The organism is Streptacidiphilus alkalitolerans (assembly GCF_042511045.1).
Taxonomy (GTDB): domain Bacteria; phylum Actinomycetota; class Actinomycetes; order Streptomycetales; family Streptomycetaceae; genus Streptacidiphilus; species Streptacidiphilus alkalitolerans.
In genome coordinates this window covers 1-229360 of record NZ_JBHEZX010000011.1, presented here as the reverse complement: position 1 = coordinate 229360, position 229360 = coordinate 1, and the positions used below count along the sequence as shown (strand labels likewise).

The 229360-nt window shown below is 72.6% G+C and carries 194 protein-coding genes, 1 tRNA gene, 3 pseudogenes and 2 riboswitches (1 of these 200 cut by a window edge); of the genes and pseudogenes, 115 read left to right on the top strand and 83 right to left on the bottom strand.

Annotation, left to right across the window (positions count from 1 at the left end; translation table 11 throughout):
• The 5 genes from ACEZDG_RS24695 to ACEZDG_RS24675 form a co-directional block, all read left to right on the top strand.
• Window positions 1-313, top strand: partial view of an NYN domain-containing protein gene (locus tag ACEZDG_RS24695; protein ID WP_380513274.1) — the 3' end only. The gene continues 1139 nt to the left of window position 1, outside the view; the window shows 313 of its 1452 coding nt (coding positions 1140-1452); its start codon lies off the left edge, out of view; its stop codon occupies window positions 311-313.
• A gap of 190 nt (window positions 314-503) precedes the next feature.
• Window positions 504-1511 (top strand): C40 family peptidase, encoded by a 1008-nt coding sequence (locus ACEZDG_RS24690; RefSeq protein WP_380513191.1) that lies wholly within the window; start codon window positions 504-506, stop codon window positions 1509-1511.
• Between the two features lie 295 nt (window positions 1512-1806).
• Window positions 1807-1956: riboswitch (cyclic di-AMP (ydaO/yuaA leader) on the top strand.
• 52 nt (window positions 1957-2008) lie between these two features.
• Window positions 2009-2995, top strand: coding sequence for a C40 family peptidase (locus tag ACEZDG_RS24685; protein WP_380513189.1), 987 nt, complete (start codon window positions 2009-2011; stop codon window positions 2993-2995).
• A 318-nt stretch (window positions 2996-3313) separates the two neighbouring features.
• Entirely contained in the window at window positions 3314-4393 is a 1080-nt protein-coding gene (locus ACEZDG_RS24680; protein WP_380513187.1) for a C40 family peptidase, read from the top strand.
• A 30-nt stretch (window positions 4394-4423) separates the two neighbouring features.
• Window positions 4424-5749: a hypothetical protein gene (locus ACEZDG_RS24675; RefSeq protein WP_380513185.1), complete on the top strand. Its 1326-nt coding sequence runs from the start codon at window positions 4424-4426 to the stop codon at window positions 5747-5749.
• Here the strand turns inward: ACEZDG_RS24675 and ACEZDG_RS24670 are convergent.
• Window positions 5746-7062 (bottom strand): glycosyltransferase 87 family protein, encoded by a 1317-nt coding sequence (locus ACEZDG_RS24670; protein WP_380513183.1) that lies wholly within the window; start codon window positions 7060-7062, stop codon window positions 5746-5748. The genes ACEZDG_RS24675 and ACEZDG_RS24670 overlap by 4 nt on opposite strands.
• Before the next feature lie 54 nt (window positions 7063-7116).
• Here ACEZDG_RS24670 and ACEZDG_RS24665 point away from each other — a divergent pair, with 54 nt between their 5' ends.
• From ACEZDG_RS24665 to ACEZDG_RS24655, 3 genes are read left to right on the top strand one after another with little or no spacing between them, the layout of a single operon-like run.
• Window positions 7117-8247: a glycosyltransferase family 4 protein gene (locus ACEZDG_RS24665; protein WP_380513181.1), complete on the top strand. Its 1131-nt coding sequence runs from the start codon at window positions 7117-7119 to the stop codon at window positions 8245-8247.
• A 49-nt stretch (window positions 8248-8296) separates the two neighbouring features.
• Window positions 8297-8560 (top strand): hypothetical protein, encoded by a 264-nt coding sequence (locus ACEZDG_RS24660; RefSeq protein ID WP_380513179.1) that lies wholly within the window; start codon window positions 8297-8299, stop codon window positions 8558-8560.
• Window positions 8557-8970, top strand: a complete 414-nt coding sequence (locus ACEZDG_RS24655) for a DNA-binding protein (RefSeq protein ID WP_380513177.1) — start codon at window positions 8557-8559, stop codon at window positions 8968-8970. The genes ACEZDG_RS24660 and ACEZDG_RS24655 overlap by 4 nt, the downstream gene beginning before the upstream one ends.
• A gap of 1 nt (window position 8971) precedes the next feature.
• Here the strand turns inward: ACEZDG_RS24655 and ACEZDG_RS24650 are convergent, their stop codons facing one another.
• Window positions 8972-10765 (bottom strand): AMP-dependent synthetase/ligase, encoded by a 1794-nt coding sequence (locus ACEZDG_RS24650; protein ID WP_380513175.1) that lies wholly within the window; start codon window positions 10763-10765, stop codon window positions 8972-8974.
• Between the two features lie 181 nt (window positions 10766-10946).
• Between ACEZDG_RS24650 and ACEZDG_RS24645 the strand changes: the two genes are divergently transcribed.
• The 6 genes from ACEZDG_RS24645 to ACEZDG_RS24620 all read left to right on the top strand — a co-directional run bounded on the left by ACEZDG_RS24645 (window position 10947) and on the right by ACEZDG_RS24620 (window position 16016).
• Complete coding sequence (locus tag ACEZDG_RS24645; RefSeq protein WP_380513174.1) at window positions 10947-11714, top strand: metallophosphoesterase family protein; 768 nt, start codon at window positions 10947-10949, stop codon at window positions 11712-11714.
• A gap of 50 nt (window positions 11715-11764) precedes the next feature.
• Entirely contained in the window at window positions 11765-12223 is a 459-nt protein-coding gene (locus tag ACEZDG_RS24640; RefSeq protein WP_380513272.1) for an SRPBCC family protein, read from the top strand.
• Window positions 12223-13458, top strand: coding sequence for an ArsA family ATPase (locus ACEZDG_RS24635; protein ID WP_380513172.1), 1236 nt, complete (start codon window positions 12223-12225; stop codon window positions 13456-13458). The genes ACEZDG_RS24640 and ACEZDG_RS24635 overlap by 1 nt, the downstream gene beginning before the upstream one ends.
• Window positions 13459-13542: 84 nt before the next feature.
• On the top strand, window positions 13543-14055 hold the full coding sequence (locus ACEZDG_RS24630; RefSeq protein ID WP_380513170.1) for a DUF5304 family protein: 513 nt from the start codon (window positions 13543-13545) through the stop codon (window positions 14053-14055).
• Between the two features lie 167 nt (window positions 14056-14222).
• Window positions 14223-15164 carry an ROK family glucokinase gene (locus tag ACEZDG_RS24625; RefSeq protein WP_380513169.1) on the top strand — a complete coding sequence of 314 codons (942 nt, stop codon included), beginning with the start codon at window positions 14223-14225 and terminating at the stop codon, window positions 15162-15164.
• A gap of 90 nt (window positions 15165-15254) precedes the next feature.
• On the top strand, window positions 15255-16016 hold the full coding sequence (locus ACEZDG_RS24620) for an endonuclease/exonuclease/phosphatase family protein (protein WP_380513167.1): 762 nt from the start codon (window positions 15255-15257) through the stop codon (window positions 16014-16016).
• A gap of 7 nt (window positions 16017-16023) precedes the next feature.
• Here ACEZDG_RS24620 and ACEZDG_RS24615 read toward each other — a convergent pair whose 3' ends face one another.
• Together ACEZDG_RS24615 and ACEZDG_RS24610 are read right to left on the bottom strand one after the other, a co-directional pair.
• Window positions 16024-16581 (bottom strand): hypothetical protein, encoded by a 558-nt coding sequence (locus ACEZDG_RS24615; RefSeq protein ID WP_380513165.1) that lies wholly within the window; start codon window positions 16579-16581, stop codon window positions 16024-16026.
• A 5-nt stretch (window positions 16582-16586) separates the two neighbouring features.
• Window positions 16587-17345: an alpha/beta hydrolase gene (locus ACEZDG_RS24610; protein WP_380513164.1), complete on the bottom strand. Its 759-nt coding sequence runs from the start codon at window positions 17343-17345 to the stop codon at window positions 16587-16589.
• A gap of 172 nt (window positions 17346-17517) precedes the next feature.
• Between ACEZDG_RS24610 and ACEZDG_RS24605 the strand changes: the two genes are divergently transcribed.
• From ACEZDG_RS24605 to ACEZDG_RS24580, 6 genes are all read left to right on the top strand, one after another.
• Window positions 17518-18207, top strand: coding sequence for a lysophospholipid acyltransferase family protein (locus ACEZDG_RS24605; protein ID WP_380513162.1), 690 nt, complete (start codon window positions 17518-17520; stop codon window positions 18205-18207).
• Between the two features lie 14 nt (window positions 18208-18221).
• The gene (macS, locus tag ACEZDG_RS24600) at window positions 18222-19463 is read left to right on the top strand and encodes a MacS family sensor histidine kinase (RefSeq protein WP_380513160.1); all 1242 of its coding nucleotides are present in this window, start codon (window positions 18222-18224) and stop codon (window positions 19461-19463) included.
• A 29-nt stretch (window positions 19464-19492) separates the two neighbouring features.
• Complete coding sequence (locus tag ACEZDG_RS24595) at window positions 19493-20140, top strand: response regulator (RefSeq protein ID WP_380513270.1); 648 nt, start codon at window positions 19493-19495, stop codon at window positions 20138-20140.
• A gap of 108 nt (window positions 20141-20248) precedes the next feature.
• Window positions 20249-21274, top strand: a complete 1026-nt coding sequence (locus tag ACEZDG_RS24590) for a 6-phosphofructokinase (RefSeq protein WP_380513158.1) — start codon at window positions 20249-20251, stop codon at window positions 21272-21274.
• A 72-nt stretch (window positions 21275-21346) separates the two neighbouring features.
• On the top strand, window positions 21347-22735 hold the full coding sequence (locus ACEZDG_RS24585) for a ferredoxin reductase family protein (RefSeq protein WP_380513156.1): 1389 nt from the start codon (window positions 21347-21349) through the stop codon (window positions 22733-22735).
• A 14-nt stretch (window positions 22736-22749) separates the two neighbouring features.
• Window positions 22750-23181 (top strand): FMN-binding protein, encoded by a 432-nt coding sequence (locus ACEZDG_RS24580; protein ID WP_380513154.1) that lies wholly within the window; start codon window positions 22750-22752, stop codon window positions 23179-23181.
• A 30-nt stretch (window positions 23182-23211) separates the two neighbouring features.
• Here the strand turns inward: ACEZDG_RS24580 and ACEZDG_RS24575 are convergent, their stop codons facing one another.
• Complete coding sequence (locus ACEZDG_RS24575) at window positions 23212-26388, bottom strand: S41 family peptidase (RefSeq protein ID WP_380513152.1); 3177 nt, start codon at window positions 26386-26388, stop codon at window positions 23212-23214.
• 41 nt (window positions 26389-26429) lie between these two features.
• Window positions 26430-28355: an anthranilate synthase family protein gene (locus tag ACEZDG_RS24570; protein ID WP_380513150.1), complete on the bottom strand. Its 1926-nt coding sequence runs from the start codon at window positions 28353-28355 to the stop codon at window positions 26430-26432.
• Between the two features lie 281 nt (window positions 28356-28636).
• On the opposite strand from ACEZDG_RS24570, the gene ACEZDG_RS24565 reads away from it, so the two are divergent.
• Together ACEZDG_RS24565 and ACEZDG_RS24560 are read left to right on the top strand one after the other, a co-directional pair.
• Entirely contained in the window at window positions 28637-29998 is a 1362-nt protein-coding gene (locus ACEZDG_RS24565) for a class II 3-deoxy-7-phosphoheptulonate synthase (protein ID WP_380513148.1), read from the top strand.
• A gap of 145 nt (window positions 29999-30143) precedes the next feature.
• Entirely contained in the window at window positions 30144-30386 is a 243-nt protein-coding gene (locus ACEZDG_RS24560; protein WP_380513146.1) for a (2Fe-2S)-binding protein, read from the top strand.
• Window positions 30387-30395: 9 nt separating this feature from the next.
• On the opposite strand, the gene ACEZDG_RS24555 is transcribed toward ACEZDG_RS24560, so the two are convergent.
• The 6 genes from ACEZDG_RS24555 to bfr form a co-directional block, all read right to left on the bottom strand.
• Window positions 30396-32027: an SUKH-4 family immunity protein gene (locus ACEZDG_RS24555; RefSeq protein ID WP_380513144.1), complete on the bottom strand. Its 1632-nt coding sequence runs from the start codon at window positions 32025-32027 to the stop codon at window positions 30396-30398.
• Window positions 32024-33997 carry a hypothetical protein gene (locus ACEZDG_RS24550; protein ID WP_380513143.1) on the bottom strand — a complete coding sequence of 658 codons (1974 nt, stop codon included), beginning with the start codon at window positions 33995-33997 and terminating at the stop codon, window positions 32024-32026. Before ACEZDG_RS24550 ends, ACEZDG_RS24555 begins: the two co-directional genes overlap by 4 nt.
• Window positions 33994-34737, bottom strand: coding sequence for a nucleic acid/nucleotide deaminase domain-containing protein (locus ACEZDG_RS24545; protein ID WP_380513142.1), 744 nt, complete (start codon window positions 34735-34737; stop codon window positions 33994-33996). The genes ACEZDG_RS24550 and ACEZDG_RS24545 overlap by 4 nt, the downstream gene beginning before the upstream one ends.
• Before the next feature lie 41 nt (window positions 34738-34778).
• Window positions 34779-35510, bottom strand: a complete 732-nt coding sequence (locus ACEZDG_RS24540) for a nucleic acid/nucleotide deaminase domain-containing protein (RefSeq protein ID WP_380513140.1) — start codon at window positions 35508-35510, stop codon at window positions 34779-34781.
• The gene (locus ACEZDG_RS24535; protein ID WP_380513138.1) at window positions 35507-36229 is read right to left on the bottom strand and encodes a WXG100-like domain-containing protein; all 723 of its coding nucleotides are present in this window, start codon (window positions 36227-36229) and stop codon (window positions 35507-35509) included. The genes ACEZDG_RS24540 and ACEZDG_RS24535 overlap by 4 nt, the downstream gene beginning before the upstream one ends.
• Before the next feature lie 108 nt (window positions 36230-36337).
• Window positions 36338-36817 (bottom strand): bacterioferritin, encoded by a 480-nt coding sequence (gene bfr, locus ACEZDG_RS24530; protein ID WP_380513136.1) that lies wholly within the window; start codon window positions 36815-36817, stop codon window positions 36338-36340.
• A gap of 159 nt (window positions 36818-36976) precedes the next feature.
• Between bfr and ACEZDG_RS24525 the strand changes: the two genes are divergently transcribed.
• Complete coding sequence (locus ACEZDG_RS24525) at window positions 36977-37627, top strand: sulfite oxidase-like oxidoreductase (RefSeq protein WP_380513134.1); 651 nt, start codon at window positions 36977-36979, stop codon at window positions 37625-37627.
• 25 nt (window positions 37628-37652) lie between these two features.
• On the opposite strand, the gene ACEZDG_RS24520 is transcribed toward ACEZDG_RS24525, so the two are convergent.
• The 5 genes from ACEZDG_RS24520 to thiO form a co-directional block, all read right to left on the bottom strand.
• Window positions 37653-38357, bottom strand: coding sequence for a nitroreductase family protein (locus ACEZDG_RS24520; protein ID WP_380513132.1), 705 nt, complete (start codon window positions 38355-38357; stop codon window positions 37653-37655).
• A 68-nt stretch (window positions 38358-38425) separates the two neighbouring features.
• On the bottom strand, window positions 38426-40336 hold the full coding sequence (gene pknB, locus ACEZDG_RS24515) for a Stk1 family PASTA domain-containing Ser/Thr kinase (RefSeq protein WP_380513130.1): 1911 nt from the start codon (window positions 40334-40336) through the stop codon (window positions 38426-38428).
• A gap of 100 nt (window positions 40337-40436) precedes the next feature.
• Complete coding sequence (locus tag ACEZDG_RS24510) at window positions 40437-41231, bottom strand: thiazole synthase (protein ID WP_380513128.1); 795 nt, start codon at window positions 41229-41231, stop codon at window positions 40437-40439.
• Between the two features lie 9 nt (window positions 41232-41240).
• On the bottom strand, window positions 41241-41450 hold the full coding sequence (gene thiS, locus ACEZDG_RS24505; RefSeq protein ID WP_380513126.1) for a sulfur carrier protein ThiS: 210 nt from the start codon (window positions 41448-41450) through the stop codon (window positions 41241-41243).
• Window positions 41447-42667 carry a glycine oxidase ThiO gene (gene thiO / locus ACEZDG_RS24500; RefSeq protein ID WP_380513125.1) on the bottom strand — a complete coding sequence of 407 codons (1221 nt, stop codon included), beginning with the start codon at window positions 42665-42667 and terminating at the stop codon, window positions 41447-41449. Before thiO ends, thiS begins: the two co-directional genes overlap by 4 nt.
• Window positions 42662-42772: riboswitch (TPP riboswitch) on the bottom strand. (Overlaps the previous gene by 6 nt.)
• Window positions 42773-42812: 40 nt before the next feature.
• Here thiO and ACEZDG_RS24495 point away from each other — a divergent pair.
• Genes ACEZDG_RS24495 through thiE form a run of 3 tightly spaced genes read left to right on the top strand, consistent with a single transcriptional unit; the run spans window position 42813 to window position 45112 of the window.
• Window positions 42813-44045, top strand: coding sequence for an NAD(P)/FAD-dependent oxidoreductase (locus ACEZDG_RS24495; RefSeq protein WP_380513123.1), 1233 nt, complete (start codon window positions 42813-42815; stop codon window positions 44043-44045).
• 39 nt (window positions 44046-44084) lie between these two features.
• On the top strand, window positions 44085-44450 hold the full coding sequence (locus ACEZDG_RS24490) for an Rv2175c family DNA-binding protein (RefSeq protein WP_380513121.1): 366 nt from the start codon (window positions 44085-44087) through the stop codon (window positions 44448-44450).
• On the top strand, window positions 44447-45112 hold the full coding sequence (gene thiE / locus ACEZDG_RS24485; protein ID WP_380513119.1) for a thiamine phosphate synthase: 666 nt from the start codon (window positions 44447-44449) through the stop codon (window positions 45110-45112). The genes ACEZDG_RS24490 and thiE overlap by 4 nt, the downstream gene beginning before the upstream one ends.
• A 19-nt stretch (window positions 45113-45131) precedes the next feature.
• On the opposite strand, the gene ACEZDG_RS24480 is transcribed toward thiE, so the two are convergent.
• Window positions 45132-46253 carry a polyprenyl synthetase family protein gene (locus ACEZDG_RS24480; protein ID WP_380513117.1) on the bottom strand — a complete coding sequence of 374 codons (1122 nt, stop codon included), beginning with the start codon at window positions 46251-46253 and terminating at the stop codon, window positions 45132-45134.
• A 161-nt stretch (window positions 46254-46414) separates the two neighbouring features.
• Between ACEZDG_RS24480 and metF the strand changes: the two genes are divergently transcribed.
• Together metF and ACEZDG_RS24470 are read left to right on the top strand one after the other, a co-directional pair.
• Window positions 46415-47335 carry a methylenetetrahydrofolate reductase [NAD(P)H] gene (gene metF, locus ACEZDG_RS24475; RefSeq protein ID WP_380513115.1) on the top strand — a complete coding sequence of 307 codons (921 nt, stop codon included), beginning with the start codon at window positions 46415-46417 and terminating at the stop codon, window positions 47333-47335.
• A gap of 68 nt (window positions 47336-47403) precedes the next feature.
• Window positions 47404-48168: a hypothetical protein gene (locus ACEZDG_RS24470; RefSeq protein WP_380513113.1), complete on the top strand. Its 765-nt coding sequence runs from the start codon at window positions 47404-47406 to the stop codon at window positions 48166-48168.
• A 9-nt stretch (window positions 48169-48177) separates the two neighbouring features.
• On the opposite strand, the gene ACEZDG_RS24465 is transcribed toward ACEZDG_RS24470, so the two are convergent.
• Both ACEZDG_RS24465 and ACEZDG_RS24460 read right to left on the bottom strand, forming a co-directional pair.
• Window positions 48178-49659, bottom strand: a complete 1482-nt coding sequence (locus ACEZDG_RS24465) for a phytoene desaturase family protein (protein WP_380513112.1) — start codon at window positions 49657-49659, stop codon at window positions 48178-48180.
• Between the two features lie 161 nt (window positions 49660-49820).
• Window positions 49821-50381, bottom strand: a complete 561-nt coding sequence (locus ACEZDG_RS24460; RefSeq protein ID WP_380513110.1) for a TetR/AcrR family transcriptional regulator — start codon at window positions 50379-50381, stop codon at window positions 49821-49823.
• 116 nt (window positions 50382-50497) lie between these two features.
• On the opposite strand from ACEZDG_RS24460, the gene ACEZDG_RS24455 reads away from it, so the two are divergent.
• Window positions 50498-51949, top strand: coding sequence for an MFS transporter (locus ACEZDG_RS24455; RefSeq protein WP_380513108.1), 1452 nt, complete (start codon window positions 50498-50500; stop codon window positions 51947-51949).
• Here the strand turns inward: ACEZDG_RS24455 and ACEZDG_RS24450 are convergent.
• Together ACEZDG_RS24450 and yczR are read right to left on the bottom strand one after the other, a co-directional pair.
• The gene (locus tag ACEZDG_RS24450; RefSeq protein WP_380513107.1) at window positions 51946-52542 is read right to left on the bottom strand and encodes a DUF4126 domain-containing protein; all 597 of its coding nucleotides are present in this window, start codon (window positions 52540-52542) and stop codon (window positions 51946-51948) included. The genes ACEZDG_RS24455 and ACEZDG_RS24450 overlap by 4 nt on opposite strands.
• A 493-nt stretch (window positions 52543-53035) precedes the next feature.
• On the bottom strand, window positions 53036-54499 hold the full coding sequence (yczR, locus tag ACEZDG_RS24445) for a MocR-like transcription factor YczR (protein WP_449341736.1): 1464 nt from the start codon (window positions 54497-54499) through the stop codon (window positions 53036-53038).
• A 91-nt stretch (window positions 54500-54590) separates the two neighbouring features.
• On the opposite strand from yczR, the gene yczE reads away from it, so the two are divergent.
• Window positions 54591-55256 carry a membrane protein YczE gene (yczE, locus tag ACEZDG_RS24440; protein WP_380513104.1) on the top strand — a complete coding sequence of 222 codons (666 nt, stop codon included), beginning with the start codon at window positions 54591-54593 and terminating at the stop codon, window positions 55254-55256.
• Here yczE and ACEZDG_RS24435 read toward each other — a convergent pair.
• From ACEZDG_RS24435 to ACEZDG_RS24425, 3 genes are read right to left on the bottom strand one after another with little or no spacing between them, the layout of a single operon-like run.
• Window positions 55222-55818, bottom strand: a complete 597-nt coding sequence (locus tag ACEZDG_RS24435) for a TetR/AcrR family transcriptional regulator (RefSeq protein WP_380513102.1) — start codon at window positions 55816-55818, stop codon at window positions 55222-55224. The two genes, yczE and ACEZDG_RS24435, sit on opposite strands and share 35 nt — an antisense overlap.
• 44 nt (window positions 55819-55862) lie before the next feature.
• Window positions 55863-58022: a YhgE/Pip family protein gene (locus tag ACEZDG_RS24430; protein ID WP_380513100.1), complete on the bottom strand. Its 2160-nt coding sequence runs from the start codon at window positions 58020-58022 to the stop codon at window positions 55863-55865.
• Window positions 58009-58722, bottom strand: coding sequence for an ATP-binding cassette domain-containing protein (locus ACEZDG_RS24425; protein WP_380513098.1), 714 nt, complete (start codon window positions 58720-58722; stop codon window positions 58009-58011). Before ACEZDG_RS24425 ends, ACEZDG_RS24430 begins: the two co-directional genes overlap by 14 nt.
• Window positions 58723-58913: 191 nt before the next feature.
• On the opposite strand from ACEZDG_RS24425, the gene ACEZDG_RS24420 reads away from it, so the two are divergent.
• The 3 genes from ACEZDG_RS24420 (at window position 58914) to ACEZDG_RS24410 (ending at window position 60949) form a co-directional block, all read left to right on the top strand.
• Window positions 58914-59495, top strand: coding sequence for an SAV_6107 family HEPN domain-containing protein (locus tag ACEZDG_RS24420; protein WP_380513096.1), 582 nt, complete (start codon window positions 58914-58916; stop codon window positions 59493-59495).
• A gap of 79 nt (window positions 59496-59574) precedes the next feature.
• The gene (locus tag ACEZDG_RS24415) at window positions 59575-60327 is read left to right on the top strand and encodes a methyltransferase domain-containing protein (protein ID WP_380513095.1); all 753 of its coding nucleotides are present in this window, start codon (window positions 59575-59577) and stop codon (window positions 60325-60327) included.
• A 238-nt stretch (window positions 60328-60565) separates the two neighbouring features.
• Window positions 60566-60949, top strand: a complete 384-nt coding sequence (locus tag ACEZDG_RS24410; RefSeq protein ID WP_380513093.1) for a DUF3040 domain-containing protein — start codon at window positions 60566-60568, stop codon at window positions 60947-60949.
• A gap of 68 nt (window positions 60950-61017) precedes the next feature.
• Here ACEZDG_RS24410 and ACEZDG_RS24405 read toward each other — a convergent pair whose 3' ends face one another.
• The 5 genes from ACEZDG_RS24405 to ACEZDG_RS24385 all read right to left on the bottom strand — a co-directional run bounded on the left by ACEZDG_RS24405 (window position 61018) and on the right by ACEZDG_RS24385 (window position 67119).
• A complete protein-coding gene (locus ACEZDG_RS24405; protein ID WP_380513091.1) occupies window positions 61018-63354 on the bottom strand; it encodes a DUF3488 and transglutaminase-like domain-containing protein in 2337 nt (778 codons plus the stop codon).
• Entirely contained in the window at window positions 63351-64793 is a 1443-nt protein-coding gene (locus tag ACEZDG_RS24400; protein ID WP_380513089.1) for a DUF58 domain-containing protein, read from the bottom strand. The genes ACEZDG_RS24405 and ACEZDG_RS24400 overlap by 4 nt, the downstream gene beginning before the upstream one ends.
• Window position 64794: 1 nt before the next feature.
• Window positions 64795-65781 (bottom strand): AAA family ATPase, encoded by a 987-nt coding sequence (locus ACEZDG_RS24395; RefSeq protein WP_380513268.1) that lies wholly within the window; start codon window positions 65779-65781, stop codon window positions 64795-64797.
• Between the two features lie 205 nt (window positions 65782-65986).
• Entirely contained in the window at window positions 65987-66568 is a 582-nt protein-coding gene (locus tag ACEZDG_RS24390; RefSeq protein ID WP_380513087.1) for a HutD/Ves family protein, read from the bottom strand.
• Between the two features lie 2 nt (window positions 66569-66570).
• Window positions 66571-67119 carry a beta-class carbonic anhydrase gene (locus tag ACEZDG_RS24385; RefSeq protein ID WP_380513086.1) on the bottom strand — a complete coding sequence of 183 codons (549 nt, stop codon included), beginning with the start codon at window positions 67117-67119 and terminating at the stop codon, window positions 66571-66573.
• A 428-nt stretch (window positions 67120-67547) separates the two neighbouring features.
• Between ACEZDG_RS24385 and rsmH the strand changes: the two genes are divergently transcribed.
• The 27 genes from rsmH to ACEZDG_RS24250 all read left to right on the top strand — a co-directional run bounded on the left by rsmH (window position 67548) and on the right by ACEZDG_RS24250 (window position 103688).
• Window positions 67548-68552: a 16S rRNA (cytosine(1402)-N(4))-methyltransferase RsmH gene (gene rsmH, locus ACEZDG_RS24380; RefSeq protein ID WP_380513084.1), complete on the top strand. Its 1005-nt coding sequence runs from the start codon at window positions 67548-67550 to the stop codon at window positions 68550-68552.
• Window positions 68553-68587: 35 nt separating this feature from the next.
• Window positions 68588-69292: a hypothetical protein gene (locus ACEZDG_RS24375; protein WP_380513082.1), complete on the top strand. Its 705-nt coding sequence runs from the start codon at window positions 68588-68590 to the stop codon at window positions 69290-69292.
• A 16-nt stretch (window positions 69293-69308) separates the two neighbouring features.
• Window positions 69309-71327: a peptidoglycan D,D-transpeptidase FtsI family protein gene (locus tag ACEZDG_RS24370; RefSeq protein ID WP_380513081.1), complete on the top strand. Its 2019-nt coding sequence runs from the start codon at window positions 69309-69311 to the stop codon at window positions 71325-71327.
• A 16-nt stretch (window positions 71328-71343) separates the two neighbouring features.
• A complete protein-coding gene (locus ACEZDG_RS24365; protein ID WP_380513079.1) occupies window positions 71344-72996 on the top strand; it encodes a UDP-N-acetylmuramoyl-L-alanyl-D-glutamate--2,6-diaminopimelate ligase in 1653 nt (550 codons plus the stop codon).
• 7 nt (window positions 72997-73003) lie between these two features.
• Complete coding sequence (locus ACEZDG_RS24360) at window positions 73004-74431, top strand: UDP-N-acetylmuramoyl-tripeptide--D-alanyl-D-alanine ligase (RefSeq protein ID WP_380513078.1); 1428 nt, start codon at window positions 73004-73006, stop codon at window positions 74429-74431.
• 59 nt (window positions 74432-74490) lie between these two features.
• Window positions 74491-75552, top strand: a complete 1062-nt coding sequence (gene mraY / locus ACEZDG_RS24355) for a phospho-N-acetylmuramoyl-pentapeptide-transferase (RefSeq protein ID WP_380513266.1) — start codon at window positions 74491-74493, stop codon at window positions 75550-75552.
• A complete protein-coding gene (gene murD / locus ACEZDG_RS24350) occupies window positions 75537-77030 on the top strand; it encodes a UDP-N-acetylmuramoyl-L-alanine--D-glutamate ligase (RefSeq protein WP_380513076.1) in 1494 nt (497 codons plus the stop codon). Before mraY ends, murD begins: the two co-directional genes overlap by 16 nt.
• 37 nt (window positions 77031-77067) lie before the next feature.
• Window positions 77068-78447, top strand: a complete 1380-nt coding sequence (gene ftsW, locus ACEZDG_RS24345; protein ID WP_380513074.1) for a putative lipid II flippase FtsW — start codon at window positions 77068-77070, stop codon at window positions 78445-78447.
• A gap of 6 nt (window positions 78448-78453) precedes the next feature.
• On the top strand, window positions 78454-79548 hold the full coding sequence (gene murG, locus ACEZDG_RS24340; RefSeq protein WP_380513072.1) for an undecaprenyldiphospho-muramoylpentapeptide beta-N-acetylglucosaminyltransferase: 1095 nt from the start codon (window positions 78454-78456) through the stop codon (window positions 79546-79548).
• Entirely contained in the window at window positions 79541-80392 is an 852-nt protein-coding gene (locus ACEZDG_RS24335; protein WP_380513070.1) for a cell division protein FtsQ/DivIB, read from the top strand. The genes murG and ACEZDG_RS24335 overlap by 8 nt, the downstream gene beginning before the upstream one ends.
• Window positions 80393-80707: 315 nt before the next feature.
• Window positions 80708-81943, top strand: coding sequence for a cell division protein FtsZ (gene ftsZ, locus ACEZDG_RS24330; protein ID WP_380513069.1), 1236 nt, complete (start codon window positions 80708-80710; stop codon window positions 81941-81943).
• Between the two features lie 21 nt (window positions 81944-81964).
• On the top strand, window positions 81965-82711 hold the full coding sequence (gene pgeF, locus ACEZDG_RS24325) for a peptidoglycan editing factor PgeF (protein WP_380513067.1): 747 nt from the start codon (window positions 81965-81967) through the stop codon (window positions 82709-82711).
• Window positions 82708-83469, top strand: coding sequence for a YggS family pyridoxal phosphate-dependent enzyme (locus ACEZDG_RS24320; RefSeq protein ID WP_380513065.1), 762 nt, complete (start codon window positions 82708-82710; stop codon window positions 83467-83469). The genes pgeF and ACEZDG_RS24320 overlap by 4 nt, the downstream gene beginning before the upstream one ends.
• Before the next feature lie 154 nt (window positions 83470-83623).
• Window positions 83624-84205 carry a cell division protein SepF gene (locus ACEZDG_RS24315; protein WP_380513064.1) on the top strand — a complete coding sequence of 194 codons (582 nt, stop codon included), beginning with the start codon at window positions 83624-83626 and terminating at the stop codon, window positions 84203-84205.
• Window positions 84206-84317: 112 nt separating this feature from the next.
• Window positions 84318-84605, top strand: a complete 288-nt coding sequence (locus ACEZDG_RS24310) for a YggT family protein (RefSeq protein WP_380513062.1) — start codon at window positions 84318-84320, stop codon at window positions 84603-84605.
• Window positions 84606-84651: 46 nt separating this feature from the next.
• Complete coding sequence (locus ACEZDG_RS24305) at window positions 84652-85920, top strand: DivIVA domain-containing protein (RefSeq protein WP_380513060.1); 1269 nt, start codon at window positions 84652-84654, stop codon at window positions 85918-85920.
• 183 nt (window positions 85921-86103) lie between these two features.
• On the top strand, window positions 86104-87162 hold the full coding sequence (locus tag ACEZDG_RS24300) for a hypothetical protein (RefSeq protein ID WP_380513058.1): 1059 nt from the start codon (window positions 86104-86106) through the stop codon (window positions 87160-87162).
• A 147-nt stretch (window positions 87163-87309) separates the two neighbouring features.
• Window positions 87310-89097: a BTAD domain-containing putative transcriptional regulator gene (locus ACEZDG_RS24295; protein WP_449341735.1), complete on the top strand. Its 1788-nt coding sequence runs from the start codon at window positions 87310-87312 to the stop codon at window positions 89095-89097.
• A 91-nt stretch (window positions 89098-89188) separates the two neighbouring features.
• Window positions 89189-91429, top strand: a complete 2241-nt coding sequence (locus ACEZDG_RS24290) for a TOMM precursor leader peptide-binding protein (protein ID WP_380513056.1) — start codon at window positions 89189-89191, stop codon at window positions 91427-91429.
• A 70-nt stretch (window positions 91430-91499) separates the two neighbouring features.
• Entirely contained in the window at window positions 91500-93383 is a 1884-nt protein-coding gene (locus tag ACEZDG_RS24285; RefSeq protein ID WP_380513264.1) for a TOMM precursor leader peptide-binding protein, read from the top strand.
• Between the two features lie 35 nt (window positions 93384-93418).
• Window positions 93419-95020 (top strand): nitroreductase family protein, encoded by a 1602-nt coding sequence (locus ACEZDG_RS24280; RefSeq protein ID WP_380513054.1) that lies wholly within the window; start codon window positions 93419-93421, stop codon window positions 95018-95020.
• A gap of 7 nt (window positions 95021-95027) precedes the next feature.
• Complete coding sequence (locus ACEZDG_RS24275) at window positions 95028-97796, top strand: lantibiotic dehydratase (protein WP_380513052.1); 2769 nt, start codon at window positions 95028-95030, stop codon at window positions 97794-97796.
• Window positions 97784-98866, top strand: coding sequence for a lantibiotic dehydratase C-terminal domain-containing protein (locus ACEZDG_RS24270; RefSeq protein WP_380513050.1), 1083 nt, complete (start codon window positions 97784-97786; stop codon window positions 98864-98866). Before ACEZDG_RS24275 ends, ACEZDG_RS24270 begins: the two co-directional genes overlap by 13 nt.
• Entirely contained in the window at window positions 98863-100005 is a 1143-nt protein-coding gene (locus ACEZDG_RS24265) for a peptidase M50 (RefSeq protein ID WP_380513048.1), read from the top strand. Before ACEZDG_RS24270 ends, ACEZDG_RS24265 begins: the two co-directional genes overlap by 4 nt.
• 37 nt (window positions 100006-100042) lie before the next feature.
• Entirely contained in the window at window positions 100043-101005 is a 963-nt protein-coding gene (locus ACEZDG_RS24260) for an ABC transporter ATP-binding protein (RefSeq protein ID WP_380513046.1), read from the top strand.
• Window positions 101002-101757, top strand: a complete 756-nt coding sequence (locus ACEZDG_RS24255; RefSeq protein WP_380513044.1) for an ABC transporter permease — start codon at window positions 101002-101004, stop codon at window positions 101755-101757. Before ACEZDG_RS24260 ends, ACEZDG_RS24255 begins: the two co-directional genes overlap by 4 nt.
• A complete protein-coding gene (locus tag ACEZDG_RS24250; RefSeq protein WP_380513042.1) occupies window positions 101754-103688 on the top strand; it encodes a TOMM precursor leader peptide-binding protein in 1935 nt (644 codons plus the stop codon). Before ACEZDG_RS24255 ends, ACEZDG_RS24250 begins: the two co-directional genes overlap by 4 nt.
• Window positions 103689-103762: 74 nt before the next feature.
• Here the strand turns inward: ACEZDG_RS24250 and ACEZDG_RS24245 are convergent, their stop codons facing one another.
• Window positions 103763-103936: a thiazolylpeptide-type bacteriocin gene (locus ACEZDG_RS24245; RefSeq protein WP_380513040.1), complete on the bottom strand. Its 174-nt coding sequence runs from the start codon at window positions 103934-103936 to the stop codon at window positions 103763-103765.
• Between the two features lie 165 nt (window positions 103937-104101).
• On the opposite strand from ACEZDG_RS24245, the gene ACEZDG_RS24240 reads away from it, so the two are divergent.
• Complete coding sequence (locus ACEZDG_RS24240; RefSeq protein WP_380513038.1) at window positions 104102-105406, top strand: amidohydrolase; 1305 nt, start codon at window positions 104102-104104, stop codon at window positions 105404-105406.
• On the opposite strand, the gene ACEZDG_RS24235 is transcribed toward ACEZDG_RS24240, so the two are convergent.
• From ACEZDG_RS24235 to ileS, 3 genes are all read right to left on the bottom strand, one after another.
• The gene (locus tag ACEZDG_RS24235; protein WP_380513037.1) at window positions 105403-106260 is read right to left on the bottom strand and encodes a LuxR C-terminal-related transcriptional regulator; all 858 of its coding nucleotides are present in this window, start codon (window positions 106258-106260) and stop codon (window positions 105403-105405) included. The genes ACEZDG_RS24240 and ACEZDG_RS24235 overlap by 4 nt on opposite strands.
• Before the next feature lie 247 nt (window positions 106261-106507).
• Window positions 106508-107794: a diaminopimelate decarboxylase gene (gene lysA, locus ACEZDG_RS24230; RefSeq protein WP_380513035.1), complete on the bottom strand. Its 1287-nt coding sequence runs from the start codon at window positions 107792-107794 to the stop codon at window positions 106508-106510.
• Between the two features lie 166 nt (window positions 107795-107960).
• On the bottom strand, window positions 107961-111092 hold the full coding sequence (ileS, locus tag ACEZDG_RS24225; protein ID WP_380513033.1) for an isoleucine--tRNA ligase: 3132 nt from the start codon (window positions 111090-111092) through the stop codon (window positions 107961-107963).
• 665 nt (window positions 111093-111757) lie between these two features.
• Between ileS and ACEZDG_RS24220 the strand changes: the two genes are divergently transcribed.
• The 7 genes and pseudogenes from ACEZDG_RS24220 to ACEZDG_RS24190 all read left to right on the top strand — a co-directional run bounded on the left by ACEZDG_RS24220 (window position 111758) and on the right by ACEZDG_RS24190 (window position 121948).
• Window positions 111758-112258, top strand: coding sequence for a TraR/DksA family transcriptional regulator (locus ACEZDG_RS24220; protein WP_380513032.1), 501 nt, complete (start codon window positions 111758-111760; stop codon window positions 112256-112258).
• Between the two features lie 117 nt (window positions 112259-112375).
• A pseudogene (lspA, locus tag ACEZDG_RS24215) lies at window positions 112376-112975 on the top strand (signal peptidase II); the annotation flags it as partial.
• Window positions 112976-113143: 168 nt separating this feature from the next.
• Window positions 113144-114082: an RluA family pseudouridine synthase gene (locus tag ACEZDG_RS24210; RefSeq protein ID WP_380513030.1), complete on the top strand. Its 939-nt coding sequence runs from the start codon at window positions 113144-113146 to the stop codon at window positions 114080-114082.
• 91 nt (window positions 114083-114173) lie between these two features.
• Window positions 114174-115766, top strand: a complete 1593-nt coding sequence (locus ACEZDG_RS24205; protein WP_380513028.1) for a Na+/H+ antiporter — start codon at window positions 114174-114176, stop codon at window positions 115764-115766.
• A gap of 119 nt (window positions 115767-115885) precedes the next feature.
• Window positions 115886-116374, top strand: a complete 489-nt coding sequence (locus tag ACEZDG_RS24200) for a hypothetical protein (protein WP_380513026.1) — start codon at window positions 115886-115888, stop codon at window positions 116372-116374.
• Between the two features lie 248 nt (window positions 116375-116622).
• Window positions 116623-120663, top strand: a complete 4041-nt coding sequence (locus ACEZDG_RS24195; RefSeq protein WP_380513024.1) for a Pls/PosA family non-ribosomal peptide synthetase — start codon at window positions 116623-116625, stop codon at window positions 120661-120663.
• Window positions 120611-121948, top strand: a complete 1338-nt coding sequence (locus tag ACEZDG_RS24190) for a M1 family metallopeptidase (RefSeq protein WP_380513022.1) — start codon at window positions 120611-120613, stop codon at window positions 121946-121948. Before ACEZDG_RS24195 ends, ACEZDG_RS24190 begins: the two co-directional genes overlap by 53 nt.
• Window positions 121949-121955: 7 nt before the next feature.
• Here the strand turns inward: ACEZDG_RS24190 and dnaE are convergent, their stop codons facing one another.
• The 5 genes from dnaE to ACEZDG_RS24165 all read right to left on the bottom strand — a co-directional run bounded on the left by dnaE (window position 121956) and on the right by ACEZDG_RS24165 (window position 129486).
• On the bottom strand, window positions 121956-125510 hold the full coding sequence (gene dnaE, locus ACEZDG_RS24185) for a DNA polymerase III subunit alpha (RefSeq protein WP_380513020.1): 3555 nt from the start codon (window positions 125508-125510) through the stop codon (window positions 121956-121958).
• Window positions 125511-125569: 59 nt separating this feature from the next.
• A complete protein-coding gene (locus tag ACEZDG_RS24180) occupies window positions 125570-126292 on the bottom strand; it encodes a hypothetical protein (protein WP_380513018.1) in 723 nt (240 codons plus the stop codon).
• Window positions 126293-126316: 24 nt separating this feature from the next.
• The gene (locus ACEZDG_RS24175; protein WP_380513016.1) at window positions 126317-127090 is read right to left on the bottom strand and encodes an ABC transporter permease; all 774 of its coding nucleotides are present in this window, start codon (window positions 127088-127090) and stop codon (window positions 126317-126319) included.
• Complete coding sequence (locus ACEZDG_RS24170; protein WP_380513014.1) at window positions 127087-128064, bottom strand: ABC transporter ATP-binding protein; 978 nt, start codon at window positions 128062-128064, stop codon at window positions 127087-127089. Before ACEZDG_RS24170 ends, ACEZDG_RS24175 begins: the two co-directional genes overlap by 4 nt.
• A gap of 141 nt (window positions 128065-128205) precedes the next feature.
• Window positions 128206-129486, bottom strand: a complete 1281-nt coding sequence (locus tag ACEZDG_RS24165; protein WP_380513013.1) for an NYN domain-containing protein — start codon at window positions 129484-129486, stop codon at window positions 128206-128208.
• 104 nt (window positions 129487-129590) lie between these two features.
• Here ACEZDG_RS24165 and ACEZDG_RS24160 point away from each other — a divergent pair, with 104 nt between their 5' ends.
• Complete coding sequence (locus ACEZDG_RS24160) at window positions 129591-130349, top strand: hypothetical protein (protein WP_380513011.1); 759 nt, start codon at window positions 129591-129593, stop codon at window positions 130347-130349.
• A 13-nt stretch (window positions 130350-130362) separates the two neighbouring features.
• Here ACEZDG_RS24160 and ACEZDG_RS24155 read toward each other — a convergent pair whose 3' ends face one another.
• Window positions 130363-131073 carry an LON peptidase substrate-binding domain-containing protein gene (locus ACEZDG_RS24155; RefSeq protein WP_380513009.1) on the bottom strand — a complete coding sequence of 237 codons (711 nt, stop codon included), beginning with the start codon at window positions 131071-131073 and terminating at the stop codon, window positions 130363-130365.
• Window positions 131074-131300: 227 nt separating this feature from the next.
• Between ACEZDG_RS24155 and hisD the strand changes: the two genes are divergently transcribed.
• The 8 genes from hisD to hisF are packed head-to-tail and all read left to right on the top strand — an operon-like array spanning window position 131301 to window position 137086.
• The gene (gene hisD, locus ACEZDG_RS24150; RefSeq protein ID WP_380513007.1) at window positions 131301-132620 is read left to right on the top strand and encodes a histidinol dehydrogenase; all 1320 of its coding nucleotides are present in this window, start codon (window positions 131301-131303) and stop codon (window positions 132618-132620) included.
• Window positions 132617-133723: a histidinol-phosphate transaminase gene (locus tag ACEZDG_RS24145; RefSeq protein WP_380513005.1), complete on the top strand. Its 1107-nt coding sequence runs from the start codon at window positions 132617-132619 to the stop codon at window positions 133721-133723. The genes hisD and ACEZDG_RS24145 overlap by 4 nt, the downstream gene beginning before the upstream one ends.
• The gene (gene hisB, locus ACEZDG_RS24140; RefSeq protein ID WP_380513003.1) at window positions 133720-134313 is read left to right on the top strand and encodes an imidazoleglycerol-phosphate dehydratase HisB; all 594 of its coding nucleotides are present in this window, start codon (window positions 133720-133722) and stop codon (window positions 134311-134313) included. Before ACEZDG_RS24145 ends, hisB begins: the two co-directional genes overlap by 4 nt.
• On the top strand, window positions 134310-134465 hold the full coding sequence (locus ACEZDG_RS24135; RefSeq protein WP_380513001.1) for a hypothetical protein: 156 nt from the start codon (window positions 134310-134312) through the stop codon (window positions 134463-134465). Before hisB ends, ACEZDG_RS24135 begins: the two co-directional genes overlap by 4 nt.
• 17 nt (window positions 134466-134482) lie before the next feature.
• Complete coding sequence (gene hisH / locus ACEZDG_RS24130; protein WP_380512999.1) at window positions 134483-135115, top strand: imidazole glycerol phosphate synthase subunit HisH; 633 nt, start codon at window positions 134483-134485, stop codon at window positions 135113-135115.
• Complete coding sequence (gene priA / locus ACEZDG_RS24125) at window positions 135112-135843, top strand: bifunctional 1-(5-phosphoribosyl)-5-((5-phosphoribosylamino)methylideneamino)imidazole-4-carboxamide isomerase/phosphoribosylanthranilate isomerase PriA (RefSeq protein WP_380512997.1); 732 nt, start codon at window positions 135112-135114, stop codon at window positions 135841-135843. Before hisH ends, priA begins: the two co-directional genes overlap by 4 nt.
• A gap of 41 nt (window positions 135844-135884) precedes the next feature.
• Window positions 135885-136304, top strand: a complete 420-nt coding sequence (locus tag ACEZDG_RS24120) for a RidA family protein (RefSeq protein WP_380512995.1) — start codon at window positions 135885-135887, stop codon at window positions 136302-136304.
• Window positions 136301-137086: an imidazole glycerol phosphate synthase subunit HisF gene (hisF, locus tag ACEZDG_RS24115; RefSeq protein ID WP_380512993.1), complete on the top strand. Its 786-nt coding sequence runs from the start codon at window positions 136301-136303 to the stop codon at window positions 137084-137086. The genes ACEZDG_RS24120 and hisF overlap by 4 nt, the downstream gene beginning before the upstream one ends.
• Window positions 137087-137101: 15 nt before the next feature.
• Here hisF and ACEZDG_RS24110 read toward each other — a convergent pair whose 3' ends face one another.
• Window positions 137102-137734 carry a TIGR03085 family metal-binding protein gene (locus ACEZDG_RS24110; protein WP_380512991.1) on the bottom strand — a complete coding sequence of 211 codons (633 nt, stop codon included), beginning with the start codon at window positions 137732-137734 and terminating at the stop codon, window positions 137102-137104.
• 27 nt (window positions 137735-137761) lie between these two features.
• Window positions 137762-138349 carry a hypothetical protein gene (locus ACEZDG_RS24105; protein ID WP_380512989.1) on the bottom strand — a complete coding sequence of 196 codons (588 nt, stop codon included), beginning with the start codon at window positions 138347-138349 and terminating at the stop codon, window positions 137762-137764.
• Between the two features lie 80 nt (window positions 138350-138429).
• On the opposite strand from ACEZDG_RS24105, the gene hisI reads away from it, so the two are divergent.
• The 12 genes from hisI to ACEZDG_RS24045 all read left to right on the top strand — a co-directional run bounded on the left by hisI (window position 138430) and on the right by ACEZDG_RS24045 (window position 147698).
• Window positions 138430-138828, top strand: a complete 399-nt coding sequence (gene hisI, locus ACEZDG_RS24100) for a phosphoribosyl-AMP cyclohydrolase (protein ID WP_380512987.1) — start codon at window positions 138430-138432, stop codon at window positions 138826-138828.
• A gap of 11 nt (window positions 138829-138839) precedes the next feature.
• Entirely contained in the window at window positions 138840-140387 is a 1548-nt protein-coding gene (locus ACEZDG_RS24095; protein WP_380512985.1) for an anthranilate synthase component I, read from the top strand.
• On the top strand, window positions 140384-141046 hold the full coding sequence (locus ACEZDG_RS24090; RefSeq protein ID WP_380512984.1) for a TIGR02234 family membrane protein: 663 nt from the start codon (window positions 140384-140386) through the stop codon (window positions 141044-141046). The genes ACEZDG_RS24095 and ACEZDG_RS24090 overlap by 4 nt, the downstream gene beginning before the upstream one ends.
• A gap of 86 nt (window positions 141047-141132) precedes the next feature.
• Window positions 141133-141387 (top strand): HGxxPAAW family protein, encoded by a 255-nt coding sequence (locus ACEZDG_RS24085; protein WP_380512982.1) that lies wholly within the window; start codon window positions 141133-141135, stop codon window positions 141385-141387.
• 19 nt (window positions 141388-141406) lie between these two features.
• Window positions 141407-141841, top strand: coding sequence for a DUF2752 domain-containing protein (locus tag ACEZDG_RS24080; RefSeq protein ID WP_380512981.1), 435 nt, complete (start codon window positions 141407-141409; stop codon window positions 141839-141841).
• A gap of 149 nt (window positions 141842-141990) precedes the next feature.
• Window positions 141991-142800 (top strand): indole-3-glycerol phosphate synthase TrpC, encoded by an 810-nt coding sequence (trpC, locus tag ACEZDG_RS24075; protein WP_380512979.1) that lies wholly within the window; start codon window positions 141991-141993, stop codon window positions 142798-142800.
• Between the two features lie 11 nt (window positions 142801-142811).
• Window positions 142812-142952, top strand: coding sequence for a tryptophan biosynthesis modulator TrpM (gene trpM, locus ACEZDG_RS24070; RefSeq protein WP_380512978.1), 141 nt, complete (start codon window positions 142812-142814; stop codon window positions 142950-142952).
• Window positions 142953-143166: 214 nt separating this feature from the next.
• Window positions 143167-144393, top strand: coding sequence for a tryptophan synthase subunit beta (gene trpB, locus ACEZDG_RS24065; RefSeq protein ID WP_380512976.1), 1227 nt, complete (start codon window positions 143167-143169; stop codon window positions 144391-144393).
• Complete coding sequence (gene trpA, locus ACEZDG_RS24060; protein WP_380512974.1) at window positions 144390-145193, top strand: tryptophan synthase subunit alpha; 804 nt, start codon at window positions 144390-144392, stop codon at window positions 145191-145193. The genes trpB and trpA overlap by 4 nt, the downstream gene beginning before the upstream one ends.
• 182 nt (window positions 145194-145375) lie before the next feature.
• Entirely contained in the window at window positions 145376-146221 is an 846-nt protein-coding gene (locus tag ACEZDG_RS24055) for a DsbA family protein (RefSeq protein WP_380512973.1), read from the top strand.
• Between the two features lie 58 nt (window positions 146222-146279).
• Window positions 146280-146798 (top strand): MauE/DoxX family redox-associated membrane protein, encoded by a 519-nt coding sequence (locus ACEZDG_RS24050; RefSeq protein WP_380512971.1) that lies wholly within the window; start codon window positions 146280-146282, stop codon window positions 146796-146798.
• 54 nt (window positions 146799-146852) lie between these two features.
• A complete protein-coding gene (locus ACEZDG_RS24045; RefSeq protein WP_380512969.1) occupies window positions 146853-147698 on the top strand; it encodes a DsbA family protein in 846 nt (281 codons plus the stop codon).
• A gap of 28 nt (window positions 147699-147726) precedes the next feature.
• Here the strand turns inward: ACEZDG_RS24045 and ACEZDG_RS24040 are convergent, their stop codons facing one another.
• Window positions 147727-148374 (bottom strand): response regulator, encoded by a 648-nt coding sequence (locus tag ACEZDG_RS24040; protein ID WP_380512967.1) that lies wholly within the window; start codon window positions 148372-148374, stop codon window positions 147727-147729.
• Complete coding sequence (locus ACEZDG_RS24035; RefSeq protein WP_380512965.1) at window positions 148371-149570, bottom strand: sensor histidine kinase; 1200 nt, start codon at window positions 149568-149570, stop codon at window positions 148371-148373. Before ACEZDG_RS24035 ends, ACEZDG_RS24040 begins: the two co-directional genes overlap by 4 nt.
• A gap of 154 nt (window positions 149571-149724) precedes the next feature.
• Here ACEZDG_RS24035 and ACEZDG_RS24030 point away from each other — a divergent pair, with 154 nt between their 5' ends.
• The 7 genes from ACEZDG_RS24030 (at window position 149725) to ACEZDG_RS24000 (ending at window position 160008) form a co-directional block, all read left to right on the top strand.
• The gene (locus tag ACEZDG_RS24030; RefSeq protein ID WP_380512964.1) at window positions 149725-150780 is read left to right on the top strand and encodes an FtsX-like permease family protein; all 1056 of its coding nucleotides are present in this window, start codon (window positions 149725-149727) and stop codon (window positions 150778-150780) included.
• A complete protein-coding gene (locus tag ACEZDG_RS24025) occupies window positions 150777-151463 on the top strand; it encodes an ABC transporter ATP-binding protein (RefSeq protein WP_380512962.1) in 687 nt (228 codons plus the stop codon). The genes ACEZDG_RS24030 and ACEZDG_RS24025 overlap by 4 nt, the downstream gene beginning before the upstream one ends.
• A gap of 39 nt (window positions 151464-151502) precedes the next feature.
• A complete protein-coding gene (locus tag ACEZDG_RS24020) occupies window positions 151503-152066 on the top strand; it encodes a Uma2 family endonuclease (protein ID WP_380512960.1) in 564 nt (187 codons plus the stop codon).
• Window positions 152067-152110: 44 nt separating this feature from the next.
• Complete coding sequence (locus ACEZDG_RS24015; RefSeq protein ID WP_380512958.1) at window positions 152111-152764, top strand: nucleotidyltransferase domain-containing protein; 654 nt, start codon at window positions 152111-152113, stop codon at window positions 152762-152764.
• 137 nt (window positions 152765-152901) lie between these two features.
• Complete coding sequence (locus tag ACEZDG_RS24010; protein ID WP_380513262.1) at window positions 152902-153609, top strand: VIT1/CCC1 transporter family protein; 708 nt, start codon at window positions 152902-152904, stop codon at window positions 153607-153609.
• 308 nt (window positions 153610-153917) lie between these two features.
• On the top strand, window positions 153918-158552 hold the full coding sequence (gltB, locus tag ACEZDG_RS24005; protein ID WP_380512956.1) for a glutamate synthase large subunit: 4635 nt from the start codon (window positions 153918-153920) through the stop codon (window positions 158550-158552).
• Window positions 158545-160008 (top strand): glutamate synthase subunit beta, encoded by a 1464-nt coding sequence (locus ACEZDG_RS24000; RefSeq protein ID WP_380512954.1) that lies wholly within the window; start codon window positions 158545-158547, stop codon window positions 160006-160008. Before gltB ends, ACEZDG_RS24000 begins: the two co-directional genes overlap by 8 nt.
• Before the next feature lie 230 nt (window positions 160009-160238).
• Here the strand turns inward: ACEZDG_RS24000 and ACEZDG_RS23995 are convergent, their stop codons facing one another.
• The 3 genes from ACEZDG_RS23995 to ACEZDG_RS23985 all read right to left on the bottom strand — a co-directional run bounded on the left by ACEZDG_RS23995 (window position 160239) and on the right by ACEZDG_RS23985 (window position 164700).
• Window positions 160239-162101, bottom strand: coding sequence for a phospholipase C (locus ACEZDG_RS23995; protein WP_380512952.1), 1863 nt, complete (start codon window positions 162099-162101; stop codon window positions 160239-160241).
• 143 nt (window positions 162102-162244) lie between these two features.
• Entirely contained in the window at window positions 162245-163495 is a 1251-nt protein-coding gene (gene efeB, locus ACEZDG_RS23990) for an iron uptake transporter deferrochelatase/peroxidase subunit (RefSeq protein ID WP_380512951.1), read from the bottom strand.
• Window positions 163492-164700 (bottom strand): EfeM/EfeO family lipoprotein, encoded by a 1209-nt coding sequence (locus ACEZDG_RS23985; protein WP_380512949.1) that lies wholly within the window; start codon window positions 164698-164700, stop codon window positions 163492-163494. Before ACEZDG_RS23985 ends, efeB begins: the two co-directional genes overlap by 4 nt.
• A 234-nt stretch (window positions 164701-164934) precedes the next feature.
• Here ACEZDG_RS23985 and pyk point away from each other — a divergent pair, with 234 nt between their 5' ends.
• Entirely contained in the window at window positions 164935-166404 is a 1470-nt protein-coding gene (gene pyk, locus ACEZDG_RS23980) for a pyruvate kinase (RefSeq protein WP_380512947.1), read from the top strand.
• A 68-nt stretch (window positions 166405-166472) separates the two neighbouring features.
• Here the strand turns inward: pyk and ACEZDG_RS23975 are convergent, their stop codons facing one another.
• From ACEZDG_RS23975 to ACEZDG_RS23960, 4 genes are all read right to left on the bottom strand, one after another.
• Window positions 166473-168128 (bottom strand): APC family permease, encoded by a 1656-nt coding sequence (locus ACEZDG_RS23975; RefSeq protein ID WP_380512944.1) that lies wholly within the window; start codon window positions 168126-168128, stop codon window positions 166473-166475.
• A gap of 247 nt (window positions 168129-168375) precedes the next feature.
• Complete coding sequence (locus ACEZDG_RS23970) at window positions 168376-169158, bottom strand: helix-turn-helix domain-containing protein (protein ID WP_380512942.1); 783 nt, start codon at window positions 169156-169158, stop codon at window positions 168376-168378.
• 109 nt (window positions 169159-169267) lie between these two features.
• A complete protein-coding gene (locus tag ACEZDG_RS23965; protein WP_380512941.1) occupies window positions 169268-169762 on the bottom strand; it encodes a hypothetical protein in 495 nt (164 codons plus the stop codon).
• 377 nt (window positions 169763-170139) lie between these two features.
• Window positions 170140-170212, bottom strand: a tRNA-Leu gene (locus ACEZDG_RS23960).
• 96 nt (window positions 170213-170308) lie between these two features.
• On the opposite strand from ACEZDG_RS23960, the gene ACEZDG_RS23955 reads away from it, so the two are divergent.
• On the top strand, window positions 170309-170983 hold the full coding sequence (locus ACEZDG_RS23955; RefSeq protein ID WP_380512939.1) for an ANTAR domain-containing response regulator: 675 nt from the start codon (window positions 170309-170311) through the stop codon (window positions 170981-170983).
• Between the two features lie 84 nt (window positions 170984-171067).
• Here ACEZDG_RS23955 and ACEZDG_RS23950 read toward each other — a convergent pair whose 3' ends face one another.
• The 7 genes from ACEZDG_RS23950 to ACEZDG_RS23920 all read right to left on the bottom strand — a co-directional run bounded on the left by ACEZDG_RS23950 (window position 171068) and on the right by ACEZDG_RS23920 (window position 178334).
• Window positions 171068-171784 carry an ABC transporter ATP-binding protein gene (locus tag ACEZDG_RS23950; RefSeq protein ID WP_380512937.1) on the bottom strand — a complete coding sequence of 239 codons (717 nt, stop codon included), beginning with the start codon at window positions 171782-171784 and terminating at the stop codon, window positions 171068-171070.
• Window positions 171781-172632 (bottom strand): ABC transporter ATP-binding protein, encoded by an 852-nt coding sequence (locus ACEZDG_RS23945; RefSeq protein WP_380512935.1) that lies wholly within the window; start codon window positions 172630-172632, stop codon window positions 171781-171783. The genes ACEZDG_RS23950 and ACEZDG_RS23945 overlap by 4 nt, the downstream gene beginning before the upstream one ends.
• A 5-nt stretch (window positions 172633-172637) precedes the next feature.
• A complete protein-coding gene (locus tag ACEZDG_RS23940; protein WP_380512934.1) occupies window positions 172638-174530 on the bottom strand; it encodes a branched-chain amino acid ABC transporter permease in 1893 nt (630 codons plus the stop codon).
• A 5-nt stretch (window positions 174531-174535) separates the two neighbouring features.
• On the bottom strand, window positions 174536-175465 hold the full coding sequence (locus tag ACEZDG_RS23935) for a branched-chain amino acid ABC transporter permease (RefSeq protein ID WP_380512932.1): 930 nt from the start codon (window positions 175463-175465) through the stop codon (window positions 174536-174538).
• 135 nt (window positions 175466-175600) lie between these two features.
• Window positions 175601-176833, bottom strand: coding sequence for a branched-chain amino acid ABC transporter substrate-binding protein (locus ACEZDG_RS23930; protein ID WP_380512930.1), 1233 nt, complete (start codon window positions 176831-176833; stop codon window positions 175601-175603).
• A gap of 243 nt (window positions 176834-177076) precedes the next feature.
• The gene (locus tag ACEZDG_RS23925; RefSeq protein ID WP_380512928.1) at window positions 177077-177796 is read right to left on the bottom strand and encodes a hypothetical protein; all 720 of its coding nucleotides are present in this window, start codon (window positions 177794-177796) and stop codon (window positions 177077-177079) included.
• 73 nt (window positions 177797-177869) lie between these two features.
• Complete coding sequence (locus tag ACEZDG_RS23920; RefSeq protein ID WP_380512926.1) at window positions 177870-178334, bottom strand: PaaI family thioesterase; 465 nt, start codon at window positions 178332-178334, stop codon at window positions 177870-177872.
• A gap of 179 nt (window positions 178335-178513) precedes the next feature.
• Between ACEZDG_RS23920 and polA the strand changes: the two genes are divergently transcribed.
• From polA to ACEZDG_RS23905, 3 genes and pseudogenes are all read left to right on the top strand, one after another.
• Window positions 178514-181276 carry a DNA polymerase I gene (polA, locus tag ACEZDG_RS23915; RefSeq protein ID WP_380512924.1) on the top strand — a complete coding sequence of 921 codons (2763 nt, stop codon included), beginning with the start codon at window positions 178514-178516 and terminating at the stop codon, window positions 181274-181276.
• A gap of 77 nt (window positions 181277-181353) precedes the next feature.
• Window positions 181354-181488 (top strand): SPW_0924 family protein, encoded by a 135-nt coding sequence (locus ACEZDG_RS23910; RefSeq protein WP_380512923.1) that lies wholly within the window; start codon window positions 181354-181356, stop codon window positions 181486-181488.
• Between the two features lie 11 nt (window positions 181489-181499).
• Window positions 181500-182405 (top strand): annotated as a pseudogene (locus ACEZDG_RS23905) (DUF3068 domain-containing protein); the annotation flags it as partial.
• A gap of 54 nt (window positions 182406-182459) precedes the next feature.
• On the opposite strand, the gene ACEZDG_RS23900 reads toward ACEZDG_RS23905, so the two are convergent.
• Window positions 182460-183293, bottom strand: coding sequence for a class I SAM-dependent methyltransferase (locus ACEZDG_RS23900; protein ID WP_380512921.1), 834 nt, complete (start codon window positions 183291-183293; stop codon window positions 182460-182462).
• A gap of 389 nt (window positions 183294-183682) precedes the next feature.
• Here ACEZDG_RS23900 and rpsA point away from each other — a divergent pair, with 389 nt between their 5' ends.
• Both rpsA and coaE read left to right on the top strand, forming a co-directional pair.
• Window positions 183683-185206: a 30S ribosomal protein S1 gene (gene rpsA / locus ACEZDG_RS23895; RefSeq protein WP_380512919.1), complete on the top strand. Its 1524-nt coding sequence runs from the start codon at window positions 183683-183685 to the stop codon at window positions 185204-185206.
• 153 nt (window positions 185207-185359) lie between these two features.
• Entirely contained in the window at window positions 185360-185959 is a 600-nt protein-coding gene (gene coaE / locus ACEZDG_RS23890) for a dephospho-CoA kinase (protein WP_380512917.1), read from the top strand.
• On the opposite strand, the gene treZ is transcribed toward coaE, so the two are convergent.
• From treZ to glgX, 3 genes are all read right to left on the bottom strand, one after another.
• Window positions 185956-187713 carry a malto-oligosyltrehalose trehalohydrolase gene (treZ, locus tag ACEZDG_RS23885; protein WP_380512915.1) on the bottom strand — a complete coding sequence of 586 codons (1758 nt, stop codon included), beginning with the start codon at window positions 187711-187713 and terminating at the stop codon, window positions 185956-185958. The genes coaE and treZ overlap by 4 nt on opposite strands.
• Before the next feature lie 3 nt (window positions 187714-187716).
• The gene (treY, locus tag ACEZDG_RS23880) at window positions 187717-190137 is read right to left on the bottom strand and encodes a malto-oligosyltrehalose synthase (protein ID WP_380512913.1); all 2421 of its coding nucleotides are present in this window, start codon (window positions 190135-190137) and stop codon (window positions 187717-187719) included.
• Window positions 190138-190218: 81 nt separating this feature from the next.
• Window positions 190219-192417 (bottom strand): glycogen debranching protein GlgX, encoded by a 2199-nt coding sequence (gene glgX, locus ACEZDG_RS23875; protein ID WP_380513260.1) that lies wholly within the window; start codon window positions 192415-192417, stop codon window positions 190219-190221.
• A 375-nt stretch (window positions 192418-192792) separates the two neighbouring features.
• Between glgX and ACEZDG_RS23870 the strand changes: the two genes are divergently transcribed.
• Both ACEZDG_RS23870 and ACEZDG_RS23865 read left to right on the top strand, forming a co-directional pair.
• A complete protein-coding gene (locus ACEZDG_RS23870; protein ID WP_380512911.1) occupies window positions 192793-194028 on the top strand; it encodes an SAV2148 family HEPN domain-containing protein in 1236 nt (411 codons plus the stop codon).
• Window positions 194029-194097: 69 nt separating this feature from the next.
• On the top strand, window positions 194098-194826 hold the full coding sequence (locus tag ACEZDG_RS23865) for a 3'-5' exonuclease (protein WP_380512909.1): 729 nt from the start codon (window positions 194098-194100) through the stop codon (window positions 194824-194826).
• Window positions 194827-194897: 71 nt separating this feature from the next.
• Here ACEZDG_RS23865 and ACEZDG_RS23860 read toward each other — a convergent pair whose 3' ends face one another.
• Window positions 194898-197162 carry an MMPL family transporter gene (locus ACEZDG_RS23860; protein WP_380512907.1) on the bottom strand — a complete coding sequence of 755 codons (2265 nt, stop codon included), beginning with the start codon at window positions 197160-197162 and terminating at the stop codon, window positions 194898-194900.
• A 437-nt stretch (window positions 197163-197599) separates the two neighbouring features.
• Between ACEZDG_RS23860 and ACEZDG_RS23855 the strand changes: the two genes are divergently transcribed.
• Both ACEZDG_RS23855 and ACEZDG_RS23850 read left to right on the top strand, forming a co-directional pair.
• Window positions 197600-199783: an MMPL family transporter gene (locus ACEZDG_RS23855; RefSeq protein ID WP_380512903.1), complete on the top strand. Its 2184-nt coding sequence runs from the start codon at window positions 197600-197602 to the stop codon at window positions 199781-199783.
• A gap of 272 nt (window positions 199784-200055) precedes the next feature.
• Complete coding sequence (locus ACEZDG_RS23850) at window positions 200056-201447, top strand: hypothetical protein (protein WP_380512901.1); 1392 nt, start codon at window positions 200056-200058, stop codon at window positions 201445-201447.
• A gap of 59 nt (window positions 201448-201506) precedes the next feature.
• On the opposite strand, the gene ACEZDG_RS23845 is transcribed toward ACEZDG_RS23850, so the two are convergent.
• A complete protein-coding gene (locus ACEZDG_RS23845) occupies window positions 201507-203027 on the bottom strand; it encodes an alpha/beta hydrolase (protein WP_380512899.1) in 1521 nt (506 codons plus the stop codon).
• A gap of 70 nt (window positions 203028-203097) precedes the next feature.
• Between ACEZDG_RS23845 and ACEZDG_RS23840 the strand changes: the two genes are divergently transcribed.
• Complete coding sequence (locus ACEZDG_RS23840; RefSeq protein ID WP_380512897.1) at window positions 203098-203994, top strand: helix-turn-helix domain-containing protein; 897 nt, start codon at window positions 203098-203100, stop codon at window positions 203992-203994.
• Between the two features lie 16 nt (window positions 203995-204010).
• Here the strand turns inward: ACEZDG_RS23840 and ACEZDG_RS23835 are convergent, their stop codons facing one another.
• The 15 genes from ACEZDG_RS23835 to ACEZDG_RS23765 form a co-directional block, all read right to left on the bottom strand.
• The gene (locus ACEZDG_RS23835; protein WP_380512895.1) at window positions 204011-204820 is read right to left on the bottom strand and encodes a sirohydrochlorin chelatase; all 810 of its coding nucleotides are present in this window, start codon (window positions 204818-204820) and stop codon (window positions 204011-204013) included.
• Window positions 204817-205725, bottom strand: coding sequence for an ABC transporter permease (locus ACEZDG_RS23830; protein ID WP_380512893.1), 909 nt, complete (start codon window positions 205723-205725; stop codon window positions 204817-204819). The genes ACEZDG_RS23835 and ACEZDG_RS23830 overlap by 4 nt, the downstream gene beginning before the upstream one ends.
• A complete protein-coding gene (locus ACEZDG_RS23825; protein WP_380512892.1) occupies window positions 205712-206509 on the bottom strand; it encodes an ABC transporter ATP-binding protein in 798 nt (265 codons plus the stop codon). Before ACEZDG_RS23825 ends, ACEZDG_RS23830 begins: the two co-directional genes overlap by 14 nt.
• A gap of 132 nt (window positions 206510-206641) precedes the next feature.
• Complete coding sequence (locus tag ACEZDG_RS23820) at window positions 206642-207781, bottom strand: aliphatic sulfonate ABC transporter substrate-binding protein (RefSeq protein WP_380512890.1); 1140 nt, start codon at window positions 207779-207781, stop codon at window positions 206642-206644.
• 294 nt (window positions 207782-208075) lie between these two features.
• Window positions 208076-209374 carry a sulfate adenylyltransferase subunit 1 gene (locus ACEZDG_RS23815; RefSeq protein WP_380512888.1) on the bottom strand — a complete coding sequence of 433 codons (1299 nt, stop codon included), beginning with the start codon at window positions 209372-209374 and terminating at the stop codon, window positions 208076-208078.
• A 2-nt stretch (window positions 209375-209376) separates the two neighbouring features.
• Window positions 209377-210318, bottom strand: coding sequence for a sulfate adenylyltransferase subunit CysD (cysD, locus tag ACEZDG_RS23810; RefSeq protein ID WP_380512887.1), 942 nt, complete (start codon window positions 210316-210318; stop codon window positions 209377-209379).
• Complete coding sequence (gene cysC / locus ACEZDG_RS23805; RefSeq protein WP_380512886.1) at window positions 210315-210896, bottom strand: adenylyl-sulfate kinase; 582 nt, start codon at window positions 210894-210896, stop codon at window positions 210315-210317. Before cysC ends, cysD begins: the two co-directional genes overlap by 4 nt.
• 53 nt (window positions 210897-210949) lie before the next feature.
• Entirely contained in the window at window positions 210950-211675 is a 726-nt protein-coding gene (locus ACEZDG_RS23800) for a phosphoadenylyl-sulfate reductase (RefSeq protein WP_380512884.1), read from the bottom strand.
• Window positions 211656-211847, bottom strand: coding sequence for a hypothetical protein (locus ACEZDG_RS23795; RefSeq protein ID WP_380512882.1), 192 nt, complete (start codon window positions 211845-211847; stop codon window positions 211656-211658). The genes ACEZDG_RS23800 and ACEZDG_RS23795 overlap by 20 nt, the downstream gene beginning before the upstream one ends.
• The gene (locus ACEZDG_RS23790) at window positions 211844-213556 is read right to left on the bottom strand and encodes a nitrite/sulfite reductase (RefSeq protein ID WP_380512881.1); all 1713 of its coding nucleotides are present in this window, start codon (window positions 213554-213556) and stop codon (window positions 211844-211846) included. Before ACEZDG_RS23790 ends, ACEZDG_RS23795 begins: the two co-directional genes overlap by 4 nt.
• 155 nt (window positions 213557-213711) lie before the next feature.
• On the bottom strand, window positions 213712-213795 hold the full coding sequence (locus ACEZDG_RS23785; RefSeq protein WP_380513258.1) for a putative leader peptide: 84 nt from the start codon (window positions 213793-213795) through the stop codon (window positions 213712-213714).
• A gap of 78 nt (window positions 213796-213873) precedes the next feature.
• The gene (locus ACEZDG_RS23780; RefSeq protein WP_380512880.1) at window positions 213874-215511 is read right to left on the bottom strand and encodes an acyl-CoA dehydrogenase family protein; all 1638 of its coding nucleotides are present in this window, start codon (window positions 215509-215511) and stop codon (window positions 213874-213876) included.
• A gap of 40 nt (window positions 215512-215551) precedes the next feature.
• Entirely contained in the window at window positions 215552-216499 is a 948-nt protein-coding gene (locus ACEZDG_RS23775; protein WP_380512879.1) for an alpha/beta fold hydrolase, read from the bottom strand.
• Entirely contained in the window at window positions 216496-217584 is a 1089-nt protein-coding gene (locus tag ACEZDG_RS23770; protein WP_380512878.1) for a PDR/VanB family oxidoreductase, read from the bottom strand. Before ACEZDG_RS23770 ends, ACEZDG_RS23775 begins: the two co-directional genes overlap by 4 nt.
• Window positions 217585-217636: 52 nt before the next feature.
• Window positions 217637-218527, bottom strand: coding sequence for a metal-dependent hydrolase (locus ACEZDG_RS23765; protein WP_380512876.1), 891 nt, complete (start codon window positions 218525-218527; stop codon window positions 217637-217639).
• 224 nt (window positions 218528-218751) lie between these two features.
• Between ACEZDG_RS23765 and ACEZDG_RS23760 the strand changes: the two genes are divergently transcribed.
• The 4 genes from ACEZDG_RS23760 to ACEZDG_RS23745 all read left to right on the top strand — a co-directional run bounded on the left by ACEZDG_RS23760 (window position 218752) and on the right by ACEZDG_RS23745 (window position 223636).
• Window positions 218752-220137: an FAD-dependent oxidoreductase gene (locus ACEZDG_RS23760; protein ID WP_380512874.1), complete on the top strand. Its 1386-nt coding sequence runs from the start codon at window positions 218752-218754 to the stop codon at window positions 220135-220137.
• Between the two features lie 83 nt (window positions 220138-220220).
• Window positions 220221-221435 (top strand): YihY/virulence factor BrkB family protein, encoded by a 1215-nt coding sequence (locus tag ACEZDG_RS23755; protein WP_380512872.1) that lies wholly within the window; start codon window positions 220221-220223, stop codon window positions 221433-221435.
• Window positions 221436-221687: 252 nt separating this feature from the next.
• Window positions 221688-222770 (top strand): ribosome small subunit-dependent GTPase A, encoded by a 1083-nt coding sequence (gene rsgA, locus ACEZDG_RS23750; RefSeq protein ID WP_380512871.1) that lies wholly within the window; start codon window positions 221688-221690, stop codon window positions 222768-222770.
• Window positions 222771-222949: 179 nt separating this feature from the next.
• The gene (locus ACEZDG_RS23745; RefSeq protein ID WP_380513256.1) at window positions 222950-223636 is read left to right on the top strand and encodes a DUF4230 domain-containing protein; all 687 of its coding nucleotides are present in this window, start codon (window positions 222950-222952) and stop codon (window positions 223634-223636) included.
• A 30-nt stretch (window positions 223637-223666) separates the two neighbouring features.
• Here ACEZDG_RS23745 and ACEZDG_RS23740 read toward each other — a convergent pair whose 3' ends face one another.
• A complete protein-coding gene (locus ACEZDG_RS23740) occupies window positions 223667-224308 on the bottom strand; it encodes a hypothetical protein (protein WP_380512869.1) in 642 nt (213 codons plus the stop codon).
• Window positions 224309-224398: 90 nt separating this feature from the next.
• A complete protein-coding gene (locus tag ACEZDG_RS23735) occupies window positions 224399-224878 on the bottom strand; it encodes a rhodanese-like domain-containing protein (protein ID WP_380512867.1) in 480 nt (159 codons plus the stop codon).
• A gap of 128 nt (window positions 224879-225006) precedes the next feature.
• On the opposite strand from ACEZDG_RS23735, the gene ACEZDG_RS23730 reads away from it, so the two are divergent.
• Window positions 225007-226569, top strand: coding sequence for an AlkA N-terminal domain-containing protein (locus tag ACEZDG_RS23730; protein WP_380512865.1), 1563 nt, complete (start codon window positions 225007-225009; stop codon window positions 226567-226569).
• Window positions 226570-226583: 14 nt separating this feature from the next.
• Window positions 226584-227081, top strand: a complete 498-nt coding sequence (locus tag ACEZDG_RS23725; RefSeq protein WP_380512863.1) for a methylated-DNA--[protein]-cysteine S-methyltransferase — start codon at window positions 226584-226586, stop codon at window positions 227079-227081.
• A 36-nt stretch (window positions 227082-227117) separates the two neighbouring features.
• On the opposite strand, the gene ACEZDG_RS23720 is transcribed toward ACEZDG_RS23725, so the two are convergent.
• Window positions 227118-227606, bottom strand: a complete 489-nt coding sequence (locus tag ACEZDG_RS23720; RefSeq protein ID WP_380512861.1) for a MarR family winged helix-turn-helix transcriptional regulator — start codon at window positions 227604-227606, stop codon at window positions 227118-227120.
• Between the two features lie 30 nt (window positions 227607-227636).
• A complete protein-coding gene (locus tag ACEZDG_RS23715) occupies window positions 227637-228668 on the bottom strand; it encodes a helix-turn-helix domain-containing protein (RefSeq protein WP_380512859.1) in 1032 nt (343 codons plus the stop codon).
• A 267-nt stretch (window positions 228669-228935) separates the two neighbouring features.
• Here ACEZDG_RS23715 and ACEZDG_RS23710 point away from each other — a divergent pair.
• Window positions 228936-229360 (top strand): annotated as a pseudogene (locus ACEZDG_RS23710) (hypothetical protein); the annotation flags it as partial.

Below are 229360 nucleotides of genomic sequence, written 5' to 3'. Positions count from 1 at the left end.
GAAGCAGCGGGCCCGGCTGCTGAACGGCCTCTCCATGCTGGCCATGCACAGCCGGGCCGAGGTGACCTGCGTCTTCGACGGCAAGGACCTGGACGCCCCGGTCCCGATGGCGCCGCCGCGCGGGGTGCGGGTGCTGTTCAGCCGCTCCGGCGAGACCGCCGACGAACTGATCCGCCGTCTGGTCCGGGCCGAGCCCGAGGGGCGTCCGGTGGTGGTGGTCTCCACCGACCGCGAGGTCGCCGACGGTGTGCGCAAGGCGGGGGCCCGTCCGGTGCCCTCGGCGATGCTGCTGCGGCGGCTGATCCGCACGTGAGGCCGTGGGCCGCGGTTCAAACCTCTTACCTGTAGCGGACATTAGGGGCATTACCGGTCGGAGTTCCCGACGGGGGCGACAAGCTCACACGTTCCTCACTAGTGTTTCCCTTCGAACTTCTGTGTCGTCCTGAAGGGAACCCGGCTCCGTGGTCTCACACCGTCGTTTGAAGCAGCCCGGCCGTGCCCGCGTGACGATCCTCACGGCCGCGGCGGCGACGGCGGTCGCGCTCTCGGCACAGACCTCGGCCAACGCCGCGCCGACCACCACCACCGGTCAGGCCAAGGCGCAGGTGGACTCGGACCGCAACGCGGCCGCCGCGGCGACGGAGCAGTACAACGGCGCACAGGTCCAGCAGCAGGCGCTGCAGAAGAAGGTGAACAACCTTCAGGACGAGATAGCCAGGCAGCAGGCCGTGGTGAACAAGGAGATGGCGGTGCTCGGCTCGGTGGCCAGCGCCGAGTACCGGCAGGGCTCGGTGGACCCGGCCGTGCAGCTGATGCTCTCCACCGACCCGACCGAGTACCTGAACCGGGCCTCCGACGAGGACCAGATCAACAGCAACCAGGCGGCCCTGCTGGACCAGTTGGTGGCGCAGCAGCACTCGCTCGCGGCGGAGAAGGCCGAGGCCGCCCAGGAGTTGGGCGCCCAGCAGGTGCTGCTGAAGCAGATGCAGAAGTCCAAGGCCGCCATCGCCGCGAAGCTCAAGCACGCCCAGGGCATCCTGGACGCGCTGACCCCGAAGCAGCGGGTCGAGGTGAACGCGCCCTCCGGTGGCGGCGGCTACACCCCGCCCTCGTCCGGCAGCAGCTACATGTCGGTGTCCGACATCGACCTCTCCGGGATCTCCGCGACCGCCCGCACCGCGATGCTGGCCGCGATGAGCAAGGTCAATGTCGCCCCCTACGTCTCCGGCGGCGCGGGCCCGAACGTCTTCGACTGCTCCGGCCTGGTGATGTGGGCCTACGGCAAGGCCGGCGTCTCGCTGCCGCACTACTCCTACTCGGACGAGCACGTCGGCACCGGGGTGTCCTACTCGGACCTCAAGGTGGGCGACATCATCGTCAACATGGGCGGCGACCACGTCGGCCTGTACGCCGGGAACGGCATGCTGCTGAGCGCTCCGCACCCGGGCCTGACAGTGGACATCCAGCCGCTGTCCTATTTCGGCTCGATCGTTGCCATTCGCCGCTTCTGACGGTTGTTTACCCGTCCTGTGACTCACGTCACTCGGGTCTCAGCGGTCTCGGTCAGATGACCGATTTGGGCGCCATGTCAGCATCGGATGGTCATTCAGCGACTACGTTCGGTCGTCGATCCGATGCATTTTCGAAACCTAAAAGAGTTTTTACTTACAAGGATTTGAATAGATCACGTTCGGGTCACTAGTGTCAGCGATCGAACCACCGCGAAGTCGATCACCCATCAGGGTGGCAGCGGCGGTTTCCGCCGAGTTCGACCGCACGGCCGGCTGTTCCGCACCCAGCGGAGCGACCACGGGAGGGCCGTCAGTTCGGAGCCGGGGAACCAAGTTTCCCCCGGGGTGAATCAGCGCCAGGCCGGTCCGCCGGTGAAGCGTTGTAGGGCACGTCTTCCAGCCCGAACCCGTCAGCTCACCCGGTAGGCGGCCGTAGGAAGAAGGAGCTCGCCTTCGTGGCGTCCCATCGTCGTCCGAAAAGTCCCAGTCGCGCGCGGGTGTCCGTGCTCACCGCCGCCGCGGCCACCACCGTCGCGCTCTCCGCCACCGCCACCCAGTCGGCGCAGGCGGCCCCCAAGCAGACCACCGCGCAGCTGAAGGCTGAGATAGCCCAGCAGAACGAGGACGCCGACAAGGCGATCCAGCAGTACGACGCGGCGGTCTCCACCCAGCAGACGCTGCAGAAGCAGGTCAGCACCCTGCAGGACCAGGTCGCCCGGCAGCAGGCCTCGGTCAGCGCCAAGTCCGCGGCTCTCGGCGCGGTCGCCAGTGCGCAGTACCGCAGCGGGACGATCGACCCCTCGGTCCAGCTGATGCTCTCCGCGGACCCGACCGACTATCTGAACCAGGCGTCCACGATGACGCAGGTGACCGACAGCCAGGCCTCGCTGCTGTCCTCGCTGACGGCCGAGCAGAAGACCCTGGACCGCGAGAAGGCCGAGGCCGAGAGCAAGCTGAAGGCGCTCGACGCCACCAGCAAGCAGCTCGCCGCGGCCAAGGCCTCGGTGCAGAAGAAGCTCGCCGCCTCCAAGGCCAAGCTCGCCTCGCTGACCGCCGCCCAGCGCGCCGCGATCAGCAACCCGGAGAGCACCGACAGCAGCTCCGCCTACGACCCCGGTTCCAGCAAGGCCGGCTCGGGCACCGCGATGGCCGCCTTCCACGCCGCGCAGACCCGCCTCGGTGACCCGTACGTCTACGGGGCCACCGGGCCGAGCTCCTTCGACTGCTCCGGTCTGATGCAGTGGGCCTTCAAGCAGGCCGGCGTGTCGATCGGCCGCACCACCTACGACCAGGTCGACGTCGGCACCGCCGTCAGCTCCACCGCCGACCTCCAGATCGGCGACCTGATCTTCTTCAACGGCGACTCGCACGTAGGGATGTACGCGGGCGGCGGCATGGTGCTGCACGCCCCGCACACCGGCACCGTGGTCAAGTACGAGAAGCTCAGCTACATCGGCTCGATCTACGCCATGCGCCGGGTCTGAGCTCCCAGCGACACCGACGCGCTGACACACGCTCAAACGGCCGTACGGGCCCGTACTCCCAGGGGGGTACGGGCCCGTTGCCGTGTCCGGCTCCACCCCCGGCGACGTGGCCTTTCGTATAGCAGTGCATCATTCGTCCGAATTTTCGTTATCGCGGGGGTTTGGACTAGCTGCGCCGGACTCGCTAACGTCTGCGCTCGGCCCACCGTGTCGTCGACCGCCCTTCCGGGCGGCACCGGTGGACCGCCGGACATCCTGGGCCGACGCAGCCGGCGTCGCGCGGGCAGGGCCGGCACCGGACGAATGGAGGCCGCCCGCGTGGCGTCCCACCGACGTGCCCGACCCATGGGCCAGTACTCCGCAGTGGCGGCGCTCTCCCGTACCGCGGTGACGGTCGCGGCGGCCACCGCCGCGATGCTGGCCGCGGGCGGCAGCGCCTTGGCCGCACCGGCGCCCGGGGCCAAGCCTGCCCCGGCCTCGGCCGACGACGTCCGGCAGCAGGTGCAGAGCCTCTACTCCCGGGCCGAGGTCGCCGGGCAGCAGTACGACGGGGCCAGGGAGCAGGAGGGCGCGCTGCTGCGCAGCTCCGCCCTGCTGCAGCAGCGGGTCGCCGCCGAGCAGCAGCGGATCAACACCATGGTCGGAGCCATGGGCGAGGTGGCCGGCGCCGAGTACCGGGCGGGCGGCGGGATGGACCCGCTGGTCCGGCTGCTCTTCAGCGCCCACCCGGACCAGTTCCTGGCCCAGGCCGGCAACGCCGACCAGGTGGACGCCACCACCGCGCAGCGGCTGCTGCAGGTGCGCAACGACCAGCGGCAGCTGGCCGAGGACCGGGCCGAGGCGGTCTCCCAACTGGCCCAGCTGGAGGCGGTGCGGCAGTCCATCGCGGGCAGCAAGGCCCAGGTGCAGCGGCAGCTCGGACACGCCAGGGCGCTGCTGGCCGGGCTCACCGCCCCGCAGCGGGACGCCCTGCGGCAGAGCGAGGACGCGGCTGCCGGGGCCGCCGCCCAGGCCGCCGACACCGCGCTGCCACCGGACCAGGGCCCCGCGTCCAGTCGCGCGGCGGTCGCCCTGGCCGCCGCCCGCAGCGCGCTGGGCCGGCCCTATGTCTACGGGGCGACCGGGCCCGGGGCGTTCGACTGCTCCGGGCTGATGTACTGGTCCTGGGAGCACGCCGGGGTGCACCTGCCGCGGACCTCGCAGGGGCAGATGTACGCGGGCCGCAGTATCCCGCTGTCCCAGGCCCGGCCGGGAGATCTTGTGATCTACTACAACGATCGCCACCACGTCGGCATGTACGCGGGCAACGGGATGGTGATCCACGCGCCCTACCCGGGTGCGCGGGTGCGCTACGAGCCGGTGAACTCGATGCCGGTGGCGGGAGTGGTCCGGGTCTGACCCCAGCGGGGGTCGCAGGGAGTGCGGGCGATGGCGACTGGCAGGAGAGCCGTCCTGATCGGCGGCGCCGCGCTGCTCGCCGCGGGCGGCCTCGGCGGCGCGGCCTGGCACGACCGGGTCGAGGACCGCCGTGCGGCGGCTGCCGAGCCGGCCGCCGACGAGGTGTCCCACGCCGCCACCGCGGACAGCAGCGGCGACACCGCCGTCCGGCAGGGCATCCAGCAGCTCCTGGACCGCCGCGCCGCCGCCGTGCTGGCCAGGGACCAGGCCGCGCTCGCCGCGACCGTGCCCGCGGCCGCACAGGCCCTGCGGGACAGCCAGGCGGCGATGCTGGCGAACCTGGCCCAGGTGCCGCTGGCGGGCTGGGAGTACCGGATCCAGGCGCTGGACGCCTACCCGCTGCCGCCGGTGCTGCCCGAGACCGAGCGCCGCGCGGCCCGGGTGCAGCTGGCCTACCGGCTCTCCGGCTTCGACACCGAGCCGGTCACCGCCACCCAGTACCTGACCTTCACCCGGCAGGACGGCCGCTGGCTGCTCGGCTCCGACAGCGACCACCCCGGCGGCGACACCCAGCTCTGGGACCTCGGCCCGGTGACCGTGGTGCACGGCCGCAGCTGCCTGGTGCTGGGCCTGCGCGGCCAGAGCACCCTGCAGGCCATCGCGGACGAGGCGGACCGCGCCGTCCCCGCCGTCAGCGCGGTCTGGGGCCGTGGTTGGGGCGAGCGGACGGTGCTGCTGGCGCCGCTGGGCTCGGACCAGTTCGGGCGGCTGCTCGGGGTGGACCCGCTCGGCTACAGCTCCATCGCCGCGGTCACCACCGGCGAGCTGGGCCCGTCCGAGGCCGGCCGCACCGAGCGGATCACGGTGAACCCGCAGGTCTGGGACAGCCTCAACGCGCTCGGCCGACGGGTCGTCACCACCCATGAGACCACCCATGTCGCCACCCGGGCGATCACCGAGCAGTGGACCCCGCGCTGGCTCTCCGAGGGCGCCGCCAACTGGACCGGCTACCTCGGCACCGGTCGGACGCCCCGTCAGATCGCCCCGGAGCTGCTGGCCGACGTCGCGGCCGGCCGGATCCCCGCCGCGCTGCCGGCCGACCCCGCCTTCGACGGCTCGGCGAGCGGGCTGCCGCAGGCGTACGAGCAGGCCTGGTTCGCCTGCCGCAGCGTGGTGCAGCGGCACGGCGAGCCCCGGCTGGTCGCCCTCTACGCGGCGGTCGCCGCGACCGGCGGCAGCGGCGGCCAGGACGCGGCGGTGGACGCCGCGCTGCGCCGCACCCTCGGCACCGGCCTCACCGCCTTCACCGCACTGTGGCGCCAGGATCTGCTGGCCGCCGCCAAGTCGAAGACCTAGCCGCTCTTCTGGTGGACCGTCGCCCGCCAGAGCCGTCGGCAGGACACCGTCGCGGCCGTCGCCAGCAGCAGGTTCCTGGTGCACAGCACCAGCACCCCCAGCGGCCGGAACTCCGCCAACTGGCCGAAGAGCAGCGGGAACTCCAGGTAGGTGCACAGGGTCGCCGCCGCGATCAGCCAGGCGGTCGGCCGCTGCGTGGTCCCGGCCGAGGCCAGGCAGACCGCCGCCGCCCCGATCAGCCACACCAGGTACTGCGGGCTGATCACCCTGCTGGTGACGGTGAACAGCAGCAGCGCCGCCAGGGCCGCGTCGAACGGCGTCGCCTGGGTCCAGCGGCGGGCCCTGACCCGCCACAGCAGCAGCCAGCCGAAGGCGGCCAGGGTGCAGGCCAGTATCAGCAGCCCGACCGCCCGCACCCCGGTGCCGAGGAACTCCGTGGAGCCGTAGTGCATCTCGGCCCGCCCGCCCCAGCCGAACAGGTGCGCGGCGTAGAAGGGCAGCGCGCCCAGCGACTCCACCTCCACCCCCCGGTCCTCCTGGAAGCCGAGGAAGGAGAAGCCGCCGACCATGGTCACCGCGCAGCAGAAGCAGACCGCAAGACCGGACACCGCCGCCGCCGTCCAGGCGTCCCTGGTCCTCGGCCCGCGCGGGGTGCCGAGCAGGGTCAGCGCCGGCCACACCTTCAGCAGCGCGCCCAGCCCGGCCAGCGCCCCGCCCAGCCGCGGCCGGCCCCCGGCCGCCAGCAGCCCGGCCACCGCGACGGCCGTCACCACCAGGTCGAACCGGCAGTAGGCGGTCGGCCCCAGCAGCGGCACCGCCGCGGCCCACAGCCAGGCCCCGGCGCTCCGCCCGCCGCGCCGGGCGGCCCGCAGCAGCAGGCCGAGCACCAGCGCGTCGCAGACCGCCACCAGCACCAGGAAGCCGGTGAAGTAGGACCACGGCAGCCAGCTCGGGACCAGCATCACCAGCGCCGCCAGCGGCGGGTACTGCCAGGTCACGTCGTCCAGCGGGAAGGTGCCGGTGGCCAGCAGCTGGGCCCAGCCCTGGTAGATCACCTTGACGTCGCTGCTGACGTCCTGGCGGGCGAACGGCAGCAGCCCCAGCACCGCCGCCAGCAGCAGCGCCCGTCCCGCCGTCCAGGCCGCCACCGGCCCGGCCCAGGCCCGTCGCGGGCCGGACCTCGGACCGGTGCGCAGGCCGGTGCGCTGCGCCTGCGGCAGGGAGAGCAGAGTACTGATGGAGACCTCGCCCGGGGACGGGAGGTGAACAGGGGCGCGCCAGCAGGGAGGCTGATACCCGTGCGGCTGCCGCACTGGCCTATCGTACTGAGCAAGTACCGCCGCACCGAGGACGCCGGACCGAGGCTCATGAACAAGACGCTCATCGTCACCAACGACTTCCCGCCCCGGCCCGGAGGCATCCAGACCTTCGTCCACAACATGGCGGTGCGGATGCCCGCCGAGAAGATCGTGGTGTACGCCTCGACCTGGCGGGACGGCGGCGAGGTGGCCAGGTTCGACGCCGAGCAGCCGTTCCAGGTGGTCCGCGACCGCAGCACGATGCTGCTGCCCACGCCGAGGGTGACCCGGCGCGCGGCCGAGATCCTCAGGGCGGAGGGCTGCGGCTCGGTCTGGTTCGGCGCGGCGGCCCCGCTCGGGCTGACGGCGCCGGCCCTGCGGAAGGCCGGGGCCGAGCGGCTGCTCGGGATGACGCACGGTCACGAGGCGGCCTGGGCCCAGCTCCCGGCCTCCCGGCAGCTGCTGCGCCGGATCGGCGCGGGCACCGACACCCTCACCTACCTCGGCGAGTACACCCGCTCCAGGATCGCCGCCGCGGTCGGCCCGGCGGCGGCGGCCCGGATGGTGCAGGTCCCGCCGGGCGTGGACGAGAAGACCTTCCACCCGGACTCGGGCGGCGCCGAGGTACGGGCCCGACTGGGCCTCAGCTCACGGCCTGTCATCGTCTGCGTCTCCCGGCTGGTGCCGCGCAAGGGCCAGGACACGCTGATCCGGGCCATGCCCGGGGTGCTCGCCGCCGAGCCGGACACGGTGCTGCTGATCGTCGGCGACGGCCCCTACCGGGCGGACCTGGAGCGGCTGGCCGGCGAGACCGGGGTGGCCACCTCGGTCCGCTTCACCGGCGCGGTGCCCTTCGCCGAACTCCCGGCCCACTACGGCGCGGGCGACGTCTACGCCATGCCCTGCCGCACCCGCCGCGGCGGCCTGGACGTCGAGGGCCTGGGCATCGTCTACCTGGAGGCCTCGGCCACCGGCCTGCCGGTGGTGGCCGGCGACTCCGGCGGCGCCCCGGACGCGGTGCTGGAGGGCGAGACCGGCTACGTCGTCCCCGGCCTCGACCTGGAACAGCTGACCGACCGGCTGCTCACCCTGCTCCAGGACCCGGCCCTGCGCGAACGCCTGGGCTCCCGCGGCCGCGCCTGGGTCGAACAGAACTGGCGCTGGGACCTCCTGGCCACCCGCCTGGCCGCCCTGCTCTGACCGTTCACCGATCCGCGCTTCATGGCACATGTTGTATTACAGTGGGTGGATGGAGACTCCGCGTTCCGGGCGTACCCGGACCACCAGCATCAGCCTCGCCGCCGAGACGCTCGAAGCGATCCGGGAGAGGGCGGGCAAGGGCGGGGTCTCCGCGTTCATCGAGGAGGCGGTGCGGCACGAGCTGGCCATGCTCGCCCTCGGCGAGATCGTCGCCGACCACCAGGCACGCCACGGCGAGCTGACCCCGGCTGAGATCGCCGCCGCCGAGGCCGAGTTGTTCGGCGCCCCGCGGGACAGCTCGGCCGCCGCGTGAGCGTGGGGGCGGGCGCCGGCGCGGGGGCGGTCGTGCTGGACAGCGAGGCGCTGTCCCTGCTCCTGCGGGACGACCGGGCGATGACCGCCCGGATCGAGGCCGCCCGGATCCATCGGGTGCCGGTGGTGGCCTGTGCCATGACCCTGATCGAGGCGGACGACCACCGGGTCCACCCGGCCCGGATCGGCTGGGTGCTCTCCCGGCTCCAGGTCGTCGCCGTCGACGAGGGGGCGGCCGGGCTCGCGAGCAGCCTGCTCCGCGAGGCCGGACTGCACGGCCACAAGTACGCCATCGACGCCGCTGTCGCCGCCACCGCGCGCACGCTGCCCGGCCCGGTCGTGGTGCTGACCTCCGACCCCGAGGACCTGGCCCTGCTCTGCGGCCCGGGTGTGCGCATCGTGAAGGTCTAGCTCAGCCGGTGTAGAGGGCTTCGACCTCGGGGGCGTAGTCCTTCAGGACCACCGAGCGCTTGAGCTTCATGGACGGGGTGAGGTGGCCCGAGTCCTCGGAGAACACGGTGTCGAGGATGTGGAACTTCTTCACCGCCTCCGCGTGCGAGACGGCGGCGTTGCCGTCGTCGATCGCGGCCTGGACCGCGCCCAGCAGGTCGGAGTCCTGCAGCAGGTCGGTGACGGTGGCGTCGTCGGGCTTGCCGTTGAGCTTCTTCCAGGTGGGGAAGAACTCCGGGTCGATGGTGACCAGGCAGGCGATGAAGGGCTTGCGGTCGCCGACCACCATGCACTCGCCGATCAGCGGGTGGGCCCGGATCCGGTCCTCGATCACCGCGGGGGCGACGTTCTTGCCGCCGGCCGTGACGATGATCTCCTTCTTGCGGCCGGTGATGGTGAGGAAGCCGTCCTGGTCCAGCGAGCCCAGGTCGCCGGTGGAGAACCAGCCGTCGTGCAGCGCCTCGGCGCTGGCCTCCGGGTTCTGCCAGTAGCCGGTGAACACCTGCGGGCCCTTGAGCAGCACCTCGCCGTCGTCGGCGATCCGGAACGAGGAGCCGGGGACGGGCCGTCCGACGCTGCCGATCCGCGGCTTGTCGTAGGGGTTGACCGCGATCGCGGCGCAGGTCTCGGTCAGGCCGTAGCCCTCCAGGACGGTGAAGCCGATGCCCCGGTAGAAGTGGCCGAGCCGCTCGCCCAGCGGCGCCCCGCCGGAGATGGCGTGGGTGGCCCGGCCGCCCAGCGCGGCCCGCAGCTTGCTGTAGACCAGCGCGTCGAACAGCTTGTGCCGGAGCTTCAGCCCGAGCGGGGCCCCGCCCGCGTCCAGCGCCTTGCTGTAGGCGATCGCGGTGTCGGCGGCCCGGTCGAAGATCTTGCCTTTGCCCTCGCTCTGGGCCTTGGCCCTGGCCGAGTTGTAGACCTTCTCGAACACCCGGGGGACGCCCAGGATCAGCGTCGGCTGGAACGCGCTGAGCTCGGCCACCACGTCCTTGATGTCCGGCAGGTGGCCGATCCTGATCGGCGCCAGCGCGGCCGAGACCTCGGCGATCCGGCCCAGCACGTGCGCCTCGGGCAGGAACAGCAGCACCGAGGACTCGCCGGTGCGGAACAGCGGGCCGAGCAGGGCCACCACATTGCCCAGCTCGCCCAGGAAGTTGGCGTGGGTCAGCTGACAGCCCTTGGGGCGGCCGGTGGTGCCCGAGGTGTAGACGATGGTGGCGATGCTGTCCGGGCCGAGCGCGGAGCGGCGCTCGTCCACGGTCGCGTCCGGCACGTCCTGGCCGGTCCTGGTGAGGTCCTGCAGCGCGCCGGCCTCGATCTGCCACAGCTGCTTCAGTTCCGGCAGCCGCTCCCTGACCTGGCCGATCACCGCTTCGTGCCGGGGGAGTTCGGCGATGCAGGCGACCGCGCCGGAGTTGCCGAGGATCCACTCGACCTGCTCGGCCGAGGAGGTCTCGTACACCGGCACGGTGATCGCGCCGGCGCACCAGATGGCGAAGTCCAGCAGGGTCCACTCGTAGCGGGTGCGGGACATCAGCGCGACCCGGTCGCCGGGGCCGACACCGGAGGCGATCAGGCCCTTGGCGGCGGCGCGGACCTCGGCCAGGAACTGGACCGAGGTCAGGTCCTCCCACCGGCCGTCGGTCTTGCGGCTGACCACCGCGACGCCGGGATGCTGCTCGGCGTTGCGGTGGATGAGGTCGGAGAGGTTTGCGCCGCTCGGCACCTCGTAGAGAGCCGGAAGGCTGAACTCACGCAAGACACTGCTCCTCGGTCTGCGACGCTGCGGGACGCCAGGACGTTACTTCCCAGTAGCATGACTGCGGTAGGGGTGGAGGTGAATGTGTCTCCTGTGTCACACCGCCTGCCGATACTCGAACACTACGGCAGGCGCGAGGTGACCCGCAGGTAGCCCTGTGCGTGGTCGGTAGGGTGGCGCTATGCGGGTGCATGTGGTGAGCGACGTACACGGCAACAGCGAGGCACTGGCGCGGGCGGGGGACGGGGCGGACGCGCTGCTCTGCCTCGGCGACCTGATCCTCTTCCTGGACTACGCGGACCACTCGCGCGGGATCTTCCCGGACCTGTTCGGCGCCGAGAACGCCACGAAGATCGTGGGGATGCGCAACGCCCGCCGCTTCGACGAGGCCAGGGAGTTCTCCCGGCAGCTCTGGGCCGGCCTGGACGTCGACCGGGAGACCGCCACCGAGCAGGCCGTCCGGCGCCAGTACGCGGAGCTGTTCGCCGCCTTCCCCGACCCGACCTACGCCACCTACGGCAATGTCGACCGCCCGGACCTCTGGCCGGACTTCGCCCGGGACGGCGTCACCGTGCTGGACGGCCAGGTGGTCGAGCTGGGCGGCCGGACCTTCGGCTTCGTCGGCGGCGGACTGCCGTCCCGGATGCGCACCCCCTACGAGGTGGACGAGGAGACCTACGCCGCCAAGGTCGCCGCGCTCGGCAGCGTGGACGTGCTGTGCAGCCACATCCCGCCCGCCGTCCCCGACCTCACCTACGACACCGTGGCCCGCAGGTTCGAGCGCGGCAGCGAGGCGATCCTGGAGGCAATCCACCGCACCAGGCCGGGACACGTGCTGTTCGGTCACGTGCACCAGCCGCTCGCCCGGCGGATGCGGATCGGCCGCACCGAGTGCGTCAACGTCGGCCATTTCCGTTCCACCGGCCGCCCGTGGGTTCTCGAATGGTGAAACGGTAGCCTTCAGCAGTCAGCAGCATGTCGAGACGCGGAGGCCACCCGATGGCGGAGCACACCAGGTCGAGCACCACGATCGACGCGACCCCGGAGCAGGTCATGGCGGTGATCGCGGACTTCGCCGCGTACCCCGCCTGGACCGGGGAGGTCAAGGAGATCGAGGTGCTCGGTGAGAGCGACGGCCGCGCCGAGCAGGTGCGCCTCCTCCTGGACGCCGGCGCCATCAAGGACGAGCACGTCCTCGCCTACACCTGGGACGGCGACCGCCAGGTCAGCTGGACCCTGGTGAAGAGCCAGATGCTGAAGTCGCTGGACGGCTCCTACACCCTGGCCCCGGCCAAGTCCGGCGGCACCGAGGTCACCTACCAGCTGGCGGTGGACGTCAAGATCCCGATGCTGGGGATGATCAAGCGCAAGGCCGAGAAGGTCATCATCGACCGGGCCCTGGCCGGGCTGAAGAAGCGGGTCGAGTCCCAGCAGGGCGCCTCCGGCGTCGGGGCCTGATGGACCCGGCAGCGAACGGCGGCGCCGCGGCGGGCACCCGGGTCGTCCTGGTCAGCGGAGACGGCGGCAGCGGACGCACCACCCTGGCCGCGGCGACCGCGCTGCGCGAGGCGGCCGAGGGCCGGCGCACCCTGCTGCTGGCCGCCGACGACCCGCACCGCAGGCTGGACCGGCTGCTCGGCACCGTGCTCGAAACCGTGCCCAAGCAGCTGGAGGCCGGGTTCCACGCCGCCCGGCTCGACCCGGAGCAGTCGTTCCGGGACGCCGCCGCCCGGCTGCTCGGCCGGGCCGCCCCGCTGTTCGACCTGCTCGGGGTGGACCCGCTGGAGCGGGACGAGCTCAGCGCCCTGCCCGGGGCGGTCCACCTGGCCCTGCTGGACGCCCTGCGCACGCACGGCGGCTCCGGCCAGTGGGAGGTCCTGGTGCTGGACGCGCCCCCGGTCGCCGGGCTGCTGGCCGCGCTCGCGCTGCCCGAGCAGCTGGACCGCTACCTGGCCCGGCTGATCCCCGAGAACCGGCAGGCCGCCCGCGCGCTGCGGCCGGTGCTGGCCGCGGTGGCCGGGGTGCCGATGCCGGGCGACTGGATCTTCGAGGCCCGCGGCTGGACCGCCGCCGAGCTGGCCGAGGTGCGCGCGGTCACCGACGCGTCGAGCACCACGGTCCGGCTGGTGCTGGACGCCCCGTCCGGGCCGCAGGCGGTGGCGGCGCTGCGCGGCGCCCGGGCCGGACTCGCGCTGCACGGCCAGCGGGTGGAATCGCTGCTGGTCAACCGGGTGCTGCCGGACGGCGCCGACCCCTTCCTCAGCGGACTGCACCGGGCCCAGCAGCAGCAGCTGGCCGCGCTGCGGGCCGAGTGGGACGTCCCGGTGCACCCGGTGGCGCACCTCGGCCGGGAGCCGGAGGGGAGCGCCGACCTCGCCGCGCTGGCCGGCTCGGTCGGGCCCGCCGCGGCCGGCGCCGGAGCCGGAGCCGCGCTGGCGCTGGAGTGGCCGGTCCAGGACCTGCGCGGCAGCGGCGAGGAGGTGCTGGTCTGGCGGATCCCGCTGCCCGGCGCCGAACGCGGTGACCTGGACCTGGTCCGGCGCGGGGACGACCTGGTGCTCGGCGTCGGCGGCTACCGGCGCACCCTGGCCCTGCCGTCCGCGCTGCGCCGCTGCACGGTCGCCGGCGCCGCCCTGCGCGACGGCGTACTCACCCTGCGGTTCGCCCCCGATCCGCAGCTGTGGCCCCGCTAGTCCCACAACTGCAACAGAACGCCGACGGTGCCGGAAGGTTGAGGTAGCGTCGGAGGGGACCCTTCGGAGAAGGAGCGGAAAGACATGACGACTGCCGACGATCGATACGACGAGGACGTCTGGGCCCAGGCCGTGGCCGAGGGCGCCAAGGCCGGTGCCACCGCGGGCGGCGGGGCCGGTGCCGAGAAGGCCGCCGACCGTTCCCCCGCGCCCGGTTCCGCCGAGTCCCAGTCCGAGTCCGGCCCCGACGCCGCTCTGGAGGAGACCCGGGTGAAGCGCGAGGAGGTGGTGCAGCCGCGGCAGTCCACCGACCTCTTCGGCCCGGAGCTGAGCCCGCTGGTGGACGAGGTCCGCCGGTTCGCGACCTCGGTCGGTGAGAAAGTCACCGAGGCGTCCGCCTCCTTCAGCAGCGGGGACAGCCTCGGCGCCCTGCAGAACCTCGCCGCCCCGCTCAGGGTCAAGCACCCCGAGGTCTACGGACACCTCATCGCCGCAGGTGGAGAGCTCATCGCCGCCTACCGTTCGGCGGTTTCCGCCTCCGAGCGGCGCTGGACCGCGGAGAAGCGGGGATCGTCCGAGCAGATCGACCTGGACTGAGGGCCGGACCGAGGAAGCGCTCTCATTCTTGGCTACGACTCCTGAAGGCTGGCTGACGTCACCCATCCACTCTGTCTTCGGCTAATGTACGCACAGGTGTGTACCTGGCCCCATCCGGCCGGGTACGGTACCGGCCAGCGGGGAAGCCAGCGGAGACTGAGGGACACATGGGACTGACCATCGGCGTCGACGTCGGGGGTACCAAGATCGCAGCCGGGGTCGTCGACGAGAACGGCGAGATCCTCGCGCGTACGCGGGTGCCCACGCCCGCCGATCCGCAGTGGGCCGTCGGTGCCATCGCGGACGCGGTCAAGGAGTTGAGAGCGCAGCACGACATCACCGCGGTCGGTGTCGGCGCGCCCGGCTACATCGACCGGGAGCGCTCCACAGTCATCATGGCTCCCAATATCAACTGGGAGAACGAGCCGCTCAAGGCCCGCATCGAGGACCTGGTGCACCTGCCCACGGTGATCGAGAACGACGCCAACGCGGCGGCCTGGGGCGAGTTCCGGTTCGGCGCCGCGGCCCGGCACAACGACATGATCATGATCACCGTGGGCACCGGCATCGGCGGCGGCATCGTGCTCGACGGCCGGATGTACCGGGGCAGCTTCGGTGTGGCCGGCGAGATCGGCCACCTCAACATGGTGCCGGACGGCATCCCCTGCGGCTGCGGCTCCAAGGGCTGTTGGGAGCAGTACGCCTCCGGCCGCGCGCTGCGCCGCTACGGCCGCGAGCGGGCCGCGACCGAGGGCGTCCTCGGCAAGCGCCTGCTCGAACTGAACGAGGGCATCGCCGACACCATCACCGGCAGCCAGATCACCGAGGCCGCGGAGGAGGGCGACCCGCTCGCCCTGGAGGTCTACGACGAGCTGGCCGACTGGCTCGGGCGCGGGATGAGCGACCTGGCGTCGCTGTTCGACCCGGCCGTGTTCGTGCTCGGCGGCGGGGTCTCCGACTCCGGCAACCTGCTGCTCGACCCGGTCGCCAAGGCCTTCGAGAAGCACCTCATCGGCGGGGTGCACCGGCCCCGGGCCGAGGTGGTCCTGGCCTCGCTCGGCTCGGCCGCCGGCATCACCGGCGCGGGGGACCTGGCCCGCCAGGTCTGATTACTTTGTGAAGCCCCTGTACGCAATCCGTACAGGGGCTTCCGCATGCCGGACGGCCCGACCGCCGCCGCGGGTGCCAGACTTGACGGCATGACGCCTGAACTCCCGGCCTCCGGACCCCGGCCCGACGGATCCGAAGTGGTCCGGCTGCTCAGCTACAACATCCGCTCGCTGCGGGACGACCGGACCGCGCTGGTCCGGGTGGTCCGCGCCTGCGAACCCGACCTGGTCTGCGTCCAGGAGTCGCCGCGGTTCTGGTTCCCCCGGCAGCAGGCGGCCTGGCTGGCCCGCAGCACCGGCCTGGTGATCCTCTCCGGGGGGCTCAGCGCCTCCGGGCCGCTGCTGCTCGGCAAGCTCAGGGCGACGCCGCTGTCGGTCCACGACCTGCTGCTGCCGCGGCGTCCCGAGCTGCACCAGCGGGGGTTCGCCACGACCGTGGTCCGGTTCGGCGCCGCCGCCCCGTTCTCGGTGACCAGCTGTCACCTCTCGCTGAACGCGGACGAGCGCTACACCCACTTCCAGGCGCTGCTCGAGCAGGTGGACCGGGTCGGCGCGCCGCTCGGCCTGGTCGGCGGGGACTTCAACGAGCACCCGGACGGCCCCGGTTGGAAGCTGCTGGCGGACCGGCTGCAGGACGGCTGGGCGACCGCGCCCTGGGGCTCGGAGTTCACCTCCGTCCCCGACAACCCCTACCAGCGGATCGACGCGGTCTTCGCCACCCCCGGGATCGAGGTGCTGGCCTGCGGCGTCCCGGACGGGCTGCCCGGGGTGCGGCCCCGCGACCTGCTCGGCGCGACGGACCACCTGCCGCTGCTGGCCGTCCTCCGGATCCCGGCGCGGCCCGCCGACTGACCAACTGTCAGACCACGGCGCCGCGGTGCGGGTCGTCGTCCCCGTCCTCGTCGTCCTCGTCCCGCATCCGGGCGAACAGGGTGCCGGCGCCGCCGATGAAGAACGCTATTCCGAGCACCTCGCCCATCCCGCCCAGGGCGGGGACGTAACCCAGCGCCGAGACCAGGATCAGGGCGATGCCGCCGACCACGGCGGTGATCGCCAGCCGGGTCACCGCCTCGGTCTTCGGCAGCGGGGGCGGCGGCGGGGGGACGAAGTGGTCCTCGTCCGGGTCCTCCTCCGGGGTCCAGGTCCGCGGGTCGACCGGTCCGATCGCCTGGATCATCGGCAGCTTGATCAGCGGCTCGGCCGGGGCCTGCCGCGGCCGGGGCTGCGGCGCCAGGTCGGCCAGGTCCTCGGCGGCGGGCCAGGACCGCGCCTCGTCGTCCACCGGGGTGTCGAAGCCCGCGACCAGCTGCGCGAACAGCTCGTCGTCCGAGGCGGCAGGGCCGTCGGCTGCCTCGGCGGGGGTCTCCTCAGGGGCCTGCTTGGTCGGCTCCTCCGGAACCTCGGGCAGATCCGCCATACCGCTCATCCCTTCGCAGCGGTGGTGAGCCGCCGGACGAAGCCGAGACTGCCGTCGAAAATCATCTCGGCGTCGTGGTCCAGTGTCGCCACATGGAAACTGCGTTCGCACAGTTTTTCTTCCACATCCGTGGAGGAGATCCGGGAAAGCAGCAACTCGCTGCTCGCCGCGGGCACCACATGGTCCTGCGGGCTGCGGAACAGCAGCAGCGGCTGGGTGACCTGCGGCAGCTCGGCCTGCACCAGCCGGGTCAGCTGGGCCATCGAGTGCGCCGCGTGCAGCGGGGTGCGGGTGTAGCCGCCCTCGTTCACGTCGGGCTTGGCCACGTCGTTGGCGATCCCCGGCAGGCTCGGGACCAGGTGCCGGACCAGCGGCAGCGCCCGGTGCGACTGTCCGGGCATCCGCACCAGCGGGTTCACCAGGACCAGCCCCGACACCGCGGCCCCCTTCTGCGCGGCCAGGTGCAGCGACAGCAGGCCGCCCATGGACAGGGCGAACAGGAACACCTGCTCGCAGTCCTTGGCCAGTAGGTCGAACTCCCGCTCGACGGTGCTGTACCAGTCCTGCCAGCGGGTGACGTTCAGGTCCTGCCACTGGGTGCCGTGGCCCGGCAGCAGCGGCAGCGAGACGCTCAGACCCTCGGCGGCGGCGGCCTCGGCCCAGGGCCGCATCGAGGCCGGCGAGCCGGTGAACCCGTGGCACACCAGGACTCCGACCGGCCCGCCGTGGTGGTGGTACGGCTCGGCACCGGGCATGAGCGGCATCTGCGGCTCCTTCGACTCGTACGGTCCGGCACGCGGAGGAACGGGCGGGGACGGGTGGGGTGCATCGTCCCACGCCCGCGCGGCAGCCGTACAGCTCACCTCCCGGTGAACGGCTATGGTTCTCGATGGTTCGCTAATCTGGAGGCCAGGGTTGTTCTACCGAGTGATGAAGATGATCGTCGCTCCACTGCTGAAGATCTTCTTCCGTCCGTGGGTCGAGGGGATGGACCACATCCCGGAACACGGGCCTGCCATCCTGGCCAGCAACCACCTCTCCTTCTCCGACTCCTTCTTCCTCCCGGCGCTGATGCGGCGCCGGGTGACCTTTATCGCCAAGTCCGAGTACTTCACCGGAAAGGGTGTCAAGGGAAAGCTGACGGCGGCCTTCTTCAGGGGGGTCGGACAGCTCCCGGTGGACCGCTCCGGCGTCCGCGGCGCGGGTGAGGCGGCGATCCGCAGCGGTATCGCGGTGATCGAGCGCGGCGAGCTGTTCGGGGTCTACCCGGAGGGCACCCGCTCGCCCGACGGCAAGCTCTACCGGGGCAAGGTCGGCGGCGTCGCCAGGATCGCCCTGGCCACCGGCGCGCCGGTGATCCCGGTGGCGATGATCAATACCGACAAGCTGCAGCCGCCCGGCCAGGTCCGGCCCAACTTCGGGGTCCGCCCCGGGATCCGGATCGGCGCACCGCTGGACTTCTCCCGCTACCACGGCATGGAGAACGACCGCTTCATCCTGCGCTCGGTGACCGACGAGGTCATGTACGAGATCATGCGGCTGTCCGGCCAGGAGTACGTGGACGTCTACGCCACCGCCGCGAAGAAGCAGCTGCAGGACGCCAAGAAACAGGCCAAGGACACCTAGCCGGGGGGCTGGCGATGGGTACGAAGGAAAATCGCGCGGGTGCGGGGGTCTTCTCCGTGGAGCAGCCGCTGTGGCGGGCGGTCACCGCGTTCCGGCTGCTCACCCTGCTCTACGCGGTGGGCCGCTACGCGGGGGACGCCGCCCACTACGCCCACCCCGCCGCCGCCTGGGCCTACATGGGCGTGCTGTCGCTGTGGACCTTCGCCACGGTGCGCCAGTTCGCCAGCAAGGCCCGCTGCACCTGGTGGTGGCTCTACGCCGACCTCGCCCTGGTCGTGGCCGGCATCCTGCTCACCCGCAGCTTCGACCAGATCGCCCAGGTCGACGCGGGCGAGGTGACCCTGCCGACAGTCCGCGCGGCGGCGACCGTGCTGGGCTTCTCGGTGCTGGGCGGCTGGCGTCCGGCGGCCCTGGCCGCGCTGATCGTCGGTCTCGCCAACATCGGCGAGCGGGGCCGGGTCACCTCCAGCAATGTGCACAACATCGTGCTGCTGATGCTGGCCGGCATCGCCATCGGCTATGTGGTGGAGCTGGCCAGGGCCAGTGAGCAGACCCTGGCCAGGGCGCTGGAGATCCAGGCCGCCACCAGGGAGCGGGAGCGGCTGGCCCGGGACATCCACGACGGGGTGCTGCAGGTTTTGGCGATGGTGCAGCGGCGCGGCACCGAACTCGGCGGCGAGGCCGAGGAGATCGGCCGGATGGCGGGGGAGCAGGAGATCGCGCTGCGGGCGCTGATCGCCGAGGGCCTGGCGCCCAACCCCTCCTACGAGGCGCCGCGGCGGCAGTCGGACCACCCGGACCCGGGTGCCCCGCAGGACCTGCGGGCGCTGCTGGGCCCGCTGGCCGGTTCCCGGGTCACCGTGGCCGCGCCGGGCACCCCGGTGCTGCTGCCGGGACGGGCGGCGAGTGAGCTGAGCGCGGCTGTCGGCGCCGCCCTGGACAATGTGCGCAAGCACGCCGGGCCCGGGGCGCAGACCTGGATCCTGGTCGAGGACGAGCCGGACGCGGTGGTGGTCAGCGTCCGCGACGACGGCCCCGGCTTCGCCGCCTCCCGGCTCGGCGAGGCGGAGCAGGAGGGAAGGCTCGGGGTGTCCCAGTCGATCCGGGGCCGGCTGCGGGACCTCGGCGGCAGCGCGGAGATCACCTCGGCGGCCGGGCAGGGCACCGAGGTCGAGCTGCGGGTGCCCCGCCAGCGCGGCAAGGCGTCGGGGGCCTCGGCAACGGCAGCAGCGGCAACGAAGGAGAGCACGACGTGACGGACGGTCAGCACGAGGGCATCCGGGTGATGGTGGTCGACGACCACCCGATGTGGCGGGAGGCGGTGGCCCGCGACCTGGCCGACGCCGGCTGCCGGGTGGTCGCCACCGCCGGGGACGGCCGGGAGGCGGTGCGCCGGGCCCCGGCCGCCGCCGCACAGGTGGTGGTGCTCGACCTCAACCTGCCGGACCTGCCCGGGGTGGAGGTCTGCCGGCAGCTGATGGCGCACGACCCGGCCACCCGGGTACTGGTGCTCTCCGCCAGCGGCGAGCACGCGGACGTGCTGGAGGCGGTCAAGTCCGGGGCCACCGGCTACCTGGTGAAGTCCGCCAGCCGGGAGGAACTGCTGGACGCGGTGCGCCGCACCGCGGTCGGCGACCCGGTGTTCACCCCCGGGCTGGCCGGCCTGGTGCTGGGCGAGTACCGCCGGCTGGCGGCCGAGCCCGCGCCGGCCGACTCCCGTACCCCGGCCGCCCCGCAGCTGACCGACCGGGAGACCGAGGTGCTGCGGCTGGTCGCCAAGGGGCTGTCCTACAAGCAGATCGCCGACCGGCTGGTGCTGTCGCACCGCACCGTCCAGAACCACGTCCAGAACACCCTGGGCAAGCTCCAGCTGCACAACCGGGTCGAGCTGGTCCGCTACGCCATCGAGCGCGGCCTGGACGACGGCGCCTAGCACTGCGGACCCGCTGGCGCGTTCCCGGCGCCGCACGCCCGGGTGCAATCATCCGTCCCGCCGCTACCGTGAAGTGACGCCTCGTCACACTCATGGGAGGGGACGGACATGCGGATAGGAGTGCTCACCGGCGGGGGCGACTGCCCCGGGCTCAACGCCGTCATCAGGGGGATCGTCCGCAAGGGAACGCAGCTCTACGACTACGACTTCCTCGGTTTCCGGGACGGCTGGCGCGGCCCGCTCGAAGCCGCGACCACACCCCTCGGCATCCCCGAGGTGCGCGGCATCCTGCCGCTCGGCGGCACCATCCTCGGCTCCTCGCGGACCAATCCGCTCAAGGTGGTCGACGGCATCCGCCGGGTCAAGGAGAACCTGGACAAGTACGAGGTCGACGCGCTGATAGCGATCGGCGGCGAGGACACCCTCGGCGTCGCGGCCACCCTGCACGAGCACGGGGTCAATGTGGTCGGCGTTCCCAAGACCATCGACAACGACCTGAACGCCACCGACTACACCTTCGGCTTCGACACCGCCGTCAACATCGCCACCGAGGCCATCGACCGCCTGCACACCACCGCCGAGTCGCACAAGCGGGTGCTGGTGATCGAGGTGATGGGCCGCCACGCCGGGTGGATCGCGCTGCACTCCGGCATCGCCGGCGGCGCCAATGTCATCCTCATCCCGGAGCAGCGCTTCGACATGGACCGGGTCTGCGCCTGGGTCGAGCAGCGGTTCCGGATCAACTACGCCCCGATCGTGGTGGTCGCCGAGGGAGCGATGCCGCTGGAGGGCCAGATGATGGTCAAGGACGACTCCAGGGACGCCTTCGGGCACGTCCGGCTGGCCGGCATCGGCGAGTGGCTGGCCCATGAGATCGAGGCCCGCACCGGCAAGGAGGCCCGCACCACCGTCCTCGGCCACATCCAGCGCGGCGGCACCCCCAGCGCCTTCGACCGCTGGCTGGCCACCCGCTTCGGCCTGCACGCGGTCGACGCGGTCCACGACGAGGACTTCGGCACCATGGTGGCGCTGCGCGGCACCGACATCGTCCGGGTCCCGCTGGCCGAGGCCACTGTCCGGATCAAGACCGTGGACCCGGCCCTCTACGCCGAGTTCGACGTCTTCTTCGGCTGATCCCGGCCCGTTCTTACTGTCTACACAGAAAACGCTGGCACAGTCGGTTTCCAGTAGTCCTGGGAGGCGAGTATGACCAGCACAGTCCAGGCGGCCGCGCGGACCGGCGCGCCCGCACCACCACCGCCGGCGCGCGGACCCCACGCCGAGACCGTGGCCCGCGCGCTGCTCGGTGTGATCGCGGCCGGGGCGGGCGCCGTGCTGTGGCTGTGGTGGCAGGACACCGCCTCGATCGTCGGCGCGGCCCAGTGGGTCACCAACGGCGGGCGGCTGTTCGGGCTGCTGGCCGGGTACACCGCACCGGTGCTGGTGCTGCTGATGGCCCGAATACCGCTGCTCGACCGGACCCTCGGCAGCGACCGGCTGGCCCGCTGGCACGCGACCGGCGGCCGCTACATGGTCGGCCTGGTGCTCACCCATGTGCTGCTGATCGTCTGGGGCTACTCGCTGACCGACCGGACCGGCCTGGTGCACCAGACCACCGAGCTGGTGTTCCACTACCCGGACCTGCTCAAGGGCACCATCGGCACCCTGCTGCTGTTCACCGTGGGGGCGGTCTCGGCCCGGGCCGCACGCCGCCGGATGCGCTACGAGACCTGGTACCACCTGCATCTGCTCACCTATCTGGCGATCTTCCTCACCTTCTTCCACCAGCTCAGCAACGGCGCCGAATTCGTCCGCGACCCGAGCGCCCGCGCGCTCTGGTACGGGCTCTACCTGGGCACCGGCGCGCTGATCCTCTGGTTCCGCTTCCTGGTCCCGGTCCGTGACATGTACCGGCACCGGCTGCGGGTGGCCGAGGTGCGCACCGAGGCGCCCGGGGTGGTGTCGGTGTTCGTCATCGGCGACTACCTGGACGAGCTGGCCGCCCGCACCCGCTCCGGGCAGTTCTTCCGCTGGCGCTTCCTCACCCCGGGCCTGGGCTGGTCCGCCAACCCCTACTCGCTGTCCGCCCCGCCCGGCGGGGGCTATCTGCGGATCACGGTCAAGGAGCAGGGCGGCCACAGCGGCGCGCTGGCCCGGCTGCGCCCCGGCACCCGGGTGCTGGCCGAGGGCCCCTACGGCGCGTTCACCGCCGACCGGCGGAGGTCGCCCAAGGTGCTGCTGCTGGCCGGGGGCGTCGGGATCACCCCGCTGCGGGCGCTGTTCGAGACCATCCCGGCCGCGCCCGGCGGGCTCACCCTGGTCTACCGGGCGAGCAGCGCCGAGGACCTGGTGTTCGGGGCCGAGCTGGAGTCGATCGCCGCCGCCCGCGGGGCCAGGCTGCGCTTCCTGCTCGGGCCGCGCTCCGAGGTCGGCGAGCCGCTGCAGGCCCGGGCGCTGCTGGCGCTGCTGCCGGACCTGCGCGAGCACGACGTCTATCTGTGCGGGCCGGAGGGCCTGGTCCGCACCGCCCGTGAGGCCCTGGACACGGCGGGTGTCCCGGCCCGCCGGATCCACCATGAATCCTTCGAGCTGTAGACAGGGTCCTGATCATGCGCCGAATCGCCGTCACCGCCGCGGGCACCGCCCTGGGCGTGGTGCTGCTGCTCGCGGCCAAGCCGCACCACACCGTCGCCGTCCCCGGCGCGTCCTCGGGCGGGTCCTCGGGCACCTCCTCCGGGGGCGCCGCGGGCAGCGGCTCCGCCAGTGGGGTGCACACCGTCACCGGCGGAACCGTGCAGACCCAGTGGGGCCCGGTCCAGCTCAAGGTCACCTTCGACGGGACCAGAATCACCGCAGTCGATGTGCTGCAGCAGCCGAACGGCACCCCCAGGGACGAGGAGATCAACGCCCAGGCGCTGCCGATCCTCACCCAGGAGACCCTGGCGGCGCAGAGCGCCAAGATCGACGCGGTGTCCGGGGCGACCTACACCAGCCAGGGCTACATCGGCTCGCTGCAGAGCGCCCTGGACGCCGCGAAGTAGCGGGGTCCAGGGCGCGGCCGATCGCTGCGGCTACGGCAGCGGCGGGATCTCCGGCGGGGCGGCGGCCGGGGTCTGCTCCAGGGCGGCCAGGGCGATCCGGACCGCCTCTTCCAGCTGCGGGTCGCGTCCTGCCGCCCAGTCCTGCGGGGTGCAGACCACCTCGACGTCCGGGTCCACCCCGTGGTTCTCCAGGCCCCAGCCGTAGCCCTCGAACCAGGTGCGGAACCGGGGCTGGGTCACCCCGGTGCCGTCCACCAGCCTGTAGTGGCCGTCGATGCCGACCACCCCGCCCCAGGTGCGGACGCCGACCACCGGGCCGAGGCCGAAGGCCTGGAACGCGGCGTTGATGTTGTCCCCGTCCGAGCCGGAGAACTCGTCGGCGACCGCGACCAGCGGGCCGCGCGGCGCGTCCTCCGGGTAGCGGATGGCGGGCCGGTGGTCGCGCACCGCCTGCCATTTGACGATCCGTCGGTTGAGCTTCTCCACCACCAGCTGCGAGGTGTGGCCGCCGCGGTTCTCCCGGGTGTCCACGACCAGGCCGTCCAGCGCGGCCTCGGTGTGCAGGTCGCGGTGCAGCTGGGCCCAGCCCGGCGCCATCATGTCGGGCAGGTGCAGATAACCGAGCCGTCCGCCGGACAGTTCGCGGACCCTGGCCCGGCGGCCGGCCACCCAGTCCTGGTAGCGCAGCGGCTGGTCGTCGGACAGCGGCACGACCACCACGGCGTACTCGCCGTCCGCCGCCGCCAGGGTCAGTTCCACCGGCTTCCCGGCCGTGCCGACCAGCAGCGGGGCCGGGCCGGTGACCGGGTCGACCGGGCGGCCGTTCACCGCGGTCAGCGCGTCCCCGGCGCGCACCCCGAGCCCGGGCGCGGCCAGCGGGGAGCGGGCCTGGGGGGCGGAGGACTCGCCGGGCAGGATCCTGGTGATCCGCCAGCTGCCGTCGCCGTCCCGGGCCAGGTCGGCGCCCAGCAGGCCCTGGCGCCGGGCCGGGCCCACCCGGCGGGCGGCCGGCTGCACATAGGCGTGCGAGGTGCCCAGCTCGCCCTGCAGTTCCCAGAGCAGGTCGACCAGGTCGTCATGGCTGCCGAGCCGGTCGATCAGCGGACGGTAGCGGCGCTGCACCGCCTCCCAGTCGACGCCGCCCAGGTCGATCCGCCAGAAGTTGTCCCGCATCAGCCGGGCGGTCTCGTCGAACATCTGCCGCCACTCGGCCGGCGGGTCGACGGTGACCCGGATCCGCTCCAGGTCGACCCGGACCTCGTCCTCCCGGTCCTCCTTGACTGGCTTGCGGTCGGCCGGGACGATCCGCAGCTCCTCGCCGTCGACCAGGGCCAGCCGGGTGCCGTCGCCGGAGACGGCGAAGCGGTCCAGCGCGTCCGCCAGCACCTCCAGCCGCCGGGTGGCCAGGCTGAAGTACTCCAGCGCCGGGCGCTTCGCCGGGGTGTCCTGGGTGGCCCTGGCGTTCCCGAGCTGCCCGACCAGCGGACGGTTCAGCCAGACGAAGCCGTCCTTGGCCGGCCGCAGCGACTCGTAACGGCCCGCCTCCACCGGGAACGGGACGATCCGCCCGGCCAGGCCCTCGGTGTCGACCCGGGTGGCCCGGACGGAACCGGCCTCGTCCGGGTCGTCCTTCTTGCGCCGGCCCAGGGCGCGGCCCTGCGGCTGCGGCTCGAACGGCGAGAGCAGGTCGTCGGCCAGCAGCGCCAGGTAGGGGCGACAGCCGAGCGGGAAGGACAGGTCGAAGACGTGCTCGTCGTAGACCGGGTCGAACTCGCGGATCGACAGGAAGCCGAGGTACCGGCCGTCGGCGGAGAACGCGGGGGAGTGGTCCACGAAGCGGACCGGGGTGACCTCGGTGATCCGCCCGTCCGCGAGGTGCGCCAGCCGGATCTGGCGCAGCCGGTCGTTCTGGTCGGCGCCGTGGGACCAGGCCAGCCAGGCCGAGTCCGGGGAGAAGGCGAGGCCGGTGGCGTGCACGGCCTCGCTGCGGTCCAGCTCCCGCACCGCGCCGTCCTGGACCAGCAGCACCGCGCCGTCGCGGTTGGCTACCGCCAGCACGCTGCCGTCCGGCGAAGCGGCCAGCTCCTCCACCCGGCCCAGCTGACCGACCGCGACCCGGCGACCGTCGGAGAACTCGAGCCCGTCCTCGCCCCCGGCGTCGGTGACCCAGACCGACGCACCGTCAGGAAGCGGCTGCGGCAGCCGGTTGCGCACCCCGGGGGTGTCCGCCAGAGCCAGCGCGGGTCCGTCCAGGTGGGCCACCCGGTGGACGGTGCCGCGCACCTCCAGCAGGCTGCCGCGGCCCTCGGCGTCGGGGGACACCGTGCCCAGGTGCTTGGCGGCGGTGACCGGACGGGGGCGGCGGGCGGTGCGCGGACCGCCGAGGCTGATCTCCAGCCGCCGCGGGCGGGCCTCCGTCAGGTCGTCCAGCAGCCACAGGTCGCCGGCGCTGTGGAAGACCACCCGGCTGCCGTCGGTGGAGCCGTTGCGGGCGTAGAACTCCAGGTCGCTGTGCGAGCGCAGGTCGGTGCCGTCCGGCCGGCTGGAGTAGACCTGGCCCACGCCCTCGTGGTCGCTCAAGAAGGCGATCCGGCCGGAGCTGAGCCACATCGGCGAGTCGATGTTGCCGTCCAGGCCCTGGTGCACCCGCTCGAAGGCGCCCTCGGCGCCGATCCACAGCTTTCCGGCCCGGCCGCCGCGGTAGCGCTTCCAGTGCGCGGGCTCCCGCGCGCCGGCGGTGCCCAGCAGCGCCCGGCTGCCGCCGGGCTCCAGCGCCGCCCCGCCGATCCTGCCGTACGGCAGCTGCCGGGCCGGGCCGCCGTCCAGCGGCAGCGCGTAGGCCCAGGGGTGGGCCCGTGACATCCGGCCGACCGTGCTGAGCGCCAGCGGCTCGCCCTCCGGGGTCCAGCCCAGCAGGGTGGTGCTGTCGCTGCCCCAGTAGGTCAGCCGCCGGGCCGGGCCGCCCTCGGCCGGTGCGACGTGGATCTCCGGCGCGCCGTCGAGGGTCGAGGCCCAGGCGATCAGCGAGCCGTCCGGCGAGAACCGGGGCCGGGACACCGGCACCTGATCGGCGGTCAGCCGCCACGCTCTGGCGGCCCCTCCGCCGCCACCGCCCGCCGGAGCGAGCCAGATGTCGTCCTCGGCCACAAAAGTGACCAGGTCCGAATGGATGTGCGGAAACCGGAAGTAGCCGTCAGCATGAGTCACCGGCAAACCCTAGCCGCCACCTAGGTGAGTGGTACACGGATTTACGCCGGCTGCGGGGTGAGGGCGGCGACCAGGGCGGCGATGATGCCGACGCCGTCCAGGGTGAGCACCGACTCGGCGTGGAACTGGACTCCGGCGAAGCCCGGGCCGCGGATCGCGAAGACGTCGCCGGTCAGCGGGTCGCGGCTGACCTCGATGCCGCGCCCGGCCAGCCGGGCCTGCTGCTGCTCGTCGCAGACGGCGGTGAAGGTGTTGTAGAAGCCGACCGTCTGCGGGCTGCCGAAGAGGTCGATCTGCTCCTGCGCCCCCTGGTACGGGGTGGCCCTGCGCCGCAGCGGAAGGCCCAGCGCCGAGCACAGCAGCTGGTGGCTGAGGCAGACCGCGAGCAGCCCGCCCGGGTGTCCGGCGGCCACCAGCTCGCCGACCAGGCGCCGCATCCGGCGCATCCTGGGGTCGGCGGCGTCGGCCGGGTCGCCCGGGCCCGGGCCGAGGACCAGCGGGCCGGTGTGCCCGGCGACCGCCTCGGCCAGGCCCGGGAGGTCGTGCCGGCGGACGGTGACCCGGTGGCCGAGGGAGCGCAGCAGGTGCGCCAGCATCGAGGTGAAGGTGTCCTCGCAGTCGATCACCAGCAGGTGCCGCGGGTCGGCCGGGACCGGCGCCCGGGTCTGCATCCGCAGCCAGAACGGCGCCAGGTTGCCCCGCCGGGCGTCCAGCGCGGCCTGCACCCGGTGGTGCTCGCTCAGCCGGGGGCGCGGAGCGGGCCGTACCACCGCCTGCGGGCGTTGCGGCAGCGCGCCGATCGCGCCGAGGACCCCGGCCGCCTTGGCGTGGGTCTCGGCGACCTCGGCGTCCGGGTCGGAGTGCCGGACCAGGGTCGCGCCGACCCGCACCGCGAGGCTCCCGCTCGCCGGGTCGATGTCGGCGGTGCGGATCAGGATGGGGGAGTCCAGCGTCTGCGCCCCGCCGGAGGTGCGGCCGATCAGCGCCAGCGCACCGGCGTAGTAGCCGCGCCCGGTGACCTCGTAGCGGGAGATCACCCGGGCCGCGTTCTGCAGCGGGCTGCCGGTGACGGTGGCGGCGAACATGGTCTCCCGCAGCACCTCGCGGACGTCGAGCGAACTGCGTCCGCGCAGCTCGTACTCGGTGTGGGCGAGGTGGGCCATCTCCTTCAGCCGGGGGCCGAGCACCTGGCCGCCGAGGTCGCCGACCGCGCACATCATCTTCAGCTCCTCGTCCACGACCATGGTGAGCTCCTCCAGCTCCTTGGGGTCGTGCAGGAAGGCCAGCAGCGAGTCGAGCGAGGGCCCGGCGGCCGGGTAGCGATAGGTCCCGGAGATGGGATTCATCACCACGGTTCCGGCGGACTGGCGGACATGGACCTCGGGGCTGGCCCCCACCAGCACCCGTTCCCCGGTGCTGACCAGGAAGGTCCAGTACGCTCCGCGCTCCTGCTCCACCAGCCGCCGGAACAGGGTCAGCGCCAGGGCCGGCGAGTAGTCCCGCAGGGTGCCGGTGAAGTCGCGGCGGATGACGAAGTTGGCGCCCTCGCCGCGGCCGATCTCGTCCTGGACCACCCGCCGGACGATCTCGGCGTACTGGCGGTCGTCGAGGTCGAAGCCGCCGCCGTCCAGCGTCACCGGCAGCCGCGGCAGCGCCTCGGCCAGCTCGGGCAGCGGCAGCGCGTAGGACTCGCGCACCCGCAGCGCCTGCAGCGGGGTGCCGTCGTCATGGGCCTCGAAGCCGCGTTCGCACAGCTGTCGGTAGGGGACCAGGGCGAGCAGGTCGTGCACCGGGTGTCCGGGCGCGCCCTCGGGCAGCGGCAGCTCGGCCAGGGTGTCGTACCGGCCGACCTCGCCGAACAGCAGCTCGACGGTGTCCAGCGGCAGCCGTGGCGCGCGGCGGTGCAGCAGGGCGAAGGGCTCGCGCCCTGCGGAGAGCCGGGCGACCAGGGCAGTGGTGTCTGTCACAGCGGTGGACCTTCCAGAGCGGGGGCTCGGGGCGGTCTCTGCCGGACAAGCAGAACGGCCGCCCCGAGGGGCGGCCGTTGAGTCTGCGGGTGAACGCGCGAATCAGTGGGCCGCCTCGGGGACGGTCCACCACCAGGAGTAGGTGCGCGCGGTGTTCACGGGGCAGACCTTAGCGGATCCGGGCCCGGTGGCGCAGCAGCCCTGCCGACCCGGTCGCGGCCACGTCTCAGTCGGCGGGCGGCGGAGACATTTCGTTTGCGTTACCCCTTAGCCTTGGCAGCGTGACCGTGAACGTTGAAACCCCCCAGGACAAGAACGGCCAGGAGTTCTCCTGGCAGTCCCTTCCCGCGGCGCAGCAGCCCGAGTGGCCGGACGCCGAGGCTCTGCGCAAGTCCCTTGCCGACCTCGCGTCCTATCCTCCGCTCGTCTTCGCCGGCGAGTGCGACCAGCTGCGCACCCGCCTCGCTGCCGTGGCCAGGGGTGAGGCGTTCCTGCTCCAGGGCGGCGACTGCGCCGAGGCGTTCGACGGCGTGTCCGCGGACCAGATCCGCAACAAGCTGAAGACCCTGCTGCAGATGGCGGTCGTGCTGACGTACGCCGCGTCGGTGCCGGTCGTCAAGATCGGCCGGATCGCCGGGCAGTACTCCAAGCCGCGCTCCAAGCCGACCGAGACCCGGGACGGGGTGACCCTGCCGGTGTACCGGGGCGACTCGGTGAACGGCTTCGCCTTCACCCCCGAGTCGCGCCGCCCGGACCCGGAGCGGCTGAAGCGGATGTACAACGCCTCCGCCTCCACCCTGAACCTGGTCCGCGCCTTCACCACCGGCGGTTACGCCGACCTGCGCCAGGTGCACGCCTGGAACCAGGACTTCGTCCGCAACTCGCCCTCTGGGCAGCGCTACGAGCGGCTGGCCAAGGAGATCGACAGCGCGCTGTCCTTCATGAACGCCTGCGGGGTGGACCCGGAGGAGTTCCGCACGGTCGAGTTCTTCGCCTCGCACGAGGCGCTGGTGCTGGACTACGAGACGGCGCTGACCCGCACCGACTCCCGCACCGGCAAGCTCTACGACGTCTCGGGCCACATGGTCTGGATCGGCGAGCGGACCCGGCAGCTGGACGGCGCGCACATCGAGTTCGCCTCCCGGATCAGCAACCCGATCGGCGTGAAGCTCGGCCCGACCACCACCGTGGACGAGGCGCTGACGCTGATCGACCGGCTCGACCCGGAGCGCGAGCCCGGCCGGCTCACCTTCATCACCCGGATGGGCGCGGGCAAGGTCCGCGACCGGCTGCCCGGGCTGGTCGAGAAGGTCACCGCCAGCGGCGCCCAGGTGGTCTGGATCTGCGACCCGATGCACGGCAACACCTACGAGGCCGAGACCGGCCACAAGACCCGCCGCTTCGACGACGTGCTGGACGAGGTCAAGGGCTTCTTCGAGGTGCACCGCGCGCTCGGCACCCACCCGGGCGGCATCCATGTGGAGCTGACCGGCGACGATGTCACCGAGTGCGTCGGCGGCGGCGACGAGGTCTTCGAGGACGACCTGCACCAGCGCTACGAGACCGCCTGCGACCCGCGCCTCAACCGCAGTCAGTCGCTGGACCTGGCCTTCCTGGTCGCCGAGATGTACCGCGGGCAGTAGCCCGCCGGGACCGCTCCGGCGCCCCGCAGTGTGACGAAGACCCCCTCCGATCCGCGAAAACGGATCCGAGGGGGTCTTTTGGCTCCCCGGTCCTATGGGTAAGGTTAGCCTTAGCTCAACCACCGCCGAAGGGAAAGTGACCGCGATGTACGTCTGCATGTGCCATGCGGTCACCGAGCAGCATGTGCGGGACGAGATCGCCGCCGGGGCCACCACGCCCCGCCAGGTCGCCAGCGGCTGCAAGGCCGGCACCGACTGCGGCTCCTGCGTCCGCCGGATCCAGGCCCTGCTCGGGCACGAGGGCGCCCGCCCGTGCCCCACCGCGCGGCTGGCCGCCCGGCTCGGCCTGCCCGAGCCGGTGGACCAGGCCGAGGCCGAAGCGGCCTGAGCGCCCCCTCTAAAGACCGGCCTCCAGATCACTCAGCGCGTCCGCCCAGAGCGACGAACCGCCCTCGGCGAGCGCGGTGGGATCCAGCGAACGCAGCCGCTCGGTCACCTGTCCGGCCAGCTCCGCGCGGCCGTCCGCGTCCAGGCCCGGGTCGGACCGCCGCCGGGCGAGTGCCAGCTCCGTGGCGCAGGCGACGAAGGCCGGCAGGCCGGAGTTGAGCGGCAGCGGGGTCAGGAAGCCGGACTCGGGGCCCAGCGCCTGCACCGCCCCGTCCGGGGCGAGCAGCAGGTCGCTGTCCCCCCAGGAGCCCAGCCAGCGATGCCGGTCCAGCCCCGGCGGCGGGGGCTGGACCGGCTCGTCGGACTCCTCGTCCAGGCCGACCCGGGACAGCAGTTCCGGCCCGAACTCGGCCAGGTCCGGGTCGAGTTCGACGGTGGGCAGCGGACGGAGCGGGACCGGGAGGCCGTCCAGCGCCGCGCTGACGGCGGGGTCCAGCAGACCGGCCTCCCAGCGGGCGGGGGCGAGCACCGCCACCTGGTCCGCGCCCCAGAGCCGGCGGGCCCGCTCAAGCGGGTCCTCCTCGCCGTCGCCGGGGGCCTGCGGCTCCGCCGCCGGGGCCGGGAAGGCGGCGAGGTCCAGGCGCACCTCCGGCCGGTGGCCGGCGGTGAGCAGCGCCGGATCCAGCCGCAGCGCGCCGGGGCCCGCGTCCGTGCCGAGCAGCAGCAGCCCGTCGTCGCCGAGCCGGGCGCTGCGCACCTTCTGCTTGGGGCGGAGCGACAGCAGGACCGCACCGGTGTCAGCGCGCAGCAGCTGGACCCGGTCCATGGTGGTGAGCGCCGCCACCGGGACCGGCGTGCCGCTGCTGTCGGCGACCACGGCGGCGCTCAGCTGCAGGGCGCGCCCGGACAGCTCCGTGGGCGGTCCCACCGCCTCGCCGGTCAGCGGGTCCCAGCGCTGCAGCCGCTGCCGGAAGTCGGCGGTCAGCAGCAGCATGCGGCCCGTCGCCGGGTCCGCCGCCCAGGCGGTCCGCATCACCGGAGCGTCCGACTCGTTGGTCCAGTACGCGATCTGACGGAGCGTGAGCAGGTCGTAGACCCTGAGCTCGGGGCCGAGGCCCAGCACGGCGTGGGGACGGCCGTCGACCGTGGCCGCGGTCAGGCCGGGGAACTCATGGCTGACCAGCTTCACCGTGCCCCGGCAGGTCAGCCGGTCGAGATCCCAGACCGCCAGGCCGTGGAAGGGGTGGAAGGTCGCCAGCAGTGGGCCGATTCCGGCGACCGCCGCGACGTCGCCCTCCTCGGCGGGGTAGCCGTCGTCCGGGTAGCCGGAGCGGCGCGACTCCAGCGGGGCGACCAGCTCCTCGGTCCCGGCGGCCAGCAGGCCCTGCGCGGTGACCGCGAAGGCCAGCGCCTGGCGGCCGGCGGCCAGCGCGATCGGCGGCGCGACCCGGGCGCCGGTGACGGCGTCGAGGAGCTGCAGCATCCGGGGCGCGGCCGAACCGACGCAGCCGTACAGCAGCCGGTCGCCGAACTCGGCGGTGGCGTCGGCGCCGACCGGCCCCGGCCAGTCCTCCAGGACCGCCGCCGAAGCGTCCCGGGCGGGCCGCGGCCTGCCCCACAGCGCGGTGAACGGCTCGCTCAACTCTGCTCCCCTCGGAAGGCCCCGGCCGTGGACAGGGCGCGGGGGTCGACCACCAGCCGGACCGTGTCGTCACCCATGGTGACGTCGACGACGTGCTCCCCGTCGACGACGGAGGCGGTGATCGCGGTGATGTTGCGGCCCAGCCGCAGCCGGGCGGGCACGGCCGCGTCCCGCAGCCGGGTGACCCACAGCAGGTCGCCGGCCGCGCAGAGGACCGCCGCCCCGGGGCCGCCGAGCAGCAGCTCCACGGCGGTGGCGGCCTCCGGCAGGGCGACGGCGGGCCGCAGCGGCCTGCCCTCCTCGCGGCTGCGGATCTGCAGCAGTGGCCCGCCGGTGGCGACCAGCACGGCGGCCTCGCCGTCCAGGTCCGCCGCCTTGGCGGCGAGGCAGGGCGGGTCGGACAGCTCCCAGGCGGTCACCGGTCCCGGGCCCAGCACCCGGAGCCGTCCCTTTTCCAGCAGCAGGGTGCCGTCCTGGGCCGCCGGGGGGACCGTCCCGGCCTGTCCGCCGGCCCGGAAGGCCAGCTCGGGGAAGGCCCGGCCGGTCGCCCCGGCGAGCGCGGACAGGCCCTGGCGGGCCGCCGCCACCTGCAGCTGGGCCGCTTGCGGGCGGGAGCCCGGGTGCATCAGTTCGAGCACCGGGCGCAGCGCCACCGCGGCCGGTTCGACCGAGCCGTCCGCGGCGGCGCGCAGGGTGTCCAGGTCGGCCTGCAGCAGCAGTCCCGGGTCGGGCAGCAGCGGTGCCAGCCGCTGCGCGGCGGCGGCCTGCCGGAGCAGCTGGGACAGCTGCGCGGGCGGCAGTTCCGGCCAGTTCGGCCGCAGGGCCCCAGTGCCGTCCGCGCCGACCGGGACGGCACCGGCCAGCCCGTAGGTCAGGGCGGTACGGGCCCGCTGTTCCGCCCCGGGGCCGCGCGCGGTCAGCAGGGCCTCCGCGATGGCCGGATGGCGGAGCCGGTAGCTGGTGCCGGCGAAGCCCTCGGGGCCTTCAGCGTCTTCCGCCTCCTCGGCCTTGACCAGGCAGAACGTCTGCTCCAGCACCTCTTCCGGCCCGTCCGGGGGGAGTCGGCGGCCGGTGGCCGCCCGGGTGCCGAGCCGCCAGCTGTCCGCGTCGAAGCCGTAGGGGCCGGCCAGGGCCAGGCCGTAGAGGGCGTCGGCGACCGCGGGCGCGGTCCTGCTCCACCGCTCGACCAGCAGCTCCACCGCCCGGTCGAGACCCGTGGGCAGCGGCCGGGTGTCCGCCGCCAGCGGCGCGGTGGGTCCGAGCAGCGCCAGCACCAGGACCTGGGCCAGCAGGAAGTTGGGGAAGGCCGCCTCCGCCACCGACCGGACGAAGGCCGCCGCGGACGCCCCGCCGCCGCGGACGGCCCTGGCCGCTTCGGGCGGCGCCAGCACCTCGGCGGCCGACTCGCACAGGGCCTGGACGAAGGACTCGAAGGCGTCCCAGTCCGTCCAGAACGGCAGGTCGAGGTCGATCACCCGGCCGGGCGGGAGCAGTCCCAGCCACTCCCGGCTGCCCTCGGTGACCAGGCGCACCCGTGGCAGCGCGGCGAGCGGGACCAGCAGCTCAGTGAGCACCCGGGCCGAGGTGCGGGTGCCGACCGGGTCGGACTCGTCCAGCTCGCTGACGGCCAGGCACACCGGCCGGGGGTCGACCGCCAGCACGGACAGCAGCTCCCCGGGCGTGGCCACGTCGTAGCCCAACTGCTCGCCCAGGGCGGCGGCGAGGCCGTCGGCCCCGCGACCGCGGGCGCCCAGGGCGGCGTGGAAGACCGGGCCGGAGCCGGAGCCGGCCGAGGGCTGCTGGTCGCTCAGCCGGAACAGCCAGTTGAGCAGGGTGCTGCGCCCGGTGCCGGGGGCGCCGGTGAGGTGCAGGTTGGTGTCGTCCGCGCTGGTGGCGAGGACGGCCCGGAACTCCGCGGCGGCCTTCCACCGGCCCGCGGGGAACGGCCCGCCGGGGCCCGGGGTGGTCACCGGCGGCTCTCCTCGATGTAGTCCATCAGCTCCCTGACCCCCCGCTCCCGGTCCTCCGCCCGGGGGCCGTAGTCGAAGCTGTGGCTGAACTCGGCCTCGGGGAAGGTCGTGGCCAGCCAGTCTGCGCAGTAGTTGCCGGGCAGCATGCAGGGCTCCAGGTCGGTGTGGACCCGGACCACCTGCTCGGCTTCCACGCCCCTGCTGCTGAGGCTGTCCCACAGCCGCCGCTCCACATGCCCCTGGCCGGGGAGGGTGTAGCCGCGGACGGTGCGCAGGGCGCCGCCGGGCGCCCGGAACTCGATGATCCCGGCCGCGGCCACGGTCGCGCCGAGGGTCAGGTCCCCGGTGACCTCCGGCCACCAGTCCGCCGGGTCGGCCAGCGCCTCCGGGTCCAGCCGGCGCAGTTCGGCCGCCAGGGCGGCGGCGGTCCGCACCGCCTCGGCGCCGATCGGCTGCGGGGCCAGTTCCGCCAGGGCGCGCCGCAGCGCGTCGAGGCAGCGGATCCAGGCGTCCAGCGAGGTGTTGACCCTGCCGCCGGGAAAGCGGTAGGCGCAGTAGACCGACCGGACCGTGCCGTCGTCGGCGAGGCAGATCTCCGCCCCGCGGTCGGTGCCGAGCCGCAGCCAGTCGGCGGCGGCCGGGTCGTGCACCGTCAGGCCTGCCTCCTCGGCGTACCGCGCGAGGGGCTGGGACCGGTCCGCGGGTTCGTGGTACTGGCCCACCGGCCCTGGCAGATCCACGGCGTGTCTCCTCTTCCCTGCGGACGCTCTCCTGCGGACGGTCAGCTTCGACGCTTGATCGGGGGCTTGCCGAAGAGCCATCGTATGTGGTCCTCGTGCGCCCGGTTCCCGGCCGCTTTGGAGCCCTCGCTGTAGTGGTCGTACTCGAAGGCGTGGGACCGCTGGGCTTCCGGGAAGTAGTGCCGGGTCCAGGCGTTGCAGTTGGGATTGGGCTGGTTGCAGTAGTCCCGCTCCGAGTAGATCCGGGTCACCTTGATGTCCCGGCCGCCGCCCTGCTCCTTGAGCAGCGGCACCCCGGCGATGCGTTCGGAGTGGGCCCCGTCGCTGTGCCCGATCACCACCTGCTTGGCGCCGTTCTCGTCCTCGTACTCGATGGCGGCGTAGTTGTTGCCGGAGTCGTCGCCGTCCAGCAGGCGGCGCTCATTGACCTTCTGCGCCAGGTCGTCCGTCCTGGGGTCGACCTTGGTCGAGGTCTGCAGCGGGTCCCGGTCGGCGTTGCGGGGCAGCCGGTACTTGGGGTTCTGCTTGCTCCGCTTGGGGGTGGGAGCGCCGCCCCCGGGGGTCTCGGGGTCCTGCACGGCCTTGCGCTTCCCACCCCGCTTCGCGATGTCCTCGGCCGTGCGGGTCTCGTCGCTGACGGCGCCGTCGGCGATCTGCCCGGCCTTCTCCTCGGTGTCCTTGAGGATCCCGTGGTAGGCGTCGGTGAAGTCCTTCGCCAGCCCCTTGCCGATCTTCTTGGCCGCCCCCGAGAAGACCTCGGATATCTCGCTCATGAGAAGTCCAGCCCGGCGAACCTGCCGGTGAACACCTCGGCGTGGCCCTGCACCGCCGCCGCGTGCTGCCCGATCACCCGGGCGTGGGCCTTGAGGTCCTCCGGGTGGATGCTGAACCCGTCGCCCGGCCCGCTCCCGGAGACGCCGAGGGTGTCCTCCAGCGCCTGGTAGCTCATCCCGGCCACGGCCTTCTCGACGGTTCCCAGCAGCGGCGTCAGCGCCGCGTCGATCACCTGGGCGGTGATGTACTGGATCAGCATCTGCTTCAGGTACTCCACGGCCAGGTCGGCCGCCTCCACGATGGCGGCCTCCGCCGCCTCGGCCAGCCCCAGGGTGGCCACCGCGGCGGCCTGGTCCGCCACGAAGGACACGGCCAGCACGCCCAGCTCGGCAATGCACTCCAGCTTCATCGCCACGATGTAGTCCGCCGCCGCGTCCAGTGCGGTGGCCAGCAGCGAACAGGCCTCGTTGAGTTCGGACATGTGGCCCTGGGACAGGTGCGCCCACTTGGACACCAGCAGTTCGTAGGAGTTCGCCCGGTAGGCGTCCCCCATCGCCTTCACCGTCGCGGTGGCCTGCTGGTGGGTGCCGTCGATCTCAGCGGCGAAGTCGCGGACGTGTCCCGCGAACTCCCGCACCGCGTCCTCGTTGACCTGCGGCCATTTGACCCCGATGACCTGAAGGAACGTCACCACCGGTCCCGGCAGCTCGATTGCCATGCCCCACCCCCGCGTGTGACCGCACCTGCGTGCGTCAGCCGACAAGACTAGCCACACTGCTGGGGGGCGGGGCAAGACGCTGCCCGGGGCAGGCCGGGCGGGCGGACCCTAGCTGCTGGGCTGCTCGATCAGGGACTGGATGTAGAGCGGCTCGCCGATCTTCTCCAGCAGTTCCAGCTGGGTGTCCAGGTAGTCGATGTGGTGCTCCTCGTCGGCGAGGATGCTCTCGAAGATGTTCGCCGAGGTCACGTCGCCCTTGGCCCGCATCACCACGATCCCGCGCCGCAGCCGGTCGATCGCCTCGACCTCCACCTGCCGGTCGGCCTGGAACATCTCGCCCACGGTCTGCCCGATCCGGATGTGGAACAGCCGCTGGTAGTTCGGCAGCCCGTCCAGGAACAGGATCCGGTCGGTCAGGATCTCCGCGTGCTTCATCTCGTCGATGGACTCGGAGCGGGTGTACTTGGCGAGCTTGGTCCAGCCGAAGTTCTCCTGCATCTTGTAGTGCAGGAAGTACTGGTTGATCGCGGTCAGCTCGGCGGTCAGCTGCTCGTTCAGGAACTCGATGACCTCGGGGTCGCCCTGCATGGGGTCTCGCCCTTTCTGTGGCGTTCGGGACTGGTTTGCGTATCGTTCCACCGTCCCCTGTCCGATACCAGTAAGGTCACACTCGCCTCAAGACCTGTTTCCGGCCCCGTGCGACCGCCCCCGCGCGTCCGTGGCGACCGGATCTGTCACCATGGAGGTATGGGTCAGTCCGAGAACGAGCAGGCCAGGGCCCAGGAGTCCAGGAATCGCCCCGAGCCGGGCGCACTTCCGCCGGGGCAGCGGCTGCAGCGCGGCTGGCCGGTTCTGCACTACGGCCCGGTTCCCCGCTTCAAGCCGCTGACCTGGGAGTTCCAGGTGTTCGGGGCCACCGCCTCCGGTGACAAGCACAGCTGGGACCACGAGGGCTTCATGACCCTCCCGCGCGCCGAGGTCACCTCGGACCTGCACTGCGTCACCCGCTTCAGCATGCTCGGCAGCCGCTGGGGCGGGGTGTCCACGGCGACCGTCCTGGAACTGGCGCCGCCCGCGCCGGAGGCCACCCATGTGATGGTCTGGGCCGAGTACGGCTTCAGCTCCAACCTCCGGATGGAGGACTTCGCCGACGCCTCCTCGCTCTTCGCCACCCACCGCAACGGCGACCCGCTCACCGTCGAGCACGGCTTCCCGGTCCGCCTGGTGGTCCCTCACCTCTACGCCTGGAAGGGGCCCAAATGGGTCCGCGGCGTCGAGTACATGACCGCCGACCGCCGCGGCTTCTGGGAGGAGCGCGGCTACCACAACATCGGCGACCCCTGGGCCGAGCAGCGCTACTCCTACCAGGAGCAGCCCGGCGAGGGCCCCGAGCTCTGACGGCTGCGGCCTGCCGGCGGCCGGCTCACCAGTGGTTGCGGTGCAGCACGTCCGCGAGCGGCCTGCGGCGGACCGGGCCGAAGGTCTCCAGCGGCCAGCCGATCGGGATCACCGCGAAGGTGTGCACGTCCGAGGGGATGCCAAGGGCGGCCTTCCACTCCCGCTCCAGCATCATGTGCCAGATCGTCAGATTCGCCCCGAGCCCCAGCGCCCGCGCCGCCAGCAGCAGGTTCTGCACCCCAGGGTAGACGCTGGAGGCCTCCGCCAGCAGGCTGATCCGGCTGCCGCGCGCGGCCAGCCGGCCGAGGCCGGAGGTGCCCAGCAGCGAGACCATGCTGCGCACCCCGTCCAGGTCGGCGTTGACCCTGGGGGAGCGGTAGCAGGGGATGACCAGCGCCGGAGTGTCCGCGAAGTGGTTCTTCTGGTGCTCCATCGCGGCCCGCATCCGGTCGTACGCCGCGTCGTCCATCGCCGCCGGGGTGGCCCGGCCGACCGAGGCCATGTAGGCGTCCACGCAGCGCACCCAGAGCGGGGCCAGGGTCGCCATCACCGCTCTGTCGGTGACCAGGACGTACTGGTAGTCCTGGTTGTTGGAGGCGCTCGGCCCGTACACCGCGGCCTGGACGAGACGTTCCAGCAGCTCGTCCGGCACCGGCTCGGCGCTGAGCCGGCGCATGGCCCGCATGGTCGCCATGGTGTCGAAGAGGTCGGCTGCGACAGGTGAGGTCATGCGCCAGGAGTTTACGGAGCGTCTTCTGCCGCTCTGTCAGCGGGTGCCCCGATTTGGAGGGGCCTCGGTCAGAGCACGGTGATGGTCACCGTGCTGCCCTTGGGGGCCTGCTGGTTCCCGTTGGGGCTCTCGATGTGGACCGTCGGATTCCCGAACGGATTGAGCTTGATCACCTGGACCTGGAAGCCGGCGTCGGTCAGCGCCTTCCTGGCGTCCTTCTCCTTCATCCCGGTGACGTCCGGGACGTTCACCAGCTGCTGGCCCTTGGAGACGGTCAGGGTGACCGTGGTGCCGGGGGTCGCGCTGTCGCCGTTCGGGCTCATCGCCGCCACCTGGCCGGCGTCCGCGTCATTGGAGTAGACCTGGTCCGGGCTGACCGCCACCTTGAACCCGGCGTCGGTCAGGTCGGAGGTGGCCTGGTCGACCGACTCGCCGACCACGTCCGGCAGGTCCACCGGGGCCGGGCCGGAGCTGACCACCAGGTCGATCGGGGTGTTCGGCTGCTGCTTGGAGCCCGGGCCCGGGCTGCTGCGGATGACGTCGCCGGCGGCGACGCTGTCGCTGCCCTCCTTGCTGATCCGTCCCACCGCGAGCCCGGCGTCCTTGACCGCCCGCTCGGCGGCGGCCTGGGAGAGACCGGCCAGCGCCGGGACGGCCGGGCGGTTGGGGCCCTTGGAGACGTCCAGGGTCACCGTGGAGTCCTTGCGGATCCTGGTGCCCACGGCCGGGGCGCTGCTGATCACCCGGTCCGTGGCCACGGTCGCGCTGAAGTCCTGCACCACCTGCACGGTCAGCCCGTCGTCCTGCAGCGTCGCCACCGCCGCGGTGCGGCTGAGTCCGAGCACGCTCGGCATCTGCATGTAGAGGCCGTTCCAGGCCCAGCTCGCGCCGCCGATGATCAGGGCCAGCGCCAGCAGCACCGACACCGGCAGCACCCAGCCGCGGCGGCGCCGCTGCCGCGGCGGACGGCGGCTCGCCCGCGACGGCCGCGGGGCCGGGTCCGCCGGCTGGGCGTGCCGGGGCATCACCAGGTCCGGCGGCAGCTGCTGCATGATGCTGGTGCGCTCCACCGGGGGCTGCCCCTCGGGCTGCGCGGCGGCGGCGAAGCCGGGCTCGGCGTCCAGCTGGGCCGGCGTCAGTTCGCGCCGGATGTGCTGCAGCACGGCCAGCAGCTCGGCCGCGTCGGCCGGACGGCGGGACGCGTCGCGCGCGGCGGCGGCGACCGTTATGGCGTCCAGCTGCGGGGCCAGCCCGCGGACCAGGGTGGACGGCGCCGGGACGTCCGAACTGATGTGCTGGTAGACGACCTGCATCGGGCTGTCGCCGGTGTACGGCTTGCGGCCGGTCAGCATCTCGAACATCAGGATGCCGCAGGCGTACACATCGGTGCGCGGGTCCATCGCGCCCTGCTCGATCTGCTCGGGGGCGAGGTACGAGACGGTGCCCATCACCTGCCCGGTGGTGACCGAGCTCTCCCCGCTGACCGCCCGGACCAGCCCGAAGTCGGTGACCTTGACCCGGCCGTCCTCGGTCAGCAGCACGTTCTCCGGCTTCACGTCCCGGTGCACCAGGCCGGCCCGGTGGGCCGCGCCCAGGCCGGCCAGGATCGGCTCCAGGATGTCCAGCACGGTGCGCGGGGTCAGCGCGCCCCGGTCCCGCATCAGGTCGCGCAGGGTCCAGCCGGGCACGTACTCCATCGCCAGGAACACGGCGTCGCCGTCCGCGCCCTGGTCGTAGACGTTCACCACATTGGGGTGGGCCAGCCGGGCCACGGCCTTGGCCTCGCGGATGAAGCGGGCCGTGAACTCGGGGTCCCCGGCCAGCCCGGGGTGCATCACCTTCAGCGCGACCACCCGGTCGAGCCGGGTGTCCAGGCCGCGGTAGACGGTGGCCATGCCGCCGACGGCGATCCGCTGCTCGACCCGGTAGCGGGCGTCGAGCATCCGCCCGAGCAGTGGGTCGTGCAGCGTGGTGTCCATCCCACGGAGTTTACGGGCCAGTGGGGCGGCTCCGGGTGCAGCGACAGCACAGTTGTTGCCGTACCGCTACGAACCGGGTGATCCGGGTCACGCCCGCCGCCTAGAACGCCGGGGCCTCCGGGTCGAACTCGGCCCGTCCGGCCATCGGGGAGGACGCCTCGGCGTGGAAGCGGCGCGGGATCCGTCCGGCCCGGTGGGCGAGCCGGCCGGCCTCGACGGCGTGCCGCATGGCCTCGGCCATCAGCGCCGGGTGCTGGGCCCGGGTGACCGCTGTGGCCAGCATCACCGCGGCGCAGCCGAGTTCCATCGCCAGCGCCGCGTCGGAGGCGGTCCCCGCGCCCGCGTCCAGGATCACCGGGACGCCGGCCTGCTCCACGATCAGCTGGAAGTTGTGCGGGTTGCGGATGCCGAGCCCGGAGCCGATCGGGGAGCCCAGCGGCATCACCGCCGCGCAGCCCACCTCCTCCAGCTTCCGGGCCAGCACCGGGTCGTCGTTGGTGTAGGGGAGGACGGTGAAGCCGTCGTCGACCAGGGTCTCGGCGGCGTCCAGCAGTTCGATCGGGTCGGGCAGCAGGGTGCGCTCGTCCGCGACCACCTCCAGCTTCACCCAGTCCGTGCCGAGCGCCTCGCGGGCCAGCCGGGCGGTGAGCACGGCCTCCCCGGCGGTGAAGCAGCCGGCCGTGTTGGGCAGCACCTGGATGTTGTTGCGCCGCAGCACCTCGAGCACCGAGCCGCGCGCGGCCGGGTTGACCCTGCGCATGGCGACGGTGGTCAGCTCGGTCCCGGACAGCCGCAGCGCCTGCTCCAGCACCTCCAGGCTGGGCGCGCCGCCGGTGCCCATGATCAGCCGGGAGCTGAAGCTGCGGTCGGCGATGGTGAGGGTGTCGTCGGACATGACGGGTGGTCAGCCTCCCTGGACGGCGGTGAGGATCTCGACCCGGTCGTCGGCGGCCAGCGCGGTCGCGGGCCAGGCGCCGCGCGGCACCACCGCCTCGTTGACGGCGGCGGCCACGCCCGAGGGCGCGGCGCTGAGCTCGGCGACCACCTCGGCGAGGGTGGTCCCGGGGGCGATGTCGCGGGGAGCGCCGTTGATACGGATGGACAGGGCCGTCATCGGGTGGCCTCCTGGAGTGCGGGGACGGAAGAGAAATGGGTGGAAGAGAACCGGGCCGGGGTGAACGGGGCTGCCTCGGGCGGGAGTTGACCGGTCGCCAGATAGGCGGCGACGGCGTCCGCGGTGACCGGGGTGAGCAGCACCCCGTTGCGGTGGTGCCCGGTCGCGGCGACCAGCCCCGGCAGCGCGGTCGGGCCGAGCAGCGGGGCGTTGTCGGGGGTGCCCGGCCGCAGCCCCGCGCCGGTCTCCAGCAGCGGCAGCTCGGTGATGCCGGGCACCAGCTCATGGGCGTCGCGCAGCAGCTCGTACACCCCGCCCGCGGTGACCACGGTGTCGTAGCCCTGCTCCTCCATGGTCGCGCCGACGACCAGCTCGCCGTTCTCGCGCGGGACCAGGTAGAGGTGCACCCCGCGGACCACCGCGCGCAGATTGCGGGACAGGAACGGGCCGCCGGGCAGCGGCGCGCCGTCGGTGCGGGTCATCCGCAGCCGCAGGATCTGGCCCTTGACCGGCCGCACCGGCAACTGCGCCTCGGGCGGGAGGCCGGGGATCGCGCCGGACCAGCTGCCGGCCGCGAGCACGGTCTGCCCGGTGGTGAAGGCCGTCCCGTCCTCGGCCAGGGCGCCGGCGGCCCGGTCGCCCGCCGGGTTCAGCACGATCCTGGCGGCGGCCGAGCGGTGGATCCGCACCCCCGCGCGGACGCAGGCCTCCAGCAGCGCCGCGCCCAGCCGCCGCCCGTCCACCTGGTGGTCCCCGGCCACCAGCAGCCCGCCGCGTACCGAGGGGGCCAGCATCGGTTCCAGCCGCCGGCACTCGCGCCCGGTCAGCCACTCCGCGGCCAGGCCCAGCCGCTGCTGGAAGGCGTGCTGCTCGCGCAGCTCGGCCCGGTCGTCGGCGTCCAGCGCCACCGCGAGGGTGCCGCAGGCGCGGTAGCCGGTGGACAGGCCGCTCGCGGCCTCCAGCTCGGCGGCGAAGGCGGCGTAGCGCTCGTTGGAGGCGATGCCGAGCCGCAGCAGCGCCTCCTCGCCGTACTGCAGCTCGGTCACCGGGGCGAGCATCCCGGCGGCGACCCGGTTGGCGCCGCGGCCGGGATCGGGGTCGAGCACGGTGACCGACAGGCCGCGCTGGGCGCTGCGCCACGCGGTGGCGAGGCCGATGATGCCGCCGCCGACGATCAGCACCTCGCTGTCCCGCTCGGTTTCCTGGGCGCGTTGCATGGGGTGCGCGCTCCCTTCGCCGGCATGACCCGGATCAGGTTCGGACGGTCGGAGGCCGACTGCCTCCCTCTCAGCCCGGTACGCCGGGCTCCCGCGGATTCTGCGGTCCACTGTAGTCGCGGGCCCGCGCCCGTACAGTGACGGGATGCGGATCGTGGTGGTCGGGGCCGGGATGGCCGGGGTGCAGACAGCGGTGGCCCTGCGCGAGCAGGGGTACGACGGGGAGCTGGCGGTGCTGGGCGCGGAGCCGCACCTCCCGTACGACCGGCCGCCGCTGTCCAAGGACGTGCTGCTCGGCAAGGCCGAGAACTCCCGGTTCGAGCTGGACTACGGCGCCCTCGGCATCGACCTGCTGCTGGACCGGTCCGCCACCGGCCTGGACCCGGACGGCCGCAGGCTGCGTACCGACGCCGGGGAGCTGGACTACGACCGGCTGGTGCTGGCCACCGGTGCCCGGGCGGTCGCGCTGCCCGGGCAGCCCGCCGCCGCGCACCTGCTGCGCACCCATGACGACGCGGTCGCGCTCAGGGCCGTGCTGCGCCCCGGCGCCCGGCTTGTGGTGGTCGGGGCCGGCTGGATCGGCGCCGAGGCGGCGACCGCGGCCCGGACCCTGGGCTGCGAGGTCACCGTGGTGGAGGCGGCCCCGGTGCCGTTGGCCGGGGCGCTCCCGGCCGAGGTCGCCGAGCTGACCCGGCGCTGGTACGCCGAGGCCGGGGTCGAGCTGCGGACCAGCACCGCGGTCGGCGGCATCGTGGACTCCGAGCAGCGGCTCGAGGGCACCGGCGGCAGCGCGGTGCTGCTCACCGACGGCACCGAGCTGGACGCGGACGCCGTGGTCGTCGGCATCGGCGCCCGCCCCGACACCGGCTGGCTGGCCGGCTCCGGCATCAACCTGGACGACCGCGGCGCGGTGGCGGTCGACGCCGCGCTGCGCACCTCGGCGGCCGGGGTGTTCGCGGTCGGCGACTGCGCCTCCTTCCCGTCCGCCCGCTACGGCGTCCGGCTCACCGTGCACCACTGGGACAACGCGCTGCAGGGCGCCAGGCTGGCCGCCGCGAACCTGCTGCACCCCGGTCCGGAGGCGGATCTGCCCCGCTACGACCCGGTGCCCTACTTCTGGTCCGAGCAGTTCGGGCGGATGGTCCAGTACGCGGGCCACCACAGCCCCGGCGACGAGCTGCTGCTGCGCGGCGACCCGGAGGCCGACGGCGGCTGGGGCGCGCTGTGGCTGCGCGGGGAGGTCCCGGTGGCGCTGCTGGCCGTGGACCGGCCGCGCGACCTGGTCCAGGGACGGCGGCTGATCGAGCGCGGAACACCCCTGGACCGGTCCCGCGCGGCCGATCCCGCGGTGCCGCTGAAGGCCGCCGCACGGGCGTGATGGTGCGCGGGGGCCGTCCGGGATGGCACGCTTGGGGGTGTGAGCCAGATTGATCCCAGAATTGACGCCCTGATTCCCGCCTGGATGAACGTCCCCGAGATCGCCGAGCAGTGGGGCCTGATCGTCACCAAGGTCCGCCGCCTGGTCGACGACGGCACCCTGCTCGCGGTCCGCCGCGGCGAGAACAACGCCCTGATGGTCCCGGCCGCCTTCATCGGCCCCAACGGCACCGTCAAGGGCATCACCGGCCTGGTGACCCTGCTGCGCGACTGCGGCTTCTCCGACGAGGAGATGCTGGAGTGGCTGTTCACCGACGACCCCTCGCTGCCCGGCACCCCCGCGCAGGCCCTGAACGAGAACCGCGGCACGGAGGTCAAGCGCCGGGCGCAGGCGATGGCCCTGTGAGCGGAGCTTCCGCGCGGGCCGCCCTCGCCGGCGCCCGGCTGTACCTCTGCACCGACGCGCGCCGGGAGCAGGGCGACCTCGCCGAGTTCCTGGACGCGGTGCTGTCCGGCGGTGTGGACATCGTCCAGCTGCGGGACAAGGGCCTTGAGGCCCGGCAGGAGCTGGCGGCGCTTGAGGTCCTCGCGGACGCCTGCCGCCGGCACGGCCGGCTGCTCGCGGTGAACGACCGCGCCGACGTCGCCCACGCCTCCGGCGCAGCGGTGCTGCACCTGGGGCAGGACGACCTGCCGGTCGCCGCGGCCCGGGCGGTCCTCGGCCCGGAGGTGCTGATCGGCCGCTCCTGCCACGCCGAGGCGGAGGTGGACGCGGCGCTGGTGGAACCCGGCACCGACTACTTCTGCACCGGCCCGGTCTGGCCGACCCCGACCAAGCCGGGACGCCACGCACCCGGCCTCGGCCTGGTCGAGTACGCCGCGAAGCTGCAGCCGCAGGTGGCGCCGGAGCGCCCGTTCTTCGCCATCGGCGGCATCGACCCGGGCAACCTGGACCAGGTCCTGGACGCCGGCGCCCGCCGCATCGTGGTGGTCCGTGCCCTCACGGCGGCGGCCGACCCGCACGCGGCGGCGGCCGAGCTGGCCCGCCGGGTCCGCGAACGCGACTGACGGACCGCGACTGACGGACTCAGTACCGCCTCGCCGTGGCCGCCGCGGCGAGGCGGTGCAGCATGCGGCGGGCGGTGGGGTCGGCCAGCGGGGCGGCGTCCAGGGCGGTCAGCGACTCCTCCAGGAGCCGGCTGATCCGGGCCTCGACCCGCTGCGGGGCACCGCTGCGGGTGATCACTCCGCGCAGCAGCTCCAGCCCCGGCTGGTCCAGGTCGGGCGCGCCGAGCAGGTCGTCCAGCAGCCGGGCGTCGGCGCTGCCGCAGTGCTCCAGGGCCTCGGCCACCAGCAGGGTGCGCTTGCCCTCGCGCAGGTCGTCCCCGGCCGGCTTGCCGGTGAGCACCGGGTCGCCGTAGACGCCGAGCAGGTCGTCGCGCAGTTGGAAGGCCTCGCCCAGCGGCAGCCCGAACGCGGCGTAGGCGCTGGTCAGCGCCGGGTCCGCGGCGGCCAGCAGGCCGCCGAGCTGCAGCGGGCGCTCGACCGTGTACTTCGCCGCCTTGTAGTGGATCACCGTGCGGGCCCGCTCGACCGCCCCGTCCGGGCTCGGCGCGGCCGGCTCCAGCAGGTCCAGGTACTGGCCCGCCATCACCTCGGTCCGCATCAGGTCGAACAGCGGCTTGGCGCGGCGCACCGCGGCCGGGTCCAGGCCGCAGTCCGCGAGCAGCTCGTCGCACCAGGCCAGCAGCAGGTCCCCGAGCAGCACCGCGCTCGCCGTCCCGTACCGGGCGCCGTCGCCGCGCCAGCCGCGCTCGGCGTGCAGCGCCTCGAACCGCCGGTGCACGGACGGCAGGCCGCGCCGGGTGTCGCTGCGGTCGATCAGGTCGTCGTGCACCAGCGCGCCGGCCTGCAGCAGTTCCAGCGCCGCGCAGGCCGTGACCGCGCCCTCGTCCGCGCCGTCGCCGCCGGCCCCGCGCCAGCCCCAGTAGCAGAACGCCGGGCGCAGCCGCTTGCCGCCCCGCAGCAGCTCCCGCACCGCGTCGCCGACCGGCGCGAGCTGCGGGGAGACCGCCGCAAGCACGGCCTCCTGGTGGTCCAGGAACCGGGCCAGCGCCCGGTCCACCCGCGGACGCAGCCGCTCCTCGTCGACGGGGCTGCCCGGCCTGCGGGCGACGTCGACGGGGGACTGGGGGAAGGCGAGGGACACCGGTGGCTCCGAGCAGTGCGGGGGCAGCCAGCGTAACGCGAGCGGCTTCCGGGACCGGTGCGCGGGACGGTGCGAACGCTGGTCCCAGCCCTGCCGAGGGGCGGTACCACCAGGCGGACAGGCTTTTCCGAATCCGCGCGGGTCGCGGATAATCTCCCCTTATGGCCCTCGGTACCCCCAGCACCCGCAGCGACGGCGCACTCTCCATTCGCGAACTCCTGGCGAGGGGAAGCCGCTCCTACTCGTTCGAGTTCATGCCGCCCCGCTCGGCGGAGGCGGAGGTCGGGCTGTGGAAGGCGATCCGGCGGCTGGAGGGCCTGTCGCCGACCTTCGTGTCGGTGACCTACGGCGCGGGCGGCTCCACCCGCGGCCGTACCGTCAACATCACCGGCCGGATCACCCAGGAGACCACGCTGACCCCGGTGGCCCACCTCACCGCGGTGGACCACAGCATCGCCGAGCTGCGCAACATCCTGGGCCACTACGCCGACCAGGGCGTCCGCAATGTGCTCGCGCTGCGCGGCGACCCGCCCGGCGACCCGCTCGGGCCCTGGGTGAAGCACCCGGAGGGCGTGGAGTACGCGGTCGAACTGGTGCGGCTGATCAAGGACTCCGGCGACTTCTGCGTCGGCGTCGCGGCCTTCCCGGAGATGCACCCCCGCTCGGCCGACTGGGACAGCGACATCCGGCACTTCGTGGAGAAGTGCCGGGCCGGGGCCGACTACGCGATCACCCAGATGTTCTTCGACGTGGACGACTACCTGCGGTTCCGGGACCGGGTGGCGGCGGCCGGGTGCGAGACGCCGATCATCCCGGAGATCATGCCGGTCACCACGATCCGCTCGCTGCGCCGGATCCCGGACCTCAGCACCGCGGTCTTCCCGGCCGGGCTGGCCGAGCGGATGCTCGCGGTCGAGGACGACCCCAAGGCGGTCCGGGCGCTCGGCATCGAGCACGCCACCGAGATGTGCCGCCGGCTGATCGCCGAGGACACCCCCGGGCTGCACTTCATGACGATGAACTTCTCCACCGTCACCACCGAGATCTACCGGAATCTCGGGCTGCACCAGCGCCACGCCTGAGCCGAGTACCGTGGTCCGGTGCAGTAGCAGCAGCTCGCCGAGCAGGAGCAGCAAGAAGGTAGGCAATCGTGGGCGCCCTCGGACACCTCGTGCTCTATGCCGCTTTCGCGGTGGTCGCGCTGTGGCTGCTCGGCGAGCTGCTGCTGCAGCACCGGGCCGAACCGCACTGGCGGGCGCTGGCCCTGCTCGGCTTCCTGGTCCTGGTGGGCGGTGTCGCGGAGGGCTCGCTGCCGCTGATCGGCGCCGGGGTGGTGGCGTTCGGCATCGGCCAGTTCCTGGTCACCCGCTCGGTCAGGACCGGCAGCGGCACGCACTGGTCGCTGCGCGCGGCGGACGGCTCGCTGCCGGGCCCGCTGGGGCGGCTGCCGCTGCTCGGCAGTGTCTTCCCGCCGGGGGAGGCCCCGGCCTTCGCGGTGCCGCCGCCCGGCGAACGGGTGGGCGAGGTCGGCCCGGTGGAGCCGCTGGAGCCGGTCCAGCCCGCCTACGGGTACGACCCGGCGCTGGACTACACCCCGCCCGAGTACGTCCAGCCCGAGTACGAGCAGCAGCCCGCCTACACCGCGGAGTACGACTACACCCAGCAGCAGTACAGCGGCTACGACCCGTACCCGGCGCAGCCGCAGCCCGCCTACGCGGCGGAGTACGACTACGGGCAGCAGTCGGAGCAGCAGCCGTACTACGGCTACGAGCAGCAGCCCGCCGCCTACCAGGGCTACCAGCCGGAGTACCAGCAGGAGCAGTCCTACGAGTACCAGTACCCGTACCAGCCGGAGCCGGCCGCGCCGGAGCCCGCGCCGGACCCCTGGCAGCCGCACCCGCAGCAGTACGGCTGACCGTACCGGTCAGGGCGTGCCGACCAGCTCGGCGGTGACCGCCGCCGACATGCCGACCCGGGCCAGCCCGCCGCCGGGGTGCGCCGCGCCGCCGATCAGGTAGAGGCCGGCCGTGGTGGTCCGGTTGGGCGCGTGCAGATAGCGCCCGTCCGCTCCGGCCAGGGCCGGTCCGGGGACCGCGCCGCCGGGCGCGCCGGTCCGACGCTCGGTGTCGGCGGGCGTGCTGACCTCGCGCCAGAGCACCCGCGCGCGCAGCTCGGGCGCGGCATGGGCGAGCACGGTGTCGGCGTAGGCCTCGGCGGCGCCGGGCGCGGTCCAGTCGAAGCCCCCCGGGGTTCCACCGGTGGTGTGCGCCGGGACGGTCACCGTCAGCACCGCGGCCTCGTGCCCGGCCGGGGCGAGCGTGCTGTCGTCCGGGCGCAGCACCTGCACGGTGGGCCGGGCGCAGAGCCTGGGCGCGGCCGAGAACAGCGCGTCCAGCTCGTCCGTCCGGTCGGCGGCGTGCACGACGGTACGGTGCGGCTCCGCCGCCGGGCGCTCCCCGCGCAGGGCGAGCAGCACCGTGAACCGGCCCGAGGACGGCAGCGCCCGCGGTCCCGGCAGACCGGCCGCGGCCGGGTCGGCGTCGCAGAGCACCACATCGGCGTCCAGCCTGCCGCCGTCGGCCAGCCGCACCCCGGTGACCCGCTCCCCGCCGAGCACCTGCTCGACCCGGGTGTCGAAGCGCAGCTCCACCCGCCGCTGCTCGCAGCGCCGCAGCACCGCGTCGGCGAGGGCCCGGATCCCGCCGGTGACGTACCAGACGCCGAAGCTCTGCTCCATGTACGGCAGCACCGTCAGCGAGGCGGGGGCCCGGCGCGGATCGAGGCCGAAGCGCAGCGCGTACTCGTCCAGCAGCGCGGTCAGGCCCGGGTGCCGCAGCTCGCGCGCGGCCACCTCGGCGCAGCTGCGCGGCGGCCGGGCGAACGGGCCGCGCCGGGCCGGAACGTACGGGTCCCGGTGCAGGGCTGACGGATCGTCCGGCAGCGGCTCCTCCAGCAGCGGGCGCCTGGTGGCCTCCCAGACCCCCCGGCCGCGTTCCAGCAGGTCGCCCCAGCGGCTGCCGACGCCGGGGCCGAGGGTCTCGTCCAGGGCCTGGACCACCTTGGCCCGGGAGGCGTTGGCGAGCGCGACCCGGCTCCGGTCCGGGAGCAGGTGGACGCTGCCGGGCTCGACCGGGCGCAGCTCGACCTCGTCCTCCAGCCGGGTGCGGCCGGTCTTCAGCATCAGGTCCCGGTAGACGGCGGGGAGGGTGAGCAGGGTCGGCCCGGTGTCGAAGCGGAACCCGTCCTTTTCGAACTGCCCGACCATCCCGCCGTGGGTCGGCCCGGCCTCGCACACGGTGACCCGGTGGCCGACCGTGGCCAGCCGTGCCGCGGCGGCGAGCCCGCCCATCCCTGCGCCGATCACGACGATACGTGCCATGGACACTGATCTTAGAGTGCCCGGCAATTGGTGGCTGGCGTCGCGGGCCGATGGCCGTCGCCTGGCCGGGTTGTCGTCAGTCGCCAGGGCTCCGCCATGGCTCCCTCCTCCGCCCCGCCCAGACTCGGCCCTCGACCCGCTCCTCCATCCAGCCACCAATTGCCGGGCACTCTAAGCCGCACCCGGAGTCACTTCAGCACCCGCAGTCCGTCCATGATCAGGTCCACCAGTTTGTCGGTGTCCACGGTCTTGCCGCTGTCGCAGGCCCAGGTGATCCCGCCGATCAGCATCAGCAGGTCCTTCATGCCGATGTCGCCGCGGATCTGGCCGCTCTCCTGGGCCCGGGCGACCAGGTCGTGCATGGTCGTGTGCAGCACCCGGCCGGGGGACTCCCGGCCCGGCTCGGGGGGCAGCAGCACCGCGGTGAGCCCGCGGAAGACGGTGACATGGGCGATCAGCCGGCGCAGCCAGGTGTCCAGGGCCTGCGCCGGGTCGTCGGCGACCAGCAGCGGTTCGGCCTCGTCCAGGACCGACTGCATCCACTGCTCCATGACCGCGCCGACCAGGTCCTGCCGGGTCGGGAAGTGCCGGTAGAGCGTGCCCGCGCCCACCGCGGCGCGCTTGGCGATGTCGTCCAGCGAGGCGTTGGCCCCGTGTTCGAGGAACGCCTCAGTGGCAACGGCGACCAGGCGGTCGTAGTTGCGGCGGGCATCGGCGCGCATCGGTCGCACCGGCGGCGGCTCGGTCATACGGCATCCACATCCGAGGGTTGATAACCGGAGACTATCTCCGTATTGTCGTCAAGGGAACCGGAGAATCTCTCCGTTTGCGTTCCACTCCTTCGCCATGACCTCAGGGGAGAGCCATGTCCGAGAACATCATCACCCGTCATGCCGCTCCGGCCGTAGAGCGCGCAGCAAAACCGGAGGTCCGCCCACCACGGCCGGGGCTCGCCCTGGCGCTGATCCTGGCCTGTCAGCTGATGGTGGTCCTCGACGCCACCGTGGTGTCCATCGCGCTGCCGGGCATCCAGCGCACCCTGCACTTCTCCGCCGCCGGGCTGTCCTGGGTGCAGAACATCTACCTGCTGGTCTTCGGCGGACTGCTGCTGCTCGGCGGCCGGGCCGGGGACATCCTCGGCCGCCGCCGGCTGCTCACCTTCGGCGTCGCCCTGTTCACCCTGGCCTCGCTGCTCGGCGGCCTGGCCACCAACCCCGGCCTGCTGATCGCCGCCCGTGCGGCGCAGGGCGTGGGCGCCGCGATCGCCGCGCCGAACACCCTGGCGCTGATCGTCAGCACCTACCAGGAGCCGGCCCGGCGGGCCCGCGCGATCGGGCTGTTCTCCAGTATGTCGGCGGGCGGCGCGGCCGTGGGGATGATCCTCGGCGGGCTGCTGACCTCGTACTTCTCCTGGCGCTCGGTGATGTTCATCAATGTCCCGTTCGGGCTGGCCATCGTGCTGCTGGCACCCCGGCTGATCCGTGAGCCGGAGCGCCACCCCAGCCGGCTGGACCTGGGCGGGGCGATCACCGCGACCCTCGGCACCAGCGGCCTGGTGTACGCCTTCATCCGCGCCGCGACGGCGGGTTGGAGCGCCCCGTCCACCCTCGGCTGCTTCGCCGCGGCGGTGCTGCTGCTGGCCGGGTTCGTGCTCTGGGAGGCCCGCGCGGCCAAGCCGCTGCTGCCGCTGCACCTGCTGACCGACCGGGTCAGGGCGGGCGGCTACCTGACCATGCTGCTGCTGCCCGCGTCGATGTTCGGGATGTTCTTCTTCGTCACCCAGTACCTGCAGAACGTGCTCGGCTACAGCCCGCTGCGGACCGGTTTCGCCTTTCTGCCGCTGGCCCTGCTGATCTTCGTCGGCGCGCGGCTCGCCCCCAGGCTGGTGCCCCGCTACGGCACCAGGCCGTTCCTCTACGGCGGCCCGGTGCTGCTGCTGACCGGGCTGCTGCTGCTCACCCGGATCAGCGCGCACACCGGCTACGCCGGCGGGATCCTGCCGTCGATGGTGCTGTTCGGGACCGGCGCCGGATTCACCATGGTGCCGCTGAGTATCACCATCCTGTCCGGGGTGCGTCCGGAGGAGTCCGGCGCGGCCTCGGGCACGCTGCAGACCATGCAGCAGGCCGGCGGCGCGCTGGGCACGGCGGTGCTGCTGACCGTCTTCTCCGCGGCCACCCGGCACCCGGCCGGACGGACCCCGCACGCGCTGTTCGCGCACGGGGTGTCCACCGCGATGGGCGCGGCGGCGCTGGTCATCGCGGTCGCGCTGCTGACCATTGTGGCGGTGGTCCGCCCGCAGGGACGCCCGCGCTAGCGGGGCGCGGCGCGCAGGGCGCGGCGTTCGCGGCGGCGGATCCAGAAGCGGCGGATCCGGGAGAGGGTGAAGCCCAGCAGGGTCAGCCCGATCAGCAGCAGGATCCCGGCGATGATCGCCGCGGGCACCGGATGGAACAGGGCCAGGGCGACCAGGCCGCCGACGGTCAGGTCCTCCAGGGTGCTGATCACCATGTTGCTGAAGGGCTCGGGCGAGGTGTTGACCCCCATCCGCAGCCCGGCCTTGACCAGATGGCTGGCCAGCGCGGTGGTCCCGCCGACCGCCCCGGCCGCGAGCGAGCCCAGCGAGTCGTGGGCGTGCCCGGCCAGCAGCGCCGCGACCACGGCCCCCGCGATCGGCCTGATCACGGTGTGCAGCGCGTCCCAGGAGGAGTCGATGTAGGGGATCTTGTCGGCCACCGCCTCGCAGAGGAACAGCACCCCGGCCGCGACCAGCACATCCGTCCGCTCCAGGGCTGGCGGCACCGAGGCGATGCCGTCGAAGCGGCCGAGCAGGCCCATCAGCAGCACCACGGCGTAGGCGTTGACACCGCTGGCCCAGCCACTGGTGAAGATCAACGGAATGAGTGACACGGAGGGGTCTCCTTCTCGGTGCTCGACACCGTATCCGACGCCACCGCGCGCCGACCCGTTCCCTCGGGCGATCACTGAGTACAGGTACTCAGTTGTACCCACCTGGCGGGTTGAGTAGGAGCGCGGATACCCCGCGACCTGCGGAAAGGGCAAAGTATGGGTCACCGGGAAGGACCGGGGCCGGGAACGGCCCGAAGGTCCGGCACCGGGACACGGCAGGCGGTGACCGGCAGCGGACGCACACGGGGGGCTCCTCCTGGGGAGCAACGGGTGCGGCCGACGGGGGCCGGTCGACGCGGGCCGTACGGCTGGCACGGGGACTGCACCGCCGACACGGGGCGGCGGAGCAGGTACCCGGGCCAGGGCGGCACGAACACGCCGCCGACCGTGGTTCCGGGGGGAACCAACGGGGGAACGCGAGGGGGCGGTGCCTGCACGCCGGCGGCGGGGATCCGCCGGGACGCAGACACCGTCCCCTTCGCACAGGCAGGCGTCAGAGCAGCGAGAACTCGCCCGGCGCCGCCGCTCCCGCGCCCGCCGCCCGGGCCGCGGCCAGTCGCCGCACCGCCTCCTGGGACACCTCCACCGGCTGGGCGAACGGCAGCCGGACAAAGCGTTCGAGCACCCCGTCCACGCCGAACCTCGGCCCGGAGCCGATCCAGACGCCGAAGGACTGGGCCGCCGTCGCAGCCAGCGCGCTGCCGCTGATGCCGCCGTCCTCGGTGCGCACCCACAGCGACAGACCGCCGTCCGGGACCCGGAAGGTCCAGCCGGGCAGCTCCCGGCGGACGGCGGCGACCAGCGCGTCCCGCTGCTCCCGTACCCGCTGCCGCTGGAAGGCCAGCACCTCGGGCAGGCAGTCGGTCAGCAGGTGACGGACCGCCAGCTGCTCCACCACCGGGGAGCAGACGTCCAGGCTGGCGCGGTCCCCGGCGATCCGGCGGATCAGGTCGGGCGCGGCCCGGATCCAGCCGATCCGCAGGCCGCCCCAGAAGGTCTTGCCCGCCGAGCCGATGGTGATCACGCTGCCGCTGCGGTCGAACGCGGCGGTGGGCCGGGGCATCGGGGCGCTGTCGTCGAGCGAGAGCTCGACCATGGTCTCGTCCACGATCAGCTGGGTGCCGGTGGCCCGGGCCAGCGCGACCAGGTCGCGCCGCTGCTGATCCGGCATCAGCAGCCCGGTCGGGTTGTGGAAGTCGGGGATCACATAGGCGACCGTCGGCGCTGCCTCGCGCAGCGCCCTGGCCCAGGCGTCCATCGACCAGCCGTCCCGCTCGAACGGCACCGGGACGGCCCGGCCGCCGTGGAAGCGGATCGCCTGCAGCGCGTTGGCGTAGCTGGGGGACTCCACCGCGATCCGGTCGGCCGGGCCGACCAGGGCGCGCAGCAGCAGGGTGAGCGCCCCGGCCGCGCCACTGGTGATCATGATCTGCTCGGCCGTGGTCGGCAGCCCGCGCTGGACGAAGCGCTCGGCCACCGCCTCCCGCAGCACCTGCAGCCCGGCCGGGAAGTCGCCGTGGGTCCTGGTGTACGCGGGGAGTTCGGCGCAGGCCGCGGCCATGGCCCGGCCGATCCACGGCTCGGCCGCGGACATCGCGGCCACGCCCAGGTCGATCACCCCGCCCCGGTCGTTCGGCAGCGGCGAGAGCCCGGCCGCCGGCAGCGGATGTCCCGGCGGCAGCGCGGTCCAGCTCCCGGAGCCGCGCCGGCTGGCCAGGAAGCCCTGCTCGCGCAGCAGTTCATAGGCCGCGGTGACCGTGGTGCGGCTGACCCCGAGCACGGCGCAGAGCTCGCGCTCGGCCGGCAGCCGGGTCTCCACCGGCACCCGGCCGTCCAGGACCAGGGTGCGCAGTGACCCGGCCAGCGCGCGGTAGGCGGGCCCGCGACGCTGTTGCCAGCCGCCCAGGGCCCGGTCCAGCTGGGTCGCGCCGATGGAGGAGCGAGCGCTCACAACCAGTCCACCTTTCCCTGATTGGCCCTGGAAAGGCAGGCCAATTGCCTCCAGGGTGGCAGCAGAACCACGGAATTCACAAGGGGGACCCCTTCACATGAGCACCGGCACCCTGGCCCGTCGCCTGGTCCAGCTCTACCTGGGCCTGGCCCTCTACGGCGGCAGCATGGCCCTGCAGATCCGGGCCGCGCTCGGCCTCGACCCCTGGGACGTCTTCCACCAGGGCCTGACCAGGCACGTCGGGCTGTCCTTCGGCACCATCACCATGATCGTCGGCGCGGCCGTGCTGCTGCTCTGGATCCCGCTGCGGCAGCGTCCGGGCCTCGGCACGATCAGCAATGTCTTTGTCATCGGCCTGTCCGTGGACGCCGCACTGGCCTGGATCCCGACCCTGCACGGCCTGCCGCTGCGGATCGGGGTGCTGGCGGCCGGCATCGTGCTGAACGGCATGGCCGGCGGCCTCTACATCGGCGCCCGCTTCGGCCCCGGCCCCAGGGACGGGCTGATGACCGGCTTCTGCCGCAGGACCGGGCGCTCGGTGCGCCTGGTCCGCACCGGCATCGAGGTGACCGTGCTCGCCGTCGGCCTGCTGATGGGCGGCAGCGCCGGGATCGGCACCGTCGCCTACGCGCTGGCCATCGGCCCGCTGGTGCAGCTGTTCCTGCCGCTGTTCACGGTCCCGGAACGGCCCGCGCCCGGCGCCGGAAACGACGCCGTCGCCGCCCCGGTCAGGCCGGCATCCGAGCCCGCAGCAGTCGGCTGAGCCCGCCGTGGATGTCGTCCAGGCTGCGTTCCGGCTGGAACGCCAGCCAGTCCAGGGCGACCACCAGCACCATGCCGAACACCGCCGAGGCCGTCAGCTGGACGTCCAGGTCGTCCGGCAGCTCCCCGGCCGCGACGGCCTCGGCGAGCACCGCCGCGACCACCGAGACGGTCTCCTCCCGCATCAGCCGCAGGGTGCTCTGCCAGGTCCGGTTGGTGCGCCAGGTCTCGGCGACGAACAGCTGGGCGAAGGACGGATAGGTCCTGATGAACTCCAGGCCCGCCCTGGCCATGGCGTCCAGCGCCGGGAGGCCGCTCAGCCCGGCCTCGGGGCCGGCCTGCTTGAGCGCGGCGGTGAGCAGCCCCACGCCGTGCCGCAGCAGCTCCTCGAACAGCTCCGACTTGCTGGCGAAGTTGTAGTAGACGGTGCCCTTGGCGACCCCGGCCCGCTCGGCGATCTCGTCCACCGTGGTGGCCGAGAAGCCCTGCTCGGCGATCAGCGTCACCGCGGCCTCGTAGAGCTTCTGGCGGGTGGCGGTGCGGCGGGGATTGCTGCTGCTCATACCGCCATTGTCCCCCGGGCGACCGGGGTTCCCGGCCGGATCCGTCACAGCGTCAGCTCCGGGTGCAGCCGGGACACGGTCCAGACCTGGCGGCGGCGGGCGGTCAGCGTGGTCAGCGCCAGCGCCGCCAGGGTGAACGCCGCCAGCACCGCGCTGCCGGTCCAGACCGCGGTCAGGTCGCCGCCGCTGACCAGTCGGCGCAGCCCGGCCACCACATAGCTCATCGGCAGGAACGGGTGGATCGCGCCGAAGAAGCCGGGGCTGGTCTCCACCGGGTAGGTGCCCCCGGCCGAGGTGAGCTGCAGCATCAGCAGGGCCAGCGCCAGCAGCCGCCCGGCCGGGCCGAAGCGGGCGTTCAGCCACTGGGTCACCGCCGAGAAGCACAGCACGGTCAGCGCCAGGAAGCCCAGCACCCCGGCCGCGTGCACCGGTTGCAGGCCGAGCGCCCAGCAGAGCACCGCCATCAGCGCCCCCGCCTGCAGCAGTCCGAGCCCGGCCACCGGCAGCCACCCGGCCAGCGCCGCGCGCCGGGCCGGGGCGTTGGCCGCCAGCGCCCGGTTGCTCAGCGGGCGCAGCAGCATGTAGCCGACCATCGCGCCGACCCAGAGCGCCAGCGGGATGAAGTACGGGGCGAAGCCGGTCCCGTAGTCGGGGGTGGCGTTGAGCTCGTCCTTGGCCAGCTGCACCGGGTCGCTCATCGCGGCGGCGCGGGCGTTCCGCTGGTCGGCGTCGTAGTCGGGGATCTGCCCGGCACCGCTGTGCAGGCCGTCGGCGAGCTTCGCCGAGCCCCCGGCCAGGCTGCCGAGGCCGGAGTCCAGCTGCCGGGCCCCGTCCGAGAGCCGGTAGAGGCCGCTGCTGAGGCTGTGCGCGCCGCTGTCCAGGCGGGTCAGCCCCTGGTCCAGGGTGGTGGCGCCGCTCCGGGCCTGCCCCGCGCCCTGCTGCAGCGCGGCGGCGCCGGTGGCGAGGGTGTGCACCCCCCGGTTGAGCTGGTTGACCTGCGCCACGGCGGTGTCGAACTTCCCGGCCAGCCCGGGCTGCTCCAGCGGCTTGGCCAGGGCGGCCACCCGGTGCGCGTCCGCGGCCAGCGAGGTCAGCTCCGGGGCGAGCTGCTGGACCTGGTCGTCCAGCCGCCCGGCCACGTCCAGGACCTGATGGGCCGCCAGGTCGCCGGCGTGCAGCCGGGCGCAGTCCTGGGTGGACGGGTCGGCGCCGCACTGCTCGGCGTAGAGGGCGTCCAGACGGGCGGACGCGGCCTTGGCGTCCGCGAGCGCCCGGCGGCTGTCGGCGGGCAGCCGGCCCAGGTCGGCGGCTATCTTCTCGGCGTTGTCCGCGACCAGGGTGGCCGAGGTGCTGATCAGCTCGGGGTGCTCGTGCAGCAGCGGGGAGAGGTCGGCCGCCACCGGGTTGACCGCGTCCGCGAGCTGCTGGGTCCCGGCGGCGGCCTGCCGGGCGCCGGAGGCGAGCCGGCCCGCGCCCTGGTCCAGGCTGCCGAGGCCCTCGGCGAGCGCGGCGCTGCCGCTGCGGGCGGTGTCGAGCCCGGCGGCGAGCTGCCGCGCACCGCCCTGCGCGGACTGCGCCCCGGCGGCCAGCCTCCCCGCGCCCTGCTGGGCCTGCCCGGCCCCGGCGGTGATCCTGTCCGCGCCGTCCGCGGCCTGGACGGTGCGGTCGTGGAGGTCGGCGAAGCTGACGAAGACCTGGTCGTAGAAGCCCTGGGAGGCCTGGCTGGAGCTGGCCGCGCGGATCTCGTCGAACACCGAGCGGGAGATCTGGCCGACGATGTAGTTGTTGGAGTCGTTGGTCTGCACCTTGAGCTCCCCGTCGGCGGGGTGGTCGCTGTCGCTGCTGCCGATGTCCCGGCTGAAGTCCGCGGGGATGGTCAGCGACAGGTAGTACTTGCCCGAGGCGACGCCCTTGGCCGCCTGCTGCGGTCCTACGGTGTCCCAGCCGAAGATCTGACGCTGCTTCAGCTGGTCGGCGAGCTGCCGGCCCGCGTCGATCCGCTTGCCCTGCACGGTGACCGCTTTGTCCTGGACCACCAGCGCCACCGGCAGCCGGTCCAGATGGCCGTACGGGTTCCAGAACGACCACAGGTAGAGCGCGCCGTAGAGCAGTGGCAGCAGCATCAGCGCGACCAGCGCGGCGCGGGGGAGCCGGCCCCGGTAGAAGCGGCGCAGTTCGAGCCGGGCCAGGTCAGGCGTTCGCATCGGTGGGGTCCACTTCCTCGGTGGTCGGCTCGGTGGTCAGGTCGAGCAGCAGGTCGGCCCGGTCGGATCCTTCGGTCGCGGCGGCCAGCACGGTGGTGCCCGCGTCGGCGATGCCGCGCAGCATGGCCCAGGCGGCGGCCCGGTCCGCGACCGGCAGCCGGTGGTCGGCGTCGTCCACGCAGAGCAGCCGGGGGCGGCCGAGCAGCGCCAGCGCGGTGGAGAGCCGCAGCGCCTGCAGCGGCGCCAGGGCGCGGACGGGGGTGCCGGGGCCGTCCGGCAGTTCGTCGAGCACCAGCCCGGCCAGGGCCAGCGCCTGCTCCGAGCCTCGGCGCGGGGCGCTGCGGGAGAAGTGCAGCAGCCGCCGCTCGCGCAGGTGCTCGGCCACGGTGAACGTGCCCTCCAGGTCGTTCACCCCGGGCACCGGGCCCAGTGCGGCGATCCGCCGCACCGCCGCCGCCTGCCGCGGGAGCCGCAGCCCGGCCACGGCGGCCAAGCCCTCGGTGGGTTTCATCCGGCCGGACAGGGTGAGCAGCAGGGAGGTGCGCCCGGAGCCGGCCGCCCCGCCGAGCACGGTCAGGCTGCCGGGCCCGGCCGCCAGCTCCACGCCCCGGTAGACCCAGCCGCGCGGGCCGCGCAGCCCGAGGCCCTCGGTGCTGATCGCGGCCCCGGCCGTCCGCTCCGGTTCGGTGCGGTCCTCCATGAGGATGCTGCCCCCTCTTTTGTACTGACTGGTCAGTACAAAGCGTAGCGTACGGCGGGATTGTCAGTGGCGGGGTGCAGCATGTCGTTGAGGGTGCTGTGCCTCACCTGCGGCATTGACGCAGTGTCGTGGGCGGCTACTCTGGGAATGTTCGAATGGGAGTTCGAATACAAGGGAGGACTGGTACAGCGATGAGCGAAAAGGTGATCCCCACAGCACAGGTGCTGCAACTTCCCCTGCAGGCCGCACAGAGCAGCAGCACCCACGGCAGCAGCACCGGCGGCGCCGCGAAGCCCTACCGTCCGCCCTCGGACATCCATCCGGTGCTGCGCCGGGCCGGCGCCCCGCCGGCCGCCCTCGACCTGCTCGCGCAGGCCTACCGCGGGCTGGACGAGGCCCGCGGGATGCAGGGCCCGCTGGAGCGCTACGCCATAGCGCACCTCGCGGCGTTGCGGGCCTCGGCCGCGGTGCTCGCGGTGCGCGGCCGTCCGGAGGAGAGCCCGCGCAAGCGCGGCCGGATCCGCAGCGCCTGGGAGGTGCTGCCCGAGGTCGCCCCCGAGCTGGCCGAGTGGGCGGTCTACTACGCGGCCGGGGCGCCCAAGCGGGCCGCCGCCGAGGCCGGGATCGCCTCCGCGGCGACCATGCGCGAGGCCGACGACCTGATCCGCAACACCGCGCTGTTCGTCCGCATGGTGCAGCGGGTGGTCGCGCTCCAGCCCGTGGTCGAGCGGGCCGAACGGGAGGGCGAGCCGCCGATGCCGCGCACCGGCTGAGCCCGCCACTGTCTACCGGACGCTCTAAGGTTGGGAGGGTCCTGTCGCAGCACCACCCAGCCCGCCGAGGAGCCCTCCCGTGTACCCGACGCGTCCCCGCAGTTCCCTCCGGACCGCCGTCGTCTGGGAGGTGCTGCGCGCCGCGCTCGCCAGGCGGGCGGAGGAGCTGGACCGTCCGGTCCTGGACGTGCTCGACACCGGTGGCGGCACCGGCAACTTCGCGGTGCCGGTGGCCCGGCTCGGCCACCGGGTGACCGTGGTCGACCCCAGCCCGGACGCGCTGTTCGCGCTGGAGCGCCGGGCGGCCGAGGCCGGGGTCACCGACCTGGTCCGGGGCCTGCAGGGGGACACCCAGACCCTGCCCGAGCTGATCGACCCGGCCAGCGTGGACGCGGTCTTCTGCCACGGGGTGCTGGAGGTGGTGGACGACCCGGCCGAGGCCCTCGGCCAGCTCGCCGCGACCCTGCGCAAGGGGGGCATGGTCAGCCTGCTCGCGGCCAACCGCAACGGCGCGGTGCTGGCCCGCGCCATCGCCGGGCACTTCGCCGAGGCCCAGGGCCTGCTGGAGCACCCGGCCGGGAGCCCGGACGGCCCCGCGGCCCCGCCCCGCCGCTTCACGGTCGAGGAACTGCGGGCCCTGGCCGACGCCGCCGGGCTGCAGGTCGCCTCGGTGCACGGGGTGCGGATCTTCGCCGACCTGGTCCCCGGCGTCCTGGTCGACACCGAGCCCGGCGCGGTCGAGGCCCTGCTCGCGCTGGAGCGGGCCGCCGCCGAGCAGTCCGCGTTCCACACGGTGGCCACCCAGCTGCACGTACTGGCCGAGCTCAGGTGACCCAGCAGCCCCGGGCGGCCCACCGGAACCTTCCTCCCCGCCCCGGCCGTTGTCCGAGTGGCGCACATCCTGCTGCGCGCTTCAAAATTCGGCGGCCGACCGTATGATTCGGGTAAAGCCAGCAAGGCATGACAGTCCGCCCGTCGGGGCATACGCATCACAGGCAGGATCCTGCGGCGGACTGTAGTCCTGACGGGGACGGCGGTGGTCGCCGGAGCGACCAGAGTAGGAGGACGACGTGCCGCTCTCGGAGCACGAGCAGCGTCTGCTCGAGCAGATGGAGCGAGCGCTGTACGCCGAGGACCCCAAGTTCGCGACAGCGCTTGAGGGTACGGGGCTGCGCGCCCGCACCCGCCGTACGGTCTACCTGGCTTCGGCCGGATTCGTCGTCGGCGTGGCCCTCCTGATGGGGGGCATGGTCACCAGGCTCTGGTGGCTGAGCGTGGTGGGCTTCGTGGTCATGCTCGGCAGTACCGTGCTCGCGCTCACCAACTGGCGCCGGGCGCCGCGGCTCGGCGTCGCCGACCCGCGCACCGGGGAGCCGCTGCGCCGGCGCAAGGCCGGGGTGGTCGACCGCATGGAGCAGCGCTGGCAGCGTCGTCACGACGAGCAGCAGGGTTGAACCTGCGGCTCGGCTGAAACGTCGGGGGCGGCACCGGAAGGTGCCGCCCCCTCTGCCTGCTCCGGTGCCTACTCCGGGTCCCGCTTGCGCCGCAGTACCGCGGAGAGCCGGTCCCTGATGCCGCGGTTGAGCCGTGCGGACGACGGCGGCAGCAGCACCGCGCGGATCCGGGCCCCGCGGCCGACCGAGGCCCGCAGCCCGCCGCGCACCGCGCGGACGTCCTGCCGCAGCGCCGGGTGGGCCTCCCGCCTCGGCGCGTACAGCACCTGCTCGGTGGCCAGCGCCAGCCGTCCGGCCGCGGCCCGCGGCTCGTCCTTGAGCTCGCCCAGTTCGACGATCCTGGCCGCGATCCGGCGCGGGGTCTCCGCCTCGTCCGGCGGGATGCCGATGTCCCAGGCGGAGTCGATCAGCTCGGTCCAGGCCGCCAGTACCTGCTCCTCGCTCAGTTCCTGCGGGCGGCGCCTGAGCCTTCGGCTGCGGGCCCGCAGCCGCCAGAGCATCGGGGTCAGCAGCAGCGCAAGCAGCAGCGCCCCGGCCGCGATCAGGGCCAGTTCCAGCGGGTTCGGGCCGCCGGCCCGGGTGGTGGCGTCGGTGCCGATGCCCGCGCTGTCGGTGCCGCAGCCGCCGGTGCGCCGCTGGATCTCGTCGGTGCAGCCGGCGCTGGCCTTGGGGCCGGGGGCGGCCGTCGCGCCGGGGGCGTCGCTGGTGGCGGGCTTGGGAGCAGCGGTGCTCCCGGCGGTGGCCGTGGTGTAGTCGGGGGCGTAGCGGCCCGGGGTCGGCTCGAACCGGATCCAGCCCACGCCGCTGAAGTAGAGCTCGGGCCAGGCGTGGGCGTCCTTGGTGCCGACCTCCCAGGTGCCGTTGCTCTGCTTGGTGCCCGGGGTGAAGCCGATGGCCACCCGGGACGGGATGCCCAGCGCCCGGGCCATGGCCGCCATGGTCGTGGCGAAGTGCACGCAGTAGCCCTGCTTGTTGCGCAGGAAGTCGAGCATGGCGTTGGCGCCGGTGTCGGCCTTGACCTGGGTGTTGTAGCTGAAGCCGCCGGTGGTGGTGAACCAGTCCTGCAGGGCCACCGCCTTGTCGTACGCGGTGGTGGCGTTCCTGGTCACGCCCTCGGCCGCGGTCACGATCGCCGCGGGGAAGTTCTTCGGCAGGCTGAGGTAGGTGCCGGTGATGCTCGCGGGCGCCTTGGCCGCGGTCCTGAGCTGCTCGACCGTGGGACGCAGGGCCAGGCTGTTGACCGTGTAGGACAGGTCGCCCGCGACCTGGCCGTTGGCGCCGACCAGGGTCCGGCCCTCCGGCTCGTAGCGCCAGTTGCCGTCGACCGCGACCGAGACCGCCGGGTAGGGCATCGGCAGCCACTGCTGGACGAAGCCGGGCTGGGTGGTGATCTGGGTCTGCACCGACTGGGCCTGGGTGTCGGTGGAGAGCCCGTCGGTGGTCGGCAGCGGCGAGGGCACCGACTCCACCTGGTGGCTGCTGGGGGTCCAGGAGACGCCGTCGAACTTGTCCAGGTCCACGATCCGCAGGTACTGGTCGCCCGGGTTGGTGGCGGTGGTGGTGTAGCTGAGCACCTTGGTGTTGGTCTGCCGGCTGAGTGAGCTCGCCAGCGAGGCCAGCGGGTTCACCGCGGTGATGATCGAGCCGCTGCCGATGCCGGGTCCGCCGCCGAACCGGCCGAGCAGGCCGGTGTCCAGCGAGGGCAGCCCCAGCGGCAGCAGCAGCCCGGCGACCACGGCCAGGGTGGCGATGCGGTAGCCGGTGCTGCTCAGCGGGTTGCCGCCGCCGGTCCCGGCCAGGGTGGCCGGGGTGCCGTGGAAGACCCGGCCCCAGCGGGACAGCCGGTCCTGGCCCTCGGCCATCAGCAGGGCCAGGTAGCCGAGCGCGGCCAGCAGGAACCAGAACCAGACGGTGTCCTTGGGGTGCAGCCCGGTGCCGACCGAGTAGAGCGCCAGCAGCGGCAGCCCGGCCAGCGCGACCCGCTGGTAGGTGACCGCGACCAGGTCCACCAGCAGGCCGATCAGCACCACGCCGCAGACCAGGATCAGGGTCAGCCCGGAGTGGGCCGGGGCCGGCGCCGAGTACTGGGTCATGTCGCTGGTGCCGGCGCTGAACAGGCTGCTCAGCTCCCGGATCGCGCCCGGCCCGGGGAGGACCCCGCCGAGGGCGGTGTCGCTCGCGTAGAACACGGTCAGCAGCAGCACCACGACCAGCAGTTGGACCAGCGGCACCACCGGGCGCGGGACCGGCAGCCGGCGCAGGCCGAGGCCCACGCAGGTCAGCACCAGCACCAGGAAGCCGGCCTGCAGCATCCAGCCGGTGGGGGTGACCAGCGGCCACAGGCAGAACGCCGTCAGCATCGTGGCGGCGGCCCCGCAGAATGCGATCCGGGTGCGCCCGTTCATGCCGTCCTGCCTTTCGGGGTGGGCTGTCTTCCGGCGGAGTACGAGCCCGGGGCCGGGGCGGCCACGGCCCGGTCGGCCTGCTGCCAGAGGTCGGGCAGCGAGTCGCCCGAGCGGGCCGCGAGCACGGTCCAGCCGGCCTCGCGGAGCAGCCGCAGCTGCTGCTCGGTGGCGCTCTCGGGGGCGTCGGCGGGCCGGTCGGGGCCGGCCGGGCCGGTGGTCGCGGTCGGCGGCGCGGCCTGCGCGGTGCGGACCAGCGACCAGCTGGAGCTGTCCAGCAGGATCGCCACCGCCGCCGCGGTCCGCCGCCGCAGCCGGGAGAGCTCGGCCAGCTGCTCGTCGTTCAGGGTGCCGAGCAGGGCCACCACCAGGCCCTCGCCGCCCAGCCTGAGCACCTCCTCGGCCCGGACCAGGCTGTGCCCGTCCGAGAGCTGGACCATGGCCAGGGTGTCAAGCAGCACTCCGGCCGCCTCGGCGGAGGCGGCGCCGAGGCCGCTGCCGCCGGGTCCGGTGACCGCGTCGCCGGTGTCGGTGAGCAGCCGCACGGCGTAGCCGCGCTCCTGCAGGTGCAGCCCGATCGAGGCGGCGGCGCTGACCGCCCACTCGAACGAGGAGGCGGGGCCGCTGCCCCGGTGGCCGATCGAACGGGTGTCCAGCAGCACGGTGGCCCGGCTGCGCAGCGGCTGCTCCTCGCGGCGCACCATCAGCTCGCCGTACTTGGCGGTGGAGCGCCAGTGCACCCGGCGCAGATCGTCGCCGTGCCGGTACTCGCGCGGCACCACGTCGTCCTCGCCGGCCAGGGCGACGGCGCGGGAGTGGCTGTCGCCGTAGCCGGTCCACTCGCCGCTGAGCCGGACCGGCGCCAGCGGCTGGACCTGCGGGACCACGGTCAGGGTGTCGGCGGCGGTGAACGAGCGGGTCAGCTCGCACAGCCCGAACGGGTCGCCGAGGCGCAGCTGCAGCGGCCCCAGCGGATAGCGTCCGCGCAGGTCGGACCGCACCCGGTAGGAGACCTCGCGGTGCCCGCGCGGCTCGACCCGGTCCAGTACGAAGCGCGGCCGGGGGCCGAGCACGTACGGGACCTTGTCCTCCAGCATCAGCAGCCCGGTGGGGACCCGGGAGACGTTGTCGACCCGCAGGTGCACCCGGGCCTCCTGCCCGGCCGGGGTGCGCGAGGGGGTGAGCCGGCGTCCGCTGGCGACCCGGTACCGGGTGCGCATCAGCATCACCGCGCTGATCAGCGGCAGCGCGGCCAGCAGCAGCGCGATCCGGAGCAGCGCGGGCTGCCCCAGCAGGTAGGCGCAGAGGGCGGCGGTGATGCCGGCGGCGAGGAAGGACCGCCCCCGGGTGGTCAGCCCGTGCAGCGCGGTCCTGGCCGCGACGCCGCGCGGTGACCAGGTCCGCGCCGCGCGGCCGGGGCCCGGTCCCGGCTGGGCGGCCATCTCAGCGCGCCGGGTGCGGGATGGGGAGCTGGAGCACCAGGTCGTGGACGACCTGCTCGGGGGTGCGCCGCCCCAGCTGGGCCTCGGCCGTCGGCAGCAGCCGGTGCGCCAGCACCGGTACGGCCAGCGCCTGCAGGTCGTCCGGGATGACGTAGTCGCGGCCGTCCAGGGCGGCGGCGGCGCGGGCGGCCCGCAGCAGGTGCAGGGTGGCCCGGGGCGAGGCGCCGAGCCGCAGCTCGGTGGAGGTGCGGGTGGCGCCGACCAGGGCCACCGCGTAGCGCCGCAGCTCGTCGGCCACATGCACCCGGCGGACCATCTCGATCAGCTTGACCACGTCGTCGGCGTGCGCGACCGGGCGCAGCTCCTGCACCGGGGAGGCCCCGCCGTGCACGTCCAGCATCTGCAGCTCGGCCTCGGGGCTGGGGTAGCCGATGGAGATCCGGGCCATGAAGCGGTCGCGCTGCGCCTCCGGCAGCGGGTAGGTGCCCTCCATCTCGACCGGGTTCTGGGTGGCCACCACCATGAACGGGGACGGCAGCGGGTAGCTGGTGCCGTCCACGGTGACCTGGCCCTCCTCCATGGACTCCAGCAGCGCGGACTGGGTCTTCGGCGAGGCCCGGTTGATCTCGTCGCCGACCACGATCTGCGCGAAGATCGCGCCCGGCTTGAACTCGAAGTCGCGGCGGTTCTGGTCGAACACGCTGGTGCCGGTGATGTCCGAGGGCAGCAGGTCGGGGGTGAACTGGATCCGGCGCACCGTGCAGTCGACCGAGCGCGCGAGCGCCTTGGCCAGCAGGGTCTTGCCGACGCCAGGGACGTCCTCGATCAGCAGATGGCCCTCGGCCAGCAGCACGGTCAGGGCCAGCCCGACCGCCTCCGGCTTGCCCTCCAGCACGCTCTCCACGGAGGCGCGCACCCGTTCCACCACCGCGCTCAGCTCGGCGAGCCCCACGGGCTGCGGTGCCCTGCCCCCCGCCGGTGGCGGCATGACCACCCCGGCCTGCTGGTCGAGGCTGGTGTGCTCGTTGAAGGTCGTCACCCGGTTACTCCTTGGCCCGTGTACGGGGCCATGACCTCACCCCGGTCCGGGCCCCTCCGTGTGCGTCGACACGGCAGATGCATTGTTCCCTGTCGGGGCCGCCTACGTCACTCAACCGGACGAACCGGACCTCAACGCCACCGTTATTCGTCCGTTATGGACCGGTAATGTCGTGCAGAGTGACCAGGGCGGCGACGCCCCTCCCGCCGTCAAAGTCCACTGACGCGTCCCCAGCCCCTCCGGTTGCGGTCGTCAGCAGTGCATCGTGCCTGTCCAGGACGGTACTCCCCAGGCGCGCCCGTCCCTCGAACAACACCAGCAGCAGGACCGTCCGATCGTCGGGGACGGGCAGCGGGCGCGGGGCGCGGAGGATCTCCACCCCGGCGGCGCACCGGCCGCGACGGGTCATCACATTGAAGTCGCTGACCGGCCCGTCGAGCAGCCGGCAGCCGGTGTCGGCGTCACCGGCGAAGCCGAACGGGCGGTAGCGCTCCGCGACCCGGTGCGCGGCGCCGTCGACGGTCAGCTCCATCCCGCCGCCGTCGACCACGGTGATCACCCGGTCCACCCCGGGAAAGGCCGAGAACGGGCCGCCGGCCGCGACCTCGGCCAGGCTGATCCGCCAGTCGAACCCGTCCGGTCCGGCGTCCTCGGGCCAGGACGCGATCTCACGGGTGATCCCGCCACCGTTCTTCCAGGCGGTGGCGGGACGGTCGGCGGCGCGCAGGATCCGCACGGCTACGGGTGGATCTCGCGGAGCAGGCCGGTGGTCACGTCGAAGACGAAGCCGCGGATGTCCTCCCGGTGCAGCAGGAAGGGCGAGGTGCGGACCCTGGCCATGGACTGGCGCACGTCCTGCTCCAGGTCGGTGAAGGACTCCAGGGCCCAGGAGGGACGGATGCCGACCTCCTGCTCCAGTTCGACCCGGAAGTCCTCGGTCAGGCTGAGCAGCCCGCAGCCGGTGTGGTGGATCAGGGCTATCGAACGGGTGCCCAGGGCACGCTGGCTGACGGTGAGCGAGCGGATGGTGTCGTCGGTGACCACCCCGCCCGCGTTGCGGATGACATGGCAGTCGCCGAGTTCCAGGCCGAGCGCGGCGTGGACGTCGAGCCGGGCGTCCATGCAGGCGACCACGGCGACGCGCTGGACCGGACGGGCGTCCATACCGCCGTCCCGGTAGGCGGCGGCGTAGTCCCGGTTGCGGGCGACGAAGCTGTCGATGATCGAAGGAGTGGCCCCGGCGGACGCAGCGGCCTGGAGCGAGGGCAGGTCGGGTGTCGTGGTCATAGCTCCGACGGTAGTGGGAACGGAGCCGCTCAGGGGGGCCGCTGCGGACCGGGGGACGGCGCTGTGACGCACGGCATAGGCGCGGAGCGGCGCGCGGACGCCTGCTCCATTCGCGTGATCTTCGCGTCGCCGGGGGAGTGCGAGTGGCGCGCGTCGGCGTGGCGCACTCCCCCATTCGAGTGAGGAAACCTACGCTGACCTGCGTATACGTAGAAGTCCGACGGGGGGCGTGCGCCGTCGCATCCAGTTGACCGGGGAGGGCCGTGGAGTAAAGTGACGCGACGTTCCCACCCGCACGACACGCACCTACCGTCCCGGCCTCCACCCGCTCCGTACCCGCTGCCGCCCCTTCCCCGGCGGCAGAGGGCCCCTTCCCCAAGGCGAGCGGGCGGGGACCAGGCGGTATGAGCGCCCTACGAGAGGTACCCATGAGCAGCGGTCCGGACGACGTCGCCCCCGACGAGAACCCCGGCCCGGAGCCCGCAGACCGGCACATCCCGGTGATGCTCCAGCGCTGCCTGGACCTGCTCGCCCCCGCGCTCACCGCCCCCGGCGCCGTGGTGGTGGACGGCACCCTCGGCCTCGGCGGCCACAGCGAGGCGCTGCTGAAGAACTTCCCCGAGGCCAGGCTGGTCGCGGTGGACCGCGACCCGGTGGCGCTGCGGCTGGCCGGGCAGCGGCTTGCCCCGTTCGGGGACCGGGCCACCCTGGTGCACGCGGTCTACGACGAGATCCCGCAGGTACTGGCGGGCCTCGGTATCAACGAGGTGCAGGGCGTCCTGTTCGACCTCGGGGTGTCCTCGATGCAGTTGGACGAGGCCGACCGCGGCTTCGCCTACGCCCAGGACGGCCCGCTGGACATGCGGATGGACCAGTCCACCGGCATCACCGCCGCCGAGGTGCTCAACACCTACTCGCACGGCGACCTGGCCCGGATCCTCAAGTTCTACGGCGAGGAGCGCTTCGCCGGGAAGATCGCCTCGGTGATCCTGCGCGAGCGCGAGAAGGAACCGTTCAGCACCAGCGCGCGTCTTGTGGAACTGGTGCGCAACGCCATTCCCGCCGCGACCCGCCGGACCGGCGGGAACCCGGCGAAGCGCACCTTCCAGGCGCTGCGGATCGAAGTCAACAGCGAGCTGTCGGTGCTGGAGCGCGCCATTCCCGGCGCGCTCGACCTGCTCGCGGTCGGCGGCCGGATCGCGGTGATGTCGTTCCAGTCGCTGGAGGACCGGATCGTCAAGCAGTTCCTGGCGGCGGGCGCGGCCACCACCGCCCCGCCCGGTCTGCCGGTCGTGCCGGAGGAGCACCAGCCCCGGCTGAAGCTGGTCACCCGGGGCGCGGAACTGCCCACGGAACAGGAAATCGCCGAGAACCGCCGCGCCGCGTCCGTCCGACTGCGCGGGGCGGAGAGAATCAGAGCGTCCGTCAGGTAGGCCGGGAGCGACACGCAGCGAAGGAGCGGATGCAGGTGGCGGTCGGAAGAGTCGCGGACGGGACGTCACCGGTACGCCGGCGGCCCGGCGTTCCCGCCGCCAGGCCCGGCGGGCGCTCCGGCGGCAGGTCGGGGGTGAAGGGCAGGGCGGCCGGACGCGGCCCGTTCGCGGCGCTGGTGGTGCTGATACTGGCCGGTGGACTGATCGGGCTGCTGATGCTCAACACCGCGCTCAACCAGGGCTCGTTCCAGCTGTCCCAGCTCCAGCAGCGCACCAACTCGCTCACCGACGAGCGGCAGGGGCTGCAGCAGCAGATCGCCGCCTGGTCCGCGCCGGACGCGCTGTCCGCGCGGGCCCAGCAGTTGGGGATGGTGCCGGGCGGCACGCCGGCCTTCCTCCAGGACAACGGCACGGTGCTGGGCCGCCCCAAGGCCCTGGACGGCAGCCTGGCCCTGCCCACCGCGACGCCGACCCCGGCCGCGCGCGCGAGCGCGAGCGCGACCGCCACGGCGAAACCGGGCGCCCCCGGCGCGACGGCCACCGCCACCGCCCGTGCCGGCGCCGCCGCCCAAGCCACCGCGAAGCCGACCGCCACCGCGACACCCACCGCCGCCACCGGCGGCACCGCCGCGGGCACCGCGCCGCACGGCACCCGGCCCGCCTCCGGCGGCACCCTGCCGCACGGCGCCGAGCCGGCCGGCCCGACCGCCACACCGACCGCTGCCCGTCGCGGCGCCTGACGGGGAGACAGCGACCATGACCACCCCCCGCCCCCCGCGCCCGCGCCAGGGCCCCCCGCGCCCCGGCGCGCGTCCCTCCGCCCGTCCGGCCGCGCGCCCCGCGGCCCGGCCCGGCCCCGCGCGTCCGCCCGTCCGCCGTCCGGCCGCCGCCGCGCGGCCGGTGCCGCTGCGGCTGGGCACCCCGCGCCGCCGGTTCCGGCTGATGCTGGTGGCCCTGGCCGCGGTGTTCTCGCTGTTCTTCGGCCGACTGGTGCAACTCCAGTTCCTGGACTCCTCCGCGCTGGCCGCCGAGGCGACCGTGAACCTCTACCAGACGGTCGCCCTGCCCGCGCCCCGCGGTTCGATCACCGACGCGTCCGGGCACGTCCTCGCCACCACCGTGGACGCCTACGACATCACCGCCGACCCGTACCTGTTCACCCCCGGGCAGGCGCACATCGACGACGCCCCGGCCCAGGCCGCGCAGCTGCTGTCGCCGATGATCGGCGTCCCGGTGGCCACCCTGACCAAGGCGCTGACCTACACCGGCAAGGGCGACCGCTACGCCCTGCTGGCCAAGCAGCAGTCCCCGCAGACCTGGAACCAGATCACCGCGCTGCAGTCCGCGCTGACCAAGAAGGCCTGGCACGGCCACTGCGGCACCGAGAACCAGCTGGCGCTGAAGGCCAAGGACGACGGCCGGGTGGACGAGGTCTGCGCCAACACCCTGAACGGCGTCTTCCACACCAAGCACACCAAGCGGGTCTACCCCGACGACACCCTGGCCGCCAACGTCATCGGCTTCGTCAACTCCGACGGCGACGGCAGGGGCGGCCTCGAGCAGCAGTACGACAGCCTGCTCAAGGGCAAGGACGGCACGGTCACCTACGCCCAGTCGGGCGGGCACGAGGTGCCCACCGCGGGGCAGCGCGAGCTGCCCGCCGTCCCCGGCTCGGACCTGCGGCTCACCCTGGACCGGGACATCCAGTGGGACGCCCAGCAGCAGATCACCGCCGAGGTGAAGAAGGCCGGGGCCGAGGGCGGCTATGTGATCGTCCAGGACGTGGCCAGCGGCAAGGTGCTGGCGATGGCCACCGCCCCCGGCTTCAACCCCAACGACCTGGCCCACGCCAATCCGAACAACCTCGGCAACTCCGCGCTCCAGGACGTCTACGAGCCGGGCAGCGTCAGCAAGCTGATGACCATGGCCGCGGTGCTGCAGCAGAACGTGGCCACCCCGCTGACCCATGTCACCGTCCCCGGCTCGCTGCCCAGGGCGGACCGGGTGTTCCACGACGACACCGCGCACGGCACCGAGCACCTGACCCTCAACGGGGTGCTGGCGCAGTCCTCCAACATCGGCACCATGCTCGCCGCCGAGCACCTCGGCAGCACCGAGCAGCAGGCCGACCAGGTGCTCTACGACTACCTGACCAAGTTCGGCATCGGTCAGCCGACCGGCCTGGGCTTCCCCGGCGAGACCCAGGGCCTGCTGGCCAAGCCGGGCAAGTGGTCCGGGTCGCAGCAGTACACCATCCCGTTCGGCCAGGGCCTCTCGGTCAACGCGCTGCAGACCACCTCGGTGTACTCGACCATCGCCAACGGCGGGGTGCGGGTCGCGCCCAGCCTGGTGGCCGGCACCACCGGCCCGGACGGCCGGTTCGTCCCGGCCGCCGCGCCCAAGCAGACCCGGGTGGTCAGCGCGCAGACCGCGAAGACCCTGGCGCAGATGCTGCAGTCGGTGGTGGCCAGTCAGGAGGGCACCGGCGCCGCCGCCGAGATCCCCGGCTACCTGGTGGCCGGGAAGACCGGCACTGCCAACCGGGTGGACCCGCAGACCGGCCGCTACCAGGGCTACACCTCGTCCTTCATCGGCTTCGCCCCGGCCGACAAACCGCGGGTGACGGTCTCCTGCGTGATCCAGGACCCGGTGAACGGCCACTTCGGCGGCGAGCTCTGCGGCCCGGTGTTCAAGCAGGTGATGGAGTTCGCACTGAAGAGCCTCCAGGTGCCGCCGACCGGCGCCGCCCCGGCAGACCTGCCGGTGAACTGGTGAAAGGCGGAACCCGAGGATGAGCGCTTCCCCCCGTTCGCACGGACCCTGGCTTGGCCCCGGACCGGCCGGTACCGGTAACCTCACGGCCGTGCGCCAAAGTGATCAGGAGTCCCCGGCCCCGTCCTCAGGGGCGACGGCTCCGCCCCGCCCGCAGACCCCCCCGGCGACTCCGCTCGCCGAGGTCGCCGCGCTGCTCGGCCTGGACCAGCACGGCGGATCGGCCGCGGTGGTCACCGGCATCACCCACGACTCCCGGGCGGTGCGCCCCGGCGACGTCTACGCGGGCCTGCCGGGCGCGCACGCGCACGGCGCGGACTACGCCGCCCAGGCCGCCGCCAACGGCGCGGTGGCCCTGCTGACGGACCAGGACGGAGCCGAGCGGGCAGCCGGCGCCGGACTGCCGCTGCTGGTGGTGCCGCACCCGAGGTCGGTGCTCGGCGGCCTGGCCGCCGCGCTCTACGGCCGGCCGGCCGAGCAGCTGCTGGCCATCGGCGTCACCGGCACCAACGGCAAGACCACCACCGCCTATCTGATCGAGGGCGGCCTGCGGGGCGCGGGACGCCCCACCGGACTGATCGGCACCGTGGAGATGCGGGTCGGCCAGGAGCGGATCAAGAGCGAGCGCACCACCCCGGAGGCCACCGACCTGCACGCGCTGCTCGCGGTGATGCGCGAGCGCGGCGCGGACACGGTGGTGATGGAGGTCTCCAGCCACGCCCTGGTCTACGGCCGGGTGGACGGGGTGCTCTACGACGTCGCCCTGTTCAACAACCTGACGCCGGAACACCTGGACTTCCACCCGGACATGGAGGACTACTTCCGGGCCAAGGCCAGCCTGTTCACCCCGGCCCGGGCCCGGCACGGCGTGGTCAACCTGGACGACGCCTACGGCCGCCGCCTGGTCCGCGAGGCGGCCGTCCCGGTCACCACCTACTCGGCCCAGGGCGACCCCGCCGCCGACTGGCGGGCCGAGGCGGTGCACCTCGGCCCGGCCGGCTCGACCTTCCGCGCGGTCGGCCCCGACGGCGTCTCGGTGGACGCGAGCGTCCCGCTGCCGGGCCCGTTCAACGTCGCCAACGCGCTGGCCGCGATCAGCGCGCTGGCCGTCGCCGGACTGCCGCTGGAGCAGGTCGCGGCCGGCATCGCCGCGGTCCCCGGGGTGCCCGGCCGGATGGAGCGGGTGGACCGGGGCCAGCCGTACGTCGCGGTGGTCGACTACGCCCACAAGCCGGACGCGCTGGAGGCCGCGCTGCGCTCGCTGCGCGAGGTCACCAAGGGCCGGCTGCACCTGGTGGTCGGCTGCGGCGGCGACCGCGACCCGTTCAAACGCGGACCGATGGGCGCCATCGCCGCCCGGTTCGCCGACACGGCCGTGCTGACCAGCGACAACCCCCGTTCCGAGGACCCGCTGGCCATCCTGCACGCCATGCTGGGCGGTGCCGCCGAGGTCCCCGAGGCCGAGCGCGGGGCGGTCCTGGTCGAGCCCGACCGGGCCCGGGCCATCGCCGCCGCGGTGGCGCTGGCCCACGCGGGCGACTGCGTCCTGGTCGCCGGCAAGGGCCACGAACTGGGCCAGTACGTCCGCGACGAGATCCGACCCTTCGACGACCGAGCTGTGCTGGGCGAGGCGATCCTCGCGTCGCACCGCGTCGGCGACGCCAAGGAGTAGAGCCAACGTGATCCCCATGACCCTCGCCGAGGTGGCCCAGGCCACCGGGGGGACACTGCATGACGTGACCGACCCGCAGGCCCTGGTGACCGGACCGGTGGTGCACGACTCCCGCCTGGTCGGGCCGGGCGCGCTGTTCGCCGCGGTGGTCGGCGAGAGAGTCGACGGCCACGACTTCGCCGAGCGCGCGGTCCGCGAGGGCGGCGCCGTCGCGGTGCTGGCCTCCCGTCCGGTCGGGGTCCCGGCCGTGGTGGTGGCGGACGTGGTGGAGGGCCTCAGCCGGCTGGCGCACGAGGTCACCCGGCGGGCCGTGGACACCACCGTGATCGCGCTGACCGGCTCGGCCGGGAAGACCAGCACCAAGGACCTGATCGCCCAGGTGCTGGGCGCGGAGGGCCCCACGGTGTTCACCGAGGGGTCCTTCAACAACGAGATCGGGCTGCCGCTCACCGCGCTCCGGGTGGCCCCGGACACCCGGTTCCTGGTCCTGGAGATGGGGGCCAGGCACAAGGGCGACATCGCCCACCTGACCGGCATCACCCCGCCCCGGATCGGCCTGGTGCTCAACGTCGGCACGGCCCACATGGGCGAGTTCGGCAGCCGCGAGGGCATCGCCGAGGCCAAGGGCGAGATGGTGGAGAGCCTGTCCGAGGCAGGCACGGCGGTGCTGAACCTGGACGATCCGCTGGTGCGGGCGATGGCCTCGCGGACCGCGGCCCGGGTGCGGTACTTCGGCGAGTCCGCCGAGGCCGACGTCCGGGCCCAGGACGTGCGCCTCGATGCTTCCGGACGAGCCGCGTTCACCCTGGTCACCCCGGCCGGTTCGGCCCCGGTGGCCCTGCGTCTGTACGGTGAGCACCATGTCGCCAACGCGCTGGCCGCCGCCGCGGTGGCGACCGAGTGCGGCATGGACGTCCGGCGGATCGCCGCGGCGCTGGGGGAGGCCGGGAGCCTGTCCCGCTGGCGGATGGAGCTGACCGAGCGTCAGGACGGCGTCACCGTGATCAACGACGCCTACAACGCGAACCCCGACTCGATGCGGGCCGCGCTGCGCGCGCTCGCGGCGATCGGGGGCAGGGGGCCCGGCGCCCGCCGTACCTGGGCGGTGCTGGGAGAGATGCGGGAACTCGGTGAGGATTCCCTCGGCGAGCACGACGCGGTGGGTCGGCTGGCGGTTCGGCTGAACATCGCGACCCTGGTGGCTGTGGGCGGCAGGGAAGCGGCCTGCATGGAACTGGGTGCGAGGAACGAAGGTTCTTGGGGTGAGGAGTCGGTGCTGGTGCCCGATGTGGATACGGCGATCGAATTGCTGCGCGAACAGCTCGGCCCGGGGGACGTGGTGCTGGTGAAGGCCTCCCGCTCGGTCGGCCTGGAACGTGTCGCCGAAGCCCTGCTCAGTGATGTGCCTGCGGTTCCGAACGGAGAGGCCCTGTGAGCCACGCCCTCGCGGTTCACACCGCGACAGTCGAGCTGGCCGCATCCAGCGGCTCGCCGATGCGTCAGATCCTGTTCGCCGCGGCCATCGGCCTGGTGCTCTCGCTGGTCGGCACCCCGGTGCTGATCCGGATCCTGGCCAGGAACGGCTACGGCCAGATGATCCGCGACGACGGCCCCAAGGCGCACCACAGCAAGCGCGGCACGCCCACCATGGGCGGCATCGCCTTCATCCTGGCCACCCTGGTCGCCTACGGCCTGACCAAGCTGCTGGTGGGCTCGGCGCCGACGCCGTCCGGGCTGCTGGTGCTGTTCCTGATGACCGGGATGGGCCTGGTCGGCTTCCTGGACGACTACATCAAGATCGTCAAGCAGCGCTCGCTCGGCCTGCGGGCAAAGGCGAAGCTGGCCGGACAGCTGATCGTCGGCATCGTCTTCGCGGTCGGCTCGCTGCGCTTCGCCGACGCGTCCGGGGTCACCCCGGCCTCCACCAAGCTCTCCTTCGTCACCGACTTCGGCTGGTCGCTCGGCCCGGTGCTGTTCGCGCTCTGGGCCATCTTCATGATCCTGGCGATGTCCAACGGGGTGAACCTGACGGACGGTCTGGACGGCCTGGCCACCGGCGCCTCGGTGATGGTCTTCGGCGCCTATGTCTTCATCGGCATCTGGGAGTACGGCCAGACCTGCGGCTCCGCCGCCACCGCCGGGCCCAACTGCTACTCGGTGGAGAACCCGCTGGACCTGGCCGTGGTGGCCGCCGCGCTGATGGGGGCCTGCTTCGGCTTCCTCTGGTGGAACACCTCGCCGGCCAAGATCTTCATGGGCGACACCGGCTCGCTGGCCCTCGGCGGCGCGCTGGCCGGGCTGGCCATCTGCTCGCACACCGAGATGCTGCTCGCCATCCTGGGCGGCCTGTTCGTGCTGATCACCCTGTCGGTGATCATCCAGGTCGGCTCGTTCCGGATGACCGGCAAGCGGGTCTTCAAGATGGCTCCGCTGCAGCACCACTTCGAACTCAAGGGCTGGTCGGAAGTCCTGATCGTGGTCCGCTTCTGGATCATCCAGGGGCTGTGCGTCGCGGTCGGCCTCGGTCTGTTCTACGCGGGATGGGTGACCAATTGACCTTCGCCGACACCCCCGACTTCGCCGACACCCCCGAGTGGAAGGGCCTGCGGGTCACCGTGGCCGGCCTCGGGGTCTCCGGACCGCCGGCCGCCCGGGTGCTGCGGCACCTGGGCGCCGAGGTCACCGTGGTGGACGGCGGCGACGGCCCGCGGCAGCAGGCCCAGGCCGCCGAGCTGCGCGGCCTCGGCGTGACCGTACGGCTCGGTGACGGCGAGTCACTGCCGGCGGGCACCGAACTGGTGGTCACCTCGCCCGGCTGGCCGCCGCGGGCCCCGCTGCTGACCGCGGCGACCGCGGCGGGCCTCCAGGTCTGGGGCGACGTCGAGCTGGCCTGGCGGCTGCGCCGGCCGCTGGAGGCCACCGGCCGGCCGGCCCCCTGGCTGGCCGTCACCGGCACCAACGGCAAGACCACCACGGTGCAGATGCTGGCCTCCATCCTGGCCGCGGCCGGGCGGCGGACCGCCGCCGTCGGCAACGTCGGCGTGTCGGTGCTGGACGCGGTGCTGGCCGAGGAGCCCTACGACGTGCTCGCGGTGGAGCTCTCCAGCTACCAGCTGCACTGGGCCCCCTCGCTGCGCCCGCACTCCGCCGTGGTGCTCAACGTCGCCGCCGACCACCTGGACTGGCACGGCACCATGGAGGCGTACGCGGCCGACAAGGGCCGGATCTACGCCGGCAACAGCGTCGCCTGCGTCTACAACACCGCCGACCCGGTCACCGAGGAGCTGGTCCGCGCGGCCGACGTGGAGGAGGGCTGCCGGGCGGTCGGCTTCACCCTCGGCGCCCCGGCCGTCTCCCAGCTCGGCGTGGTCGACGGCCTGCTGGTCGACCGGGCCTTTGTGAAGGACCGTCAGGGCAGCGCGGCCGAACTGGCCTCGGTCGAGGACGTGCAGCCCTCGGCGCCGCACAACATCGCCGACGCCCTCGCCGCCGCCGCGCTGGCCCGGGCGTACGGGGTCGAGCCGCGGGCGGTCAGGGACGGGCTCCGGGCCTTCCGCCCGGACGCGCACCGGATCGCCCTGGTGCTGGAGGCCGACGGGGTCGGCTACGTCGACGACTCCAAGGCCACCAACCCGCATGCCGCCGCCGCCTCGCTGGCCGCCTACCCGTCCGTGGTCTGGATCGCCGGCGGCCTGGCCAAGGGCGCGGACATGGACTCCCTGGTGGCCGGCGCCGCAAAGGCGCTCCGCGGCGCGGTGCTGATCGGCGCCGACCGGGCGCTGATCCGCGAGGCGCTGGCGCGACACGCGCCCCAGGTCCCGGTGATCGAGCTCGCGGACGGACAGACTGGTGCCCCGGCCATGGACGCGGCGGTACGCGCGGCAGCCGGGCTCGCCCGGCCGGGCGACACCGTACTGCTCGCCCCGGCCTGCGCCTCGATGGACATGTTCACCGACTACGGTGAGCGCGGCGACCTCTTCGCCGCCGCGGCCCGCGCCCTCGCCGACAGCGGGGAGCGCTCGGACAGGGCTTAGAAAGCCGGCAGCACACGGAGAAGGATGGGGGACCGCCATGCCAGGTGCGGCCGAACGGGCGGGCACCAGACCGCCGGGCGGGCCCCGGTCCGGTCCCGCGGCCGGGCCGCGCGGCGGCGCCGGTGCGACCTCGGTGGCGGTCTTCCGCTCCCGCGGCCGGCTGGCGGGCCCGGGCACCGCGCTGTGGCGCTTCCAGCAGGGCCTGGAACGGCCGCTGACGCCGTACTACCTGATCCTCGGGTCCTCCTCGCTGATCCTGGTGCTCGGCCTGGTGATGGTCTTCTCGGCCTCGCAGATCGAGGCCCGCAACCTCGGGCTGCCGTTCGCGTACTTCTTCGTCAAGCAGCTCACCGCGGTGTCCATCGGCGCGGTGCTGATGTACGTGGCCGCCCGGCTGCCGGTGCGGCTGCTGCGGGCGCTGGCCTACCCGCTGCTGCTGGGCGTGATCGGGCTGCTGCTGCTGGTCGCGGTGCCCGGGGTGGGCAAGTCGGTGAACGGCAACCAGAACTGGATCAGCCTCGGCGGCTCGTTCCAGATCCAGCCGTCCGAGTTCGCCAAGCTCGCCCTGGTGCTGTGGGGGGCCGACCTGCTGGCCCGCAAGCAGCAGTTGAAGATGCTGGACCAGTGGAAGCACCTGCTGATCCCGCTGGTCCCGATGGGGGTGCTGCTGCTGACCCTGGTGCTGGCCGGCGGCGACATGGGCACCGCGATGATCATCTGTGCGCTGCTGTTCGGCCTGCTCTGGATCTCCGGGGCGCCGATGCGGATGTTCGCCGCGGTCGGCGGGGTGGCCGCGGGCATCGGCACCCTGCTGATCGCCTTCGTCCCGCACCGGCTCGACCGGCTGCAGTGCATCGGCGTCACCACGCTGCCCTCGGACGGGTCCTGCTGGCAGGCGGTGCAGGGCGTCTACGGCCTGGCGGGGGGTCAGTTGTTCGGCCGCGGACTCGGGGCGAGTGTGGAGAAATGGGGACAACTCCCGGAGCCCCACACCGACTTCATCTTCGCCGTCACGGGTGAGGAACTGGGCCTGGCGGGGACGCTGTCGGTGCTCGGCCTCTTCGCGGCACTAGGGTATGCGGGTATCCGCGTGGCAGGACGCACGAAGGACCCCTTCATCAGGTACGCAGCAGGAGGCGCCACCACCTGGATCATGGCCCAGTCCATGATCAACATCGGTGCGGTGCTCGGACTCCTCCCCATTGCGGGAGTCCCCCTCCCGATGTTCTCCTACGGGGGTTCGGCGCTGCTGCCGACCATGTTCGCGGTGGGCATGCTGCTCTGCTTCGCACGCAGCGAACCCGCCGCGAAAGCAGCGCTTGCCGCTAGGAACAAGAAGACCAGGGGCAGACTCCTCGGTCTGCCCCAACGGACCATCGCGCGGCTCGGGAAGGCCCGGCAGCGCAGGGAGCGGTGAATTTCGGTGCATGTCGTACTCGCCGGCGGGGGGACCGCCGGTCACATCGAGCCCGCGCTCGCCCTTGCGGACGCACTGCGCAGGAACGACCCCACGATCGGGATCACTGCGCTCGGGACCGCGAGCGGTCTGGAGACCAGACTGGTCCCCGAACGCGGCTACGAACTGGCACTGATCCCCAAGGTCGCCCTGCCGCGCAAGGCGACCCCGGAACTGATCACCCTGCCCGGCCGCCTGCGCGGCACGGTCAAGGCGGTGCAGGAGGTGCTCGACCGCACCAAGGCCGACGCCGTGGTCGGCTTCGGCGGCTACGTCGCCATGTCCGCCTACCTCGCGGCCAAGCGCTCCGGGGTGCCGATCGTGGTGCACGAGGCCAACGCCAGGCCCGGCGTGGCCAACAAGATCGGGGCCCGCTACAGCGACTTCGTCGCCGTCAGCACCCCGGACAGCAAGCTCAGGGACGCCCGCTACATCGGCATCCCGCTGCGCCGCACCATCGCCACCCTGGACCGCAACGCGGCCCGCCCGGAGGCCCGCGCCTACTTCGGCCTGGACCAGCGGCTGCCGACCCTGCTGGTCTCCGGCGGCTCCCAGGGCGCCCGCCGGCTGAACGAGACGGTCCAGGCGATCGCGCCGCGGCTGCAGCAGTACGGGGTGCAGATCCTGCACGCGGTCGGCCCCAAGAACGAACTCCCGGTGATCGACGACATCCCCGGGATGCCGCCGTACCGGGTGGTGCCGTACCTGGACCGGATGGACCTGGCCTACGCCGCCGCCGACATGATGCTCTGCCGGGCCGGGGCGATGACCGTGGCCGAGCTCTCCGCGGTCGGCCTGCCGGGCGCGTACGTGCCGCTGCCGATCGGCAACGGCGAGCAGCGGCTGAACGCCCAGCCGGTGGTCCGGGCCGGCGGCGGCCTGCTGGTGGACGACGCCGAGCTGACCCCGGACTGGGTGCTCGGCCATCTGCTGCCGGTGCTGACGGACCCGCAGCGGCTCTGGGACATGAGCCGCGCCGCCGCCGAGTTCGGCCGCCGCGACGCCGACGAGCTGCTGGTCGCCATGGTGTACGAGGCGATCGCCGCGCACCGCCGTGCCTGAGCCCAAGGCCGCGCCGCCCGGAGCCGCGCCGGCCGGGTCCGTCCCGCCCGGCGCGGCGGCGGTCGGCGCGGCCGGGGCCGGCGACCCCGAGGCGCAGCCGCCGGGCGCCGGGGCGCGGCCGGAGCCCAAGGTCCGGCTGCGGCTGTCCCGGCGCGGCATGGCGGTGCTGGCCGGCCTGGTGGCCGCGGTGCTGGGCACGGTCTGCTGGCTGGTCTGGTTCTCCTCGGTGCTGGACGTACGGACGGTCGCGGTCAGCGGGACCCGGGTGCTGACGGTCGATCAGGTGCTGGCCGCGGCGGACATCCCGCTGCACGGCCCGCTGGAGCGGCTGGACACCGGCGCGGCCGAGGCCCGGGTGGCCAGGGCGCTGCCCCGGGTCGCCCGGGTGCGGATCAGCACCTCGCTGCCGCACACGGTGCGGGTGCGGATCACCGAGCGGGTGGCCATCGCCGCGGTCAAGGGCGCGGACGGCCGGTTCACCCAGGTCGACGCGAGCGGGGCGCACTTCGCCACCGGCGCCAGTGCCCCGGCCGGCGTCCCTGTGGTCCAGCTCGCGCTCTCGGCCGCGGGTAAAGCCGGGCTCAAGAGCTTTCCCGAACGGGATCTGCTGGCGGCCGCGGTGGACGTGGCCAAAGCCCTTCCGGCTCAGGTCGCGGGTAGAACCAGTTCGGTGATCGTGCATTCGTACGACGATCTGGAACTGCAACTCGCAGATGGCTCACGGGTGCTGTGGGGGAGTTCGGAACGGGACTCGCGCAAAGCGGTCGTACTCACCGCCCTGCTGCGGCAGAAGGGCACGACCTACGACGTCAGCGCGCCGGACGATCCCGCGGTAAGGCATTGATCCCGGCCCCGAGCGGCTATTCTCAGGAGTACCGGGAGGGCGGACGGTGTTGACGAAGTGCCAGTTCCTCCCCGAATCTGGTGGGCCACCCCGGGTGAAAGTCCGGATCTTTGATCACATAGGCTCACAAGAAAAAACCGCAGGCTCGGCGTGTCCGTTGAACGGGCAGGCCCGGAGACCTAGTGTCCTGTGACAGAAGATGATGGCAGAGTGACACAGCATTAACCCTAAACCTCAGGGTCAGGGTTCGGGTCGGGGCCCCGTCCGGTCTCCCGTCCCTTCGGCACCGTACATCCGAGGCGAGAGGCCTTCGACGTGGCAGCACCCCAGAACTACCTCGCAGTCATCAAAGTCGTCGGCATCGGCGGCGGTGGCGTGAACGCCATCAACCGGATGATCGAGGTCGGGCTCAAGGGCGTCGAGTTCATCGCGATCAACACCGATGCGCAGGCCCTGCTGATGAGCGACGCCGACGTCAAGCTGGACGTCGGCCGTGAGCTCACCCGCGGCCTCGGCGCCGGTGCCAACCCGGACGTCGGCGCCAAGGCGGCCGAGGACCACCGCGAGGAGATCGAGGAGGTCCTCAAGGGGGCCGACATGGTCTTCGTCACCGCCGGTGAGGGCGGCGGCACCGGCACCGGCGGCGCCCCCGTGGTCGCCAACATCGCCCGCACCCTGGGCGCGCTGACCATCGGCGTGGTCACCCGGCCGTTCACCTTCGAGGGCCGCCGCCGCGCCAACCAGGCCGAGGACGGCATCGCGCAGCTGCGCGAAGAGGTCGACACCCTCATCGTCATCCCCAACGACCGGCTGCTGTCCATCTCGGACCGCCAGGTCAGCGTGCTGGACGCGTTCCGCTCCGCCGACCAGGTGCTGCTGTCCGGCGTCCAGGGCATCACCGACCTGATCACCACCCCCGGCCTGATCAACCTGGACTTCGCCGACGTCAAGTCGGTGATGTCGGACGCCGGTTCGGCGCTGATGGGGATCGGCTCCGCCCGCGGCGAGGACCGGGCCAAGGCCGCGGCGATCATGGCGATCTCCTCGCCGCTGCTGGAGGCGTCCATCGACGGCGCCCGCGGGGTGCTGCTCTCCATCTCCGGCGGCTCGGACCTCGGCCTGTTCGAGATCAACGAGTCGGCGCAGCTGGTCGCCGAGGCCGCGCACCCCGAGGCCAACATCATCTTCGGCGCGGTGATCGACGACGCCCTCGGCGACGAGGTCCGGGTCACCGTGATCGCGGCCGGCTTCGACGGTGGGGCGCCGCCCACCATCGTCCGCGACCCGGTGGTCCGCTCGGCCAACGCGGCCGGGGCGACGCCGCCGCAGCAGGCGCAGGACCGTTCCGGCGCCGGCGCCGGCGAGTACAACCGCAGCGAGTTCAACCGGGCCGGCTCCACCGCCGCCGGGCGCAGCGTCCACACCATCGGCAGCGTCCCGCGCGCCGAGGAGCCGGCGCCGCCGCAGTCCGCGCCGCACGTGCCGCAGACCCGGCCGCCGTACGTGGACACCCAGGCCGAGGAACTGGACGTCCCGGACTTCCTCAAGTAGCGAGCCACTAGGCTGATCATCATGATCAGCCGGCGCATCGATCTCGACGAGAGTGCTCATTTCGCCTTCACCGACCGGTGGGGCGGGGTGAGCACTTCGCCGTTCCAGGAGCTCAATCTGAGCCCGGACGTGGGGGACCGGCCCTCCGCCGTGGCGGAGAACCGGCGGCTGGCCGCCTCGGCCGGGCTGGGCGTCGACCCGGCCGACGTGGTCTGGATGAACCAGGTGCACGGCAGCGCCGTGGCGACGGTGACCGGGCGCCAGTCGGACGGCGCGGTGCCGACCGCGGACGCGCTGGCGACCGACCGGCCCGGGCTCGCGCTGGCGGTGCTCACCGCGGACTGCGTCCCGGTGCTGCTGGCCGACCCGGTCGCCGGGGTGGTCGCCGCCGCCCACGCGGGACGGCCCGGGCTGGCCGCCGGAGTCGTCCCGGCGGCGGTGGCCGCGATGGTCGGCCTGGGCGCGCGGCCCGACCGGATCACCGCCGCGGTGGGACCGTCGGTGTGCGGACGGTGCTACGAAGTGCCGACAGCGCTCCGCGACGAGATCACCGCTCTCGAGCCGGACGCCTGGTCGCGGACGAGCTGGGGCACCCCGGCCCTCGACCTGCCGGCCGGCGTCGCCGCCCAACTGGCCCGGCTCGGGGTGCGCCGGCATGAGATGTCCCACATCTGCACCATGGAATCATCTGACCACTTCTCCTACCGCCGCGAGCAGCGCACCGGTCGGCTCGCAAGCTACGTCTGGCTGGACGGACCCCTCTCATGACCGAACTGCCGCTTCCTGACCCGACCCCCTCCGGCCCTTCCGGGCAGGCGCGCCTCGATGCGCTGCGCTCCAATCTCACCGTGGTGGAGCAGCGCATCGCCGCCGCCTGCGCCGCCGCCGGGCGCTCCCGCGACGACATCACCCTGGTGGTGGTCACCAAGACCTATCCGGCCTCCGACACCCGGCTGCTCTCCGCGCTGGGGGTCACCGATGTCGCCGAGAATCGTGACCAGGACGCCGCGCCAAAAGCAGCGGAATGCAGGGATCTTCCACTTCTCTGGCATTTTGTCGGCCAATTGCAGACCAATAAGGTCCGTTCTGTTCTGAAGTACGCCGACCGAGTGCATTCCATTGACCGGCTCCGACTGGTGTCCGCACTCTCGAACGAAGTGCTGAAGACGGAGCGCCCGGTCCTCGGCTGCCTGGTCCAGGTCGCCCTGGAGGGTGATCCGGTCGCGACCAGGGGCGGCGCCGTTCCGGACGACGTCCCGGCCCTCGCCGACGCGCTGGCTTCCGCGCCGGGTCTGCGACTTGACGGAGTGATGGCGGTCGCTCCGCTCTCCGGCCCGTACGCCGGTGATCCGCGCCGTGCTTTCGACCGGCTCGTGGAAATCTCATCTCTGCTACGCCGTGCGCATCCTGCTGCCACGATGGTCTCCGCGGGCATGAGCGGAGACCTCGAAGAAGCCGTTGCGGCCGGAGCGACACATGTGCGCGTCGGTACGGCGGTACTGGGTGTGCGGCCACCCCTCGGGTAACGTCACCGGTTAGAAGATCAGATCGCAGAACAAATCAGGACAAGTAGGAATAGCCCTGCAATGCGGGGTCAGACCGTGGATCGTAGAACCACCTCGCCACAGCGGGGGTGTGCCGGCGACGGACCCGATCCACCACAGAGCGGAGGACAGGAGTATGGCCAGCGCGCTGCGCAGGATGGCGGAATACCTCGGCCTCGTGGAGGACGAACGCTACGACGTTCAGGGCTACGACCCGGACGACGAGGACTACGGCCCCGAGCCCGAGCCGCTTCGCAACACCGCACGCACCGAGGAGGTGCCCCGTCCCGCGCCCGCGCCTGTCGCACAGCCGGCGGCGGTGGTCGCCCCGATGCGGGCGGAACCCAGGATGGCGCCAGTGTCGTCCATCACACCTGAACGCCGTCACGTGGAGAAGAGTGCCCCGGTGATCATGCCCAAGGCCGCCTCCGAGCGGGAGCCGTACCGCATCACCACACTTCACCCCCGAACCTACAACGAAGCCCGTACCATCGGGGAACACTTCCGCGAGAGCACGCCCGTGATCATGAATCTCACCGAGATGGACGACACGGACGCCAAACGCCTCGTAGACTTCGCGGCTGGGCTGGTCTTCGGTCTCCACGGAAGCATCGAGCGGGTGACACAGAAGGTGTTCCTTCTGTCTCCTGCTAACGTCGATGTCACGGCGGAGGACAAGGCCAGGATCGCCGAGGGTGGGTTCTTCAACCAGAGCTGACCACAGCGGGACGACGTACGACCGAACGTGAGGATCACGTGACGCCGGGTAGTGGGCCACCCGCTCCCGGCGGGCAGACCGACAGCACGAGCTGGAAACGAGGGGAAGAGCGGTGAACGTTGTATGGCAGGTGCTGTACATCGTCCTGATGTGCTTCTTCGTCGTGCTGCTGGCACGCCTGGTGATGGACTGGGTGCAACAACTGGCCCGCGAGTGGCGACCCGCCAACCGCGGGCTGATCGTGGCCCTCGAGTCCGTCTACACCGTCACGGATCCGCCGCTCAAGCTGCTGCGCCGGTACATCCGGCCGCTGCGTTTCGGTGGCGTGGCGCTCGACCTGTCCTTCCTCGTACTGATCATCATTGTTTCGATCCTGATCCGCGTCGTGGGGGCCATGTGAACCCCGCAGGCCACCGGTTGTCCGACGATCACGTTGAGGTGAAGAGATGCCATTGACCCCCGAGGACGTGCGGAACAAGCAGTTCACGACCGTCCGCCTCCGCGAAGGCTATGACGAGGACGAGGTCGATGCCTTCCTCGACGAGGTCGAAGGAGAGCTGACCCGACTGCTCCGCGAGAACGAGGACCTGCGCGCCAAGCTGGCCGCCGCGACTCGTGCGGCCGCCCAGAACCAGCAGAACATGCGGAAGGAACAGGACCAGCACCAGCGTCCTGGCCCGCCGGTGCCCGCGGCCATATCCGGTCCGCCCGTGCCCCAGCAGGGCATGCCCCCGCAGATGCAGCAGCAGGGCCAGCAGCAGATGGGCCACCCCGGCCCGCCGCAGCTGCCGAGCGGCCAGCCGCAGCTCCAGGGTCCGCCGCAGCTCCAGGGCGGCGGCATGGGCACCATGGGGGGACAGCAGTCCTTCGGTGGCCAGATGCAGCCCGCGCAGATGCAGCCCGGTCAGATGCAGCAGGGCCCCGGCCAGATGCAGCCCGCGCAGATGCAGCAGCCCGGCCAGATGCAGCAGCAGCACATGGGCGGCCTGCAGCAGATGCAGCAGCAGCCGCACTTCCCGCAGCAGCAGCAGGCTCCCGGCAACGACAGCGCCGCCCGGGTCCTGGCGCTCGCCCAGCAGACGGCCGACCAGGCCATCTCCGAGGCGCGCTCCGAGGCCAACAAGATCGTCGGTGAGGCCCGCAGCCGCGCCGAGGGTCTGGAGCGGGACGCCCGTGCCAAGGCCGACGCCCTGGAGCGGGACGCGCAGGAGAAGCACCGCGTCGCCATGGGCTCGCTCGAGTCCGCCCGCGCCACGCTGGAGCGCAAGGTCGAGGACCTGCGTGCCTTCGAGCGCGAGTACCGGACCCGGCTGAAGTCCTACCTGGAGACCCAGCTGCGCCAGCTGGAGTCGCAGGCGGACGACTCGCTCGCCCCGCCGCGCCAGCCCGCCACCGCGTCGCTGCCGCCGTCCTCGATGTCGCAGCCCTCGCTCTCGCAGCCTTCGATGGCCCCGGTCGGCGCCTCCCCGATGGGCGGCCAGACCTTCGGCGGCCAGCAGGGCTTCGGCGGCAACGGCTTCAACCCGGGCAGCCAGCAGAGCTTCGGCGGCAACAGCTTCAACCCCGGCGCCCAGCAGCACCAGAGCGCCGGCGGTCAGCAGCAGATGGCCCCGGCGATGACCCAGCCGATGGCCGCGGTCCGTCCGCAGCCGCCGCTGCAGCAGGCCCCGCAGCCCATGCGCGGCTTTCTGATCGACCAGGACGACGAGGGCTGACCCTCCCTCACCGCCCTGCCCGCAGTGCCACGCTGCCCCTTGCCGGAACGTTCCGGCAGGGGGCAGCGGCATGTGCGGGGCAGGCCTGGGCTTCTTGTCACCGCGTGGCCGAGCGATCAGACTTGTGCTCATCCGACGGGGGAGGCACGGGTGGCTGGTCGGTCCGGTTCGTTGCAGGGATTAGTGCTCCAGAAGGCGGTGCTGGTCAGCCTGCTGCTGCTGGTCGGCGGAAGCTGGCTGTTCGTGGTCACGGTGTCCACCTCGCAGGGCCCCAAGGCCGAGCAGTGGCTGGCCCTGATCGGCGGGACGCTGGTGCAGACCGGCGCCATCGCCCTGATCATCGACTATGTGAACATGCGCAGTTACGCCACCGGCGAGGTCGTCGAGGCGATCCTGAGCAGCGAGGACTACCTGCGCACGCTGAGCGGCGAGGAGCAGATCGCCCATGTGCGGCGGGCGCTGCACGCCCGGTTCCGGGGCGACGACGGGGTCGACCGCGCGGTCGAGTGGCTCACGGTGACCCTGGCCGCGCCGGCCCGGATCCGCTACGCGGCCAAGCTGCACCTGCTGCAGGAGCAGATCACCGAGCTCTTCCCGGACGGCGAGGTGCTGGTCCCGGACAGCGTGCTGCGGGTGCGGGCCGAGTTCGCCTACACCACCAGCGGCAACCTCTCCCGGCGGCCGGAGCTGATCAACGGCGACGGGGTGATCCACACCCAGATCATCCCGATCCCCAAGACCACCGAGCTGACCCGGCGCTTCCAGGCCGGGGAACTGCACAGCCCGGAGGCCCGCGAGGCCTGGGTGCGCCATGTGCTGCAGCCGAAGGTCTGGGTGAAGCTCGGCCAGGGCGAGGAGACCGAGATCCGCCCGTTCATCCCGCGCACCCGGCTCAGCGAGGCGGCCAACGGGACGGTCTGGCTGGACTTCGACATCACCTGCGAGCAGTACGTCCAGCCCGGGCAGCAGGTGAGCGTGGTCTACAGCCACCGGCAGCTGTGCCACCGGCGGGACAGCTACGTCTGGCGGGCCTCGGCCAGGACCTATGACTTCACCTTCAACGCCCGCGGCTTCCAGGACTACCGGCTGCTGCCCATCGCCACCCCGGCCAAGGACTCCGACCTGACCGAGCTGGAGGTGCTGCGCGACGAGATCCGCTGCACCGGGCTGATCCTGCCGGAGTCCATGTTCGCCTTCGCCTGGAGCCCCCGGGTCGAGCCCCTGCCTCTGAACGGGAATTGACGGTTCCTTGGTGGACGGTTCCGGCCCGGCCGGAACAGTCCACTGATGATCCCTATCCCCGGGGGGCCGACAGCGCGAATACTCGGGCACCGGCCATGGGATCCGACGGGGGACGGGGAGACGATGCGATTTCAGTTACTGGGCCCATTGAGTATCGCGGACGGCCAGGAGGTGGTCGTCCTCCAGCCGTCCAAGCCGACGAACCTGCTCGCCGCACTGCTGGTGCACCCCAACTCCATGGTCTCGACCGGCTATCTGCAGCGCGCGGTGTGGGGCGAGGACCAGCCGGTCACCGCGAAGGCCGCGCTGCACACCTGCGTGCTGCGGCTGCGTCGGATCTTCGCCAAGTACGGGATCGCGACCAATGTCATCGACGCGGTCCCCGGCGGCTACCGGATCCGGGCCGACGCCGAGACCCTGGACCTGGTCAGGTTCCGCGAACTGGTGCAGGAGGGCCACGCGGTGGCGGACCCGGAGTCCGAGCTGTACCTGCTCAAGGAGGCGCTCGCGCTGTGGCACGGCCCGCTGCTGGCGAACGTGGCCTCGCAGACGCTGCGCCGGGACGAGGTGCCCCGGCTCACCGAGGAACGGCTGCGGGCGATCGAGCGGGCCTGCGACATCGAGCTCGCCTTCGGCCGATGTCGCCAGTTACTGGTGGGCCTCTGGGAAGTGGTGAGGAACTATCCGGGCCATGAGCGGTTCAGCGAGCAGCTCATGGAGGCGTTGTACCGCACCGGTCGGCAGACCGAGGCGCTGGCGGAGTACCGCCAGGTGAAGAACTACCTGCGCGAGGAACTCGGGATCGACCCCGGACCCGCGCTGCAGAAACTGGAACTGGCGATCCTGCGGGGCGAGGACCTCGGTCCCCTCGCGGTCGAAGCGCCTTCCGGCCCGGTGGCCCTGACCGGCCCCCCGGCCCCCGCCCCGGCGCCGCCCTCCGGTACCGGCGCCCAGCGGGCCGCACTGCCCGCGATACCCGGCTTCACCGGGCGCGCGGCCGACACCGCCGCGATCACCGCGCGACTGACCTCGGCGGACCGGCCGGGACCGGCCCTGGTGCTGGTCTGCGGAGCGCCGGGCATCGGCAAGACGGCGCTGGCCCTGCAGGTCGCGCACCAGGTGCAGAAACGTTTCCCCGATGGGCAGTTGGTGCTGCCGATGACCCACCCCGACGGCACCGCGCTGACCTCGGAGGAGGCCGCGCGCAAGCTGCGCGGGCTGTGGACCGGGGACGAGGACGCGGCCGGGCCCCCGGTCGGCAGCGGTGAGCAGCGGGTGCTGCTGGTCTTCGACGACGTGGTGAGTTCCAAGCAGGTGCGTCCGCTGCTGCCGACCGGGCCCGGCAGCAGCGCGGTGATCACCAGTCAGCGCGGCCTGGCCGGCCTGGTCGCCACCCACGGCGGGCTGGTGCACCGGCTCGGGGTGTTCCAGGACGAGGAGTCCTACCAGCTGCTCTGCGACATCCTGGGTCCTGAGCGGGTCGAGGCGGAGCCGGACGCGGCCCGGGCCCTGGCGGCGGTGTGCGGGCACTTCCCGATCGCGCTGCGGATCGTGGCGGCCCGGCTGCTGACCCGGCCGCGGCTGGGCATCGCCGACTGCGTGGACTGGCTGGCCCAGGACCTGCCCACCCGGCTCTCGCTGGCCGACGATCCGCGGATGTCGGTGCCCAGCGTCTTCGGCCGGGCGCTCGGACGGCTCGACCCCCGGCTCGGCGAAGCCTTCGTCCGGCTGGGCGGCGCGAGCGGCCGACTGCGGGTCGAGGACAGCGCGGCCGTGCTGGGGGTGCCCCGGGAAGAGGCCGAGGAACTGCTCGAACGGCTGGTGGACGTCGGCCTGTTGGAGGAGGGGCCGCCCGAGCCCTACCTCATGCACGACCTGCTCCGCGCCTATGCGCGCCGGTCGGCGCAGCACCGCGGCACCACCGTGCTGACCTGACGACGGGGACGGCCGCGGCTCCCGCGTGCCTCCGTCCAGCACCCTCCCCCCACTCTCCCCTTCAGCGTCTCCCTTCAGAGGTGTGAAAGCCATGGCCGCAGCAGCGTACGAAGCAGTCGCCGGGACCCGTCCGCGGGTCCGGCGGGACGTGCTCTACACCCAGGTTCCGGAAGGAGTGGTGTTCCACAACTCGGACGGCGGCTTCCAGTTGACGTCCAAGTCCGCCTACCGGTTCAGCACACTGATCGTGCCGCACCTGAACGGCGAGAACCGGGTCTCCGACATCTGCCAGGGGCTCGGGGACCCGCAGCGCGCGATGGTCGGCGAGCTGGTGCAGACGCTCTACGACCGGGGCTTCGCCCGCGATGTGCCGGAGCCCGCCGAGCCGGACGGCGCAGCGGGCCCGGAGCCGGAGGCCGCCGAGCGCTTCGCCCAGCAGATCGCCTACATCGACCACTACGCCGACGGCGCCGACGCCCGCTTCGCCCGGTTCCGGGGCACCCGGGTCGCGGTGCTCGGGGAGGACCTGGTCGCCCGCTGGTGCGTGCTGAGCCTGGTCCGCAACGGCGCCGCGGTGATCGGCGTGCTGCCCGGACTCGAAGCCTCGGAGCACCAGTTCGCCGAGGTCGCCGCCGAGGCCGAGGAACTGGCCAAGGCGGGCTGCCCGGTGGAGCTGCTCCGGATCGGCACGCCGGACCGGGGCCGGCCGCTGGACTGGACCGACCTGGAGGGCTACGACCTGGTCGTGGTGACCGGCGGCGTCCTCGCCCCGCAGCGGCTGCTCCCCCTGCTGCGGGCCGGAGTTCCGGAGGGCCGGACGCTGCTGCCGGCCTGGGTGTTCGGCGAACGCGCGGTGCTCGGCCCGCTGATGACCCACGGCAGCACCGGCTGCTGGGCCTGCGCCGCGCTGCGGCTCGGCGGGGACGACACCGGGTCCGCCGCGGACCTGTGGAGCGGCCTGGCACTGTCCGGCGCCGGAGCCACCCACCCGGCGGCGCCCGGCGTCCGGCCGGGCCGGCCGCTGGCGGCGATGCTCGGCAACCTGCTCGGCTACGAGGTCTTCCGGCTCACCACAGAGGCGCTGCCGGCCGAGACCCGGGGTCAGCTGATCCTCCAGGACATGCGCTCGCTGGACGTCGCCGCCGAGCCGCTGCTGCCGCACCCGCGCTGCCCGTTCTGCCGGACGGCGGGGGAGCCGGCCGCCGAGCCGGTCGACCTCGGCACGGCCGGACTGTCCGCGATCCCGATGCCGACCCTGGCGACCGCCCATGAATCGGACGCCCTGGTCGAGGAGTTGGAGCGGCGCTCGAACCTGCTGGTGCGGCCGAACGCCGGGGTGTTCAGCCGGTTCGCCGACGAGCCGCTGACCCAGACCCCGCTGAAGCTCAGCAGCCTCGAACTCCGGCTGGGCCACGCCGGCCCCCGGCGGATCTCCGCGTTCGACGTGCACCATGTGGCGGGCGCCAGGATGCGGGTGCTGGAGGCGGCGGCGGTGGTCTACGCCGAGCGGGTCGCGCCGCTGCCCGGTCTGCTCACCGGCGACGGGTCGGCCGCCGCCGGCGAGCGGCTGCCGCTGATCACCGACCTGAGCACGGTCAGCGGCACCGGGGTCGGCGCAGCCGCGACACCGGCCTGGACCACGGCGACCTCGCTGCTCAGCAAGGAGCGCGTGCTGGTCCCGGCCGCCGCGGTGCAGAGCTTCGGCCCGTACAACCAGGACCGCAGCCATCTGCCCAGCAGCGCCGGGACCGGCGCCGGCGGCTCGCTGCCCGACGCCGCCGCCCGGGGCCTGCTCAGCGCGCTCGGGTACGACGCCCTGCGGCGCGCGGTCCGGGGCAGCGCCGCCCGGGTGCCGCTGGACACGCTCGACGGCGACGCCGAACTCACCTTCCTGGTACGGTCCGCGGCCAACCTCGGGGTGGAGCTCGACCTGCTCGACCTGGCCGAGGGCGGGCGCAGCGGCGTCCAGGTGCTGCTGGCCAGGAGCGGGCCGGAGTGGGCGATCGGCAGCGAGACCAGCTGGCAGGGCGCGGCGGTCGCCGCGCTGCGGGACCTGCTCGGCCGGATCCAACTCGGCCGGGAGAGCGACGTGCTGACGGTCGACACCGGGGACCCGCTGCTGGCCGACCTGGACCCCCGCACCGTGGCGGTCGTCGGCGAGGCACCGGCCGACCTGACTGGGCGGGCCACCGGGTGGTCCGCCGTGCTGGAGCGGCTGGCGGCGGCCGGCCGCGACGCCCTGCTGGTCCGCACCACCCCGGCCGACCTGGCAGCCGCGGGCCTCAGCACCGCGCGGGTGCTGCTCACCACCGGGGCGGGCCGTGACCACTAGCACCGTGACCCCAGGCCCCGTCGGGGCCGTCGGGGCCGCTGACCAGCAGGAGCAGCAACTCTGCTGGGAACTGGCGGAGTTGATCCGGCGCGGTCCGCACGACGTCCAGGTCCGGGTGACCGCCCTCGGCCTGCGGGACGCACTCGCGGCGGGGCCGGAGGAGCCGGACGACCCGGCGGACCGGGCGGCGCCCGGCGCGGTCCCGGTGCGGGTGTACGGGCGGCAGGTGATCGTCGGCCCGCTGCCCTCCGCGACCAGGGAGCGCCCGTGCCCGCGCTGCCTGGCCCGGCGCTGGCAGGCGGTCCGCTCGCCCCAGCTGCGGGACGCCCTGGAACTGGGCTCGGGCACCCGCGCGGCCGGACCCTGGCCGTACGCCACACCGTTCGCCGCCGACGCGGTCGCCGCACTGGTCGCCGGGCTGGTCGCCGCGGCCGGCGTGCGGCCGGAGCCGGATGCCTTCCCCGATGTCCATCTGATCGACCTGAACACCCTGATGGTGCGTCACTACGCCCTGATCCCCGATCCGGAGTGCCCCAGCTGCGGACGGCCGGAACCGGACACGGCCGAAGGCGCCGTGCTCACCCTGGGGCCCGCCCCGAAGTACCGGCCGGGAGTGTTCCGGCTGCGCCCGCTGCGGGACTACGCCATCAACGTGCCCGACTTCGTCAATCCGGTGTGCGGGGCGCTCAGTCCCTCGATCGTCCACGACGTGGCCTCGACCTCGACCGCGGCGACCATGGGCTGGTTCTCCATGCGGGCCGGCGACTACCTGCGGCAGATCTACTGGGGCGGCCACGGCGACAACCTCGCGGACAGCGCGCGGATCGGGATCATGGAAGGGGTCGAGCGCTACGCCGGGATGCGGGTTCGCGGCAAGGCCACCACGGTGACCGGCACCCTGGCGGAGTTCGGCGCGGACGCCGTGGACCCGCGCGAGACGGGCCTGTACTCCGACGCGTTCTACCGGGACAACCCCTGGGTGAAGCCGTTCTCGCCGACCGGCGCGATCTCCTGGGTGTGGGGGTACTCGCTCCGCGACCACCGGCCGCGGCTGGTCCCGGAGATCCTGACGTACTATCACACCCCGGGCCTGGAACGGCGGTTCGTCCAGGAGAGCTCCAGCGGCTGCGCCTCCGGCGGCTGCCTGGAGGAGGCCGTCTACTTCGGCCTGATGGAGGCGGTCGAGCGCGACGCCTTCCTGCTCGCCTGGTACGGGCAGCAGGAGCTGCCGGAGATCGACCCGGCCACCAGCGACCGCGCCACCACCCGCCACATGGTCGACCGGCTGGCGATGTACGGCTACCGGGCCCGGTTCTTCGACACCCGGATCAGCTTTCCGATCCCGGTGGTCACCGCGGTGGCGGAGCGGTTCGACCGGGGCTTCGGCCGGATGTGCTTCGGCGCCGGCGCCGGGCTCGACCCCGAGTCCGCGCTGGACTCCGCACTCTGCGAGATCGCCACCGACGCGGTCAAGCTCCGTGAGCGCGCCGGGCGGGAGGAACCCGCGCTGCGGGCCATGGCCGAGGACTTCTCCCAGGTGCGGGACCTGCACCAGCACCCGCTGGTGTACGGGATACCGGAGATGGGCGAGCACGCCGCCTTCCTGCTCGGCGAACGGGGCGGCTACAGCTCGGTGGACGACCTGTGGTGGCCGGACGCCCAGGGGGCCCGGGTCTCCGCCGACCTGCGCGACGACCTCGAACGCTGTGTCAGCGCGGTCACCGGCGCCGGCTTCGACATCGTCGTCGTCGACCAGACCATGCCCGAGCAGCGCACCCTCGGCCTGCGCACGGTCAAGGTGCTCGTCCCCGGCCTGCTGCCGATCGACTTCGGCTGGTCCCGGCAGCGCGCCCTGGGCATGCCGCGGCTGCGCAGCGCGCTGCGGGAGGCCGGTCTGCGCGAACGCGACCTGGAGCCCGCGGACTTCAACCCGGCCCCGCACCCCTTCCCGTAGCCCTTTCCCGCAGCCCCGTAGAGAGGAGTCCCCACATGGGATACGCCCATGAGTATGCGGTCGCCGTGATGAACCGCGCCCGGGTGCAGATGGAGCCGGTCGGCTTCGAGCCCGACTGGGTGGACCGGCCGAGGAAGGAGAAGTTCTACCCGGACGCCCTCGTATTCCCGCTCCCCGCCGGGGACGACGGCGCCGAGGGCAGCGTCGCGGACGGCTGCCTGCCCGACCGCTGGCGCCCCGACAGACCCGCGCCGACCGGGGCGTTCACCCTGGGCGCGCTGTCCGGGATGCTCCAGGACTCCTACGGCCTGGTCGGGCGGCGGCTCGCGGTCCAGGCCAACACGGACCTGGCCTCGCTGCCGCGCTACACCCACGCCAACTGGTCCCGGGGGACCGCCTCCGGCGGCGGCCTGTACCCGGTCAGCGTCTACTGGGTGGCCGGACCGAGCGGGCCGCTGACCCCGGGTATCTACGCCTACTCCCCGTCCGAGCACGCGGTGCGGCTGCTGCTGGCCGGGGACGTCTCCGGCGAGGTCCGCGAGGCGCTGGGCGGCGCGGCGGCCGGCGGTCCGACCGACCAGTACCTGGTGCTCGGCATCAAGTACTGGCAGAACTCCTTCAAGTACAACAGCTTCTCCTTCCACGCCGTCAGCATGGACGTCGGCACCGTGCTGCAGACTTGGCGGATCTGGGCCCGGGCCCGGGGCCTGCGCCTGGATCCCGCGCCGCTGTGGTTCGACGAGGCCCGGCTGAACCGGCTGCTCGGGGTGCCCGGCGAGGAGGAGGGCCTGTTCGCGGTGGTCCCGCTGGCCTGGGACGGCGCGGACCCGGCGGCGGCCGACCGCCCCGCGCCCGGCGTACCGGTCCGCCACCGCGACCAGGAGCGGTCGCACACGGTCCTGCGCTTCGACGCCCTGCTGCGGATGCACGCCGCCACCGCCGAGGGGGCCGCCGACTGCCCGGCGCCCGGGGCGCTGGAGCCGGCCGCCGCGGTGCCGCCGAGGGGTGACCGGATCGCCCTTCCCGACCCCGAACTGCCCGACGTCGGCGTGCGGGAGGCGGTGCGCGCCCGCCGCAGCAGCTTCGGCCGCTTCGACGCGGTCCGCCCGCTCAGCGCCGCTCAGTTGGCCACCGCCCTGGCCGCCTCCGCCGGGTCCTCGGTCGGCGCCGCCGCCGCGGGCGCGGGCACGCCCCGGCTGGCCACGCTGTACGCCTTCGTCAACCACGTCGAGGGGATCGCGCCGGGGGCGTACGCCTACGACCCGGTGGCCCATGCGCTGTGCCTGGTCAAGGCCGGTCCTTCCGGCGCCTTCCTGCAGCGCAACTACAACCTGCCGAACTACAACCTGGAACAGGCCGGTGCGGTGCTGGTGCCCGCGGTGCGTACCACCGCGGTGCTCGACGCGGTCGGGGACCGGGGCTACCGGCTGGTCAACGCCACGGTCGGGGCGGTCTCGCAGACCTTCTACACGGTGGCGTCCGCGATGGGCCTCGGCGCCGGGGTCGCCCTGGGCTTCGACAACCTCTCCTTCGCCGAGGAGCTCGGCCTCGACCGCGACGGCGAGGCAGCGCTGCTGATCATGCTGCTCGGTTACGAGCGGCCGAACCCCGCCGACTTCCACTACGAAATCGTCTGATCCGGCGATGGGGGAACCTGTGAGTTTGGAAACCAGCTGGGAGCCGGGCCGGCGCTTTGTGCTCCGGGTCGCCGGACTGCCCGTCGAGACGGTGCACGCCCTGCGCGGCGCCGAGAGCCGCCGCTGGGCGGACGAGGTGCTGGCGGCCGAGGACCGGCTGCTCGGCCGCGGCGCCCTGCTCAGCGACGCCCTGCACGACCTGGTCAAGGCCACCGGCGTCAGCAGCGAGGAGGAGGCCCTGCGCCGGCGGCTGCTCGCGCTGCGCCGCCAGGTCTTCAACAACCGGCTGCCCGGCGACCCCGAGGCCGCCGCCCGGATGGTCGGCGACCTGGACCGGGAGACCGGGAGGATCGCCGCCGACTGGATCCGCGACCGGCAGCACCTGGGCGAGCTGCGGGCCGAGGGCACCCGCCTGGTCGCGGCGGATCTCGACCGGACCCGCGCGGAACTGCGCCGGCTGGTCTCCGAGGACCGGCTGCGGATGGGCCTGCTGCTGGCCTCCCCGACGCTCGACGGACAGCTCGACGCCTTTGTGGACGACCGCTCGGCGCGGCCGGACAAGCGGCTGCGGAAGGTGGAGCGGTCGGTGCTGGCCTACCTCTACCGGACCGCCTGCAAGACCAGCCCGTTCAGCACCTTCACCGGAGTGGCCCTCGGCCGCTTCGGCGACGGCGGGGCCGGGAGCGCGGCCGGCAGCGAGGCCGGGGCCGGGGTCGGCCGTACCGTCCGGATCGACGAGCAGTGGTCGAGCCATGTGCGCCTCAACGTCGTCGTGCTGGGCCGGCTGGCCGAACTGGTCCTCGCCGACCCGGTCCGCCGGGCCGACCTCCCGGTCGCCCTCGCCTCTGGCTGGGGCCGGGAGCAGGACCGGGTCAGGTACGTCCGGCGCTGGGTGACCGCGGGTGACGACGAGGCGACCGTCGCCTTCGAGTCGGTCCGCGACCGGCTGTTCTTCCTGCGCCGCAGCGGCGTCCTTGAGCAGCTGCTCGACTACTTCGAGCAGCGGCCCTCGCCGACCTACCGCGATCTGGTGGACCGGCTCGAGGCCGAGCACGGCGCGGAGCGCGAGAGCTGCGAGCGCTATGTGGCGGCGCTGCTGGAGGTGGGCATGGTGCAGGCGCCCTGCCTGGAGACCGACGTGCACACCGCCGACCCGCTGGGGTCGTTCCAGGACGCCCTGCGGGCCCTGCACCGGCCCTGGGCCGACCGGTTGGCCGCGTGCCTCGACGGACCGGCCGACTGCCTGGCCCGCTATCCGGCCGCGGGTGTCGCCGAACGCCGCACCCTGCTGCGCGACCTGCGGGCCGGACTGCGGGCGGCGCAGGCGGAGTTGGGCAGCCCGGAGGCGACTCTGCCGCAGACCCTGCTCTACGAGGACGTCAGCGCCGGCACCGGGACCGAGGTCGACCTGCGGGCCTGGACCGAGCCGTCCGGCGGGGCGCTGCGCGCGGTGGAGGGGATCCTGCCCGCCTTCGACCTGACGCTGCCTCAGCGGCTGACCTTCAAGGGGTTCTTCGTCGCCCGCTACGGCCGAGGGGGCCGCTGCGACGACCTGCTCACCCTGGTGCACAACTTCCACGAGGACTTCTACGAGCAGTACGTGACCTTCAGCATGCGGCGCAAGCCCTTCGACGAGCAGGGCGAGTACGTCCCGGAGGAGAACTGGCTCGGCCTGGCCGGGATCAAGGCGATCGACGCCGGCCGCCGGACCCTGATCGCCCGGATGCGCGAGCGCTGGGCGGCGGTCGGCGGCACCGACCGGGAGATCCGGCTCACCGAGCGGCACCTCGCCGAGGTGGCCGCGGAACTCGCCCCGGCAGCGCCGGAGTTCGCCCCGCAGAGCCACCACATCCAGCTCACCGAGGAGGACGGCGAGCCGCTGGTGGTGCTCAACAGCAACTACGGCGGCCTGTCCTTCCCGTTCAGCCGTTTCACCCATGTCTACGACGGGCCGGGCGGCAGCGCCCTGTCCGACGCGCTGCGGGCGGAGACCGCGCGGATCCAGCCCGAGGGCGCGGTGCTGGCCGAGGTCACCGGCGGCACCGTCACCAGCAACCTCAATCTGCACGGGCGGCTGACGGAGTACGAGATCGTCTGCCCGGGCGAGACCAGCTCCGTGCCGGAGCAGAACCGGATCCGGCTGGACGACCTGTACGTCGAGCACGACGCGGACAGCGACCGGCTGGTGCTGCGCTCGACCCGGCTGGGGCGCGAGGTGGTGCCGATCTACGTCGGCTACCTGGTGCCGCTGGCGCTGCCCGAACTGCCGCGCACCCTGCTGCTGCTGTCGCCGAGTTCGATGGCGCCGCCGGACCTGTGGGCCGGCGTCCCGGAGGGCGAGGCCAGGGACGGGGTGACCTCCCGGCCCCGGGTGCGGCACGGCGCCGTGGTGCTGAGCCGCCGCAGCTGGACCACCACCGGGGACGCCCTGCCCGCGCGGGCGCCCGGCGGCACCGACGCGGAGTGGTTCCTCGACTGGCAGCGCTGGCGGTCCACCCACGGGCTGCCCGACCAGGTCTTCGCCACCGTCGCCAGCGGCCCGAGGGGCGCGGCGGGGGCCAAGCCGCAGTACGTCGACTTCTCCAGCCACCTCTCGCTGACCGCCCTCGACGCCCTGGTCAAGGGGCCGGACACGCAGGTGGTGCTGCGGGAGATGCTGCCCGCCGAGAACGGGCTGCACGTCGTGTCGCGGCGCGGCACCCATGTGGCGGAACTGGCCGTGGAGACCTACAGCTCCACCCGACGCGCGAAGGACGACCCGACATGCCGCACCTGACCCCGCACCGCCCCGGCGCCGAGTCCGCCGCCGAGTCCGCCGCCGGCGAGTGGCAGGCCATCCACATCTTCTACGCCGCCAACCCGCAGCCGGTCCTGATCGAGTGCATCGCCCCGCTGGTGGCCGGGCTGACCGCGGACGGCCTGCTCGACGGGTACTTCTTCATCAACTACTGGCTGGAGGGCCCGCACATCCGGCTGCGCCTCAAGCCCGCCACCGCGGCGGGCACGGCGGAGCTGCGCCGCCGGGCCGAGCAGGCGATCGGCGACTTCCTGCGCAGCCGCCCGGCGCTGTACGACGTGGACCCGAGCGTGCTGGGCGAGTTCTACAAGACCCTGCTCGACACCGAGTTCCCCGACCGCGAGCGCCAGGGATACCTGGGCCCGGACGGCCATATGAGGATGCGTCAGAACAACTCCTTCTCCTACGAGCCGTACGAACCCGAGTACGGCAAGTACGGCGGCCCGGCCGGGGTGGAGCTCGCCGAGTGGCACTTCCGCCACTCCAGCGACCTGGCGATCCAGGCCTTCGGCAGCATGAACCTGCACCTCCGCTCGGTGCTGCTCGGCACCTCCGGCCAGCTGATGATGGTGATGGCCGCCTGCTTCCTGCCCGAGGCGAAGGACGTCGCGGAGCACCTCGACGGCTACTACGAGTTCTGGCGCCGCTCCTTCCCCGGCACCGGCTACATCGAGGACCGGGACTTCAGCCGCAACTACGCGGAGATGTCCGGTGCGCTGAGCCGCCGCTTCGGCGCGATCCGCGAGGCGGTCGCCTCCGGGGAGCCGGGCCGGCTGCCGGCCTTCCTCCGCGGCTGGGCCGCGCACTGCACCGAACTGCGGCAGCGTGCCACCGAGTTGGCCGTCAAGGGCGACCTGGTCTTCCGGTCCTGGGACGGCACCCAGGAGGAGCGGGTCACCGACCCGGCGCTGGCGCTGCCGCGACTGCTGTCCCCCTACATGCATATGACGAACAATCGGATGCATGTGACCATCAGCGACGAGGCCTACCTCGCCCATGTGCTGGGGCAGGCGCTGCGCGACTCGGCGGGGGAGGTGGCGGACAGATGACCCTCGCGCCCGGCGAACTCGGCGCGTACCGACCCGCACTCCGCCCGGGTCTGCTGCTCGGCCCGGCCCGGCTGCGCGGGCCGGCCACGGTCCACCGGATCAAGGACCCCGGTAGCGGTTCGTCCTTCGAGATCGGGGTGAAGGAGTGCTTCCTGCTGGCCCGGATGGACGGTCTGCGCAGCCTGGACGACCTCGGCGAGGAGTACGGACGGCAGTTCGGGCGGCGGCTCGGCGAGCAGAACTGGCAGCAGCTGCTCGGCCTGCTGGGCTCCCGGGGCCTGCTGGCCGGCGCCCCGGGCGGCGCCCCGGAAAGCCCGGCGCCGGCCGGACTCCCGGTCCACAGGCCGAGGTTGGAGGGCACCCCGCTCAAGGGCACCTGGCGGCTGGTCTCCGACGCCCAGGCCAGCTCCGGACGGCTGTACCGGGCGCTGCGTCCGGTGCTCCGGCCCGCGGTCCAACTGCCGCTGCTGGCCCTGGTCGTGGCCATGGAGCTGCTGCTCGGGCTGCACCTGGGCGAACTCGGCCGGGGCGCCTGGTGGCTGGCCCAGCGTCCGGCCCTGCTGCTGGGCGCGCTGGTGCTGCTCTGGCTGAGCATCACCCTGCACGAACTCGCGCACGCGGTGGCGGCGCAGGCGTACGGCACCGGGGTCGCCGAGATCGGCCTGCACTGGCGGGTGCCGATGGCCTTCATGTACTGCACCGTCGAGGACTACCCGTATCTGCGCAGCCGGGTGCAGCAGGTGGTCATCTCCGGGGCCGGGGCCCTGATGAACCTGGTCTTCCTGCTGCCGTTCTGCGCCTGGTGGGCGGCCCTGCCGCCGGGCGGCGACGCCCGGCGGGCGCTCTCCGGCCTGTTGCTGCTCGGCAGCGCCCAGGCGCTGGTCAACCTGGTGCCGCTGCCGCCGCTGGACGGGTACGCCATGCTCAGCAATGCGCTGGGGCTGGCCGGTTACGCCACCGAGACCCGCCGCTACCTCGGCCTGCGGCTGAGCCGGGGGCCGGAGGCCAGAACCCGGCTCGCCGCGTACTCCCGGCGGGCCCACCTCGTTTACGGCCTGTACGGACTGGCCACCGCCCTGCTCTGCGCCGCCGTTGCCGCGGCGCTGCTGCTCACGGCCGGCCGGTTGATTCTCCACTGACTCACCACGATCGTCACTGCCGAAGGAATTGAACGCCATGAGTGAACCGGTTTCCGTCCAGTCCACGATCCGGCAGGAAGCTGCCCCCGGCCCGGTGATCCTCCTGGAGGAGGTGCGCAAGCGGTACGGGGACCGCCAGGCGGTCGCCGGGGTCTCGTTCGAGGTGCGTCCGGGGGAGTTCTTCGGCCTGCTCGGCCCCAACGGCGCGGGCAAGACCACCCTGATCGAGATGATGGAGGGCCTGCGCCAGGCGGATTCCGGCACCGTCACCGTGTTCGGCCGGCCGCCGTGGCCGCGCGACATCGCGCTGCTGCCGCGGCTGGGCGTGCAGACCCAGTCCTCGGCCTTCTTCGTCCGGCAGACCGCGCGCGAGCACCTGCGCACGGTCGCCGCGCTCTACGGCGCCGACCGCGCGGCGGCGGAACGCACCCTGGCCTCGGTCCAGCTCACCGAGCAGGGCGACACCCGGGTGGAGAAGCTCTCCGGCGGCCAGCGGCAGCGGCTGGCCATCGCCTCCGCCTTGGTCCACGACCCGGAACTGATCTTCCTGGACGAGCCGACCGCCGCCCTGGACCCGCAGGCAAGGCGCGAGCTGTGGAAGGTGCTGCGGGCCCTGAAGTCGGCCGGCCGCACCATCGTCTACACCACCCACCACATCGACGAGGCCGAGGCGTTGTGCGACCGGGTGGCGATCCTGGTGGACGGGCGGGTCGCCGTGCTCGACACCCCGCACCACCTGGTGGCGAGCTCCGGCCTGCCGACCCGGCTGCTGGTGCCCGCCGAGCGGATGACCGTCGAGGAGGGCGCCGCCATCCCCGACGTGCGGCGGGTCACCGCGGAGGGCGGCTCGCTGGTCCTGGAGACCAGTGAGCCGGGCCGGGTGCTGTCGGCGGTCGACCGGCTGATCGGCCTGCACGACGTACAGACCCGCACCGCCACCCTCGAGGACATCTACCTCGACCTCACCGGACACCTCCAGAGCTCGGAGCAGCAGTCATGAGCGCCTACGCCGCACTGACCGGAGCCGGCTTCCGGGCCCAGACCCGGGACAAGGCCACCCTCTTCTTCACCTTCGCGTTCCCGCTGCTCTTCCTGGTCATCTTCGGGCTGATCTTCCGCGGCCAGAAGATCCCCGAGACCGGGCGCCCGTACATCTCCTACACCGCGCCCGGCGTGCTCTCCTGGGGTGTCGCCAACGCCGCCGTGTTCAGCGTGGCGTTCACCCTGATGCGGTGGCGCGGCAGCGACCTGCTCCGGCTGATCCGGATGACGCCGACCAAGCTGACCACCGTGCTGGGCTCGCGCTATGTGCTCGCGCTGATCGTCGTCGCCGCGCAGTCGGTGCTCTTCATCGCCGCGGGCATGCTGCCGGTGTTCGGACTGAAGATCGACGGCCGGTGGCCGCTGGTGATCCCCGTCCTGGTGCTGGGCGTCACCGCCTTCCTCTCGATCGGCGCGTTCGTCGGCAACCTCGCCAACACCTCCGAGTCGGTCAGCGCCATCGCCAACTGCATGATGGTGCCGATGGCCTTCCTGTCCGGCTCCTTCCTGCCGCTGGAGGAGATGCCCTCGTGGGTGGGGACCCTCTCCTGGGCGCTGCCGCTGCGCTACCTCAACAACGGGGTGTCCGACTCGCTGACCGGCAGCGGCAGCCTCGGCGACATCGCGGTGGCGGCCGGCGGCCTCGCGGCCTTCAGCCTGGTCTTCTGCCTGCTCACCCTGAGGACCTTCCGCTGGAGCAACAGCTCATGACCCTGACGACCGATCAGGCGGTGCGCGCCGACGCGCCGTTGGAAGCGGCCAGGCGGCAGCTCCAGCGCTTCCTGGACGACCGGATCAGCGCCGCCCCGCCGGTGCTCGCCCTGGGCGCCGCCGACGCGCTCGGCCCGGTGCCGGCCCCCGTTCCGCCCGGCACCGCGGCCGTCCAGCTCAGTGCGCAGGCCGTGCTGATCGGCCCCTGGGGCGGGCCGGAGGACGACGCCTGCGCGCACTGCCTCGCCAGGCGCTGGCAGCGGCTGCGCAGCCGCTCCGAGCGGAACGCGCTGGAGACCGGCTCCGGCCCCCGGGCGGTGGGCAGCTGGCCGGTGCTCCCCGACTACCTGCTGGACGCCGTCGGCGCGCTGTACCAGGCCGTCACCGCCGGCCCCGGCCCGGAGCGGCCGGGGCCCGACCCGGCCGACCGGGCCCTGCCGCAGGTCTCCCGGCTCGATCTGGCCACCCTCCAGGTGCGGACCTTTCCGCTGCTCGCCGACCCGCTCTGCCCGGTCTGCGCCCAGCACGGCCCGGACACCGCCGAGGCCGCGCGGCTGCGGCTGCGCAGCCGCCCCAAGCCGACCGGGGGCAGCTACCGGCTGCGCTCCGCCGCCTCGTACCCGATGCCGGCCGCGGCCCTGGCGAACCCGGTGTGCGGGGCGCTCGGCAGCGCCACCGGGATGAGCCTCACCTCGCCGACCACCGCGGCGGTGATGGGCAGCGTGTTCATGCGCGGCTACGCCGGTCTGACCGACGTGACCTGGAGCGGCCAGGCCAACGGCTTCGGGGCCAGCCGCAGCCTGGCCTTCCTGGAAGGGCTCGAGCGCTACGCCGGAACCCACCGGCGGCGCACCACCACCCTGCTCACCGACTCCTACGCGCACCTGGGCGCCGACGCCCTCGACCCCGCCGAGTGCGGCCTGTACGCACCCGAGACCTACCGCGACGACCCGATGCTGAGCCCCTTCTCCCCGGACCGGGAGATCCCCTGGGTGTGGGGCTACTCCCTGCGCGACGAACGCCCGATCCTGGTCCCGGCCCGACTGGCCTACTACAGCGCGGGCCTGGCCTCGGACAACTTCGTCTTCGAGTGCTCCAACGGCTGCGCCGTCGGCAGCTGCCTGGAGGAGGCGATCCTCGGCGGACTGCTCGAACTCATCGAGCGCGACGCCTTCCTGCTCGCCTGGTACGGCGGCGCCCGACTGCCCGAGATCGACCTCGGCTCGGTCGACAGCCGCACGGTCCGGGCGATGGTCGACCGGGCCGCGCTGCAGGGCTACGACGTGCATGCCTTCGACAACCGGATCGACCTGGCGGTCCCGGTCGTGACCGGCCTGGCGGTACGCCGCGACGGCGGCCCCGGCACGCTCTCCTTCGGGGCCGGCGCGGGCTTCGACCCGGAGGCCGCACTGGAGGGGGCGCTGTCCGAGGTGCTCACCTACATCCCGCACCTGCCCCGCCAGGTCGGCGAGCGGCAGGAGCAGCTGGAGGCCATGGCCCAGGACTTCGGAAAGGTCCGGCACCTGAAGGACCACGCCCAGCTGTACGGTCTGCCGCGGATGGCGCGGTACGCCCGCGGCTACCTGGAACCCGCCGGTGTGCGGCCGGTCCAGGAGGTCTACCGGGACTGGCGGCAGCGGATCCGGCCGCGCACCGGGGACCTCCTCGACGACCTGCTGTTCTGCCGGGACGAGCTGGTCCGGGCCGGGCACGACGTCATCGTGGTGGACCAGACGACCTCGGAGCAGCGGCGGATCGGCCTGCGCACGGTGTGCACGATCGTGCCGGGCCTGCTGCCGATCGACTTCGGCTGGACCCGGCAGCGGGCGCTGCTGATGCCCCGGCTGCGGACCGCGCTGCGCCGGGGCGGCCTGCGGAGCAGCGACCTGACCGACAGTCAGATCCACCGCGTCCCGCACCCGTTCCCGTGACGGCGGCGACGGCCGTCGGCACAGCGAGAAGCCGTGGACACCGCCGTAGGCGGCGTCCACGGCCCGGGTGCGGATCAGGCGGTGCAGGAGGTGGTGCTACAGGTCGACGAGGTGGAGCAGGAGCTGCAGCTCGTGCAACCGGCGAGCACGACCTCGCTGGCGTCCGAGTAGTCCGAGATCTCGAAGGTCTCCGACTCGAGCTCCAGGATCTCGTCGGCGAGCGAGGCGAGGGCGGTCTGCTGGGTCATGGGGACTCCTTGGGTGCTGCGACCTACCGGGAACTCCGAGGCGCCCCGGACTGCGTCGTACGGCCATTCCAACCGCACCCGCTCACCGATCCCCTGCTGTTCCGCTGTCACTTCGCTGTCCTCCCGCGTCAGCGATGTGCCGACCTGGAGAGGTAGCAGTTGCCCATGGCTCCCGCACCCGCATCCGCCGTCGGACCCGGCCCGGTCCTGGCCGGCCTGGACGAGATCCTCGCCCCCGCCACCGTCTTCTACCTGGACCTGCACCGCAACCCCGAGCTCTCCGGCGAGGAGGCGCGCACCGCGCGGCGGCTCGCCGCCCGGCTGGAGCAGGACGGCTACCGGGTGACCGCCGGAGTCGGCGGCCACGGCGTGGTCGGGGTGCTGCGCAACGGCGAGGGACCGGTGGTGATGCTGCGCACCGAGCTGGACGCGCTGCCGCTGCGGGAGGACACCGGCCTGCCGTACGCCAGCCGGTCGGCGGTGATGCACGCCTGCGGCCACGACCTGCACACCGCGGCGGCGGCCGGCGCGGCCACCCTGCTGGCCCGGGCCGCCGACCGCTGGCAGGGCACGCTGGTGGTGGTCGGCCAGCCCGCCGAGGAGACCCTGAGCGGCGCCAGGGCCATGCTGGCGGACGGACTGTACGACCGGTTCGGGCGGCCCGACGTGGTGCTGGCGCAGCACACCGCGCCGCTGCCGGCCGGGATGGTGGCCCATGGGCACGGCTACGGGCCGATGATGGGCGGCAGCATCGGCTTCGAGGTGGTGATCCACGGCCGCGGCGGCCACGCGGGCACCCCGCACCTGGTGGTGGACCCGGTGGTGGCCGCGGCCGCGTCGGTGCTGCGGCTGCAGACCGTGGTCTCCAGGGAGACCGCCCCGGCCGAGCAGGTGGTGCTCACGGTGGGCTCGCTGCACGCGGGCAGCCGGGGCAATGTGGTGCCGGACCGGGCGACCATGGGCATCACCGTGCGCGGCCTGAGCGAGGCCGCGCTCGACCGGGCCGGCGCCGCGGTCGAGCGGATCCTCCGGGCCGAGTGCGCCGCGTCCGGCTGCGAACGGGAGCCGGACATCGTCACCGTGTCCCGCTCGCCGGTGCTGAGCTCGGACCCGGCCGCCGCCGCGGCCGTCCGGCAGGCCCATCTGGAGCTGTACGGGCCCGAACGAGTGGCCAGTTGGCCGTCGTCGATGGTGACCGAGGACTTCCCGCTCTTCGGCGACGCGGGTCTCGCCGTGCACGGGCGGCCGGGGATCCCGCTGGTCTACTGGATGTTCGGCAGCGTGGGCCCGCGGCAGTGGGCGCGGGCGGCCGGCGGCTCGGCGGCGGAGAAGCTCGCCGCCCTGCCCGCCAACCACTCGCCGGAGTTCGCCCCCGATGTGCGCACCGCGCTGCCCGCCGGCATCTCGGCGATGACGGCAGCGGCGCTGTCGCACCTGGGCGCACGCGAGCACCGACCGGACACCCCCTAGAGGTACCCGCGCCGGACCGCGTTGACCCCGGCCTGCAGACGGCTCTTGGCGTCCAGACGGGTCATCAGGTCCGCGGCGACCCGGCGGGCGGTGCGGGTGGAGATGCCCAGCCGCCTGGCGACCGCCTCGTCGGTGCACCCCTCGGTGAGCAGCCGCAGGACGTCCATCTGCAGCGGGCCGAGGGACTCCTGGCCCTCGTGCTGCTGGCAGCAGCCCAGCGGCGCTGCGGAACTCCAGATGTTGTCGAACAGGGCGCCCAGCGCGGAGAGGATTCCCCGGTCGGACACCGCCAGCGCCTCGGCGGTGGGGTGGTTGTCCGAGGCGACCAGGGCGGTCCGCCGGTCGCAGATGATCAGGCGGGTGGGGAGGGTCGGGGTCGTGCGCACCTCGCCGCCGAGCGAGGCCAGCGACCTGGCCTGGTCGATCGAGGGGGTGCTGCGCCGGACGCTGTCCGGATAGACGGTTCTCAGTCTGATCCCGCGCTCCAGTAACTGCTGGGTCAGCGGCCGCAGGGTCTGCATCTCGGCGGCGGCCTGCGGCCAGGCCAGGGCGAAGGTCAGGATCTCCTCCTTGGCCTTGGCGCCGAGTCCGGACAGGTGGTCCCGGATCTGGTCCTGGCCGTGCAGCCGCAGCACCCCGCCCTCGGTCGAGCCCGGCGGCCGGTCGGACAGCTCGGCGACGAACTCGGCCGCCGCCAGCCAGCTCGACTCGATCCGGACCTGCTGGGCGATCCGCTGCCGGGCGAGCAGGATCTCCATCCCGACGCCGGGACTCACCGCGTGCAGCTGCCGCGGATCGTCGGTGGAGGGCCGCACCAGGGCGAGTTCGCCCAGCAGCCGGAGCGCCTCCTGCACCTCCTGGTCGGAGAGGCCGAGCCGTAACCCCAGCTCCCCGACGTCCTCATGAGGGTGTTTCAGTAAGCCTCGGTACACCGATTCAGCGGCAGTCCCAAGCCCGAGCAGATCGAGCATATGTCCCCCTTGACAATGCCGTTCAGAGATGACAGGAACACGACTGGTTGATGCCGGGCCGCAGTGTAGGCGAGGGGGCTGGGCGATGGCAAAGTTCGACGTCCTACTGTCGCTGACGCCCGGTCAGGCGCTACGGGCGCTCGCTGGCGAACAGCGAGGACCACTGCTCGCGCGGTCGGGCCACCCGGGCCGCGCCGTTCTCGACCACGATCTCCGGCGGCTTGCGGTTGGTGTTGTAGTGCGAGGCCATCACCATCCCGTAGGCCCCGGCGTCCATGAAGGCCACCAGGTCGCCGGGCGCCAGGTCGGGGAGTTCGGCGCTCTCGGCGAAGGTGTCAGTGGACTCGCAGACCGGTCCGACCACCACGGTCGGCCCGGCGGAGGGCCCGGCCAGCACCGGCAGGATGCGGTGCACGTCGGTGCGGTAGAGCGCGGGGCGGATCAGATGGTGCATCCCGGTGTCCAGCACCAGCATCCGCTGGCCCGGCCGGTGCTTGCGGTAGAGCACCTGCGCGACCAGCACACCGGCCGGTCCGGCGATGGAGCGGCCAGGCTCCAGGTAGACGTCCAGGTCGCGGCGTCCGCCCAGCAGCGGGGTGAGCGCGGCGGCGAACTCCTCCACCGTCGGCACCGCCGGGCCGCCGTAGTCGATCGGGAAGCCGCCGCCGAGGTCGAACCGGCGGAACTCGTCGAGACCGCGCTGCTGGGCGTACTCCAGCAGGTCCAGCAGCACCTCCGCGGCCCGGACCATGCCGCTGGGCTCGGGCACCTGCGAGCCCACGTGCATGTGCACGCCGAGCAGCGACAGCTGCGGGTAGCGTCCGGCCAGGCAGGCATCCAGCAGGGCCCTGGCCTCGGTGGCGGGCAGGCCGAACTTGGCCTTGGCGCTGCCGGTCTGCATCGGCGCTAGGGTGTCCACGGTCACCCCGGGGTTGACCCGGATCCCGCAGCGGACCCTGCGGCCCAGCGCGGCGGCGACCCGGTTCAGCGCCTCGCACTCGTCGGCGGACTCGATGTTGACCAGGACGTCGTGCCGGACCGCGAGCGCGAGCTCCTCGTCGGTCTTGCCGACCCCGGCGAAGGTGGTCCTGGCCGGATCGCCGCCGACGGCCAGCACCCGGCTGAGTTCACCGCCGCTGACCACGTCGAACCCGGCGCCCAGCCGGACCATCCGGGCCAGCACCGCCTGGTTGGAGTTCACCTTCACGGAGTAGGAGACCTGGCCGCCGAGCGGGGCGAAGGCCGCCCGGGCCCGTTCCATGGCCGCAGCCATCACGTCCAGCGAGTACACATAGGCGGGCGTTCCCACGTCCGCCACCAGCCCGTCGAGGGCCAGACCGTCCAGGGTGAGCACGCCGTCGGTGTAGCGGACGTGGTCGGTGGTGGAGGGGAGGGGGAACGTGGACGTGCCTTCCATGGTGGCCTTCGGCCTTCCTTGATCCGCTGAACCCACGCGGGCCGCACCCACGCGATGTGTGGAACAACTGACAAGGATAGACATGTGGGGCGACGGCCATGGTTCCGCCGCCCCACCTGCCCAACGCCTTTGACGTGGGGTCAGGGCCGGGGGCCAGACCCGGGGGTCAGGCCTTCCGCAGCCAGAAGGTCAGCCCCAGGGCCTCGTCCGTGAACGGCGCGGCCTCGGCCCAGTCCGCCCCGCCGGAGCCGAAGTCGGTCGCCAGCACCTCGTCGGCGATCAGACCGGCGTGGGTGTCCAGGGCGCTCGCGGTGTCCTGGTCGGCCGCGGTCCAGCGGAGCACGATCCGGTCGGCGACGTCCAGGCCGCTGTTCTTGCGGGCCTCCTGGACCTGGCGGATGGCGTCGCGGGCGATGCCGGCCAGCCGCAGCTCCGGGGTGATGTGCAGGTCCAGCGCCACCGTCGCGCCGGACTCGTTGGCGACCGCCCACCCCTCGCGCGGGGTCTCGGTGACGATCACCTCTTCCGGCGTCAGCTCCACCGGCTCCCCGTCCAGCAGCACGGTGGCCGTGCCGTGGGCCCGCAGCGAGGCGCTCAGCCCGGCCGCGTCGGCCGCCGCGACGGCCTTGGCGACCTCCTGGACGCCCTTGCCGAAGCGCTTGCCGAGCGCCCGGAAGTTGGCCTTGGCGGTGGTGTCCACCAGCGACCCGCCGGCCTCGGCCAGCGAGGCCAGTTCGCTGACGTTCAGCTCCTCCGCGACCTGGGCCCGGAGCTCGGCGGGCAGTTCCTCCCAGCCCTGCGCGGCGATGAGCGCCCGGGACAGCGGCTGACGGGTCTTCACCCCGGAGTCGGCCCGGGTGGCCCGGCCCAGCTCCACCAGGCGGCGGACCAGGGCCATGTGCCGGGACAGGTCGGCGTCGATCAGCGCCTCGTCGGCCACCGGGTAGTCGGCCAGGTGCACCGACTCGGGCGCGCCGGGGGTGACCGGGACGACCAGGTCCTGCCAGACCCGCTCGGTGATGAACGGGGTCAGCGGGGCCATCAGCCGGGTGACCGTCTCCAGCGCCTCGTGCAGGGTGGCCAGCGCGGCCGGCTCGCCCTGCCAGAAGCGGCGGCGCCCGCGCCGGACGTACCAGTTGGAGAGGTCGTCGACGAAGGCCGACAGCAGCTTGCCGGCCCGCTGGGTGTCGAAGCCGTCCAGCGCCGAGTCCACCTCGCGGACCAGCAGGTTCAGCTCGGACAGCAGCCACTTGTCCAGCAGCGGCCGGTCCGCCGGGGCAGGGTCGGACGCCGAGGGGGCCCAGCCGGCGGTGCGGGCGTACAGGGCCTGGAAGGCGACCGTGTTCCAGTAGGTGAGCAGGGTCTTCCTGACCACCTCCTGGATGGTGTTGTGGCCGACCCGGCGGGCCGACCAGGGCGAGCCGCCGGCCGCCATGAACCAGCGCACGGCGTCGGCCCCGTGCTGGTCCATCAGCGAGATCGGCTCCAGGATGTTGCCCAGGTGCTTGGACATCTTCCGGCCGTCCTCGGCCAGGATGTGGCCCAGGCAGACCACGTTCTCGTACGCCGACTTGTCGAACACCAGGGTGCCGACCGCCATCAGCGTGTAGAACCAGCCGCGGGTCTGGTCGATCGCCTCGGAGATGAACTGGGCCGGGTAGCGCTTCTCGAACAGGTCGGCGTTCTTCAGCGGGTAGCCGTACTGCGCGAAGGGCATCGAACCCGAGTCGTACCAGGCGTCGATGACCTCGGGGACGCGCACCGAGGTGCCCTCGCAGGAGGGGCAGCCGAAGGTGACCTCGTCGATGAACGGCCGGTGCGGGTCGAGCTCGGAGAGGTCGCGCCCGGTCAGCCCGCTCAGCTCGGCCAGCGAGCCGACGCAGGTGAGGTGGTCCTCCTCGCAGCGCCAGATCGGCAGCGGGGTGCCCCAGTAGCGGTTGCGGGACAGCGCCCAGTCGATGTTGTTGTTCAGCCAGTCGCCGAAGCGCCCGTACTTCACGTTCTCGGGGAACCAGTTGGTGCCCTCGTTCTCGCGCAGCAGCGCGTCCTTGACCGCGGTGGTGCGGACGTACCAGGACGGCTGCGCGTAGTAGAGCAGCGCGGTGTGGCAGCGCCAGCAGTGCGGGTAGCTGTGCTCGTACGGGACATGACGGAACAGCAGGCCGCGCGCGTCCAGGTCGGCGACCAGGGCCTCGTCGGCCTTCTTGAAGAACTGCCCGCCGACCAGCGGCAGGTCGGGCTCGAAGGTGCCGTCCGAGAGCACCGGGTTGACCATCGGCAGGCCGTAGTTCCGGCAGGTGGCGAGGTCGTCCGCGCCGAAGGCGGGGGCCTGGTGGACCAGGCCCGAGCCGTCCTCGGTGGTGACGTACTCGGCGTTGACCACGTAGTGCGCGCCGTCGACCGGGACCAGCTCGAACGGCCGCCGGTAGGTCCAGCGCTCCATCTCGGCGCCGGTGAAGCGCTCGCCGGTGGCGGTCCAGCCCTCGCCCAGCGACTTCTCCAGCAGCGGTTCGGCGACGACCACCTGCTCCTTGCCGTCGGTGGCCACCACGTAGACCACCTCGGGGTGGGCAGCGACGGCGACGTTGGAGACCAGGGTCCACGGCGTGGTCGTCCAGACCAGCAGCGAGGCCGTGCCCGCCAGTGGGCCCGAGGTGAGCGGGAAGCGGACGTAGACCGAGGGGTCGACCACGGTCTCGTAGCCCTGGGCCAGCTCGTGGTCGGACAGGCCGGTGCCGCAGCGCGGGCACCAGGGCGCCACCCGGAAGTCCTGGACCAGCAGCCCCTTGTCGAAGATCTGCTTCAGCGACCACCAGACCGACTGGATGTAGTCCGGGTCCATGGTGCGGTAGGCGTCGTCCAGGTCGACCCAGTAGCCCATCCGGTTGGTCAGGGTGGCGAAGGCGTCGGTGTGCCGGGTCACCGAGGCGCGGCAGCGCTCGTTGAACTCGGCGATCCCGTACTCCTCGATGTCCTGCTTGCCGGAGAAGCCGAGCTCCTTCTCCACGGCCAGCTCGACCGGCAGGCCGTGGCAGTCCCAGCCGGCCTTGCGGGCGACGTGGTGGCCCTTCATGGTCTTGTAGCGCGGGAAGACGTCCTTGAAGACCCGGGCCTCGATGTGGTGCGCGCCGGGCATGCCGTTGGCGGTCGGCGGGCCCTCGTAGAACACCCACTCCGGGCGGCCCTCGGACTGCTCCAGGCTGCGCTGGAAGATCTTGTTGTCGCCCCAGAAGGAAAGGATGCCGTGCTCGAGCGCGGGCAGGTCGACCTGGGCTGGGACGGCTCGGTACTGGGTCATGTGCGTGGTCCTCCGGCGGGCGCGAGTACGGCGTGCGGCTTCCGACGAAGGGACGAGACCGTGTGCTGCCCGGTCCCGCGGTACCACCCTCCTTGGCCGCGCCCGCCGCAGCTGCCTGCGCGCACGACCCCCTCATTAGGGGTTGCGGCCGGCTCTACTGGGCGCCCCCGTGGCGGGGGAGCTGTTCCTCCGGCGGCTCCGGGGTGATCTTCCCGTCGTGCACGCCCCCCGGGCTTTCACCGTCCCCGGGTCGCTACTGGCTGCGTACGGCGGTACTCGTCCCCATCCACGCCTTGCAGCGCCAAGTCTATAGGTCCGCGGCAACCGGATTTCCCGTGCCGCACGGGGCCGAGCGGGTCTCTCCGCAGGGTGACGCACCGGTAACGATGACGGATGGCGATTATCAGGTCACGTTCTGGGCACACATCGTGAGGAGCCGGAGACGAGCGACCGCGGCCGGTCGGTGAAAACCGGGCCTGCTTCGTCCGGTATGTCCCATTGTGATGGGATTCGTTACGCAATATCGTTCCGGCACCACGTTGTGCCGGCAGCAACGCAGTCGCATGAATCGCGAAGGGGTCATCAGCATGGCGGACAAGGCAAGGAGCGGGGCCGCGGGATCGCGCCGCGCGGGAACGTCCGTGGCCGACCCGGGGGAGGGCACAGTGACCCGTCACAAGATCGAGACTGCCACCCGGCCCAGCGGCACCCGGGCCAGGGCAGCACACCCCGAGCGGCCCGCGGCTGCGGACGCGGGGTCGGTCGGTCCCGCCGCCGCGCTGCCGGTGCGGCCGGGCGAGGACCCCTGGACCGAGGCGGAGGTCGCCGAGCTGCAGCAGGAGCTGACCGACGCCGCCACGGAGCTGAAGGCCGAGATCGCCGCCTCCGCCGAGGCGGTCAGCGGCCTGATGCGGGACTCCGGCGACGGCGCGGGCGACGACCAGGCCGACGCCGGGACCAAGAACATCTCCCGCGAGCACGAGCTCTCGCTGGCCGCGAACGCCCGGGACATGCTGGCGCAGACCGAACGGGCGCTGGCCCGGATGGCGCAGGCCGGCTTCGGCCTGTGCGAGTCCTGCGCCGAGCCCATCGGCAAGGCCAGGGTCCAGGCGTTCCCCCGGGCCACCCTCTGCGTCCAGTGCAAGCAGAAGCAGGAGCGCCGCTAGCCGCGGACACACAGGGTCTGTCCGGACCCCCGGGCGGCGCGGACCCCTCCGCGCCGCCGCTCTGCCGTACCGTACGCTCGACCACGGAAGTCCACCCGACTCGGTTCAGCGGAGCGCATCATCAGTACCCCAGGTTTCCAGAAGGCCCCGGCGGACGACGCTGCTGCTCCCGCGACCGCGCCCGCGACTCCGGTGACCGCGGCCGAGCCAGGACCGGCGGCCGCCGCGAGCGGACGCCGGCGCCGGATCGGCGTGCTGCTCTCGGTCGCGGTGCTCGCCTACCTGCTCGACCTCGGCAGCAAGCTGCTGGTGGTGGCCCGGCTCGAGTACCACAACCCGATCCGGATCGCCGGGGACTGGGTGATGCTCCAGGCCACCCGCAACCCCGGGGCGGCCTTCGGCATGGGCGCGGCGATGACCATCGTCTTCACCCTGATCGCCGCCACCGTGGTGGTGGTGATCTGCCGGCTCGCCCGCAAGCTCTACAGCCTGCCCTGGGCGATCGCGCTCGGCCTGCTGCTCGGCGGCGCCTTCGGCAACCTGACCGACCGGATCTTCCGCTCGCCCTCGGTCTTCCGCGGCGAGGTCGTCGACTTCATCTCGGTGAAGCACTTCGCGGTGTTCAACCTGGCCGACTCGGCGATCGTCTGCGGCGGCATCCTGGTGGTGCTGCTCTCCTTCCTGGGCACCAACCCGGACGGGACCGCGCTGCGGGACGCCAAGGCCGGCGCGGACGGCGGCTCCGACCCCGCCGCCACCGAGGGCTCGGCCCCCGCCGCCGAGGGCTCCGGCGCTGCCGCCGAGCCCGGGGCCGAGGCCGGGCAGGGCCCCGAAGCCAAGGGCTGATGGCGGGTCCGGCCCCGCCGGTCCGGCATACTCGTTCAGGTGAGCACCGTTCCGCAGATCCGAAACCTTCCCGTACCCGACGGCCTCGAGGGCGAGCGGGTCGACGCCGCCATCGCCCGGATGTTCGGGTTCTCCCGCACCAAGGCCGCCGAGCTGGCCGCAGACGGCAAGGTGACGCTGGACGGCTCCGTGGTCGGCAAGTCCGACCGGGTCCTGGCCGGGTCCTGGATGGAGGTCGAGATCCCGGCCCCGCCCGCGCCGGTGCAGATCGTCGCCGAGCGCATCGACAACATGCGGATCGTGCACGACGACGAGCACATCGTGGTGGTCGACAAGCCGGTCGGCGTCGCCGCCCACCCCAGCCCCGGCTGGACCGGACCCACCGTCATCGGCGGCCTGGCCGGCGCCGGCTACCGGATCTCCACCTCCGGCGCCTCCGAGCGCCAGGGCGTGGTGCACCGCCTGGACGTCGGCACCTCCGGCCTGATGGTGGTCGCCAAGTCGGAGATCGCCTACACCTCCCTCAAGGCGCAGTTCCGCGACCGGGTCGTCGAGAAGAAGTACAACGCGCTGGTCCAGGGCCACCCCGACCCGATGTCCGGCACCGTGGACGCCCCGATCGACCGGCACCCCAGCAGCGACTGGAAGTGGGCCGTGGTCGCCAACGGCAAGCCCTCGGTCACCCACTACGACCTGATCGAGGCGTACCGGGCCGCCTCGCTGCTGGACATCAAGCTGGAGACCGGCCGCACCCACCAGATCCGGGTGCACATGTCCGCGCTGCGGCACCCCTGCGTCGGCGACATCACCTACGGCGCCGACCCGACCCTGGCCAAGCGGCTGAAGCTGACCCGGCAGTGGCTGCACGCCGTCGAGCTCGGCTTCCAGCACCCCTCGGACGGGGAGTGGGTGCAGTTCCGCACCGAGTACCCGGAGGACCTGTCCCGCGCGCTGGAGATCATCAGCTCCGAGAGCTGACCCCGACGGCGGTACTCCGCCCCGCAGTGCGGCCTGCTCCCTGGCAGGATGAGCCCAGAGATCCGCACCGGGGAGAGGAACCGTCGGCAGCATGGCCCAGCTGATGCTTCTGTTCTTCGTCCTGCTGGCCGCCATCGTCACCACCCCGCTCGCCGGACGGATCGGCCTGCCGCAGCCGGTGCTGATGACGCTGATCGGGATCGCGCTCGCGCTGATGCCCTGGGTGCCCAACATCAGCCTGGAGCCGGACCTGATCCTGCCGCTGGTGCTGCCCCCGCTGATCTACGCCGCGGCCCAGCGCTCCACCACCCGCTACTTCAAGGCCAACTACCGGGTGATCCTGCTGCTGGCGGTGGCCCTGGTGCTGGTCACCACGGCGACGGTGGCGCTCGCCGCGCACTGGATCATGCCGGTGCTGCCGCTCGGCGCGGCCGTCGCGCTGGGCGCGATCATCTCCCCGCCGGACCCCATCGCCGCCGCCGCGGTCGCCGGGAGCGTCGGCCTGCCGCGCCGGCTGATGGGCATCCTGGAGACCGAGGGCCTGTTCAACGACGTCACCGCGCTGGTGGTGTACGGGCTGGCGGTGGACGCGGTGGTCAGCGGCCAGTTCTCCACCCTGGAGGCGGCCGAGCGGCTGGTCCTGTCGGCGGTGCTCGCCCTGGTCATCGGGGTCGGCCTGGGCTGGCTCAGCGGCCGGGTGATGTCCCTGCTGGACGACCCGACCCTGCAGGTCGCGCTCAGCCTGCTGGTCCCCTTCGCCGCCTACACCCTGGCCGAGGAGGCGCACGGCTCCGGCGTCCTCTCGGTCCTGGTCTGCTCGCTCTGGATCAACGACCGGACGGTCGGCGCCGACGACGTCGGCTTCCGCCTGGTCGGCAGCGCCTTCTGGGACGTGGTGGAGCTGCTGATCTCCGGGGTGGCCTTCGGGCTGATCGGCCTGGAGCTGGCCATCGTGCTGGCCGAGGCGGGCCGCAACTGGACCGCGATGCTCGGGGACGCCGGACTGGTGATCGTGGTGGTGGTCGGGGTCCGGCTGCTCTGGCTGCTCCCCGGCGCCTGGGTCACCGCCCGCTGGGACCGCAGCCGCGGCGAACGCGAGGAGGCCACCCCGCTGAGCTGGCGCGAGTCCACGGTGCTGTGGTGGTCCGGGATGCGCGGCGTGGCCTCGGTGGCGCTGGCGCTGGCCATCCCGCTCACGGTCAAGGGCGGGGCGGGGTTCCCCGGCCGTGACGAGATCGTCTTCATCGCCTTCTGCGTGGTGCTGTTCACCCTGCTGGTGCAGGGCATGACGCTGTCCTGGGTGGTGCGCAAGCTCCACCTCGGCCGGGACGAGGACGCCGAGGACGCCGCCGAGCGCCAGCTCTGGTACCGGGTCTCCAAGGCCGGACTGCTCCGGCTGAAGGAGCTCGCCGCGGCCGAGGACCTGCCCGAGGACCTGGTCGAGCGGCTGCGGGCCCGGCAGACCGACCGGCTGGCCCGGGTCCGCCCGGACATGTACGACGAGGACCAGCGCCGGGAGCTCAAGGAGCGGGTGCGGCAGGTCCGCCGGTTCCAGGAGGTCGAGGCCGAGATGCTGGCGGCCGGCCGGGTCGAGATGCAGCTCGCCCGGATGGAGCCCGGCGCCGACCCGGAACTGGTCGACCGGGTCATCCGCAAGCTCGACATCCGCAGCGCGCCCCGCTAGCGGGGGTTCTACACCACCCGCGGGCCCGGAAGACCCGAACGGCGAAACCGAACTGAGGATCCGTCAGCGCCGGTAGTCTGCGTCCCCCTGTCGCACCCCTCCTGGCCGAAGGTCGCCCCATGCCCACCCGGATACCCGCCCCCGTCCCCGCCGCCGTACGCAGACTCCCGGCGGCCCTGGCCGCCGCCGCGCTCTGCGCCCTGCTCGCCGCCTGTGGCCCGACCGCGACCAACGCGTCGCCCGCCGCCGCCCAGTCGCCCGCGGCCGTCACCACGCTGTCCGCCGCCCCGGCGACCACGACGGCCGCGGCCACGCCCACCACCCCGGTCAGCACCCCGGCGCCCACGCCGAGCCACCGTCCCAGCAGCGCCAGGCCGAGCGTCACCCGGACGGCCCCGCACCCGGCCGCGCCGACGCACCGGGCCAGCAAGTCGCCGACCCCGACCAGGGCCGCCACCACCTGCGAGATCGTCTCCGCCGCCGGGAACTGCTACAAGGCCGGCCAGTTCTGCCGGACCGCGGACCTGGGCGCCGAGACCCATGACGCCAACGGCCGGCTGCTGCGCTGCGCCGAGAAGAGCGGAAAGCCGCACTGGGGTTATGCCTGATGGCACAAAAACGGATATTCAGTACACTTGGTGCATTGTGCCATGTGTGATGAGTCTCAGTTCAAGATTTTGCTGACGACCTGTCAGAACTAACTGACGGGCCGTCAACTACGAGGGGAATCAGGGCGTCTATGAGCTGACGATGCGTCAGATATCCATGGCGAAACGGACTTTGCGCGAGGAATGGCGATTCCGTGCGCCTCCCGGCGGGTCTAGCATCGACCGGGTTGCATACGAGATGAGGATCTATGACCACGGCCGTGTACGACCCGGAGCTGGAAGGCGCTGCTGCCCCCAGCGGTCTCGCCCTGTTCGCCGGACGCCCCGCACACGCCCCGCGGACCTTGATCGACATCCTGGACGCCGCGGTCGCGGCCCACCCCGGCGAGCCCGCGCTGGACGACGGACGCACCGCCCTCAGCTACCGCGCCCTCGCCGCCGAGGTGGAGTCGCTGCGCCGGACCCTGGCCGCGGCCGGGGTCGGCCGGGGCGACCGGGTCGGCATCCGGGTCCCCTCCGGGACGGCGGACCTCTACGTCGGCATCCTCGCGGTGCTGGCCGTCGGCGCCGCCTACGTCCCGGTGGACGCCGAGGATCCGGACGAGCGCGCCGCGCTGGTGTTCGGCGAGGCCGGTGTCCGCGCCGTGCTCGGCGCCGACCGCGAGCTGACCCTGCGGCCCGTGCCCGGCGCCGACGCCCCGACCGCCGACCTGACCCCTGCCGTCCCGACCCCCGCCGTCCCGGCCGCCGCCGCCGCTGCCGCCGGACGGCCCGCGGGCCGTCCCGAGCTGGGCGACGACGCCTGGATCATCTTCACTTCCGGCTCCACCGGCAAGCCCAAGGGCGTCGCGGTCACCCACCGCAGCGCTGCCGCCTTCGTCGACGCCGAGGCCGCGCTGTTCCAGCAGGAGGAGCCGATCGGCCCCGGCGACCGGGTGATGGCCGGCCTCTCGGTGGCCTTCGACGCCTCCTGCGAGGAGATGTGGCTGGCCTGGCGCTACGGCGCCTGCCTGGTCACCGTCCCCCGCTCGCAGGTCCGCAGCGGCGCGGACCTCGGCCCCTGGCTGGTGGAGCAGGAGATCACCGTGGTCTCCACCGTGCCCACCCTGGCCGCGCTCTGGCCCGCCGACGCGCTGGGCGACGTCCGGCTGCTGATCTTCGGCGGCGAGGCCTGCCCGCCCGAGCTGGCCGAGCGGCTGGCCACCGAGGGCCGCGAGGTCTGGAACACCTACGGCCCCACCGAGGCGACCGTGGTCGCTTGCGCCGCGCCGCTCACCGGCGAGGCCCCGGTCCGGATCGGCCTGCCGCTGGACGGCTGGGAGCTCGCCGTCGTGGACGAGCAGGGCCAGGTCGTGGCCATGGGCGAGAGCGGCCAGCTGGTCATCGGCGGTGTCGGCCTGGCCCGCTACCTGGACCCCGAGAAGGACGCCGCGACCTACGCGCCGCTCGAATCCACCGGCTGGCAGCGCGCCTACCGCAGCGGCGACCTGGTGCTGGCCCAGCCCGAGGGCCTGGTCTTCCTCGGCCGCGCCGACGAGCAGATCAAGCTCGGCGGGCGCCGGATCGAGCTGGGCGAGGTCGACGCGGTGCTGCAGGCGCTGCCCGGCGTCAGCGGGGCCGCCGCCGCCGTCCGTACCGCGCGCAGCGGCAACCAGCTGCTGGTCGGCTACCTGGTCACCGACCAGGGCTTCGACCAGGACGAGGCGGTCCGCCGGCTCAGGGCCGAGCTGCCCGCCGCGATGGTCCCGCTGCTCGCCCTGGTGCAGGACCTGCCGGTGCGCACCTCCGGCAAGGTCGACCGCAACGCGCTGCCCTGGCCGCTGGCCCAGCTGGAGGGCAAGGGCCGAACCGAGCATCTCTACGGCACCGAGGCGTGGCTCGCCGAGCAGTGGGCCGAGGTGCTGGGCGTGCCGGTCGGCGGCGCCAAGGACGACTTCTTCGCGATCGGCGGCAGCAGCCTGGGCGCGGCCCGGCTGGTCACCCTGATCCGCACCCGCTACCCCGCCATCGCGGTCAGTGACATCTACCAGGCCCCGGTGCTGCGCGAGCTGGCCCGACGGCTGGAGAAGTCGGCCCAGGGCGGCGGCGCGGTCCGTGAGATCACCCCGACCCCGCGCCGGGCCGGGATCGTCCAGACCCTGCTCACCATTCCGCTGCTCACCGTGGTCGGCCTGCGCTGGACCGTGGCCCTGGCCGCGCTCGGCAGCCTGTTCGGCTGGGGTCTGGGCGTGTCCTGGTGGACCGTGGTCCCGGCCGCCGTCCTGCTCTGGAGCCCGGTCGGCCGGATCGTGATCGCGGCCGGCGGCGCCCGGCTGCTGCTGCGCGGTGTCGAAGCCGGCAGCCACCCGCGCGGCGGCAGCGTCCACCTGCGGCTCTGGGCCGCCGAACGGCTGGCCGAGGCCAGCGGCGCCACCGCGCTCTCCGGCGCCTGGCTGACCCGCTACGCCCGCGCCCTCGGCGGCCGGATCGGCCCGGACGTGGACCTGCACACCCTGCCGCCGGTCACCGGCATGATCAAGCTCGGCAAGGGCTGCGCGGTCGAGGCCGACGTCGACCTCAGCGGCTGGTGGCTGGACGGCGACCTGCTGCAGCTCGGCCCGGTCCGGGTCGGCGCGGGCGCCACCGTCGGCACCCGCAGCATCCTGTTCCCCGGCGCCCGGGTCGGCAAGCGGGCCGAGATCGGCGCCGGATCCGCCGTCACCGGCCAGGTGCCCACCGGCCAGCGCTGGTCCGGCGCCCCGGCCACCAAGACCGGCCGGGCCGAGCACGCCTGGCCCAAGGCCCGCCCCGAGCGCACCAGCATCTGGGCCGCGATGTACGGGATCAGCGGGATCGCGCTGACCCTGCTGCCACTGCTCGCCGCGGTCCCGGCCGCGCTGGTGCTGGGCGCCTTCGTGGACCGCGGCACCCCCGGCGCCATGCTGCCGCAGGCGCTGCCCGCCGTCCCGCTGGCCACCCTGGCCGGGTTCCTGGCCTACGCCGCGCTGGTACTGGCCGCCGTCCGGCTGCTCGGGATCGGCCTGCGGGCCGGGCACCACCCGCTGCACAGCCGCACCGCCTGGCAGGCCTGGACCGTGATACAGCTGATGGACCTGGCCCGGGGCAGCCTGTTCCCGCTCTACGCCAGCCTGTTCACCCCGGCCTGGCTGCGGGCGCTGGGCATGCGGGTCGGCCAGGGCGTCGAGGCGTCCACCGTGCTCGCGCTGCCCAGCATGACCACCGTCGGGGACGGGGCCTTCCTGGCCGACGACACCCTGATCGCCCCCTACGAGCTGGGCGGCGGCTGGCTGCGCATCGACGAGGCGGAGATCGGCGAGCGCGCCTTCCTTGGCAACTCCGGGATGACCGCCCCCGGCCGCTCGGTCCCGGACCGCGGCCTGGTCGGCGTGCTCTCGGCCACCCCGAAGAAGGCCAAGAAGGGCAGCTCCTACCTCGGCATGCCGCCGATGAAGCTGCCGCGCCGGGCCCAGGGCGGCGACCAGAGCCTCACCTACGCCCCCTCCGCCCGGCTGCGCCGGACCCGGGGCACCGTGGAGCTGTTCCGGATCGTCCCGGTGATGATCTCGGTCGCGCTGGGCCTCAGCGTGCTGGCCGTGCTGGCCGGACTGGCCCGGAGCGTCGGCGGCGGGCCGGTCGGGCTGCTGCTCGCCGCCGTCTGCTCCGGCGCGGTGCTGCTCGCCGCCGGGCTGGCCGCCTGCGCGGTCGCGGTCGCCGCGAAATGGCTGCTGATCGGCCGCTTCACCGCGGTCGAGCACCCGCTCTGGAGCAGCCACGTCTGGCGCAACGAGCTGGCCGACACCTTCACCGAGGTGCTGGCCGCCCCCTGGCTGCTGAACGCGGTCCCCGGCACCCCGCTGCTCAACACCTGGCTGCGCGCGATCGGCGCCAGGATCGGCCGCGGGGTCTGGACCGAGAGCTACTGGCTCCCCGAGGCCGACCTGGTCACCCTGGGCGACGGGGTCAGCGTCAACCGCGGCTGCGTGATCCAGACCCACCTCTTCCACGACCGGATCATGCGGATGGACCAGGTGATCCTCCAGGAGGGCGCGACGCTCGGCCCGCACGGTATCGTCCTGCCCGGGGCCGTCATCGGCGCCCGCACCACCCTGGGCCCCGCGTCCCTGGTGATGCGCGGCGAGTCCGTCCCGGCGGACAGCCGCTGGCTCGGCAACCCCATCGCCCCCTGGGTTGCCGCCACCGAGCCCTCCCTCACCCCCGCAGCGGAGCAGAACAGCATTGAGTCCCAAGCAGTCGTCGCCCGCCCCCCGCTCACCGCAGCTGCTCGCTGACCCGTACTTCCCGAACCACGGCGACGCCCGCTTCCACGTCCACCGCTACGAGCTCGCGCTCGACTACCGCCCGGCCCCGAACCGGCTCACCGGCAGCGCCCGGCTGACCTGCCTGAACGGGGCCGCGCCGCTGGCCGAGGCGGTGCTGGACTTCGCCGACTTCCGGATCACCAAGATCCTGGTCGACGGGCGGGCCGCCCGCTGGACCCACCGGGCCGGCAAGCTGCGGCTGCGCCCGGCCCGCCCGCTGGCGGCCGGGGCGGCGTTCACCATAGAGGTCGGCTACGGCGGCAACCCGCGCCCGGTCCGCAGCGAGTGGGGGACGCTGGGCTGGGAGGAGCTGGAGGACGGCTCGCTGGTCGCCAGCCAGCCGATCGGGGCGCCGTCCTGGTACCCGTGCAACGACCGGCCCGCGGACAAGGCCGCCTACCAGGTCTCGGTCACCGCGCCCAGCCCGTACACCGTGGTCGCCAACGGCCGGCTGCTCACCCGCACGGTCCGGGCCGGGGCCACCACCTGGGTCTACGAGCAGCCCGCGCCCACCCCCAGCTACCTGGCCACGGTCCAGGTCGGCCACTACCAGCAGCTGCTGCTGGCGGCGGGAGCGGTCCCGCAGACCGTCTACGCCCCGGCCCGGCTCACCTCCGCCTGCGTCACCGACTTCGCCCGCCAGCCGCGGATGATGGAGCTGTTCACCGAGCTGTTCGGCCCCTACCCCTTCGGCGAGTACGCCGTGGTGGTCACCGACGAGGAACTGGACGTCCCGGTCGAGGCCCAGGGCCTCTCCACCTTCGGCGCCAACCACGTGGACGGCCACCGGGGCTCGGAGCGGCTGGTCGCCCACGAGCTGGCGCACCAGTGGTTCGGCAACAGCGTCACCGTCGCCGACTGGCGGCACATCTGGCTGAACGAGGGCTTCGCCAAGTACGCGGAGTGGCTCTGGTCCGAGCGCTCCGGCGGTCGCAGCGCGGCCCAGCACGCCGCCCACGCCCACGCCGGGCTGAGCGCCCTGCCGCAGGACCTGGTGCTGGCCAACCCCGGCCGCAGCCTGATGTTCGACGACCGGCTCTACCAGCGCGGCGGCCTGGTGATGCACGCGCTGCGCGGCGTCCTCGGCGACCCGTCCTTCTTCGCCCTGCTGCGCGAGTGGGCCACCCTGCACCGCCACGGCACGGTCACCACCGCCGACTTCACCACCCTGGCCCAGCGCCACAGCAGCCACCCGCTGCACACCTTCTTCACCGCCTGGCTCTACGCCACCGCGCTGCCCCCGCTGGGAGGCTGACGGAGGGTCAGGCCGCGGCCCAGACGCCGGGGCCGAGGAGGCCCTTGACGTCGCTGGCGAAGCCGCTCTCGGGGTCGACCATGAAGCCGAGTTCGAAGAGCACGCTCTTGCTGCGGCCCTCCATCAGCAGCCGGACCGGGACCTCGCCCGGGTGCGCCCGCATGGTGCGGCGGAGCTCGGCGACCAGCTGCGGGGTGATCTTCCGTTCCGGGATGTTCAGCTGGATCGGCGGCCGGCCGCCGTGCTCGGCCGAGGAGATGTCCAGCGGGGCCATCTCCGAGCCGAAGATCGACAGCGCGCCGTCCCGCTCGTTCAGCCGGCCCTTGACCGCGACCACGTTGTCCTCGATCAGCTCCTGCTGGATCAGCATGTAGTTCTTGGGGAAGAACAGCACCTCGACCGAGCCGTCGCGGTCGGCCAGGGTGACGATGGCCCAGGCGTTGCCGGCCTTGTTGATCCGCCGGTCCACACCGGTGATCAGCCCGGCCAGTTTGACCTCGCCGTCGGTGCGGCCCGATCCCAGCAGTTCCGCGATGGACACGTCGCGGTTGCGGGAGAGGATGTGCTCGGCGCCGTCCAGCGGGTGGCTGGAGACGTAGAGGCCGAGCATCTCCCGCTCCAGGCTGAGCAGGTGCTTGCGCGGCCACTCCCGGTCGGAGAGCTCGAAGTCCAGGCCGATGGAGGTGCTGCTGTCGGCGCCGGTGTCGATCGAGCCGAAGAGGTCGTCCTGCCCGATGGCCTGCTGCTTCTTCAGCCCGGTGACCGAGTCGATGGCGTTCTCGTGGACGGCGGCGAGCGACTGCCGGGTGTGGTTCAGCGAGTCGAACGCGCCGGCCTTGATCAGCGAGTCCACGGTGCGCTTGTTGCAGACCGGCAGCTCGACCTTGTCCAGGAAGTCGGCGAAGGAGGTGTACTTGCCCTTCTCGGTCCGGCTCGCCACCAGGGACTCGATCACCGGGATGCCGACGTTGCGCACCGCCTTCAGCCCGAACCGGACGTCGTCGCCGACGGCGGTGAAGTCGACCACGGACTCGTTCACGTCGGGGGACAGGATCTTGATGCCGAGCCGGCGGCACTCGGCGAGGTAGATCGCCATCTTGTCCTTGTCGTCGGACACCGAGGTGAGCAGCGCGGCCATGTACTCGGCCGGGTAGTTGGCCTTGAGGAAGGCGGTCCAGTAGGAGACCAGCCCGTACGCGGCGGAGTGCGACTTGTTGAAGGCGTAGCCGGCGAACGGGACCAGGACGTCCCAGACCGCCTGGATCGCCTCGTCCGAGTAGCCGCGCTCCTTGCAGCCCGCGTGGAACGGGACGAACTCCTGCTCCAGGACCTCCTTCTTCTTCTTGCCCATGGCCCGGCGGAGCAGGTCGGCCTGTCCCAGGCTGTAGCCGGCCAGCACCTGCGCGGCTCGCTGCACCTGCTCCTGATAGACGATCAGGCCGTAGGTGGGGCCGAGGACTTCGCGCAGCGGCTCCTCCAGCTCCGGGTGGATCGGGGTGATCTCCTGCCGGCCGTTCTTGCGGTCGGCGTAGTTGTTGTGCGAGTTCATGCCCATCGGGCCGGGCCGGTACAGCGCGGAGACGGCGGAGATGTCGGCGAACTCGGAGGGCTTCATGGACTTCAGCAGCGCCCGCATGGGGCCGCCGTCCAGCTGGAACACGCCCAGGGTGTCGCCGCGGGCCAGGAGTTCGTACGTGGTCGGGTCGTCCAGCGGCATCTTCTCGGTGGCGACCTCGACGCCCCGGTTCTCTTTCACGATCTTGATGCAGTGGTCGATGATGCCCAGGTTCCGCAGACCCAGGAAGTCCATCTTGATCAGGCCCATGTTTTCACATGAGGGGTAGTCGAACCCGGTGATGATCACGCCGTCCTTGTCACGGCGGTGCAGCGGGATCAGTTCCAGCAGCGGGGTCGACGACAGGATGACGGCGGCGGCGTGCACGCCGGTGCCGCGGGTCAGGCCCTCGATGCCCTTGCCGGTGTCGATGATCTTCCGGACGTCCGGCTCGTTCTCGTACATGGCGCGGATCTCGCCGCCCTCGGAGTACCGGGGGTGCTTGTCGTCGAACAGCGCGTAGAGCGGGACGCCCTTGCCCATCACGTCCGGCGGCATCGCCTTGGTGATCCGGTCGCCCATGGAGAAGGGGTAGCCGAGGATCCGGTTGGCGTCCTTGACCGCGGCCTTGGCCTTGATCGTGCCGAAGGTGTTGACCTGGGCGGTGTAGGCCTCGCCGTACTTCTCGGTGACGTAGCGGACCATCTGGTCGCGCTGGCGGTCGTCGAAGTCGATGTCGACGTCGGGCGGGTTGATCCGCTCCGGGTTGAGAAAGCGTTCGAACAGCAGGTCGTGCTCGATCGGGTCCAGCTCGGTGATTCGGGTCAGGTAGGCGACCATCGAACCGGCCGCCGAGCCGCGGCCGGGGCCGACCGGGATGCCGTTGTCCCGGGCGTACTGGCAGATGTCGGCGACCACGAGGAAGTAGGCGTCGAAGCCCATCGGGGAGATGACGCCCATCTCCAGCTCGATCCGGTCCAGCACGTCCTGGCCCGGGTTGTCGCCGTAACGGTCCTGCAGGCCCGCCTCGATCTTCTTGCGCAGGAACGAGGACTGGGTCTCGCCCTCGGGCACGTCGAACTGCGGCATCCGGTCGACGTAGGTGAAGACCTCGTCGTAGGACTGCACCCGCTCGCCGATGGCGAGGGTGTTGTCGCAGGCCTCGGGCAGCTCGCGGAACATCTCCCGCATCTGCTCGGCGGTCTTGATGTAGTAGCCGGAGCCGTTGAAGCGGAACCGGTTGGGGTCGTCCTTGTTCTTGCCGACGCCGATGCAGAGCAGGTTGTCGTGGGCGTCGGCCTGGTCCTCGGTGACGTAGTGCGAGTCATTGGTGGCCAGCAGCGGGATCCGCAGCTCCTTGGCCAGCCGCAGCAGGTCCTCGCGGACGTTGCGCTCGATGTCCAGGCCGTGGTCCATCAGCTCCAGGAAGTAGTTCTCCCGGCCGAAGATGTCCTGGTAGGCGGAGGCGGCCTTGACCGCCTCCTCGTACTGGCCGAGCCGCAGCCGGGTCTGCACCTCGCCGGAGGGGCAGCCGGTGGTGGCGATGATCCCGGCCGCGTTCTCCGCGATCAGCTCGCGGTCCATCCGGGGCTTCATGTAGTAGCCCTCGATGGACGCCAGCGAGGAGAGCTTGAACAGGTTGCGCAGCCCCTGGGCGTTCTCGGCCCACATCGTCATATGGGTGTAGCGGCCGCCGCCGGAGACGTCCTTGCCGCCCTCGCCGTCCGTGTTGGCGCTGCGCTGCCCGCCCGGGGCCCAGAACACCGGCTTCTTCTCGAAGCGCGATCCGGGGGCGACATACGCCTCGATCCCGATGATCGGCTTCACCCCGCTCTTCGCGCCGATCTGCTGGAACTCGTAGGCGCCGAACATGTTTCCGTGGTCCGACATGGCCACGGCGGGCATGCCGAGCCGCTCCACCTCGCCGATCAGCTTGCCGTTCTTCGCGGCCCCGTCCAGCATCGAGTACTCGGTGTGAACATGCAGGTGAACGAAGCTGTCGGCCACGGTGAGGGCGCTCCTCGGGCTAGCGGCGGGTGCGGGGAAGGCTCCACCCTAGCGCGCGTTCAGGCCCGTTCGGGACCGTCCTGGGCAGGTGTCTGCGAGGGCTCGGGAGAGGGCGTCTGCGAAGCATCCGGCGCGGGATTCTGCGTTGGATCCGGCGCGGGATTCCGGGCCGGGCCCCAGGGTCCCTGCCAGGGCACCGGGGGAGGGGTCGGCCGGGGCGAGAAGGCGGCGGTGAGGGCGATCAGGGTGAGCAGCGCCAGGATCGGCCAGATCAGCACCACGGCCTTCGTGGTGAGCTGCAGCGGGCCGTAGAAGGTGTGCCCGGTGGGCACGCTCTTCGCCACCTTGAGCACCCCCGCCTGGTACGCCGCGGCCGACTGCCGTCCGCCCCAGGCCAGGTAGGCGCCGAGCAGTCCGCCCGCGCCCAGGCCGACGGCCACGCTGATGCCGCCCTGCCGGGCCCGGGTGGCGAGGTAGGCGGCAGCCCCGGTCAGCAGTCCGAAGCCGGCCCCGAGCAGGCCGAAGGTGCCGTCGGCGCCGATCGCCTGCTCGCCCTCGGGGTCGTTGAGGTAGACCGCGGTGGCGTCCGCGTGCAGCGGAACCTTGGGCGCCAGCCAGTGCCAGAGCACCCCCATCAGCAGGCCGAGCAGGGCGCACCCGGCGAGCAGCAGCAGCGCCAGGACCAGTTCCCGGCCCAGGCCGCGCAGCGTGCGCTCCTTGGCCTTCGGCTCCGGTTCGGGCGGCGGTGCGGGGAAGTCCTGGAAGGTGTCAGGTACGGTCACCGCGCCATCGTCCCATGCGGGTCGTCAGGCCCGGGTGGCGGCACGGCGGTAGGCCCAGGTGGCGAGCGCCAGCGAGAGCACCCCGACGCCCGCGCAGACGCCCAGGTCGGCGCTGACGGCCGCCCAGTCCGGGCGGGCGGCGAAGGTACGGGACAGCGCCTCGACGCCGTAGGTGGACGGCAGCAGGTCCCGCAGCCACTGGATCGCGGTCGGCATGTGGCTCGGCGGCAGCACGCCCAGCAGCAGCGCCGCCGACATGCCGAGCTGCCCCAGCAGGGTGGCGATCTCCAGCCGGCCGGCGAGCAGCCCGCAGGCCGCGCCGACCCCGGACAGCGCCGCCCCGGTCAGCGGCACCACCAGCGCCAGCACCCACAGGTGCACCCAGCTCAGCTGGAACAGCGCACAGCCCACCGCGGCCGTCAGCAGCGTCCCCGGGACGGTGAAGGAGGCGTACGCCGCCGCCGTCCCGAGCACCACCGAGGCGGCCGGGACCGGCAGCGTGGCGTAGTGGTCCAGGCCGCCGGTGGCCCGCAGCTTGCCGAAGTACTGCGCCAGCAGGTTGAGCGCGACGAAGGCCACCACCAGCACGCTGGACCCGGCGACCACGTCCCTGACCGCCTCGGTGTCGCCGGTGCTGACCACCCCGCGCATCATCACCATGATCCCCAGCGACTGGAAGGTGGCGACGAACAGCAGCGGGATCCTGGACACCCGGGCCCGGGACAGCTGGGCCCGGTACACCGCGCCGAGGGACGGCAGCAGCGAGGCGCGGGAGGAGAGCACGGCGGCGGTGGTCATCGGGCGAGTCCTTCGTGTCGGCCGCCGAGCAGCAGGTAGACGTCCTCCAGGCTGGGCGTGCTGAGCGAGAAGTCGTCCAGGGCGGCGAAGGCCGGGCCCGAGGTGACCTCGGCGACCAGCGCCCTGGCCTCGTCCGGGGTGGCCCGCACGGTCCAGCGGCGGCCGTTCCTGACCGCGCGGGCGGCCAGCGCGGCGATCGTCGGCAGGTGCTGCGGGGCCTCCTCGCGCCAGACCAGGTCCAGCCGGACGTCGCCGTCCACCAGGGCCTTGAGGCCGCCCGGGGTGTCGCAGGCGATGATCCGGCCCTCGTCCACCACGGCGACCCGGTCCAGCACCGTCTCGGCCTCGATGACGTTGTGGGTGACCAGCAGCACGGTCACGCCCTGCTCGCTGCGGCGGCGGTCCACGGCGGCCCAGACGGCGCGGCGGGCGACCGGGTCCATCCCGGTGGTGGGCTCGTCCAGGACCAGCAGCGGACGGGCGCCGACCAGTACGGTCGCGAAGCAGGCGAGGCGGCGCTGGCCGCCGGAGAGCTTGGCCAGCGGACGGTGGGCCAGCGGCTCCAGGGCGAGCTCGGCGAGCACCGCGTCCCGTTCGGCCCTGGCCGCGGCGCGCGGCAGGCCGCGGAGCCGGGCGGTGGTCTCGATCGCGAGCGAGACGGTGAGCTCGTCCAGCGCGGTGGACTCCTGGCCGAGGTAGCCGAGCAGCCGGGCGGCCCGCTCCGGGTACCGCACGATGTCGTGGCCGAGGATGTCGATGCTGCCGCGGTCCGGCCGCAGCAGGCCGGTGAGCTGGCGCACCAGGGTGGACTTGCCGGCCCCGTTGGGCCCGAGCAGGCCGAAGACCTCGCCGCGGCGGATGTCCAGGGAGATGTCGCTGTTGGCGACGGTCGCCGCCGCGCGGCCGTTCCGGTACTCCTTGGTCAGCCCGCGGACGCTGGCGCATGCCACGGAGGGGGGTGCTTCGGTGTCCACGGAGCGACTGTACCGGTCCGGTTTGCCCGCGCAGTTCCCCGTGCCCCCGGGTGGGCTGCAACGGTCCGCAGCGAGCAACCAGGCAGCACCCCGGGGGCGCGGGGAACTGCGCGAACGGCAACCACCGCCGAGCGGAAACGTTCAGCCTTCGACCATCACCCCGTCCCCGCCCGGAACCCGTGTAGCGAGCTCGCGCCAGAACCCGGCCCGGATCGCATAGCGGTCGTGCTCGTCGATCTGGTCGTCCTTGTGCGCCAGCAGCCCGAACCGCGCCGCGTAGCGCAGCAGCTCGCCGTCGACCCGGTGCGGGATCCGCGGGTAGTCGGGCCAGAGCACGGCGAGCCGACCCGGTTCGCCGAGGCGGTCGGTCCAGCGCCGGGCGAAGACCTGGCCGACCTCGGTGGGGTCGCCGCCGACGGTGGTGATGTCCTCCTCGCGGTCGGCCCACTTCTGCTCGGCGGTGGTCAGCTGGGCCAGGGTGGGGATGCCGTCGGCGGGGCTGCCGGCCTCGCCCTGCCGGTCGACCAGGCCGCGTTCGGAGGACCAGCGCAGCAGCGAGGGCGCGGGCGGCACCGGCACGGCCGGGGTGCGGCCGGCATTGAGCCCGGCGGCGATCTCCTTGGGGGTCGGCACCCTGGGCGCCGAGGCCGAGGCCGACATCGGGGTGGGCGCCGGGCCGGGTTTGGCTGCGGACCCGTTCCCGGCCGCTGCCGCCGCTGCCGCCGCGGCGACCAGCTCCTCCGGCAGCTCGGGGACCGCCGTCGGCTGCGGCGCGGAGAGGATCTTGGCGAACTCGGGCCGGGGATCGGCCGGCGCGCAGGACGCGGCGGCCTCGCGCAGCCGCACCGAGCGGGTGATCCACTCGCGATCCAGCACCCGGCGCTCGTCGGCCTCGGCGACCAGGTCCTCGGACTGGTTGAAGTCCCCGTCGGCGGCCTGCACCGCCCACAGGTGCACGGCCACGCCGTAGTCCTTGGCGGCGGTCATCCCCGGCAGCAGGTCCCCGTCGCCGGTGACCAGCACCACGTCCACGCAGGCCCGGTTGCGGGCCAGTTCGGACAGTTCGGCGTGCATCGCCGCGTCCACGCCCTTCTGCACCATCCGGCCCTCGGCCCGGGTCAGCGCGCCGAGCCGGACGGTCACCCGGGGCATCACCCGCAGCCGCCGGTGCTCCGGCAGCGGCCTGCGGTCCGGGGCGGCGTCGAACCAGTAGATCCGCAGCAGCGGGAGCCCGGTCTCGGTCTCCGCCCGCTCCCGCAGCTGGCCGATCAGCTCACCGAGCTCCACCGTGATCCGGGACCGCGAGCTCTCACCCGCGAGCAGGCTGGCGGCAGCCCCGAGCAGGTATCCGGCATCCACCAGCACGACACAGCGGTCCACGTCCCACACCAGCTTTCTTGGGTCCCACAACTTCAGGCCCATACCCAACGCGAACGCAGCGTATCCAGGAGCGGCGGCGAGCCGGCCCGTACACGCGGGTGACAATGGAGCGGACAGGGATCGGCGACAGGGCGGTACGGAAGATCATGCGTAGAAGGTCGGCGGCGCTGCTGCTCTCCGGTGCGCTGGCGGTGGGCGTCCTGGTGATCCCCTCGATCCAGCGGCACGAGTCAAGCGGGGACGCCAGGATCCTCGGGGTCTCCGTGAACGGCGACAACCCGGTCGTGCTCGGTCCGACCGGCAGTTCGCCGATCACCTTCAGCATCACCGCGGAGGACGACTCGGGCATCGCCTCGGTGGACGGGGTGGGCCTGTGGGGCCCGAACATCTCGGTGCTCCCCGGCGGCCCGACCCACTGCGTGGCGAAGACCGCGACCATCTCGGTGTGCACCGGCAGCTCCTCGGTGGACATCACCAAGAAGCAGATCTTCGACGACATGGCCGGCCAGTGGTACGTCCAGGCCACCGTGCACGCCCATGACGGCGACGCGCTGACCAAGCAGAAGGCGGGCTCCTTCTCGATCAAGAAGGAGGGCCAGCTCACCGAGTACGGGGCGCCGCACACCGCGCCGAAGGGCGCCCTGATCGGCATCGGCGGCCAGCTGAAGAAGCCGGACTGGGACAGCGGGGCCTGGGTGCCCAACCCGGGCCAGAAGGTCTCCGTGCAGTTCTGCGCCAAGGACTGCGTCAAGCCGACCGTGGTCGCCGAGACCACCACCGACGCCAACGGGACCATCGCGGTCACCGTCAGGACCACGGTCACCGGCGACTACACCCTGGTCTACGCCGGCACCTACTGGGCCGAGGGGGTCCAGTCGATGTCGCCCCAGGTCACGGTCCAGTAGTCCGGCCGCCGGCTCAGTTGGGGTTGAACGCCTGCCGGGTCAGCTCCACGGCCGGCAGCGAGGGCAGCTTCGCCAGCACCGCGTTCTCCCGCCGCAGCAGCGCCAGCTCGGCGGTGAGCCGGTCGGCGGCCGACTCCGCCGTGAGCAGCCGCTGCTTGTCCCCGGTGTCCAGCACGGAGGCCGCGGCCACCAGGTAGGACAGCACCATCGGGTCGTCCGGCAGCTCCTGCAGCCCGGTGACGCTGCTCTCCCTGGCCCCGGCCAGCCGCTTCTGGTAGGCCCGGAACAGCCGCTCCACGGCCTGCGCCAGCACCGCCGCCTCGTCCCCCGCGGCTTCCGGCAGCCGTTCGACCTCGGCGGTCAGATAGGGGCCCGTGGCGTCGAAGGACTCCACCTGGAACCGGGTGGTGCCGGTGGCGATCAGGTCGTAGCCGCCGTCCTTGCGCTGCTCGACCGAGGCGATCTCGGCGACACAGCCCACCGGGAACAGGGCGTGCGCCGGGTCGGGACCGAGTCCGGCCAGCGCCTGGCTGCCCTGGTCCACCCCGGTCGGGGCGACGTCGCGCCCGTCCCTGATGGCGACCACGCCGAAGCGGAACGGTTCCTCGCCGGCGACCAGGTCGGCGACGAGCCGGCGGTAGCGCTCCTCGAAGACGTTCAGGGGCAGGACCAGGCCCGGGTAGAGCACCGTGCCCAGGGGGAAGAGGGGGAGCCGTTCGGTCACGAGCGCAAGAGTACGGGTCGGCGGACCCCCGGTGTGCGGGCCCGTACCGGTTCGCGCTCGTGGCAGCTCGCCGGTACGGGCGTACGGAGGGGGCACCTGTGCGGGTCGCCACCGGCGACAGCGTGCCAGCGGGGGCCCGCCGCGGCCACTCGGCGCGGCCGAACGGGGGCGTCCCACGAAGTGGTACAGGGAAACGGAGGTTTCTGCTGCTCCGTAGACTGGGGCCTGTGATTGCGCGAATCGACCTCAGAGGATCCCTCGACGACCCGCGCGCGGTGCTCCCGCGCGCCGAGTTCGACGTCGAGGCGGCGGTGGAGCGGGTGCGGCCCATCTGCGAGGACGTACGCCATCGCGGCACCGAGGCGCTGATCGAGATCACCGAGCGCTTCGACGGAGTGCGGCTGACCAGCATCCGGGTCCCCAAGGCCGCCATCGACGACGCCCTGGCGCAGGTCGACCCGGACATCAGGGCCGCGCTGGAGGAGTCCATCCGCCGCGCCCGCCTGGTGCACCGCGACCAGCGGCGGACCGACCACACCACCCAGGTCGTCCCCGGCGGCACGGTCAGCGAGCGCTGGGTGCCGGTCGACCGGGTCGGCCTCTACGTCCCCGGCGGTCTGGCGCCGCTGGCGTCCTCCGTTGTGATGAACGTGGTCCCGGCGCAGGAGGCCGGGGTGCCCAGCCTGGCGCTGGCCTCCCCGCCGCAACGAGAGTTCGACGGCCTGCCGCACCCGACCATCCTGGCCGCCTGCGCGCTGCTCGGCGTGGACGAGGTGTACGCGGTCGGCGGCGCCCAGGCCATCGCCATGTTCGCCTACGGCGCGGGCGAGGGCGAGGACCGCTGCGAGCAGGTCAACCTGGTCACCGGCCCCGGCAACATCTATGTCGCCGCCGCCAAGCGGCTGCTCAAGGGCCGGATCGGGATCGACGCCGAGGCCGGCACCACCGAGATCGCCGTCCTGGCCGACGACACCGCGGACCCCCGCCATGTCGCGGCCGACCTGATCAGCCAGGCCGAGCACGACCCGCACGCGGCCTCGGTGCTGGTCACCGACTCGCTCGCGCTGGCCGACGCGGTCGAGGACGAGCTGAAGACCCAGGTCGCGGCCACCCGGCACGAGGCCAGGGTGCGCGAGGCGCTGTCCGGCCCGCAGTCCGGGATCATCCTGGTCGACAGCGTCGACCAGGGCCTGGACGTGGTGAACGCCTACGCCGCCGAGCACCTGGAGATCCAGACTGCGGACGCCGCCGCGGTCGCGGCCCGGGTCCGCAACGCCGGCGCGGTGTTCGTCGGCGCCTACTCGCCGGTCTCGCTGGGCGACTACGCGGCCGGCTCCAACCATGTGCTGCCGACCGGCGGCTGCGCCTGCCACAGCTCCGGGCTGAGCGTGCAGAGCTTCCTGCGCGGCATCCATGTCGTGGACTACTCCCGCGAGGCCCTGGCCGACGTCGCCAAGCACGTGGTGACCTTCGCCGACGCCGAGGACCTGCCCGGGCACGGCGACGCCGTGCGGGCCCGCTTCGATTGGACGGTGCCGAGCACATGAGGATCGACGACCTCCCGGTCCGCGACGAGCTCAAGGGCAAGTCCCCTTACGGCGCACCGCAGTTGGACGTGCCGGTGCTGCTCAACACCAATGAGAACCCGTACCCGCTGCCCGAGCCGCTGGTGGCCCGGATCGCCGAGCGGGTGGCCGAGGCCGCCCGGCACCTCAACCGCTACCCGGACCGGGACGCGGTGGAGCTGCGCGAGGGCCTCGCTGCGTACCTGACCGGCTCCACCGGCTTCCCGGTCACCCGGGCGCAGGTGTGGGCCGCCAACGGCTCCAACGAGGTGCTGCAGCAGCTGCTGCAGACCTTCGGCGGACCCGGCCGCACCGCCCTCGGCTTCGCCCCCACCTACCAGATGCACGACCTCATCTCCCGTGGCACCGGCACCGGTTGGAGCCAGGGGCCGCGCAACGACGACTTCACCATCGACCTGGACGCGGCCCTGGCCGCCATCGCCGAGCAGCGCCCGGACGTCCTCTTCGTCTGCTCGCCGAACAACCCCACCGGCACCGCCGTCCCGCGCGCGACCGTGCTGGCGCTGTACGAGGCGGCGCAGGCGGTGAAGCCGACGCTGGTGATCGTCGACGAGGCGTACATCGAGTTCTCGCACCAGCCCTCGCTGCTGCCGCTGCTGGAGGGCCGCCCGCTGCTGGTGGTCACCAGGACCATGTCCAAGGCCTTCGGCGCGGCCGGGCTGCGGCTCGGCTACCTGGCCGCCGACCCGGCCGTGGTGGACGCGGTGCAGCTGGTCCGGCTGCCGTACCACCTGTCCGCGGTCACCCAGGCGACCGCGCTGGCGGCGCTGGAGTTCACTGACACCCTGCTCGGCTACGTGGAACGGCTGAAGGCCGAACGCGACCGGATCGTCGCCGAGTTGCGGGCGATGGGCCTGGACGTCACCGACTCCGACGCCAACTTCGTCCAGTTCGGCACCTTCCCGGACACCCGGGTGATGTGGCAGGCGATCCTCGACAAGGGCGTGCTGGTCCGCGACAACGGCGTGCCCGGGCGGCTCCGGGTCACCGCGGGCACCCCGGCCGAGAACGACGCCTTCCTCGACGCCGTCCGCACCTCGCTCAAGGAGCTACCCACCTCATGACCCGGATCGGGCGCGTCGAGCGCACCACCAAGGAGACCTCCGTCAAGGTCGAGATCGACCTGGACGGGCGCGGCACCACCGACATCAGCACCGGCGTCGGCTTCTACGACCACATGCTGGACCAGCTCGGCCGGCACGGCCTGTTCGACCTCACCGTCAAGACCGACGGCGACCTGCACATCGACACCCACCACACCATCGAGGACACCGCGCTGGCGCTGGGCGCGGCCTTCAAGCAGGCGCTGGGCGACAAGGTCGGCATCTACCGCTTCGGCAACTGCACCGTCCCACTGGACGAGTCGCTGGCCCAGGTCACCGTGGACCTCTCCGGGCGCCCCTACCTGGTGCACACCGAGCCGGAGCAGATGGCGCCGATGATCGGCTCCTACGACACCACGATGACCCGGCACATCCTGGAGTCGTTCGTGGCCCAGGCGCAGATCGCCCTGCACGTCCACGTACCGTATGGACGCAATGCCCACCACATTGTCGAGTGCCAGTTCAAGGCGCTCGCCCGGGCGCTGCGGTACGCCAGCGAGCTGGATCCGCGCGCGGCCGGGATCCTCCCCTCGACCAAGGGCGCGCTGTGAGCACCTCGACCATCGTCATCCTCTTCCTCGGCCTGTTCTTCCTGGGCGGGGTGATCTCCTTCTGGAAGCAGAAGCTGCCCAAGGGCGTCACCCTGCTGCTCGCCCTGGCCTCCGGTATGTGCCTCGCCACGGCACTGATGAGGGTCGTCTAGAGAAAGGCTGGCCCTGAATGGCCAAGCGAGTGGTCGTGCTGGACTACGGCTCCGGCAACCTCCGCTCCGCGCAGCGTGCGCTGGAGCGGGTCGGCGCCGAGGTCGAGGTCACCTCCGACTTCCAGACCGCGCTGGACGCGGACGGGCTGCTGGTCCCCGGCGTCGGCGCCTTCGCCGCCTGCATGGACGGCCTGCGGGCGGTCCGCGGCGAGCGGGTGATCGGCCGCCGACTGTCCGGCGGGCGCCCGGTGCTGGGCATCTGCGTGGGGATGCAGATCCTGTTCGCGCGCGGTGTCGAGCACGGCATCGAGACCGAGGGCTGCGACGAGTGGCCCGGCACGGTCGAGCCGCTGCAGGCCCCGATCGTCCCGCACATGGGCTGGAACACGGTGAAGGCCGCCGACGACAGCACCCTGTTCGCCGGTCTCGACCCCGAGGCCCGCTACTACTTCGTCCACTCCTACGCCGTCCGGCACTGGGAGCTGGCGCCGATCGAGCAGCTGCGCCCGGCGCGGGTCACCTGGGCCGAGCACGGCGAGCCCTTCGTCGCCGCGGTCGAGAACGGACCGCTGTCCGCGACGCAGTTCCACCCCGAGAAGTCCGGCGACGCCGGCGCGACCCTGCTGAAGAACTGGATCGACTCGCTGTGAGTGCTACCGACAAGCTCGTCCTCCTGCCCGCCGTCGACGTCCGGGACGGCCAGGCCGTGCGCCTGGTCAAGGGCGCCTCCGGCTCGGAGACCTCCTACGGCGAGCCGCTCGCCGCCGCGCTGGCCTGGCAGTCGGCCGGCGCCGAATGGATCCACCTGGTGGACCTGGACGCCGCCTTCGGTACCGGTGACAACCGGGCGCTGCTGGCCGAGGTCACCGGCCGGCTGGACGTCAGGGTCGAGCTGTCCGGCGGCATCCGCGACGACGACTCGCTGCGGGCCGCGCTGGCCACCGGCTGCGCCCGGGTCAACCTCGGCACCGCCGCGCTGGAGGCCCCGGAGTGGGTCGCCAAGGCCATCGCCGAGTACGGGGACCGGATCGCGGTCGGCCTGGACGTGGTCGGCACCACCCTCCGCGGCCGGGGCTGGACCAGCGAGGGCGGCGACCTCTACGAGGCGCTGGCCCGGCTGGACGCCGAGGGCTGCGCCCGCTACGTGGTCACCGACGTGGACAAGGACGGCACCCTCACCGGCCCCAACCTGGAGCTGCTGCGCAATGTCTGCGCCGCCACCGACCGCGCGGTCGTGGCCAGCGGCGGCGTGTCCTCGCTGCAGGACCTGCGCGACATCGCCACGCTGGTCGGCAGCGGGGTGGAGGGCGCGATTGTCGGGAAGGCCCTCTACGCTCAGGCATTCACCCTCGAAGAGGCACTGGCCACAGTGTCCTGAGACGGCACTGTTTCCAAGGACCCCAGGGAAGTGAGTCCGGTATGACGGAGCATCAGACGGCGCACCCGGTACGCGTGAACGGCCGCAGCCCGTGGGAGGAGCAGTTCGGCTTCGCCCGGGCCGTCGCCGTCGGAGACTTCGTCTTCGTGTCCGGGTGCACCGCCTGGGACGACGGGCGGACCCTCTTCGAGGGCTCCCCGTACGACCAGGCCAGGACCGCCTTCGGGGTGGCCCTGGACGCCATCGCCGGCTTCGGGCTCACCGTCGCCGACGTGGTCCGCACCCGGATGTACGTCACCCACGCCCGCGACCTCGAGGACGTCGGCCGACTGCACAAGGAGCTCTTCGGCGAGGTGCGCCCGGCCGCCACCATCGTCGTCGTCAGCGCGCTGCTCGACTCCCGGATGGCCGTGGAGGTCGAGATCGAGGCCTACAAGAAAAAGGTGGATTCCCCCGCATGACCCTCGCCGTTCGCGTGATCCCCTGCCTGGACGTCGACAACGGGCGGGTGGTCAAGGGCGTCAACTTCCAGAACCTGCGCGACGCCGGCGACCCTGTCGAGATGGCCCGGCTCTACGACGCCGAGGGCGCCGACGAGCTGACCTTCCTGGACATCACCGCCTCCTCCGGCGACCGGGAGACCACCTACGACGTGGTCCGCCGGACCGCCGAGCAGGTGTTCATCCCGCTGACCGTGGGCGGCGGGGTCCGGGAGGCCGAGGACGTCAACCGGCTGCTGCGGGCCGGCGCGGACAAGGTCGGCGTCAACACCGCCGCCATCGCCCGGCCCGAGCTGCTGCGGGAGATCGCCCGCCGCTTCGGCCGCCAGGTGCTGGTGCTGTCCATCGACGCCCGCCGGGTGCAGGAGGGTACAGCAGTATCAGGGGTGGAGACGGACTCCGGCTTCGAGGTCACCACCCACGGCGGACGCCGCGGCACCGGCCTGGACGCCGTGGCCTGGGCCGAGCAGGCGGCCGATCTCGGCGCCGGCGAGATCCTGCTCAACTCCATGGACGCCGACGGCACCAAGGACGGCTACGACCTGGAACTGCTGCGCGCGGTGCGCAAGTCGGTGGGCATCCCGGTGATCGCCAGCGGCGGCGCGGGACGGCTGGCCGACTTCGCCCCCGCGGTGGAGGCCGGCGCGGACGCGGTCCTCGCCGCCAGCGTGTTCCACTTCGGCGACCTGCGGATCGGCGAGGTCAAGCAGGCCCTCCGGGAGGCCGGCCACCCGGTCCGCTAGCGCCCCAGCAGTCGCCTACATGCCGAGCTGGGCGGTCTGCACCTTGGCGACCGCCTCCTTGTCGCCCTCCAGGGTGACCTCGGCCTTGTCCTGCCGACCCATGGTGAACAGCAGCAGCTCGGCGGGCTCGCCGGTGGCGGTGACCACCGGCGCGCCCTTGCGGGCCACCGCGGTCTGCCCGTCCGGGCGGCGCAGCACCAGGCCGGTCGGCGACTTCCGGCCGTTCAGCGGGGCGGTCCTGGCCAGCCGCTTCCACAGCAGCTCGGCGAACTCGGCGTCCAGCACCCGCGGCGACCAGCCCTCCTGGGCCCGGCGCACGTCCTCGCCGTGGACGTAGAACTCCACGGTGTTGCCGACCTCGTCCGCGCCGGGGATCCCGAACAGCGAGAACCGCGGCGGCCCGGTCCTGATCAGCTCGAGCAACTGCTCGAACGGCCTGGCCGCGTACTCGCCCTGCACCTTGGCGAGCCGCCCGGCCAGCGGCTTGAGCATGATCCCGCCGGCCGCGTCCGGCCTGCGCTCTCGGACCACGATATGGGCGGCGAGCTCCCTGGTGGTCCAGCCCTCGCAGAGGGTGGGCGCGTCGGGGCCGACGCTCTCCAGCAGATCGGCCAGCAGCAGGCGTTCGCGTCGGGCATGGTTCGACATACCGGCCAGGGTACGACTGATGGGCTGTCAGCGCAGCGGTGCCGTGAGCTTGGAAGCGCGGAATCCGATCTCCAGCATGCAGGTGACCGTGTGCGTCCCGGCCTGGTACGGCTTGAGGTCGGGGAAGTAGATCCCCTCGTTCAGGCGGTCGGCCAGGGCCGCGGGCTGGCGGTGCCAGGCGGCGTCGTTGATCGGCTTGCACAGCGCCCGGCCCTGCTTGTTGATGTCGAACGCGGTCTTCAGCCCGGCCGGGAGCTGCACCAGGCCGGTGATCTGGGTGTCGTGCGGGCTGTGGCAGTCGTGCTTGGTGACCTTCTTGAGCGAGGAGGTGATGCTCGGGTCGCTGACGCAGTCACCGGCCTGCAGCACCACGTAGGGGAAGGTCTGCGGCACCGGTGTGGGGCTCGGGCTCGGCGGCGGCGGTGTGGTCGGGGCCGGGGCCGAACTGCTGGGCGCGGCGGCCGGCGCCTTGTGCTTGCCGCCCCCCGCCAGCACCACGACCAGCACCGCGACCACGACCAGCAGCACCAGCACCCCCGCGGCGACGAAGGCGGTACGCCGCCCGGGGCTCCGGCGCGGGGAAGGGGAGGCTGCGGGTGGCTCCTCGGCACTCATGCGGACCAGGATGCCCGGAACCCGGGGCGGTCCACCATGGGGCGTCACGACCCGGCGCCGGAGCTTGGCAGAATGGAGCCATGCCAGACACCGCCGCAGCACCCGCCCTGCCGGGCAGCACCGCGCTCGACCCCGCCCTCGCCGCCCGGCTGAAGCGCGACCCGCAGGGCCTGGTGCCCGCCGTCGCCCAGCAGTACGACACCGGCGAGGTGCTGATGCTGGGGTGGATGGACGACGAGGCCCTGCACCGCACGCTCAGCACCGGCCGCTGCACCTACTGGTCCCGCAGCCGCCGCGAGTACTGGGTCAAGGGGGACACCTCAGGGCACCTCCAGCTGGTCAAGTCGGTCGCCCTGGACTGCGACGGCGACACCCTGCTGGTGAAGGTCGACCAGGTCGGCGCTGCCTGCCACACCGGCGACCGGACCTGCTTCGACGCGGGCGGGATCGCCCTCATTGCCGCCCCCGCCGACCAGTAGGCTCAGCGACCATGACCACCGGCACCGTCACCCCCGACCTGGACACCTTCCGCAAGCTCGCCGTCGACCGCCGGGTCGTCCCGGTCGTCCGGCGGCTGCTCGCGGACGGCGACACCCCCGTCGGCCTGTACCGCAAGCTCGCCGCGGAGCGTCCGCACACCTTCCTGCTGGAGTCCGCGGAGCAGGGCAGGTCCTGGTCCCGCTACTCCTTCGTCGGGGTGCGCTGCAGCGCCGCGCTGACCGTGGACCAGGACGGCGGCGCGCGCTGGCTCGGCGAGCCCCCCGTCGGGGTGCCCACCGAGGGCGACCCGCTGCGGGTGCTGCGCGGCACCATCGAGGCCCTGCACACCCCCAGGGACCTGCACCGGACCGGCGAACTGCCGCCGTTCACCGGCGGCATGGTCGGCTACCTCGGCTACGACGTGGTCCGCCGGCTGGAGAAGCTGCCGGTGATCGCCCCGGACGACCTCGGCCTGCCCGAGCTGACCATGCTGCTCGCCACCGACCTCGCCGTGCTCGACCACGCCAACGGCAGCGTGATCCTGATCGCCAACGCGGTGAACCACGACGACCGCCCCACCGGCGTGGACGACGCCTACGCGGACGCGGTGGCCCGGCTGGACGCGATGACCGCCGACCTGGCCCGTCCGGTCGACACCGGGGCCGCCGCGCTGACGCCGGTGGCGTCGGTGGACGCCGTCTCGCCCTTCGGCGGGGCCCCCTACCGGGCCGCCGTGGAGCAGGTCAAGGAGCGGATCAGGGCCGGCGAGGCGTTCCAGGTGGTGCCCTCGCAGCGGTTCGAGGCGCCCTGCCCGGCCAGCGCGCTGGACGTCTACCGGGTGCTCAGGACCACCAACCCCAGCCCCTACATGTACCTGTTCCGCTTCGACGGCTTCGACGTGGTCGGCTCCAGCCCGGAGGCGCTGGTCAAGGTCGAGGACGGCCGGGCCATGGTGCACCCCATCGCCGGCACCCGGCACCGCGGCGCCACCCCCGAGGAGGACGCCGACCTCGCCGCCGAACTGCTGGCCGACCCCAAGGAGCGGGCCGAGCACCTGATGCTGGTCGACCTCGGCCGCAACGACCTGGGCCGGGTCTGCGCCCCGGGCACGGTGGAGGTGGTCGAGTTCATGACGGTGGAGCGCTACAGCCACGTCATGCACATCGTCTCCACCGTCACCGGCGAGGTCGCCGAGGGCCGCACCGCCTTCGACGTGCTCACCGCCTGCTTCCCGGCCGGGACGCTGTCCGGGGCGCCCAAGCCCCGTGCCATGCAGATCATCGAGGAGCTGGAACCCACCCGCCGCGGCCTCTACGGGGGCTGCGTGGGCTATCTGGACTTCGCCGGGGACTCCGACACCGCGATCGCCATCCGCACCGCGCTGATCCGGGACGGCCGGGCCTACGTCCAGGCCGGGGCCGGGGTGGTCGCCGACTCCGTGCCGGAGAGCGAGGACGCCGAGTGCCGCAACAAGGCCGCGGCCGTGCTGCGCGCGGTCGCCAGTGCGAGCACCCTGCGTCCGGTCGACGCGACGGTGCAGGGCACACTGGAACGGTGACCGCCCTGCCCCCGCCCCGCACCGAACCCGCCGCCCCCGAGCCCGCCGCCGAGCCCGCCGCCCCCGCGCCGAGCGCCCCGCGGCCGGACCGGCGCAGCCTCGCGCTGATGCTGCTGCTCACCGTGCTCGGCGCGGCCGTGGTGCTGCTCGCCGCGGGGCAGACCTGGGCCCGCGGCAGCGTCGCGTTCCAGGGCACCCCGCTCCGGATCTCCGCCACCGGCGCCCAGACCAGTGGGCTGCCCTCGGCGCTGGCGCTGGTCGGCCTCGCCGCCGCGGTCGCGGTCTTCGCGGTGCGCGGCCGGGCCCGCCAGGCCATCGGGGTGCTGCTGGCGCTGGCCGGGGCCGGGGTGGCCGCCTCCGCGCTGACCGCGGCCACCGGGGTGGGCGCGCTGGACCGCAGGGCGGCCCGCGCGGTCGGCCTGACCAGGGCCGTCGCCACCGGCGCCGGCCACACGGCCTGGCCCTGGACCGCCGCCCTGGGCGGCCTGCTGCTGCTGCTGGCCGGACTGCTGGTGCTGGCCAGGGGCCGGGACTGGCCCGGCATGTCCTCCCGCTACGAGGCCCCCGGGGCGACCCGCCGCCGTGCCGAGGCGCCCGCCCCGGAGGCCCCCGCCGACCTCTGGAAGGCGCTGGACCGGGGCGAGGACCCGACACGCTGAACCGCAGGGTGCCACCCCGTACGGCGACCCGCACCGCCGTACGGAACAATGTCTGTCGAGAGCCAACGTTCAACCTAGGAGCAGTTATGTCGGGTAGCGCCCACGGACACACCACCGCAGCCTGGACCGCGGTGACGATCTGCTTCATCGGCTTCATGCTCGCCGCTGTGGCCATGGTCGCGCCCTGGCCGGTGCTGGTCGTCGTCGGCCTGGTCATCGCCGCGGTCGGCCCGATCATCGGCAAGGTGATGTCGGCGGCCGGCTTCGGCAAGAAGGTCGACTCCGCCCACGCCCCGGCCGGTGCGCAGAAGACCCCGGTCGGCTCGGGCGTCTCCTCCTGACGACAGCGCCGGTCCGGTCATGTCGGTGACGGCGGGTCGTCCCGCCCCCCGGGCGCTCGCCGCGCCGGCGGTCGTCCTCGCGGCCGTCGCCGCGGCGACGACGTATGTCGGCGTGGTCTCGCCGGACCGCCCCGGCCACTACCCGGTCTGCCCGTTCCTGCGGGTCACCGGCTGGTGGTGCCCGGCCTGCGGCGGCCTGCGCTGCGTCCACGCCCTGACCAGGGGCGACCTCGGGGCCGCGGTGCACGACAACGTCCTGGTGGTGGTCGCCGGCACGGTCGCGGCGCTGGTCTGGCTGCGCTGGAGCTACCGCTCCTGGCGCGGACTGCCCACCGCAGTGCCCGGCCTCGGGCGTGGCTGGATGTGGGCGGTGATCGGCGGCCTGCTGGTGTTCGCGGTGCTGCGGAACACTCCGTGGGGGACCTGGCTGGCCCCGCCGGTAGTGCCGGTCTGACCAGCGCGGATGTGTCCGCTGGGCGAGACCCCGGCGGTCTCGATGCGGGTACCGGCCGCTCCGGCGGATACCATCGGTCCAGGCTGTCACCAGCCGAACAGCTGTCCTGAAGCACCGCAGTACCACCACTTCAGAAGGGGGCATCCAGAGTGAGCGTGCTCGACGAGATCATCGCCGGGGTCCGTGAGGACCTCGAGGAGCGCATGAGCCGGGTGTCCCTTGACGACCTCAAGGAGCTCGCGGTCCGCGCGCCCGAGGCCAAGGACGGCGTGGCCGCGCTGCGCGGCGACAGCGTCCGGGTGATCTGCGAGGTCAAGCGCTCCAGCCCGTCCAAGGGCGCGCTGGCCGCCATCGCCGACCCGGCCGCGCTGGCCGCGGACTACGCGGCGGGCGGTGCGGCGGCGATCTCGGTGCTGACCGAGCAGCGCCGCTTCGGCGGCTCGCTGGCCGACCTCAAGGCGGTCCGCGACGCGGTCGACACGCCGGTGCTGCGCAAGGACTTCATCGTCACCGCCTACCAGCTGTGGGAGGCCCGCGCCTACGGCGCCGACCTGGCCCTGCTGATCGTCGCCGCGCTGGAGCAGCCCGCGCTTGAGTCGCTGATCGAGCGGGCCCAGTCCATCGGGCTGACCCCGCTGGTCGAGGTGCACGACGAGGAGGAGGTGGCCCGCGCGGTCGACGCTGGGGCCCGGATCATCGGCGTCAACGCCCGGAACCTCAAGGACCTCAAGGTCGACCGGGACACCTTCGCCAATGTCGCGCCGTCGATCCCGTCGCACATCGTCCGGGTCGCCGAGTCCGGGGTGCGCGGTCCGCACGACCTGATCGCCTACGCCAACGAGGGCGCGGACGCGGTCCTGGTCGGCGAGTCCCTGGTCACCGGCCGCGACCCCAGGGCGGCCGTCGCCGACCTGGTCGCCGCGGGCGCCCACCCGGCGATTCGCCACAGCCGGGGCTGACCACTACCCTCATGGCCATGTCCGCCCGACTCCAGCCCGGTTGCCGCCCCCGCGGCTGCCGCGCGCCCGCGCGCCGGGTGCTGGGGCGCCGGGTGCGCTATGTGATCGGAGCCGAGCCCGGGCAGGTCCCCGGTGCCCGATGGCAGGGATAGGGCACTTCTGAGGGATCTTCGCTGCGGGCCGTAGCGGGCTGGGCGCGCAGTTCCCCGCGCCCCCAGCCGGTTGCAACTGGCTCAGCTGCCGCACCGCAGGGGCGCGGGGAACTGCGCCACCGACCCGGCACACGCCGCACCCGAGATCCTCAGACGCACCCCAGGTCCGTTCCTGACACCCCATCGGCCCACACACCCTGAGGGACCATCACCCATGTCGTCCAACGACATCACCCCCGACGCGCGCGGGTACTTCGGCGCGTACGGCGGTCGCTTCATCCCGGAGGCGCTGGTCGCCGCCGTCGAGCAGGTCGCCGACGAGTACGAGAAGGCCAAGGCCGACCCGGCCTTCGGCGCCGAACTCGCCGCCCTGCTCAAGGACTACACCGGGCGCCCCAGCCCGCTCACCGACGTCCACCGCTTCTCCGCGGAGGCGGGCGGCGCCCGCGTCCTGCTCAAGCGCGAGGACCTGAACCACACCGGCTCGCACAAGATCAACAACGTGCTGGGCCAGGCCCTGCTGACCCGCCGGATGGGCAAGACCCGGCTGATCGCCGAGACCGGCGCAGGACAGCACGGCGTGGCCACCGCCACCGCCGCCGCGCTGTTCGGCCTTGACTGCACCATCTACATGGGCGAGGTCGACACCCGGCGCCAGGCGCTGAACGTGGCCCGGATGCGGATGCTCGGTGCCGAGGTCATCCCGGTGACCTCCGGCAGCCGCACCCTCAAGGACGCCATCAACGAGGCGTTCCGGGACTGGGTCGCCAATGTCGACTCCACCCACTACCTGTTCGGCACGGTCGCCGGACCGCACCCGTTCCCGATGATGGTCCGCGACTTCCACCGGGTGATCGGCATCGAGGCCAGGGCCCAGGTCCTGGACCGCACCGGCAGGCTCCCGGACGCCATCGTCGCCTGCGTCGGCGGCGGCTCCAACGCGATGGGGATCTTCTACGACTTCATCCCCGACGCGGGCGTCCGCCTGGTCGGCATCGAGGCGGCCGGCGAGGGCGTCGACACCCCCCGCCACGCGGCCACCCTCACCAAGGGCGACCCCGGCGTGCTGCACGGCTCCCGCACCTACGTGCTGCAGGACGAGGACGGCCAGACCATCGAGAGCCACAGCATCTCGGCCGGTCTCGACTACCCCGGCGTCGGCCCCGAGCACTCCTACCTCAAGGACGCCGGACGGGCCGAGTACCGGCCCTGCACCGACGCCGCCGCCATGGAGGCGCTGCGGCTGCTCTCCCGCACCGAGGGCATCATCCCGGCCATCGAGAGCGCGCACGCGCTGGCCGGCGCGCTGGAGCTGGGCCGCGAGCTGGGCCCGGACGCGACCATCCTGGTCAGCCTCTCCGGACGCGGCGACAAGGACATGCACACCGCCGCCGAGTACTTCGGCCTGCTCGACGACGCACCGCAGGGGGGCACCAAGTGACGCTGCTCGACACCACCCTGGCCGCGGCGAAGGCCGAGAACCGGGCCGCGCTGATCGGCTACCTCCCGGCCGGCTTCCCGACCATCCCCGGCGCGGCCGACACCGTGCAGGCGCTGATCGACGGCGGCTGCGACGTGGTCGAGATCGGACTGCCGCACAGCGACCCGGTGCTGGACGGCCCGGTGATCCAGACCGCCGACGACATCGCGCTGCGCAACGGCATCCGGATCACCGACGTGCTGGAGACGGTCCGTCAGGTCACCGCCGCCAACCCGGCCGTGCCGGTACTGGTGATGACCTACTGGAACCCGGTGGACCGGTACGGGGCCGCGCGCTTCGCCGCCGACCTGGCCGCCGCCGGGGGAGCGGGCTGCATCCTGCCCGACCTCCCGGTCGAGGAGGCCGGCGGCTGGCTGGCCGCGGCCACCGGACTGGACCTGGCCACGGTGTTCGTGGTGGCCCCTTCCAGCCGGGACCAGCGGCTGGCCACGATCACCGCCAGCGGCACCGGCTTCGTCTACGCCGCCGCGGTGATGGGCGTGACCGGCAGCCGGGCCCAGGTCGGCGAGCTGGCCGAGGACCTGGTCAAGCGCACCCGGGCGACCACCGACCTGCCGGTCTGCGTCGGCCTCGGCGTCTCCACGGCGGCCCAGGCCGCCGAGGTGTCGGCCTTCGCCGACGGTGTGATCGTCGGCTCCGCCTTCGTCCAGCGGATCCTGGACGCGCCCTCCGCCGAGGCGGGCTGCACCGCGGTCCGCGAGCTGGCGGCCGAGCTGGCGGCAGGCGTCCGCAAGCGCTGACCAGCGCTGCTGTTCAGCGCTGTTGTTCCGTCGGGTAAACGTTCCACGCGGTCACTCCTTCGGGTGAGTGGCCGCGTGGCGCGTACCCCGGGCAGTGCCCTCCTCGTTGATGATCCGGCAGGTGGCGCCTCTTCGGCGCCGCCCGTGCGTTTTCGCACGACCGCGATCCGAGGAGGTCCTCCGTGGCTGCTTCACCCCGTGTCCGGGTGGCCAAGGCCGCTGTCGCCGCCGTCGCCCTGGCGGTGGCCGTCGGCGGAGAGGCGACCGTCGCCAAAGCCCTCTCCGAGGGCGGGCTGCAGCGCACCACCGCCGACCGGCCCGCGGACCAGCGGATGCTGGCCCCGGCCGCCGTCAGCCGCAGCCTCTCCAGGGCGCCGCTGGTCAAGGCTTCCCCGGTCAAGGCGCCGTTGGTCAAAGACGTGCCGCAGCGGAGGGTGCTGCTCGGCCTGCCGGCCCGGCTCTCCCCGGACGGCGCCGGGATCGACGTCGGCTACGCCGACGCCCCGGTGGTGCTCACCGTGTTCGAGGACTTCCGCTGCTCCACCACCGCCGCCTTCGAGGCCCGCCAGGGCGCGAAGCTCGCCGCGATGGCCGCGGCCCACCAGGTGCTGGTGCGCTATGTGCTCGAGTCCTCGCTGGACCAGCGGCTGCCGGGGCCCGGCGCGCTGCTGGCCACCAACGCCGCCCGCGCCGCGCTCGCCCACGGCGGCTTCCCCGAGTACCACGCGCTGCTGTTCGCCAACCAGCCGGACGAGTACACCGACGGCTTCACCGAGGCCCGGCTGCTGCAGCTGGGCTCCTCGGTCCCGCACCTGCGCGGCCCGGCCTTCGACGCCGAGCTGCACGACCTCTGGTACCGCAGCTGGGTCGGCCAGGCGCAGACCGCCTACACCGACGCCAAGGTGCACCACGGCACCCCCTCGATGCTGCTGAACGGCCAGGAGGTCGACCTCGGCGCGCAGCCGAAGCTGCTGACAGACCCGGCTGCGCTCGGCGCCCTGGTGCAGCAGGCGGCGAAGTCGAACTGACCTGCCGTGCAACCGAATTGACGCAGTAATGGCGCAGATCGCAGGGAGGCGATGCCACATGATCGCGGATCAGACGGCCAGAACCGGCCGCACCACACCGGGGGTGACCGGCGGACGGGCGGCCGTCGCCGACTGGATCGGCACCGCCGCCAGAGTCGGCCTCGCGGTGGTCTGGGGCTGGGCCGGCTTCGCCAAGATCGGCGACCCGGAGGCGGCGGCCCAGGCCGTACGGGCCTACCGGCTGCTGCCGGAGGCGCTGGTCAAGCCCTTCGGCTACGGGCTGCCGTTCCTGGAGATGGCGCTGGCCCTGCTGCTGCTGGTGGGCCTCGGCACCAGGATCGCCGCCGGGATCTCCGCGCTGCTGCTGCTGGTCTACATCGGCTCCATCGCCTCGGTCTGGGCCCGCGGGATCTCCATCGACTGCGGCTGCTTCGGCGGCGGCGGCGCGGTGAGCGCCTCCAAGACCGCCTACCTCCAGGAGATCCTGCGCGACCTGGGTTTCCTGGTGGTGGCCGGCTGGCTGCTCTGGCGGCCCCGGTCCCGGCTCTCCCTGGACGGGCTGCTCGCCGCCCCCTGACCCACCCCTTCAGAGCAGTTTTCCCTGTCCCCTCGCAGTTGGTGATGAAGCAACATGAGTCAGAAGAACACTGAGGCCAGGCGCAGTGCGCGCGACCGGATGCAGGAGGAGCGCGCCGCCCAGGAGGCCAAGGCCCGGCGGATGCGCCAGTTCGGCATCATCGGCACCGTGCTGGCCGTGCTGGTGGTCGCGGTCGTGGTCGGCGTCCTGGTGATGAACCACAAGTCCAGCTCCTACTCGGCCACGGACGCCCCGAAGGGGACGGTGGGGACCAACAACCTGGTCATCCCGGTCGGCGCCGACGCCGCGCCGTCCACGCTGACGGTCTACGAGGACCCGCGCTGTCCCGCCTGCGGCGAGTTCGAGACCTCCTTCCACGGCACGGTCAACAAGCTGCTGAGCGAAGGCAGGATCAAGGTCCAGTACCACGTGGTGTCGTTCATCGACCGGCACGACCAGGGCAGCGGCTCCAAGAACGCCGCCAACGCCCTGGCCTGCGCCCAGAACATCGGGAAGTTCCACAACTTCCACGATGTGATCTACGCCAACCAGCCGGACGAGACCGACGACGCCTGGGCCGACAAGGGCAAGCTGATCACCCTGGCCAAGCAGGTGCCGGGGCTGGACACACCGGCCTTCGAGTCCTGTGTGAACGGCAACAGCTTCGGCTCCTGGGTCACCGCGGTGCAGACCGACTTCGACAAGTCCGGCTTCAGCTCCACGCCGACCATCCTGCTCAACGGCACCTCGGCCTACCCGACCTTCAAGAACGAGCAGATCAGCGAGGCGAACCTGGTGAAGTGGGTGGACGCGGCGAACAAGGGCAAGACCCCGGCCGTGCTCACCCCGGCCAGCGCCGCCGCGCTGGCCTCGCCGACGGCGGGCAACACCAAGCCGTAGTACGTGCAGCAACCTGCGGCCGGGGTGGTCAGCGGGACCGTCGGATCAGACCGCCGCGCAGGCCGGCGGCGATCGCGGCGGTCCTGCTGTCCACCCCGAGCTTGTCGTAGACATGCACCAGATGGGTCTTCACTGTGGCCTCGCTGATGAAGAGGCGCTTGGAGATCTGACGGTTCGCCAGCCCCTCGGCGAGCAGGCCGAGGATCTCCTGCTCCCGGGGGGAGAGCCGCGGCCCGCCGGCTCTGACCCGTCCCAGCAGCCGGGCCGCGACCGGCGGGGCCAGCACGGTCTCGCCCCTGGCAGCCGCGCGGACCGCCGCCGCCAGCTCCTCCGGCGGGGCGTCCTTGAGCAGGTAGCCGGTGGCCCCGGCCTCGACCGCGGCGAGGATGTCGGCGTCGGTGCTGTAGGTGGTCAGGATCAGCACCGAGGGGGCGTCCGGCAGCGCGGCGATCCGCCGGGTGGCTTCGACCCCGTGCATCCCCTCGCCCATCTGAAGGTCCATCAGCACCACGTCCACCCGCGGTCCGCCGGCCTGTTCCAGCTGCTCAAGCAGCCGCAGCGCGGCGGCCCCGTCGGCGGCCTCGCCGACCGGCTCCACCTCGGGCAGCTCCTCCAGCAGGGCCCGCAGCCCGCGCCGGACCACCGGATGGTCGTCCACCAGCACCACCCGGATCACCGGACACCGCCCTGCAGGGCCGCCAGCGGCAGGGCCACGGCGACGGCGGTGCCCTCGCCGGGCGCCGACTCGATGGAGAGCACCCCGCCCAGCCCGGCGATCCGCTCCCGCATCCCGTGCAGCCCGAACCGCCGGCCGGTGCCGGACGCCGCGTCCGCGTCCGCCTCCGTCTCCGGGGCGAAGCCGCAGCCGTCGTCGTAGACGTCCAGGGTGACCTGGTCGTCCAGGTAGCTGAGGGTCACCGCGGCCCGGTCCGCCCCGGCGTGCCGGCGGACGTTGGCCAGCGCCTCCTGGGTCAGCCGCAGCAGCGCCACCTCCGCCTCCACCGGCAGCGGATAGGCCGCGCCGTCCTGGTGGAAGGCCACCGCGGGGACCGGACCGTACCCGGCGGCGACCCGGCGCAGCGCCTCCGGCAGGGTGGCGTCCTGGAGCGACGGGGGAGTGAGCGCGGCGACGAAGCGCCGGGCCTCGGTGAGGTTGTCCGAGGCGGTCGTCCCGATCTCGCGGATCCGGCCCGCGGCGGCCTCCGCGCCCGGGGGCAGCGCGTGCTCGGCGGCCCTGGACAGCAGCACGATGCTGGACAGGCCCTGGGCCAGGGTGTCGTGGATCTCCCGGGCCAGCCGCTGGCGTTCGGCCAGCTTGCCGGCCTCGCGCTGGCTGGCGGCCAGCTCGTCCCGGGTCCGCACCAGGTCGTCGATCAGCCGCTGGCGGCGGCTGCTCTCCTGGTAGAGCGCCGCGTAGCCGTACGCGGTCAGCACCGCGACCAGCGCGCCTATGCCGGGACCGAGCACCTTCGCCGTGGTCAGCCCGCCGGGCGTGGTCGCCTGCGCGGCCACCACCACCCCGGTCATGGCCACCACCGCGGGCAGCGACCAGCGGCGCGGCAACAGGTGCAGGGTGATCAGGAACAGCGGGAAGGCCACGTACCCGGCCGCCGGGTCCACCGCCGTCAGCCCCGCCCACAGCGCCACCACCCCGCCCAGCCACCAGCGCGAGCGGGCCCGGCCGGACCGTACCGGGCGCAGCCCGCCGCAGGCGTAGGCAAGCCCGAACAGCACGCCGAGCAGTACCGCGAGCGGCCCGCCGCCGTTGACCAGCCCGGCCACCAGCAGCGCGTACACCAGGACGTGCAGGGCCACGCCCATCACCCGCAGCGCGGGCTGATGGACCGGGGCGGTGTCGTCGTTGCTGGTCACAGCAATGCAGCCTACGGCCGGACGTGGCGGCGGCAGGCATCCGCCGGCATCAACCTTTTGATGGATTCGAGACCACTCCTCTCCCCGATGGATCCCATGCGCGACTGCCCGAGGGTGTGGGTGCACCGCAATCGCCCGTCGCCGGAGGACCCCCTTGTTCGTCGCCCTGCGTGACATCCGCTTCGCCCGAGGGCGGTTCGCCCTGATGGGCGCGGTCGTCCTGCTGATCACCACCCTGGTCGTCCTGCTCTACGGCCTCACCGGCGGCCTGGCCGCCGACGCCTCCTCGGCGATCACCGGCCTGCCGGCCAGGGCCCTGGTCTTCGGCGCACCGCCGGGCGCCACCCCCGAGGTCTCCTTCAGCGACAGCGGCATCACCCCGGCCCAGCTGGCCGCCTGGCGGTCCGCACCGGGCGCGGGCGCGGTGGCCCCGCTGGGCGTCGCCAGATCCCGGCTCAGCAGCGGCAGCAGTGCGACCTCGGTCAGCGTGCTCGGGGTCCCGGCCGCGCTGCTGCCCCCGCTGCTGTCCGGCCGCGCACCCGCCGACGGGCAGGTCGCGGTCGGCGCGGCGAGCGGCATCGCGCTGGGCAGCCGGGTCACCGTGGGCGCAGCGGCCCTCACCGTCTCCGCGATCACCGCCGACCGCTCCTACGGCCACGCCCCGGCCGTCTGGACCACCGAGCCCACCTGGCAGCGGCTCAGCGGCGCCACCGCCCCGACCGCCCTCGCGGTCAGCCCCGGGGCCGCGGACACCGCCGCGCTGGACCGGGCCGTGAACACCCGCACCGTCAGCCGCTCCGCCGCGCTCGGGGCCATCGACGGCTACTCCGCCGAGCAGGGCAGCCTGCGGATGATCCAGGGCTTTCTGTTCGCCGTCAGCGCCCTCGTCATCGGCGCCTTCTTCACGGTCTGGACCGTGCAACGCGGCACTGACATCGCCGTGCTCAAGGCCGTCGGAGCCTCCAGCGGCTACCTGGTCAGGGACGCCCTGGCCCAGGCGCTGATCCTGCTGCTCGGCGGGACCCTGGCCGGGGCCGCGCTCGGCCTGACCGGCGGTGCGCTGCTCAGCGGGGTCCCGTTCGCGCTGAGCGCCGCCACCGCGGCCGTGCCGGTGCTGGCCATGGTGCTGCTCGGCCTGGCCGGCGCGGCGCTCGCGGTCCGCCGCATCACCTCCGTCGACCCGCTGACCGCCCTGGGAGCCCACCGATGACCGGCCCCACCCCGACCGGCCTCACCCTGCAGGACGTCGTCCTCACCTACCCGGACGGCGACCGCCGCCTCACCGCGCTGGACGCTGTCAGCCTGCACAGCGCCCCGGGCGAGCTCACCGCGATCGTCGGCCCGTCCGGCTCCGGCAAGTCCAGCCTGCTGGCCGTCGCGGCGACCCTGCTGCGCCCCGACTCCGGCAGGGTCCTGGTCGACGGCGAGGACGTCTGCGGGCTGACCGCCAAGCAGGCCACCGCGCTGCGCCGGGAGCGGATCGGCATCGTCTTCCAGCAGCCCAACCTGCTGGCCTCGCTCACCGCGCTGGAGCAACTGCTCGCGGTGGCCCACCTGCGCGGCACCCGGCCCCGGGCGGCCCGGGGCCGGGCCGAGCAACTGCTCGCCTCGGTCGGCCTCACCGACGGCAAGCAGCACCGCCGCCCGCACCAGCTCTCCGGCGGCGAACGCCAGCGGGTCAACATCGCCCGCGCCCTCTTCGCCGAACCCGCCGTCCTCCTGGTCGACGAGCCCACCTCCGCCCTGGACCACGAACGCGGCGCCCGGATCACCGACCTCCTCGCCACCGTCACCCGCACCCACCGCACCGCCACCCTCCTGGTCACCCACGACCGCACCCTCCTCACCCACGCCGACCAGATCCTGGAACTGGTCGACGGCAGGCTCCGCTGAAGGCCGGAACAGCACCGGAGCACTTGGTACCGTTCGGCTATGTCGACCGACACAACTCCCCCGGGCGGAAGCCCCAGCAACCGCCTTGTCCAGGCCTGGCACGAGCTGGAGATCCCGGCCGGACTGTATGCGGAGCTGCTCGACGGCGAGCTGGTCATGCAGGCGAATCCGGGATCGATCCACGACCTGCCCGGTCGCGCCTTCGTCCGGCAGACCCCGGAGCCCTTCGCCGCCTGGTCGGAGCGGGGGATCTTCCTGGCGGACGACTACCGGCCCCGCGCCGACGCGGTCGTGGTCCGGGCCGAGGACACCCCGCTGACCATGGACGACTGGCCGGCCGAGATCCTGCTCGCGGTGGTCGAGACGGTGTCCACGACCCGTGCCGCGATCAAGCGCGACTGGGAGGACAAGCGGCTGCGCTACGCCGACGCCCGGATCCCCGTCTATGTGGTCATCGACCCCAATGACGCCGGCTGGCACGTGCTGGAGCTGGACGGAAGCCGCTACGTCGAGACCTCCAGCGGGGTCTTCGGGCAGAGCCTGACGATGCCGGCACCCATGGGCTTCGCCATCGACACGCACGGCTGGCACCCCTACAGCTGATATCCGGTGGCATGCGCCCGCCCGGCTGCGGCAGGCTCGGGGCCATGGACAACATCCTGCTGGCCGGCGTGGTCGGCTCGACTGCCTACGGGCTGGCGCACGAGGGCTCGGACGTGGACCGGCTGGGGATGTTCGCCGTGCCCACCGAGGAACTGCACGGGCTGGAGCGGCCCAAGGAGTCGGTGGTCACGACCGGGCCGGACCGTACCTTCCACGAGGCGGGCAAGGCGGTGCGGCTGATGCTGTCCAGCAATCCGACCGCGAGCGAGCTGCTCTGGCTGGAGGTGTACGACACCCGCACCCCGCTCGGTGAGGAGCTGGTCGGGCTGCGGAGCTCACTGCACTCCGCGGCCGGGGTCCGCAGCGCCTACCTGGGCTACGCCGACCAGCAGTTCCGCAAGCTGCTGGGCCACCGCCCGGAGCAGCGAGCCAAGAGCGCCAAACACGCCCGTCACCTGGTCAGGCTGCTTCGGCAGGCGGAACAGCTGCACACCACCGGCGAGCTGACGCTGCGCCTCCCGGACCCGGACGCCGTCCGCGCGCTCGGCGAGGCGATCGCCGACGCACCGGAGCGGGCCCGCCCGCTGCTGGCCCGTACCGAGGCGGTGCTGGCCGCCCCCGGTGCGCTCCCCGCCGAGCCGGACCGGGCCGCCGCCGAGGACTGGCTGCGCCGGGTCCGGCGGGCTTTCTTCCGCTGAAGGCAAGGCTAACCTTGCAGGTCAGAGGGGTCGGTAAGGCAGTACTGCCTTGCTGGAACAAAAGTTTGACGCAGGCTATTTTCCTAAGCGTGACCACTACCGCAACGCCCAGCGCTCCCGTCCCCTCCGCCGAGTCCATAGCCGCCACCGCGGAGGCGTACGCGCACACCCACCGCGATGTGAACGGCGGCTGGCTGCGTCCGGCGGTATTCGGGGCGATGGACGGGCTGGTGTCGAACTTCGCGCTGATGGCCGGCGTGGTCGGCGGCCACGTGGGGCAGCAGGCGATCGTGCTGACCGGCCTGGCCGGGCTCGCCGCCGGGGCGTTCTCGATGGCGGCGGGGGAGTACACCTCGGTGGCCTCGCAGCGCGAGCTGGTGCAGGCCGAGCTGGAGATCGAGCGGATCGAGCTGCGCCGCAACCCGGCCGAGGAGCTGGCCGAGCTGGCGCAGCTGTATGTGGAGCGCGGGGTGGAGCCGCGGCTGGCGTTCGAGGTGGCGCAGCAGCTGACCGCCGACCCGGAGCGGGCGCTGGAGGTGCACGCCCGCGAGGAGCTGGGCGTCGACCCGGCGGACCTGCCGTCGCCGCTGCTGGCGGCCGGGTCCTCGTTCGCGGCCTTCGCGCTGGGCGCGCTGCTGCCGCTGCTGCCGTACCTGCTGGGGGCGGGCACCCTGCTGCCCTCGCTGGGCCTGGCGCTGGTCGGCCTGTTCGGCTGCGGCGCGGTGGTGAGCCGGGTGACCGCCCGCAGCTGGTGGTACAGCGGGCTGCGGCAGCTGGCGCTGGGCGGTTCGGCCGCGGCGGTGACGTTCCTGTTGGGCGGCCTGATCGGCGCGCACGTCGGCTGAGCAGGCACGTGGTGTTACTCACACCGTGCGACGAGGTAAACCCACTGTTTCGCGGAGCGTTTGTTCGGGCACACTTGCGAGGACGTCCGAGTGATCCCGACACCCCGGGGTCCCGGGCGTGCGCTATCCCCGAGCGTGGCCAATACAGGGCCTGACCTGCTGGGTAGTCCACATGATGGACTAGAGAATCCACTTTGTGGAATCTTGGGCATCATGTAACCTGCACGAAATCGCAGAGGGCCAGCGTCGTCCCGGATGCGCATGTGAATTGTGACCATGCCGAACACGACGACACGACGGGAGAGCCGATGCTGTCTGCGTCCCCGCACTCCGCCCCTGGCACCGATCGGGCTCCTCAGCCCTATTGGGCTCTGGCGGACGCGCGCCCCGCTCAGCAGGGCCTGTACGACCCCAGCAACGAGCACGACGCATGCGGCGTCGGCTTTGTGGCAACGCTCACCGGCAAGGCCGAGCACCGCATCGTCGAGCAGGCCCTGACCGTTCTTCGCAACCTGGAGCACCGCGGCGCCACCGGCGCCGAGCCCGACTCCGGCGACGGCGCCGGCATCCTCACCCAGGTCCCGGACGCCTTCCTGCGCGCCAAGGCCGGCTTCGAGCTGCCCGCGGCCGGGTCGTACGCGGTCGGCATCGCCTTCCTCCCCGACGACGACGCGGCCGACGCCGCCGCCGTGGCCGGCATCGAGGCCATCGCCGCCGAGGAGGGCCTCACCGTCCTCGGCTGGCGCGAGGTCCCGGTCACCCCCGACCTGCTGGGCGTCACCGCCCGCTCGGTCATGCCGCGCTTCCGCCAGCTCTTCGTCAGCGACACCGCGGGTCTCAGGGCCGGCCTGGAGCTGGACCGGGTCGCGTTCGTGCTGCGCAAGCGCGCCGAGCGCGAGAGCGGCGTCTACTTCCCCTCCCTGTCCGCGCGCACCCTGGTCTACAAGGGCATGCTGACCACCGGGCAGCTGGAGCCGTTCTTCCCCGACCTGTCCGACCGCAGCTTCGCCTCCGCGATCGGCCTGGTCCACTCCCGCTTCTCCACCAACACCTTCCCGAGCTGGCCGCTGGCCCACCCGTACCGGTTCATCGCCCACAACGGCGAGATCAACACGGTCAAGGGCAACCGCAACTGGATGACGGCCCGTGAGTCCCAGCTCGCCACCGACCTGATCCCGGTCAACAGCAAGGGCGAGGGCCTGGAGCGGATCTTCCCGATCTGCACCCCGGACCACTCCGACACCGCCTCCTTCGACGAGGTGCTGGAGCTGCTGCACCTGGGCGGGCGCTCGCTGCCGCACTCGGTGCTGATGATGATCCCGGAGGCGTGGGAGAACCACGCCACCATGGAGCCGGCCCGCCGCGCCTTCTACCGGTTCCACGCGAACCTGATCGAGCCCTGGGACGGCCCCGCCTGCGTCACCTTCTCCGACGGCACCCAGGTCGGCGCGGTGCTCGACCGCAATGGCCTGCGCCCGGCCCGCTACTGGATCACCGAGGACGGCCTGGTCGTGCTGGCCTCCGAGGTCGGTGTGCTGGACATCCCGCAGGACCAGGTGGTCCGCAAGGGCCGGCTGCAGCCCGGCAAGATGTTCCTGATCGACACCGCCCAGGGCCGGATCATCGAGGACGAGGAGATCAAGTCCTCGCTCGCCGCCGAGAACCCGTACCAGGAGTGGCTGCACGCCGGCTCGATCACCCTGGACGCGCTGCCGGAGCGCGAGCACATCGCGCACACCCACGCCTCGGTCACCCGGCGCCAGCAGACCTTCGGCTACACCGAGGAGGAGCTGCGGCTGATCCTCGCGCCGATGGCCAAGACCGGCGGCGAGCCGCTCGGCTCGATGGGCACCGACTCGCCCATCGCCGCGCTGTCCGACAAGCCCCGGCTGCTGTTCGACTACTTCACCCAGCTGTTCGCGCAGGTCACCAACCCGCCGCTGGACGCCATCCGCGAGGAACTGGTCACCTCGCTGTCCAGCAACCTCGGCCCGGAGGGCAACCTGCTGCACGCCGAGGCGGCCTCCTGCCGCTCGGTCACCGTGCCCTTCCCGGTGATAGACAACGACGAGCTCGCCAAGCTGGTCCACATCAACGCGGACGGCGACCTGCCCGGCCTCAAGGCGGTCACCCTCTCCGGCCTGTACAAGGTCGGCGGCGGCGGTGCGGCCCTGGCCGCCCGGCTCACCGAGATCGCCGCCGAGGCCGACGCCGCGATCGCCGACGGCGCCCGGATCATCGTGCTGTCCGACCGGCACTCCGACGCCGAGCACGCGCCGATCCCGTCGCTGCTGCTCACCGCCGCCGTGCACCACCACCTGATCCGCACCAAGCAGCGCACCCACGTCGGCGTGATCGTCGAGGCCGGGGACGTCCGCGAGGTGCACCATGTGGCGCTGCTGATCGGCTACGGCGCGGGCGCGGTCAACCCGTACCTGGCCATGGAGTCGGTCGAGGACATGGCGGCCGAGGGCCGGCTCTTCGAGGAGCCCGGTATCCGGGGGGTGGAGGCCGAGAAGGCCATCCGCAACCTGATCTACGCCCTCGGCAAGGGCGTCCTCAAGGTCATGTCCAAGATGGGCATCTCCACCGTGGCCTCCTACCGCGGCGCGCAGGTCTTCGAGGCCATCGGCCTCTCCCAGGACCTGGTGGACACCTACTTCGCCGGCACCACCACCAAGCTCGGCGGCATCACCCTGGACCAGATCGCCCAGGAGACCGCCGCCCGGCACGCCCAGGCCTACCCGGTCTCCGGCATCTCCCCGGCGCACCGCCGGCTCGAGATCGGCGGCGAGTACCAGTGGCGCCGCGAGGGCGAGCCGCACCTGTTCGACCCGGAGACGGTGTTCCGGCTGCAGCACTCCACCCGCACCAAGCGCTACGACATCTTCAAGCAGTACACCGGCCGGGTGAACGAGCAGTCCGAGCGGCTGATGACGCTGCGCGGGCTCTTCAAGTTCGCCACCGAGGGCCGCACGCCGATCTCGATCGACGAGGTCGAGCCGGTCGCCGACATCGTCAAGCGGTTCTCCACCGGGGCCATGTCCTACGGCTCCATCTCCATGGAGGCGCACGAGACCCTCGCCATCGCCATGAACAGCATCGGCGGCAAGTCCAACACCGGTGAGGGCGGCGAGGACCCGGAGCGGCTGCACGACCCGGCCCGCCGCTCCTCGATCAAGCAGGTCGCCTCCGGGCGCTTCGGCGTCACCAGCGAGTACCTGGTCAACGCCGACGACATCCAGATCAAGATGGCGCAGGGCGCCAAGCCCGGCGAGGGCGGCCAGCTGCCCGGACACAAGGTCTACCCCTGGGTGGCGAAGACCCGGCACAGCACCCCCGGCGTGGGCCTGATCTCCCCGCCGCCGCACCACGACATCTACTCCATCGAGGACCTGGCCCAGCTGATCCACGACCTCAAGAACGCCAACCCGGCGGCCCGCATCCATGTGAAGCTGGTCTCCGAGGTCGGCGTCGGCACGGTCGCGGCCGGTGTCAGCAAGGCCCACGCGGACGTCGTCCTGGTCTCCGGACACGACGGCGGCACCGGCGCCTCGCCGCTGACCTCGCTGAAGCACGCGGGCGGCCCCTGGGAGCTCGGCCTCGCCGAGACCCAGCAGACCCTGCTGCTCAACGGCCTGCGCGACCGCATCGTGGTGCAGACCGACGGCCAGCTCAAGACCGGCCGGGACGTGGTCATCGCCGCGCTGCTCGGCGCGGAGGAGTTCGGCTTCGCCACCGCGCCGCTGGTGGTCTCCGGCTGCATCATGATGCGGGTCTGCCACCTGGACACCTGTCCGGTCGGCGTGGCCACCCAGAACCCGGTGCTGCGCGAGCGCTTCAGCGGCAAGCCCGAGTTCGTGGTGAACTTCTTCGAGTTCATCGCCGAGGAGGTCCGCGAGATCCTCGCCGAGCTGGGCTTCCGCACCATCGAGGAGGCCGTCGGCCACGCCGAGCTGATCGACGCCACCAAGGCGGTCGACCACTGGAAGGCCAACGGGCTCGACATCGCGCCCCTGCTGCACGTCCCGGCCCTGCCCGAGGGCGCGTCGCTGCACCAGACCACCACCCAGGACCACGGCCTGGACAAGGCCCTCGACAACCAGCTGATCGAGCTGGCCGAGCAGGCCCTGCTGCACGGCGAGGCGGTCCGGGCCCAGGTCCCGATCCGCAACGTCAACCGCACCGTCGGCACCATGCTCGGCCATGAGGTGACCAAGCGCTACAAGGGCGAGGGCCTGCCCGAGGGCACCATCGACATCACCTTCACCGGATCGGCCGGACAGTCCTTCGGGGCCTTCCTGCCGCGCGGCATCACCCTGCGGCTCGAGGGCGACGCCAACGACTACGTCGGCAAGGGCCTGTCCGGCGGCGTGGTGATCGTCCGCCCGTCCCGGGACGCCGCCGCCATCGGCGCCGACGCCCAGCAGCACGTGATCGCCGGCAACACCATCGGCTACGGCGCCACCGCGGGCCGGATCCACCTGCGCGGCAAGGCCGGTGAGCGCTTCGCCGTCCGCAACTCCGGGGCCACCCTGGTGGTCGAGGGCGTGGGCGACCACGGTCTTGAGTACATGACCGGCGGCAAGGTGGTCATCCTCGGCGAGACCGGGCGCAACCTGGCGGCCGGCATGTCCGGCGGCATCGCCTACGTCCTGGACATGCGCCCCAACAACGTCAACACCGGCATGGTGGGCATCGAGGCCCCCGACGCGACCGACCGCGAATGGCTGCGGGACGCCGTCCAGCAGCACTACGAGGAGACCGGCTCCACCGTGGCCGCGGAGCTCCTCGCCGACTGGGGTGGCGGGGTCTCCCGCTTCACCAAGATCATGCCCCGTGACTACAAGGCCGTGCTCGCCGCCAAGGACGCCGCCGAGCGAGACGGGCTCTCCGAGTCCGCGACCACCGCGAAGATGATGGAGGCTGCCAACCGTGGCTGACCCCAAGGGCTTCCTCACCACGCCCAAGCAACTCGCCGAGCGACGCCCCGTCGACGTCCGCATCAGGGACTGGAACGAGGTCTACGTCGAACGCAGCCTCCTGCCCGTCATCACCAAGCAGGCCGGCCGCTGCATGGACTGCGGCATCCCGTTCTGCCACAACGGCTGCCCGCTCGGGAACCTCATCCCCGAGTGGAACGACCTCGCCTACCGGGACGACTGGAACGGCGCGATCGAGCGGCTGCACGCGACCAACAACTTCCCGGAGTTCACCGGGCGGCTGTGTCCGGCCCCGTGCGAGTCGGCCTGTGTGCTGGGCATCAACCAGGACCCGGTGACCATCAAGAACGTTGAGGTCACCATCATCGACAAGGCGTGGGACAACGGCGGCGTCGCCCCGCAGCCGCCCGAGCGACTCTCCGGCAAGACCGTCGCCGTCATCGGCTCGGGCCCGGCCGGACTCGCCGCCGCCCAGCAGCTCACCCGGGCCGGCCACACCGTGGTGGTGTACGAGCGCGCCGACCGCATCGGCGGCCTGCTGCGCTACGGCATCCCCGAGTTCAAGATGGAGAAGCGCCACATCAACCGGCGGGTCGAGCAGATGCGCGCCGAGGGCACCCGGTTCCGTACCGGGGTCGAGGTGGGCGTCGACATCACCGGGCGTCAGCTCCGCGACCGCTTCGACGCGGTCGTGGTCGCGGCCGGCGCCACCACCGCGCGCGACCTGCCGGTGCCCGGGCGCGAGCTCAAGGGCATCCACCAGGCGATGGAGTACCTGCCGCTGTCCAACAAGGTGCAGGAGGGCGACTACGTCGAGTCCCCGATCAGCGCCGCCGGCAAGCACGTCATCGTCATCGGCGGCGGCGACACCGGCGCGGACTGCCTCGGCACCGCGCTGCGGCAGGGCGCGGCCTCGGTCACCCAGCTGGAGATCATGCCCCGGCCCAGCGACGACCGCCCGGCCAACCAGCCCTGGCCGTCCATGCCGATGGTCTACAAGGTCACCTCGGCCCACGAGGAGGGCGGTGAGCGCGTCTACGCGGTCAACACCACCCGCTTCACCGGCGACGAGGACGGCAACGTCCAGGAACTGCACCTGGTCGAGGTCGAGTTCAAGGCCGGACGGTTCGAGCCGGTCCCCGGCACCGAGCGCTCCATCCCGGCCCAACTGGTCACCCTGGCCATGGGCTTCACCGGCACCGACGTGCAGAACGGCCTGGTCGAGCAGCTCGGCGCCGACCTGGACGCCCGCGGCAACGTCGGCCGGGACTCCACCTTCGCCACCAACGTCGACGGTGTGTTCGTGGCCGGCGACGCCGGTCGCGGCCAGTCCCTGATCGTCTGGGCGATCGCCGAAGGCCGCTCCGCGGCCAAGGCGGTCGACAGCTACCTCTCCGGCCGCGCCTCCACGCTGCCGGCCCCGATCCGCCCGACGGACCGCCCCCTGACCGTGTGACCTCCGTGTCACACTGTTGTTAACAGGGGCGGCCCGCACGGGCTGCACCACCGCGTCCCCGCCAGCGCCGCCGGATCGCACGCGGAGAACCACCAAGGCACCTGCCTCTCGTCCCCGACCAAGGTTGAGAGGCAGGTGCCGCCGCTTTTCCGGCTGCGCCGCGACCGGCATACCAACGCGGGAGGGCCCGGGCGCAAGCGCCCGGGCCCTCCCTTGTTCAGTGCGACTGACTACGCGGCAGCGTTCTTGCGGCGGCTGCGGCGGGAGACCGTGAAGCCGGTGCCCAGCGCGGCCAGCGCCGCGGCGCCGAGACCGGCCGACAGCAGCGCCGAGGAGCCGGTGCCCGAGGTGGAGGACGCGATGTCGCCCACCGCGAAGCTGGCGACGGTGTCGCGGTCGTCACGGTCGTGGATCTTCTTGACCGAGGCCACCGAACCGTTGGCGTTCAGCAGCACCTGCTCGTTGTTCGGGTGCTGGAAGTCGAAGGCCGGCTTCAGCGAGCCCGCCGTCGCGTCGAAGGAGGCGTCGCCGACCTTCTTGGTCTTCCAGTTCTGCTCGATGAACGCGGGGATCGACGCCTGGGTGGTGAAGGTGTGGTCCAGGTGGTTGGTCTTCGCGTACGGCGAGACGACCAGCAGCGGCTGGCGCGGGCCGGGGCCGCAGCGGTCGGCGTAGCCGCCGATCGGGGCGGTGGACTTCTTGGCGGCGGCGGCGATGCACGCGGCGGCGTCCATGCCGGGCGCGGTGTCCGCGGAGCCGTTGGTGGGCGCGTGGTACACGTGGTCGTACCAGCCGTCGGAGTCGTCGTACGCGATCACGACCGCGGTCGAGGACCACTCCGGCGACTTCTCCAGCGCGTTGATCTGCTTGACCAGGAAGTTCTGCTCGTCGATCGGGTCGGAGTAGCCCCCGTGGCCGTCCTGGTACTCGGCGGCCTTGATGAAGCTCACGGCCGGCAGCTTGTCCGCGGCCACGGCCTGGTCGAAGTACGACAGGTCGTAGTTGTGGTTCGCCGGGCCGGCGTGGCCGATCTCGTCCAGGCCGGTCGGCAGCACGTGGTGCGGGTTGGCCGTCGACTTGTAGTACGCGAACGGGTTGTGGTGCGGGCTGTAGTCCACCGAGGCGGCGCCGCCGATGTTGGTGTGCGTCGTCCCGGCGCAGGAGGCGTAGGTGCCGGCCTTGCCCGAGTAGGGGGTGCTCGGCGAGAAGCCGCCCTGGAACCAGCCCCAGGTCACGTTCTTGGCGTTGAGCAGGTCGCCGATGTTCTGGCCCTGCAGCTCCGCCAGCGCGCTGGTGCTGGTGTGGGAGTTGTCGGCGCAGTCGTCGAAGGCCGGGTCCGGGTCACCGGTGACCGTGCCGACGCCCTTGGCGTCCGGCGAGTGCACCGCGTAGGTGTCCGGGGTGGCGGTCTGCACCGGGTTCTCGGTGCTGCCGGTGCCGCTCACCGAGATCACACCGTGGGTCTGACCCGAGACCAGGTTCAGCGCACCCGGGGTGGAGGGACCGTAGTTGTTGCTGAAGGAGTTGTCGGCCAGCACACCGTGCTGCGCGTAGTTCCACAGCGCCGTGACGGTGTTGCCGTCGTAGTAGTCCATGCCCAGGCCGGGGGCCGCGTACAGGCCGCCGGAGCAGGTGTCGGTGTCGGTGTGCTGGACGAACAGGTCCGCCTTGCCGCCGTCGTAGGCCAACTGCTCGGGGCCGTAGTTGTGGTTCTGGTCGCAGGTCAGCGCCTGCGTGGAGGCCAGCCGCTGCGGCGCGTAGAGGTTCGGGTTCTTCTTCAGCAGACCTGAGTTGACCAGGTTGTTCGTGTTCTTGGGCGTGTTCTTCGCCGCGTGGAACGGGGTCCCGTCGGTGTTCGCCGCCTGCGGGTACGTTCCGAAGTAGTGGTCGAAGGACACGTTCTCGTCGTAGATGACCACCAGGTGCTTGATCGGGGTCTCCGTCTTGACGTAGACGGGCGCGGTCGGACGGTGGTCCGATCCGCCGTCCTTCGCCCACGCCGGAGAGGTACCCGCCGCCGCCACCAGCGCGGCCGCACCCACCAGAGCCGCCCAACGGGCGCCTCGCCTACCGCTACCAGCCACTATCGCCATTCCAGACCCCTCCACAGGACACAAAGTCCACTCACTGTCGCTCCGCATCCTTCGCCGCACGCACGACCTCATGCCTCCGGCAGGGTGACCGCCAGATGAACGCCCTGTGAGAAAACGGGGTGTCAGCGCGCGTAGACGAACCGTCACCGGCCGAGCAGTCCCCGGCCTAGCCAGTCCCCGGCGTTCCTTGCCCCGGGCAGGACGAAGAAGTACCCGCCGCCGAACGGGGTGATGTAGTCGACCAGCGGCTCACCGGCCAACTGCTTCTGCACCGCGATGAACTGACGGTCCAGGTCCTGCTGGAACGCGCAGAACACCAGGCCCATGTCGAGGTTGCCGTTGCTGTCGGTGCCCCGGTCGTAGTTGAAGCCGCGCCGCAGCATCCGCAGCTTGTCCGAGCCCGCGGTGCGCGGGTTCGCCAGCCGCATGTGGCTGTCCATCGGGATCACGTCGCCGGTCGGGTCCGCCGCGTAGCGGGGCGCGTCCGTCTCCAGCCGCCCGTCCAGCGGCGCCCCCGAGGACTTCACCCGGCCGAACATCCGCTCCTGCTCGTTCAGTGACACCCGGTCCCAGAACTCCACCAGCATCCGGATCAGCCGCACCGCCAGGTACGACCCGTCCACCGCCCAGGCCGGCTCGCCGGAGCCGGCGCCGACCCAGACCACCTGGTCCATGGCCCGGGTGTCAGCGGTGTCCGGGTTCGCCGTGCCGTCCCGGAAGCCCAGCAGGTTGCGCGGCGTACCGGCCGGACGCGGCGGCGACTGGAAGCCGTCGATGCGCCAGCGGACCTGCATCGCCCCCCGGGTGTGCTGGGCCAGGTCGCGCAGCGCGTGCGCCACCGTGTCGGCGTTGGCCGCGCCCAGCTGGAGCAGCAGGTCGCCCTGGCACCAGGCCGGGTCCAGGTCGTCGTCGGGGAAGGACTCCATCGGCTTCAGTCGCAGCGGCTTGCGCGCCGCGAGGCCGAACCGCCCGTCGAACAGGGAGGAGCCGACCGCCAGCGTCGCGGTCAGACCGTCGGTGGGGACCTCAGGGCCGAGCACCCCGGAGTCCGAGGGCGGCGCGCTGATCCCCAGCGGCTCGGGTACCCCGCCCGAGGTCAGGAAGCGGATCCGGGTCGTCAGCGTGCGGAACAGCGCCTCAAGCCCTGCCTGGTCCGCCGCCGTCACATCGAAGGCGACGAAGGCCGCGCAGCGCTGCTTCGGAGTCAGCACCCCGGCCTGGTGCACCCCCTCGAAGGCATACGAGCCGCCGGCGGCTCCGCCCGTGGCCGGGGCCGTCGCCGGGTCCGCCGTGGCCGACGCCGCCGCACTGCCCGCGACCGCCGCCGCGGTGGTCAGCGCCGCCGCGCCACGCAGCACCGAACGCCGGCCCACACCCGCACTACCCGTCGTCACGACGTCCTCCGCACATCACACACAGCCGCCACCGGCGCCAGTTCCGTCACCAGGTCTCCGAACACCGCGTTCAACCGCTCCCGGTCACCCGTCGACAAGGCGGCCAACGGGACCCCGCCCAGCTTGGACAGCTCGTCCGAAGCCGCCTTCATCGCCGCGTCGATCCGCGGCAGCGACGGCATCCGCGGCACCAGCAGCGGACGCAGCAGCTTCAGCGCCTCCGCCGTGCCCTGCAGGTTCGCCCGCGCCGTCGCCAGGTTGGACCCGCTGCCGTAGTCGGTGCGCGCCGTCAGCTCGAGCTGGATCGTGTTCTCCACGATCTCGTGCGCCCGCAGCCCCAGATCCAGCGGATCCATCTGCTCGGACGCCCACTGCTTGCGCAGCGAGGCCACGTCGGCCGCCAGTCGCGCGGCCACCGGCTTCAGCACGGCCGCCGACTGCCCGTGCCACAGCCCGTACTCCAGCCGGTGGAAGCCGCTGAACCCGGGATCGGTGAGACCGCCGGGCAGGCCCTTGGTCGTCCCGTTGATGCTTCCGTCCAGATCGCCGAAGGTCCCGTAGGCCGCGCCCAGCCGCTCGTAGGCGAGATGCGCCGGCAGCCAGGCACCGCGCGCCGCCGCCAGGTCGCCCCGGTCCACGGCCGCCCGCAGGGTGTCCACCGCCGCGGCCAGGCCCGGCAGTTGCCCGGCCACCCAGGTCTGGTAGGCCAGCGTCGGCGGGGTCAGGTCGTGCTGGGTCACCGGCAGCACCGCGGGACCGCCGCTGCCGCTGCCGGTCACCTTCACGGTCGGCCCGGTCACCGCCTCGACGTCCTGCGGCAGGCACAGGAAGGCGTAGCTCCCCGCCGCCAGCCGCACCACCATCGGCCGCGACATCCCCGGCGCCAGGTTCTCGACCTCGCCGAGCACCGCTCCGGTGGTGGCGTCCTTGACGTACGCCTCCTCGGAGCCGACCCCGGTGTTGGTCACGTCGAACACCTGCAGCCCGGCCTGCGGATGCGTCCACCCGGCACCGCAACCGCCGGGCGACACCTGCACGGTGGTGTGCGGCAGCCCCGGATACCCGTCGTCGACGGACGCCGCGGGCTTGCCGCCCCCGGATCCGGATCCGGAACCGCTCACCCAGAACGCGGTCCCGCCGCCGACCGCCACGATCGCGACCACCGATCCGGCGGCCACCCACGGCCGACCCCACCTGCGCACCACGCCACCTCACCTGCCCGAACACCTGCTCCGACCTGCGTCTCGAGGCTCGATGCTAGGCATCCTCCGGCCGCCTCCGATACCTCGGAAGGCCACCACTCCCAGAGTTCCACCGCCGTTCACCTCGCGGCAAAGGAGAAGATCGCGGCGAAATGTTCAACCACCTGTCACACAGCGGACATCTGACTACCCATGAGGGCTTCTTCACTACTCGCCGGTAAGACCTACGCTCGATGTATGCGCCGAGCAAAAATCGTCTGTACGCTAGGCCCCGCCACCGACTCGTACGACCAGATCAAATCCCTGGTCGACGCCGGTATGGACGTGGCCCGCTTCAATCTCAGTCATGGCTCCTACGCCGAGCACGAGGAGCGCTACCGCCGGGTCCGCAAGGCCGCCGACGAGTCCGGCCGCAGCGTCGGCATCCTCGTCGACCTGCAGGGCCCGAAGATCCGGTTGGAAACATTCGAGGAGGGGCCGGTCCTGCTGGAGCGCGGTGACGAGTTCACCATCTCCACCGAGGACATCCCCGGCACCCGCCTCGCCTGCGGCACCACCTACAAAGGCCTGTGCGGGGACGTCACCCCGGGCGAACGCATCCTGATCGACGACGGCCGGGTCTGCCTGGAGGTCGTCGCGGTGGAGGGCCCGAACGTCCGCTGCACCGTGGTCGAGGGCGGCATGGTGTCCGACCACAAGGGCATCAACCTCCCCGGTGTGGCCGTCAGTGTTCCCGCGCTCAGCGACAAGGACGTCGCCGACCTGCGCTGGGGACTCCGGATCGGGGCCGACGTGATCGCGCTCTCCTTCGTCCGCAGCGCCGACGACGTCGTCGACGTCCGCCGGATCATGCGGGAGGAGGGCCGCACCGTCCCGGTCATCGCCAAGGTCGAGAAGCCGCAGGCGGTGGACAACCTCGAGGGCATCGTCAACGCCTTCGACGGCATCATGGTGGCCCGCGGCGACCTCGGCGTGGAAATGCCGCTGGAGCAGGTGCCGCTGGTGCAGAAGCGCGCCATCAAGCTCTGCCGCCGCAACGCCAAGCCGGTCATCGTGGCCACCCAGATGCTGGACTCCATGATCAGCGCCTCCCGGCCGACCCGCGCCGAGGCCTCCGACGTCGCCAACGCCGTCCTCGACGGCACCGACGCGGTGATGCTCTCCGGTGAGACCAGCGTCGGCAAGTACCCCTCGGAGACCGTCCGCACCATGGCCCGCATCATCTGCGCGGCCGAGGAGGACATCATCGAGGCGGGGCTGCCCCCGCTCACCGAGAACAACAAGCCGCGCACCCAGGGCGGTGCGGTCGCCCGCGCCGCCGCCGAGATCGGCGACTTCCTGGGCGCCCGCTACCTGGTCGCCTTCACCCAGTCCGGCGACACCGCGCGGCGGCTGTCCCGGTACCGCTCGCCGATCCCGGTGCTCGCCTTCACCTACGAGCCCGCGGTCCGCAGCCAGCTCTCGCTGAGCTGGGGCGTGGAGACTTTCATGGGCCCGCTGGTGGAGACCACCGACGAGATGGTCGCCCAGGTCGACGCCGCGCTGCTGGCGATCGGCCGCTGCCGTCCCGGCGACATCGTGGTGATCACGGCCGGCTCCCCGCCCGGGCTGGAGGGTTCCACCAACCTGGTCCGGGTGCACCACGTGGGCGAGGACGACAACCCGGCGAACTCCGCCTCCCGCTCGCTGACCGCTGCCGCGCAGTAGTCGTCAACCACTGAACTGGGCCCGACCGGTAGGCACACCGGCCGGGCCCTCCGTGCGCTGCCGGCGGGTCAGTGCCCGCCCGCGTCCACGACCTCGAACTCCTCGATGTTGCGCTCGATGACCTCCGAGCGCAGGCCCACCGCCACCGCCCAGTAGTACACCGCCAGCGAGAACACCGCGATCACCAGCATGTCCCACCACAGCGGCAGGTTGGACTCCGCCCCGCAGCCGGGCTTCGCACAGAAGCCGCCCTGCCAGGAGATCGTGCCCATCCCCAGCAGGTAGACCGGCAGCCACTGCGCGGCCCTCCAGTCCAGCTGCGGGGCGTTCGGCAGGCCCTTCCTGGTCGCGTACACGGCGTACGAGCCCAGCAGCGCGTACCCCAGCACGATCGCCACGCCGAGCCGCCACAGGGTGTCCCAGCCCGCCCAGTAGATGATCAGACTGGCCACCACGAAGGAGACCGGCGCGATCACCTGACCGCCCGGCAGCCGGTACGGGCGCTCCCGGTTCGGCAGCCGGTTCCGGAACACCCCGTAGGCGAGCGGCGCACCCGCGTACATCAGCACGCTCGCCGAGGTGATGAAGCTGACCAACTGCTGCCAGCTCGGGAACGGCAGGAAGCAGATCACACCGGTGACGAAGGAGATGATCAGCCCGAACCACGGCACGCCACGCGCGTCGGTCGCCTCGAACAGCTGCGGGGCATAGCCGTTGCGGCTCAGCCCGTAGGAGATCCGGGAGGTGGAGGTGGTGTAGATCAGGCCGGTGCCGGCCGGGGAGATGATCGCGTCCAGATAGAGGATCGTGGCCAGCCAGCCCAGGCCGATCACCGTCGCCAGGCCCGCGAACGGTCCGCTGATCCCCTTGTACGCCAGGTTCGCCCAGCCGTGGGCGAAGGACGAGCCCGGCAGCGCGCCGATGTAGACGACCTGCAGCAGCATGTAGATCAGCGCGCCGATGGCCACCGAGCCCAGCACCGCGCGCGGGATGTCCTTCTTGGGGTTCCGGCTCTCGCCGGAGAGCTGGATCGCCTGCTCGAAGCCCAGCAGCGCGAAGATGATGCCGCTGGTGCTGATCGCGGCGAGGATGCCCTTCGCGCCGAACGGGGCGAAGCCCTGCGAGGTGAAGTTGCTGCCGTGGAAGTGGGTCAGCGCCAGCACGAAGATCGCGAGGAGCGGGATCGCGATCTTCCACCAGGTCGCCGCGCTGTTGGTGCGCGCCAGCAGCCGCACCCCGAGGAAGTTGACCGCGACGAACACGGCCATCAGCACCACCGCGACCACGAAGCCGCTCGGCGTGAGCGTCCCGTTGGTGTGCTGGAAGCCGTTCGCCCAGGTCCAGTGCTGGGCGTAGCCGATCATGGCTTCGACCTCGATCGGCGCGACCGTTGCCGCCTGCAGCCAGGAGAACCAGCCGAACGACATCCCGGCAAGCCCGCCGAACGCGTAGTGCGGGTAGCGGGCGGTCCCGCCCGCGACCGGGAACATCCCGCCCAACTCGGCGTGCACCAGCGCCAGCAGGACGATCGCGACCGCGCCGATGCCCCAGGAGATGATCGCCGCCGGCCCGGCCACGACCACGGCCTCCTTGGCCCCGAACAACCACCCCGACCCGATGATCGACCCGACCGAGGCCCACATCAGCCCGATCAACCCGATCTCGCGCCGAAGCGCACGCCCTCCGGTCGCGGGCGGTTTGGACAACTGGTCAGCCACGGTCATAGTGAGCGCCTCTCGAATTCTTGGGGGCGATGAGAGCTGCCCCAGATTAGGCGCAGATTGCACCCATGCATAGATGTCGAGGCTGAATACATGTGTTCCTCGCACTATCTGTGCAGGTCAAGACCATGTTGAGGCTTAGAACATGAGCTGATTGCAGAATTTGAGGATTTCTTGAGCTTATGGTCCGTGTGCACATCGGCTGAAGGATCGCGCATTCTTCCCGCTCCGCGGAAAGGTATTCTACCGATCAGCTTTTTTCTCCGACGTGCTCGTCCATCAACGCGACGGAAGCCCGCCGCGCAACGGACACGTGATACGGATCCGCCCCGCGCCGGCAGACCCGCCAGGCCACACCCACCGCGTCGAGGGCGTCGCTGTAGACCCGGCGGATGTCGTCGGACTTGTTGGTGAACAGGTAGCGGGGGTACTCGTAACGCCTGCTGCTCCCGTCGGCGAGCGTCGTCGTGGTCCAGTTGGTGACCCGGCACCCGTCCGAGTGGATCAACCCGCGGATCAGCGGCCACGGATGCTCGGCCGCGATCTCCTGCTGCCACGGCTCCAGCACGATCGGCCGCGTGTGCTTCATCCCCGGCCCGTGCTGCGGAAACAGGCACTTCCAGTGCGCCGTGTAGGACTTGACCTCGGTACAGCCCGGCCTCTGGCGGCGGCCTGTGCGGTAGCCCGGCATCACCGCGAGCATCGCGGCCTCTGTCTCGGCCATGACCCCTGGCCAGCCGTCGCAGCAGTAGACCGACAGATGATGCTGCTTCCGCTTGGACACGATGTGCCCGTCCCCGAGGTACTGCCCCAGCAGGTAGGAGTAAGCCCTCCGGTCCAGCGGCAGCCCGTCGCAGCGCGGACACGCCGACGCCCGCTCGGGCGCCGTCTCGCCCCGCCGCTGCCGGTCCGCGTGGACCCAGTAGCCGACGGTCCCTCGGGGCACGCCGAACCTGGCAGCCGTCTCCGGGTACGGACGGCCCTCGCGGCAGGCGGCGAGCACACGCTGTCTGGTTTCCAGTGGCCAGTTCATGTGCCCAGGATGTTGCGGCTGTCCGCGGATCAAGGCGCGAACCTCGATCAAGCATTCGTTCGTGTGAACCACGTCAACGCCGCTACGCGAGGTTCACCCGGCCGGGGCTTCAGTACTTGGCGCCGATGTGCTCATCCATCAAGGCGACCGATGCCCGCCGTGCGACGGAGATGTTCCAGGCGTTCGCCTGCTTCCACGCGACCCCGAGCGTGTCCAGGGTGTCGGTGAAGAGGCGCCGGATGTCGGTGGACTTGTTCGTGAAGAAGTAGCGCGGATACTCGTAGCGTTTGATGCCCGTGCTGAGCGGACGAGTGGTCCAGTTGACCACCCTGGCGCCGTCCGAGTGGATCAGGCCGCGCAGCAGGGGCCAAGGGTGCTCGTCGACGATGGCCTGCTGCCAGGCCACGAGTGCGATGTTGCGGGCGTGCTTCGGTCCCGGTCCGTGTTGGGGGAAGAGGCACGGCCAGTGCTTGCTGTAGCTGACGACGCTGGTGCACCCGGTGCACTGCACGCGTCCGACCTTGTTGTTCGGCATGACCTTGGCCATGGCGTCGCTGCACGCCTCGATCAGGCCTGGCCAGTCGTCGGCGCAGGCGATGCGCATCGTGTAGACACCCCTGCCGAGGTGGCTGATGCATCCGTCGCCCAGGTAGAGCCCAAGGAGGTAGGAGTAGCTGGCGCGCGGAACGGCGGGCAGCGGTATGCCGAGGGGGGACAGGGCATTCTGCGGTGATTCCCGGGAGCGGTTCGACGCGGACGTTCCAGGCGCGGATCGCTGAGCGCGAAATTCCCGTTGCCTGGCTCACCTTGTTGAGGCTCATGCCTGACCTGTGCAGGGCGAGGGCCTGCCGACGAGTTGCTTGGTCGTACATGTAGGCGAGATTGCTTGGTGTCTCGCCCTGGCCGTCCACAATGCAAGACTTTTCACCTGGAGTGGTGAAGATCTCCAAGCAGGTATCAACCTAAGAAATGAAGGCAAAGTGCTCCGGGTGGGATTCGAACCCACACTGAATACTGTTTGAGAGTATCGTCTCTGCCCTTGGACTACCGGAGCGCCACGGAATCGAAGGAACTTCTGCCCCCTCCGTGCCTCAAACATACCGTGTCTGGGTAGGCTCGTGCACGTACCCCCGCGTCAACGAGGAGCACCGTGACCGCCGCCGACGAGCAGCATGAGCAGCATGTACCGCCGACGACTACCCGCGTGGTCATCGCGGAGGACGAGGCGCTGATCCGCCTCGACCTGAAGGAGATGCTCGAGGAAGAGGGCTACAGCGTCGTCGGCGAGGCCGGGGACGGCGCCGAGGCGGTGAAGCTGGCGACCGAGCTGCGGCCGGACCTGGTGATCCTGGACGTGAAGATGCCGATCCTGGACGGCCTGTCCGCCGCCGAGCAGATCCATGAGGCGCACATCGCGCCGACCCTGATGCTGACGGCGTTCTCGCAGCGCGAGCTGGTGGACCGGGCCCGGGACGCCGGGGCGATGGCCTACATCGTCAAGCCGTTCAACAAGAGCGACCTCGTCCCGGCCATCGAGATGGCGGTGTCCCGCTACAGCGAGATCCGCGCGCTGGAGTCGGAGATCGCCGACCTGAGCCTCCGGCTGGACACCCGCAAGCTGGTGGACCGCGCCAAGAGCGTGCTGCAGACGAAGTTCGGGCTGACCGAGCCGGCCGCGTTCCGCTGGATCCAGAAGACCTCGATGGACCGCCGGATGACGATGAAGGCCGTCGCCGAGGCCGTCATCGAGGAGGGCGCGGCCCAGGACGCCAAGAAGAAGTCCGGCCCGGACGCGCTGACGACGGAGCCGACCCCCGAGGCGTAGTCACGGCGACTGCTGCGGACAAGAACACAGCCGCCCCGGTGGGATTCCCACCGGGGCGGCAGCGCGTTGCCTGGGCTCGGTCGGTCAGTCCTCGCCCAGGTACGCCTTGCGCACGGACTCGTCCGTGAGCAGGTCGGAGCCGGCGCCGGAGAGGACGATCCGGCCGACCTCCATGACGTGGCCGGTGTCGGCGAGCGACAGCGCGGCCTGGGCGTTCTGCTCGACCAGCAGGATGGTGGTGCCCTGGCTTTGGAGTTCCACGATGGTCGCCATGATCTTCTGCATCATGATCGGGGAGAGGCCCATCGAGGGCTCGTCCAGCATCAGCAGCTTGGGCCGGGACATCAGGGCCCGTCCCATCGCGAGCATCTGCTGTTCGCCGCCGGAGAAGAGCCCGGCCGCCTGCTTCCTGCGCTCCCCGAGGATGGGGAAGAGGTCGTAGGCGCGGTCGATGTCGGCCTGGATGCCGTCCCGGTCCTTCCGGAGGAAGGCGCCGAGCAGGAGGTTCTCCTCGACGGTCATCCTGGGGAAGATGTGCCGGCCTTCGGGGGAGTGGGCGATGCCGAGCGCGACGATGTCGTGCGCGGGCACGTGGGCCAGCGGCCGGCCCTCGAAGGTGATGCTGCCGCTGAGCGGCGGGTGCAGCCCGGAGATGGTGCGCAGGGTGGTGGTCTTGCCGGCGCCGTTGGTGCCGATGAGGGTGACGACCTGTCCGGCTTCGATGCTGAAGGAGATGCCCTTCACTGCTTCGATCTTGCCGTAGGCGACGCGCAGGTCCTCCACTTCGAGAAGGGCGGTCACGTCTGGTCCTCCTCATCGGTAGTGCTGCCGGCGTCGGGTTCGTACGGGGTGCCGAGGTAGGCGGCGATGACGCGTTCGTCGGCCTGGACCACCGCGGAGGTGCCCTCGACCAGTTTCTGGCCCTGGACCAGGACGGCGACGCGGTCGCAGAGGTTGAAGATGAACCGCATGTCGTGCTCGATGACCAGGATGGCGATGCCCTGGTCGCGGATGGCGAAGACCAGTTCCTCGGTGGCCCGGGTCTCCTGCGGGTTCATGCCTGCGGTGGGCTCGTCCAGCAGCAGCAGTCCGGGGTCGCTGGCGAGCGCGCGGGCGATCTCCAGCTTCCGCTGCTCCCCGTAGGGGAGGTTGCGGGCGAGGTGCTCGGCCTTGTGTTCGAGGCCGATGAAGCGGAGCAGCTCCATCGCCCGGTCGCGGGCCTCGCGTTCGGCCCGGTGGTAGCCGGGGCCGCGGATGAGCGCGGAGATCAGGCTCTCGCGGGTGCGGGTGTGCCGTCCGACGATGACGTTCTCGACGACCGTCATGTTCTTGAAGAGCCGGATGTTCTGGAAGGTGCGGGCCACGCCGGCGTCGGTGACCTTGTAGGGCTTGGGCGGCAGGATCTTGCCCTGGTAGCTGACGCTGCCCTCGGTGGGGACGTAGAGGCCGGTGAGGCAGTTGAAGAAGGTGGTCTTGCCGGCGCCGTTGGGGCCGATCAGGCCGACGATCTCACCGGTGTTGACGGTGAGGTCGATGTTGTTGACGGCGGTGAGGCCGCCGAACCGCATCACGACGCCCTTGGCTTCGAGCAGCGGGGTGCCGGGGGCGGTGGCCGGGGCCGGCGTGGTCTCGGTGGGGCTGGTGGTCATGGCGTTCACGCCCCTGCTTCGCTGAGGCCGGTGGTCGTGGCACTGGGGTGGGGCTGGACGGCTTCGACGTCGGCGAGGTTCTCGCGGTCCTCGGTCTCGGCCTCGTGGAACTCCAGCTTGTTCCGCTTGTTGGGGATGATCCCCTCGGGGCGGAAGCGCATCAGCAGGATCAGGGCGATGCCGAAGAAGAGCAGCTGGTACTTGCCGACGAACTCGAGCTTGTAGGGGATCAGGAACAGCAGCGTGGAGCCGAGGATCGGCCCGCTGACGGTGCCCATGCCGCCGAGGACGACGGCGGCGACCAGGAAGGCCGAGTTCGGCGGGACGGAGTAGGAGAACTGGTAGGGGTCGGGGGTGACGCTGTAGAGCACGTGGGCCCAGACCAGTCCGGCGAGTCCGGCGAGGGAGGCGCCGAGGGTGAAGGCGAGCAGCTTGAAGCGGAACCCGTTGATGCCCATGGCGAGGGCCGCGGTCTCGTCCTCGCGGATGGCGACCCAGGCGCGGCCGATCCGGGAGCCTGCGGCCCGGGTGAAGACGATCACGGTGATGGCCAGGAACAGCAGCATCAGCCAGTAGTAGTTGGAGAACCGGCCGATGGTGTGGCCGAGGACGTCGTGCGGGTTCCCGAGGTTGACGCCGAAGAACTCGATGTCGGGGATGTTGGGGATGCCGTTGGGGCCGCCGGTGAGCTTGGGCCCGGCGACGCCGTCCATGTTGTTGGCGGCGATGCGGAAGATCTCACCGAAGCCGAGGGTGACGATGGCGAGGTAGTCGCCGCGCAGCCGCAGTGTCGGTGCGCCGATGACCAGGCCGGCCACGGCCGCCGCTGCGGCTCCGCAGAGGGCGGCGGCCCACCAGGGGAAGACCACGTGGAAGCGGGCGGTGGCGGCGCCGGAGACCAGGGCGGCGGTGTAGGCGCCGACGCCGAGGAAGGCGACATAGCCGAGGTCGAGCAGGCCGGTGAGGCCGACCACGACGTTGAGGCCGAGCGCGACCGCGCCGAAGATCAGGATGTTGGTCCCGACGCTGGCGTACTGGTCGCTGGTCTGGGTGAACGGGAAGGCCGCGGCGGCGATGAACGCGCCGATGCCGACGGTGATGCCGTTGCGGCCGATGATCTGCGAGAGCCGCTCGGTGACCCCGGAGCGGACCAGCCCCCAGGCGGTGAAGCCGGCGATGATCAGGAAGCCGACGAAGAGCTCGCCGTAGGTGGTGTCGATGCCGTAGGAGAAGACCTCCAGCGCGACCGCCAGCAGCACGATGACGATCAGCGTGTCGGCCCAGCGGGGCAGCGGCCTGGCGGGTTTGACGTCGGGTCGGGCGCCGAGGTAGTTGCGCAGGGAGCGGAGCACCGTCGCGACGGCGGTGGAGAGCGGGCTGCTGCCGGTCTTGGCGGCTGCCTGCGGTTCGCCGCTCTGCGGGAGTCCGAGCGCGCCGACGACGGCGAGCAGGGAGCCGAGGCCGGCGATCCAGGCGCCCGGGTTCCAGTTGGCGATGCCGCCGAGTTCGTCGGCGATGGCGATGATGGTGAACCAGGTGGTGGCCAGGGTGCCGACGGCCAGGACGACCAGGGCGGCGTTGGGCCCGGCGGGGGCGAGCCAGCGGGTGCCGCGGACGCCGTAGGCGGCGAGGACGTAGACCAGGGTCACGACCGCGCCGACCAGGGTGAGCACCTGGAGCCCGCCGGGGTTGCCGTCGATGGTGAGGTCGCCGGGGAAGGCCGAGGTCCAGGTCCAGGACAGGAAAGTGGAGACCAGGGTGACCAGCGCGCCTGCGGCGGTGAGGCCGAGTGCCAGGGCAGGGTGGAGCGGTACCGCCCTGCGGGTCGGGAGGCCGTTCCCGGCAGCGGACGCGGGCACGGGTGCGGATGCGGGTGTCTGCGGTGTGGTGGTGGTCATCGGTGTCACGCCCTGTCCGCGACGCGTTCGCCCAGCAGGCCCTGGGGGCGCAGCAGGAGGATGAGGATGAGGAGGACGAAGGCCCAGACGTTGTCCCAGGCGCCGCCGCCGAGTTGTTCCATGCCGGGCACGTTCTGGATGTAGGCGGTGGTGAGGGCCTCGGCGAGGCCGAGCACGATGCCGCCGAGCATGGCGCCGTAGATGTTGCCGATGCCGCCGAGGACGGCCGCGGTGAAGGCCTTGAGGCCGTCGCTGTAGCCCATCTGGTAGTCGATCTGGCCGTAGCGCAGGCCGTGGGCCATGCCGGCGACGGCGGCGAAGGCCGCGCCGACGGCGAAGGCGACCACGATGATGCGGTCGGTGTTGATGCCCATGAGCTTGGCGGTGTCCGGGTCCTGGGCGGTGGCCTGCATGCCGCGCCCGGTGCGGGTGCGGCCGACGAAGGTGCCGAGGATGACCATGGAGACGGGTGCCGCGAGCAGGATGAAGATGTCGGCGGGCTCGATGGTGACCGAGCCGATGTGGAACGGGCCGCCGGGCAGCTGCGGGAAGGTGCGCGGGTTGGTGGCGTTGGGGTACCAGGCCCAGATGGCCTGCTGCAGCGCCAGCGAGAGTCCGATCGCGGTGATCAGCGGGGCCAGTTTGGGGGCGTTGCGCAGCGGCCGGTAGGCGAAGCGCTCGGCGAGCATGGCTACGGCGACGGAGGAGATGATGCCGCCGAGCAGCATCAGGGGCAGCGCGAGCCAGATGCTGGTGCTGTGGGGGAGGGCGAGGTACACGGTCAGCGCGCCGAAGCCGCCGATCATGTAGATCTCGCCGTGGGCGAAGTTGATGAGCTGGACGATGCCGTAGACCATCGTGTAGCCGATCGCGATCAGTCCGTAGAGTGAACCGAGGATCAGGCCGTTGACCAGCTGTTGCGGCAGTTCGTGCACCGCAGGGCCTCCGTGGGTTTCGCCGGGTGTGCCGTTGCGGTGTCGCCCGGGTGTGTGGGGTGCGGGGGCGGAGGCGCCGCGTGGTGTGCGGCGCCTCCGCCGGTGCGTTCCGGCAGTTCGGTCAGTGCTGCGGCGTCAGCCGGTGAAGGTGCCGGTCTTGGCCGCGGCCCACTTGCCGTCCTTGACGACGTAGACGGTGAGCTGCTTGTTGGTGGCGTCCCCGAACTCGTCGAAGGAGACGGTCCCGGTCACACCCTGGAAGTTGACCTTGGACATGGCGTCCTCGATCGCCTGGCGCGGGTTGGCCGGGAGCTTGCCGCTGTTGGCGGCGGCGACGGCCTTGACCGCCTCGATGATCGCCCAGGCGCTGTCGTACGAGTAGCCGCCGTACGCGGCGTAGGGGGTGGAGTAGCCGCCCTTGTCGTAGTTGGCGACGAAGGTCTTGGCGGAGTCGAGGGTCTCGACCGGGGCGCCGACCGAGGTCGCGTAGTCGCCGTTGGCCTTGCCGTTGGCGGCGGCGATGTAGGCCGGGTCGTAGATGCCGTCGCCGCCGATCAGCGGGATGTTGGCGCCGGCCGCCTTGAGCTGGCCGCTGAGCGGGCCGGCCTCGGGGTACTGGCCGCCGTAGTAGACCAGGTCCGCGCCGGAGGCCTTGATCTTGGACACCAGGGCCGAGAAGTCCTTGGTGCCGTCGGTGACGTGGTCCTGGCCGGCCACCGTGCCGCCGAGGGTCTTGAACTCGGTCTCGAAGGTGCCGACCAGGCCGACACCGTAGGTGAGCTGGTCGTCGACCAGGAAGACCTTCTTCTTGCCGAGCGTGCTGAACGCGTACTGGGCGGCGAAGGGGCCCTGGATGGCGTCGGTGGTGGCGGTGCGGAAGTAGGACTTGAAGGGGCGGACCTTCGTGCCCTTGGCCCAGTCCGGGCCCTGGGTCAGGCTCGGGTTGGTGTTGGCCGGGGAGACCTCGACCAGGTTGGCGTTGTCGAAGACCTTCTGCATCGACTGCGCCACGCTGGAGTTGAGCGGGCCGACCACGCCGACGACGTTGGCGTCGGCGACCAGCTTGGCCGCGTTCTGCTGGCCGGAGGAGGGCTGGGCCTGGTCGTCCAGGGACTCGATCTTGAAGGTGACCCCGGGGACCTCCTTGGTGCTGTTCGCGGTCTTGACCGCGAGGTCCACCGAGTTCTTGATTCCCTGGCCCAGTGCGGTCAGCGAGCCGGTGAGCGGTGCGTCGACACCGATGGTGACTGTGGTGTTGGCTGCGGCGCTGCTGCCGGAGGAGGAGCTGCCGCGGGACCCGCAAGCAGTGAGGCTGAGGGCGCCGGTAACGGCAAGAGTGGTAACGACGAGCAGAGAGCGGTTTCGCACGTTGAGTCCTTTCCTCTGGGCGAGGGTCGAACCGCGCGCAGGCCCCGACCTGTCGATCCGATGGCGCGGTGACTGGCCGTGACTTTAGGCCCCCATCAGGGCAAAAGGCAGAGTTAACACGCCTTATGTGATGTTCTTGTTATGACCTGAGGAAAACTTGAGGCTTGATCCGGACACCCTTCGGCGGGGTGTGCAATGGCGCGAACTTGTGCACGTGCGGCATGAGTTCGATCAAGGGGCAGGTCAGCGGGCTGTGGAAACGGAGGGGGCGGCGGATTTGGCCGACGGGGGCGGGGTGGCCGGGCAGGCTTCGAGGATTGCGGCGTTCAGGTCCTGCGCGTAGGAGCCGCCGAGAATTTCACTTTGCGACTGTATTGCGCGCAGGTTACTCAACGTTACGTCTATGAATGGCAGGTCGTCGGCTCGGGGCGTCCGCGAACAGTCCCTGACCGTCATCTGCACCCAGACAGTCTGCGCCCTCCCCTGCGGGACCCGGATCGGGAGCGGCTGGACCGAGCTCGCGACCACGCCCGAATAGGGCTGGGAGACCTGGTTCACGGTCAGTGCCGCACTGCTGCCGTTGGTCACCGTGAGCAGCACCACGAAGCTGGTCTGCCCGTTGCCGATGTCGCGGACCAGGCCGTCGTAGCTGACCCTGGCCGCCTCGATCGGCCAGGGGACCGGCGGGGCCGGCGGCCCGCCGCCGGAGCGCCCCACGGCGAGACCGACCGCGGTCGCGGCCAGCAGGACCGCCAGGGTGCCCGCGCCCAGCCGGTAGCGGCGCCGGCCGCGGACGCCGAGGTCCTGCCACCACAGCGCCAGCCGGCGCTCGGCGGCCAGGCCCTGCGATTCGCTGACGGTGGTCGGGAGCGGTCCGAGGAGGTCGGCGGCCTCGGCCTCGGCCGAGGTCTCCACCGGTCCGACAGCACCGGCCTGACGTTCGGCCTCCTGGCCACCGGCCATCGCGCACCCCTTCCACCTGGGGCGACGAATGCCCGGCGCGGGCGCGTACGAAACGTCCCGCGCCGGAATCCGGTCAGGTGTCGCGCAGCATGCAGGTGAGCCGGCAGCTGGTGATCCGGCGGCCCTGGTCGTCGGTGATGGCGACCTCGTAGGTGGCGGCGGTACGGCCGCGGAAGACCGCGGTGGCGACGCCGGTGACCAGGCCCGAGGTGGCCGAGCGGTGGTGGGTGGCGTTGAGGTCCACGCCCACCGCGTAGCGTCCCGGTCCGGCGTGCAGCATCGCGCCGACCGAGCCGAGGGTCTCGGCCAGGGCGGCCGAGGCGCCGCCGTGCAGCAGGCCGTAGGGCTGCCGGGCGCCCTCCACCGGCATGGTGCCGACCACACGTTCGGGGGAAGCCTCGACGATCCGGATGCCCAGCTGCTCGCCGAGCTCGCCGCCGGAGAAGGTGGCGGCGTCGACGCCGAGTCGGGCGAAGTGGTCGATCACGTCCTGGGGGACGTCGAGGGTGAGGCCGGGCTCCGGGTGCCGCTCGGACATGGTGCTCCTGATGGTCGCTGGCCCGACCGGGAGCGTCGGACTCCCTGGGATCGTACGACTCCGCCGCGCGCCGGGGAGCGCGCGGTGTCGGATGGGCGGCGGTGTCAGTGCCGGGCCATAGGATTTCGTACGCAGGGAAGCTTCCTGCGGCAGCAGCGGACCAGGAGCAGGCGGAAACGGTGGCAGGCATGGCGAGCAGGACCGGAAACAGCACCAAGGCGGCGCGGCCCAGGCTGCTGCTCCTCGACGGCCACTCCATGGCCTACCGGGCCTTCTACGCCTTCCCCGCGGAGAACTTCGCGACCAGTACCGGGCAGCCCACCAACGCCGTGTACGGCTTCGCCTCGATGGTCGCCAACATCCTGCGGGACGAGGTGCCGACGCACTTCGCGGTGGCCTTCGACGTGTCCCGGAAGACCTTCAGGGCCGGGATCTACCCGGAGTACAAGGCGACCCGCTCGGCCTCCCCGGAGGAGTTCCGGGGCCAGGTGGAGCTGGTCGGCGAGCTGCTCGACGCGATGCAGGTGCCGCATCTGCGGCTGGCCGAGTTCGAGGCCGACGACATCATCGCCACCCTGGCCACCCGGGCCGCCGCCGAGGGCTTCGAGGTGCTGATCCTGACCGGGGACCGGGACGCGCTGCAGCTGGTCACCGAGGACGTCACCGTCCTCTACCCGACCAAGGGCGTCTCCGAGATGACCCGCTACACCCCGGAGAAGGTGTTCGAGAAGTACGGGGTCACCCCGGCCCAGTACCCGGACCTCGCGGCACTGCGCGGCGACCCGTCCGACAACCTGCCCGGCATCCCCGGGGTGGGCGAGAAGACGGCGGCCAAGTGGATCACCCAGTACGGCAGCTTCGCCGAGCTGATGGACCACGTCGACGAGGTCAAGGGCAAGATCGGCGAGAAGCTGCGGGCCGGCCTGGACGCGGTGAAGCTCAACCGGGAACTGACCGAGCTGGTCCGTAACGTGGAACTGCCGCTCGGCGTCGAGGAGTTGGGCCGCAAGCCGTACGACCGCGAGGCCACCGTGCTGCTGCTGGACACCCTGGAGTTCCGGCACCAGGCGCTGCGGGACCGGCTGTTCGCGGTTGACCCGGGCGCGGAGGGCGCCGACCCGGCCGCCGCCACCGCAGCCGCGCCCGGCTTCGAGGTGGAGGGCGAACTGCTCACCGCCGAGGGCGCGGTGGCCGGTTGGCTGGCCGAGCACGGCTCCGGCAGCGCCAGGACCGGCCTGGCCGCCGACTACACCTGGGCCCTGGGTGAGGGCCGGGTCACCGCGGTGGCGCTGGCCGTCGCCGGCGGTCCGGCCGCCTGGCTGGACCCGGCCGCGCTCGGCGAGGCCGACGAGCAGGCCCTGGCGGCCTGGCTGGCCGATCCGGAGCGGCCCAAGGCGCTGCACATCGCCAAGCAGGTGGAGCGGGCCTTCGCCGAGCAGGGCTGGGCGGTGGCCGGGGTGGTCGCCGACAGCGCGCTGGCCGCCTACCTGGAGAAGCCCGGCCGCCGTACCTTCGGCCTGGACGTGCTGGCCGAGGAGTACCTGGGCCGCCAGCTCGGTACCGCCACCACCGCCGACAGCGGCCAGCTCGCCTTCGGCGAGGAGGCCGGGGGCGAGGACGACGCCGCCCTGGCCGCCGCCCAGCTGCTGATGGTGCAGGCCCGTACCGTGCTCGACCTCTCCGAGGCGTTCGAGCAGCGGCTGGCCAAGGACGGCGGGCTGGAGCTGATGCGTGATCTGGAACTGCCGATCGCCTCGCTGCTGGCCCGGATGGAGCGCTACGGCATCGCGGCCGACCTGGAGTGGCTCACCCAGCTGGAGATCCAGTTCGGCGCGGCCGTGCAGCAGGCGGTCAAGGAGGCCCACCACGCGGTCGGCCACGAGTTCAACCTCGGCTCGCCCAAGCAACTGCAGGAGATCCTCTTCACCGAGCTGGGTCTGCCGAAGACCAAGAAGATCAAGACCGGCTTCACCACCGACGCTGACGCGCTGACCTGGCTGGCCGGGCAGACCCCGCACGAGCTGCCGGTGATCCTGCTCCGGCACCGGGACCAGACCCGGCTGCGCAGCACGGTCGAGGGCCTGATCAAGAACGTCGCCGCGGACGGCCGGATCCACACCACCTTCAACCAGATGGTCGCCGCCACCGGCCGGCTCTCCTCCACCGACCCCAATCTGCAGAACATCCCGGTCCGCACCGAGGAGGGCCGGATGATCCGCCGGGCCTTCGTGGTCGGCCCCGGCTTCGAGGAGCTGCTGACCGCCGACTACAGCCAGATCGAGCTGCGGATCATGGCGCACCTGTCCGAGGACACCGCGCTGCTCGCCGCCTTCGACAGCGGCGAGGACCTGCACACCACGGTCGGCTCCCAGGTCTTCTCGGTCGAACCGGCCCAGGTGGACGCGGAGATGCGCCGAAAGATCAAGGCCATGTCCTACGGCTTGGCCTACGGCCTCTCCGCCTTCGGCCTGTCCCAGCAGCTGAACATCGCCACCAAGGAGGCGCAGGGGCTGATGGACACCTACTACGAGCGCTTCGGCGGCGTCCAGGACTACCTGCGCCGGGTGGTGGACGAGGCGCGCAGCACCGGCTACACCGAGACCGTGCTCGGCCGCCGCCGCTACCTCCCGGATCTGACCAGCGACAACCGCCAGCGCCGGGAGATGGCCGAGCGGATGGCGCTGAACGCGCCGATCCAGGGCTCCGCCGCGGACATCGTCAAGATCGCGATGCTGCACGTGGACGCGGCGCTGACCGAGGCCGGGCTGTCCTCGCGGATGCTGCTCCAGGTGCACGACGAGATCGTGCTCGAGGTCGCCCCGGGGGAGCGCGAGCAGGTGGAGCAGCTGGTCCGGAGGGAGATGGCGGGCGCGTACCCGCTGCGGGCCCCGCTGGACGTGTCGGTGGGCTCGGGCCGGGACTGGGAGACCGCCGCCCACTGAGCTTCTGTAGAACCTGTTCTCATTTCGTCGGCCGCGGGTTACGGTGCGGGCCGTCGAGGTGAGGGAGGCGGTGGCCGATGCGCGCGGTGCTGGCTGCGGCGATCGGAGTGGTGCTGGCTCTGGGGGTGGCCCTGGTGCTGGTGCCGCTGGCGCACCAGGGCGGCCCGACCTCGCCGAAGCCCCTGCTGACCAGCGCTCCGGCGCATCCGTAGAGGGGGTCTCCGTGCACCGCAGATCGAGCCTGGTCCTGGTCGCCCTCGCCGCCTTCCTGGCCGCCTTCGGGCCGCTGCTGCGCTGGTACGACTACCCGCGGGTGGTCGAGGTCCCGGCGAACCAGTACCAGGCCGTGGTGCTGCAGGCGAAGAACGCCACCCTGATCGACTACGGCACGCTGACCGGCGTCCCCGGCCAGACCGTCACCATCGTGCAGACCCTGCGCGGGGACGCCGCGGCGGCGGCGGCCGAGAAGAAGCGCACCGGCCGGGACGTGGTGGTCTGGGACACCCTCTCCCATGTGCTGGGCACCGACGGGAAGATGGTCTCCAGCATCCCCGAGGTCTATGTCTTCGACGCGCACACCCAGGAGCCGGTGCACTGCTGCGGCGAGAGCGTCGACGGGGACCCGGTCGCCCGGACCGGGATCGAGTACAAGTTCCCGTTCGACACCCAGCCCCGCGACTACCAGTACTACGACCCGCAGACCCGCAGCTCGGCGCCGATCCGCTACCAGGGCACCGAGACCTACCAGGGGATGCGGGTCTACCACTTCCAGGAGACCGTGCCCTGGACCCAGGTCCCCTTCCCGAAGACCATGCCGGCCGGGATGCAGGGGCTGACCCCGGCGAGCATCGCCGCCTCCGGGCTGCAGCGCTGGTACACCACGGTGCGCGACTTCTGGGTCGACCCGGTCACCGGCGCCCCGGTCAACGGCGAGGAGCGGCACCGCGAGCAGCTGCGCTTCCCGGCGAGCGCGGACAAGGCCCCGGTCACCATCTTCGCCGGGGACGTGAGGATCCGCCCCGACTACCTGGCCGCCACCGCCGCCCAGGTGAAGAGCCAGCGGCGGCTGGTGCTGGCCCTGCGCGACTACCTGCCCCGGGGAGCCCCCGGGCTGGCGCTGCTGCTGCTCGGCGGCGCCCTGCTGCTGGAGTGGCGCGGCCGAGGGCCTTCGACGCCGAAGCCCTCAGGCCCGGACGCAGACGAAGATCGCCGTGCCCGGCAGGTGCCGGCCCCGGAGCGGGCTCCAGCCGCCCCACTCCTGCGTCAGGCCCTCCGGCCATTCCGGCTCCACCAGGTCGACCAGTCGGAAGCCGGCTGAGACCAGCTCCCGCACCCGGTCGCCCAGGGTGCGGTGGTGCTCCACGTAGACGGCGTTGCCGTCCTCGTCCTGCTCCACGTAGGGGGTGCGGTCGAAGTAGGAGGACAGCGCGGTCAGCCCCTCGGGTCCTGGCTCGTCCGGGAAGGCCCAGCGGACCGGGTGGGTGACCGAGAAGACCCAGCGCCCGCCCGGCCGCAGCACCCGGTGCACCTCGCGCATCAGCCGCGCGGTGTCGGCGGCGAAGGGCACCGCCCCGTACGCGGAGCAGGCCAGGTCGAAGCTGCCGTCGGCGAACGGCAGCACGGTCGCGTCCGCCTGCACCAGCGGGACCGGCGGCAGGCCGAGGCCCTGGTCGATCCGCAGCGAGTGCTGCAGCTGGCGGTGCGACAGGTCCAGCGCGACCGGTCTGGCCCCCCGGGCGGTCAGCCAGCGGGAGCACTGGGCGGCCCCGGCCCCGATCTCCAGGACGGTGCGGCCGCGCAGCCCGTCCGGGTCGCCGAGGAGCCCGGCCTCGGCCTCGTCCAGTCCTTCGGGGCACCAGGTGAAACGGGCGTCGCCGAGGAAGGAGCCGTGCTCGTCCTGGTAATCGTCGGCGTTGCGGTCCCACCAGTGGCGGTTGGCGCTGCTGCTCTCGGCGGTGTCCGCGTCGCGGCGCACGGCCTCGGATTCGTCATCGGTGGCTGCGGTGTGCTCGGTCATCTCGGCAGTAGCGTAGCCTTGGCTGCGTAGCGTCGGGCGTCACCGGAGAGGTCGCCGCCCATGTGCCGAATTGACCGGTTCAGACCGGTTCGTGTGGGGGTCTCCCGCACTGCGGCATACCGCATTGACCATGCATGGCTGGCCCCGTATGCTACAAGTTGCGCTGCGGGCCTGCGCGCCTCGGACGGAGTAGGTCGCGCTCGCATCTGTTGAAGACCCCACAGATTTCAGACGTTTCGGGGTATCGGCTTCCGGATCGTTGCTCCTCGGAGCATGCGGGAGGTTTCGGTACTCCGGCTCTGCCCTGTCTGGTCCTCGGTGGAGCGATAACGGGTCCCCGGCGTAGTAGTACCTACGACTTCATGCCCGTATCCGGAGCCCCCTTCCTAATGACGACCAGTAGCACCGAGGCCCGTACCACCCCGCAGGTGGCGGTCAACGACATCGGCGACGCAGAAGCCTTCCTCGCGGCGATCGACGAGACCATCAAGTACTTCAACGATGGCGACATCGTCGAGGGCATCATCGTGAAGGTCGACCGTGACGAGGTTCTCCTCGACATCGGTTACAAGACCGAGGGCGTCATCCCCTCCCGCGAGTTGTCCATCAAGCACGACGTCGATCCCCATGACGTCGTCAAGGTCGGCGACAACATCGAGGCCCTTGTTCTCCAGAAGGAGGACAAGGAGGGTCGTCTCATCCTGTCCAAGAAGCGGGCTCAGTACGAGCGCGCCTGGGGCACGATCGAGAAGATCAAGGAAGAGGACGGCATCGTCACCGGTACCGTCATCGAGGTCGTCAAGGGTGGTCTCATCCTGGACATCGGCCTCCGCGGCTTCCTGCCGGCCTCGCTGGTCGAGATGCGTCGCGTCCGCGACCTCCAGCCCTACGTGGGCAAGGAGCTCGAGGCCAAGATCATCGAGCTGGACAAGAACCGCAACAACGTGGTCCTGTCCCGCCGTGCCTGGCTGGAGCAGACCCAGAGCGAGGTCCGTCAGACCTTCCTCACCACCCTGCAGAAGGGCCAGGTGCGCTCCGGCGTCGTCTCCTCCATCGTCAACTTCGGTGCCTTCGTGGACCTGGGCGGCGTCGACGGCCTGGTGCACGTCTCGGAGCTGTCCTGGAAGCACATCGACCACCCGTCCGAGGTCGTCGAGGTCGGCCAGGAGGTCACCGTCGAGGTCCTCGACGTGGACATGGACCGCGAGCGCGTCTCCCTGTCGCTGAAGGCGACCCAGGAGGACCCGTGGCAGCAGTTCGCCCGGACCCACCAGATCGGGCAGGTCGTCCCCGGCAAGGTCACCAAGCTGGTTCCGTTCGGTGCGTTCGTGCGCGTCGACGAGGGCATCGAGGGCCTGGTCCACATCTCCGAGCTGGCCGAGCGCCACGTGGAGATCCCGGAGCAGGTCGTCCAGGTCGGCGACGAGATCTTCGTCAAGGTCATCGACATCGACCTCGAGCGTCGCCGCATCAGCCTCTCGCTGAAGCAGGCCAACGAGTCCCTCGGTGCCGACCCGGCGACGGTCGAGTTCGACCCGACCCTCTACGGCATGGCTGCCTCCTACGACGACGCGGGCAACTACATCTACCCGGAGGGCTTCGACCCCGAGGCGAACGACTGGCTGCCCGGCTTCGAGAAGCAGCGTGAGACCTGGGAGGGCCAGTACGCCGAGGCGCAGCAGCGCTTCGAGCAGCACCAGGCCCAGGTCATCAAGAGCCGCGAGGCCGACGCCGAGGCCGCTGCGGCGGGCGAGGGCGCGGCTCCCGAGGCCGGTGCCGCGGGTGCGGGTGCCGCGGGCGGCGCCATCTCCGGTGGCTCGTACTCCTCGAGCAGCGACGAGACCTCGGGCGCCCTGGCGACCGACGAGGCCCTCGCCGCGCTGCGCGAGAAGCTCGCGGGCGGCCAGAGCTGAGCGCAGTGCGCTGAGCAGCAGGTAGCTTGAAGCAGAAGGACCTCCACTTGGGTGACCGGGTGGGGGTCCTTTCGCATGCAGCCTCCAGTCACGGTGGTGCATGGTTGGCAGCGCAGTTCCTCGCGCCCCTGGGGTAGTCGTTAAGCTGCGGTCATGTTGAGAGTGGGCCTTACCGGTGGGATTGGCGCGGGGAAGAGCGAGGTGTCGCGGCGGCTGGCCGCTCTCGGGGCGGTGGTGGTGGACGCGGACCTCATCGCGCGGGAGGTGGTCGCCCCCGGCACCGACGGCCTGGCCGCGGTCGTCGCCGAGTTCGGGACGGACGTCCTGCTGCTGGACGGCGCGCTGGACCGGCCGAAGCTCGGCTCGATCGTGTTCGCCGACCCGGCCCGCCTCGCGGCGCTGAACGCGATCGTGCACCCCCTGGTCGGCCACCGCTCCGCGGAACTCGCCGCGCAGGCCGGGCCGGACGACGTGGTGGTGCACGACGTCCCGCTGCTGACCGAGAACAAGCTGTCCTCCCGCTACGACCTGGTCGTCGTCGTGGACGCGGCCGACGCCACCCGGCTGGAACGGCTGGTGCGGCTGCGCGGGATGGCCGAGGACGAGGCGCGGGCCCGGATGGCCGCCCAGGCGACCCGCGAGGAGCGGCTCGCCATCGCCGACCTGGTGATCGACAACGACGGCCCGCTGGAGCGGCTGGAGCCGCAGCTGCGGACCCTGTGGGCCGAACTGCGGCTCCGCGCGGCGCGCTAGTCGGTGCGGACGACCGCGACCGAGCGGGCCGCGAGCGTGACCGCGTCCCCCGAGCCCCGGTAGGAGCCGTAGCCGGCCGGCGCGTCCGCGAAGGCCGCGCCCAGCGGGACGGTCCGTTCCCGGTCGGAGAGGTTCACCGCGGTACGGAACCGGCCCCGGTGCAGCACCAGCCAGCGGGCGTCCTCGTCGTACTCGACCCGGACCGCGGACAGGTCCGGGTCGGTGAACTCCGGGTGGGCCCGGCGCAGCGCCAGCAGGGTGCGGTACCAGCCGAGCAGTTCGGCGTGCGGTTTGCGGTCGGGCTCGGTCCAGTCGAGCTTGGAGCCGAGGAAGGTGGTGGCGGCCTGCGGGTCGGGGACCTGCTCCGGGGAGTGCCCGTGGGCGGCGAACTCGCGGCGGCGCCCGGTCCGTACCGCCTCGGCCAGGGACGGGTCCTGATGGTCCGTGAAGTACTGCCAGGGGGTGCGGGCGCCCCACTCCTCACCCATGAACAGCATCGGGGTGAACGGCCCGGTGAGGACCAGGGCCGCGCCGGCCGCGAGCAGGCCCGGGTCGGCGGCGGCCGAGATCCGGTCGCCCAGCGCCCGGTTGCCGATCTGGTCGTGGGTCTGCAGATAGCCGAGCAGCCGGTGCGCCGGGGTGCGGTGCGGGTCCAGCGGGCGGCCGTGGGTGCGACCGCGGAACGAGGACCAGGTGCCGTCGTGGAACCAGCCCCGGGTCAGCGTCCGGGCCAGCCCGGCCAGCGGACGGGCGGCGAAGTCGGCGTAGTAGCCCTGGCCTTCGCCGGTGAGCACGGCGTGCAGGGTGTGGTGCAGGTCGTCGCTCCACTGCGCGGTGAGGCCGAGGCCGCCGGCCTCGCGCGGGGTGATCAGCCGCGGGTCGTTGAGGTCGGACTCGGCGATCAGGAACAGCGGGCGTCCGGTGGCGGCGGCCAGCCCGTCCACGGCCGCGGACAGCTGTTCCAGGAAGTGCAGCGCGCGGGTGTCGACCAGGGCGTGCACGGCGTCCAGCCGCAGCCCGTCGACGCGGTAGTCGCGCAGCCAGGACAGCGCGCTCTCGACCAGGTAGGCGCGCACCTCGTCCGACCCCGGCGCGTCCAGGTTCACCGCCGCGCCCCAGGGGGTGTGGTGCCGCTCGGTGAAGTAGGGGCCGAAGCGGGGCAGGTAGTTGCCGGAGGGGCCGAGGTGGTTGTGGACCACGTCCAGCACCACGCCGAGACCCCGCCGGTGGGCCGCGTCGACGAAGCGCTTCAGCCCCTCCGGGCCGCCGTAGGGCTCGTGCACGGCCCAGAGCGAGACGCCGTCGTAGCCCCAGCCGTGGTCGCCGGGGAACGGGCAGACCGGCATCAGCTCGACCAGGTCCACGCCCAGCTCGGCCAGGTGGTCGAGCCGGGCGGCGGCGGCGTCGAAGGTGCCCTCGGGGGTGAAGGTGCCGACATGCAGTTCGTAGATGCTGCTGCCGGGCAGGGCGCGGCCCTGCCAGCGGGTGTCGGACCAGCGGAAGGCGCTGTGGTCGACCAGTTGTGACGGTCCGTCGGGTCCGTCCGGCTGGCGCGCCGAGCGCGGGTCGGGGAGCAGCAGCGGGTCGTCGTCCAGCCGGTAGCCGTAGCGGCTGCGGCCCGGGTCGGCGGGCGCTTCGGCGAGCCACCAGCCGGGGCGGTCCGGGTCGCGGCGCATCGGGCTCCCGTCCCCGTCCAGGACCAGGGTGACGCCGCGCTCGGCGGCCGGGGCCCACAGCTCGAAGCGGTGGCTCATGGATCAGGACTCCTCGGAGGTGCGGACGAGCAGGGCGACCGGGAAGTGCGCGAGCAGGTCGGCGAGCCGCACCGTACCGCGCAGCGGGCCGCGGGCGGAGAGGGCGTCGGTCCACTCGCCGTCCGGCAGGGCCAGGGTCTCGGTGGTCCAACCGCCGCGCTGCTCCAGCCGGTACGGGAGCCGGGTGGCGACCGCGAGCACGTCCCGGCCGCGCAGGTAGGCGATCAGGTGGGGGTCCGCGGCGACCGGGGTGTAGCCGCCGGTGAAGGCGGCCGGACGGTCCCGGCGCAGCCGCAGCGCGGTCGCGGTCAGGTGCAGCTTCTCGAACTGCAGCGGTTCGGCCGCGGCGGTGGCCACCGGGTCCGCCGAGTCCAGCCGGGCGGCGAGGCCGGCCAGGTCGACCGGGTGCCGGTTGTCGGGGTCGACCAGGGTCCGCAGCGGCTCCTCGCTGCCCTGGTAGAGGTCGGGAACGCCGGGCATGGTGAGGTGCAGCAGGGCGGAGGAGAGGGTGTTGGCCCGGGCGTGGGGGGCGATCCGCTCGGCGAAGGCGGTGACGGCGGCGGCGAGGGCCGGGGTGTCCGGGATCGACCGGGCCAGCCGTTCGACCGCGCGTTCGTAGCCGCTGTCGGGTTCGGTCCAGGTGGTGCGCAGCTTGGCCTCGCGGACGGACTTCAGCGCGGTCGCGGCCAGCCGGTCGGCATCGATCGGCCAGGCGGCCAGGGCGGTCTGCCAGAGCAGGTAGGCGGCATTGGGGTCGGGCACCGGCTCCGGGCAGAGCGCGGTCCAGCGGGCGATCTCCCGCCCCCACTCCTCGGGCAGCTCGGCCAGCACGGCCAGCCGGGCCCTGGCGTCGGCGCTGCGCTTGGTGTCATGGGTGGACAGCACGGTCATCGCGGCCGGGCGGTCGCGCCGCATCCGGGCGCAGTAGGCGTGGAACTCCTCCGGCGGCAGCCCCGGGCGGCCCGGGTCGCCGCCGACCTCGTTCAGGGACAGCAGCGGGTAGCGGCGGTAGAAGGCGGTGTCCTCGACGCCCTTGGCGGCGACGGCGGAGGCGGTCTGGGCCAGCCGGATCCGGAACTCGTCCTTGGCGGCGCTGCGGCCGAGCCGTCCCAGCGCCAGGTCCCGGACCAGGTCCGCGGTCGCGGCGTGCTCGACCGGCAGCCGGGCCCGGGCGGCGGCGCAGGCGGCGCTGATCCGTTCCAGGTCGGCCGGGTCGTCGGGCTCGCCGGGGACCGGGTAGGGGCGGTAGACCGGGTAGGCGGCCAGGGCGTCGGCGAGGGCCTGGCGCAGCGCCCAGGGGGCGTGGTCGCGCAGCCCGGAGTCCTCCTCGCAGATCCGGGCGGCGACCCGGGCCAGCCGGTTGACCTCGGAGGCCAGCTCGCCCAGCGGCGCGGTCATCTCGGCCCGGCCGCGGCGGGCGGCGGCGCTGGCGCTGTCGGTGGCCGTGCCCAGGTAGCCGGAGTAGACCTCGGCCAGCTGGGCCGCGCCCGGCCCGTCGGTCAGCACCCCGTCGATCCGGCGCAGCGCGTCGTAGCCGGTGGTGCCGGCGCAGGCCCAGTCGGCGGGCAGCTCTTCGTCGCCGGTGAGGATCTTCTCGACCACGACGTAGGCGCCGCCGGTCTCCGCGGCCAGCCGGCGGAGGTAGCCGCGCGGGTCGGCCAGGCCGTCCGGGTGGTCGATCCGGAAGCCGTCGACCACGCCCTCGGCGTGCAGCCGGAGCAGGGTGGCATGGGTCCGCCGGAACACCTCGGGGTGCTCGACCCGGACCCCGACCAGGTCGGAGACGGTGAAGAAGCGCCGGTAGTTCAGCTCGGTACGGGCCAGCCGCCACCAGGCCAGCCGGTAGAACTGGGAGTCGAGCAGCAGCGGCAGCGGCAGCTGCTCGGTGCCGGGGCGCAGCGGGAACACCTGGTCGTAGTAGCGCAGCACCGCCGTGTCGTCCTGGGTGTCGACCTTGATCTCGGACAGCTCGGCGCTGAGCCGGTCGCCGAGCACCGGCAGCAGCACCCGCCCGTCCTGGGCGGCCCAGTCGATGTCGAACCAGGCCGCGTACGGGGATTCGGGGCCCTCGCGGAGCAGGGTGGACCAGGCGTGGTTGAGCGTCGAGGGGACCGGCACCGCCATGTGGTTGGGGACGGTGTCCACGATCAGTCCGAGCCCGTGCTCATGGGCCTCGTCGGCGAGGGCGCGCAGGCCGTCCGGCCCGTCCTCGCCGCCGAGTTGCTCGCTGACCCGGCTGTGCTCCACCACGTCGTAGCCGTGGGTGGAACCGGGCACGGCCTCCAGCACCGGGGACAGGTGCAGATGGGACACCCCCAGCCGGGCGAGGTAGGGCACAGCGCGCCGGGCCTCGGCGAAGCCGAAGCCCGGTTGCAGTTGAAGGCGGTAGGTGGCCGTAGGTGCGCTCACGCGTACGGGGGTCATGGCCTACGCCTACCCCGCCGGGCCCCGGTGCACGACCCCTGCGCGCCATTCGGGCGAAAATCGGCTGATATCACCACCGGATCAGGCCGGACGCTGCAGCACCATCATCGAACGGTCCGTCAGGTGCACGCTGTCCCCGCCCCTGATCTTGGCGCCGGTGCCCGGGGCGATGGTCCAGGGCAGCGCGGTGTCGACCACCACCTGCCACTCCCGGCCGTGGTTCACCGGGACGGTGAAGTCCAGGCCCGCGTCGCCGGCGTTGAACAGCAGCAGGAAGGAGTCGTCGGTGATCCTGCCCCCGCGCCGGTCCGGCTCGGAGATGGCGTAGCCGTTGAGGAAGACGCTCAGCGACTTGGCGTAGGAGGCGCTCCAGTCCTTGTCCGACATCTCCTCGCCGGCCGGGGTGAACCAGGCGATGTCGGTGAGGTCGTCGTGGCTGCCGGAGACCGGGCGGCCGTGGAAGAAGCGGCGGCGGCGGAACACCGGGTGGTCCCGGCGCAGCCAGACCATGTGCCGGGTGAAGTCCAGCAGCTGCGCCGCCTGGTCCTCGGTGCTGCGGGTCTCGGCCTCGTCGGGGTCCTCGTTGCCGGAGCCGAGCGGCTCGGTGGGCATCCGGGCCGGGCCGATCGCGGCGTCCGGCCACTTCACCCAGGAGATCTCGCTGTCCTGGCAGTAGGCGTTGTTGTTGCCGCCCTGGGTGCGGCCGAACTCGTCGCCGTGCGACAGCATCGGCACCCCCTGGGACAGCATCAGGGTGGCGATGAAGTTGCGCTGCTGACGGCCCCTCAGCGCCAGCACCCCGGGATCCTCGGTCTCGCCCTCGGCGCCGCAGTTCCAGGAGCGGTTGTGGCTCTCCCCGTCCCGGCTGTCCTCGTGGTTGGCCTCGTTGTGCTTGTTGTTGTAGGAGACCAGGTCGCGCAGGGTGAAGCCGTCGTGGCAGGTGACGAAGTTGATGGAGGCGATCGGGCGGCGGCCGTCGTCCTGGTAGAGGTCGGAGGAGCCGGTCAGCCGGGAGGCGAACTCGGCCAGCGCGGCGTTCTCGCCGCGCCACAGGTCGCGGACGGTGTCCCGGTACTGGCCGTTCCACTCGGTCCACAGCGGCGGGAAGTTGCCGACCTGGTAGCCGCCCTCGCCGATGTCCCAGGGCTCGGCGATCAGCTTGGCCTGGGACACCACCGGGTCCTGCTGGACCAGGTCGAAGAACGAGGACAGCCGGTCCACCTCGTGGAACTGCCGGGCCAGGGTGGCCGCGAGGTCGAAGCGGAAGCCGTCCACATGCATCTCGGTGACCCAGTAGCGCAGCGAGTCCATGATCAGCTGCAGCACGTGCGGATGCCGCATCAGCAGGCTGTTGCCGGTGCCGGTGGTGTCCTCGTAGTAGCGGCGGTCCTCGGCCAGCCGGTAGTACGCGGAGTTGTCCAGGCCGCGGAAGGCCAGCGTGGGGCCCAGGTGGTTGCCCTCGGCGGTGTGGTTGTAGACCACGTCCAGGATCACCTCGATGCCGGCCGCGTGCAGCGCCTTCACCATCGACTTGAACTCCTGCACCTGCTGGCCCCGGTCGCCGAGCGAGGAGTACGCGCCCTGCGGGGCGAAGAAGCCGATGGTGTTGTAGCCCCAGTAGTTGGACAGGCCCAGGTCCACCAGTCGGTGGTCGTGCACGAACTGGTGCACCGGCATCAGCTCGATGGCGGTCACCCCCAGCTTCACCAGGTGCTCGATCACCGCGGGGTGGGCGATCCCGGCGTAGGTGCCGCGGATCTCGTCCGGGATGCCGGGGTGAAGGTTCGTCAGGCCCTTCACATGGGCCTCGTAGATCACGGTGCGGTGGTAGTCGGTGCGCGGCGGGCGGTCGTTGCCCCAGTCGAAGAAGGGGTTCACCACCACCGAGGTCATGGTGTGCGGGGCGGAGTCCAGGTCGTTGCGCTGCTCCGGTGCCCCGAAGTGGTAGCCGTAGACGGACTCGTCCCAGTCGATCGCGCCGCTCATCGCCTTGGCGTAGGGGTCGAGCAGCAGCTTGGCGCCGTTGCAGCGGTTGCCCTGGTCCGGCTTGTACGGGCCGTGCACCCGGAAGCCGTAGCGCTGCCCGGGCTGGATCCCCGGCAGGTAGGCGTGCCGGACGAAGGCGTCGGTCTCCCTCAGCTCCACCGAGGTCTCCGAGCCGTCGTCGCCGAGCAGGCACAGCTCGACCCGCTCCGCGACCTCGGAGAACACCGCGAAGTTGGTTCCGGCGCCGTCGTAGGTGGCACCCAGGGGGTAGGGATGTCCCGGCCAGACCTGCATCGTCGTCAACAACTCCCGATAGTGCCGCGCCGGCCCTCTCCGGAGGGGCCGGCAACTGTCACGTGCCCTATGCCCAGGGAAAGAGCGCGTCATGTCCCTTGGCATGGTGTCTCAGCCGTGCCCCGCTCATGGTGCTTTCACCACTACTTCGCCCGAACGGGTGTCCCAGGGAGCCTGGGTGACGCACCGCCATCACCCAGCTACCACTTCGCGCTTGGACGGCGACCGCTCTGGTGGCAAAGTACTCTTGATCGTCCGGAGTCACCCGGACGGCCTACTCCGGGCCTTCTGGCGCGGTACGTTGTCCCGCAGCGCACATGTGCGCGCGGTGGCGTGTACGTGGTGGCGTGTACGAGAGGAACGGTGAGGTCCGGGATGGTCGTCCCCGACGGGGGTGCCGCAGGGGGCACGGTGCGGGGCGATGCCCCGACCACGGTCGTCCGCACCGGAGCCGGTCGGGCCGCGCCGCACCAGCCGGGCCCGCTGGAGCCCTCGCTGGCCTGGCCCGCCGCCGCCTGGGACGAGGCCAGGCTCCGGGTCCGCCGGGCCGGCCGCGCCTACGTCTGGCTGAACCTGGTCGAGCAGCGGCTCCGCTCGGTCGTCGCCGAGGTGCTGCGCCCGGTCTACGAACCGGTGCACGGCGAGGACTGGGTGATAGCCGCGGCCGGCCCGGCCGGCGAGGAGTGGGTGCAGCGGGCCGGCGCGGTGCGCGAGGTGAGCCGGCGCAAGGGCTACCTGCTGGACCCGGACGACGACGCGCTGGTGGTCTTCCTCACCCTGCCCCAGCTGCGCGAGCTGATGGTCCAGCACTGGCCCTGCTTCGAACCGTATCTGAGCGACCGTCGGGAGGTGGAGGTCGCCCTCGACGAGCTGGAGGTCGCCCGGCACGTGGTCTCCCGCAACCGGGCCCTGTCCGAGAACGTCCTGGCCCAGGCCGAGCGCGCCGCCGCCCGGCTGCTGATGCTGCTCGACGGCGGTGCCGACCCGGGCGGGCTGCGGGCCCCGGTGGACGTGGTCGAGGAACTGGTCGGCGACCGCTACGCCGACGTCATCGGGGTCCACCCGGACCGGGTCAGGCTGCAGCGCGACCTGCCGGTCGAGGACCTGCTCGCCGGGGCCCGGCGGCTGGACGCCGTCGGCATATCGCTCAACCTGCTCTGCCAGAACTTCACCGGCCGCCGCCTGGTCGGCCTGGCCGACACCGGCTGCCGGGTCCGGCTGCTCTTCCTCAACCCGGCCAGCAGCGCGCTGCGCCGGCGCGAGCGCGAACTCGGGCTCGGCCGCGGCGAACTGGGCAAGGCCGTGGAGACCAACATCATGCACGTCCGCCGGGTCCGCGCCCGGCTGCGCGACGCGGGCTCGTTCGAGATCCGGGTCTACGACGAACTGCCGCGCTTCACCGCCTACCTGGTCGACGGCGACGGCCCGGACGGCCTCGGCGTGGTCCAGAGCTATCTGCGCCGGGCCCGCGGCATCGAGTCCCCGGCGCTGGTGCTGCGCGGCGGCACCCCCGGGCCGATCCTCTCCGGACGGCCGCCCGAGCCGGGCCTGTTCCAGGTCTACCAGGAGGAGTTCGAAGGCGTCTGGAGCGACTCCCGGCCGGTCTCCTAGGGCGCCTCCGGTGTTGTCAGTGGTGCGCGGGATGATGGTGGAGCACGCGGACGAGAGGACGACACGCGCATGAGCTGGCTGCACGAAACCCTGGTCGGATTCGACCTGGAGACGACCGGGACCGAGACGGCGGAGTCCCGGATCGTCACCGCCGCGCTGGTGGAGGCCAAGGGCGGCGAGGTCGTCCGGCAGCGGGACTGGCTCGCCGACCCGGGCGTGCCGATCCCGGCCGAGGCCGCCGCGATCCACGGGATCAGCACCGAGCGGGCCGTCGCCGAGGGCCGCCCGGTCGCCGAGGTCGCCGACGAGGTGGCCGCCGCGCTCTGCGAGTACTGGCGCGCCGGGATCCAGGTCGTGGTCTTCAACGCCGCCTTCGACCTCAGTCTGCTCAGTGCCGAGCTGCGCCGGCACGGCCTGCCCTCGCTGGACCGGCGCCTGGACGGTGCGCCGCCGGGGCCGGTGCTCGACCCGCTGACGGTGGACCGCGCGGTGGACAAGTACCGCAAGGGCTCGCGCACCCTGCAGAGCGCCTGCGCGGTCTACGGGGTGGAGCTGGCCGACGCCCACCGGGCCGGCAGCGACGCGCTGGCCGCGCTGCGGGTGGGGCTGGCGCTGGCCCGCAAGTACCCGGGCGAGGTCGGCGGCCTCGCCCCGGCCGAACTGCACCGCCGTCAGGTCGGCTGGCACGCGGCCTGGGCCGGCGGCCTGCAGGAGTGGCTCCGCAAGGGCAAGGAGCCGCAGGCCGTCGTGGACGGCAGCTGGCCGCTGCGGGTAACGGCCGATACGACGACGGGCTGATACGACGACGGGCTGATCCGCTCCCCCCGTGCGGAGCGGATCAGCCCGGTCGTCCTGACCGTGTCGCTGGGTCAGACGGTCAGCCGGTCGGCGGGCTGCTCCGCCCCGCGCGGCTCCGGCAGCTCCGCGGCGGTCTCGCCGTGGCCGAAGTCGGGGAGCCAGGAGAGCCAGCGCGGCAGGTACCAGTTGCGCTCGCCGAGCAGGCTCATCAGCGAGGGCAGCAGCACCGCGCGGATCACCGTGGCGTCGATCAGCACCGCGACGGCCAGGCCGATGCCCATCTGCTTCATCGACTCCATGTCCAGGGTGCCGAACACCGCGAACACCGCGACCATGATCGCCGCCGCGCTGGTCACCACCCCGGCCGTGCTGGTGATGCCGTGGGCCACGGCCGCCCGGGTGGCCAGGCCCCGGTCGTGCGCCTCCTTGATCCGGGAGACCACGAAGACGTGATAGTCCATGCTCAGTCCGAACAGGATGACGAAGAGGAACAGCGGGACCCAGCTCTCGATCGCGCCGACCCCGGCCGTGCCGATCAGCGACGCCCCGACGCCGTGCTGGAAGACCAGCGTCAGCGCCCCGTAGGAGGCGGCCACCGAGAGCAGGTTGAGCACCAGCGCGGTGACAGCCACTGTCACCGAGCGGAAGGAGAGCAGCATCAGCAGGAAGGCGAAGCCCATCACGAAGGCGAACACCGCCGGCAGGCTGCCGGTCATCTGCGCGTTGAAGTCCTCGGACCCGGCGGTCTGCCCGGTGACCGCGGCCTGAGCGCCGTCGACCGCGCCGAAGGTGTGCGGGACGACCGTGTCGCGCAGCGCCTTCAGGGCGTTGCCGCTGGTGGTGTCGTTGCCGCTGCCCGCCATCGGCACATCGACCAGTTCGATGTGCTTGGCCGGGTAGGGGGTGACCGTGATCGGCTCGTGCAGCAGTCCGGTGGCGACGGCCTGCTTCTTGAAGTCGGCCAGGGCGGTCGCCATCGCCGGGCTGCCGATCCGGTCCGAGGTGACCACGACGGTGGCCTGGTTGGGGTTGCCGGGGAAGGCGTCGGCGATCCGCTGCTGGGCGGCGACCAGGGCGTTGCCCTTGGGCAGCTGCTGGGCGAAGGTCAGGTTCGCGGTGTGCATGCCGAGCAGCGGTGCGGCCAGCGCCAGCAGGAACGCGGTGGCGATCCCGGCCGAGACCATCGGCCGCCGCAGCACCCGTCCCAGCACGGCCCGCCAGAAGCGGCTGCCGTTCTCGGACGGCGCGTTCATCCGGCGGCCGAGGAAGGGGACGCGTCCCTTGGCGACCCGGTCGCCCAGCATCGAGAGCAGGGCCGGCAGCACGGTGACCGAGCCGAGCACGGCGGTGATCACGACCAGGATGGTGGCCAGGCCCATGGCCTTGAAGTCGGCGATCCCGGTGAGGAACATCCCCGCCATGGCGACCACCACGGTCAGCCCGGAGACCAGGACGGCGCGTCCCGAGGTGGAGGCGGCGATGGCCAGGGCGGCCTCGGGCGAGCGGCCCTTGGCCCGCTCCTCACGTTCGCGGCGCAGGTAGAAGAGGCAGTAGTCGACGCCGACGGCCAGTCCGACCAGCAGCATCACCGAGGAGGCGTCGTCGCTGGTGTGCAGGAAGTGGCTGCTCAGCGCGACCAGTCCGCCCGCGGCGATGAACGCGGTGAGGGCGAGCAGCACCGGCAGCACGGCGGCCACCAGTGCGCCGAAGGCGATCAGCAGGATACCGAGCGCCAGCGGCACCGCGGTCCACTCGGCCCGGCTGAAGTCATGGGTGAAGGAGTCGTTGAACCACTTGTCGGCGCTGGCGTCGCCGAACTCCTGGACCGTCAGCTCCTGGTGCTTCGCCTGGGTGGCGGCGACCGCGGCCAGCACCGGGGCGACCCGGTCGCCCGCGGTGTCCGGGTCGCCGGCCATGGTGACGGTGACCAGCGCCGAGTGCCGGTCCGGCGCGATCGCCCCGTCGGTGTAGGGGGAGGCGATGGCGGAAGCGGCCCCGGTGGCCTTGACCGCGCCGATGGTGTCGTCGACGGCGGCGTGGAAGCGCGGGTCGGTCGCGGTGAAGCCCTTGGCCTGGATCAGCACGGTCTCGGTGGCGGGCGAGTCGATCCCGGCCTGGTGGATCATCTGCTCGGCCCGGCCGGACTGGCCGATGCCCTCGTCCTGGTCGGTGGTCTGGACGCTGCCGGCCATCCCGCCGAGGACCGTGGCCAGGACGACGAACAGCAGCCAGCCGAAGACGGCGGTCTTCCGGTGCCGGGCACTCCAGCCGCCGATGGCGGCGGCGAGGCCGGGCCTCGGCCGCCGGGGCCGTGGATCCTTCTGATGGCGTGTCATGTCTCGTCCCCCTGGGGTCGGCCTGCTCGGGTGCTGACGGGCGGCTTCGTGTGGTGAAGCACACAGATGACGCTACGGAGCAGGCGGGAGAGCGGACATCCGGCCAGCGGGCCACCCGGCCCTGGACCTTTCCTCAGGGCGGACCCGGGGGTTTCCCCTACCCCGGCCGCCGTCTTCTCCGCCCTGAGGCGGAGGGGACTCCACCCGGGGGACGAGGAAATGCCCGGTGGCGAGGGGTGAAGATAAGGGGCACGGTCATCTGAGGGCCCCGTCAGCAGGGACAGGACCAAAGTCCTGACTTGCCGCCCGGCTAGTCCGCTTTCTATGATGCTCGCACACGATACTTACCTGCCGACCGGCTAGTTCTGCCGATCGGATCGCACCCCCCGAGCAGCGTCGCCAGGGCGGGGTGGTCCACGCCTTGGAGGCGCACTCGTATGTTTCACCGGATAGGACGCACAGTCGTGCGTCACCCGATCTGGACGATCGTGGCTTGGCTGGTCGCAGCCGTGGTGATCGCCATGACGGCGCCGACGCTCGCGTCCAACAGCGACGAGAGCAGCTTCCTGCCCAAGAGCTACGAGTCGATCCAGGCGATGCAGCTCCAGCAGAAGGCCTTCCCCGCGGCCTTCACCCCGGCCGCGGAGGCGCTCTACCAGCGCACCGACGGCGGGACGCTGACGGCGGCCGACAAGGCCCAGATCGCCAAGATCAACAAAGAGCTGGGCACCAAGACCATCAAGGACGTCCAGGGAGTCTTCCCCGGGCCGTTCTCGACCGACGGCAAGTACGGCCTCGGCCTGGTCAAGATGGACGACAAGAGCGCGGGCCAGCCCTCCCAGGCGGACGCGGCCAAGGCGCTGCGCGCGGACCTGACCCAGCTGACCAAGGGCACCGACATCAACGCCAAGCTCGGCGGCTCGGCGGCCCAGGTGCTGGACCAGCAGGACGCGTCCAAGCGCGGTGAGAGCCTGATCGGCATCGGCACCTTTGTGATCATCATCCTGGCGATGATCCTGATCTTCCGGGCCCCGCTGATGGCGATCCTGCCGCTGCTGCTGATCGGTGTGGTCGCGATGGCCGCCAACGGCCTGATCGCGGACATCACCAAGCTGCTCGGCCTGTCCTCCAACTCCTCGGTCTCCGGCATCCTGATCGTGGTGCTGTTCGGCGTCGGAACCGACTACATCCTCTTCCTGATGTTCCGCTACCGAGAACGGCTGCGGGCGGGTGACGACCACAAGGAAGCCATGATCACGGCCGTCGGCCGGGTCGGCGAGGCCATCGCCTCCGCCGCCGGCGCCGTCATCATCGCCTTCCTCGCGCTTTCGCTCTCCTCGGTCTCCTTCCTCAAGCAGATGGGCCCGGCGCTGGCCATCTCGGTCGGCGTCACCCTGATCGCCGGGCTCACCCTGGTTCCGGCCGTCTTCTCGCTGATCCCGCCGCGGGTCCTGTTCTGGCCGTCCAAGAAGTGGAAGGCCGAGCCGAAGGGCACCACCTTCGCCAAGATCGGACGCGGCGTGCAGCGCCGGCCGGCCCTGGTGGCCCTGGTCTCCGGGCTGCTCATGGTCGCCCTGGCGCTCGTCGCCACCAGCTACAAGGCCAGCTTCGACTTCGCCTCGGGCTCCATGCCCAAGACCAAGGAGTCGATGGTCGTCCAGGACACCATGACCCGGGCGTTCAGCGCCGGTGCGGCCCAGCCCACTGAGGTCTACGTGACCAGTGTCGGCGGTGTCCCGCTGGACAAGTCCGCGATCAGCGGCTTCGAACAGAAGCTTTCCGGAGTGGCCGGCGTCGCCAAGGTGGCCCCGGCCGAGTTCAACAAGAGCGGCGACACCGCCGACATCTCGGTGATCCTGAAGTACGACCCGCAGAGCTCGCAGGCCATGAACACGGTCGACAGCATCCGCGACGTCGCCCACGCGAACGTCCCGTCCGGGGACAAGGCGCTGGTCGGTGGCATCTCCGCGATCTACAAGGACATCAACAAGGCGATCAACCACGACTACCTGGTGGTCTTCCCGGTCGCCGGGCTGCTGATCATGCTGATCCTCGGCCTGATGCTGCGCAGCGTGGTCGCCCCCTGGTACCTGATGGCTTCGGTCGGGCTCGGCTTCGCGGCCACCCTCGGCGCGACCGTGCTGATCTTCCAGCACCTGCAGAACCAGGCGGGGCTGATGTTCATGCTCCCGGTGTTCATGTACCTGTTCGTGGTCGCCATCGGCACGGACTACAACATCCTCATGATCGCCCGATTGCGGGAGGAGGCCCGGGAGGGCCGGAACCCGAGGGAGGCGGCGGCCGAGGCGCTGCGCCACGCCGGACCCACGGTGGCGGCGGCCGGTGCGATCCTCGCCGGAACCTTCGCCAGCATGATGCTCGCCGGGAACACCCTGTTCGCGGAGATGGGCTTCTCGATCAGCTTCGGCATCGTGATCGCGGCCTTCGTCATGGCGATGTTCTTCACCCCCTCGCTGACCGCGCTGATCGGGCACGCCGCCTGGTGGCCCGGCCGCGCCGACCGGGCGGGTGCCGGGCACGGTGACAGCAGGGTCGTCGCCGGTCATGTGCCGGCCTCGGAGCAGCTCACCGAGGACGCGGACTCCGCCCCGCGGCGGTAGTCGACCGACGTCGAGCAACAGTAAGAGGCCGGGACCGGCCGCACCGAGAGGTGCGGCCGGTCCCGGCCTCTTCGCATGCGTCGGGTAAGAGACCGGAATCCCTGTCCACTGAATTCAGCGGTGGAATTGAGATGGTTTTCTCTCTCGTCGGCGAAATGCCCGTGAGCTGCGGTGATGCTTATCAAATTCACTGCCGTGGGCGTCGGTTGGCACTACGATTCCTTTCGCCGCCCGCCCTGCGCGGGCATCATTCGGGAGGGATTCGCTTGAACATGTCCCCGGGCGCACGTACGCGTGCCGCCCTTCTTTCGGTGGCCGCCTTCGGGCTTGCGCTGGCCGCGGCCTCGCCCGCGCTCGCGGCGACCGGTACGCCGACGGCGCCCACCGAGCTCTTCAACGGCGACAAGAACTGCTCGACCGATGTGAACGCCCCCACCTACCTCTGGGGCGGTGAGGGCATCTCCGTCGAGGGCATCCCCCAGGACACCGACGCCGCCGGCAACCCCTCGCTCACCGCGCAGTTCCAGGTCTGGCCGGTCGCCGACCCGACGCAGATCAGCACCCTCTCCCGCACCCAGGTCCGCACCGGGTTCGAGGGGCAGGCCGTGGTCCCGTCGCAGAGCCTGACGGACGGTCAGACCTACGCCTGGCAGGCGCAGACGGTGGACGGCGGCGGCGCGGCCTCGGCCTGGTCGGCCCCGTGCTACTTCGCCGTCGACAACACCGCGCCGTCGAAGGCGCCGACGGTCACCTCGCCGAACTACCCGCAGGGCCAGTGGGACCAGGGCGGGACGCCGGTGCAGTTCACCCTGGACGCCAACGGCGCCGCCGACGTCGGCGGCTTCGTCTACGGCTGGAACAACACGCTCCCGGTGCCGGTGACGGCGACCATCGGCGACTACGGGATCCCGACCCCGGTCGACCCGTACGCCGACTCCGCCCACTTCGCCCGTGCCACCACCGTGGGCGGCTCGACCACGGTGAGCCTGATCCCGCCGACCGGCTCCGGCCCGATGACGCTGTATGTGGAGAGCCTGGACCGGGCGTTCAACGAGTCCGCGCAGTCCAGCTACAGCTTCTACGTCAGCTCGACCGGGCCGACGATCACGCCGGCCGTCACCTCGCCGGTGTTCGACACGCCGACCCGGTTCACGATCACCCCCAACGCCGGGGTGCAGGCGGCGAGCCGGGTGCTCAGCTACGCGGTGGAGGTCACCGGCGGCCCGAGCCCGCAGACCGTCACGGTCCAGGCGAAGGCGGACGGCACCGCCGTGGTGACGCTCAGGCTGAACGGCCTGTACGGCAACTCCGTCACGGCGACCGGCACCAGTGAGAACGGCTGGGTCAGCGACGCGGGGTGGTGGAGCACCGGCGCCGTCGACACCACACCCACGGTGAGCTCCAACGTCTACGTGGAGAACGGGTCGAGCGGCGGCGTGGGTGTGCGGAGCCGGTTCACCTTCGCGCCGAAGGTGAAGGGCGTGGCCAGTTACACCTACTCCTTCAACTCGGGTCCTGAGACCACGGTCAAGGCGGGCGGCAAGGGGACGGCCACGGTCAGGTGGACCCCGACCGAGAACGGCTACTACGACCTCGAGGTCTACGCGACGACCAAGGACGGGGTGGTCCTGGCGCCCTACGACTACTACTTCTATGTGAACTAGCTAGTGGGACGGGGCCGGGCCCCGGCGCGGAATGTGCGCCGGGGCCCGGCCCCGTTCTGTCACGACGTCAGCTGCGCGAGCACCGTGCGCACGGCCCGGACGACGGCCTCGCGGGCCTCCTCGGTCGGCTCCTGGGTCTCGAAGCCGTGGACGCCGTGCGGGACGTCGATGATCTCGACCCGGGCCTTGGCCTGCTCCGCCGCGCTCACGAACTCCTGGACCGTGGCGGCGATCTGCGGAGTCTCCAGGCCCGCCCGGGTGAGCACCAGCGGCGGCAGCGCGCCGTCGGCCGCTTCGGCCGCGCGGAGCGACTCGGCCGGGCGGAACCGGGGGCCGACCGCGCCCCAGCCCGGCAGCGGGGCCAGGATCGGATAGCTCAGGGCCAGGCAGCGCAGCCAGCCGGGCGGGGAGGCGATCCAGTCCGCGGTGAGCAGTCCCGCGCCGGAGAAGAACCACAGGGCGATGCGCTCCGGGTCCACCCGGGGGTCGGCCCGCAGCCGTTCCACGGCCTCGGCCACATCGTCCGCGGCCTGCGGGTAGTCGGCGAGGCCGTGCAGACGGTGCTCCACGACGGCGCCCACCACGCCCCGGGCCGCCAGGTGGCGCGCGTAGCCGAGGAAGAACGGCCAGTCGCGCGGGGCCGGGACGAGGTCGGACGGCAGCGGCCCGCCGTGCACCAACAGCACAGCGGGCCAAGGGCCTTGCGCCGAATCGGGCGCCGGCTCCGGCAGATGCAGGTCCACCAGCCCGTCCCTGACCCGGGGCCGGGACGGCTCCGGGACGTCCAGCAGGAAGGGCCGGGAGAACGGCGACTCGCCCGCGCCCGCCGGCGCGGCCAGCCGCCGGCCTTCACCCGCCGCCGCGCGGAGCAGCAGCGCGCCCAGCTCGTCCGGGCGGGAGAGCATCGGCCAGTGGCCGGTGGCCAGTTCGAAGAAGCCCACCCGCGGATCGGCCAGCTTCCGGAACTGCGGCGGACCGCTGCGCACCAGCGCCTCGATCGTCTCCACCGTCAACCCGCCCGCCGTGCACAGGATTCCGCTGGTCGGCACGGCCGAGGCGGCGCCGGTCAGGCGCAGCGGCCGCGTCAGCGTCCGGGTCGGCTGCGGCGCGGACAGCTCGCTGAGCTGCGCCAACTGCCGTGATGACAGCCCCTCGGTGCTGCCCCACCGCTGCCACTCCTGCGGCTCCGGCACCGGGATCGTCCCGATGTTGCCGTCCGTGGCCAGGAGTTGATGCACCGTCGGATCGGGCACCAGTGCCAGTGCCGGGTCGCCGTGCTGCGGCAGCCCGGCGTCCAGGTGGACGATGCGGGCGACCCGCTCCGCGCGGCGGTCGGCCGCGCCCAGCACCGGGTGGATGGCGTAGTCGTGGCCGACCAGCACCACCTCGGGTGCCTCGCCCGGATCGAGCGAGTCGATCAGCCGGACCAGGTCGTCGACCTGGGTCTCCAGATCGACCCCGGGCTGTCGGCTCAGGGTTGCCGGATGCGCCTCGGCGCCCGACTCCCGCAGCCGGTCGGCCACGTCGTTCCAGATCCTCCCGTCGGTGAACGGGCCGGAGACCAGGATGAACACGGACATCAGCAGCTCCAAGGGGGTGCGAGGACGGTCACCGGTAAGCTAGGAGCTCCCCCAGAGGGAGGTTCAAGCCTTGAGCATCGGCACCCTGAGCATCGGCGAGCTCGCCGCGCAGGCCGGGACCACGGTCAAGACGGTCCGCTTCTACTCCGACCGGGGCCTGCTGCCCGAAGCCTCGCGCAGCGGTGGCGGCCACCGCCGCTACGGCCCCGAGGCGGCGGCCCGGCTGCGGACGATCCGGTCGCTGCGCTCGCTCGGCGTCCCGGTGCCGGAGATCGCCCGGGTCCTCGACTCCGGGGACACCCTGGAGGCTGTGGTGGCACGGCGGTTGGACGACCTCGGCAGCCAACTCGCGGCCCTGCGCTGGCGGGAGGCCGCGCTGCGGGCGCTCCAGGACGGCACCCCGGAGCAGGTGGCGGACCATCTGGAGCTGATCGGGGCGGTCAGCGTTCCGCCCAGTACGTCCGCGCTGGCGCACTACTGGCGCCGGCTGCTGCCGGTCCGGCTCTCCACCCGGCTGCGCGCCGCGGTCACCGAGGCGGCCGTCCCGCAGCCGCCCGCCGATCCGACCCCGGGGCAGGTGCTGGCCTTCGCCCGGCTGCATGCCCTGGTCACGGACGCCACCGACCACTGCCTGGTCTCGCACCGGCCCGCCACCACCGAGACCCACCCCGACCTGCTCTACGACGGCCTGCACGAGGCGTACCAGCTGGCGGAGGCCGCGCTGCGGGCCGACCGCGACCCCGGTCTGGCGCAGGCCCTGGACTGCTACGTCGCCGCCCATGCCCGTGCCTCCGGCAGCCGCGACAGCCCCGACTTCCGCCGGGCCCTCGGCGTCGGCCTGGCCGCGGCGGACCATCCGGTGATGGCCCGCTACTGGCAGCTGGCCGGGGAGCTGACGCCCGAACTGACCCTCGGCGCGGCGGACCTCAGGCTCCGCGAGGCGCTGACCGCGAGCACGGCCGCGTAATTGTGAACCCCTGACGTCAGCCGGTGCGGGTGAGGGCCAGGGACGGGTGCTCCGCGGCACGGAGGAGCAGGGTCTCGTCGTGGCGGCGCAGCAGCAGCCGGGCGAGTTCCGGGGAGGCGCCGAGCGGCGCCGCGACGGTGGTGACGCCGGCGGCGCGGGCCTCGGCGCCGATGCGGTCCGGGAGCAGGCCGGGGGCCAGCAGGTACGGGGCCACCGCCAGCGCGTCCAGGCCGCGGGCCCGCAGCGCGGCGACGGCGTCCGCGACCCGCGGCGGGGCGGCGGAGGCATGGGCGACCTCGACCGCGCCCCAGCCGCGGAGCCGCTGCCAGTCGGCGGCGACCTGGCGGGTCACCGCGTTGGCGGCCGGGTCGGAGGAGCCGGCCGCGGCGAGCACGATCCCGGTCCGCGGCGAGGGACGGACGCCGGCCTCGGCGAGGCGCCGGTCCAGCGTGTCCAGCAGCAGCGGGGACGGCCCCAGCACCGGACCCTGACGGACCGTCAGCGACGGGTGCGCGGCGGCGGCCTCGGCCAGCACGGCCGGGATGTCGCTGCGGGCGTGGAAGGCCCGGTTCAGCAGCAGCGGCAGCGCGACGACCGGCGCGCCCGCCCCGGCGGCGTCCAGCCGGGCCAGCACCTGGCCGATCCGGGGGGTGCAGTGGTCCAGGTAGCCGGTCTCGACCCGCAGCCCGGGCCGCAGCGCCCGCACCCGCGCCGCCAGGTCGGTGACCGTGGCGGCGTGGCGCGGGTCGCGGCTGCCGTGGGCGACCAGCAGCAGGGTCCCCGGGGGGACCCGGTGCTGCTGCCGAGCCGAGCGTTGACGCCTCACCGACGGGCGACCAGCAGGCCGCGGGAGCGCAGCACCCGTCGCTCCAGCGGGGCGAAGACCAGCAGCTCGATGCCGATGCCGACCAGCAGGATCAGCAGGATGGTGGACAGCACCCCGGGCATGTCCTGGACCTCCCGGGCGTCCTCCAGCGACTGGCCGAGGCCGAGGCCCAGCGCGGGGGAGCTGGCGATCAGCTCGGCGGCCATCAGCGAGCGCCAGGCGAAGGCCCAGCCCTGCTTGAGCCCGGCCAGGTAGCCGGGCAGCGCCGCCGGGAGCAGCACGTACCAGACGCCGCGCAGCCCGGTCGCGCCGAGCGTGCGTCCGGCCCGCAGGTAGAGCGGCTGGACCTGGTCCACGCCGGCGACCAGGCCGTTGGCGATCGAGGGCACGGCGCCGAGCAGGACCACGGCGTAGATGGTGGCGTTGCTGAGCCCGAACCAGATGACCGCGGCCGGCACCCAGGCGACCGAGGGGATCGACTGCAGCCCGGACAGGATCGGGCCGATGGCGGCCCGGACCGGCTTCACCTTGGCCACCAGCAGCCCGACCGGGGTGCCGATGACGACCGAGGCCAGGAAGCCCAGGGCGCCGCGCGACAGCGAGGTCCAGATGGTGCCGAGGATGGTGCCCTGCAGCCACTGCTCGTGCAGGCTGTCCCAGACGTCCAGCGGACTGGGCAGCAGGTCGGGGCGCTTGAGGTGGGCCATGTAGGCGCCCTGCCAGAGCAGCAGCACCAGGGCGATGGCGATCACCGGCGGCAGCACCTTGTTGAGCAGCACGCTGCGCAGCGGGGTGCGTTCGACGGTGTGCGCCTCCAGGGCGTCGAGCCCCGCGCCGAGGGTGGCGGCCTCGTCGGCGGGCGCCTGGTCGGCCGGTGCCTTGGCGGTCAGTTCAGTGCTGGACATGGCGGCGGATCTCCCCTCGGAGCTGGTCGGTGATCTCGACGGAGAGGTCGGCCACCCCGGCGGACTCGATCCGGCGCGGCTGCGGCAGGTCGATGGTCCACTCGGCGGCGATCCGGCCGGGCCGGGAGGAGAGCAGGACCACACGCTGGGCGAGGCGCACGGCCTCGCGGACGTTGTGGGTGACGAAGAGGACGGAGACGCTGGTCTCGGCCCAGATCCGGGTCAGTTCCTCGTGCAGGACGTCGCGGGTGATGGCGTCGAGCGCGGCGAAGGGCTCGTCCATCAGCAGCACCTTGGCGTCCTGGGCGAGGGCGCGGGCCAGGGCGACCCGCTGGCGCATGCCGCCGGACAGCTCGTGCACCCGCTTGCGGTGCGAGCCGCTGAGCCGGACCAGCGCGAGCAGCCGCTCGGCCTCGGCGCGGCGCTCGGCCCGCGGCAGGCCGCGCAGGCGCAGCGCGAGCTCGATGTTCTGGCCGGCCGTGAGCCAGGGGAACAGCGCGTGCTCCTGGAACATCAGCGCGGTCCGGCCGCCGGGGACCTCGATGCTGCCGCTGGTCGGCCGGTCGAGCCCGGCGACCAGGTTGAGCAGGGTGGACTTCCCGCAGCCGGAGGCTCCCAGCAGGCAGACGAACTCGCCGGGCGCGACGCTGAGGCTGATGTCGTCGAGAACGGGGTGCTCGGCGCCCGCGCGCCCGAACGACTTGCTGACGTGGTCGAGCGTCACGGCCGGGGGCTCGGTGGCGAGTTCGGGGCTGGGCAGTGGTTCGGTGACTACCGGGGCCATCCGGTCACCTCCTGGAACGGTGCGGGTGAGTGGTGCGAAGAGAGGGGCCGGGGCCCGTCCCGGTCCGTTGTGACTGGGCATCGACGCGGACGCGGGACGGGCTCCGGAGCTGTGCGGCGGGACCGGCGGGGACTACTGCGCGCCGAGGCCCGCGGCGGAGACGGCCGGCTGGCCCGCTGCGGCGAGGACCTTGTTGAGCAGGGTCAGGTCGTAGATCCCGGACAGGTCGGGCGTGGTGATGAAGCCCGCGGTGACCGAGTGGTCGGCCTCGGTCTTCAGGGTGGACGCCAGCGGGTCGTTGGTGACGCTCAGTTCGGACCAGGCGGCGTCGAGGACCTTGTCGGACAGGGCCTTCTTGGTCAGCACCGTCAGCGCGTCGTTGGCGTCCTTCTTGGCCTCGGCCGGGTTCGCCGCGATCCAGGCGTTGGTGTCCACGGACGCCTTGAGCACGGCCTCGACCACGTCCGGGTGCGCCTTGAGGAAGGTCTGCGACACGATCACGTTGGTGGAGACGAACTTGCCCTCCGGCCACAGCGTCTTCTCGTCGATCAGGATCTTCGCGCCGAGGGCGACCAGCTTGGAGGCGGTCGGCTCGGGCACCCAGGCCCCGTCGATGGAGCCGGCCGAGTACGCGGTCGGGGTGATCGAGTTGTCGGTGCGGATCACCGAGACGTCGCCCTTGCCGCTCTTCGGGTCCTCCTTGAAGCCCTTGGTGGAGAGGTAGTTCAGCAGCGCCACGTCCTGGGTGTTGCCCAGCTGCGGGGTGGCGATCTTCTTGCCCTTGAGGTCGGCCTCGGTCTTGATCTTCGCCGGGTTGACGACCAGTTCGGCGCCGCCGGAGGTGGCACCCGAGATGATCTTCAGCGCGGCGCCCTTGGACTTGACGTAGCCGTTGATCGCGGGGGAGGGGCCGATCCAGGCGATGTCGATCGCGCCGGAGTTCAGCGCCTCGATCTCGGAGGGGCCCGCGTTGAAGATCTGGGTCTTGATCTGGGTCGCGCCCAGGTCCTTCTGGAACTGGCCGTTCTGGATGCCGATCAGCGGCGTCGCGTGGGTCAGGTTGGCGAAGTAGCCGATGTGCACCGTGTCCGCGGAGAGCTTGGCGGCGGAGGAACCGGCGGCAGCAGAGGAGGAGGGGGCCGCGGCCGTGGCGGTGGACTTGGAGCCGTAGCTGCACGCGCTGAGCAGGCTGACGGCGGCAAGGCCGGCGGTGGCGACGAGGGCGGCACGTCTGGCGCGGGCGCGGGTCGGCTTCAGGGGCAGGGCAGACATGGAGGTGTCCTCACGATGGGTCGGGCGGGAAGGTGTGGCGGTGGCGCTGGGCCGTCGCGTCATCGGGACGCGGGGGCCGGGGAGACCGGGCGGGGCGGTGTGTCAGACCGCGGTGCCGACCCGGCGACCGGAATCGCTGGGATTCCGGTCAACACCCCGCGGGACGACAGCGGCCGATCCCGCCCTGGCCCGCGCCGAGCGCGCCGCTGCCGACCCGGCCGCCTTCCTTCGCCATGCGGGAGAACGCCTCGCCGCCCATCGTGAGAACCCTTCGTCGTTGCTGTCGCAGTGGTGCTAGAACGCCTCGCCGGCCATGCCGGCCGTGAGGGTGGTGCCGTCCGCCTGGTCGATCAGCAGGAACGAACCGGTGAAGCGGCTGACCGCGTACGGGTCGAGCGCCAGCGGCTCGGCGGTGCGCAGCACCACCTGGCCGATGTCGTTGACCTGCAGGCTGCCCGGCTCGGGCACCCGGTCCAGGCTGTCGATGTCGATCCGGTAGGGGATCTCCTTGACGATCGCCCGCACGGTCCTGGTGGTGTGCTTGAGCAGCACCTTGTCGCCGACCCTGAGCGGGCGCTCGTGCAGGTGCGACACCGTCGCCAGCACGTCCTTGGTCGGCTCCGGCGGGGTGCCGGAGGCGATCAGGTCGCCGCGGGAGACGTCGAGGTCGTCGGTCAGCCGGACCGTGATCGACTGGGGGGCCCAGGCGAGGTCGGTCTGCTTGCCGAGGACGTCGATCCCGGCCACGGTGGTGGTCAGCCCGGACGGCAGCACGGTGACCGCGTCGCCCTTGCGGAGCACCCCGGAGGCCAGCTGCCCGGCGTAGCCGCGGTAGTCCAGGTGCTCCCCGCTCTGCGGGCGGATCACGTACTGGACCGGGAAGCGGGCCGGCTCGGCCGAGCGGTCGGTGCCGACCGGGACCGTCTCCAGGTGCTCCAGCAGGGTCGGGCCGCCGTACCAGTCCATGTGCGCGGACGGCTCGACCACGTTGTCCCCGGCCAGCGCCGAGATCGGGATGGCGGTCACGTCCGGGATGCCGAGCGAGGCCGCGTAGCCGTTGAACTCCTCGGCGATGGCCGCGAACACCGGCTCCGCGTAGTCGACCAGGTCCATCTTGTTGACCGCCAGGACCACGTGCGGGACCCGCAGCAGCGCCGCGACGGCGGCGTGCCTGCGGGTCTGCTGGACCACGCCGTTGCGGGCGTCGACCAGGACCACGGCCAGCTCGGCGGTGGACGCCCCGGTCACCATGTTCCGGGTGTACTGCACGTGCCCCGGGGTGTCCGCCAGGATGAACCGGCGGCGGGCGGTGGCGAAGTAGCGGTAGGCCACGTCGATGGTGATGCCCTGCTCCCGCTCGGCCCGCAGGCCGTCGGTGAGCAGCGCCAGGTCGGGGGCCTCCTGGCCGCGCTTGTTGGAGGCGTCGGTGACCGCCTCCAGCTGGTCGGTCAGAATGGACTTGGAGTCATGGAGCAGCCGTCCCACCAGGGTTGACTTGCCGTCATCGACGGAGCCGGCCGTGGCGAAGCGCAGCAGGGCGGTGGCCGACCCGGTCTCCAACGGGGGAGAGGCGTGGTGCAGTTCGGTCGACATGTCTAGAAGTACCCTTCGCGCTTGCGGTCTTCCATGGCGGCTTCCGACACCTTGTCGTCGGCCCGGGTGGCCCCGCGTTCGGTCAGTCGGCTGGCGGCCACCTCGGTGACCACGTCGGCGACGGTGGCCGCGGCCGAGTCGACCGCGCCGGTGCAGGACATGTCGCCGACGGTGCGGTAGCGGACCTGGCGGAGCTCGACCGTCTCGCCCTCCTTGGGGCCGCCCCAGCCGCCGGCGGTCAGCCACATGCCGTCGCGCTTGAAGACCTCGCGCTCGTGCGCGTAGTAGATCTCCGGCAGCTCGATCTTCTCCCGCTCGATGTACTGCCAGACGTCCAGCTCGGTCCAGTTGGACAGCGGGAAGACCCGGACGTGCTCGCCGGGGGAGTGCCGGCCGTTGTAGAGCGACCACAGCTCGGGACGCTGGCGGCGCGGGTCCCAGGCGCCGAACTCGTCGCGCAGCGAGAACACCCGCTCCTTGGCGCGGGCCTTCTCCTCGTCCCTGCGGCCGCCGCCGAAGACCGCGTCGAAGCGGTTGGACTCGATGCCGTCCAGCAGCGGGACGGTCTGCAGCGGGTTGCGCAGCCCGTCCGGGCGCTCGCGCAGCCGGCCGTCGTCGATGAAGTCCTGGACCTTGGCGACATGCAGCCGCAGCCCGTGCTCGGCCACGGTGCGGTCGCGGTAGGCCAGCACCTCGGGGAAGTTGTGGCCGGTGTCGACGTGCAGCAGCGAGAACGGCACCGGGGCCGGCCAGAAGGCCTTGAGCGCCAGGTGCAGCATGACGATGGAGTCCTTGCCGCCCGAGAAGAGGATCACCGGGCGCTCGAACTCCCCGGCCACCTCGCGGAAGATGTGGACGGCCTCGGACTCCAGCGCGTCCAGGTGCGACAGCACATAAGGGTTGCCGTACTCGTGGGCGGTCAGGATGTCGGTCGCGGTGGTCACGCCAGTCCCCTCTCGGTGAGCAGTGCGTGCAGGGCGGCGGCCGAGTCGGCCACCGACTGGGTGTGCGCCTCGATGCGCAGGTCCGGGGCGGTGGGGGCCTCGTAGGGGTCGTCCACCCCGGTGAGGCCGGAGATCTCGCCGGCCGCCTGCTTGGCGTAGAGGCCCTTCACGTCCCGGTCCGAGCAGACCTCGACCGGGGTGGCGACGTGCACCTCCAGGTACGGCGTCCCCTGCGCGGCGTGGCGGGCGGCGACGGCGGCGCGGGAGGCGGCGTAGGGGGCGATCACCGGCGCGAGCACCGTGACGCCGTTGGAGGCCAGCAGCTCGGCGACGAAGCCGATCCGCTGGATGTTGGTGTCCCGGTCCTCGGGGGTGAAGCCGAGCCCGGCGGAGAGGAAGGTGCGGATCTCGTCGCCGTCCAGGATCTCCACCCGGTGGCCCTCGGCCCGCAGCCGCTCGGCCAGGGCCAGGGCGATGGTGGTCTTCCCGGCGCTGGGCAGGCCGGTCAGCCACACGGTGGCGCCGCACTCTGCCACGGCGGCCGCCGTGGCGGGCGCTGCGTCGACTGTGGTGGTCAAGGTCTGCTCCAGTGGGGTGGTTGACGGGGCGTTGGCAGGGGGCGGGGGCGGTGCTAGAGGTGGATGCCGCACTCGGTCTTGCCGGCGTTGGACCAGCGGCCCGAACGCGGGTCCTCGCCGGCCAGGATCCGCCGGGTGCAGGACTCGGGGGCGCAGCCGATGGACGCGTAGCCGTCGCTGAGCAGCAGGTTCAGCAGGATCCCGTGCTCGGCCACGTACGCGTCCACGTCCGCCTGGGTCCAGCGGGCGATCGGGGCGATCTTGACCTTCTGCCGCTTCGGGTCGTACGACACCACCGGGGTGTTCGCCCGGGTCGGCGACTCGTCCCGGCGCAGCCCGGTGGCCCAGGCGTCGTAGCCGGCCAGGCCGCGGTTCAGCGGCTCCACCTTGCGCAGCGCGCAGCAGAGGTCGGGGTCCCGATCGTGCAGCCGGGGCCCGTACTCGGCGTCCTGCTCGGCCACGGTCTGCCGCGGGGTCAGCGTGATCACGTTCACCGGGTAGACCTCGGCCACCGCGTCGCGGGTGCCGATGGTCTCCGGGAAGTGGTAGCCGGTGTCCAGGAAGATCACGTCCACGCCCGGCAGGGCGGTGGAGGCCAGGTGCGCGACCACGGCGTCCTCCATCGAGGAGGTGACGGCGAAGCGGCGGCCGAAGGTCTCGGCGGCCCAGCGCATCACCTCCTGGGCGGAGGCGTGCTCCAGCTCCTCGCCCGCCCGGACGGCGAGGGCTTCCAGCTCCTCGGGAGTACGGGTGGGTATCTCAGTCTCTGTGCTGGTCATCTGACGGTCCCCCAGAGATCGGTGTACTGGCGGAAAGCAGGCCGAGGAACTTCAGCTGGAACGCCCGGCGGCACGAGCCGCACTCCCAACTCCCGTGCCCGCCTTCGGCGCTGGGGCGCAGATCCTCGTCCCCGCAGTACGGGCAGTGGAACGGTGCGGCACGCTCGCTCACTTGAGGGCCCCCTCGTCCGCGCGCAGCGCCCACTCGGCGAAGGGCTCGTCCTCGGTGCGCTCCTGGTCGAAGCGACGCAGCACCCGCTCCACGTAGTCCGGCAGCTCGTCGGCGGTGACCTTGTGGCCGCGGATCTTGCGGCCGAAGCCGGCCTGGAAGCCCAGGGTGCCGCCCAGGTGCACCTGGAAGCCCTCCACCTGCTCGCCGTCCGCGTTCAGCACCAGCTGGCCCTTGAGGCCGATGTCGCCGGTCTGCACCCGGGCGCAGGCGTTGGGGCAGCCGTTGATGTTGATGCTGATCGGCTGGTCGAAGTCCGGCAGCCGCTTCTCCAGGTCCGCGATCAGGTCCTGGCCGCGGCCCTTGGTCTCGACGATGGCGAGCTTGCAGTACTCGATGCCGGTGCAGGCGATGGTGCCGCGCCGGAACGAGGACGGGCGGACCTGGAGGTCCAGCGCCTCCAGCGCCGCGACCAGCGAGTCGACCCGGTCGCCCTCGACGTCCAGGACGATCATCTTCTGCTCGACCGTGGTGCGCAGCCGGTCCGAGCCGTGGGCGGCGGCGGCGTCCGCGATGGCGGCCAGGGTGGTCCCGTCCACCCGGCCGACCTTGGGGGAGAAGCCGACGTAGAAGCGGCCGTCCTTCTGCGGGTGCACGCCGACGTGGTCGCGCCAGCGGGTGCTGGGCTCGGCCGGGGCCGGGCCGTCGATCAGCGGGGTCTTGAGGTAGTCGTCCTCGAGGACCTGCCGGAACTTGGCCGGTCCCCAGTCCGCCATCAGGAACTTCAGCCGGGCGCGGGTGCGCAGCCGGCGGTAGCCGTAGTCGCGGAAGATGCCGACCACCCCGGCCCACACGTCCGGGACCTGCTCCAGCGGCACCCAGGCGCCGAGCCGCTCGGCCAGCCGGGGGTTGGTGGAGAGGCCGCCGCCGACCCAGACGTCGAAGCCGGGGCCGTGCTCGGGGTGGACCACGCCGACGAAGGCGATGTCGTTGATCTCGTGCACCACGTCCTGGACCGGGGAGCCGGAGACCGCGGTCTTGAACTTGCGCGGGAGGTTGGAGAACTCCTTGTTGCCGATGTAGCGCTCGTGGATCTCGTCGACCGCCCAGCTGCCGTCGATGATCTCGTCCTCGGCGATGCCGGCGACCGGGGAGCCGATGATGACGCGCGGGCAGTCGCCGCAGGCCTCGGTGGTGGACAGGCCGACGGCCTCCAGCTTCTGCCAGATCGCCGGGACGTCCTCGATCCGGATCCAGTGCAGCTGGATGTTCTGCCGGTCGGTGATGTCGGCGCTGCCGCGGGCGTAGGTCGCGGAGACCTCGCCGATGGCGCGCAGCTGGGCGGTGGTCAGCCGGCCGCCGTCGATCCGGATCCGGAGCATGAAGTACTCGTCGTCCAGCTCGTGCGGTTCCAGGATCGCGGTCTTGCCGCCGTCGATGCCGGGCTTGCGCTGGGTGTAGAGGCCCCACCAGCGCATCCGGCCGCGGAGGTCGGCCGGGTCGATGCTGTCGAAGCCGCGGTGGGCGTAGATCGTCTCAATGCGTGTCCGCACATTGAGACCGTCGTCGTCCTTCTTGGACTGCTCATTGGCGTTCAGCGGAGTGAAGTGGCCCATGGCCCACTGGCCCTCACCGCGGTGGCGGGTCACCTTGCGGGTGACGGCCGGGCGGCGCTCGGCGGCGGCGTCGTCGGGGGTGGGGGCGGAGGCCATGGTGCAGTCCTTCGGCAGAGTGGCGGGGGCCTGTTCCCGATCTGCACAGCTACGCTGACCTGCACGAACGTGCTCGACTCGTGTGGGCGTGCGCGGCGGTGACCTGATCCGGGCCGACAAGCGGCGGGTCGTTACAGCACTACGGCAGTATGGGCTCAGGTCGCCGGACAGATGGCGCTGGACATGCGGCCGAGATCGACGTGAAGTCGACCGACCAGGGCAGTTCCAGAACCAGACATGGCAGAAGCCTCGCATGCCGAGGTTTCTGGCGTCCAGCGCCGTCCATTATCTGAACATTTCTGTCTCAGCTAATGAGATTAGCTGATCACGGGCGTGCTCCGGTCCACGATGGCACCGAGATCGAGCCGCGCAGGCAGCGTACCGAAGGTCGCCCCCCAGTCCCGGCCCAGGCGGGAGACGCAGAAGGCGTCGGCGACGGCGGCCGGGGCGTGCCGCAGCAGCAGCGAGGCCTGCAGCAGCAGCGCCAGCCGCTCGACCGTGCGGCGGGCCCTGGCTTCCAGGCCCTCCTGGTCGGCCAGCTCGGTGAGCAGCTCCTTCAGCGCGGCGTCGAAGTGCGGGTCGGCGCCCTCGGCCAGCCGCAGCTCGGCCAGGAAGGCGTCCACCACTTGCGGTTCCCGGGTCAGCACCCGCACCACGTCCAGGGCGTTGACGCTGCCCGAGCCCTCCCAGACCGAGTTCAGCGGCGACTCCCGGAACAGTCGGGGCATGCCCGACTCCTCCACATAGCCGTTGCCGCCCAGGCACTCCAGCGCCTCGGCGGCGACCGCGGGACAGCGTTTGGTAATCCAGTATTTGGACACCGCGACCGCCAGTCGGCGGAAGTCCCTCTCCTCGGGCGTGGCCGAGTCGAAGGCGGCGGCCAGCCGCAGCGCCGTCACCGTGGCCGCCTCGGACTCCAGCGACAGGTCCGCCAGCACATTGCGCATCAGCGGCTTCTCCAGCAGCGGACCGCCGAAGGCGCTGCGGTGCGCCGCGTGGTGCGAGGCCTGGGCCAGCGCCTGCCGCATCAGCGAGGTCGAGCCCAGCACGCAGTCCATCCGGGTCGCCGCCACCATCTCGATGATGGTCGGCACCCCGCGCCCCTCCGGGCCGAGCCGCTGCGCCCAGGTGGTCCCGTCGAACTCCACCTCGGAGGAGGCGTTGGAGCGGTTGCCGAGCTTGTCCTTCAGCCGCTGGATCCGGAAGGCGTTCCTGGTCCCGTCCGGCAGCACCCGGGGCAGCACGAAGCAGGTCAGCCCGCCGGGGGCCTGCGCCAGCACCAGGAAGACGTCCGACATCGGCGCGGAGCAGAACCACTTGTGCCCGGTCAGCGCGTACTCGCCGTCGGCCGCCAGCGGCACCGCCGCGGTGGTGTTCGCCCGGACGTCCGAACCGCCCTGCTTCTCGGTCATCCCCATCCCGGCCAGCGCCCCGCGCTTGTCGCCCGGCGCCCGCAGCCCCGGGTCGTAGCTTCGGGAGGTCAGCAGCGGGACCCACTGGGCGGCCAGCGCCGGGTCCGCCTGCAGCGCCGGGACGGCGGCGTGGGTCATCGACACCGGGCAGCCGTGCCCGTACTCGGCCTGCGACCAGACCATGAACCCGGCCGCCCGGCGCAGATGGCCGTTCATCCGGTTCCAGGCGTCGCCGGTCAGTCCTGCCGAGACGGCGCGGTCCAGCAGCTGGTGCCAGGCCGGGTGGAACTCGACCTCGTCGATCCGGTGGCCGTAGCGGTCGTGGGTGCGCAGCTGCGGCTCGCTGGTATTGGCCTGCTCGCCCCAGCGCTGCGCCTCGGCCGAGCCGGCCGCCCGGCCCAGCACGCTCAGCTCCGCGTCGATCTCGCCGAGCCGCTTGGGGGTGGCGTAGCGGGCCACGCCCTCGCGCAGAGCGGTGTCGGCCGCGTAGACGTCGTAGTCGACGAGCGGCGGGGGCTGGTTGGTGACGTCGTGGGTCGGCATAGCAGCCACCGTAGTTGGGTCGGGGTGCGGGAGGGAACGCTCAGGAGGCGGCGTCGGGCGCGTCCTGCGGCGCGGGCTCCCGCTCGGTGGCGAAGCTGCGGACCAGGGCCGCCAGCTCCGGCCCGCGCACCAGCAGCGCGGCCCAGTGGCCGGTGTCCATGGTGCGCCGGCGCAGCCCCGGGGCCCAGCGCTCCAGGTCCTCGTTCAGCGCCGGGCGCACATAGTTGTCCCGGGTCAGGGTGACCAGCTGGACCGGCACCCGGGTCGGCCGCGACCTCGGCCGCAGCACCCGCGGCAGCATGTTGGCCCGGTAGAGCTTGATCCCGTGCACGGCGTCCTCGGCCAGCGTCGGCTGCGGGTGCCCGGCCCGCTCCGGCACGCCCTCGACCACCCGCAGCAGCGTCGGCCAGCGCCGGGCCAGCCGGAACCGCCACAGGGCCGGCGCCAGTACCGGCACGTGGAACGCCGCGATGTACCAGGAGTGCGCCATCTGATTGGCGAGCTGCAGCAGGTGCCGGGGCGTCGGACGCAGCGCCCGGCGCCGCTGCCAGTGGCCGACATGGTCCAGGCAGGGTCCCGAGACGGTGGTGAAGGAGGCGATCCTGGCCTCCGCGCCGGGGGTGGTGACGGCCTCCCAGGACTGCACCGAGCCCCAGTCGTGCGCCACCAGGTGCACCGGCCGGTCCGGGCTGACCGCCTGGGCGACCGCGAACAGGTCGTCGGCCAGCAGGTCCAGGCGGTAGTCGCGGACCGGTCCGGGACGCCCGGAGCCGCCCGCGCCGCGCACGTCGTAGCGGACCACCTGGTGGTCGGCGGCGAGGTCCGCGGCCACGTCGTCCCAGACCGTGTGGGTGTCCGGGTAGCCGTGCACCAGCAGCACGGTGGGACGGGCCGGGTCGCCGGCCGAGTACACGGCGAGCGGGACCCCGGAGGGGCCGGTCACGGTGCTGCGGCGGGTCTCTGCGGCGGTGTCGGGCATGGTGGTCATCCGTCCAGTTCGAGGCATTCGCCCTCGGGGGCGCGGGACACGCAGACGAGCATCTGGCCCTCGGCCCGCTCCTGCTCGCTGAGCCTGCGGTCACGGTGCTCGACCGTGCCGGAGACCACCTGGCGGCGGCAGACGCCGCAGAAGCCCTGGCGGCAGGAGTACGGGGTGTCGGGGTCGTTCTCGCGCAGCACGTCCAGCGCGCTGCGGTCGGCCGGGACCGCCAGCACCCGGCCGCTGCCGCGCAGCCGCAGGGTGAACGGACGGCCGCCGACCACGGGGGCGGAGCTGAAGCGCTCGAAGTGCAGCGCGGTGGCCGGGGAGTCCTCGAAGGCGGTGCGGACCGCGTCCAGCATCGGGGCCGGGCCGCAGACGTAGACGGCGGTGCCGGGGCGGGCGCCGCGCAGCAGTTCGGCGGCACCGGCCGGGCCGCTGTGCTCGTCGTCGGGACGCAGCAGCACCCGGTCGCCGCCGGGGTCGAGCGCGGCCAGCTCGTCCGCGAACGGCATGCCGGCCCGGGACCGGCCGGTGTGCACCAGACGCCAGTCCAGGCCGCGCCGGGCGGCCTCGCGGGCCATCGGCAGCAGCGGGGTGATCCCGATGCCCCCGGCCAGCAGCAGCACCGAGCGGTCGGCGGCGAAGGGGAAGGCGTTGCGCGGGGTGCTGACGGTCAGTCGGGTCCCCTCCGGCAGCGCGGTGTGGATCTCGGCGGAGCCGCCGTCGCCCTCGGGCAGGTGCCGGACCGCGATCCGGTAGCCGGAGCGGTCGGCCGGGTCGCCGCAGAGCGAGTACTGCCGGCGCAGGCCGGACGGCAGGGTGAGGTCCAGGTGCGCGCCGGGCTGCCAGGCCGGCAGCGGGGCCCCGTCCGGCGCCCGGAGCAGCAGCGACACCACGCCCTCGGCCACGTCCGTGCGGGCGGCGACCAGCACCGCGAGGTCGGCGCTGACGGCCTGCGGCGGGCGGCGGCCGTAGCGGTCCCTGCGGGTGCTGAGCGGCAGGTAGTAGCGGACCAGGGTGTCGAGGACGCGCAGATAGCGCTCCTCGGGCCGGCGACCGCGCGGGTCGGCCGGGGGCGGCTCTTGGCTCATGGGGCGGCTGATCCCTCTCTCCGTACGTCCTGGGTCCGAAGGCGGTGCGCGGCTAGTGCGCGGCGGCGCGGGCGGCGGGGGAGGTGCCCAGGTAGGCGACGGCCTGCCGGGTCGAGCCCTCCTGGGTGGGGTGGTAGCGCGGGCTGAGGTAGCGCGCCGCCGAGCGGGAGGCCCGGCCGAGCCGCGGCAGCACCCCCTGCCGGGAGGCGGCGAGGTAGCCGCTCCAGGTCGGGTGCGGGCGGGGCGCCGGCAGTTCCGGGTCGTGCGCCATCAGGAAGCGGGCCCCGCTGGTCCAGAGCTTGAACATGACCGGCCCGGTGATCGCCATGGCCCGGACCCGGCGCAGGTAGCCGGGGTCCAGGTGCCGCAGCAGGTCGTAGGCGACGCTGCGGTGCTCGACCTCCTCGGCGCCGTGCCAGCGGATCAGGTCCAGCATCACCGGGTCGGTGCCGGCCCGGTCCAGGCCCTCGGCGTTGAGCACCCAGTCGCCGAGGAAGGCGGTGAAGTGCTCGATCGCCGCGACGATGGCCACCCGCTCGATCAGGCTCTCCCGCGCGGCCGTCCCGGTCAGCTCGGGCCGCTCGCCCAGGATCCGCCGGAACAGGTACTCGACCTGCTTGACGTAGGGTCCTGGGTCGAGGCCCTTGGCGAGCAGGTGGTCCAGGACGCCCTGGTGCGCCTCGGCGTGGATCGCCTCCTGGCCGACGAAGCCGAGCACCTGCTCGCGCAGCCGCTCGTCCCTGACCAGCGGCAGCGCCTCGGTGAAGGTCCGGACGAACCAGCGCTCGCCCTCGGGCAGCAGCAGGTGCAGCACATTGACCACGTGCGTGGCCATCGGGTTGCCGGGGATCCAGTGCATCGGCAGGGCGTCCCAGTCGAAGTGGACGTCCCTGGGCTGCAGCACCAGCCCGTGGTGTTCGTCGTCGCTCGTGACGTGCGTCATGGAAGCCCCTCCTCCGGGATACTTACTGAACAGTAAGGTTGGTCGGCGGTGCGCCGATAGAGGGCAGAACCGATCGAGATCTTTGATTGGCCATAACTTTGCCTTATGCATTCATAGCCCGGGGCCGGGTACTGTGACGCTGCGCCGCTTAGGCATGCTTACCCTTACCGGAGCTCGCCTGCCCGTCCGGCCCCCGCGGCCACGCAAGTCAAAGGAACCATCACATGCCTCGCCCCCTGCGGGTCGCCATCGTCGGAGCCGGCCCGGCCGGCATCTACGCCGCCGATGCCCTGATGAAGTCCGACGTCGCCGCCGACCCCGGAGTGTCGATCGACCTCTTCGAGCGGATGCCCGCGCCCTTCGGCCTGATCCGCTACGGGGTGGCGCCCGACCACCCCCGGATCAAGGGCATCATCACCGCCCTGCACCAGGTCCTCGACAAGCCGCAGATCCGCCTGTTCGGCAATGTCGACTACCCGAACGACATCAGCCTGGACGACCTGCGCAGCTTCTACGACGCGGTGGTCTTCTCCACCGGCGCCAGCGCCGACCGGGCCATGGACATCCCCGGCATCGAGCTCGAAGGCTCCTACGGCGCCGCCGACTTCGTCTCCTGGTTCGACGGCCACCCGGACGTGCCGCGCGACTGGCCGCTGGAGGCCGAGAAGGTCGCCGTGCTCGGCGTCGGCAATGTCGCCCTGGACGTGGCCCGGATCCTGGCCAAGACCGGCGACGAGCTGCTGCCCACCGAGATCCCGGCGAACGTGTACGCGGGGCTGGCCGGCAACAAGGCCCTTGAGGTGCACGTCTTCGGCCGCCGCGGCCCGGCGCAGGCCAAGTTCAGCCCGCTGGAGCTGCGCGAACTGGACCACTCGCCGACCATCGAGGTCATCGTCAACCCCGAGGACATCGACTACGACGAGGGCAGCATCAGCACCCGCCGCTCCAACAAGCAGGCCGACATGGTCGCCTCCACCCTGGAGAACTGGGCCATCCGCGATGTCGGCGACCGCCCGCACAAGCTGTTCCTGCACTTCTTCGAGTCGCCCACCGAGGTGCTCGGCGAGGGCGGCCGGGTGGTCGGGCTGCGCACCGAGCGCACCGCGCTGGACGGCACCGGCAATGTCACCGGCACCGGCGAGTTCCACGACTGGGACGTGCAGTCGGTCTACCGCGCCGTCGGCTACCTCTCCGCCGAACTGCCCAAGCTGCCCTGGGACGAGCAGACCGGCACCGTGCCGCACCAGGCCGGACGGGTCGTCGAGAACGGCGGGCACCTCGCCTCCACCTATGTCACCGGCTGGATCAAGCGCGGCCCGGTCGGCCTGATCGGCCACACCAAGGGCGACGCCAACGAGACCGTGGCGAACCTGGTCGAGGACTTCCGCGCGGACCGGCTGCCGGCCCCCGCCCAGCCCGCCGAGCAGGCGGTCACCGCCTTCCTGGAGGCGGCCGGCGTCCGCTACACCACCTGGGACGGCTGGTACCGGCTGGACGCCGCCGAGCGCGCGCTCGGCGCCGCCGAGGGCCGGGAACGCATCAAGATCGTCCCGCGCGAGCAGATGCTCGCCGCGAGCGAGGCCGGGACGGAGTCCGCGCCCGGGGCGTGAGGTCCGCCGCGCTTGCCGGGAACCCGTCCTGACAGCATGTCGGGGCGGGTTCCCCGCCGTTCGGCATTGGATAGTCTCTGAACGTGCAACCAGCAGGCGAAACACCACCCAAGGCGCGGCACCGCGCCCGGCCGTCCCGGCGCTCGGCGGGACGGCGCGCGGGTGCGCCGTACCGGACGATCGTCTGGCAGCTGATCAAGGACACCACCAACACCTGCATGGAGTACCGGGTCACCGGGCTCGCCGCCGAGGTGGCCTTCTTCACGCTGATGTCGGTACCGCCGCTGCTGCTCTCGGTGGCCGGGACGCTCGGCTACCTCAGCGCCGGGACGATCCAGGCGGTGGAGCAGAACATCCTCACCGCGGCCGGCACCGTGCTGTCCCAGTCGTCCATCGACCAGATCGTCAAACCGCTGCTCAAGAGCGTCTTCAGCGGCGGCCGGCCGGATCTGATCTCGATCGGCTTCCTGCTGGCGCTGTGGTCGGGCTCCCGGGCGCTCTACGTCTTCGTCGAGACCGTCACCATCATGTACGGGCTGGAGGGCAACCGCGGGATCATCCACACCCGGATCCTCTCGCTGGGCCTCTACATCGTCGCCCTGCTGGTCGGCACCATCGTGCTGCCGCTGATCGTGGCCGGACCCGGCTGGGTCGAGCACGCGTTCCCGGCCGTGCAGAGCGGGATCCACGCGCTCTACTGGCCCACCGCGCTGCTGCTCTCGGTGCTGCTGCTGACCACGCTCTACCACGTGGCCGTCCCGGTCAGGACGCCTTGGCGGGAGGATCTGCCGGGCGCGCTGGTGGCGCTGCTGGTGCTGGTGGTCGGCAGCGGGATCCTGCGGTTCTACCTGGTGCACGCGGTCGAGGGCCCCACCGTCTACGGGTCGCTGGCCGCGCCGGTCGCGGTGCTGCTGTGGATCGGGGTGACCGCGGTCGCGGTGCTGATCGGCGCGGCGATGAACGCCGCGATCGACCGGATGTGGCCCAGCCGGGAGACCGCCCTGGCCCGCGCCGAGAACGAGCGCGCCAAGGAGGAGGCGGCGGCGGAGCTGATACGGCGGGCCGAGGCGCGCCGCTCGGCGGTGCGCAACAGCGCGGCCAACCCCGCGCCGGAGGGCGAGGAGGCGGACGGCGAGGCCCCGGCCGAGTACCCGGAGCGCTGGGCCGACTTCCTGCCGCCGACCAACCTGCGCGGCCGGATCCAGGCCAGGGGCAACCCGCGCCGCAGCCCCTACCCGCCGCCGGAGGAGCAGGCGGAGAAGTGGCGCCGGGGCGACCGGGGCCGCCGCAAGCCCTAGCGTCTTTCGCTGCGTTCTCGCAGGTCAAAAAGCTGTTGCGGAAGGGATTACGGGTCTCGTAGTCTCGGTTCTCGTTCGGTGCACCGCGCACCGGGAGTTTCTCAGGAGAGAGGGGTGAGCCCCGTGACCGTCACTGTCACCACGGCTGCCCTCGGCAGCACACCCGCCAACCTCTCCCCGCTCCCGGTCGCAGACTGACACCGCACCAGCGCCTCTGCGCCCCGGGAGCAACTCCCGAAGGGCCCCATCGCGTTGCCTTCCGACATCTCCCGGCCGCTGGACTCCTACGGCTGGACCGCTGAACTCGACACCCTCTTCCTTCCCATGGCCGAGGCCGGCCTCGTCCCCGGCCGGATCGTCCGGGTCGACCGCGGTATCTGCGACGTGGCGATCGCCGACGGCGACACCGTCACGACCGTACGCGCCGACACCGGCCCGGTCGCCCACCACGACCCGCTGCACTGGGCCTGCACCGGCGACTGGGCCGCGGTCGCCACCGGCCCGGCCGGTACCTACGTCCAGGCGCTGCTGCCGCGGCGCACCGCGGTGGTCCGCTCCACCTCCTCCCAGCGGTCCGAGGGCCAGGTGCTGGCCGCCAATGTCGACACCGTCGTCATCGCCGCCTCACTGGCCACCACCCCCGACCTGGGCCGGATCGAGCGCTTCCTCGCCCTGGCCTGGGAGAGCGGCGCCCAGCCGCTGGTGGTGCTCACCAAGGCCGACCTCGCCAGTGACGCCGACCACGTCCGGGAGGACGTGGAGAAGGTCTGCCCCGGGGCGGACGTGCTGGTCATCAGCGCCGCCACCGGTCGCGGCATGGACGTGCTGGCCTCCTGCCTGCCCGGCACCAGCGCCCTGATCGGGCAGTCCGGGGCCGGCAAGTCCACCATCGCCAACGCCCTGCTCGGCCGGGCCGCCATGGAGGTCCAGGAGACCAGGCGCGGCGACAACAAGGGCCGCCACACCACCACCACCCGCGAACTGCTGCCGCTGCCCGGCGGCGGCGTGCTGATCGACACCCCCGGGCTGCGCGGGGTCGGCATGTACGACTCCGCGGAGGGGCTGCAGCAGGTGTTCGCCGAGATCGAGGACCTGGCCGAGGGGTGCAGGTTCAGCGACTGCGGCCATGTGGCGGAACCCGGCTGCGCCGTCCTGGAGGCGGTGGCGGACGGGGTGCTGACCGAGCGTCGGCTGGAGAGCTACCGCAAGCTGCTGCGTGAGAACGAGTGGATCGCCTCCAGGACCGACGCCCGGCTGCGGGCGGAGCGGCTGAAGCACTGGAAGGCGATCGGCAAGGCCGGCAGCGAGGCGATGCGGGCCAAGGGCCGCCGGTAGCTTGCGGCCGACCCGGGTCCGTTCCGCGGGCCCGGGTCGGCCCGGTGACAATTCCGTTGCCCGACTGTCGAACTGAGGGGTCCTTGGGTCGCTGAACACTGGGTAGGAGAGCAGTCGAGGGAGTCGGAGCGACGCCCTGGCCGGCACCACCTGGTAGAAGGAGACATCCCATGAGGTCCCTGCGTGGCAACGCGGTGGAGACCGAACGGCCCGTCGCCGAGGAGCGCCGGTACCCGCCGCGCCGCCGCATCCCCTGGTACATCAGCATCCCGATCACCTTCGTGGTGATCGTCGGGCTGTTCATCGCCGCTGGGAAGTTCAACTGGCTGCCGGGTATCCCCAACCCGTTCGGTACCAAGGAGGTCGACCGCAGCCAGCCGGCCGTGCTCCAGTCCATCGAGAACATGAGCCGCTACGACGCGGCCGACGGCAACTTCCAGATAGTCGTCGACGTCGACAGCGAGGCCAAGTTCCTGCCGTCGGCGCTGCTCGGCAAGCGCACCCTCTACGTCGCTGCCGGCACCGTCGACTCCTATGTGGACCTGGGCAAGGCCGGAGTGACCGTCAGTCCGGACCGGAAGACCGCCACCATCGTGCTGCCGCACGCGCAGCTGGCGGCAGCCGCGCTCGACCCCAAGCGCAGCTACACCTTCGCCGAGCAGCGCGGCTTCTTCAACCGGATCGGCGACTTCTTCTCCAGCGACCCCAACGACCAGCAGAAGCTCAACATCCTCGCGGCGCAGAAGATCCAGGACGCGGCCAAGTCCACCGCGCTGACCACCAGGGCGGAGCAGAACACCAGCTCGATGCTCAAGGGCCTGCTCGGCTCACTGGGCTTCACCACCGTGACGGTCAGCTACAAGTAGGTCCGACCCCGTACCGCCCCCGTACCGCCGCTAGGACATGACGGTCGCCGCGCCCGCGGCGACCGTCACCGCTGTGCCGCCGGACAGCGCGGTGAGCTGCTGGAGCAGGGCCTTGGAGTTCGCGCCCTGCCGCGTGGTGGTCACCACGATCCCGGACATGTCCGAGTTCGGCGACCAGCTGTACAGCGGGAACCCGGCGAACTCGGTCCCGGTGGCCTTCGACATCCGGCCGATGACCGCGTCCAGCGTGCGCTGGGAGTAGCGGCACAGTTCGAGGTCGAGCCGGCCCAGGTCGATCCCGGGATGCTCCTTCTTCGCCGCCGCCGCCATCTCCCGGCCCCGGGCCAGGTCGGTGACGCAGAGCAGGACCCGGCCGGGCGGGGAGTCGACGGCCATGGTCCCGTAGACGTCCGCGAAGGCCCGGTCGCCCTTGGGGTCCAGGGCCTGGGCCAGGGCCTCGGCCTGGGGTGTGTTCATCGGCGTGCCACTGGCCGTGGGCAGCGGCCCGCTCCTGGCGGGGTCGAAGCCGACGCAGGGCCTGGCGGACGCGCTCCCGGTCGAGGAGGGCAGCGCCCGGACGTTCAGACCCGTCCCGGGGGCGGCGCACCCGGCGGCGAGCAGCACGGCGGCGGTAGCGGCGGTACCGGCGAGCAGGACGGATGTGCGGCGCATGCGGGACTCCTCCGTGGACAGTTCCCTGGACGGTTCGGAGGTGCGACGCGGCGCCGCGCGGAGCGGTTCCGTCCGGTCCGTCCTCCCGCGCTAGCAGGCGCAGGAGATGCCGGAGCGGGGAGCGGTGAGGTCGTCGACCGGGCGGGCCTGCCGGCCCTGCGCGGTGTCGTAGGGGAAGCCCTCCCTGACCCAGTACTCGAAGCCGCCGAGCATCTCCTTGACGGAGTAGCCGAGCCGGGCGAAGGCCAGCGCGGCGCGGGTGGCGCCGTTGCAGCCGGGGCCCCAGCAGTAGGTGACCACGGTGGCGGCGGGGTCGACCAGCCGGGGCGCCAGCTCGGCGATCCGCGCGGTCGGGATGTGCAGCGCGCCGGGGATGCGCCCCTGGGCCCAGGCATCGTCGCCGCGCGAGTCCACCAGGACCACACCGGGCACGGCGGCGAGCTGGTCGGCGCGGACGTCGGAGACATCGGCCTCGAAGGCGAGCCGGGCGGCGAAGTGCTCGGCGGCCACGGTCGGCGCGGCGGCGGCGACGCTGAGGACGGCGCTGACAGGAAGGGTCTCGGTGGTCATCACAGGGCTCCACAAGGTCGCGGGTTCGGCTTGACGGGACGATCGTCCGCCACCGCGGCAGGGCCGGGCGAGTGGCGTGAACGCCGATGCTGGTGAAGATTCCGCCAGGGCCGGCCGGCCCGACCTCCATGTCCGATGCCCGCCAGTCCGGGCCGCGCGAATGGCGCAGACTGGATCCTGTGATTGACCAGGAGACCAGCTACCGAGCCGTCAGCAGCCGCGATGCCCGCTTCGACGGCATGTTCTTCACGGCGGTCCGCACCACCGGCATCTACTGCCGGCCGAGCTGCCCCGCGACCACCCCCAAGCGCCAACACGTCCACTTCTACCCCAGCGCCGCGGCGGCCCAGGGCGCCGGATACCGGGCCTGCCGCCGCTGCCGTCCGGACACCGTGCCCGGGTCGCCGGACTGGAACCTGCGGGCCGACCTGGTCGGCCGGGCGATGCGGATGATCGGCGACGGAGTGGTCGACCGCGAGGGCGTCACCGGCCTGGCCGCCCGGCTGGGCTACAGCGAGCGGCACCTCACCCGCGAGCTGGTCGCCGAGCTGGGCGCCGGACCGCAGGCGCTGGCCCGCTCCCAGCGTGCGCACACCGCGCGGCTGCTGCTGCAGACCACCGGCCTCAGCGCCACCGACACCGCCTTCGCGGCCGGATTCGCCAGCGTCCGGCAGTTCAACGACACCGTCCGCGAGGTCTACGGCCTCACCCCGACCGAGCTGCGCCGCAGGCCGGGGCAGCAGGGCAGGCCGGGTCAGCCCGCCCCGGTGCCGGGGACGATCCCGCTGCGGCTGGCGCACCGCGGCCCGCTGGCCGCCGCGCAGCTGTTCGACTTCCTGGCCGTACGCGCCGTGCCTGGGGTGGAGGAGGTGGTCGACACCGGCCGGACCCGGACCTACCGCCGGACCCTGGCGCTGCCCGGCGGCCCCGGGACCGCTGAGGTGGACCAGCCGCGCCGACCGCAGGGCTGGCTGGACTGCCGGCTCACCCTCAGCTCGCTGCGCGACCTCACCAGCGCGGTGCAGCGGATCCGCGCCCTGTTCGACCTCGACTCCGACCCGGACGCCGTGGACCGGCAGCTCGGCGCCGACCCGCTGCTGGCCCCGCTGGTCGCCGCCCGTCCGGGGCTCCGCTCGCCCGGCCATGTCGACCCGGGGGAGCTCGCGGTGCGCGCCGTCCTCGGCCAGCAGGTCACCGTGGCCGCGGCCCGCACCCTGGCCGGACGTCTGGCCGAGCGCTACGGCGAGCCGCTGCCGGCCCCGAGCGGTGGCCTGACCAGGCTCTTCCCCAGCTCGGCGGCCCTCGCCGAGGCCGACCCGGCCGATCTGGCCATGCCCGGCGCACGGCAGCGGGCGCTGCGTGGGCTGTGCGCGGCGCTGGCGACCGGCAGCGTCGACCTCAGCCCGGGCGTAGACCGGGAGCAGGCCGCCGCGGCGCTGCTCGCTCTGCCCGGCATCGGCCCGTGGACCGTCTCGTACATCCGGATGCGCGCCCTCGCCGACCCGGACGCCTACCTGCCCGGCGACGTCGGCGTCCGGCACGGGCTGCGGGCGGTCGGCGGAGCGGCGGCCCCGGACGACACGGCCTGGCGGCCCTGGCGCTCCTACGCCGTGCACCACCTCTGGGCTGCCCTCAGCACCCCCGCCCTCAACATCCCCGCCATCAACACCACCGAGCCCGAAGCGATCTGACGATGGAGCAGCTGATGACCCGTTACACCACGATGGACTCCCCGCTCGGCGCGCTGCTGCTGGTCGCGGACGAGGAGGGCCGGCTCAACGCGGTCCTGGCCCCCGGCACCAAGGGGCAGCCGAGCCGGCCCGACCCGGGCTGGACCGAGGACCCGGCCCCCTTCGCCGCCGCGGTCGAGCAGCTCACCGCGTACTTCTCCGGCGACCTGAAGGAGTTCGACCTGCCACTCGCCCCGCAGGGCAGCGACTTCCGGCAGCGGGTCTGGGACGCCCTGGACGACATCCCCTACGGCAGCACCGTCAGCTACGGCCAACTCACCGCCGCGGCAGGCCAGCCGCCCAGCGCGGTACGGGCGGTGGCCGCGGCGATCGGCACCAATCCGCTGCTGGTGATCCGCCCGTGCCACCGCGTGGTCGGCGCCGACAACTCGCTGACCGGCTTCGCCGCCGGGCTGGACGCCAAGCGGCGGCTGCTGGAGCTGGAATCCCCGCAGGACGCCCTGTTCGGCTGACAGGGTTCGGCTGGCAGGTCGTCCGACGCAGGCCGTTCAGCCGACGGGCGGGGGGTGCTCGGCGCCGAGGGCCGCCGCCAGCCGCTCCAGTCCGCCGAGGGCGTCCATCACTGCCGTGTTGTCCTCCTCGGAGAGGGTGGACAGCGCGGCGGCTATCCGCCGCTCGTGCGCCCGCTGCCAGTCCAGCAGCTGCCGGTGGCCCGCCTGGGTCAGCGCGATCCGCGCGGTGCGGCGGTCGCCGGGGTCGGCCTGGCGGTCGACGAACCCGGACTCGAGCAGCTTGCCGATCAGCCCGCTCACCGTGTTCGGCGCGAGCCGCTGCCGGGTCGCCAGCTCACCCACCCGCATCGGCCCGGAGGCCAGCGTCTGCAGCAGTTCCACCTGGGCCATGGGCAGCGACTCCCACGGGTACTCGGTGCGGATGCTGCTGCGCAGGGCGCGGCGCAGCCGGGTCACCACATCGGTCAGGCGCTGGACCTGCGCGGGGTCGGTAGCGGTGGCGGGCGGAGCGGCAGGTTCGGACATGTGGACAGATTAGTCCGAACCGCGGACAGGTCAGGTGCGGGGGAGGGTGCGGTGGCGGGAGACCCAGCCGCGTTCGTAGGCGTGCCAGCCCAGCTGCATCCTGGTGGTGACCTCGGCGAGGTCCATCAGCCGCTTCACCCGCCGCTGCACCGTCCGCAGGCCGAGGTCCAGCTGCTTGGCGACGCTCACGTCGGTCATCCCCACCAGCAGCATCGAGAGCACCTGCAGGTCCACGTCGTCCGGCTGCTCGCCCGTGTCGACCAGGACGGTCGGCTCCTGCTCCGGGCGGGACGCGTCGGCCGGGCCCAGCCACAGCGGCAGCGACTGCTCCCAGACCGAGTGGAACAGCCCGACCAGCGCCTCCACCGGCCCGCCGGCCCGTACCACCAGCGAGGACGGCTCCCCGGGCGCGGCCAGCGGACGCAGCGGCAGCATCGCCAGCGAGCGGTCCGCGACTATCAGCTTGGTCGGCACCCGCCCGGCGACCCGGATCTGCTCGTCCCGCTCCAGCGCCGCCGCGACATGCGGCACACCGCCCGGCGCGTCCAGGATCCCGCGCTCGATGACCACCCGGTAGGACACCCCGCGGGCCACCGCCACCGGCTCGGCGACGTTGTCGTGGCCGCTGACGGCCACCGGCGCGTCGGTGACCAGGGCCAGCACCTCGTGCTCCGCGCCCAGCTGCAGCTGCTCGAAGCGGTGCCGGACCGCGTCGGCGCCGATCACCACCTCGATCAGGTCGTTGACGGCCAGGCCGACCGCGTTGTGCCGGTACTCCCTGGCCAGCCGGTCGACGGCCTGCTCGGCCAGCGTCAGCTCGTGCCTGCGCTGGGACAGCGCGGCGCCCAGGGCCACGGCCGGCGGGGCGGCGGTGTAGTGCAGCGGCTCGACAGGGGACTGCGCGACCAGGCCGAGGTCCGCCAGCGTGGACAGGGTGCGGGTGAGGGCGTGCTCCGGCAGGCCGAGCTTGCGGGCCAGTTCACCGACGGAGGCGGACCCGAGGCCGACCAGGAGCCGGTAGACCTCTTCGCTCTCCTCGTCCAGTCCGACGAAGCCAAGCACCTGCCCGCACCCCCATTCGTCGGTCGACCCCCCGCCGATCGGCGGGGGTGTCTGCGTCTCGAAGGTCATCATGCCTGGCCAGGCGGTTTCCGGGTAGTCGAGCCCGTGTGAGGGATGTGTGTCCGGTGGGGCGGGCGGCGGCAGCCGCGCTGCTCCGGGACTGCTCCAAGAGTGTCCCGATTCCCCCGTTCCACCCGGTGAGCGGTGTCCCGCCATGGAGAATGACGATGGTTCGGGCATGCCGCATGTCGCTGAGGAGACGAATCGATGAGCAGCCAGGGTGGGCCCTCCTCCGGTCAGGCGGACGGCGCCTGGTGGGATGCCCTCTACCAGGGCCCCGACGACGAGGTCCCCGACACCCCTGGTGCGGATCCGCGTCAGGGCACCGTCGACGAGCGGTTCGACTCGGCGAGCGGGGTGGTCAACGGCAGCAGCGCGGACGCCCCGGCGGCCGGACCCTCCGTCAGCACCGCCCCCGGCGGCCCGCCGACGCTGGTGGACGCCCCCGCGCCCGGCCCCGCGTCGACCCCCGCACCCGCCGCTGCCCCCGTGCCCGCGCAGGCGCCGCCGCCGGCCCCGGCCGCCGGGGTCCCCGCGCCGCCGCCGCTGCCCCAGCTGCCGTTCCGGCCGCCGCGGATCCCGCCGCAGGCGCCGCCGAAGATCCCGGCCAAGGCCCCGCAGCGGGCCCAAGA

Coding starts and splice junctions, on each gene's coding strand:
- ACEZDG_RS24245 (WP_380513040.1), bottom strand. CDS start 103,936: ATGACCCAGCAGACCGCCCTCGCCTCGCTCGCCGACGAGATCCTGGAG.
- ACEZDG_RS23995 (WP_380512952.1), bottom strand. CDS start 162,101: ATGGCGATAGTGGCTGGTAGCGGTAGGCGAGGCGCCCGTTGGGCGGCT.
- ACEZDG_RS24200 (WP_380513026.1), top strand. CDS start 115,886: ATGCCCACCCGGATACCCGCCCCCGTCCCCGCCGCCGTACGCAGACTC.
- mraY (WP_380513266.1), top strand. CDS start 74,491: ATGCGTCAGATCCTGTTCGCCGCGGCCATCGGCCTGGTGCTCTCGCTG.
- ACEZDG_RS24455 (WP_380513108.1), top strand. CDS start 50,498: ATGTCCGAGAACATCATCACCCGTCATGCCGCTCCGGCCGTAGAGCGC.
- ACEZDG_RS23780 (WP_380512880.1), bottom strand. CDS start 215,511: ATGCCGACCCACGACGTCACCAACCAGCCCCCGCCGCTCGTCGACTAC.
- ACEZDG_RS24525 (WP_380513134.1), top strand. CDS start 36,977: ATGGGTCAGTCCGAGAACGAGCAGGCCAGGGCCCAGGAGTCCAGGAAT.
- ACEZDG_RS24370 (WP_380513081.1), top strand. CDS start 69,309: ATGACCACCCCCCGCCCCCCGCGCCCGCGCCAGGGCCCCCCGCGCCCC.
- ACEZDG_RS23735 (WP_380512867.1), bottom strand. CDS start 224,878: ATGACCACCGAGACCCTTCCTGTCAGCGCCGTCCTCAGCGTCGCCGCC.
- ACEZDG_RS23945 (WP_380512935.1), bottom strand. CDS start 172,632: ATGACCACCAGCCCCACCGAGACCACGCCGGCCCCGGCCACCGCCCCC.
- ACEZDG_RS23740 (WP_380512869.1), bottom strand. CDS start 224,308: ATGCGCCGCACATCCGTCCTGCTCGCCGGTACCGCCGCTACCGCCGCC.
- glgX (WP_380513260.1), bottom strand. CDS start 192,417: ATGCAGGTCTGGCCGGGACATCCCTACCCCCTGGGTGCCACCTACGAC.
- ACEZDG_RS23825 (WP_380512892.1), bottom strand. CDS start 206,509: ATGGCCCCGGTAGTCACCGAACCACTGCCCAGCCCCGAACTCGCCACC.
- ACEZDG_RS24315 (WP_380513064.1), top strand. CDS start 83,624: ATGGCCAGCGCGCTGCGCAGGATGGCGGAATACCTCGGCCTCGTGGAG.
- ACEZDG_RS24015 (WP_380512958.1), top strand. CDS start 152,111: ATGGACAACATCCTGCTGGCCGGCGTGGTCGGCTCGACTGCCTACGGG.
- ACEZDG_RS23865 (WP_380512909.1), top strand. CDS start 194,098: ATGAGCTGGCTGCACGAAACCCTGGTCGGATTCGACCTGGAGACGACC.
- thiS (WP_380513126.1), bottom strand. CDS start 41,450: ATGACGGCCCTGTCCATCCGTATCAACGGCGCTCCCCGCGACATCGCC.
- ACEZDG_RS23720 (WP_380512861.1), bottom strand. CDS start 227,606: ATGTCCGAACCTGCCGCTCCGCCCGCCACCGCTACCGACCCCGCGCAG.
- ileS (WP_380513033.1), bottom strand. CDS start 111,092: ATGACCCAGTACCGAGCCGTCCCAGCCCAGGTCGACCTGCCCGCGCTC.
- ACEZDG_RS23920 (WP_380512926.1), bottom strand. CDS start 178,334: ATGTCCGAGCGGCACCCGGAGCCCGGCCTCACCCTCGACGTCCCCCAG.
- ACEZDG_RS24405 (WP_380513091.1), bottom strand. CDS start 63,354: ATGAACGGGCGCACCCGGATCGCATTCTGCGGGGCCGCCGCCACGATG.
- ACEZDG_RS23760 (WP_380512874.1), top strand. CDS start 218,752: ATGCCTCGCCCCCTGCGGGTCGCCATCGTCGGAGCCGGCCCGGCCGGC.
- ACEZDG_RS24260 (WP_380513046.1), top strand. CDS start 100,043: ATGAGTGAACCGGTTTCCGTCCAGTCCACGATCCGGCAGGAAGCTGCC.
- ACEZDG_RS24395 (WP_380513268.1), bottom strand. CDS start 65,781: ATGCCGCCACCGGCGGGGGGCAGGGCACCGCAGCCCGTGGGGCTCGCC.
- ACEZDG_RS24105 (WP_380512989.1), bottom strand. CDS start 138,349: ATGAGTGCCGAGGAGCCACCCGCAGCCTCCCCTTCCCCGCGCCGGAGC.
- ACEZDG_RS24110 (WP_380512991.1), bottom strand. CDS start 137,734: ATGTCGAACCATGCCCGACGCGAACGCCTGCTGCTGGCCGATCTGCTG.
- ACEZDG_RS24630 (WP_380513170.1), top strand. CDS start 13,543: ATGACGACTGCCGACGATCGATACGACGAGGACGTCTGGGCCCAGGCC.
- ACEZDG_RS24625 (WP_380513169.1), top strand. CDS start 14,223: ATGGGACTGACCATCGGCGTCGACGTCGGGGGTACCAAGATCGCAGCC.
- ACEZDG_RS24635 (WP_380513172.1), top strand. CDS start 12,223: ATGGACCCGGCAGCGAACGGCGGCGCCGCGGCGGGCACCCGGGTCGTC.
- ACEZDG_RS24165 (WP_380513013.1), bottom strand. CDS start 129,486: ATGGGCCTGAAGTTGTGGGACCCAAGAAAGCTGGTGTGGGACGTGGAC.
- ACEZDG_RS24640 (WP_380513272.1), top strand. CDS start 11,765: ATGGCGGAGCACACCAGGTCGAGCACCACGATCGACGCGACCCCGGAG.
- rsmH (WP_380513084.1), top strand. CDS start 67,548: ATGAGCAGCGGTCCGGACGACGTCGCCCCCGACGAGAACCCCGGCCCG.
- ACEZDG_RS24095 (WP_380512985.1), top strand. CDS start 138,840: ATGACCACCGGCACCGTCACCCCCGACCTGGACACCTTCCGCAAGCTC.
- ACEZDG_RS24645 (WP_380513174.1), top strand. CDS start 10,947: ATGCGGGTGCATGTGGTGAGCGACGTACACGGCAACAGCGAGGCACTG.
- ACEZDG_RS24025 (WP_380512962.1), top strand. CDS start 150,777: ATGACCGGCCCCACCCCGACCGGCCTCACCCTGCAGGACGTCGTCCTC.
- ACEZDG_RS24280 (WP_380513054.1), top strand. CDS start 93,419: ATGGGATACGCCCATGAGTATGCGGTCGCCGTGATGAACCGCGCCCGG.
- pgeF (WP_380513067.1), top strand. CDS start 81,965: ATGATCAGCCGGCGCATCGATCTCGACGAGAGTGCTCATTTCGCCTTC.
- ACEZDG_RS24305 (WP_380513060.1), top strand. CDS start 84,652: ATGCCATTGACCCCCGAGGACGTGCGGAACAAGCAGTTCACGACCGTC.
- ACEZDG_RS24250 (WP_380513042.1), top strand. CDS start 101,754: ATGACCCTGACGACCGATCAGGCGGTGCGCGCCGACGCGCCGTTGGAA.
- metF (WP_380513115.1), top strand. CDS start 46,415: ATGGCCCTCGGTACCCCCAGCACCCGCAGCGACGGCGCACTCTCCATT.
- treZ (WP_380512915.1), bottom strand. CDS start 187,713: ATGAGCCACCGCTTCGAGCTGTGGGCCCCGGCCGCCGAGCGCGGCGTC.
- ACEZDG_RS23765 (WP_380512876.1), bottom strand. CDS start 218,527: ATGACGCACGTCACGAGCGACGACGAACACCACGGGCTGGTGCTGCAG.
- hisH (WP_380512999.1), top strand. CDS start 134,483: ATGGCCAAGCGAGTGGTCGTGCTGGACTACGGCTCCGGCAACCTCCGC.
- ACEZDG_RS23850 (WP_380512901.1), top strand. CDS start 200,056: ATGTCCCCGGGCGCACGTACGCGTGCCGCCCTTCTTTCGGTGGCCGCC.
- ACEZDG_RS24660 (WP_380513179.1), top strand. CDS start 8,297: ATGGAGACTCCGCGTTCCGGGCGTACCCGGACCACCAGCATCAGCCTC.
- ACEZDG_RS23730 (WP_380512865.1), top strand. CDS start 225,007: ATGTCCGATGCCCGCCAGTCCGGGCCGCGCGAATGGCGCAGACTGGAT.
- thiO (WP_380513125.1), bottom strand. CDS start 42,667: ATGCAACGCGCCCAGGAAACCGAGCGGGACAGCGAGGTGCTGATCGTC.
- ACEZDG_RS23815 (WP_380512888.1), bottom strand. CDS start 209,374: ATGTCGACCGAACTGCACCACGCCTCTCCCCCGTTGGAGACCGGGTCG.
- pyk (WP_380512947.1), top strand. CDS start 164,935: ATGCGCCGAGCAAAAATCGTCTGTACGCTAGGCCCCGCCACCGACTCG.
- ACEZDG_RS23845 (WP_380512899.1), bottom strand. CDS start 203,027: ATGTCCGTGTTCATCCTGGTCTCCGGCCCGTTCACCGACGGGAGGATC.
- ACEZDG_RS24615 (WP_380513165.1), bottom strand. CDS start 16,581: ATGGCGGATCTGCCCGAGGTTCCGGAGGAGCCGACCAAGCAGGCCCCT.
- ACEZDG_RS24495 (WP_380513123.1), top strand. CDS start 42,813: ATGCGGATCGTGGTGGTCGGGGCCGGGATGGCCGGGGTGCAGACAGCG.
- ACEZDG_RS23970 (WP_380512942.1), bottom strand. CDS start 169,158: ATGAACTGGCCACTGGAAACCAGACAGCGTGTGCTCGCCGCCTGCCGC.
- ACEZDG_RS23790 (WP_380512881.1), bottom strand. CDS start 213,556: ATGGCCTCCGCCCCCACCCCCGACGACGCCGCCGCCGAGCGCCGCCCG.
- ACEZDG_RS24290 (WP_380513056.1), top strand. CDS start 89,189: ATGGCCGCAGCAGCGTACGAAGCAGTCGCCGGGACCCGTCCGCGGGTC.
- ACEZDG_RS23820 (WP_380512890.1), bottom strand. CDS start 207,781: ATGTCTGCCCTGCCCCTGAAGCCGACCCGCGCCCGCGCCAGACGTGCC.
- ACEZDG_RS24430 (WP_380513100.1), bottom strand. CDS start 58,022: ATGCGAACGCCTGACCTGGCCCGGCTCGAACTGCGCCGCTTCTACCGG.
- ACEZDG_RS24275 (WP_380513052.1), top strand. CDS start 95,028: ATGGGGGAACCTGTGAGTTTGGAAACCAGCTGGGAGCCGGGCCGGCGC.
- ACEZDG_RS23800 (WP_380512884.1), bottom strand. CDS start 211,675: ATGACCAGCACAGAGACTGAGATACCCACCCGTACTCCCGAGGAGCTG.
- ACEZDG_RS23785 (WP_380513258.1), bottom strand. CDS start 213,795: ATGTCTGGTTCTGGAACTGCCCTGGTCGGTCGACTTCACGTCGATCTC.
- treY (WP_380512913.1), bottom strand. CDS start 190,137: ATGACCCCCGTACGCGTGAGCGCACCTACGGCCACCTACCGCCTTCAA.
- ACEZDG_RS24580 (WP_380513154.1), top strand. CDS start 22,750: ATGCGCCGAATCGCCGTCACCGCCGCGGGCACCGCCCTGGGCGTGGTG.
- ACEZDG_RS24675 (WP_380513185.1), top strand. CDS start 4,424: ATGGCGACTGGCAGGAGAGCCGTCCTGATCGGCGGCGCCGCGCTGCTC.
- ACEZDG_RS24195 (WP_380513024.1), top strand. CDS start 116,623: ATGACCACGGCCGTGTACGACCCGGAGCTGGAAGGCGCTGCTGCCCCC.
- pknB (WP_380513130.1), bottom strand. CDS start 40,336: ATGGACACCACGCTGCACGACCCACTGCTCGGGCGGATGCTCGACGCC.
- ftsW (WP_380513074.1), top strand. CDS start 77,068: ATGCCAGGTGCGGCCGAACGGGCGGGCACCAGACCGCCGGGCGGGCCC.
- ACEZDG_RS24560 (WP_380513146.1), top strand. CDS start 30,144: ATGTACGTCTGCATGTGCCATGCGGTCACCGAGCAGCATGTGCGGGAC.
- murD (WP_380513076.1), top strand. CDS start 75,537: ATGGGTGACCAATTGACCTTCGCCGACACCCCCGACTTCGCCGACACC.
- ACEZDG_RS24020 (WP_380512960.1), top strand. CDS start 151,503: ATGTCGACCGACACAACTCCCCCGGGCGGAAGCCCCAGCAACCGCCTT.
- ACEZDG_RS24120 (WP_380512995.1), top strand. CDS start 135,885: ATGACGGAGCATCAGACGGCGCACCCGGTACGCGTGAACGGCCGCAGC.
- ACEZDG_RS24595 (WP_380513270.1), top strand. CDS start 19,493: ATGGTGGTCGACGACCACCCGATGTGGCGGGAGGCGGTGGCCCGCGAC.
- rpsA (WP_380512919.1), top strand. CDS start 183,683: ATGACGACCAGTAGCACCGAGGCCCGTACCACCCCGCAGGTGGCGGTC.
- ACEZDG_RS24610 (WP_380513164.1), bottom strand. CDS start 17,345: ATGCCGCTCATGCCCGGTGCCGAGCCGTACCACCACCACGGCGGGCCG.
- ACEZDG_RS23770 (WP_380512878.1), bottom strand. CDS start 217,584: ATGAGCCAAGAGCCGCCCCCGGCCGACCCGCGCGGTCGCCGGCCCGAG.
- coaE (WP_380512917.1), top strand. CDS start 185,360: ATGTTGAGAGTGGGCCTTACCGGTGGGATTGGCGCGGGGAAGAGCGAG.
- ACEZDG_RS24240 (WP_380513038.1), top strand. CDS start 104,102: ATGGCTCCCGCACCCGCATCCGCCGTCGGACCCGGCCCGGTCCTGGCC.
- ACEZDG_RS24460 (WP_380513110.1), bottom strand. CDS start 50,381: ATGACCGAGCCGCCGCCGGTGCGACCGATGCGCGCCGATGCCCGCCGC.
- ACEZDG_RS24205 (WP_380513028.1), top strand. CDS start 114,174: ATGGCCCAGCTGATGCTTCTGTTCTTCGTCCTGCTGGCCGCCATCGTC.
- ACEZDG_RS24605 (WP_380513162.1), top strand. CDS start 17,518: ATGATCGTCGCTCCACTGCTGAAGATCTTCTTCCGTCCGTGGGTCGAG.
- ACEZDG_RS24320 (WP_380513065.1), top strand. CDS start 82,708: ATGACCGAACTGCCGCTTCCTGACCCGACCCCCTCCGGCCCTTCCGGG.
- ACEZDG_RS24050 (WP_380512971.1), top strand. CDS start 146,280: ATGATCGCGGATCAGACGGCCAGAACCGGCCGCACCACACCGGGGGTG.
- trpB (WP_380512976.1), top strand. CDS start 143,167: ATGTCGTCCAACGACATCACCCCCGACGCGCGCGGGTACTTCGGCGCG.
- ACEZDG_RS23725 (WP_380512863.1), top strand. CDS start 226,584: ATGACCCGTTACACCACGATGGACTCCCCGCTCGGCGCGCTGCTGCTG.
- ACEZDG_RS24665 (WP_380513181.1), top strand. CDS start 7,117: ATGAACAAGACGCTCATCGTCACCAACGACTTCCCGCCCCGGCCCGGA.
- ACEZDG_RS24080 (WP_380512981.1), top strand. CDS start 141,407: ATGTCGGTGACGGCGGGTCGTCCCGCCCCCCGGGCGCTCGCCGCGCCG.
- ACEZDG_RS24540 (WP_380513140.1), bottom strand. CDS start 35,510: ATGAGCGAGATATCCGAGGTCTTCTCGGGGGCGGCCAAGAAGATCGGC.
- ACEZDG_RS24590 (WP_380513158.1), top strand. CDS start 20,249: ATGCGGATAGGAGTGCTCACCGGCGGGGGCGACTGCCCCGGGCTCAAC.
- ACEZDG_RS23775 (WP_380512879.1), bottom strand. CDS start 216,499: ATGACCACCATGCCCGACACCGCCGCAGAGACCCGCCGCAGCACCGTG.
- hisF (WP_380512993.1), top strand. CDS start 136,301: ATGACCCTCGCCGTTCGCGTGATCCCCTGCCTGGACGTCGACAACGGG.
- gltB (WP_380512956.1), top strand. CDS start 153,918: ATGCTGTCTGCGTCCCCGCACTCCGCCCCTGGCACCGATCGGGCTCCT.
- ACEZDG_RS23900 (WP_380512921.1), bottom strand. CDS start 183,293: ATGACCGAGCACACCGCAGCCACCGATGACGAATCCGAGGCCGTGCGC.
- ACEZDG_RS24085 (WP_380512982.1), top strand. CDS start 141,133: ATGTCGGGTAGCGCCCACGGACACACCACCGCAGCCTGGACCGCGGTG.
- ACEZDG_RS24265 (WP_380513048.1), top strand. CDS start 98,863: ATGACCCTCGCGCCCGGCGAACTCGGCGCGTACCGACCCGCACTCCGC.
- ACEZDG_RS23855 (WP_380512903.1), top strand. CDS start 197,600: ATGTTTCACCGGATAGGACGCACAGTCGTGCGTCACCCGATCTGGACG.
- ACEZDG_RS23910 (WP_380512923.1), top strand. CDS start 181,354: ATGCGCGCGGTGCTGGCTGCGGCGATCGGAGTGGTGCTGGCTCTGGGG.
- macS (WP_380513160.1), top strand. CDS start 18,222: ATGGGTACGAAGGAAAATCGCGCGGGTGCGGGGGTCTTCTCCGTGGAG.
- ACEZDG_RS24520 (WP_380513132.1), bottom strand. CDS start 38,357: ATGACCTCACCTGTCGCAGCCGACCTCTTCGACACCATGGCGACCATG.
- ACEZDG_RS24385 (WP_380513086.1), bottom strand. CDS start 67,119: ATGACCACGACACCCGACCTGCCCTCGCTCCAGGCCGCTGCGTCCGCC.
- ACEZDG_RS24270 (WP_380513050.1), top strand. CDS start 97,784: ATGCCGCACCTGACCCCGCACCGCCCCGGCGCCGAGTCCGCCGCCGAG.
- ACEZDG_RS24425 (WP_380513098.1), bottom strand. CDS start 58,722: ATGGAGGACCGCACCGAACCGGAGCGGACGGCCGGGGCCGCGATCAGC.
- ACEZDG_RS23965 (WP_380512941.1), bottom strand. CDS start 169,762: ATGCGCATCGCCTGCGCCGACGACTGGCCAGGCCTGATCGAGGCGTGC.
- ACEZDG_RS24365 (WP_380513079.1), top strand. CDS start 71,344: ATGAGCGCTTCCCCCCGTTCGCACGGACCCTGGCTTGGCCCCGGACCG.
- ACEZDG_RS23830 (WP_380512893.1), bottom strand. CDS start 205,725: ATGTCCAGCACTGAACTGACCGCCAAGGCACCGGCCGACCAGGCGCCC.
- ACEZDG_RS24045 (WP_380512969.1), top strand. CDS start 146,853: ATGAGTCAGAAGAACACTGAGGCCAGGCGCAGTGCGCGCGACCGGATG.
- ACEZDG_RS23940 (WP_380512934.1), bottom strand. CDS start 174,530: ATGACCACCACCACACCGCAGACACCCGCATCCGCACCCGTGCCCGCG.
- ACEZDG_RS24145 (WP_380513005.1), top strand. CDS start 132,617: ATGAGGATCGACGACCTCCCGGTCCGCGACGAGCTCAAGGGCAAGTCC.
- ACEZDG_RS24255 (WP_380513044.1), top strand. CDS start 101,002: ATGAGCGCCTACGCCGCACTGACCGGAGCCGGCTTCCGGGCCCAGACC.
- trpM (WP_380512978.1), top strand. CDS start 142,812: ATGGCCATGTCCGCCCGACTCCAGCCCGGTTGCCGCCCCCGCGGCTGC.
- ACEZDG_RS24585 (WP_380513156.1), top strand. CDS start 21,347: ATGACCAGCACAGTCCAGGCGGCCGCGCGGACCGGCGCGCCCGCACCA.
- ACEZDG_RS23870 (WP_380512911.1), top strand. CDS start 192,793: ATGGTCGTCCCCGACGGGGGTGCCGCAGGGGGCACGGTGCGGGGCGAT.
- ACEZDG_RS24420 (WP_380513096.1), top strand. CDS start 58,914: ATGAGCGAAAAGGTGATCCCCACAGCACAGGTGCTGCAACTTCCCCTG.
- bfr (WP_380513136.1), bottom strand. CDS start 36,817: ATGCAGGGCGACCCCGAGGTCATCGAGTTCCTGAACGAGCAGCTGACC.
- yczE (WP_380513104.1), top strand. CDS start 54,591: ATGAGCACCGGCACCCTGGCCCGTCGCCTGGTCCAGCTCTACCTGGGC.
- ACEZDG_RS24435 (WP_380513102.1), bottom strand. CDS start 55,818: ATGAGCAGCAGCAATCCCCGCCGCACCGCCACCCGCCAGAAGCTCTAC.
- ACEZDG_RS24535 (WP_380513138.1), bottom strand. CDS start 36,229: ATGGCAATCGAGCTGCCGGGACCGGTGGTGACGTTCCTTCAGGTCATC.
- ACEZDG_RS23975 (WP_380512944.1), bottom strand. CDS start 168,128: ATGACCGTGGCTGACCAGTTGTCCAAACCGCCCGCGACCGGAGGGCGT.
- ACEZDG_RS24620 (WP_380513167.1), top strand. CDS start 15,255: ATGACGCCTGAACTCCCGGCCTCCGGACCCCGGCCCGACGGATCCGAA.
- ACEZDG_RS24160 (WP_380513011.1), top strand. CDS start 129,591: ATGCGTAGAAGGTCGGCGGCGCTGCTGCTCTCCGGTGCGCTGGCGGTG.
- ACEZDG_RS24510 (WP_380513128.1), bottom strand. CDS start 41,231: ATGTCCGACGACACCCTCACCATCGCCGACCGCAGCTTCAGCTCCCGG.
- hisB (WP_380513003.1), top strand. CDS start 133,720: ATGACCCGGATCGGGCGCGTCGAGCGCACCACCAAGGAGACCTCCGTC.
- ACEZDG_RS24175 (WP_380513016.1), bottom strand. CDS start 127,090: ATGACCACCGCCGCCGTGCTCTCCTCCCGCGCCTCGCTGCTGCCGTCC.
- lysA (WP_380513035.1), bottom strand. CDS start 107,794: ATGGAAGGCACGTCCACGTTCCCCCTCCCCTCCACCACCGACCACGTC.
- ACEZDG_RS23860 (WP_380512907.1), bottom strand. CDS start 197,162: ATGACACGCCATCAGAAGGATCCACGGCCCCGGCGGCCGAGGCCCGGC.
- ACEZDG_RS24400 (WP_380513089.1), bottom strand. CDS start 64,793: ATGGCCGCCCAGCCGGGACCGGGCCCCGGCCGCGCGGCGCGGACCTGG.
- hisI (WP_380512987.1), top strand. CDS start 138,430: ATGCCAGACACCGCCGCAGCACCCGCCCTGCCGGGCAGCACCGCGCTC.
- ACEZDG_RS23925 (WP_380512928.1), bottom strand. CDS start 177,796: ATGGCCGGTGGCCAGGAGGCCGAACGTCAGGCCGGTGCTGTCGGACCG.